The organism is Reyranella aquatilis, from assembly GCF_020880995.1.
In the GTDB taxonomy this organism is placed as follows: domain Bacteria; phylum Pseudomonadota; class Alphaproteobacteria; order Reyranellales; family Reyranellaceae; genus Reyranella; species Reyranella aquatilis.
The window spans coordinates 113336-338390 of record NZ_JAJISD010000003.1 but is presented as its reverse complement, the minus strand read 5'-3'; the positions used below and the strand labels follow the sequence as shown (position 1 = coordinate 338390).

The following is a 225055-nucleotide window of genomic DNA, read 5'->3' as shown; positions in this document are numbered from 1 at the left end:
GATGACGTGATCTACTCCTTCAAGCGTCTCACCAGCCCCGAACTCAAGGCGCCGCTCGCCTGGCGCGCCGGCAACATCAAGGAGCTGCGCGCGCCCGACCCCTACACGGTCGAGTACGAGCTGAACGAGCCGTTCGCCGACCTGCTGCTGCAGCTCACCATGTTCACGACCGCGATCCACAACAAGGAAAGCGTCGAGGCGCTGGGCAAGGACTACGGCACCAAGGCGATCGACGGCACCGGCCCCTGGTGCTTCGAGAGCTGGCAGCCGCGCACCGAGATCGTGCTGAAGCGGCACGACGCCTACAAATGGGGCCCCTCGATGTACGCCAACAAGGGGCCGGTGAAGTTCGAGAAGCTCAGCATCAAGATCGTACCGGAGGATTCCAGCCGGGTGGCGGCGATGATGGGCGGACAGTTCGACGTCACGCACCAGATCCCGCTGCAGTTCATCCAGCAGGTCAAGGCTTCGCCCAATCTGAACGTCCAGGAAGCCAAGCCGAACTTCCAGCTGATGTACTACGGCTACAAGACCACGCGCCCGATGGTGGCCGACAAGCGCGTCCGCGAGGCGATGAACATCGCCATCAACCGCGCCGAGATCGCCAAGGGCATCATGCTGGGCAACGCCGAGCCCGCCTACACCTTCATCGACCCCAAGGCGCTCGACTTCGCCGAGTCGACCAAGGGCATCATCAAGGAGGATGTCGAGCGGGCGAAGAAGCTGCTCGACGAGGCCGGCTGGAAGGTCGGCGCCGACGGCATCCGCGAGAAGGACGGCGTGAAGCTGGCGCCGCGGGTCCTGTTCACCCAGGTCGCCTACTTCCCGCGCGTTTCGGAGGCGATCCAGGGCTACATGCGCAAGATCGGCATCGACTGGAAGATCGTCGGCTACGATTCGACGATCGCGCCGGCCGAGATGGGCAAGCAGGACTTCGAGTTGTGGACGGTGACCTTCCCCTACATCTCGTCCGGCGACCTGCTGAACTTCTACTTCGATTCCAAGAACATCCCGGCGCCCAACCGCATGAACTGGAACGACGCCCAGACCGACGAGTACCTGAAGAAGGGCCGCGCCTCGATCTCCGACGCCGACCGGGCCAAGTATTACGCGCTGGCCCAGCAACGCGTCACCGAGGAGCATCTCTGGATGCCGGTCATGAACATCGCGATGTACACGACCAGCCTGAAGAAGCTGAAGGGCGTGCGGCCGCACATGCTCTACCAGAACACCTTCTACAAGGGTCTGGACTACTCCTTCTGATGGAAAAGCTCCTCGAGGTCCGCGGTCTCCGCACCCACTTCCATACCGACCGCGGCCTCTTCCGCGCGGTCGACGGCATCGACTTCTCCGTCGGGCGCGGCCGCACCGTCGGACTGGTCGGCGAGTCCGGCTGCGGCAAGAGCGTGACCTCGCTCTCCGTGATGGGCCTGGTGGCGAGCCCACCAGGCCAGGTCGAGGCCGATGCGATCCTGTTCGAGGGGCGCAACATCCTCGGCCTCTCCGCCGACGAACGCCGGCGCCTGCGCGGCGGCAAGATGTCGATGATCTTCCAGGAACCGATGACTTCGCTCAATCCGGTCCACACGATCGGCCAGCAGATCGTCGAGGCGATCCTGGCGCACACGCAGCTGTCGCCGCAGGCCGCCAAGGCGCGCGCCATCGAGATGCTCGAACTGGTGCGGATTCCCTCGGCGAAGCAGCGGGTCGACGACTATCCACACCTGCTCTCCGGCGGCATGCGCCAGAGGGTCATGATCGCGATGGCGCTGTCCTGCGAGCCGGCGCTGCTGATCGCCGACGAGCCGACGACGGCGCTCGACGTCACCATCCAGGCGCAGATCCTCGACCTGCTGCAGGACCTGCAACGACGGCTCGGCATGGCGATGCTGATCATCACCCACGATCTCGGCGTCATCGCCGAGATCGCCGACGAGGTCGTGGTCATGTACGCCGGCAAGATCGTCGAGAGTGCGCCGGTCGATGCCCTGTTCGCCGATCCGCAGCACCCCTACACGATCGGCCTGCTGGGCTCGATTCCGCGCATCGAGGTCGATCGCGAACGGCTGTCGACCATCGAGGGTTCGGTGCCGAGCCCCAACAACCAGCCCAAGGGCTGCCGCTTTGCGCCGCGCTGCCCGTTCGCCGACACGCGCTGCCACGCCGAGCCGCCGCCGCTGCGCGACCTTGGACCGGAGCATCGCGTGGCCTGCTGGAAGGCGCCCGTCGAACTGGCGAGGGCGGCATGAACATCGCCGAGACGACGCCCGTCCTGCAGGTCGACGGGCTGGTGAAGCATTTCCCGGTGAGCCGCGGCCTGATCCGCCGCAAGGTGATCGGCATGGTGCGCGCCGTCGAGGGCGTGAGTTTCGAGATCGCGCGCGGCGAGACCCTGGCGCTTGTGGGCGAATCGGGCTGCGGCAAGTCGACGACCGGCCGCCTGGTGCTGCGCCTTATGGATCCGACCGCGGGCTCGGTGCGCTTCAAGGGCGAGGAGATCGCCACGCTCGACAAGAACGCGCTGCGCCGCCTGCGACGCCACATGCAGATCATCTTCCAGGATCCCTATGCATCGCTGAACCCGCGCATGACGGTGGGCGAGATTCTGGCCGAACCGATGGCCGTGCACGACCTGCACACCGAGGCCGAGCGCGCGACACGCGTCAGGGAGCTGCTCGATGTCGTGGGCCTGCTGCCTGAACATGCGCGGCGCTACCCGCACCAATTCTCGGGCGGCCAGCGCCAGCGCATCGGCATCGCCCGCGCGCTGGCGGTCAATCCCGACCTGATCGTCTGCGACGAGCCGGTCTCGGCGCTCGACGTGTCAATCCAGGCGCAGATCGTGAACCTGCTGCAGAACCTGCAGCAGCGATTCGGCCTCTCCTATCTCTTCATCGCCCACGACCTCGCGGTGGTGAAACACATCAGCGACCGCGTCGCGGTGATGTATCTCGGCCAGCTGGTCGAGATCGCCGGCAAGCGCGACCTCTACGACCGGCCGCTGCATCCCTATACGCAGGCGCTGCTGTCGGCGATCCCGCGCCCCGATCCCAGCGTGCGCAAGGAGCGCGTGCTGCTGGCCGGCGACGTGCCCAGCCCCTTCGCCCCGCCGCCGGGCTGCCGCTTCCACACGCGCTGCATCCACGCCCAGCCGCGCTGCCGGCAGGAGCAGCCCGAACTGCGCGATGCCGGCAACGGCCATCGCGTCGCCTGTCACTTCTACGAGACGCTGCCTAAGCCGCCGGCCGCCTCGACGGAGGGGTCGCTCGGCAAGCTGCCGGAACGCCTCGCCGCCTTCGAGGCGGCAAAGGCGGCGCGCATCGGCTGACGGCGATCAGCGCGGCCGGCCGCGCCTCGGCCGCCCGGTCGCGCCCAGTACCACGTCGCGCAACTTCACGAGTGCGCGGTCGATCTCAGCCTCGGGCGTTCCCGCGTAACCCAGGATCAGCCCGTGCTGGCGCGCGCGACCGGCGTAGCAGACCGAAAGGGGCTGGACAGTCAGATCGCGGGCCGACGCGGCAGCCGTCACGGCCACGTCGTCGAAGCGCGGCACGAGGCGGGGCACGGGACTGGCGATCACATGCATGCCGCCGGGATCGGGCGCAATCGTCATCAGCCCGTCGAGGTGGCGCGCCGCGGCCTCGAGCAACGCCTCGCGCCGGCCGGCATAGAGTTGTCGCGTGCGGCGCAGATGCGTGGCGAGATGGCCGTCGGCGATGAATCGCGCCAGCGCGCCCTGTCCCAGCAGGGGTGCGCGGACCGAGACGCGGTCGATGATCCGTTCGGTGGCCTCGACCAGCGAGGCCGGCAGCACGAGGAAGCTGAGACGCAGCGCCGGGAAGAGCAGCTTGGAGAAGCTGCTGAAGTAGGCGACGCGGCCCGCGCGATCGAGTGAGCGCAGCGGCGGCAGCGGGCGGCCGCTGTAGCGATACTCGCCGTCGAAATCATCCTCGGCGATCCAGCCCTTGCGGCGCTCCGCCCAGCTCAGGAGTTCCAGGCGCCGCTGCAGGCCGAGCACTGTGCCGAGCGGGAAGTGATGGGCAGCCGCCACGACCGCCAGGCGCGCTTCCGGGGCCAGGGCCTGTGCAGCCTCCGCCGAGAAGCCCGACCCGTCGATGGCGACCGGCACGGCGCGCACGCCCGACGCCGCCAGCGCCTCGCGCACGCCGACGAAACCCGGCTCCTCGATCCAGGCCGTGTCCCCGGCGTCGAGAACGACCTGGGCGAACAGCGATAGCCCGTGGCGAATGCCCGTCGTGACGACGACGGAGCCGGGATCGCAGGTGAAGCCGCGGGCCACACCGAGATAGGTCGCGATCGCCTCGCGCAGGCCCGCATGGCCGAACGGATGGACGGCGCTGGCCGCCTCGACGCCCGGCCGCCGCCATTCGCGCTCCAGCAGCTTGGCCCACAGCGCGAAGGGAAAAGCCTCGCGGTCGGGCTGGCCGGTGGGAAAGGCAATCGGCGGACCGGCGGGTACGGGCGATGGCGACTCCGCTAGAAGCGCCCGAGTCCGACGCGCCACCGCGGGCCTGCCGACGGTGCTTCCCTGCGGCGGCGTGCCCGAGCGCGGCACGGTCAGCATCTCGTCCGGCAGATCGGCCGCAACCGACATGGCCGAACCCGCCTGGCCCACGACATAGCCCTCGGCCACCAGCTGGTCGAAGGCCAGCACCACGGTGCCGCGCGCGCAGTCGAGGTCCTGCGCCATCAGGCGCGACGAGGGTAGCCGCGTGCCGGGCTTCAGCCGCCCCTCGAGGATGGCGCGCCGCATCTGCTCGCCGATCTGGCGGTGCAGCGGTTCGGGCGCGGAAGGATCGAGCGCCAGGCCGAGCGGCGGGGCGCGGCGGGTACGGGGCGTCGAGCGGGGCTTCAACTGGTCCAGTCTCTTTCCCTCAAACTGGCTCTTTCACCTGATCCGTATCCCGCCGATGGTCGGCCGGCAAGCAACCCTCCAACCCGGTGCGCCAAAGGTCCGAGCCATGAGCCCTCCCGATTCCGTCACATCCCCCGACAGCTATCCCGTCACCAATGTGAACAAGGTGAAGCGCGTCCACGAGCGCGGCCGCTACGACAAGGAGACGGTCCACGCGATCCTGGACGCGGCGCTGGTGTGCCACATCGCCTACGTGATCGACGGCCGTCCCTATTGCACGCCGACCTCTTTCTGGCGTGAGGGCAGCCACCTCTACTGGCACGGCTCGTCGGCCAGCCGCATGATCCGCAGCCAGAAGGAAGGCGTCGACGTGTGCCTCACCGTCACGCATCTCGACGCGCTGGTGATGGCGCGCTCGGGCTTCCATCATTCGGTGAACTACCGGGCCGTCATGGCCTTCGGAAAGGCGCATGTGATCGACGATCCGGAGGAGAAGCTGAAGCTGATGGACCGCTTCATCGACCGCATCTATCCGGGCCGCTCGAAGCTGATCCGCCAGCCGAACAAGCAGGAGTTCAAGGCGACGACCATGATCGGCATGGAGATCGAGATGGCGTCGGGCAAGATCCGCGACAAGCATGTCGCCGACGAGGAGGAGGACTACGAAGGCGTGCCGGCCTGGTCGGCTCTCTATCCAGTCCGCCAAGTGATCGGCGAACCGTCGGACTGCGCCCGCCAGCTGCCGGGCCTCACGCGGCCCGACGAGATGTCAGACTTCGTTCCCGGCGCCCGCCTCGACGAGGTGATGAGCAAGACCTACAGGCGCACCTTCGGCTAAAGAGCAAGGCCTCGGGGCACTTCCCGCAAGATGCCCCGAGGCCTCGACTCAGCGACTCACAAGGTCCTGCGAGAGCGGCAGGGAAGTGCTCAAGTTTTTGTCAGGAAGCTCATAAAGGTCATCGACCAGTCGCTGCAAATTGGCACTCACCGCCCTTACATTGGCCAGTCTCAGACGCTCGGACCCGACGCCCATCTCGATGAGTTTCGCCGTGGCGGGGGTCGTCAGCACCTTGTCGAAGACGACGGCACCGGTGGCGACGTCCGTCAGCTTGTAGGCGATCGTTGCGGTAACGGTGGTGTCGAAAGCGATGAACGGCTGGTCCAGCCTCTGAAGGACGACGTCGAGACGGAAGCGGCCGTTCTCGGCGCGCCCCAGATTGGCACGTATCAGCGTCTGCACCAGAGCGGCCCGAAGGTCGGCATTGCTGGTGTACGGCATATGCAGGATCGTGGTGTCCTTGCCACCCGTCACCGATCCGACGGTTATCGCGTCACGATAGGCGGGAGCCGGTCCTCGCGTGGTGTCGGTCCCTGCGAGAGGGGGAACCATGTAGGGCGATTCAGGAGGACTGGCGCAGGCTCCCACAAACGTCAGCGCCAAGACCGTGAATACCAGCCCCAGTTGTCGAATCATCCGAATATTCCCTCCGCTCTGGCCAACCTAGTCGTTGACCGGAGCGCCGTCGAGGGAACGCTTCAACGGCTCATGCGAGAAACGTCTTGAGAGGCGGTTGCACCAGAGCGCGGGCACGCCCATCGATCCAGCGGACAGGCAACCGCCGAATGGCGACTGCGGAGCGATGGCTCAGCTGAACGCCTCTTCCCAAGTGCCGCGCGTGGAGGCCTTGGAGTATTCGGTCGAGCGGTTCTCGAAGAAGTTGGTGTGCTCGATGGCGTTCAGCATCTGGTCCATCCACGGCAGCGGGTTCTTGGCGTCCGCGCGATAGATGGGCTGGAGGCTGAGCTGGGTCAGGCGGCGGTCGGCGATGTAGCGGATGTAACGCTTCACATCCACGGCGGTCATGCCCTCGATGCCGCCCAGTTCGAAGGCGAGGTCGATGAAGGCGTCCTCGTGGTCGACGATGGTCGAGCAGGCGACGTAGATCTCGCGCTGCAGCTCCTCGGTCCAGATTTCGGGGTTTTCCTGGATGAAGGTGCGGAACAGCTTCACCATCGAATTGCAGTGCAGCGTCTCGTCGCGCACCGACCAGGTCACGATCTGGCCCATGCCCTTCATCTTGTTGAAGCGCGGGAAGTTCATCAGCATCGCGAAGCTGGCGAACAGCTGCAGGCCCTCGGTGAAGGCGCCGAACACCGCCAGCGTCTTGGCGATGTCGGCCTTCGAATCCACGTTGAAGCCCTGCATGTAGTCGTACTTGTCCTTCATCTCCTTGACGGTGAGGAAGACGGAGTACTCGGTCTCGGGCATGCCGATCGTGTCGAGCAGGTGGCTGTAGGCGGCGACATGCACCGTCTCCATGGCCGAGAAGGCGGCCAGCATCATCTGCACTTCGGTCGGTTTGAAGACGCGGCTGTAGTGCCGCATGTAGCAGTTGTTCACCTCGACGTCGGCCTGGGTGAAGAAGCGGAAGATCTGCGTCAGCAGATGGCGCTCGCTGTCGGTGAGCTTGTTGCGCCAGTCCTTCACGTCGTCGGCCAGCGGCACTTCCTCGGGCAGCCAGTGGATGCGCTGCTGCGTCAGCCAGGCGTCGTAGGCCCAGGGATAGTGGAACGGCTTGTAGATCGGTTTGGCGTCGAGGAGTGACATGGCGCGGCGTCCAATTCGGTCGGGCGTATGAAAATGGGATCGCTGAAAATTAAAAACCCCTGCCGCGGTCCCGAACGCCGGGAACGCGACAGGGGATGACGCTGGTTACTGGCAGCTAAGGCATTCTTCGTAGTCGTTGCTCTGTGCCGGCGGCGTTCCGGTGAACAGAGGAGAGGGAGCATCGGTCTTGGGCGCCGTAAGGGCATGGTCGCCGAGCGGCGCGGCGAGGGCTTCGCCCGCGACGCTCTCGGCGCGCTGGATGGAAAGCGAGCGGCAGTAGTAGAGGCTCTTCACGCCGCGCTTCCACGCCATCATGTGGATCTGGTGCAGGTCGCGCTTGTGCACGTCGGCCGGCAGGAAGATGTTCAACGACTGGCTCTGGCAGATGTAGGGCGTGCGGTCGGCCGCATGCTCGATCAGCCAGCGCTGGTCGATCTCGAACGCGGTCTTGAACACCGCCTTCTCGTGATCGTCGAGGCAGTCGAGATTCCGCACCGAGCCCTGGTCGGTCATGATCGCCGTCCAGGTGTCCTCGTCGTTCTTGCCCTTCTGGGCGAGCACCTTCTCGAGGTACGGGTTGCGCACCACGAAGGAGCCCGAGAGGGTCTTGTGGTTGTAGACGTTGGCCGCCGACGGCTCGATGCCCGGCGAGGCGCCGCCGCAGATGATCGAGATCGACGCGGTCGGCGCGATCGCGAGCTTGTTGGAGAAGCGGTCCTGGAAGCCGAAGTCGGCGGCATCAGGGCACGCGCCGCGCTCCTTGCCGAGCGTCAGGGACGCCTCGTCGCACTGGGCACGGACGTGCTTGAACATCTTCTTGTTCCACACCTTCGCCATCACCGATTCCAGCGGGATGCCGTTGGCCTGGAGGAAGGAATGGAAGCCCATGACGCCGAGGCCGACCGAACGCTCGCGCATCGCGGCATAGGTCGCGCGCGCGAAGTCGGAGCCGGCGGTATCGATGAAGCCCTGCAGCACGTTGTCGAGGAAGCGCATCACATCCTCGATGAAGTGCGGATGCTCGTGCCACTCGAGATAGGTCTCGAGGTTGAGCGACGACAGACAGCAGACGGCGGTGCGCTGCTTGCCGTGATGGTCGATGCCGGTCGGCAGCGTGATCTCGCTGCACAGGTTCGAGGTCTTGACTTCGAGGCCGGCCAGCTTGTGGTGCTCGGGCCGGGCGTTGTTCACGTGGTCGACGAACACCAGGTACGGCTCGCCGGTCTCGACGCGCGCCGTCAGGATGCGGATCCACAGATGGCGCGCCGAGACGGTGCGCTGCACGGCGCCGTCCTTCGGGCTGACCAGCGCCCATTCCTCGTCGTTCTCCACCGCGCGCATGAAGGCGTCGGAGATCAGCAGGCCGTGGTGCAGGTTCAGTGCCTTGCGGTTGGGATCGCCGCCGGTCGGACGACGGATCTCGATGAATTCCTCGATCTCGGGATGGTTCACCGGCAGGTAGACGGCGGCCGAGCCGCGGCGCAGCGAGCCCTGGCTGATCGCGAGCGTGAGCGAGTCCATCACGCGGATGAACGGCACCACGCCCGAGGTCTTGCCGTTCATGCCGACCTTCTCGCCGATCGAACGGAGGTTGCCCCAGTAGGAGCCGATTCCGCCGCCGCGCGATGCCAGCCAGACATTCTCGTTCCACAGCCCGACGATGCCCTCGAGGCTGTCGTTCGCCTCATTGAGGAAGCACGAGATCGGAAGGCCGCGGCTGGTTCCGCCGTTGCTCAGCACGGGCGTGGCCGGCATGAACCAGAGATTGCTGATGTAGTCGTAGAGGCGCTGGGCATGGGCGTCATCGTCGGCGTAGGCCGAGGCGACTCGCGCGAACATGTCCTGGTAGCCCTCGCCCGGCAGAAGATACCGGTCGGTCAAGGTGGCCTTGCCGAAGGCCGTCAGGCGGGCGTCCCGGGAGGAATCGGTAACAACCCGCGCACCGCTTCGAACTTGAACAACATCAAACACTTGCGGTCCCCTTTTTCTTTTTGTCCACAGTTGTGGATAGAACACTCTGTGGAAGACACCTAGATATTGGGAGGAGTTCGTCGCTCCCCACTATCCATAGATAGTACGCACGGCGCGGACCCTGTCATTGCGAAATTTATTCCCCGTTTGTGAATCTCAAGAATGACCGGTTAACGCATTGAAAAAACTTGTGAAAAATCGGTTTGAAATTCTGTTTCTTTTGGGGTTTTCGCCTCTTCGCACCTGCAGCATCGAAGGAGAACAAAACGCGCTTTCCCGCGGATTCCGTGGACCGTGGACAGAAACCGCAGCGAATCGGCTGGCCCGCGCACGACCACCTCGCCAAAGCCGCGATTCGATGGGCATTCTCGGCTTCGCCAAGACTCCGTCGTCAGAATGTCATCGTCGAGCGTAACATCGGCCACAGATTCGCGAGGAATGCACAAAATATGGCCAATTCGTCGACCCCGCGCGTCTATGGGCTGGACGCGATCTGCGCCGCCGCCCTTCAGCCCGGCGGCGAGGAAGGGGCGCATTTCACGCGCCGCCTGTTCAGCCGGGTGTCCGACAAGGACCTCGCGGCCGCGCCGGTCGACCAGCGGGCTGCCGCCGCGATCTCGCTCCTGGCCTTTGCGCGCCGCCGCCTGCCCGGGGTCGCCAAGGTCCGTATCTTCAATCCCGCCCTCGGCGACCATGGCTTCGAGAGCCGCCACACGATCGTGCAGATCGTCAACGACGACATGCCGTTCCTGGTCGATTCGATCGCCAACGAGTTCAACCGCCGGGAAATAGCCGTCCATCTCCTCGCCCATCCGGTGATGGCGGCGCGCCGGGACCTCGATGGCGACCTGGTAGGCATCGCCCTCGAAGCGGGCGAGCGGGCACGACCGGAATCGATGATGCACATCGAGATCGATCGCCAGAGCGACCCGGTGCTGCTCGACGAGATCGCGGCCGCGCTCACCCGCGTGCTGGCCGAGGTGCGGTTGGCGGTCGACGACTGGGCCGCGATGCGCCGCGCCTGTCTCGACGCCATCCTCGACCTCGCGCCGGGGCGCGCCCCGAACTTCCCGGAATACGAGGACTTCCTGCGCTGGCTCGAGGCCAACCACTTCACCTTCCTCGGCCACCGGCGCTACCGCTACGTCGAGGATGCGAACCAGCCCGCCGGCCTGCGCTACGAGATCGTGCCCGGCTCGGCACTGGGCGTCCTTCGGCGCGACGAGGTGCGGCTGTTCGAGCCGGGCGTCGGCGCCGGTGAAGCGATGGCCCGCTTCGCGCGCGGACCGCACAACATCCTGGTCGTGAAGACCGACCGGCCATCGCTGGTCCATCGCAGCGGCGCGATGGACTGCGTGATCGTGAAGACCTGCGATGCCGACGGGCGCGTCACCGGCGAGCACCGGCTGGTCGGCCTGTTCACGTCCGCCGCCTATCACGCGCCGGTCCACGACGTGCCGCTGTTGCGCGGCCGCATCGAGAGCCTGTTGCGCCGGTCGGGCTTCGATCGCCACGGGCACGACGGCAAGGCGCTGCTGGCGATCCTCGATTCCTATCCGCGGGACGAACTGTTTCAGGTCGACGAGGACACGCTCTACGACCATGTGCTGGGCATCCTGCAGCTGCAGGAGAGAAGGCGGGTCGCGATGTTCTCGCGCCTCGATACGGTCGGCCGCTTCGCCACCGCACTGGTCTTCGTGCCGCGCGAGCGCTTCGACGAGGCGCTCTCGGCACGCTTCTCGGTCCTTCTTGAAAAGGCCTGGAACGGCCGCGTCACCTCGGTGGCGTCCTCGGTCGGCAGCAATTCCGCACTGGTCCAGTCCCTCTACACGCTGAAGCTCAACGCGCCGGAACAGGCTGCGCCCGACCTCGCCGAACTCGAACGCCAGTTGATGGACGCGGCGACCTCGTGGAACGACCGGCTGCGGGCGGCCCTGCAGGCACGGCTCGGCGAAGCCGAAGGCCGCGCGGCCGCGCGCCGCTGGCGCGACTGGTTCCCGGCCGTGTACCGCGAGAGCTTCGACGCATCGCAGGCTCTCAGCGACATCGCGCAACTGCAGCGCTTCGTCGACGGCTCGGACTTCGGCGTTCAGGTCGGCCGGCGCGCCGGCATGCCCGCGCACCGCTTTGCGCTTCGCCTGTTCCATCCGCGCAAGCCGATCGCCCTCTCCGACATCCTGCCGCTCGCCGAAAACCTCGGCCTGCGCGTGATCAGCGAGGCGCCGTTCCTGCTGCGCAAGGAGGGCGGCGACGAGCAGACCCACGGCGTGGCGATGCAGGTGCTGCGCGTCGAGACCGCCGACAAATCGCCCGTCGATCTCGACACGGTGGGGCCGCGCTTCATCGAGGCGATCGAGAAGCTGCGCGCGGGTGCTCTGGAGAATGACGGGCTGAACAAGCTTGTGCTCGGTGCCGGACTCACCTGGCGGGAAGTCGCCATCGTGCGGACCTATGCGAAGTACCTGCGGCAGGCCGGCATCCCGTTCAGCCAGGAATACATGGAGCGCGCGCTGGCGGCCTATCCGAAGGTGGCGCGCCTGCTGGTCGACCTTTTCGCGGCGCGTTTCGATCCGGCGTCGGGCGATGCCGCCTCCGAAGAGCGAACCAACAGGGTCGCCGCGATCGAGACGGAATTCGCCTCCGCCCTCGAAGCCGTCGGCACGCTCGACGAAGACCGTATCCTGCGCCGCTTCCACAATGCGGTGCACTGCACCCTGCGCACCAATTACTGGCAGGCGAATGGCTCGAAGGCATGGATCTCGCTCAAGATCGACAGCCGCGCGATCGACGAGCTGCCCGCGCCGCGGCCGCTGGTCGAGATCTTCGTCTACAGCCCGCGCATGGAGGGCATCCACCTGCGCGGCGGACGCGTCGCGCGCGGCGGCATCCGCTGGTCCGACCGGCGCGAGGATTTCCGCACCGAGATTCTCGGCCTGATGAAGACGCAGATGGTGAAGAACGCCGTCATCGTGCCGGTGGGATCGAAGGGCGGCTTCTACGTGAAGCAGCCGCCGGCCAATCCTCAAGGGGGCGTCGGCACACGCGAGCAGATCCAGGCCGAGGGCATCGCCTGCTACCAGACTCTGATCCGCGGCCTGCTCGACATCACCGACAACTATTCGGACGGCGGGATCGTGCCGCCAGCCGACGTGGTGCGCCACGACGGCGACGACCCCTATCTCGTGGTCGCCGCCGACAAGGGCACGGCCACCTTCTCCGACATCGCCAACGCGCTGGCCCGCGAGTACGGTTTCTGGCTCGACGATGCCTTCGCCTCGGGCGGCTCGGCCGGCTACGACCACAAGAAAATGGGCATCACCGCGCGCGGCGCGTGGGAATCGGTGAAACGCCACTTCCGCGAACTGGGCCAGGACATCCAGCAGACGCCGTTCACGGTCGCCGGCGTCGGCGACATGTCAGGCGACGTGTTCGGCAACGGCATGCTGCTGTCGCCGCACATCAGGCTGGTGGCGGCCTTCGACCATCGCCACATCTTCATCGACCCCGCGCCCGACCCCGCCACCAGCCTCGCGGAGCGGCAGCGGCTGTTCGCGCTGCCGCGATCCTCGTGGATGGACTACGACAGAAGCCTTCTGTCCGCGGGCGGCGCGATCCTCGACCGCAACGCCAAGTCGGTGACACTCTCTCCCGAAGCACGCGCCGCGCTGGGCATCGAGGCGCCGACCATGGCGCCGCTCGACCTGATGCGCGCCATCCTGACCGCGCCGGTCGATCTTCTCTATTTCGGCGGCATCGGCACCTATGTGAAGGCGGCGAGCGAGAGCCATGCCGATGCCGGCGACCGCGCCAACGATGCGCTGCGCATCGACGCGGCGCAGGTGAGGGCGCGCGTGATCGGCGAGGGCGCCAATCTCGGCTTCACCCAGCGCGGCCGCGTCGAGGCCGCGCTCGCCGGACGCAAGATCAACACCGACGCCCTCGACAATTCGGCAGGCGTCGACACATCCGACCACGAGGTCAACATCAAGATCGCGACGGGCGGCGCCATCGCCTCTGGCGCACTCGCGTCCGAGGCGCGCGATCCGCTGCTGTTCTCGATGACCGACGAAGTCGCGACGCTTGTGCTGCGCCACAACTACCAGCAAAGCCAGGCCATCAGCGTCGCCGAGGGCCGCGCGGCCGAGGAACACGACCGGCTGGAGCGCTTTATGCGCGCCCTGGAGCGCAAGGGACGGCTCGACCGCACCGTCGAGTACCTGCCCGACACGGCCGCGATGCGACTGCGTGCGCAGAACCGCCAGCCGCTGACGCGGCCCGAACTCTGCGTCCTGCTCGCCTATGCCAAGATCGACCTCAACGAGGAGATCCTGGCCTCTGAGCTCCCCGACGATCCGCGCCTTGGGGACGAGCTGCTGCGCTACTTCCCGACGGCGCTGCAGGAGAAGTTCCCGGGCGCGATCCAGGGACATCGCCTGCGTCGCGAGATCACCACGCTGCAGGTCGTGAACTCGCTGGTGAACCGCGGCGGGCCGACCTTCGTGCACACCGTCGCGCAACGGACCGGCGCCACGGGCGCCACCATCGCCCAGGCCTTCACCGTGGTCCGCGACGCCTGGAAGCTGCGCGACTTGTGGGGCGACATCGAAGCGCTCGACGCCTCGCTCAAGGCCGAGGCGCAGCTTCGCATGCTGATCGCCTCGCAGCGCTTCCTCGTGCGCACCGTGCAATGGACCCTGCGGCGTCTGCCGCAGCCACTCGACACGACCGCCGCCACCGCGCAGCTCGGCCGCGCCGTCGAAGCACTGGGCGACCTGCGCGCGGACCTGGTTGGCGACGCCGAAAGCGCTGCGCTGGGCGAACGCGCCGCCGCTTTCGAGGCGATGGGCGCTCCGGCCGATCTCGCCCGCCGCGCCGCGGCGCTGGAAACGCTGTCCGCCGCTGGCGACCTCGCCTTGGCGGCCGAAGCCAATGGCTGCACCATCGGCAGCGCGGCCAGGCTCTACTTCAAGTTGGCTGAGCGCCTGTCGCTCGCGTTGCTCGCCAATGCCGCACAGAAACTGCCGCGCGACGGGCTGTGGCCCGCGCAGGCCGCTCTCGCGGTGCAGGATGAGCTGGCGGCGCTGCAGGCCGACCTGCTTCGATCGGCGCTGCGCGCGGACGGCGGCAACGATTGCGACCCCGACGCCGCGCTCGCCGCCTGGAGCGAGCCGCGCCGTCTCGCGCTGGAGCGGGTGGACCGCCTCCTGAAAGAGGACCTCGCCTCCGCCGGCAGCATCGACCTCGCGATGCTGTCGGTCGCCACCGCCGAATTGCGGACCCTGGTCTAGCGGCGGGGTGAAGCGAGCGGCCGGTCGGGGAGCGCGTAGAGCGCCTCGACGAGCCGGCGCAGGTTGGCCTGCACAGCGCGCTCGTTGGCGAGAACCAGCCGCGTGTTGTTGTCGATCGCATCGTCCAGCGTCGCGCTGCCGGGCGTCGCGAGCGAGGCGTCGTAGACAACGGCGCCCGTGACCGTGTCGGTCATCCGGTAGGCCACGACCGCCTCGACCGTCATGCCGTATCCTGCGAAGGGCTTCTCGAGTTTCACCAGCGTGGCGTCGAGCCTGAAGCGACCGCCATCGATCCCACCGAGGCCGCCCGCCTGGAGCGTGCGACCGAGCGCAGCCTGGAACTGGGCAGCATCGATGGCGGCGGTCCAGAGCGCGGAGGCGCCGGGCCCGCCACTCACCGGACCGACCACGATCGATTGGCGATAGGCCGGCGCCGGACCGGGCGGCAGGCCCGCCAGATCGGGCACCATCGCCGACGGCCTGACCGGTGGAGCGGCGCAGGCGCCGAGCAGTGCGAGCATGACGACGAAGGCCGCGAAGGTGGGAGCAGGCACGCGCATCGTCGTTTCACCCTAGAGGCCCTTCAGGAATTCGATCAGCAAGCGGTTCACCTCGGCGGCGCGCTCCTGCTGCACCCAGTGCCCGGCGCCCTCGAGGATGTGACTCCCGCGCAGGCCCGGCAGCGTATTCGGATAGGCCTCGAGCTGGCTCTTTGCGGCGGGAAAGCGCAGCACGCCGTCGCGGCTGCCGGCGATGAACTGCGAGGGCTGGCGGATCGGCTGGCCGCGCCAGGGCCCGCTGAGCTCCCAGTTGCGGCGCAGGTTGCGATACCAGTTGAGGCCGCCCCGAAAACCCGCGCGCGCGAACTCGCCCGCGTAGTAGTCGAGATCGATGTCGCTCAGCCAGGCGGGCAGTGTCTCGGGATCGACGGTGTTGGCGAGCAGCGTGCCGCCGGTGAGGCGGCCGAAGCCCTTGTCCTTCTCCGTCATTTCGCCGCCGGCCGTGTAGTAGAGCTTGCGCAGCGCGCCGCGAATGTCCTGCTGAAGCTCGGCCTCGGCCACGCCCGGCTTCTGGAAGTACTGGAGATAGAAGTTGTCGATGCCGAGCTTCTCGAGCGCCGACAGGATGTCGACATAGCCCGGCGGCGCGTAGGGCACGCTCATCGCCGAGACCGCGGTGAAGAGATCGGGCCGCCACAGGGCGGCATGCCAGGCGACGGGCGCCCCCCAGTCGTGGCCGACGATCACGGCCCTCGTCTCGCCGAGCGCCTTCACCAGCTCGGCCATGTCGCCCACGAGGTGATAGAGCGTGTACTGGTCGATCGGTTCGGGAGACTGCGTGCCACCATAGCCGCGCATGTCGGGAGCGACGGCGCGGAAGCCCGCGGCGCTCACCGCCTGCAGTTGATGGCGCCAGGAGTACCAGCTCTCGGGCCAGCCATGGCAGAACAGGACGAGCGGTCCGCTGCCCGCCTCGGCATAGCGCATATGGATGTTGTTGGCCGTGGTCGTCTTGAGCGTGACGCCCGGCACCGGCGAGTTGGTCATCTGGGTTTCCTCCGCAAAGGTCACCCTAGCCTGCCCGGTTACCCGCGCAAGTGAACCGGTCGTGACAGGCGCGCCCGCACCGAGGCGCGCGTGCCGAACAACAGCGACAGCAGGAAGAAGAAGCTGGCGAACAGCACGATCACCGGACCCGACGGCAGGCCGCCATGGAACGAGACGAGCAGGCCGACGGCCGCCGACGCGAAGGCCATGGGGGCCGCAACCAGGCTCATCGACCAGACCTCGCGCGCCCAGAAGGAGGACGCGACGGCCGGCAGCAGGATGAGGCCGAGCGCCATCAGCGTGCCCAGAGCCTGGAAGCCCGCCACCATGTTCAGCACGGCGAGCGACAGGAAGAGATAGTGATAGAGCGAGCCGCGCACGCCCATCGCGGCGAGGAAGCCCGGGTTGAAGCACTCCACGACCAGCGGGCGATAGATCGCCGCAAGCCCGACCAGCGTCAGCGTCGCGGTCGACACGACGAGGATCAGCGCTCCGTCGTCGACCGCCAGGATCGCGCCGAACAGGATGTTCATGAGGTCGACCGCGGAGCCTCTCAGCGAGATGATGAGCACGCCCAGCGCCATCGCCGTCAGATAGGCCGCAGCGAAGCTCGCATCCTCGCGCATGCTGGAGAAGCGTGCGATCACGCCCGACAGGAGCGCCGTCGCCACGCCCGCGACAAAGCCGCCGAGGCTCATGGCCGGCAGCGAGAGACCGCCGATCAGGAAACCCATCGCCGCCCCGGGCAGCAGCGAATGCGCCAGGGCATCGCCCATCAGACTCATGCGACGCAGGATCAGGAACACGCCGATGGCCGAGCCGCCCACCGACAGCGCCAGGCTCGCAACCAGCGCGCGGCGCATGAAACCGAAGTCGGCGAAGGGCGCGATCACATACTCGTACACCATGAGACGCCGCCGTCGTTCAGGCGCTGAGCCGCATCGGCACTTCGCAGGCGCCGGCATGCTCGTCCCAGGCTTCCGCCATGGCGCGAGCGCGCAGCAGGTTCTCCGACGACAGCACGCGCGCGGTCGGGCCGACATCGACCAGCTCGCGCGCCAGCAGCAGCGCATGCGGGAAATCCCGCCGGACCTGGTCGAAATCGTGAAGCACCGCGACGACGGTGCGCTTCTCTTCGCGCCAGCGACGGATCACCGCCATCAGGTCGGCCACAGTCTTGCTGTCGATGGCCGCAAAGGGTTCGTCGAGCAGTACGAGGTCGGCGTCCTGGAGCAGCAGGCGCGCGAACAGCACGCGCTGGAACTGGCCGACCGAAAGCGTGTCGATCGGGCGGCGCTCGAACCCGGCGAGCCCGACCGCCTCGATGGCGTGATGCGCGTCATGCAGGTCGGCGTGCCGCGCGGCGCCGAACCCGCCGAAGCGCGACCAGCGGCCGAGGAGCACCGTGTCGAGCACAGAGATCGGGAAGGAGCGGTCGATCTCCGCCTGCTGCGGCAGGTAGGCGATGCGCCTGGCCGTGCATTCGATGCGGCCCTCGACCCGCGGCGCGAGTCCGAGGAGAGCCTTCAGCAGTGTGCTCTTGCCGGCGCCGTTGGGGCCGACGATGGCCGTCATCTCGCCGGCCGGAATCTCCGCCGACACATGATGGACCGCCGGGTGACGGTCGTAGCTGACGGTGAGGTCGACCAGACGCAGCGCCGCGGTCATCGGGGCCTCACAGTGCCCACCAGGCACAAAGCCACAGCAGGGCCGACAGGCCGAGCGCGGCCGAGACGCGCGCGGGCGCACTCATGGCCAGCAGGGTCGTGCCCGGGGAACGAGGGTGGGACATGCAACGGTTTGTTATAATATTACCCTACAGGAGTCCAGACGAGCCCGCCCCGGGCGTGATGTGCACGTCACCGGTCAGTGACCGATTGTTGATTGGCAGGCCGGCTCGAGCGCGCGCATCCTGCCCCTCATGTCGAAAGTCTTTACGTCCGGCCGCAGGGCAATGCTGATCGGGGCCGCCGCCGCGGTTGCGACCAACCTGTCGCGCGAGGTCGCGGCCCGGCCGGCCGCCGAAGGACCGTGGGCGGTCGAGCTCTTCACCTCGCAAGGCTGCAGTTCATGCCCGCCGGCCGACATGCATCTCGGGCGCCTCGCGAGGCGGCCCGACATCGTGGCCCTGGCCTTCCATGTCGACTACTGGGACTATATCGGGTGGCGGGATCCCTTCGCCTCGCGCGAGACCACTGAACGCCAGCGAGCCTACGCGCGGACCCTGAAGCAACGCTACGTCTACACCCCCGAAATGGTGGTCGATGGTATTGGCCACGATACCGGACGCGATCCGGCGCCGATCGAGGCTCTGCTGTCCCGCGCCCAGGCGCGCGCGACACGGCGCGCGACGCCCGACCTCTCCCGCGCTCTCGGCGGCCCCCTCTCCATCAGGCTCGATGCCTACCCGCTCGATGGCCGCATCGCCGACGTGACACTGGCGATCTACGATCGTCGGCACACGACCCCGGTACGGAGCGGCGAGAACCAGGGCCGCATGCTCGAGAACTTCAACACCGTGCGCCATATCGAGCTGGTCGACCGCTGGGACGGCACGGCCAGGAGCTGGTCGGTGCCCGGCGAACGCATCGGTCCCACGCAGGGCATGGCCGTGCTGGTACAGGAGACCGATCACGGCCCGATGATCGGCTGCAACAAGCTGGAGCCCGCCTACTCGGGCTGATCCCGGGCGCCGGCCGATCGCCTTGCTTCCGCCGCGGCCGCAAGCGAAGGTGCCGCCCATGTCGCTTTCCGGCGCCTCCGGCCGCCTGACCGCCGTCCTCGGTCCCACCAACACCGGCAAGACCTATCTCGCGATCGAGCGCATGCTCGGACACGATTCGGGCATGATCGGCTTCCCGCTGCGTCTGCTGGCGCGCGAGAACTATGACCGCATCGTAAAGCTCAAAGGCGCGTCCCAGGTGGCGCTGATCACCGGCGAGGAGCGGATCGCGCCGTCCAGCGCGCGCTATTTCGTCTGCACCGTCGAATCAATGCCGGTCGACCGGCCGGTTTCCTTTCTCGCGGTCGACGAAGTGCAGATGGCGTCGGACCCGGAACGCGGCCACTTCTTCACCGACCGCCTGCTGCATGCGCGCGGCCTGAACGAGACGATGCTGCTGGGCGCCGACACGATCCGTCCGGGGCTGAACCGGCTGCTGCCCGACATCGATGTCGTCGCGCGACCGCGCTTCTCCAACCTCACCTATGTCGGCTCGAAGAAAGCGACGCGCCTGCCGCGTCGCTCCGCCGTGGTCGGGTTCTCCGCCAACGAAGTCTACGAGATCGCCGAACTGATCCGTCGCCAGCGCGGCGGCACGGCGGTCGTCATGGGCGCCATGAGCCCGCGCACACGCAACGCGCAGGTCGACATGTTCCAGTCAGGCGAGGTCGACTATCTCGTCGCGACCGACGCGATCGGCATGGGCCTCAACATGGACGTGAACCATGTCTGGTTCGCGTCCTTGCGAAAATACGACGGCCGCAGCTCGCGTCCGTTGCGCACCGGCGAGCTGGCACAGATCGCCGGGCGCGCCGGGCGGCACATGAACGACGGCACGTTCGGAACGACCGCCGGCATCAGCGGGCTCGATCCCGACGTCGTCGAGGCGATCGAGAACCATCGCTTCGATCCGCTGCGCGACCTGCAATGGCGCAACAGCGATCTCGACTTCCGCTCGGTCCAGTCTCTGGTCGCCACACTGAATGCCGGCCCGCCTCATCCCGCACTGCAGCGCGTGCGGGAACAGGACGACCAGATCGCACTGCAGACCCTCGCGACCCAGTCGGCCTTCCTGCCGCGCCTGCACTCGTCCAAGCGGGTGAGGTTGCTGTGGGAGGTCTGTCAGGTTCCCGACTTCCGCAAGACGATGACGGAAGAACACATCACGCTTCTGGGACAGATCTTCGGCCACCTGACGCAGGGCGGCGAGCGCTTGCCCGAAGACTGGATCGACAGCCACGTGAAACGGCTGGAGCGCTTCGACGGCGACATCGACACGTTGATGGCACGCATCGCGCATGTTCGCACCTGGACCTACATTTCGCATCGTCCCGACTGGATTCAGCGCGCCGTCCACTGGCAGGAACGCGCCCGCGCGATCGAGGACAGGCTTTCCGACGTTCTGCATCAGCGGCTGACGCAACGGTTTGTCGATAGACGCGCGGCTTTGCTTGTACGAAGATTGCGCGATGAGGGTGAAATGAACTCGACAGTCGCCGCTGCCGGCGAAGTCATCGTTGAAGGCGAGCATCTCGGGCACATCGAGGGATTCCGCTTCGTGCCAGGTGCCACCGAGGGACAGACCGACCAGAAGGCCGTGCTGAGCGCGGCCCTGCGCGCGCTGCGCCAGGATCTGCCGGATCGTCTCCAGGCGTTCGTCAACAGTCAGGACGGCGAGATCGTCTTCGACGGCCAGCTCCGCGTCTGCTGGGGCGGCGGCCCGGTCGCGCGCCTGTTGCCGTCCGGCGACGTGCTCGCGCCCAAGGTCGAGGCCATCGCATCGGATCTGCTCGACGGCCCGTCGCGCGAAGAAGTCCGGAAGCGCGCCGCCACCTGGGTCGAGACGCGCATCCGCCTCGGCCTCAGCGAATTGATGGACGCCCGCGCCACGACCGAACTGCCGGCCGGCGCCCGCGGCGTGATCTTCCAGCTCTGCGAGGGTCTGGGCGTGCTGCCGCGCCGCCCGGTCGAGGAACAGCTCGCGCAGCTCACCGAGGAGGACCGCAAGGCACTGGCGCGCCTCGGCGTGCGCGTCGGCGTCTTCTCACTCTACTTCCCCAGCATGCTCAAGCCGGTGCCGATCCGCCTGCGCGCCGGCCTCTGGATGGTCGCCAAGGGCCGCGACACGATCCCGCCGCTGCCGGCCGAAGGCCGGACGTCGATGGATCTGCCGCGCGACGCCGAGCGCGATTTTTATGCTGCCATCGGCTACCTGCCGCTGGGTGACCACGCGATCCGGGCCGACATGGTGGAGCGTCTGGCCGCCATGGCCCGCGGCGCCGTGCGCGACAGCCGCGAGGCGGCGCGCCGCGCGCAGCAACAGGACAAGCCGGAGAAGCAGGAGAAGCGGCCTGCCGCCGGTCGGGGGCCCGCGATCCCCACGGCTGCGACCGCCGACGAAATCAGCGAATGGGCGATTGTCGCCGCGGCTTTCGGCGAGAGCGAGCCGGACGGCCCTGCCGAGACCATCCCGGCCGCCGAGGCGGCGCCTTCCGCGGATGCGGAGGCTCCTGCAGCCGAGACGCCCGTGGCGGAGGCTCAGGCGGTCGAGTCCGCCGCTCCTGCCGAATCGTCGCCCCAGACCGTGGCGGAGACTGCACCCGAGACGCCGACCGAAGCCAGCGCCGACGTCGAAGCTCCTGCCGAGGCCGCAGCCGAATCGCCGTCCAGCGAGGCCGCGGGCGAGCCGGCGGCCGCCGCCGCGGAGGCCGGTGATGCGGAGAAGCCCGCTGCGCCAGCCAAGAAAGAACCGCGTCCGCTCCCGCCCGGCTGGTTCCGCGCCACGCCGCAGATGATGTCGCTGGTCGGCTGTTCCGAGCCCGAGATGGCGAATGTGCTGCGGGGCCTCGGCTACCGCGTTCACCCGCCTTCGGACGAGAACGGGCCCCTGCATGCCTTCTCCATCAAGCCGCGCTTCGTGCGCGAGCGCGAGGAGCAGCGCGAGCGCCAGCGCCTTCAGCAGCGCGAAGAGCGCGACCAGCGTCGTCGCGACCGCCCAGAGCGACCGAACGAGCGGCAGTTCTTCTCCGATTCGCCGCGCCCGCCGCGCGGCCGGGACGACGGCCCCCGCAGCGGCCCCCGTCCGGGCGGCGGCCAGCGGAGCGATGGTCCGCGGACCGACGGCCCCCGGAACGAGGGACCGCGCCAGGATCGCAAGGACGGACGGCCGCCGCAGGACAACCGGGGTCGCGACGACCGGCGCGGACCGCGCCCGCCTCGGCGCGACAATGGCGGTCCGGCGCTGCGGCTCTACGCCACGACCGAGACGAAGGGCGATTCGACCGCCGATTCGCCGTTCGCCAAGCTGCTCGAGCTCAAGCTCGGCGGAAAGAAGTAGCCGCCCGTGGAGTGCTGACGCGGGATGCGGCTCGACAAGTGGCTCTGGCACGCGCGTTTCTTCAAGACACGCTCTCTGGCTGCCCGTTACGTCGAGAAGTCGCGCTGTCGGATCGATGGCCGGGCCGTCGACAAGGCCCATGCCACGGTCACTCCCGGCATGGTCCTCACCTTCGCGCTGGGTCCGCACGTGAAGGTCGTGCGCGTCATGGCACTGGGAGAACGGCGCGGGCCTGCGCCAGAGGCACGCACGTTGTATGAGGAGATCGACTCGCCTTGAAAAGGACCGCTAGAGTGCGCGCATTACGTCGCGCGCCTTGCGTCACGGGAATTCGCACGTTAAGCAGCCGCCGCTCGTTGCTGGAGCCCTTATGACCTATGTCGTTACCGAAGCTTGCATCAAGTGCAAGTACATGGACTGCGTTGAAGTCTGCCCCGTGGACTGCTTCTACGAGGGCGAGAACATGCTGGTCATCAATCCGGACGAATGCATCGACTGCGGCGTGTGCGAACCCGAGTGCCCTCCCAACGCCATCCTGCCCGATACCGAAAAGGGTCTCGAGAAGTGGCTCGAGCTGAACCGGTCCCTGTCGGCGACCTGGCCCAACATCACCCGCAAGGGCGACGCGCCGGCCGATGCCGAACAGTACAAGGACGAGAAGGACAAGTTCGAGAAGTACTTCAGCGACAAGCCGGCTGCCCGCTGATCGGGTAGCTTCGCAAGTCTCGAATTGTACCTTTTGCAATAGCCATGCGGATTGCGCATAGCTAGACCGTTGCTGAAATGCAACAACGGACGCGACTCCGCGCGAAAAATCTGCTATGAGGCCCGGGCTGGAAGCGGTCCGGGGTCCGGTCCGCCGCTGGCTCGGTGTCCGTATCGGTATCCGAAAGAAACTTACCGATGCTTGCGATGCCGGGCCGAATACGCAGGGGAGCGTATGCGGTGGGTCGCGGTATCGCAGAAAGCGGGGCTGTTGTGAAGGGACTAGACGATATGGCCAAGCCGAAGAAGGCGCCCGCCAAGGCGAAGGAATTCGCCTTCGAGAAGGGTGATTTCGTGGTGTACCCGACGCATGGCGTCGGCCGCGTGATTGATATCGAAGCGAAGGAAATCGCAGGTCACAAGCTCGACCTGTTCGTCATTTCGTTCGAACAGGAGCGCATGATGCTGCGCGTTCCGGTGGCCAAGGCGAAGATCTCCGGCCTGCGCAAGCTGAGCTCGCGCAAGATCATGGAGAGCGCGCTGGTGACCCTGAAAGGCCGCAGCCGCGTGAGCCGCGCCATGTGGAACCGTCGTGCGCAGGAGTACGAAGCCAAGATCAACTCCGGCGACCCGGTGTCGATCGCCGAGGTCGTGCGCGACCTGCATCGCAATGCCGGCCAGCCCGACCAGTCCTACAGCGAACGCCAGATCTACGAAGCGGCGCTCGACCGTCTCGCGCGCGAGCTCGCCGCCGTCGAACGGATCGACAAGGAACTGGCGACCCAGAAGCTCAACAGCGTTCTGCAGAAGGTCGCCTAGGCGGTTCTGGCACGGAATGGGATAAAAGGCGGCTCGACACTCCAATGTCGCGCCGCCTTTTTCATGTCCGCCGTCCCAGCCCCTGCCCGTTTCCGGCCCTTGATCCATGAGCAAAGTCGCCTCGATCGCCCGCCTGCGTGATGGCGGCACCACCTGGGCGCTGGGGGCACTGGCCGGCGATCATGCGGCCCTGGCGCATCTGGGCGGCCTCCTGCTGCAGCGCTGGGCCCCGGGCGACCGGCTGGTCGTGCTCGGCAACATGCTGGGGGCGGCCGGAAACACGCCACGGCTGATCGATCTAATGCTGCTGTTGCGGCGTCGCCTGCTCGCCAGGCCCGGCGCCGAGGTCGAGGACTTCGTCTTCCTGCGCGGGGCCCAGGAGGAGATGTGGCACAAGGTCCTCCAGCTGCAGTTCGCCCTGTCGCCCCTCGACGTGCTCGACTGGATGCTCTCGCGCGGCCTTTCGGCCGTCATCGAAGCCTACGGCTATTCGATCGCGGAAGGGCGCATCGCCTGCCGCAACGGGCCGCTTGCGATCGCCCGCTGGACGACGGGATTGCGCGAACGGCAGACCCAGCAGCCCGGCCACGGCGATCTCCTGAACGCCCTCTCGCGTGCAGCGCTCAGCGCCGACGGCCGCGTGGTGTTCGCGGCCAACGGTGTCGATCCCGGCCGCCCGCTTGCCAAGCAGGCGGACGCCTTCTGGTGGAACACGCAGACCGACGCGCAGCTCGATGCCGCGCTCGCCAAGGCAGAGGACGGCGGCTGGCCACCCATCGTCAGGGTGGTGCGGGGTGCGGGGCCTGCGCGCAACGCCGCCCAGGAGACGGGGCGGATCCTCACCGTCGCGCGCGACAGGCCGGCCGCGGTCGCGCTCGATGCCGACGGCGCAATGATCGAACGGCTCGAGGCTTAGGGCTCGACGACCTTGATCTGCGCCCGGCTGCTCAGTTCGGCCGGTGACTGGGCGGCATTGAGGACCAGCAGGCGTTCCATCTTCAGGTCCGGATAGGGCATGTAGGCGGCAAGCGAGGCCGGCGTCGATCCTGCCGGCGAGACGATCCGCAGCCGGTAGGGCTGCAGCGCCGCCGCCTCGGACGCCGAAAGGGTCCTGAAGGTTCGCGCCGACGCGATCATGGCCGCGATCTGCCGGTCCTGATCGGCCCCCTCGCTCACCATCGCGAAGTTACAGATCCGGCCGCCCTGGCGGATCGCGACGTAGCGCGCCTGGCCGAGACCGGTGTCGGAGCCGCGCGGGCGGGCGCCGATCGCCGCCTCCGCGCCGTTGATCTCCAGGGTCTGGATGTCGGTCGGCGTCGGCTTCAGTTTGTTGCGCATCCATTCGTCGAGTGGCCCGGTCACCGGCGTCGGCAGGCAGGAAAAAGCCATCAGCGACCGCTCCCGATTGACCGCGAGCACGCCGTCGCTTTCGTTGAACAGGCGGAACCCGGGGGGCGCGGTGAAGGCGATTCTCAGCACCGGATGCAGGAAGGTCCGACCGCGGATGAATCCCTCGCTCGGCGGATCGTCGACCGACATGCCGTTGATGGCGGCGAAATAACTCTTCTGGTTCGCCTCTCCCGGCGCTCTCGCCTCCGGCAGCGTTTCGATGGCCGACGTGCGCTCCATCGGTGCGGGATGGGTCGAGGAGGCGCTCGGCCGGTCGCCGATGTCCGGGGACTCACCCATGATCTGCGCCTCCAGCGCCGACTGGCGCCGCAGCCGGTCGATCAGCGCAGCCATCGCGGCCCCGGGATAGCCGGCCTTGACGATGTACCCCAGGGCCAGCCGGTCGGCCTCCAGTTCCTGCTCGCGCGAATAGCGCCGCAGCGCCAGCAGCCCGTCCTGAGCCACCGAACGCCCGACATTGACCGAACCGCTGGTGGCGGCGGCCTGGACCGCGGCGTCGAGCACGCCCTGGCGGACCCGCGCACGCTGCGCCGCGTGCCGCTGGACCAGGTGGCCGAGCTCGTGGCCGATGGCGGCGGCCAGCTCGGCTTCGTTCTCGAGGAGTGCAAGCAATCCGCGGGTGACGAATACATAGGATTGCACGGCGTGGGCGTTGGCGACCGGCGAATCCAGAACCAGGAAGCGATAGCCACCCGAGAGACCCGCCGCCGCGACGATCTTCTGCCCCACCCGATCGACATAGGATTGCAGGGCAACGTCGCGGTCGGCCGGTCCGACAAGCTTCTCGATATCGCGGGGGAGCGCGGTGGCGCCGCGCCCGCCCGCCGATGTCGAAGGCGGTTCTGCGGACGGCGTGCAGGCGACGGCTGCGGCCAGCACCGCGACGAGTGCCAGAATGCGGCGAAAATCCACGAAACCTCCTGGGACGTGCCGACCTTAGACGCTCGGGCGCGGAGGCGGCAATCATCGCAACGCTGGCATTGCAAGGCTGGCATGACTCGCGTCGCTATGGCAGTGATGCCAAAGGACAATCGCATGCCGCGTTCTGAAACCCCGCTTCGCTCCGATCTGTTTCCCGAGATCTCGCCCTATGCCAGCGGGATGCTGGCGGTCGATGGCCGGCACACGATCTACTGGGAGCAGAGCGGCAATCCTGAAGGCGTGCCCGTCGTCTTCCTGCACGGCGGGCCCGGCGCCGGCTCGGCCCCTGTCCACCGCCGTTTCTTCGACCCGCAATTCTATCGCATCGTGGTGTTCGACCAGCGCGGCTGCGGCCGCTCGATGCCGCTCGGCGAGTTGCAGGACAACACGACCGCAGCGCTCGTGGCCGACATGGAGAAGCTCCGGACGCATCTCGGCATCCCCGCCTGGCTGCTGTTCGGCGGCTCCTGGGGCAGCACACTCGCGCTGGCCTACGGTCTCACCCATCCCGACCGCGCGACCGGCTTCATCCTGCGCGGCATCTTCCTCGGTGCACGCCCCGAGATCGACTGGTTCCTCCACGGCATGCGCACGATCTTCCCCGAAGCGTGGCGCGACTTCGCCGGGCACCTGCCGGAGGACGAGCGCAGCGACCTGCTCGGCAACTATTATCGCCGGCTGATCGACCGCAATCCCGACCTGCACCGGCCCGCGGCGCGCGCCTGGAGCCGCTACGAGGCCGCCTGCTCGACGCTCTATCCGACGGTACGCGCGCCGTTCGAGACCGACCACGGCGGCTTCGCCCTGGCCCTGTCGCGCATCGAGGCCCACTACTTCGCCAACGGCACGTTTCTGCCGGAGGGCTGGCCGTGGGCCGATCTCGGCCGCATCCGGCACCTGCCCGGCACGATCGTGCAGGGCCGCTACGACATCGTGTGTCCGCCGGTGACCGCCGATGCGCTGGCGCGGGCGTGGCCCGAGGCGCGATACATCGTGGTGCCCGACGCCGGCCACAGCGCGCTGGAGCCCGGCATCCGTGCGGCCCTGGTCAACGCCACGGAGAGCTACCGCCTGTCGACCAGCGACACGGAACTCTTTGCTCCAAGGTTCCCTTGGGACGCCTGAGCCCCAAACAAGACGAGGAAACCCCGAGATGTCGTTCGAACTGCCGCCGGAGCAGACCGGTGCCGCTGCCTGGTACGGACCCGAGATCGCCAAGCGCAACGACTGGATGATGCCGCTCAGTGCCGACGACGTGGCCGAGATCGAGACCGCCACGCAGGCGCTGGTCGCGCGCGATGCCGACATCGCGGTGCTCAAGCCTCAGGACTTTCCGCTGCCGACTCTGGCGGCGCGCCTGAAGGCCCGCGTCGACGACGAGGTGCTGAACGGGCGCGGCTTCCTGCTGTTGCGCGGCCTGCCGGTGGACCGCTGGTCGATCCGCGAGTCGGCGACGGCCTTCTTCGGCCTGGGCGCCCATCTCGGAAGCGCCCGCTCGCAGAACGGCAAGGGCCATGTGCTGGGCCACGTGCAGGACCTCGGCATGGACGTGAACGATCCCAACGTTCGCATCTATCAGACGCACGAGCGGCAGACCTATCACACCGACTCCTGCGACATCGTCGGGCTGCTCTGCCTCAAGACCGCGAAGTCCGGCGGCCTTTCGGCCCTGGTGAGTTCGACCACGATTTTCAACGAGATGCGGCGGCGGCGGCCGGATCTCCTGAAGCTGCTGTTCCAGCCGATCGCCACCGACCGGCGCGGCGAAGTGCCGGAAGGCCAGAAGCCGTTCTTCGAGATTCCGGTCTTCAACTGGCACCAGGGCTACCTGACCGCGATCTACCAGCGCCAGTACATCGACAGCGCCCAGCGCTTCCCCGAGGCGCCGCGCCATACGCCTGAGCTGATCGAGGCTCTCGACATGTTCGACGCCCTGGCCAACGACCCGGCGCTGAACACGTTCATGGAATTCAAGCCGGGCGACGTGCAGCTGGTGCACAACCACACGATGCTGCACGACCGCACCGGCTTCGAGGACTGGCCCGAACCGGAGCGCCGCCGGCACCTGCTGCGACTGTGGCTGGCGGCGGAGCGCGCGCGGCCGCTGCCCGAAATCTTCGCCCAGCGGTACGGCACGGTCACAATCGGCGACCGCGGCGGCATCATCGTGCGCGGCACTCGGCTCCAGGCGCCCTTGCAGGCCGTCTGATCCGCACTCCAGCGCCCGGCCGCGTGCAGTTGACCCGGGCCGGGGTCATCCCTAAGTGAGGGTCGCTTCAACAGACCAACAAAAGGGACAGCACATGGCCAGCGATCCAACCGCGGGCGGCGCGCCGGCGGATGGCCCGGTCGACCCCGACGATATCGACATTCCGCCCCGGCCGGAAAGTGCCGCCGAATGGCAGCGCCTCGTCGAGCAGCTTCAGGCTGAGAAGGCGGATCTCCAGGACAAGCAGCTCCGGGCGCTGGCCGAGGCGCAGAACGTGCGTCGCCGCGCCCAGCAGGACATCGAAAAGGAGCGCAAGTTCGGAAACGAGCGCTTCGCCCGCGACGTCCTCTCCGTGGCCGACAATTTTGGCCGTGCCCTGTCGGCCCTGCCGGCGGACCTCGACTCGCTGGATCCGGCCCTGCGCAACGTGATCGTCGGCATCCAGGCGACCGATCGGGAACTCCAGTCGGTGCTGGAGCGCCACGGCGTCACCCGTATCGAGAGCCTGGGCAAGCCGTTCAACGCCGAGTTCCATCAGGCCATGATGGAGGTCGAGAACCCCGACGTGCCATCGGGCACCGTCGTGCAGGAGCTGATTCCCGGGTACCTGATCGCGGGCCGCCTGCTGCGCGCCGCCATGGTCGCGGTCTCCAAGGGCGGCCCTGCGGCCGGCCCGTCGGCCAGCAACGAAAACTAGGGTCGGGCCGGCAGCGCCGGCCTTTCCGGTCGAGTCCGCGGGTAGTGCGCCAGACGGCACTTTCCAGCGGAGATTTTGGTCCTTAAGTCCATTGCAGGCGCCCGGACAGGACCTATATAGCCCCTGTCCTGATCCGGTTTTTCCGGCAGGTAACCATAGTACGGGGGCTGGTCGGGCGCCTTTGGGTCCGAAACGGCCTGCCGAGGGAAGAGAGTATTATCATGGCGAAAGTCATTGGCATCGACTTGGGTACGACCAATTCCTGCGTCGCGGTCATGGAAGGCGGCGACACGAAGGTCATCGAGAATTCCGAGGGCGCGCGCACCACGCCGTCGATGGTTGCCTTCACCGATGGCGGCGAGCGCCTCGTGGGCCAGTCGGCCAAGCGCCAGGCGGTCACCAATCCGTTGAAGACCCTGTATTCCGTCAAGCGCCTGATCGGCCGCCGCTTCGACGACCCGATGGTCGCCAAGGAGAAGACGCTGGTCCCCTTCAAGATCGAGAAGGCGGCGAGTGGCGACGCGTGGGTCGAGGTGAATGGCGAGCAGTACAGCCCGAGCCAGATCTCGGCGTTCATCCTGGGCAAGATGAAGGAGACCGCCGAGGCCTATCTCGGCGAGAAGGTCGACCAGGCGGTCATCACCGTCCCGGCCTACTTCAACGACGCCCAGCGTCAGGCCACCAAGGATGCCGGCCGCATCGCCGGCCTCGAGGTCCTGCGCATCATCAACGAGCCGACTGCGGCTGCCCTTGCCTACGGCATGGACAAGCGCAAGAGCGGCACGATCGCGGTCTATGACCTGGGCGGCGGCACGTTCGACGTGTCGATCCTCGAGATCGGCGACGGCGTGTTCGAGGTCAAGGCGACCAACGGCGACACCTTCCTGGGCGGCGAGGACTTCGACCAGCGCATCATCAGCTACCTGGCGGACGAGTTCAAAAAGGAGCAGGGCATCGACCTGCGCAACGACAAGCTCGCCCTGCAGCGCCTTAAGGAAGCGGCCGAGAAGGCCAAGATCGAGCTCTCCAACTCCAAGGAGACCGAGATCAACCTGCCGTTCATCACGGCCGACGCCAGCGGTCCGAAGCATCTCGTCATCAAGCTCTCGCGCGCCAAGCTCGAGGCCCTGGTCGACGACCTGGTGCAGCGGACGCTCGAGCCCTGCAAGGCGGCGCTCAAGGATGCCGGCCTGCAGGCCGGTCAGATCTACGAGGTCATCCTGGTCGGCGGCATGACGCGCATGCCGAAGGTCATCGAGGTGGTGAAGCAGTTCTTCGGCAAGGAGCCGGCCCGTAACGTCAATCCCGACGAAGTCGTCGCGGTCGGCGCAGCGGTGCAGGCGGCCGTGCTGAAGGGCGAGGTCAAGGACGTCCTGCTGCTCGACGTGACGCCGCTGTCGCTCGGCATCGAGACGCTGGGTGGCGTGTTCACGCGCCTGATCGAGCGCAACACGACGATCCCGACCAAGAAGAGCCAGACCTTCTCGACGGCCGACGACAACCAGACCGCGGTGACCATCCGCGTCTTCCAGGGCGAGCGCGAGATCGCCGCCCAGAACAAGATGCTGGGTCAGTTCGATCTGGTCGGCATCCCCCCGGCACCGCGCGGCGTGCCGCAGGTCGAGGTCACGTTCGACATCGACGCCAACGGCATCGTGCAGGTCTCGGCCAAGGACAAGGCCACCGGCAAGGAGCAGCAGATCCGCATCCAGGCTTCGGGCGGCCTCAGCGAGGCCGACATCCAGAAGATGGTGAAGGATGCCGAGCTGCATGCCGAGGAAGACAAGAAGAAGCGCGAGCTGATCGACGCCCGCAACCAGGGCGAGGCGCTGGTCCACTCCACGACCAAGCACCTGGCGGAGTACGGCGACAAGGTGAGCCCCACCGAGAAGGCCGAGATCGAGGGTGCGCTCGAGGGCCTCAAGACCGCTCTGGCGGGCGAGGACGTCGAGGCGATCAAGAGCAAGACCAATGACCTGACGCAGGCGGCGATGAAGCTCGGCGAGGCCATGTACAAGGCCCAGCAGGCCGAGGCCCAGGCCGGCGCAGGGGCCGCGGGCGGCGCACCGGGCGGCGGCGCGACCGACGCCAAGGGCGAGAAGGTGGTCGACGCCGAGTTCGAGGACGTCACCGACAAGAACAAGAAGACGGGTTCCTGAGCGGGAACGACCGTCGGAACGTGACGACGGCCTCCCGCGCAAGCGGGAGGCCGATCTGCAAGGGGCCAGTGGGGGCAGCGTAGACCGCTATGTCGCAAGACTTTTACGAGCTGCTTGGAGTCCAGCGCACGACCAGTGCCGACGACATCAAGAAGGCGTACCGCAAGCTCGCCATGCAGTACCATCCCGACCGCAATCCGGGCGACAAGGAAGCGGAACGGAAGTTCAAGGAAATCAACCACGCCTACGACATCCTGAAGGATCCGGAGAAGCGTGCCGCCTACGACCGCTACGGCGCGGCCGCCTTCGAGGGTGGCGCCGGCCCGGGCGGCCCGTTCCAGGGCGGACAGGGGTTCGATTTCGGCTCGGTGTTCGGCGACATCTTCGAGGAGATGTTTGGCGCGGGTGGCCAGCGCGGGCGCGGCGGGCGCGCCGACATGCGCGGCCAGGATCTGCGCTTCAACCTCGAGATCACGCTGGAGCAGGCCTTCGCCGGCACCGAGGCCACGGTGCGGGTGCCGAGTTCGGTTTCCTGCGAGGTCTGCCATGGCAGCGGCGCGGAGGCCGGCTCCAAGCCGCAGCAATGCCCGACCTGCCAGGGCCGCGGCCGCATCCGGGCACAGCAGGGCTTCTTCACCGTCGAGCGCACCTGCCACACCTGTCACGGAGCGGGACAGGTCATCGACAAGCCGTGCAAGACCTGCGCAGGCCAGGGTCGCGTTCGCCGCGAGAAGACCCTCAAGGTCAACATCCCGGCCGGGGTCGAGGACGGCACGCGTATCCGGTTGAGCGGCGAGGGCGAGGCCGGGGCGCGGGGCGGTCCCGCGGGCGACCTCTACGTCTTCCTTTCGGTGCGCCGCCACCAGCTGTTCGAGCGCGAGGGCGCCGACGTGCATTGCCGCGTGCCGATCTCGATGGTGCAGGCCACGCTGGGCGGCAACATCGAGGTGCCGACCCTCGACGGCAAGATGGCGCGCATCAACATTCCTGCCGGCGCGCAGAACGGGCATCAGTTCCGTATGCGCGGCAAGGGCATGCCGATCATGCGCTCCAGCCAGCACGGCGACATGTACATCGAGATCAACGTCGAGACGCCGACCAACCTCACCTCCAAGCAGAAGGAACTGCTCAAGGAATTCGAGAAGGCCGGCAAGACCAGCCCCGAATCCGAAGGCTTCTTCAGCAAGGTGAAGGAGATGTTCGGCGGCTGACTTCTTCCTGCGCCACTGCCCAAGGCGGTAGGCGTTGCGAGGAAGTCGGAAGGTCCCTCACTGCGTTCGGGATGACACTGTTTGTTTGATCGGCGCACTGCGCAAATCCCAACAAAATCGTCACCCCGAAGGTAGTCAGGGACCTTTACCTCATAGGCGATAGGTCCACCGTTCGGCGGAGAAAAACAAGCTCAGGCCGCCAGTACGCAGCGCACCGCGTGCGCGGCCTCGACGTCGCGCAGCGACGGGACCGCGGCCGTGCAATCGGGGCGCACGAACTTGCAGCGCGGCGCGAAGCTGCAGCCGGTCGGGACTTCCGCGAGATCGGGCGGCGCACCCGGGATCGAGTCGAGGCGCTGGCCGCGCATGCCGTCATGCACGGTGGAGGCCAGCAGGCCGCGGCTGTAGGGATGCTGCGGCGCATCGACCATGCGCTCGACCGGCGCCATCTCCACCAGCTTGCCGGCATACATGACGCCGATCCGGTCCGAGACCTCGACGGCGACGCCGATATCGTGCGTGACGAAGATGACCCCGAGATTGAACTCGCGCTGCAGTTCGCGGATCAGCAGCAGCACCTGGATCTGCACCGTGGCGTCGAGCGCTGTGGTCGGCTCGTCGGCCAACAGCAGGGTCGGATTGCACGACAGGGCGAGCGCGATCATCGCGCGCTGGCGCATGCCGCCCGACATTTCATGCGGATAGGCCTTGAGGCGCGTCGCCGGAGACGGGATGCGCACCATCTCCAGCAGGTCCTTGGCCCGCTTCATGGCCTCGGTCTCGCTCTTGCCGGTGTGGCGGCGCACCGTCTCGGCGATCTGCTGGCCGATGGTGAAGACCGGATCGAAGGCCGTCGCGGGCTCCTGGAAGATCATCGAGACGCGCTGGCCACGCAGGTCCGACAGGGCCTTGGGCCCCATCTCCAGGACCTCGTCGCCCTGCAGCCTGATGCTGCCGGACCAGCGGGTGCGGTGCTCGGGATGGAGCCGCAGGATCGAGCGCAGGGTGACGCTTTTGCCGGAGCCGGATTCGCCCAGGATGCCCAGCGTTTCGCCGCGCGCCAGGTCGAAGCTGACGCCGTTTACCGCATGCACGGTCCGGTCGGGCGTGACGAAGGTGACGTGGAGGTCGCGGACCTCGAGGAGGTTGGTCTTGTCGGTCATGCCGCCACCGCCTTGGAGTGTCCCGAGCCCGCCACGCGCATATGGCAGGCCACCGCCTGCGCGCCGGCGTCGGCCAGCGGGGGCTCGAGGCGGGCACAGACGTCCTCGGCGAAGGGGCAGCGCGTGCGGAAACGGCAGCCCGAGGGTGGATCGATGGGATTGGGGGGATCGCCCTGGATCGGCGCTTCCTTCGTGCGCTTGCGCGGATCCATCGAGGGCCGTGCCGAGAGCAGCGCGCGCGTGTAGGGATGCTGTGGATTGCCGTAGATCGCCTCCACGGGCCCGATCTCGACGATCTTGCCGAGATACATGACCAGCACACGGTCGCTGAGATACTGCACGACGTTGAGATCGTGGCTGATGAACACGTAGGTGAGATCGAGCTCGGTCTTGAGATCGACCAGCATGTTCAGCACCTGTGCCTCGACCGACTTGTCGAGCGCCGACACCGCCTCGTCGAGGATGATCAGCCGGGGCCGCAGCGCCAGCGCCCGCGCGATGTTCACCCTCTGGCGCTGACCGCCCGACAGTTCGTGCGGATAGCGCGTGGCGTAGTTCGCCGGATCGAGGCCGACCTTGCTCAGGAGATCGCGCACGCGCTCGCGGGCCTCGGCGGCCGGCAGGCCATGGGCACGCGGCGCGAAGGCCAGCGTCTCGGCGATGGTGAGGCGCGGATTGAGCGAGGCGTAGGAATCCTGGAACACCATCTGCACCTGGCGGCGCAGCTCGTTCACGGTGATGCCGTGCGGTTCGTCGACGGGGTCACCGTCCAGCACCATCGTGCCTTTGTCGGGCGTGATGAGGCGGATGAGAAGCCGCGCCACCGTCGACTTGCCACAGCCTGATTCTCCCACGACGCCCAGCGTCTCGCCCTTGGCGACCGATAGGGTGAGATCGTCGACGGCGCGAACGACCTTGGTGGTGCGGCCGAGCAGGCCACCCGCCACGGGGAAATGCTTGCGCAGGCCGGTGGCGAGCAGCAGCGGCTGGGCCGGTCCGCCGCGATCCTGAATGGGAAGCAGCGTGTCCATGTCAGGCCTTCACATCCATGGCCGCGCGCAGGCCATCGCTCATCAGGTTGAAGCAGATCGAGGTGACGAAGATCATCACGCCCGGCAACGCCGCGAGCACCGGGTTGACGTAGATCGCCTGGCGCAGCGTGTTCAGCATCAGGCCCCATTCCGGCTCCGGCGGCTTGACGCCGAGACCGAGGAAGCTGAGGCCGGCAGCCAGGATGATCGCCACGCTGATCAGCGAGGTCGCATAGACGAGGATCGGTCCCAGCACGTTGCCCAGCACGTGGACCCGCACAATGGTGAAGGCCGAAGCGCCGCTGGCCTTGGCCGCATCGACGAAGTCGAAGCCGCGCACCTGGGTGGTGACGCTCTCCGAGACGCGGCAGATCGGCGGAATGAACACCAGGGTGAGCGACAGCAGCGTGTTCTCCGTGCCCGCGCCCATCGCGCCCGACAGCGAGATCGCCAGCAGCACCGAGGGGAACGCATAGAACACGTCCATGATGCGCATGATTGCCATGTTGGTCTTGCCACCGACGAAGCCCGCGAGGATGCCCAGGCTGCCGCCGATCAGCAGGGCACAGACGACCGGCGTCACGCCCATGAACAACGACAGGCGGCCGCCGTAGATCAGGCGGGCGAACATGTCGCGTCCCAGCTCGTCGGTGCCCAGCCAATGGTTGGGCGAGCCCAACGGATAGAGGCGGCGGATCATCGAGGTCTTGTAGGGATCGGCGAGATAGAGATAGGGCGCGGCGATGGAGGCCAGAACCAGCAGGATCAGGATGCCGGCGCAGATCAGCGTGACCGGGTCGCGCCGCAGCCGGCGGCCGACCGATTGCCAGTAGCCGCGACCGCCGGCCGTGGGTTTCGGCGTCACGAGGACGGCGCCGCCGATGTCGAGGGAGGGACTTTGCAGGGCCATGGGGTCAGCCTCGCTTGATGCGCGGATCGACCATCGTCTGGATGATGTCCACGGTCAGGTTGAGCAACATGAAGAAGCCGGCGAGCACGAGGGTCGTGCCCTGCAGGATCGGCAGGTCGCGGCGGAAGATGGCGCTGTTCAGCAGGAAGCCGGTGCCGGGCCAGGCGAACACCGTCTCGATCAGGATCGAGCCGCCGATCAGGTTGCCGGCCTGCAGGCCCATGACGGCCAGGCAGGTCGGCGCGGCGTTCTTCAGCACGTGGAGCAGGATGCGGCTGTCGCGCATGCCCTTGGCCTGCAGCGCCGTCACGAACTCCATGCTCAGCGTCTCCTTCACGGTGGAGCGCACCGTGCGGGTGACGACGCCGAGCGGAATGACCGAGAGGGCGATGGTTGGCAGGATCATGTGCGCGAGGTGGGCGCGGTCGAACTTCCAGCCGGTCGAGTTCTCCGGCCCGATGCCCATGGGCGGCAGCGCACCCAGTTCGACGGCGAAGATGATGACCAGCACGATCGCCAGCCAGAAATGCGGCACGCTGACGCCGATCAACGAGATCAGCGTCACCAGCCGGTCGACGATGCGCGACTTCGCATAGGCGGCGGCGGTGCCGAGGATCACCGCTAGGGTAAAGGCGAAGAGGGTGGCGGCAATCGCCAGGATGATGGTGTTGCCGAAGGCGCTGCCGACCTCGCTCGCCACCGAGCGGCCGGTGCCGATCGAGGTGCCGAGATCCCCGGTCAGCGTGACGCCGAGCCAGCGCAGGTATTGCACCGGCAGCGGCTTGTCGAAGCCGTAATACTCCTTGAGCTTGTCGACGACTTCCTTCGGCGCATCCGGCGGCACGATTGCCGAGATCGGATCGCCCGGCGCGAGATGCACCAGCGCGAAGACGAGCAGCGAAACGCCGAAGGCGACGGGGATGAGGTAGATCAGGCGGCGTAGGGCGTAGAGGAGCATTGCGTCCCGCCTCTCTTCGATGCGTGTTGCGCTACTTGATTTCGACCGGCGTCAGGTCCTGGAACCAGCTCTGCGCCTGCACGAAGCCCTTCACCTTGGGGCTCATGGCGCGCGGATTGAGATCGTGCGCGATCCACACCCAGTAAGCCTGGTCGACGATATAGCCGTGCACCTCGGACAGGGCCTTGGTCTGCTCGGCCTTGTCGAAGCTCGTATGCGCCTTGTTGATCATGGCATCGAGCTTCTCGTCCTTCAGGACGCCCCAGTTCGCGCCCACCGGCGGCACGAAGTTGCTGTTCATCAGGCGGGTGAAGGCCGAGTAGGGGTCGACCGTGGCGCGGCTGATGTTGACGCCGTTGACGCCGGCCTTCTTCGCCGCGTCGCCCGTGACCGGCTGGAAGGCGAAGGTGACCAGCGCGTTCCACTCCATCACCTCGAACGAGGCGTCGAAGCCGACCGCGTTGAGGTTCTCTTGCACGTATTCGTTCATCGGCAGCGGCAGCATCTGGCCCGAACCCGAGGTCGAAATCGCGATCTTGATCTTGGGCTTCTTGGTGGCGCTGTAGCCCGCCTCGGCCAGCAGCTTCTTGGCCGCGGCCGGATCGTACTTGATGTCGAAGGCGGGCGAGCCGAACCACGGATGGCCGGGATAGACATGGCCCTTCGATTCGATCATCAGGCCGCCCAGCAGCTTGTTGATGCCGGCGCGATCGATGGCGAGGTTGGCGGCCTTGCGCACGCGGATGTCGGTCCAGGGAGAGCCCTCGACCATGCTGGGCTGATAGGCCCAGTTGTGCGGATACTTGTTGGTGACAATCGTCATACCGCCCTGCTTGAGGCGCGGGATGGCGTCGGGCGCGGGCACCTCGATCCAGTCGACCTGACCGGCCAGTAGCGCCGCCGTGCGGGTCGCGGCTTCCGGCATCGGGAACAGGATCACCTTGTCGAGCTTCGGCACGCGCGCCTTGTCCCAGTACTCGGCGTTGCGCGAGAGTTCCATGCGCTCGCGCGGCACCACGCGGTCGACCTTGAACGGGCCGGTGCCGGACGGGTTCAGCGCGACCTTGTTCCAGTCCTTGCCCTGCTTCTCCCAGTTGGCCGGACTCGAATAGAAGACGTAGGACATGTCGTAGGGAAACAGGGAGTTCACGATGCGCGTCGTGAGTTCGACCGTGTACTTGTCGATCTTCCTGTAACCGACCAGCGTCGGGATGCGAGCGCGCACCTGCGCGAGCTGCTTGCTGTCGAACTGGGGCGACTTGTCGTTCAGGACCTTGTCGAGGTTCCAGATCACCGAGTCCGCATCGAAGTCGGACCCGTCGTGGAACTTCACGCCCTCGCGCAACTTGAAGATCCACTTGGTCGGCTCGCCTTCGACGGGGGCCCAGGAAAGCGCGAGGCCGGGACGGATGTCGGCGATCGTGTCGGCCTTCGACAGATCCCAGTTCACAAGCGCGTCATAAATCGTGTAGCCGGCGAAGCGAAAGCCCTCGAACCCCTGATCGGGCTGACCCGTGGTCAGCGGAATGTCCGCGGCTGTCATGCCGATGCGCAGAGTGCCTTGCGCGAAGGCAGGCAGTGCAGTCGCTGCGAGAACACCGAAGCCGGCGACGGCGACACGAAGGCGTTTGAACATTCATCGCTCCTGAGTTCGGCGATCCCGTCGAAAATCCCACCGGGAGACGCTCGCGCCCTCCACCATGCAAGGGCCAAGCCAACGCGATGCCGGTCGATGCGAATCACGCGGCATGTCGATTGCATCCTCACTTGGGCGGAGGATTTTCATGACATCGTCGATCAAGGCGCCAACGCTCGAGGAATTCCGGGCACGCGCCGCGCTGACCGGTCTCACCCTGACCGAGGAAGACATCGGGCATCTGCACAAGGGCTATGTCGGGCTGCTCGGCCTGATGGAGCGGATCCCACAGCGCTGGTCGTGGGCCGCCGAGCCGCCCCAGGTCTTCCGGGCGGACGAGTAGAGCCATCCCATGACCGATCTCACGACTGGCGATCTCACGACGCTGAGCATCGCCGAGGCCGGCCGCCTGATGGCACGCGGCGATCTCACCTCGACGGCGCTCACCCAGGCATTCCTGGCGCGCATCGAGACCGTCGATCCCGCCCTTTCCAGCTACGTCACCGTCACCGCCGACATCGCCCTCAACGCCGCGCGTCAGGCCGATATGGAAATGGGCGGCGGCCTGCGGCGGGGTCCGCTGCACGGCATCCCGGTCGGATTGAAGGACATCTACGAAACGGCCGGCGTGAAAACGACCGGTCATTCACATCTCAAGATCGACTACGTCCCCGCCATCGACGCAGAGACCGTGCGGCGCCTGAAGGCGGGCGGCGCCGTCATCCTGGGCAAGCTCGGCACGCACGAGTTCGCCAACGGCGCGATGACGCCGGACCAGCCGTTCCCGCCTGTGCGCAACCCGTGGAACACGGCCTATCAACCCGGCGGCTCCTCGAGCGGCTCGGGTGCGGCTGTCGCAGCCGCGCTCTGCATGGGCGCGATGGGTTCCGACACCGGCGGCTCGATCCGCAATCCTGCCGGCTTCTGCGCCATCGCCGGCATCAAGCCAACCTACGGGCTGGTGAGCCGCTGCGGGATCTTCCCGCTCTCGTTCAGCCTCGACACCGCCGGGCCGATGGCCTGGACCACCGAGGACTGCGCGCTGATGCTGGACGTCCTGGCCGGTCACGACCCCAACGACCAGGCCTCGGCGCGCGCACCGAAGGTCGACTATGGTGCGTCGGCGCAGCGCCCGATCAAGGGGATGCGCATCGCGCTGGCCCGCAGCTGGTACGAGGACTCCGGCGCCGCGCTCTCGCCGGACATGGCCAAGGCCATGGAGGACGCCGTTCGCGTCATGCGCGATCTCGGCGCCACGGTCGAGGATGTGACCCTCCCCGACATCCGCGACTATCACATCTGCGGCCGCGTCATCATCACGACGGAAGCGCACGCCATCCATCGCCGCGACGTGATCGAGCGACCGGAGAAGTTCGGCTACACGACGCGGCGGCGCTTCCAGCTCGGCGCCTTCCTGTCGGCCGAGCAGTACATCTCGGCGCTGCGTTTCCGCCGCAAGCTGCAGCAGGACACGCGCGAGGCGATGCGCGGCTACGACCTCGTGATGACGCCCAACCAGTGGGGTGGGCCGGAAATCTTCGAGGACCCGGCGCCGATCTTCCATTTCCTCGGCAAGCCCTCGCTCAGCATGCCGTTCAACGTCACCGGCCAGCCGGCCGCCTCCGTGTGCTGCGGCTTCGGCGCCGACGGATTGCCGCTCGCCTTCCAGCTCGCCGGCCGCGCCTTCGACGAAGCCAGCGTCTTCGCCGCCGGATCCGCCTACGAACGCGCCACGCCGTGGCGCTCGCACCGACCGACACTCTGACAGGAGACCTTCATGCGCCTGCCCCGTCGTTCCTTCATCGCCGCCGGCGCGCTGGCGGCCTTGCCGATTCCCGCCTTCGCCCAGGAAAAGGTGGTGCGCTTCGGCATCTCGATGGCCGACGTGCCGCTCACCACCGGCCAGCCCGATCGCGGCGCCGGTGCCTACAAGTTCACCGGCTACACGCTCTACGATCCGCTGGTCGCCTGGGAGATGGACATCTCCGACAAGCCCGGGAAGCTGATCCCTGGTCTTGCCACCGAATGGAAGGTCGACGATGCCGACAAGACGCTCTGGACCTTCAAGCTGCGCGACGGCGTGAAGTTCCACGATGGCTCGGCCTTCAACGCCGACGCCGTCATCTGGAACTTCGACAAGGTGTTCGACACCAAGTCCCCGCAGTTCGACCAGCGCCAGGCCTCGCAGGTCCGGCCGCGCCTGCCTTCGGTCGCGAGCTACCGGAAGGTCGACGACATGACGGTCGAAGTGAAGACGAAGGTCGTCGACGCGCTCTTTCCCTACCAGATGCTGTGGTTCCTGGTGTCGAGCCCGGCGCAGTTCGAAAAGCTCGGCAAGGACTGGAACAAGTTCGCGTCCGAGCCTTCGGGCACCGGCCCGTTCAAGCTCGCCCGGCTGGTGCCGCGCGAGCGCGCCGAGCTGGTCAGGAACGAGGCCTACTGGAATCCCAAGCGTCTTCCCAAGGCCGACCGCATGATCCTCGTGGTGGCGCCCGAGGGCGCGACGCGCACCGCGGCGCTGCTCTCGGGCCAGGTCGACCTGATCGAGACGCCCACGCCCGACACGGTCGACCGGCTCACCAAGGCCGGCATGAAGATCGTGCAGAACGTGACGCCGCACGTCTGGAACTATCACCCCTCGATGCTGCCCGGTTCGCCGTGGACCGACATCCGCCTGCGCAAGGCCGCCAACCTCGCCATCGACCGGAACGCCATCGTGCAGCTGCTGGGCGGCCTCGCGACGCCGGCCTTCGGCCAGGTCGACAAGTCGAGCCCGTGGTTCGGCAAACCGAGCTTCGAGATCAAATTCGCGCCCGACGAGGCGCGCACGCTGATGAGTGCCGCCGGCTTCAGCAAGGCCCAGCCGCTCAAGACCAAGTTCATCGTGGCCTCGGGCGGCAGCGGCCAGATGCTGTCACTGCCGATGAACGAGGCGATCCAGCAGATGTTCAAGGACGTCTACATCGACCTCGAGTTCAAGGTGGTCGAGCTGGAGGCGCTCTACACGGCGTGGCGCGCCGGCGCCAAGGCCGAGATGAACAAGGACGTCACCGCCAACAACGTCGCCTATGTCACGTCCGACCCGCTTTACGCCTTCACCCGCTTCTTCGCCTCCAACCAGGCCGCCCCGGTCGGCGTGAACTGGAGCAACTATGCCAGCCCCCAGGTCGACAAGCTGATCGACCAGGCGCTGGCGGAGTTCGATCCGTCCAAGCAGGACGCCATCATGGCCAAGGTGCACGAGAAGGTGGTCGATGACGCCGTGCTGATCTGGGTCGTACACGACACCAACCCGCACGCGCTGTCGCCCAAGATCAAGTCGTACATCCAGGCCCAGCACTGGTTCCAGGACCTGACGACGATCGGGGTCTGACAGTCCATCATATTCCTCTCCCCCGCTAGGGGAGAGGTTAGGTGAGGGGGTTACAGGTAGTGCCTCGCCCCCTCACCCGTCCTCTCCCCCTAGCGGGGGAGAGGTGGAAGAGACGAGGACGCGCTTCTCTAAATCAGCAGCCGAGCTTCTTCGCGAGGTCGATCATCGACGTACCCACCGCATTCCAGTCGCCCTCGGCCTTGAGGTCGCGGGTCTGGCCGGGGCCGTGCTCGCCGGGGCGCAGGACGAAGCCGGTCGACAGGCCGCACTTCTGCGCCGCCGCCAGGTCGTTGTTATGCGCGGCGACCAGCATCACCTGCTCGGGCTTCACGTACATGCTGTCGACCACGCCGAGATAGGCTTCGGGGTCGGGCTTGTAGTGACGGAACGTCTCGCCCGAGAAGCAGTGGTCCCAGGGGATGCCGCCGTTCTTGGCCATGTTGATCAGCAGCGCGACGTTGCCGTTGCTGAGTGTGGCCACGACGTACTTCTTCTTCATCATGCCGATGCCCTCGACCGAATCGGGCCAGGGGCGCAGCTTGTGCCAGAGATGCGTGAACTCCCACGCCCCTTCCTCGCCGGGATGCTTCAGGCCGCGCTTCGCGAGCAGCATCTCGAAGGCTTCCTTATGCAGGTCGTCGATGCGCGTCCATGGCAGCTCGCCCTTCCGCACACGGCCCATCTGCGGCTGGTAGAGGCCGCGCCAGTCGTCGGCGAAACTCGTCCAGTCGGTGTCGATGCCGTACTTCCTGCCGAGCGCGGGCAGATCCTGGATCAGGCTGCCGCGCCAGTCGACGACGGTGCCGAAGACATCGAAAATGCAGACCTTCAGATTGGCGGGGACCTTGGACATTGGGTAGCTTCCTCACATGGTTTGGAAGCACGATAGAGTGAGCGGCGCGGACGGCAAGCCAAGATGCGGCTGGGTCTCCGACGATCCGCTCTACCAGGAATACCACGACATGGAATGGGGACGTCCGCTGCGCGACGATCGCGCGCTGTTCGAACTCCTGACGTTGGAAGGCTGCCAGGCCGGCCTTTCCTGGATCACGGTGCTGCGCAAGCGCGAGCACTATCGCAAGGTCTATGACGGGTTCGATCCGGAGAAGATCGCGCGCTATCGCCCTGCGAAGCTGGAGAGGCTGCTGCTCGATCCCGGCATCATCCGCCACAAGGGCAAGATCGCCGCCAGCGTGACCAACGCGCAGGCCTATCTCGATCTCCCGAAGACCGACGGCTCGTTCTCGAAATTCCTCTGGAGCTTCGTCGACGGCAAGCCGAGGAAGAACCGGCCGAAGACCTTGAAGGACGTCCCGGCCCGCACGGCGGAGAGCGACGCAATGTCGAAGGCGCTGCAGAAGCGCGGCTTCAAGTTCGTCGGCTCCACCATCTGCTATGCCTTCATGCAGGCTTCCGGCATGGTCGACGACCATGTCGCAGGCTGCCATTGCGCCAAGGAGTGATCGTGACCAAGCGTGTGTTCATCGCGGCCCTCGGGACCGAGACCAATCAGTTCGTACCCTTCCCGACCGGCCTGCGCGGCTACCAGGAGCATGGCATCTGGCACGGCGACGCCACGAAGCACGAGCCCACCAACTTCACCGCTCCGGTCCATGTCTGGCGCAAGGAGACGGAAAAGCGTGGCTGGACCGTGATCGAGGGGCTCTCGACCTTCGCCGCCCCGTCGGGCACCACCGTGCGCAAGGTCTATGAGGATTTCCGCGACGAGATCCTGGCCGGCGTGAAGGCCGCCCTGCCGCTCGACGCCGTGCTGATCAACGTGCACGGCGCGATGGTGGCCGACGGTTACGACGACTGCGAGGGCGATCTCCTGTCGCACATCCGCGTCATCGTCGGGCCGAAGGTTGCAATCGGCGCCGAGTTCGACCTGCACTGTCACCTGAGCGCCCTGATGCTCGACAGCGCCGACGTGCTGGTCGGCTACAAGGAATATCCGCATACCGACACGATGGAGCGGGCGGCCGAACTGTTCGCCATCATCGCCGACACGGTCGAGGGCAAGGTGAAGCCGGTGATGGCGCGCTACGACTGCCGCATGATCGCGCAGTACCGCACCTCCGTGCCGCCGATCAGCGAGTTTGTGGTGCGCATGAAGAGCCTCGAGGGCAAGGACGGCATCCTGTCGGTGTCGCTGAGCCACGGCTTCTCCTTCGCCGACGTGGAGGACGTGGGCACGCGCACGCTCGTGGTGGCCGACGGCGACCTGAAGAAGGCCGAGGCGCTGGCCGAGCAGCTGGGCAAAGAGCTGTGGGACAACCGGGAGCGCTACGCCACCAAGTACCTCACCGTCGCCGAGGCGATGGACCGCGCCGCCTCGCACAACCAGGGCCCGCTGGTCCTGGCCGACCGCGCCGACAATCCGGGCTCGGGCGCGCCGGGCGATTCGACCTTCGTGCTGAAGGCGCTGGTCGAGCGCGAGATCGGCCCGGCGCTGTTCGGCGTGATGTGGGATCCGATGGCCTTCCAGATCGCCGAGGAGGCGGGCGAGGGCGCGCGCATCCGCATGCGGCTGGGCGGCAAGTCGGGCACGGTGAGCGGCGATCCGGTCGACCTCGACGTCACGGTGAAGAAGATCGCCCGCAACGTCTTCCAGCCCTACGGGCCGGTGATGTCGCCGCTGGGCGACATGGCTCTCTTGTCATCGGAGCATGTCGACATCGCGATCTGCACGCGCCGCAACCAGACCTTCCACGCCGACGCCTTCCGCGCCGTCGGCGCCGAACCGGCCGACTACCGCGTCGTCGTCGTGAAGTCGGCGCAGCATTTCTATAACGGCTTCGTCGGCGTCGCGAAGGAGATCCTCTACGTCGCCACCCCCGGCGCCGCCGACCCCGACGTCACCCGCTGGCCCTACACCAAGCGCAAGACGCCGTTCTGGCCGAAGGTCGCGGATCCCTGGAAGTGAGTCATCTCCTCCCCCGTCACACGGGGGAGGACACAGGAAGGGGCAGGCAACGAAAAGAATGCCTCGATTGAGCCCTTCCCCACGGTCGGCCCGAGACGACGACACCTCCCCCATGTAACGGGGGAGGAAAGAGATTAGAGCAGCGGTTCCAGTGCCTCCCGCGTCGTCTTGCCTTCGACGACGGGCACGACCTCGAACTCGACGACCTCCTGCCAGTCGGCGATCCAGCGCTGGAAGGTCGTGATGTCGTCGGTCTCCATCAGCTGGAAGCAGCGCCCGAGATCGGCGGTGACGTAGCTCGCGACGAACTTGAGGCCGTCGGGCAGGCCGCGCCCCTTCTGCAGCTTGCGATAGACGGCCTTGCCGTCCTGATTCTTGAGCTTCTCAACCACCATGAACAGCATCTCGGTCTCCTGTCGTGTCTGATGTAGTATCGTCGTACGACAGATAAGACAGGGACAATACAAATGAAGATCACCGTCGTCGGCGCCTCCGGGCGCATGGGCCAGATGCTGGTGCGCCAGATCGCACGGACGGAGGGCGTGACCCTGGCCGCCGCCAGCGAGAGGCCGGGCAGCAAAGCGCTGGGCAAGGATGCGGGCGAGGTGGCCGGAATCGAGCCGAACGGCGTGCTGATCGGCGACGACAGCGCAGCCGCCATCAGAGCCGCCCAGTGCGTGATCGACTTCACCGTGCCGGAAGCCACTGTGGCGCATGCCAAGGTCGCCAGCGAGAACGGTGTCGCCATGGTGATCGGTACCACCGGCCTCGATCCCGTCCAGACCAAGCTGATCCACGACGCGGCGACGAAGGTGCCGGTCATGTGGGCGGCCAACATGGCGCTGGGGGTCAACATCCTGCTGGCGCTGGTGGAGAAGACCGCGTCGATGCTCGACCCCAGCTACGACATCGAGGTGCTGGAGATGCACCATCGCCACAAGATCGACGCGCCCTCGGGCACCGCGCTGGCGCTCGGCCGCGCAGCGGCGGCCGGCCGCAAGGTCCAACTCGAGGACGTGTGGCGCAAGAGCCGCGACGGCCATACCGGCGCGCGGCCGACCGGCGAGATCGGCTTCGCCACCCTGCGCGGCGGTGAGGAGGTGGGCGTGCACACGGTCTACTTCGCGGCAGCCGGCGAACGGCTCGAACTCAACCACCGCTCCTTCAGCCGCGAGACATACGCGGCCGGCGCGGTGACGGCGGCCAAGTGGCTCGAGGGAAAGAAGCCGGGCCTCTACGGCATGAAGGACGTGCTGGGGCTTTAGGGACTCGGCTCGGCTCGTTGCCCTCTCCGCCCGCGCAGCGGGGGAGAGGGAGGGGACCCGCGTAGCGGGGAGGGTGAGGTGGGTCATGCGCTCCCTCGCCCATTGAACGATCACTTTGTATCAGCGACCACTTCACCTACCCGTTGCTTCGCAACGGGTCCCTTCCTCTCCCCCGCAAGCGGGGAAGCGGACAAAGAACATCGGTGACCCTACTCGTCCCAGGCGTGGTCGTAGCGGGGGCTTCGCATCGCGGCGATCGCGGCCTTCAGCTGCTCGGTGACGCGCAGGCGCTCCTCGGGGCCGAGGAAGCGGCCGATCACGACGCGGTTGCCGCGCGAGGTCAAGACCAGGCGCTCCTCGGTCGCCTCGACCTTCAGCCAGTAGGAATCGAGCCTCAGTTCCTCGCGCTCGCCGTCGGGGGCGATGCGGACCACGACGAGATCGCGGTCGGTGAGGGTCAGCGTCTCGGTGCGCCGTGCGTCGAAGTAGCTGCGCTGGAACAGCCACCACAGCAGGAAGATGTCGAGGCCCATGAAGCCGAAGACCGGCCAGGCGCCCATCACGAACAGCGGCAGGGCGATCACGACGTTGGCCGCCACCGCGCCCATCATCACGAAGCGGAAGCCCTCCGCGGACAGGCTGCGATGCGGCTTCAGCGAGGTGGCGAAATGAACCGCCGGAAGAGGCGAGTCGGTCATGCTATGAAGCTATATGGCCCTGATGAAGACAGCCGTCATCCCCGAGTTCTTTGCACGCCTCAAGAAGGCAATGCCGGAGCCCGAGACGGAGCTGGAATACGACAATGTCTACCAGCTCCTGGTGGCCGTCGTCCTCTCCGCGCAGGCCACCGATGTCGGGGTCAACCGCGCCACCGGACCGCTGTTCAAGTTCGTGAAGACACCGGCCCAGATGGTGGCGCTGGGCGAGGCCAAGCTGGTCGACCACATCAAGACCATCGGCCTGTTCCGCAACAAGGCCAAGAACGTGATCGCGCTCAGCCATCTCCTGCTGGACCGGCACGGCGGCGAGGTGCCGCGCACGCATGAGGAGCTGGAGGCGCTGCCGGGCGTCGGCCGCAAGACCGCCAACGTGGTGATGAACGTGGCCTATGGCGAGGCGACCATCGCCGTCGACACCCACATCTTCCGCGTCGGCAACCGCACCGGCCTGGCGCCGGGCAAGAACCCGCTGCAGGTCGAGCTGAAGCTGCTGAAGCGCGTGCCGGCGGAGTACAAGCTGCACGCCCATCACTGGCTGATCCTGCACGGTCGCTACACCTGCAAGGCGCGGACGCCCCTGTGTCCGGCCTGCGTCGTGAACGATCTCTGCACCTTCAAGGGGAAGACCGTCGAGGCCTAGGCCTGGGAGCTGCCTTCGGCTGCTTCCGGACGGGCGGCGAGGCGGTCGCCTTGGCGGACTTCACGGCCTCCGCCAGCGCCACGGCGAGACGTCCGCCGCGGCGGTCCTGGCGCTCCAGCAGCACGATGTTGCGGATGAGCTGTGGTTCGCCGAACGGCAGGCACGTGAGCTTCAGGCCGGCGAAGATCTCGTCCGACACCGCCAGCACGGCGACGCCCAGACCCTTCTCGACCATGCGCAGGATGATGTCCTGGCTGTCGAGCACCATCTCCTCGTGGACCTCGACCCGCATGCGCCGCAGCTCACGGTCGATCACGCGGCCGGCCCAGGCCTTGCTGTCGAAGCGGATGAACGGCAGCTCGGCCAGCAGGTCGCGGGCGCTGCGCCGTGCCTGGCCGGGCGGCGCGAACAGCCAGAAGCGGTCCCGGTAGAGCGGCGTCCAGACCAGTCCGGCCGGATAGGGCCGCACCGGCTCGGTGGTCAGCGCCGCGTCGAGTTCGCCGGCCGCGACCTTCTCGGCCATCTCCGCCGACAGGCCGACCGACACGGAGACCCGCACCCGCGGATGGGCGCGGTTCAACGCCACCAGCGCATCGGGCAGGACGCCCGCCAGCGCCGTCTGCACGGCGCCGACGCGCAGGCGCCCCGCCAGCGAGCGCTCGTCGCCCAGCGCCGCCGCGATGTCGTCGTACAGCGCCAGCACCTCGGCGGACCGCGCGACGACGATGCGGCCCGCCTCGGTCAGCACCGGCAGGCGCCGCGAGCGGTCGAACAGCGCCGCACCGAACTCCTCCTCCAGCGCCTTCACCTGCAGGCTCACGGCGGACTGTGTCAGACCGACCGCCTTGCCGGCGCCGGCGAAGGAGCCATGGCGGGCGATGGCCTGGAGCGTGCGGAGGGCGCGAAGCGACATGACTTCGATGATAATTACTCATCGATAGTTTGAGTATTCAGAATTTCTGCTCAGGATGCGCCGTAGCGTACAGAGAGGGTCATGAGCGCCGAAGTGATCCTCGCCCTTGTCCCGATCGTTCTGCTGATCCTGCTCGGCATGGGCCTGCGGCACCTCCGCTTCCTCGCCGAGGGCTTCTGGTCACAGGCGGAACGGCTCAGCTACTACGTGCTGGTGCCGTGCCTTTTCTTTCACAGTCTCGCCACGGCCAGGCTCGACGCCCTGCCGGCGCGCGCGCTCGTCACGACGCTCATTCTGTCGATCCTGGCCGTGGCCGCTCTGCTCGTCGCGCTGCGACCGATGCTGAGGGTCGATGGACCCACCTTCACCTCGATCTTCCAGGGCGGCATCCGCTTCAACAACTATGTCGGCGTCACTCTCGCCGCCGGTCTGTTCGGCAGCCAGGGGATCGCGCTGGCGGCCCTGTGCAGCGCCGCGATCGTGCCCACCGTCAACATTCTCTGCGTGCTGGTGTTCGCCCGCCACGGCTCGGCGCGGCTGAGCGGCCGCGGCATCGCCCGGCAACTGGTGACGAATCCGCTGGTGCTCGGGTCCTTCGCGGGCATCGGCTTCCAGTTCCTCGGCCTCGGCCTGCCGGCCGGGATCGAGCCGGCGCTGCGGGCGCTGGGGGCGGCGTCGCTGCCGCTCGGCCTGCTCTGCGTCGGAGCGGCCCTCGAGTTCGGGTCGGTGCGTGGATGGATGGCGCCGGTCGCGACCTCCTCGGCAATCAAGTTCCTGGCCCTGCCGGTGATGACGATGCTGGTCGCCTCGCTCATGGGCCTGACCGGGCCGGCCCTGGTCACGGCGCTTCTCTTCCAGGCCCTGCCGACCGCTTCCTCGGCCTACATCATGGCCCGCCAGCTCGGGGGAGACGCGCCGTTGATGGCGGGCATCACGGCCCTGCAGACCCTGTTCGCGCTGGTCGCCCTGCCGATCGCGGCGGCGGGAATCGGCGCTCTCGCCGCCTGACCCTTCAGGCGAGCGCCCGAAGACCGCGGCGCAGGCTGCGGCCGTCCGATACCGTCATCGCCATGTCGATATCGCCGTGTACCTGCTGCCAGATCGGAAGTGCCGCCTGCAGCACCCGGCGACCTGCTGCCGTCAGGATGAGCCGCCGCACGCGCCGGTCGGCGGGATCGACGGCGATCTCGACCCAGCCACGCTGTTCCAGCGGCTTCAGGTTGGCGGTGAGCGTCGTGCGGTCCATCACCAGCAGCGCCGCGATCGAACTCATCGACGGCGGATCGGGCCTGTTCAGCGAGGTGAGCAGCGAGAACTGGCCGCTGGTGAGACCAATCGGTGACAAGGCTTCGTCGAAGCGGCGTGCCAAGGCACGCGCCGCGCGCTGCGCGGCGAAGCACAGGCAGTGATCGTAGACGTGCAACGTCGTCTGGAAGGAGGCGTTCAGCTTCTTTGACATGATGTAATTACGTTGATATCAACCTTTCAGCTTTGGATCAACCATCAGGAGGAACTGATGACCTACGTGCAGGGATTCGTATTGCCGGTGCCCGCCGACAAGAAGGAAGCCTACCGGAAAGCCGCTGCCGCCTTCTCGCCCATCGCCCGGGAATTCGGCGCCACCCGACAGGTCGAGGCCTGGGGCGACGACGTGCCGGACGGCAAGCTGACCGACTTCAAGGGCGCCGTTAAGGCGAAACCCGACGAGGTCGTCGTCTTCTCGTGGATCGAGTATCCCAGCAAGGAAGTCGCCGAGGCGGCCCACCACAAGGTGATGAACGACCCGCGCATGCACGACATGGACATGCCCTTCGACGGCCAGCGCATGATCGTCGCCGGCTTCACGCCGATCCTCGACGAGGCCGGCAAGACGGGCACGACCGGCTATGTCGACGGTTTCGTCGCACCCGTGCCCGCCGGCAACAAGCAGGCCTATCTCGACATGGCGAAGAAGGCCGCCACGGTTTTCAGGGACTACGGCGCGTTGCGCGTCGTCGAGACCTGGGGCGACAGCGTGCCCGACGGCAAGGTCACCGACTACAAGGGCGCGGTGAAGGCCACGCCGGACGAGAAGATCGTCTATTCATGGGTCGAATGGCCCTCCAAGCAGGTGCGCGACGACGGCTGGAAGAAGATGATGGAAGACCAGCGCATGAAGGATCACCAGATGCCGTTCGACGGCAAGCGGATGATCTACGGCGGCTTCTCGCCCATCCTCGACATCTGAGGGCAGGCCCATGGCAACCGCCAAGAACACGATCTGCCTCTGGTTCGACAAGGACGCCGAGGAAGCCGCCCGCTTCTACGAGGCGACCTTTCCCGACAGCCGGGTCACGGCCGTCCACAGGGCGCCGAGCGATTATCCGTCCGGCAAGAAGGGCGACGTGCTGACGGTCCAGTTCACCGTCTTGGGCATCCCGTGCCTCGGCCTCAACGGCGGCCCGGCGTTCAAGCAGACCGAGGCCTTCTCGTTCCAGATCGCGACGGACGACCAGGCCGAGACCGACCGCTACTGGAACGCCATCGTCGGCAACGGCGGGCAGGAGAGCGCCTGCGGCTGGTGCAAGGACAGATGGGGCCTGTCGTGGCAGATCACGCCGCGCGCACTGACCGACGCAATGGCGGCCGGCGGCGACGAGGCGAAGCGCGCCTTCGAGGCGATGATGGACATGAAGAAGATCGACGTCGCCCGGATCGAAGCGGCACGTCGAGGGTGATCGCAGGCGGCGCGCCGCTACAGAGCGGAGGTTACTCCGCTCGCAGCGGCGCGCCTCCAGCCTATGCCGCGTCGGCCGTGATCGTGTCGCTGTCGTTGTCGACCACGACGGCGGTCTCGAAATAGCGGATCTCGGGCGGGGCGCCGTAGCGCTCGGCGATATAGGCCTGCCATTGCGGCGTGTAGACGGCCTCGGCGTCGGCTCGGCTCTTCCAGAGATAGACGCCGCCGCCGATCCGCTTCTCCGCATCGAACAGATAGTATTTGCGGACCAGGCCCTTCATGCCGCGGTACTTGGGCGCCGAACCCTTGAACAGTTCGGCGGCCTTCTTCGCATCGATGTCGGCCGGCAGCTTGAAATTCACGATGGCGGTGATCATGCGGTCCTCCCTCGAACGTCCTTGATCAGACGGTCGCGCGTTCCTCGCGCACCTTCCAGAGCAGGATGAACCCTACCACCAGGAAGAAAAGCACGCAGGCCATGCCGATGCGTGTGGACTGGGTCGCCGCCGTGACGACGCCGATGGCGAGCGGCGCCATCCAGGCGGTGGCGCGTCCCGACAGGGCAAACAGTCCGTAGAATTCGCCGGTCATGCCCGGGGGCGCGATGCGGCCGACCATGGTGCGGCTGGCCGCCTGCATCGGCCCCATGCAGAAGCCGAGGATGAGCGCGAAGCCCATCAGCACCTTCTCCTGCAGCGAGCCGAACAGGCCGCGCGTCGGGCTGATCGGGTCGGCCGGGACGACGAAGAAGACATGCGTGGCGGTGACACCGACGATGCCGAGGGTCGCGACGATCACGCCGGCGATGGCGAACTGGATGGTACGCTTGCTGCCGATCCAGTCGTCGAGCCGGCCGCCGAGGAAGGAGCCGGGGATCGCGAAGACGGTCAGGATGATGCCGAAGATGCCGAGCGTCACGGTGCTCCAGCCGAAGGTCGCGGCGGCATAGACACCGCCGAACGCGATGATCGCCGCGAGCCCGTCATTGTAGAGCATGAAGGCGATGAGATAGCGCAGCACGTTGCCGAAGCGGGGAAGCTGCCTCACGGTCGAAAGCAGCGAGCGGCCGCCCTCGCGCGCCGCCACCAGCAGGGGCTGGCGCCGCGCGCCCGCGGAATCGGGCGTGAACAGGAACATCGGCAGCACGAAGATCGCGATCCACAGCGCAGACGCCGGTCCCACGAGCCGCTCCAGCTCGCGGCTGGACACGTCGAGGCCGAACAGCGGCCGGTCTCCCGCGCCGAGGCCAAGCATCGAGGGCATCGACACAGCAAGAACGAGCAGCAGCGAGACGAGACCGCCGCAATAGCCCAGTCCCCAGCCGAAGCCGCTCAGGCGGCCCATGCGCTCGGGGCGCACGATGTTCGGGAGCTGCGCGTTGTTGAACACGATCGACATCTCCGCCCCGACCGTGGCGAGGATCACCGCCCAGCTGATCGGCAGGATGAGATCGGGCCGGTTGGGATAGGCGAACCACAGGCCGGCGCATCCCGCGACCAGCAGGAGCTGGAAAGCCAGGATGAAGGGCTTGCGGCGCCCGCCGGCATCGGCCATGGCGCCCAGGAACGGGCTCATCAACGCGATGAGCACGCCGGAGGCCGATTGCGTGAAGCCCCAGGCCGCCTGTCCCTGCACCGGATCGCCGACCAGCACGTTGGCGAAGTAGGGTGCGAAGATGAAAGTGGTGACGATGGTGAAGAAGGGCTGGTTGGCCCAGTCGAACAGCGCCCAGCTGAACTGGCCGAGCTTCGAGGCTTCACGGACGGGCGGCGCCACCGGGTGGGGGTCTGTCATGCCGGGCCACTATGCCCGAGAGCAGCCACTCTTCATAAGCCCCCTGGGCAAGGGTCCCTCGCTACGCTCTGGATGACACCGTTTTTGCATCGGCGCACGGCGTCCATCTCGACAAGATTGTCACCCCGAGCGCAGCGAGGGACCCTTACGCTTTGACCCGCCGCTGGAGCTGCCAGATTGCGTCGCGGTTGGTCGGCGAGAAGACCTTCTTCATTGCGTCCTGCCAGGGCAGCCAGAGCTGAGAGACATGTTCCGCCGGGTCGAGGGTCGCCACGGTCTGCTCCGGGACCTGGAAGCCGAAGACATGCTCGACATTGTGGGTGACATCCGGTGCGTAGCGTCCCCGCCACTGGGGCCAAATCTCGTAGCGGTTGGTCTGCCGCCAATCGGTGAGCGTTCCGACCGCCAGGCCGGTCTCCTCCCGCAACTAGCGGCGGGCGGTCGCCTCGAGATCGGGGTCGTCCGGCTCGCGCGAGCCGGTCACGGACTGCCACAGGCCCGTCCCGACGCGCTCCAGCACGAGCACGTCCAGCCGGGGCGTATGGATCACCACCAGCACCGATTCGGGGATCTTGAAGGCCATGGGCCAGCATAGCCCGGAACATTGACTCCGGGCCTCCCGCCGCTATGGTCCGGCGGCATTTTCGAGGGATTTTTCGATGAGCAAGCAGCTGCAGACCGCGATCGACGCGGCATGGGAAGCGCGTGACGGCATCAACAGCGCCACCAAGGGCGAGGTCCGCGACGCGGTCGAGACGGCGATCGCCGGCCTCGACGACGGCACCTACCGCACCGCCGAGAAGTTCGGCGACGAATGGGTCGTGAACCAGTGGCTGAAGAAGGCCGTGCTGCTCTCCTTCCGCCTCTACGATTCGGTCCCGATGGACGGCGGCGCCACGTTCCCCGGCCTGGGCGCCGCGCCCTGGTTCGACAAGGTGCCGCTCAAGACGACCGGCTGGGACGCCGCCCGCTTCGCCAAGGCGAACTATCGCTCGGTGCCCGGCTCGATCGTGCGCCGCGGCTCCTACATCGCACCGTCGGTCGTGCTGATGCCGTCGTTCGTCAACCTCGGCGCCTATGTCGACACCGGCACCATGGTCGACACCTGGGCCACGGTTGGCTCGTGCGCCCAGATCGGCAAGAACTGCCACCTCTCGGGCGGCGTGGGCATCGGCGGCGTGCTCGAGCCGCTGCAGGCCAACCCGGTGATCATCGAGGACAACTGCTTCATCGGCGCCCGCTCCGAGGTCGTCGAGGGCGTGATCGTCGGCACCGGCGCGGTGCTCTCGATGGGCGTGTTCATCAGCGCCACCACCAAGGTGGTCGACCGCGCCACCGGCCAGATCCACGTCGGCAAGGTGCCGCCCTACTCGGTGGTGGTGCCCGGCAACATCGGCGGCGGCCCGGACCGTCCCTCGACCTACTGCGCCGTGATCGTGAAGACCGTCGACGAGCGCACCCGCTCCAAGACCTCGATCAACGAGCTGCTGCGCGACTGAGACAGGCTCCGCGGTGGTTCGGAGAAAGCTAGAATCTCCCGACCAACGTGCCGACATCGCACTCCACGATGAAGTGGGGTGCTTGATCCATCTGTATCGGAATAGAGCCTAGCCACCGCCCAGCCCGAGTTCTCGATGGCACGAGATGGCCAGCGAGCCCTGTGGCCGGCGCGGCGGCTGGCCTGCCCTGTGGCCTTCGGCCACCATCGCGAGCACGTGCGGATTCCAAGCATAGCCACAATGAGCGGTATCGGGCCGCTCGAAGAGGCCGATGTGGGTGGCAGCGTTCGAGACCACGACGTTGAAGATGCGGAAGTGGCGGGCGTGGTCGCCGAGAAAAGCCGGCACCAGGCGGTAGCTTAGGAGATCGTTGGGATCGGAGAAAGCGACCGCCGTCAGCGGCGGCTGTCCGGTTGCGAGCCGCTCCCGCATCCTTGCCAGCAGCGCAAAGGAGCGCGCGACGCTCGCCCCGACGAGAGACGGCGAGGGGGCAAGCACCTTCGTGGAACCGTCCGGCGGATCGGCCGAATCGAGCAGGGGTACCTGGTTGGACAGGAGATAGATCATCCTCGTCGCGGCCATGGCGTTCGCCAACCGGTCGGTGGCCGCATCGTCGCGCCGGCCCTCGACTGCCTCACCGATGTTCAGAATGGCATCGAAGATCATCTTGGTGCCCAGGCTCTCGACCACCAGCGCAAGACTGCCGGGTGGCCGGCCGCCTGCGAGATCGCACTCGCCATCCGCAATCCGGCCACCCAGCGCCTCGCACACGGCTTCGACCATGGCGGAGCGGATTGGATTGCCGTTGGGCCCCGCGTAAGTCACGACATCGACCAGGCAATCGTTGACCAGACCGCTCTTCAGTTCGCGGTTCAGGGTGGCGCGCCGATAAGGAAAGTCGCCGCCGAAGCTGACGGACCGATCGTACTCGAGTGCCCTTTTGAGAGGCGCCGTCACCGGCGACCAGCTCAGGAACACGATCTCGAGCGCGTTCGCGCCGACCGAGATCCGTTCCGTGCGCAGCGACGCGCCGTGCCGGCCGATCTGGCGCACCGCCCCCGACTGGTGACTGCCGCCCACGGCAGCGGCCAGCTTCTTTGCCCGCTCGTCGACCCAGCTCGGCGGGTGGGTGCACATGCCGTGGGTCCACAGCACGCGCACCGGGGCGCCGGGTGCGGCCGCCGCAACCAAATCGAGCAGGCCCGGGAAGGAATCCGGGCCGCCATCCGCCGGCTTCTCGACGATCGGCGTCGCGTAGGGCAGCTCGTTGAGCCTGGGATACAGAACCGCGCCGACGGCAACCGCCGCCGCGAGCGCCACTCCCAGAGCCAGCCAGACGCGTCGCTTCATGGATTTCCCTCAGGCAAGGTGCCGCTTCCACTCAGGTTGGGCCCTGAGATGCGCGCCTTCCTTGGCGAGGATCTTCGAGGTGCGTTCGGGCGCGAAGCCCAGCTCGACGAAGGCCGGCCCGACATTGGCCACCTCGCGGTAGTCGAGGATCAGCCCGTCGCGGAGCTGCATCATCGAGCAGCCCTCGAAGCCGACGCGCTTGCCCTCGGCGCCGGGCAGCTTCGAGAGGTAGCTGAAAGTGTAGTAGGCGTAGAGCATTTTTCCGTCGCTGACCGGCCGGTGCATGTCCCAGCGGAACTCGTGCGCGGTGCGGTGGAACCAGTCGTCGATCATCTCGGCGATCTTCTCGCGGCCCTTGAAGTCGCCGTAGAACACGTCGTGATAGACCGCGTCTTCGGTGAACAGGCTAGCGAACCCCTTGCCGTCGCGGCGCTCCACCGCCGAGCAGAAGGCCTTGAGAAGCGCTGACGTTTCCATGCTTATTCCTCCCGTGCCGCCACAATCATGACTAGACTGGGCGCCGCGGCAAAGGAGAACTGGCATGAGCTCATGGATCTTCCTCGGCATCGTCGTCGCCATCGGCCTGTGGCTGATCGCCGTCTACAACGGCCTCGTCGGCGGCCGCAACCAGGCGCAGACGGCGTGGAGCCAGATCGACGTGCAGCTGAAGCGGCGGCACGATCTCATTCCCAACCTGGTCCAGGTCGTGAAGGACGCCATGGCCTACGAGCAGGAGACGCTCACCAAGGTGATCCAGGCGCGCAACAACGCGGTGGCGGCGGCCGGGAACCCGGCGCAATCGGGCCCGGCGGAGGCGGCGCTGAGTCAGGCGACGCACGGTCTGCTGGCTTTGATGGAGAACTACCCGCAGCTCAAGGCCAACGACAACGTCATGCAGCTCCAGGAGGAACTTACGGCGACCGAGAACAAGATCGCCTTCGCGCGCCAGTTCTACAACGACTCGGTGAACACCTATAACACCCGCCGCCAGAGCTTCCCCGCGGTGCTGGCCGCGGCGTCGCTGGGCTTCGGTCCGATGGACCTGTTCAACATGCCCGAGGGCGAGCGCGAAGTGCCGAAGGTCGCGCTGCGCTGACGGGTAGCGGCGCATGAGCGCCACCACCGACTTCGTTGCCGCGCAGGCGGAGAACCGCCGCAACACGATGCTGCTGCTGGTCGCGCTGACGGCTCTGGCGGCTCTGGTCGGTTACCTGATCGGCGCGCTACTGGAGGGCGAGTCGTCGGGTGCCCTGCCTGCGGTCAGTCCGGTCGGCGTCGCGGGCGCGGGCCTGATGGCCATCGCCAGCATCGGCTGGAGTGCGATCTCGCTCGCCGTCGGCGACCGGATGGTGCTCGGCATGGCCGGCGCGAAGGAGATCGAGAAGCAGGACGCACCACAGCTCTACAACGTGGTCGAGGAGATCTCGATCGCGGCCGGCGTGCCGATGCCGAGGGTCATGGTGCTGGAGACCGACGCGCTGAATGCCTTCGCCACCGGCAACAAGGTCGGCAGCGGCACCATCGCCGTCACGCGCGGGCTGCTGAATTCGCTGAACCGCGACGAATTGCAGGGCGTGGTGGCACACGAGATGGCGCATCTGCGCAACCTCGACACGCGCTACATGGTGGTGGTCGGCGTCACCGTCGGCCTGATCGCGCTGGTGTGCGACATGGCTCTGCGCACGATGAACTGGGGCTCGACCCGCAGCAGCGACCGCAAGGGCAGCTCGGGCGGCGGCATCCTGATCGTCATCCTCCTCGTCGTCGCGATCCTGGCGCCGATTGCCGCCAAGGCTGTCCAGATGGCGGTATCGCGCCAGCGCGAGTATCTCGCCGATGCGACCTCCGTGCAGTTCACGCGCAATCCGAACGGCCTCATCTCCGCGCTGGGCAAGCTCGCGGAGAAGGCCGCACCCTTTCCAGGAGTGAGTCGTGCCACGCAGCATCTCTTCATCGTCAACCCGATCAACCAGTTCACCGCGAAGACTCCGGCGCTCCTCGCCACGCATCCCGATATCGCGGATCGCATCGCTCGCCTGCGCAATCTGGGCGGCTAGCACCGGCCTCGCGGCGGCCTTCGACCTGCAGGGCCATCGCGGCGCGCGCGGGCTGGCGCCCGAGAACACGCTGGCAGCCTTCAAGCTGGCGCAGGATCTCGGCGTCACCACGCTCGAGACCGACCTCGCGGTGACGCGCGACGGCGTCGTCGTCATCAGCCACGATCCGGTACTCAATCCCGACCTGACGCGGGGCCCGGACGGGCAATGGCTCGCCACGGCCGGCCCCCCGATTCGCACGCTGACGCTCGACGAACTCAGGCGTTACGACATCGGCCGCGTGAACCCGGCCAGCAAGTACGGCCAGCAGTACCCCGAACAGAAGCCGGCCGACGGCCAGCGCTTCCCCACCCTGGCCGAATTCTTCGCGCAGGCCGCGTCCGGGGTCCGCTTCAACGTCGAGATCAAGACCGATCCGGCCAAGCCCGATCTGACGCTCGACCCGGCCGCCTTCGCCCGGCTGGCGGTCGAAGACATCCGGAAGGGCAAGGCCGAGGCTCGAACGACGCTTCAGTCCTTCGACTGGCGCGGCCTGATCGAGGCAAAGAAGCTGGCGCCCGAAATCGCCACCGCCTGCCTGTCGATCGAAAGCGCCAACTTCGACACGGTCCAGCGCGCCGGCGGCCGTCCTTCGCCCTGGCTGGGCAGGCTCGACCTGGCGGCCCATGGCGGCTCCGTGCCGCGGCTGGCAAAGGCGGCCGGCTGCGCCGTGTGGTCGCCCTTCTGGCGCAACGTCACGGCCGAAAACGTCAGGGAGGCGCAGGCGCTCGGCCTGAAGGTCGTCCCCTGGACGGTCAATGCGCCGGCCGAAATGGAGCGGCTGATCGACCTCGGCGTGGACGGGCTGATCACCGACTATCCGGATCGCGGCCTGAGAGTTCTTGCATCCAAAGGGCTGAAATCTCGCTAGGCGGTTGACTCCCGTCCGACTGTGTTCTGTATACAGAGAATGCGTCCCATTCTTCCCGAGCCCGATCTTTCAGAGCGCATCCACGATTCCGTCCTCGAGGCGATCTGCTCCGGGGAACTGAAAGCGGGGGCCCGAATCACACAGGAAGAGATTGCCCAGAAGTTCGGGGTGTCGCGCCAGCCGGTCCTGCAAGCGATGATGCTGCTGCGCCGCGAGGGCTTCCTGATCGACGCCGGCCGCAAGGGTGTCTGCGTCGCCCCGCTCGACGTCCAGCAGGCGCGCAATCTCTATGTCGTCCGTGCCGCCTTGGACGGCGCCGCCGCCCGCCTCGCCGCCTCCAACTACACACCGCATCTCGTGCAGCGCGGCCGCGCCCTGCTCGATGTCGGCCGTCGCGCGGTGGCGAGCGGCTACGTGCCCTCGGTCATCGAGGCCGACATCGACTTCCACCTCTTCGTCTACGAGGCCTCGGGTAATCCGCTGATCGGGGAAACCGCCCAGCCGCACTGGCAGCATCTGCGCCGGGTGATGGCTGCGGCGCTGAGCGAAGAGGATCTGCGCATCAGCGTCTGGGACGAGCACGAAGGCATCCTGCGCGCGCTAGAGGCGGGCCAGGCCGCCGAGGCCGAGGCGCTCTGCCGCGGCCATGCCGAGCAGATGGCCGACATCCTGACGGGACGATTGAAGGTCGTGATTTCCCGCGCCGCCTGAAGACGGCGCTTTCCACGAAGCAAGACGACAAGGCAAAGGAGGAACCGCCATGAAGCTCACCTCTGAGCAGCTGAAGCAATTCGACGAAGAGGGCTATCTCTTCTTCCCGGAATACTTCTCGCCGGAAGAGACGCAGATCCTGAAGAGCTCGGTGCCCGAGGTGTTCGCGCAGCGCCGGCCCGAGAACGTGCGCGAGAAGAGCGGCGACGTGGTGCGCACCGCCTTCGCGGTCCACACCTATCATCCGGTGTTCGAGGCGCTGGTCCATCATCCGCGCTTCGTGGAACCCGCCGAACAGCTCCTGAAGGACAAGACCTACATCCATCAGTTCAAGATCAACGGGAAGGCCGCCTTCGACGGCGATGTCTGGCAGTGGCACCAGGACTACGGCACTTGGAAGGCCGACGACGACATGCCCGAGGCGCGCGCCATGAACCTCGCGGTGTTCATCGACGAGGTGAACGAGTTCAACGGCCCGCTCTGGTTCATCCCGAAGAGCCACAAGAAGGGCGCCATCGAGGCCAAGCACGACCTCACCACCACCTCCTATCCGCTGTGGACGATCGACAACGACACGATCGCCAAGCTGGTCGGCCAGGGCGGCATCGTCGCGCCCAAGGGCGGCCCAGGCTCGGCGATCTTCTTCCATGGCACGCTGGTCCATGGCAGCCCGCCCAATATGTCGCCGTGGGACCGCCAGATCATCTACGTGACCTACAACGCGGTGAGCAACGCGATCCGCCAGTTCAAGCGGCCGGACTACATCGCCCATCGCGATTTCACGCCGGTCGACGCCTGGGAGGACGATGCGGTGATCCGCGCCGTCAACCGCAAGGTCGCGGCGGAATAAGACAAGAAACCCGGGAGGAAATCATGAGTCTCCACCGCATGCTTCTGGCCCGCGCGGCCGAAGCCAATCCGCTGCGCATCGGCGTCATCGGCGCCGGCAAGTTCGGCTCGATGTACCTGTCGCAGATCCCGACGACGCCGGGCATCCACCTGCTGGGCATTGCCGACCTGTCGCCCGACCGCGCGCGCGAGAACCTGGCGCGGCTGGGCTGGAAGCCCGACGTGACGCAGGCCAGCTCCTTCGCGGACGCGCGTAAGCACGGCAGCACCCATCTCACCGACGACTGGCGCGCGCTGGTCAGCCATCCCGAGATCGACATCATCGTCGAATCGACCGGCGACCCGATCGCCGCCGTCGAACATGCGCTCGAAGCCTTCAGGCACGGCAAGCACGTGGTGATGGTGACGGTGGAGGCCGACGCCTTCTGCGGCCCGCTGCTCGCAAAGCGCGCCGCCGCCGCCGGCGTGATCTATTCGCTGGCCTATGGCGATCAGCCGGCGCTGATCTGCGAGCTGGTCGACTGGGCGCGCACCTCGGGCTTCGAGGTCACGGCGGCCGGGCGCGGCCACAAGTGGCTGCCGCACTTCGCGCAGTCGACGCCCGAGACCGTGTGGAAATACTGGGGCCTCAACGAGGAGCAGGCCAAGCGCGGCGGCCTGAACCCCAAGATGTTCAACTCCTTCCTCGACGGCTCCAAGCCGGCCATCGAGAGCACCGCGGTCGCCAACGCCACCGGCCTCACGCCGGCGCCGGACGGCCTCGCCTTCCCGCCCTGTTCCGTGGAGGACCTGCCCTTCGTCATGCGGCCGATCTCCGAGGGCGGCCAGCTGCATCACAAGGGCCAGGTCGAAGTCGCCTCGTCGCTGGAGAAGGACGGGCGCGCCATCCCCTACGAGATCCGCAAGGGCGTGTGGGTCGTGTTCGAGGCGGCCACCGAGTACCAGAAGAACTGCTTCGAGGAGTACATGCTGCAAACCGACCCGAGCGGCCGGTACTCGGTCATGTACAAGCGCTGGCACCTGATCGGCCTCGAGGTCGGCATGTCGGTCGCCTCGATCGGCCTGCGCAAGGAACCGACCGGCACGCCGATCGGCTTCCACGCCGACGTCATCGCCACCGCCAAGCGCGACCTCAAGCCCGGCGAGATGCTGGACGGCGAGGGCGGCTACACGGTCTACGGCAAGCTGTTCCCGTCGGAGAAGTCGACCGGCCTCGGCAGCCTGCCGCTCGGCCTCGCCCACAACGTCAAGCTGGTGAAGCCGATCAAGGCCGGCCAGTCGCTGACCTACGCCGACGTGGTGATGGACGAGTCCCTGACCGCCGTGAAGCTCCGCCGCGAGATGGAACGCGACTTCGCCCCGGCTGCGTCGAAGATCGCGGCACAGTAAGGCGCCAACCAAATCGCTCTCTGATCAGCCCAACGGCCGAGCCATGCTCGGCCGTTGTTCGTTTGACGACACATAATGTTCATGTGAAAGTCATCTGAACGAAAACAACGATCTGCATGTTCACTTGAACCATGCAGACCGAATGGGACAGGAAACGGGCTCAGGAACCGGGAATGCAGGCGGAAGATCGCGCCCGCGCCATCGTCGAACGCGTCCGGGGGGACGGCTTCCAGGCGATCGAGGCGCTGGCTCTCCAGTTCGGCGTCACGCCGCAGACGATCCGGCGCGACGTGAACCTGCTGTGCGACCGCGGCCTGCTGCGCCGGCGCCATGGCGGCGTCGAGCTGCCGCCCGAGGGCGAGAACCTCGCCTATCCCGCCCGCCAGGTGCTGAACATCGACGCCAAGCGCCGCATCGCCCAGCTCGTGGCGCGCGAGGTGCCCGATGGCGCCTCGCTGTTCTTCGGCATCGGCACCACGCCCGAGCAATGCGCGCTGGCGCTCGCCGACCATTCCGGCCTGAGGGTCATGACCAACAACCTGAACGTCGCGATGGCGCTGAGCCGCAGCGCGTCCTGCGAGATCACCGTCGCCGGCGGCCGCCTGCGCAACCTCGATCGCGACGTGGTGGCGGGCGAGGCGCACGGCTTCTTCGGCCGCTTCGCCGCGGACATCGGCATCTATGGCGTGGGCGGCGTCGCGGAGGACGGCACCCTGCTCGACTTCGGCACCGACGAGGTGACGATGCGCACCACCCTGACGCAGCATTGCCGCCAGCGTTTCCTGGTCCTCGATCATTCCAAGTTCGGCCGCGGCGGCACGGTGCGAGGCGGCAACATCACCGAGGCGAGTGTGGTGTTCACCGACCGCCCGGCGCCCGCCGCCATCGCCGACAGCCTGCGCGAGGCCGGAGTCCGGCTCATGTACTGGCCGGACGACGACGCGCCCGGCGCATCGACAAGTCAAACAAGGAGGGGTTGATCTCATGCTGAAGAAACTGGCCATTGCGGCCGCCCTGGGCATCGCCGCCCTGGGCAACGTCACGGGCGCCGCCGCCCAGCAGCGGGCCATCTGCTACAACTGCCCGCCGGAATGGGCCGACTGGGGCTCGCAGCTCAAGGCCATCCAGGCCAAGCTCGGCATCCAGGTCCCGCCGGACAACAAGAACTCCGGCCAGGCCATCGCCGCGCTGATCGCCGAGAAGGCCAATCCCGTGGCCGACGTCACCTATCTCGGCGGCATCGCGGCCGATCCAGCCAAGGATGCCGGCGTGCTGACGCCCTACAAGCCCAAGAACTGGGAGAAGATCCCGGCCGACCTCAAGGATCCGGACGGCAACTGGTTCACCATCCACTCCGGCACGCTCGGCCTGTTCGTGAACAAGGCCGCGCTCGGCAACAAGCCGGTGCCGCAGAGCTGGGCCGACCTGCTGAAGCCGGAATACAAGGGCCTCGTCGGCTATCTCGACCCGACCTCGGCCGCCGTCGGCCAGCTCGGCGTGATGGCGATCAACCTCGCGCTGGGCGGCACCTACGACAATCTCGATCCAGCCATCAAGTTCTTCAAGGAGCTGGCCAAGAACCAGCCGATCGTGCCGAAGCAGACTTCGTATGCCCGCGTGATCTCGGGCGAAATCCCGATCCTGCTCGACTACGACTTCAACGCCTATCGCGGCCAGTACACCGACAAGGCGCCGGTGCAGTTCGTCATCCCGAAGGAGGGCACGCTGGTGTTCCCCTACGTGATGGGCCTGGTGAACAAGGGACCCAATCCCGACAACGGCAAGAAGGTGCTGGACTTCGTCCTGTCCGACGAGAGCCAGGCGATGTGGGGCAACGCCTATCTGCGTCCCGTCTTCGCCGACCGGCTGTCGGCCGAAGCCAAGGCGAAGTTCCTGCCCGACGCGGAATATGCCCGCGCCAAGCCGGTGGACCTCAAGAGCCTCGCCAAGGCGCAGCCGCAGATCGTGGAGCGCTACCGCAAGGAAGTGAACTGACGTCCAACACGGAACGGCGGGGCGGCGGCAAGATCGTCGCCCCGCTGCTCTCGCCTACGACCTCACCCTGAGGAGCGCTCCGAAGGAGCGCGTCTCGAAGGGTGGGCACGAGCACCTCGCCTGTTGCCCATCCTTCGAGACGGCGCTGAGTTTACCCCGAGGTATTCGAGGGGCGCCTCCTCAGGATGAGGGATGTGCCAAGAGGAACCACAAAGAATGCGGAACGAACTCCGCCGACTGATCTTCCTGCTGCTGCCGGCCGGCATCTTCTTCGCAGGCTTCTTCCTGCTGCCGATGGCGCGGCTTTTCTTCATCGGCGGCAGCGGCAAGACGGGGTGGGCGGCCTATGCCGCGATCCTGACCGACTCCAACTATTTCAACAGCCTCCTCTCCACGCTCGCCGTGGCAGCGGCGACGACGGCCGCGACCCTCATCATCAGCGGCATCTCCGGCGTGTTCCTGCAGCGCAACAGGTTCCCCGGCAACGGCATGCTGGTGGCGATGCTGACCTTTCCGCTGGCTTTTCCCGGCGTGGTGATCGGCTTCATGGTGATCATGCTGGCCGGCCGGCAGGGGCTGATCGGCCAGGTCACGCAGGCGCTGACCGGCGAGAAGCTGGTCTTCGCCTACACGCTCTCCGGCCTGTTCATGGGCTATGTCTATTTCTCGATCCCGCGCACCATCCTCACCGTGATGGCGGCGGCCGAAAAGCTCGACCCCAAGCTCGAGGAAGCGGCCCGCTCGCTAGGCGCCTCGCCCTGGCGCGTCGTGCTCGACGTCATCATTCCCGGGCTGAAGCCCGCCTTCATCTCCGCGGGCGCGATCTGCTTCGCCACGGCGGTCGGCGCGTTCGGCACGGCCTTCACGCTCGCGGCCAAGATCAACGTGCTGCCGATGGTGATCTACACCGAGTTCACCCTGTCGGCGAACATCGCCATGGCGGCGGCGCTGAGCTTCGTGCTGGGCGCCGTCACCTGGATCGTGCTCGCCCTGGCGCGCACCGCCGCCGGCTCCAGCGTCGCGGCGGCAGGCTAACATGAAGCGCCGCGGCCTCTTCTTCCTGCAGCTCGGCTTCACGCTGTTCGTCTGCGCCTTCCTGATCGTGCCGATGATCCTCTCGATCATGGCCGGCCTCACCGTGAACTACTTCGTGGGCATCGAGAGCGGCCTCACGCTGCGTTGGGTCATGGAGGTGTGGAACGGCTATCGCGACACGATCTTCCTGTCGATCGGGCTGGCATTGGCCTGCCTCGCCGCCACGCTCGTCCTCGGCATTCCCGCCGCCTATGTGCTGGCCAAGCGCCAGAACGCGCTGACCCGCGCCATCGAGGAACTGCTGGTGATGCCGGTCGCGGTCCCGGGCCTCGCCACCGCGCTGGCCCTGATCGTGACCTATGGCAGCCTGTCGGGCTTCCGCACCTCGTGGGCCTTCATCCTGGTGGGCCACGTGCTCTTCACGCTGCCCTTCATGGTGCGCAGCGTGCTCGCCGTGCTGATGGCGATCGACCTCAAGACGCTCGAGGAAGGCGCCGCCTCGCTGGGCGCCGGCTTCTGGGAACGCTTTCGCGACATCGTGCTGCCCAACTGCCGGCAGGGCATCCTCGCCGGTTCGTTGATGGTGGTGACGCTGTCGATGGGCGAGTTCAACATGACATGGCTGCTGCACACGCCGTTCACCAAGACACTGCCTGTGGGCCTGGCCGACGCCTATGCGTCGCTGCGACTCGAGATCGGCAGCGCCTACACGCTCGTCTTCTTCATCATGATCGTGCCCTTGCTGCTGGCCATGCAGGCTTTCGCCAAGCCGCGGCCCGCGAAGTTCGTGGCGGAGGAAACAGAATGACCGGAACCGGCAAACCCGTCTCGATCGCGCTCGCGAACTGCGCCAAGACCTTCGCCGACGGCACCCGCGCACTGGAGCCGCTCGATCTCGCCATCCATGCCGGCGAGACCGTGGTGTTCCTCGGGCCCTCGGGCTGCGGCAAGACCACGACGCTGCGCATCATCGCCGGGCTGGAAGAGCCCGATGCCGGCGGCAAGGTGCTGTTCGACGGCGTCGACGTCACGCACCTGCCGATCGAGCAGCGCAATGTCGGCATGGTGTTCCAGTCCTACGCGCTGTTCCCGAACATGACCGTGGCCGGCAACGTCGGCTACGGGCTGCGCATCCGCAAGGTACCCGACGCGCAGGTGAAGGCCCGCGTCTCGGAGATGCTGGCGATGATGCAGATCACGCGGCTGGCCGACCGCCGCATCGACCAGCTCTCGGGCGGCCAGCGCCAGCGCGTGGCGCTCGCCCGCGCCATCGCGGTCCGGCCGCGCGCCCTGCTGCTCGACGAGCCGCTGACCGCGCTGGACGCCAAGCTGCGCGACACGCTGCGGCTCGACATCGATTCGCTGCTGCGTTCGCTCGGCATCACCGCGATCTACGTCACGCACGACCAGGCCGAGGCCATGGCGCTAGGCGACCGCATCGTCGTCATGGAACACGGGCGGGTCGCCCAGATCGGCAAGCCGCGCGAGATCTATCAGCGCCCCGCGACGCGCTTCGTCGCCGACTTCATCGGCACGATGAACCGGCTGACCGGCACGGCCCGCGACGGCGTCTTCCGCTGCAAGGCCGGGGCCGTCGCCTGGCCGGAAGCACCCGCCACCGCGACCGAGATCCTGTTCCGGCCCGAGGACATCCGCGTCGCCGGGAGCGGCGAGGCCGCGAGCCTACAGGGAACGGTCGCCTCGGCCTTCTTCCTCGGCGACCGCACGCGGCTGTTCGTCGATGTCGGCGAGGAGCGGCCGCTGGTCATCGAGAGCACGGCACGGCGCGATTTCCAGCATGGCGAGGCGGTGGGCCTGGCCATCGATCCGCGCGGCCTGCTGGTCCTGTGAGGAGCCTGCCATGCTGATTGCCCAGATCACCGACACCCACATCAAGCTGCCCGGCAAGCTCGCCTACCGGAAGGTCGACACGGCCGCCATGCTGCGCCGCTGTGTTCAGGAGCTCGTGGCGCTCAGCCCGCAGCCCGATATCGTGCTGCTGACCGGCGACCTGGTCGATCTCGGCCGGCCCGAGGAATACGATCACCTGAAGTCGATCCTGGCGCCGATCCGGCAGCGCATCATCGCCATACCCGGCAATCACGACGAGCGCGAGGCGATGCGCGACGCGTTCCGCGGCGGCGGCTACCTGCCGGCCGGCGGGAAATTCCTGCAGTTCGCGATCGACGACTATCCGCTGCGTCTGGTTGGCCTCGACACGCTGATCCCCGGCCAGGGCGGCGGCGAGCTCTGCCGCGAGCGGCTCGACTGGCTCGACCGGACGCTGGCCGACAAGCCCGAAGCGCCGACCCTGGTGATGATGCACCATCCGCCCTTCGTCACCGGCATCGGCCATATGGACAAGATCGGCCTGCTGGGCCGCGAGGCCTTTGCCGACATCGTGGCCAAACACGCCCAGATCGAGCTGATCCTGTGCGGCCATCTCCATCGCACGATCCACGCCCAGGTCGGCGGCCGGCCGGCGATGACCTGCCCCAGCCCCGCGCATCAGGTCGCGCTCGACATCCATCCCGATGCGCCGAGCCGCTTCTGCATGGAGCCGCCGGGATTCATGCTGCACTGGTGGAACGACGGCCAGCTCGTGACCCACACCGCCGTCATCGGCGACTACGAGGGGCCGTTCCCGTTCTTCGACGCCGACGGAAAGCTGATCGATTGAATTGATGGCGCGGAGCGTTGCTCCAATACCGTTTTCATCCCGAGCGTAGCGAGGGACATTTAGCGTAACGGCGCCCGATCAAAGGTCCCTTGCTATGCTCGGGATGACAAAGGGGCCGTGCTCGACGCTCGCGTCAGGCGGCTCAGATCGCGTGCTCGGGATCCTTGGCTTTCGCCTTGACCGGGCCGCGTTCGGCCTCCTCGCGCTCCTGTTCCTTGCGGGCCTTCAGGAGCTTGCGCAGGATCATGTTCCGCTTGAGCGCCGAGATGTGGTCGATGAACAGCACACCATCGAGATGGTCGATCTCGTGCTGCACGCAGGTGGCCAGCAGGCCGTCGCAGGCCAGCTCCTGCACCAGACCGTCCCGATCGAGATACCTGACCTTCACTGTCGCCGGCCGGACAACGTCGGAATAGTGGTCGGGCACCGAGAGGCAGCCTTCCTCGTAGGAAGCGTCTTCGTCAGAAGCCTCGACGATCTCGGGATTGGCCATGAACAGCGGGCCGGTCTTGGTGTCCTCGCGATCGATGTCGAGCACGATGACGCGCTTCAGAACGCCGACCTGCGGCGCGGCCAGGCCGATGCCGGGCGCGTCGTACATCGTCTCCAGCATGTCATCCATGAGCTGGCGCACGCCGTCGTCGACGGTCTCGACGGGCAGGGACTTCTTCTTGAGGCGGGGATCGGGCGCCGTGAGGATGGGCAGGAGAGCCATCGGGCCTAACTATGCAGGGAAATGGGGTTTTTCAAGGTCGGGCGGACTCAGGCGCGGCGCACCATGGTGCCGACGCCCGCCTCCGTGAAGACCTCGAGCAGGAGGCAATGCGGCACCCGCCCGTCCATGATGACGGCGGCTTCGACGCCCGAATTCACCGCGTCGATGCAGTTCTCGACCTTGGGGATCATGCCGCCTGAGATCGTACCATCGGCGATCAGGGCACGCGCCTGCTCGATCGTCATCTCGGGGATCACCTTGCCGTCCTTGCCCAGCACACCCGGCACGTCGGTCAGGAACAGCAAGCGCTTGGCCTTCATGGCGCCGGCGATGGCGCCGGCCGAGGTGTCGGCGTTGATGTTGTAGGTCAGCTCGTCGTTGACGCCGAAGCCGATCGGGGCGACCACCGGGATCACGTCGGCGCGGCGCAGCTGCTCCAGCACCATCACGTTGATCTTGGCGGGCTCGCCGACCTGCTTCAGGTCCACCTTCAGCAGCTCGCCGGTCTTGGGGTCCCGGGTCTCGGTCATCTTCTTGGCGAGGATCAGGTTGCCGTCCTTGCCGCAGATGCCGACCGCGATGCCGCCGCACTCGTTGATGTCGGCCACGATCGCCTTGTTGATCGAGCCGGCCAGCACCATCTCCACGATCTCCATCGTCGCGGCGTCGGTGACACGCAGCCCGTTCACGAAGGTGCTCTTGATGCCGACCCGCTCAAGCATCTTGTTGATCTGGGGACCGCCGCCATGGACCACGATCGGGTTCATGCCGACCTGCTTCATCAGCACCACGTCGCGGGCGACCAGGTCGCCGAGCTTCGGATCGGTCATGGCGTGGCCGCCATATTTCACCACGAAGGTCGCGTCGTTGTGCCGGCGCATGTAGGGCAGCGCCTTGGAAATGGTCTCCGCCATGCGGATGAGACGCTTCTGCTCCTTGTCCGGTTGAACAGCCTCGGCCATTTCCAGCATCCCCAGTTGAACGAAAGCCCTCTCCGCGCGGGAGAGGGCCAAGGCGCATAATATATCAGGCGGGTCGCGGATAGAAGAACCGGCCCCGCCGCGTCAGGATGTCCGCATGGCAGCTTCATCCGTTTTCGACAGCGAAACCCTGGCAAATCGCGGCTTCGCCGTGGCGAAGAACCTGATCGACGCCGACGAATGCCGGAGGCTGGCGGCCCTGTGGCCCGAGCAGGCCCGGTTCCGCAAGCACATCGTCATGCAGCGCCACGGCTACGGTCAGGGCGAGTACCAGTATTTCGCCTACGACCTGCCCGCACCCGTCGAGCGGCTGCGGCAGGCGCTCTATCCGGCGCTCGCAGAGGTCGCCAACCGCTGGAACGAGCGGCTTGGAAAGCCCAGGCGCTTCCCTGCCACCCTCGATGCCTGGCTGCGCGAGTGCCACGAGGCCGGCCAGACGCGGCCGACGCCGCTGCTGTTGCGCTACGGGCCCGGCGACTACAACTGCCTGCACCGCGACCTCTACGGCGAAATGGTGTTCCCGCTGCAGGTCGTCGTGCTGCTGAGCGCACCCGGCCGGGATTTCTCCGGCGGCGAATTCATGCTGGTCGAGCAGCGGCCGCGCATGCAATCGCGCGGCGAGGTCGTGCCCCTCGAACAGGGTGATGCCGCGATCTTCGCAGTCAACGAACGGCCAGCCAGGGGCGTGCGCGGCTGGCATCGCACCGCCCTGCGCCACGGCGTCTCGAGCCTGCGCCACGGCGAGCGCTTCACCCTCGGCCTGATCTTCCACGACGCGGCTTAGCCTTGCGATGTCATCTGTCATTGGAGCGCGCCACTCCAGTGGCGCATCAAGCTCGTGAGCGCCACTGGAGTGGCGCGCTCCGTGGCTAAACCTGCGCGACGGCGACGATCTCGGCGCGGAGTTCGGGAATGCCGAAGCCGGTTTCGCTGCTGGTCGGCAAGACCTCGGGATGGGCGGCGCCGTGCTTGCGGGCCACGGCCTCGGCGGCCTTCACCGCAGCCGCGATGTCCGACGCGCGCAGGTAATCGGTCTTGGTCAGCAGGATCTGATAGGAGACCGCGGCGCTGTCGAGGTTGCGCATCGTCTCGCGGTCGCTCTCCTTCACCCCGTGCCGGCCGTCGATCAGCACGAAGATGCGCATCAGGGTCGGGCGGCCGCGCAGATAGGCCGAGGCGAGGTCCTGCCACGTCTCCTTCATCGAGCGCGAGACCTTGGCGAAGCCGTAGCCCGGCAGGTCGACCAGCATCAGCCGGTCGGCCAGGTTGAAGAAATTGACCTGGCGCGTGTGACCGGGGTTGGCCGAGACGCGCGCCAGGGTGCGCCGGCCGGTGAGCGCATTGACCAGGCTCGACTTGCCGACGTTGGAGCGGCCGGCGAAGGCCACTTCCGGGAGCGAGATGCCGGGCAGCGATTCGACCGAGGCGGCGCCCGAGACGAAGTCGCAGGGGCCGGCAAACAGCTTGCGGGCCGCCTCGAGCTCGGCCGGCGAAAAGCCCTCGTCGGCCGCCGTATCGGGTGACTTGTCCGGCATCAGCCCTTCTTGCCGGATCCCTTGCCGCCTTTCTTGCCGTCGGTGGACGCCGGCGCGGCGGGAAGCGCCGCCGGCACAGGCTTGTTGCCGACCGGCGCGCCGTGGCGGCGCATGATCATGTACTGCTGCGCGATCGACAGGATGTTGCTCCACGCCCAGTAGATCACCAGGCCGGCGGCGAAGGGTGCCAGCATGAAGGTGAAGAGGATGGGCAGGAACTGGAACACGCGCGCCTGCACCGGATCGGTCGGCTGCGGGTTCAGCTTCTGCTGCAGGTACATCGTGACGCCCATGATCATGGGCCAGATGCCGATGTTGAAGAAGTGCAGGAACGACGGAACGTCCCACGGGAACAGGCCGAAGCCGGTCAGGATCGTCAGCGGATCCGGCGCCGAGAGGTCCTTGATCCAGCCGTAGAACGGCTGATGGCGCATCTCGATGGTGGTGTAGAGCACCTTGTAGAGTGCGAAGAACACCGGGATCTGCACCAGGATCGGCAGGCAGCCCGCCGCCGGGTTCACCTTCTCGCGGCGATAGAGCTGCATCAGCTCCTGGTTCATGCGCTGGCGGTCCTCGCCGTAGCGCTCCTTCAGCTTCTCCATCTCGGGCTGGAGACGCTTCATCTTGCTCATCGCCGCGTAGGACTTGTTGGCCAGCGGGAAGAACACCGCCTTCACGATCACGGTCAGCGTCAGGATCGCCAGCCCGAAATTGCCGAGATGCACGTAGAGCCACTCGAGCAGCCAGAACAGCGGCCGCGTGAAGAACGAGAACCAGCCCCAGTCGATCGTCAGGTCGAACTTCTCGATGCCGTACTTGCTCTCGTAGTCGGAGATTACCCGCACGATCTTCGCGCCGGCGAACAGCTTGGCGTCGGTGATGGTCGTCGCGCCCGGCGCTGTGGCGACGCCGCTGCCGACATAGTCGACCTGGTACTTGACGTCGGCGCCCGTGCCGGTCTGCTTGAGCGAAACGTCGACCTTGGACTGCTGGTTGGGGATGAGCGTCGCCATCCAGTACTTGTCGGTGATGCCGACCCAGCCGCCGGTGGTGGAGATCTTCTGCTGCTTGTTGCCCTTGAAGTCGGAGTAGCTGAACTCCTTGAGGGTGCCATTGAAGACGCCGTACGGACCCTCGTGGAGAATGTACATGCCCTCGTAGGTCGGCTCGCCGTAGCGGACGATCAGGCTCCAGGGAAACAACGTGACCGGCTTGTCGGTCTTGTTCTCGATGCTCTGCTTCACGTCGAACATGAAGAATTCGTCGATCGAGATGGTGAGGCCGAACACCAGGCCCTGGCCGTTGTCCCAGGTGAGCTTGACCGGCTTGCCGGGCGCCACGGTCTGCGCGTCGGACGTCCACACCGTGTCGGCGCCCGGGACCTTGATGGCGGGATCCGACGCGGACCAGCCGAACTCGGCGTAATAGGGGTTCTTGCTGCCGATCGGCGAGAGAACCGGCACCGGCGGGCTCTTGGGATCGATGGTCTCGCGATACTTCACGAGCTGGACGTCGTCGATGCGCGCGCCCTTCAGCGAAATCGAGCCGGTCAACTCAGGCGTATTGAAGGTGACGCGCGGCGTGAGCGCGACGGCCTCGCTGCGGCTCACGACCGGCTGCTGCGCCGGAATGCTGCCGGGGCCGGGCGTCGCACCGGGCGCGGTCCCATTCTGGCCGGCCGGCGCCGCCGGCGCGCCCGACTGTGTCGACGCCTGCTGCTGGGCGGTCTGGGTCGCCTGCTTGGACGGCGGGAACGCCACCTGCCAGCCCACGATGATCAGCACCGAGAGGACGATGGCGACGATAAAATTCTTCTGATCCATTTGGCGGCGATCTTTCGTGACGCGTCAGGTGCGCCGGGCGGGGTGACAGGAAAGCGGCGTGCGCGGACGCGCGGCGGCCGGCGGTACGGGATCGTAGCCGCCGGCGCCCCAAGGACCGCAGCGGCACAGGCGATGCGCGGCAAGCCAGGTTCCCCGCAGTCCGCCATGCTTCGACAGGGCCTCGACCGCGTAGGCCGAGCACGATGGCTCGTAGCGGCAGGCACCGACGAAGAAGTAGGCGAGCGTGAGCTGGTAGAAACGAATCGCGCCGCGCAGGACCAAGGACATCATGCGGCCCGGAAACTGGCGATTTAAGCGGCCCGGCGCAAGCAGCCAATGCAGCTCAGGGGGCAGTCATGGCGTCGCGATGGGAAGCGACTTCAGCCGCCGCAACGCCTCCCGGAGCTCCGCCTGCAGGACGGTGAAATCCCGGCCGATGGCTCCCTGCCGGCCGACGAGTACATAATCCTGGTCGGCGCGCGCGCCATGCGGGATCACCAGACGTGCCACTTCGCGCAGACGCCGGCGGACCCGGTTGCGGACGACGGCATTGCCGACCTTGCGGCTGACGGTGAAGCCGACCCGGATGGCCGGAAAGGCGAGGCCGGGCGGAAGGGGGGCAACCTGCAGGACGAAGCCGGGCATGGCACATCGCCGCCCGGCCTGGACGCGCAGGAAGTCGCTACGGTTCGGCAGACGCCCTAGGCGCGCCGGCGGCAAAAGAACTAGGCCGACAGGCGCTTGCGGCCCGACCGACGACGGTTCGCGATGACCTTGCGGCCTCCGACGGTCGCCATACGGGCGCGGAAACCATGACGGCGGGCGCGAACCAGCTTGCTCGGCTGATAGGTGCGTTTCATGACGCAACTCCTTAGAACACAACAAGGCCCCCGCGCGGTGCACCGGGGGCGAAATCCGTGGGCGAGGGTAATAAGCGTGTGCCCCTCCGGAGTCAACGAGGGCTAGGATGCCCCATGCGCCCCATTCTTCACGGCTATCGCTACAGCGTGTACGTCCGGATCGCCCGGCTGGTCTTGGAGGAAAAGGGCGTCGCCTACCAGCGGGCGGAGGTGAACCCCTTCGCCGCCGACGTTCCCGCCGCCTATCTCGCCCTCCATCCCTTCGGGCGCGTGCCCGCCCTGGTGCATGACGGTTTCGCTCTCTACGAGACGGGCGCCATCACGCGCTACATCGATCGGGCCTTCCCAGGACCCGCCCTCCAGCCCGAGGCCCCACGGCGGCTCGCCCGCATGGACCAGATCATCGGCGTGGTGGATGCCTACGCGTACTGGCCGCTCGTGCGGCAGGTCTTTGTGCACGACGTGCTTCGCCCCAGCACGGGAGCGAACGGAGACCCGGCCGAACTGGAGCAGGGGCTGGCGTCGGCCTCGAAGGCACTCGACGCCCTCGAGACGCTGGCCGCGAACGACCGATGGCTCACCGGTCCCGATCTCTCGCTGGCCGACCTTCATTTCGGTGCGATGATCGCCTACTTCGCGCAGTCCCCGCGCGGCGCCGCGCTGTTGGCCGCGCGGCCGCGGCTGGCCGGCTGGTGGCGACAGCTCGCCCGACGCCCGACCCTGGCAACGACGGATCCGGGTCTGCCGTCCTGAGACCGCCGGTCACTCAGGCGTGACAGCATGTGCTTTGAGGATCGGCGTCGCGGCGTCAATATCGGGTCGGGGCGAGACGAAAGGCCAGATGAACGCGTCGACACTGCGCCGGCTGCTGCCAGTGGCGATCCTGCTGGTGGGGCTGGCCATTTTCCTGCTGCTCGGTCTCGAGCGCTATTTCTCCTATGAGATGCTGGCCCGTCACAAGGCGACGCTGACGGCGTGGGTCGCCGCGCACCGTGTGCTGGCGGCCATCGCCTTCATGCTGGTCTATGCCGTCATGGTCGCCTTCTCCCTGCCGGTCGCCATCGTGGCGACTCCGGTCGGCGGCTTCCTGTTCGGCACATGGCCGGGGGCGTTCCTGTCGGTGGTCGGCGCGACCGCGGGCTCCATCGCGGTCTTCCTCGCAGCGCGCTACGCCTTTCGCGATCTCTTCCGCGCGCGCGCCGGCACGCGGCTTGCGCGCTTCGAGGAAGGATTCCGCACCGACGATTTCAGCTATCTCCTGTCGCTGAGGCTGGTGCCGATCTTTCCCTTCTGGCTGGTCAACATCGTGCCGGCCCTGCTGGGTATGCGGCTCAGGCGATATGTGCCCGCGACGATGCTGGGCATCGCGCCCGCCGCGGTGGTCTATTCCAGTGTCGGCTCCGGCCTCGGCCTGGTGCTGAAGAGGGGCGAGCAACCCGATCTCGGCATCGTCTTCGAGTGGCGAATCCTGCTGCCGCTCATGGGCCTGGCGGCACTGTCGCTGGTGCCGGTGATCTACCGGCAGCTGCGCCGGAAGCGCGAGACCTGAGGTGAGTGGGCGGCTCACCCCGGACGTCTGCATCGTCGGCGGCGGTTCGGCCGGACTGGTCGTGGCGTCCGGTGCCGCCCAGCTGGGCCTCGATGTTGTGCTGGTCGAGCGCGGACTCATGGGTGGCGACTGCCTCAACTTCGGATGCGTGCCGTCGAAGGCACTGATCGCGGCCGCCCGCGCGGCGCAGGCACAGCGAAGCGGCGCGGCGTTCGGCATCGCCCCCGTCGAGCCAGCGGTCGATTTCGACAAGGTGATGGATCACGTCGCAACCGTGATCGCCGCGATCGCGCCGAACGACTCCGTCGAACGCTTCGAGAAGCTCGGCGTGCGCGTGCTGCAGGACGAGGCCCGCTTCGTGGCGCGCAACGAGCTGCAGGCGGGCGGCCATCGCATTCTCAGCAAGCGCATCGTGCTGGCGACGGGCTCGCGTCCTGCCTTGCCGCCGGTGCCGGGCCTGACGGAAGTTCCCCACTTCACCAACGAGACGATCTTCGCCAACCGTACGCTGCCCTCGCATCTGGTTGTGCTGGGCGGCGGACCGATCGGCCTGGAGATGGCGCAGGCCTTCCGGCGGCTCGGCGCGCGCGTCACCGTGCTGGAAGCGGCGACCTGCCTGGCCAAGGACGACCCCGAACTGTCGGCGATCGTGTTGGCCCGGCTGCGCGCCGAGGGGATCGACATCCGCGAGGGAACGCGGGTGGCGTCGGTCGAGCGCGCCGACGGCGGCATCGCGGCCGTGCTCGAAGGCGGCGCGAGGATCGAGGGCTCGCATCTACTTGTCGCGGCCGGGCGCATTCCCAACGTCGAGGCGCTCGACCTCGACAGGGCCGGCATCGCGCACGACCGGCGCGGCATCACCGTCGACGATTCGCTTCGGACCTCCAACCGCAACGTCTGGGCCATCGGCGACTGCAACGGCCGCCCCGCCTTCACGCACATGGCCGGTCACCAGGCCTCGCTGTTCATTCGCGGCGCGCTGTTCCGGGCGCCGGCAAAGCTCGACCCCGCCATCGTGCCGTGGGCGACCTATACCGATCCGGAACTGGCGCAGGTCGGTGCCGGCGAACGCGAGGCGCGCGCAAAGCATGGCGACGGCGTCAGGGTGCTGCGCTGGAAGTTCGCCGAGAACGACCGCGCGCAGACCGAATACGAGACCGACGGGCTGGTGAAGGTGATCACCGACCATCGCGGTCGCGTGCTGGGTGCCGGCATTGCCGGGCCGCAGGCCGGCGAATTGATCCAGACCTGGTGCCTGGCCATCGCCGCGGGCCTGAAGATCTCGACCCTGGCGGGATTCGTACCTCCCTATCCGACGCTCGGCGAGACGGCCAAGCGGGCCGCCGGCAGCTATTACGCCGCGAGGCTTTTCGGGCCGCGCACGCGCGGGCTGGTGCGCTTCCTCGCCCGATTGCCGGTCTGGTAAAGTGAGACGATGACCGCCGACGCCACCCTGACGGAACAATCCGTCCGCCCCGCGCAGCGGCGTGGGCTGGCCTTCGGACTGTCGTGGCGCATCCTGGGCCTCGTCATTGTCGCCGTGATGACGGCGGAGGTTGCGATCTTCCTGCCCTCGATCGCACGCTTCCGCCTGGTCTATCTCGAACAGCTGATCGAGAGCGGCACTCTGGCGGCACTGGCCCTCGACGCCACGCCCGACAACATGGTGACCGAACAGGTCAAACGCTCTCTGCTGGCGCATGCGCGCGTCGAGGCCGTCGTGCTGGTCGAACCGAACAAGCCCAAGCGCGCCCTGATGAACATCGAGCCGCGGCCCGAGATGCAGGGCTTCAACCTCAAGGACCGCGGCGCCCTCGGCCTGATCTGGGATGCGCTCGAAGCGATGGCCCGCGACGGCTCGCACTTCATCCGTGTGGGCGGCGAATCGATGCGCCTGCCCGGCGCCATGGTCTGGATCGTGGTCGACGAGCCGCCGATGCGCGCCGCCATGTATGCCTATGCCAGCCGCATCCTCATCCTGTCGATCATCGTCGCGCTGTTCACCGCGTCGTTGCTCTATCTGGCGCTGCGCTGGCTGGTCGTGCGGCCGCTGCAGGACCTGTCCGCCGCCATGACGGCCTTCCGTCGCGCGCCGGAAGAAGCCAAGGCCGAGCGCGGTCCCGTGCGACGCAACGACGAAATCGGCGTGGTCGACCGGGAGTTCCAGATCCTGCAGCGCGAACTGCGGGCCTCGCTGCGCCAGAAATCGCGGCTGGCCGAGGTCGGCGCCGCGACCAACAAGATCAACCACGATCTGCGCAACATGCTCTCGACCGCGCGCCTGCTGTCGGATCGGCTGGCGCGCAGCGACGACGAGCGCACGCGCGCGCTGGCGCCGACCATCCTCAACACGATCGACCGCGCCGCGCGGCTGGCCAGCGACGCGATCGAGTACGTGCGCGACAAGCCCTCGCCCCGGCTGGCCGACGTGGATCTCGCCGATCTGGTCGACGAGGTCGGCGTGGCGCTGCAGGAGCAGGGCGAGGACCACGATCCCAACGCGCTGCGCACCTGGATCAACGAGATCGGGAGCGGCGGCGCCGCGCGATGCGACCGCGACCTGCTCTATCGCGTGTTCATCAACCTGGGACGAAACGCCTTCGAGGCCGGCGCCACGAGCGTGACCGTGCGCGCCCGCCGCAACGGCGGATACCTGCTGCTCGAAGTGTTGGACAACGGACCCGGCGTCCCGCCCGCGGTGGCACGGCAGCTCTTCCAGCCGTTCACGTCCGGCGGACGGCCGGGCGGCACCGGCCTCGGCCTGGCCATCGCCCGCGACCTGGTGCGCCTGCACGGCGGCGACATCGCGCTGATCGAATCGAACGCGCAAGGCACGCTCTTCTGCTTCACGCTGCCGCTCGCCTGACGCGCGGCGGTCAGATCTCGGCCTTCAGCCGTGCGATGAAGCTGCGCACCCGCTCGGCATTGCCGCCGAGATCGGCTTCGCCGATGCGGCTTTTGGAACGGATGTCGATGCGGCTGCCCGGTCCCTGCGGCCGGATGCGCACGACGATGTCGTCTCGAAAGCCGAACCAGGGGCTGGTCGCGACGGCTTCGAGGCGGCCTTCATTGGGGACGCGCGCCACGACGTCCCAGCCCAGCGCTGTGGCCACGCGGTCGACGCGCTTGAAGGCCTCGGCCGGGGGCACGGCCAGTATCACCGGCTCTATGTCGGGGAAGGCAGCGCGCTGGATCGCGGCATTCTCCTTCGGATAGGCGGGCGGATTGGGTGCGCCGCGCCGCAGTTGCGCGGTGGCGACGAGGGGCGGCGGGTTGGCCGTGTCGGTGGTGATGTCGTTGATCGCCGGCCGGTGCTGCGCCTGCAGGAACCAGTGCAGAGGGACCCAGGCGCCGGCCAAGCCGATCGCGATAGCGAGGAAAGCCGCCACGAAGCCCCGTCGGCGGTCGCCCGGCCGTGCCGGCAGCATGGTGCCGAGCCCGAGCGCGATGCCCGCGACCGTGAGATAGAAGCCGTAGCGGAAGACGGCGATGGCCGCCTCGATGTCGAGGCCGAGGTAACGATGCAGCGGGCCGGAGACGGCTACGATCAGCGACCCCACGGTCGCTAAGATGAAGGCGATACGCGCCAGTCGATGACTGATCGGATTGGTCGGCCTAACGAACATCCAGGCTCCGCTGCAGCCGCATCGTACTCGCGAAAAGCGTTCTGCGCATCCGCTCGACAATCTCCGCTTCATTCTCTATGCGGCGTCGATGACGCGCGACTCTACCATCCGGCGCCGGGCCATGGCGGCGGGCCTGATCTCGATTGCCCTGTGGAGCTCGCTCGCCCTGCTCTCCGTGTCGGCGGGCCCGATCCCGCCCTTCCAGATGGTCGCCATGACCTTCGCGGTCGGCGCCACGATCGGCATCGTGCGCGCGCTTTCGCGCGGCGTGGGCTGGGCCGGGCTGGTCGGATGGCCGGCCCGCGTCTGGTTGCTGGGGATCGGCGGCCTGTTCGGCTACCACGCCCTCTATTTCGCCGCCCTCCAGCTCGCCCCGCCGGCCGAAGCCAACCTCATCAACTATCTCTGGCCGTTGCTGATCGTGCTGCTCTCCGCGCCGCTGGCGGGGGAGCGGCTGGGCTGGCCGCATCTGGCCGGCGCCGCCCTCGGATTCGCGGGCGTGGCCCTGCTCGCCCTCGGCCGCGGCCTGAGCTTCGCCGACAGCCATGCGCTGGGCTACCTGCTGGCGCTGGGCTGCGCCTTTGCGTGGTCGATCTACTCGGTGCTGTCGCGCCGCTTCGGCGAGACGCCGACCGATGCGATCGCCGCTTTCTGTGCGGCGTCGGCCGTGCTTTCGCTGGCCTGTCACCTGGCCTTCGAGCACACGGTCTGGCCGGCCAGCGGGACGGCCTGGCTCGCCGTACTGGCGCTGGGCCTCGGGCCGGCGGGATCTGCGTTCTATTTCTGGGATCACGCGGTGAAGCGCGGCGACATCCGCGCGCTGGGCGCCATCTCCTACGCCACGCCCATCCTGTCGACCGCAATCCTGGTGATCGTCGGCCAGGCCGAACCGACCGGCACGCTGATCGCCGCCGCCCTGCTGGTCACGGTCGGCGCCGTGCTGGCCTCGCGAGAACTCTGGAAGCGCTGACGACGCGCTCCATCAGGCGCCCGGACGCCAGCCCGGCGGGGCGAGTTCGAAACCGGCGAAGTCGAAGGCCGGGGCCACGGTGCAGCCGACCAGCGTCCAGTTGCCGAGCGAGCGGGCGGCCTGCCAGACGCCGCGCGGCACCACGATCTGCGGCGACTCGCCGAGGCCGAAATCGCTGCCGAGGCGCAAGTGGCGCGTGGTGCGGCCGTCGTCGCTCATCGACAGTTCGAGCGGCGCGCCCGCGTAATGGTGCCAGACTTCGCCGGCATCGACCCTGTGCCAGTGCGAGCGCTCGCCTGCCTTCAGCAGGAAGAAGATCGCCGTGCTGGCGCCGCGTCCGCCGTTGCCCGACGGATCGGCAGAGCGGAACGTCTCGCGGAAGTGCCCGCCCTCGGGATGCGGCTGTAGACCGAGGCGGGCGATGATCTCGTCGGCGGTCATGTCGATCAGGCCGGCGGCGGGACGGTGGCCTTCATCGACGGCATCTTCGAGAAGGCGGCGAACCACTTGGCGAGCTTCGGGCGCTTGGCCCGCCAGTCGTGGCTGCCGAAGCGGAAGTCGAGATAGCCCAGCGCACAGCCGATCGAGATGGTGCCGATCGTGGGCTTGCCCTTCAGCACCTTGGATTCGGCCTCGAGCTGGTCGAGCACGCCGTCGATCTTCTTCATCTGGCCCTTCGACCAGTCGGGCCAGCGCTTCTCCTCGGGGCGCAGGAAGCTCTCGTAGCGGGCGAGCAACGCGGCATCGAGCAGCCCGTCGGCCATCGCCTGCTGGCGCAGCGCCATCCAGCGCTCGCGCCCCTTGCGCGGGAAGAGCTTGCGGCCCTTGTGCTGGCTGTCCAGGTACTCGCAGATCACGGGCGAGTCGAAGAGATCCATGTTCTTGGTCGACAGCGCCGGGATCTTGCCGATCGGGTTGTGCTTGTCGACGTCGGCATTGGGCGCGACCGGGGTCAGGGCGACGTTCACCATGTCGATCTTCTTGTCGAGGCCGGCCTCGATGGCGAGCACCCTCACCTTGCGGGCATAGGGCGACGAGGGCGCGTAGTAGAGCTTCATCTTGGCCATGCTCGGTCTCTCCTGTCTTCCGGGCGCGTCAGGCGCCGGGCATCTGGGGAATGTCGGTGTCGTTCAGGCGCACCGTGCGGGCGGTGTCGACGAGCTGCTGCCAGGTGGTGGTGTCGATCGGCACGCCGTTCTTCTCCCGGTCGAGCTTGCGCGCCCGTTCCGGCTCGCCCGGCACCAGCACCTCGGCGACGCCGGGCTGCGGCTTGGCGGACTTCACCCAGCCGATGAAGTTGTCGACCTCGTCCTCGAAGAAGGCGGTGCCGCCCATCGAATCCGGATCGATGATGATCGACAGCATGTTGTTGATGATGTCGGTGCCGTCCTTCTTGATCGTGCGCGGGCTGTGCGTGCGGCCGCCGGTCAGCGCGCCGGCCAGCAGATCGCAGATCACCGCCAGGCCGCCGCCCTTGTGCAGGCCGAACGGCAGGATGGCGCCGTAGGGCGCATTGTACATCACGCCGGGCTCGGTGGTGGCCTTGCCCCCCGCGTCGATCAGCAGGCCTTCCTCCATCTGGATTTTCTTGTTGTTGGCGACCCGGACCTTGCCCATCGCCACCTGGCTGGTCGCGAAGTCGAGCACGATCGGTTCCTGCCCCTTGCGCGGAATGGCCGTGCAGTAGGGGTTGGTCGTGAAGCGCGCCTCGGCGCCGCCGAACGGGGCGACCAGCGACTTGTGGCCGTGCACGTTCACCCAATGGGTGCTGACCATGCCGGCGCGCGCGCACTGCTCGCCCCAGTGGCCGATGCGGCCGATATGGTGGGAGTTCTTCAGGCCGACGACGCAGACGCCGTGCTTCTTCGCGCGCTCGATGCCGATGTCCATCGCCTCCTTGGCGATGACCTGGCCGTAGCCGGCGCCGCCATCGACCACGATCACCGCGCCGTTGTCGCGATCGAGCGTGGCGTGATGGTTGCGCTTGCAGGCGCCGTTCATCGTGTTCTGGATGTAATGCGGCATCATGCCGACGCCGTGACTGTCGTGGCCGAACAGGTTGGCCAGCACGAGATGGTCGGCCACGAGCTTCGCTTCCTCGGCGGAGCTGCCGTCGGCCCGGCAGATCGCCATGGTGAAGTCGTGCAGGCGGTCGGGCTTGATGCGGACTTCACCAACGGAACCTTGGCCCTCGGCCATGCCTGTCTCCCTTTCTCGTTTCGGGCGGCAAGGTTCCGCGTCGCCCCGGCCCTGTCAACGACGAAGCGGCCACCGTCGAAGGGCTTGCGAAACGCGCCCTGATTTCGCCGTCCTGCGCGGCCAGAAGGCCTGCGGCATGGCCCGGTCCGGGTCACCCGTGGTAGTGACCACGAAGTCCTTCCGTCGTTTCCGGGAATCGCGCACCGAATGCGATCTCTAGCCCGCCTCGCATGGCTCGTGCTGCTGTTCGCAAGCGTCGCGGCCTCGGCGCAAACCGTGCCGCAGCCGCAACGTCCTTTTGGCCAGCTCATCGAGCTGTGGGGGCGACAGCTCGACCGTATCGCGACCCGCACCGAGCAGGCGGACCTGCTGCCGATCGAGATCGACGGGTTGCGCGAGCAGGCAACCGACGTGCGGGCCGCGGCGCTCGCCGCCGCCGCCCTGGCGCGCAACGATCTGGCGGACACCAAGAAGCTGCTGGCGCCGCTGGAACTGAAGCCCGGGGCCGATGCGCCCCCCGAGACCGATGCCGTGAAGGCCGAACGCGAACGCCTGACCGAGCAGGCCACGGTCGCGGAGAGCCGCTTCAAGCAGTGCGAGGTCGTGATCGCCCGCGCCGACCAGCTGCTGGAACGCATGACCCGTTTGCGCGGCGAGCTGGTCCTGCAGACCCTGCTGCGCCGCGATCCCTCGCCCCTGTCGCCCAGTGTGTGGAACAAGATCGGGCCGCAGCTCGTGGCCTCGATGAAGGGACTCACCACAGCCATGGCGACCTGGAGCCGCGACGGCTTCCTGTCGCTGGGCTCGGCCAGCCCCGAACTGGTGCCGCTCGGCCTGTGGGCGGTCATCACGATACTCTTGTGGTGGGTGGGGCGATGGCTGCGTCGCCGCTTCGGACGGGGCGGCACGCATATCGACGCCCACAGCGACCAGACCATCGTGACGGCCATCGACGGGCTCGGCCTCGTCCTCGTGCCCATCCTGGCGGTCTGGCTGATCGGCAAGCTGCTGCTGGCCAGCCATCCGCCCTCTCCCATCGACACGCTGATCCCGGATGCCGTGCTGCGCCTCGTGCTGCTGCTGCTGGTCTTCGGCATGACCTCGGCGGGTCTCTCGCCGGCGCGTCCCGAATGGCGCGTGCTGCCATTGACCGACGATGCCGCGCAGTATCTTTCCCAGGCTCTGCGCCGCCTGTTCTCGGTGAGCCTGCCGCTCGAGTTCGTCTACCTGGCTTTGACGCGCGGCGAGGGACGTGACGCCGTGGCCGCGGTCGGCGCCGTCGTGCTGACCAGCGTTGTCGCCGTCCTCAGCCTTCCCGGCCTCTCCAACCGGGCCTGGCAAGCGGCCCGTCCCGAAGGCTCCGAGCTGCCGCCGATGATCGGCGGCAGCTGGTGGACCGTGGCGCGGTTCGCGCTCGTGATTGCCGTCTTCTCGTCGATCATCTTCTCGCTCATCGGCTACGCGACCCTCGGTTCGCACCTCCATTCGGCGATCTCGACGACCTGCCTGCTGATCGGCATCGCCCTGCTGCTGCATCGCCTTGTCGCCGACCTGCTGGAGGCGGCCGCGTCGCCCAATTCGCCGTCGGGCAAATGGGTTCGGCGCAGCCTCGGGCTCGCGCCCGACACCAACCTGCGCGGCCAGTATCTCGTACTGCTGGTGTTCGATGCGGCGCTGATCCTGCTCCTGTCGATCGCCATCCCTGCGACCTGGAACGTCGACACCGACGCGATCATGGACGGGTTCGGCCAGCTCCTGCGCGGCGTCAAGGTGGGCGGCGTCACCATCTCGCTGGGCAACGTCGGCATGGCGATCGTCGCCTTCTTCGTCTGCATGCTGCTCGCGCGGCTGGTGCGCAGCATCGTGCGCGACCGCGTGCTGCCGACCGTCGATGCGCCGATGCCGTTGCGCCAGTCGATCGACGCCGGTCTCAACTATGTCGGCGTGATGATCGCCATCCTGGTAGGGATCGGCGCGCTGGGGGTCGACTTCACCAACCTCGCGATCGTGCTGGGCGCGCTGTCGGTCGGTATCGGCCTCGGCCTCCAGAACATCGCCAACAACGTCATCTCGGGGGTGATCCTGCTGGTCGAACGGCCGATCAAGGCGGGCGACTGGGTGACGGTGAACGGCCACGAGGGCTTTGTGCGCCGCATCAATATCCGCGCGACCGAGATCGAGACGTTCCAGCGCACACACGTCATCGTGCCGAACAGCCTGTTCCTCCAGAACCCGGTCGTGAATCGCACCTACTCCGACACGTCGAGCCGCATCGAGATCAAGCTGACGGTGCCGATCGGCACCGACGTGAACGCCATGGAGGCGATCCTGCGCGAAGCGGCGCTGGCGCATGCCCGCGTGCTGCGCGTGCCGCCGCCGATCGTGCGCTTCGTGAAGGTCGCCTCCAGCGGGCTCGACTTCGAACTGTTCGTCTTCGTCGCCCGCCTCGAGGACCGGCTGATCGTGACCAACGATCTCAACCGGGCCATCCTGCAGAAGCTGATCGAGAACAAGATCATCGATCCCAGCCCCATCCCCGAGTTCAAGGTGCGCGGCCTCGACAAGCTGAATTTCTCGCTGCACGCCGATCCCTCGCCCGAAACGAAGGAAACCGGCTCGGAAAGGCCAGGCGATGCCGCCCCGGCGCCGTAGGGACGAGGCCCCGCCGCGCCGCTGGCCGCTCTACGCGCTGTTCGGCGCCGCCGTGCTGGCCGGCGTGGCGATGTGGGCCTACGCGCCCTCCCTGCGGCCCGAGACGCTGATCGCCCGCTACACCAACGACCGCTCCCGCTTCGTCGATGTCGGCGGCGTCAGCGCCCATGTCCGCGAGCAGGGCAATCCCGACGGCGTGCCGATCCTGCTGATCCACGGCTCGAACGGCTCGCTGCACATGTGGGAGGGCTGGGCGCGCGAGCTCGGCAAGGAGGCGCGCGTCATTACCGTCGACCTGCCGGGTCACGGCCTGACCGGTGCCTGGCCGCGCGACGAATACACGGTCGAGGCTTATGCCGATTTCATCGAGGTGCTGATCGATACGCTCCGCCTGGAGAAGGTCGTGGTGGCCGGCCACTCGCTGGGCGGTGCCGTGGCCTGGACCTTCGCGGCGACACGGCCCGACCGCGTCATCCAGCTCATCCTCGTCGATGCCGCGGGCTATCCACGCGCGAGCGGCGAGGCCCCCCTGCCGACGCGACTCGCGCGCACGCCGGTCGTCGGCGACGTCGGGATCTACTTCAAGCCGGAGGGTTTGGTTCGCCGCTCGCTCACCGAGGTCTATGCCGACCCCGCGATGGTGACGCCCGATCGCATCCGTCGCTATTCCGAGTTGCAGCGCTTTCCCGGCAATCGCGAGGCGACGCTGCAACGCGCCCGCACGCAGGAGCCGCTCGATCCGACGCCGCTCAAGCGCATGGACGTGCCGACGCTGATCATCTGGGGCGCCAAGGATCGCTGGGTGCCGGTGGCCGACGCTTTCCGCTTTCAGGAGGACATCAAGGGCGCCAAGCTCGAGATCTTCGAGAACCTGGGCCACAACCCGATGGAAGAAGCCCCGCGCGCCACCGCCGCCGTCGTCGCGGCCTTCATCGCCAACGCGCCCCTGCCGCCGCGAACGTCCGCGACGTCGGAGCCGGAAGACGACGCGGCCACCGACAACTCCGTCCAGCCCGCCGTCGTGCCGGAGAAGGAATAGACTCACTGGAGCGCGCCACTGAGTGGCGCGCTCCAGTGAGACGACGCTATTCGCTCTTCAGCAGCACCATCACCTGCGCGAAGGCGCGGTCGGCGATCTCGTCGATCTCGGCCCTGGTGCGATTCTGGATGGGATGCGGGACGTAGACGACCGCCGGCTCGAAGCCCAGCGCATCGCTTTGCGCGGTGACGCCGTCCACGAACTCGGTAGTCACGATGTTGACGCCGGGGAGCCCGCGTCCGTCGAGATTATGAAGGTCGTGCAGACTGCACGATGTACAGGAGCCTCAATCGCTTAAGGCGATCACCGCGAGCTGCGCTTCGGCCGCGATCGTCTGCATCACCGCAGCCGGCGCCACCTTTGTGTTGGTCGGCTTGCGGTAGCGCTTGGTCGCTACGCCGGCCGACTTGAAATGGCCTTCGAGCCGGTCGAGGAACTCCGCGCCGCGCGACTTGCCGATATCCATCAGCGCCACGACCTTGCCGTCGAGCGAGGCCGGCGGGGCGAGGCGGGCGCGACGCGTCGGCGAGGTCTCGGCCGTCGGATCGCGCAGCTTGCTTGAATAGTTCATGGTTACGTGTCCTTCAGCGAATCTCGTGGGTGACGGCCTGGCATTCCTCGCGCACGCGCTGACCGGGCCAGCCGCCGATGATGGCGGAGAATAGACCGGCCGGCCCGCCGGCGCGAACGATCAGCAGCCCGTCGGGCTGAAACTTGTCGACGACCTTGTCGGCCATCGAAGCCGGCAGCCCCTCCGGCACGCCCTGCGCGCCGTGGATCAGGTCGCGACCGGGCCGCTTCAGCGCCTGATGGAGCTCTTCCTCGATGCGGCGGCGGTTCCAGCCGCCTTCCTTGAAGATCCGATAATGTTCGGGCGACAGGACCAGCACCGCATTGCCCGAATCGCAGAGCTTGGGATGACCGACGCCGAACAGGCCCATCGCGAGCGAGCGCGTGAGTTCCTCCGGCGTGCGCGACTTCTGATCGATGAAGCCGTGCACGCCCTCGCCGTGGAACAGGGTGACGGCGCTCTTGCCGGCCGGGATGCCGCGGCGCTGCGCCAGCGGCTCCCAATCGGGATCGGATTCGTCCTCGGCGAAGCAGAACGTGTACTTGCCGGGATTGCCCAGCGTCGCGCGGTCCATGCCGCCGGGCAGCCCGCCGCCGACGTTGCGCACGATGAGCTGCAGCGCCCGGCCGATCGTGGCATTGGCGCGGTTGCCCTGGCCGAGCGCATTGACGCCCGAGTTCATGCCGACCGCCTTGGCCGCCGGGCCATTGATGATGACGAGCGGTCCGGAGAAATGCGTCGTGCAGAGCAGTCCGTGCAGCACGAACAGCGGATCGAGCGCGGCTTCCAGCACGCCCAGCACGACCGGCATGTATTCGGGCTTGCAGCCGGCCATCACCGCGTTGATCGCCACCTTCTCGACCGTGCAGGGCGCGAGGTTGGGCGGCACGAGGCCCACGACCTCGTCGGGCTTGCGGTCGGTGCCGCCCAGCATGCGCAGGATGCGCTCGTCGGTCGGCGGCACGACGGGCAGGCCGTCGCTCCAGCCGCGCTCGAAACAGGCTTCGATCGGATCGTCCCATTCGCCGACGGGGATCTCGCGTGACGCGAGGCCGGGATCGCCGTAGCGCGCGATCAGCGCTTCCTGGACGCCCGGTTCGACGCTGCGCGAGCCGCAGCCCGGCTGCCACGCCGGCAGGCCCTCGCCCGCAGCGGCGGCGCCGGCGAGGCGGGTCCACTCGGCGCGATCCCAGCCCACGGTGCGGCCGACCTCGCGGCCGCCTTCGTAGCGGATCAGCGTCGGCACGGCCTCGATCTTGAGATGGAACGAGCGTTCGAGCTGCTGGTCGTCGAGCACGCGGCCGACGCCCGACGGAAAGGCCGGATCGTCCTGGGTGATGACGGTGAGCGGGCCGGCCCTGTCGAGGCTCTGCATCACCGGCTCGACCAGCACGCAGGTATGGCACTCGTGCTTGGCGACGATTACCAGCCCGTCCGCGGGTAGCATCTCAATCATTCAGCAGAGCCTCCACCTGGGCATCAATGAACGCGGCATCCTCGGAATTGTCGCGCGGATTGCCGGCACGATGACCCCAGACCGACGGGATCTCGACCAGCTTCCCATACTTGAGATGCGGCAACTCTTCCCTGTTGTCGTCCGTCTGGAAATAGAGATCGGTCGCCGATGGCATCAGCAGCACCTTGGCCTTGATCCCGGCCAAGGCCATCTGCAGGTCGCCACGATAGAGATCGTTGGCGGAAATGTCGCCGTGCTGCCAGGTGAAAAGCTGGGCCAGCAGATCGTCCCTGTCGCGACGCAGGAAGTTCGCCTCCCACGACCGCACCAGGAAATCCTCGAGGCTGTCGAAGCCCAGCCCGCGCCACATCTCGCGGCGATAGAAGGTCTGGCTGAGCGCCCAGCCGGCATAGATGCGGCCCATGGCGCGCAATCCCTGCTGCGGCGTCGCGGCCGCCTGCAAGGTCGTGCGGATGCCTTCGAGGAAGACGAAGTTGTGCGGCGCGGTCTTCGCCGAGCCGCAATTGACGACGATGCGCTCGACCGCCTCGCCGAACAGCGCACCCCAGTGATAGGCCTGCTGCGCGCCCATCGACCAGCCATAGACCAGCTTCAGCCGGTCGATGCCGAACAGCTCGACCAGCATCTGCCGCTGCAGCATGACATTGTCGAAGGTCGTGACCTGCGGGAAGTCGGGCGTGTTCGACGGCGAGGAAGAAAGCCCGTTCGTCATCATGTTGGGGATGACGATGAAGTAGCGGCTGGGATCGAGGCAGTGCCGCACGTCCACCAGCCATTCGATGTCGGTGTGATGGGCGCCATAGCTGGTCGGATAGAGGATGACGTTGTCGCGTTTCGGCGACAGCGTTCCATAGGTCTTCCACACGATGCGCGCCTGCTTCAACGTGCCGCCGCGCTGCAGCCGGACATGATCCGCCGACCACACTCCCTCGCTTGTCCGCATTTCGCCCTCCCGTTCAGCCGAAGCTGCGGATGATCTCGCCGTGCGTCTGGGTATAGCTCTTCGCGACGTACTTCAGGTGCGGCCGCAGATACTTGTGCGCCTCGGGCAGATGATGGAACGGGATGTTCGGCAGCAGGTGATGCTCGGCGTGATAGGGCAGGTTCCACATCAGGAACCGCACGACGGGATTCGAGATCGTCGTGCGCGTGTTGGCGAAACCGTCGTCGCTGTTGGGACAGAGCGTGTGCTCGGTCAGCAGATAGAGCCGCAGCAGCGGCAGGCCCATCAGCAGCGGGATGAACCACACCCACAGCACCACGTCGGTCTTCAGCAGGATCGAGCCGACGATCAGCGCGGTATACAGCGCGAGCAGCCAGCGGCCCCAGCGCCGCACCTCCGGCCACGCCGATTCGTGGATGTAGGTGACGTCGCCCCGGAACCCGAACGGGAACAGGAAGATGTCGCGCACGCGGATCATCAGGAACGGGATCGAGCTGATGCGGAAGAGATAGTTCCTCCAGGTGCGCGGGGTCCCCGACGTGATCAGCTCGGGATCGCGGTCGGGATCCTGGGTGTAGCGGTGGTGGGCGAGGTGATAGTGCCGGTAGAAGCCGGCATTGTTCAGGATCGCCGCGCCCGAGAAGAAGGCCAGGAGATCGGCCATCCAGCGCGTCTTGAACGAGCCGTAGTGCACCGATTCGTGCATGGCGCCGAACAGCGAGTTGATGAACACGCCCTGCAGAAGCAGTGCCGGCAGCACCCACCAGGTGCCGCGCGTCTCCAGCACCAGCCAGCCGCCAAGGATCAGCAGGGCGAGATGTGCGCCTGTCTGGACCAGGCCCTTGGTGTCGTCGCGCGCATAGAGCCGCTTCAGGACGTCGGCCGGCACCACCCGCATCTGGCGGGCGCGCTGGCCGGTTATTGTATAGGTGCCCACAGGCCCTCCTTGTACGCGTGCTCGGTGGCCGCCTCGCGCTTCTTCTTCTCCTCCTCGCTGAGGCCGATCTGGTCGCCGACCATGCGCGAGATCGAGGGGAAGGCGCCCTTGGGCTGGACATAGTCGGGCGACCACAGGCGCGAGCGCAGCAGCGCCTTGGCACAATGGAGATAGGCCTGGCGGACCGAGACGACGATCGCGCATTTCGGCGCCTTGCCCTGCACCGCCATCGACTCCAGCAGCGCCGGATCGACCGACAGGCGCGCGGTGCCGGCGACGCGCACCGTCTCGTTGACGCCGGGCAGCAGGAAGATCAGCGCGACCTCCGGGTTCTCCAGCAGATTGCGCAGCGTATCGAGCCGGTTGTTCCCCGGCCGGTCGGCCAGCGCGATCGTCTTCTCGTCGAGCACCTTGAACGAGCCCGGCGGATCGCCGCGCGGGGTCACGTCCTGCTTGCCCGTGGCGTCGGCCGTCGAGATGAGACAGATCGGCGAGAGCGCAATGAAGCGGCCCATATGCGCATCGATGCGGCCGATGTCCTTGACGGCGGCGGTCACGCTGACCGGCGCGTAGGAGGCCACGAGAGCCGCCGCGCCCTCGGCATCGAGAAGTGCTGGTTGCGTCGGAGGAGCGGAAAAAGGCACTGAATCGGGCATCTATGAGACCTCCGGAATCTGCAGGTCAGGGTAGCAGGCACCCCTCTCGGGCGAAACCATCAGCTGAGACATGGCGTTGGTCCCGCAGACACACAGCAAAAGGAGGACCAGATGAGTGACTACGATCCGAACCTGGGCCCGGGCCGTCTCGGCTACGACCCGAAGGATCCCTACCGTGCGCCGGATGACGGACGCCCCGGTTACATACTTCTTGCCGTGCTGGCGGGCGTCGCGCTGGTGGGCGGCTTCCTCTACTTCGGCAATCCGCAGAACAGCACCGGCCCCGAGCAGGCGCAGGCGCCGATCGAGCGGACGGTGACCGAGACGCCGATGACGCCCGGCGCCACCAACCCGGATCGACCGGCCTCGATCCCGATGCCGGCGACCCCGGCGCCGGCAGCACCGCAGACCGGACCGCAGGAGTAGCGCCATGACCGACTACGATCCGAGGCTCGACAAGCCGGTCTACGACGATGTGGTCATGACGCCGAAGGCCCCCAGCCGCGGGCTCTATCTCGTGGTCGGCGTGGTGGCGGCGGTCGTTGCGGCCGTGGGCGTGATGTTCTTCTCGGGCAATACGGCGCACCAGAGCGATGTGGCGCGCAGCCCGGACCCCGCCGGCATCGGCGCGCCGGCCGATACGAGCCGCACCCCCGAGGTGCCGCGCATCACGCCCATCCCGACGACTCCCACGCCGGAACCGGTTCCGGCGCCGGCACAGCAGCACCAGTAGCTCTGCCTGCCTGTAAGACAAAAAAGAGCCCGACCGCGAGATCCGCGGTCGGGCGCACAGGCCTTTATTCTCTGCATCATCGACGTAGCATGGGCGCCTGTGGGAGCGGTCGAGTCAATCCTGCAGACCTGACCTGCTTCTATCTCATTACATCGCGAGTTCAGCCGTAAGCGCCTCGCCCAAACGGCGGAAGGTTTCGGCGCGCGCAGACGTTCGCCGCCACGAGAGGCCGATTCGGCGATGCGGCACTGCGCCTGCGAGCGGCCGCACCGTCACATCGAGACCGCGCAGGATACCGGCGTCGATCGCCATCTGCGGCATCAGCGTCACGCCCAGCCCGTTCGCCACCATCTGCGCCAGCGTGTACAGGCTGGTGCCGTTGAAGCCGGCATTGCGCCGCGCGCCTTCCAGCTCGCAGGCCGCCAGCGCCTGGTCGCGCAGGCAGTGGCCGTCCTCGAGCAGCAGCAGGTTCTCGTCGGCGATGTTGGCGGCCGGCCGGTGGCCCGCCGGATAGACGATCGAGAACGGGTCCTGGCCGAGATCCATCACCTCGAGATCGCCCAGCGCATAGGGCAGGGCCAGCAGCACGGCGTCCAGTTCGCCGCGGTCGAGGCGGTCGAGCAGGCGCGCCGTCTGGTCCTCGCGGAGATAGAGCTGCAGCTTGGGGAAACGCTCCCGCAGGCGCGGCAGGGCGCGGGGCAGAAGGAACGGCCCGATGGTCGGGATGACGCCGAGATGCAGCGGACCCGAGAGCGGATCGCGCGCCGCCTGCGCCAGGTCCACCAGGTCCTCCGCGCCCTTCAGCAGGCCGCGCGCCCGCTCGGCCACGCTGCGGCCCAGTGCCGTCGGCACGACCGATCGCTTGGTGCGCTCCAGCAGCGGCGCGCCCAGCAGATCCTCAAGTTCCTGGATGGCGGCGCTCAGGGTCGACTGGCTGACGTTGCAGGCGGCGGCGGCCTGCCCGAAGTGGCAGCGCTCGACCACGGCTTCCAGATACCGCAGCTGGCGCAGGGTGGGGACGGGCTTCATGCACCCTATATAATCGTCAAAAGCGATTATTCAATTCGGTATTTTGCGCTTTAAACGATCTTAGAACGAACCTAAGTAGCAGTGCGACCAATTACTCAAGGAGTTTCAAGCGTGTCCCTCATCAACACCGAGATCAAGCCGTTCAAGGCCACCGCCTTCCAGAAGGGCAAGTTCATCGACGTGACCGACGCCGACCTCAAGGGCAAGGGCAAGTGGTCGGTCGTCTTCTTCTACCCGGCCGACTTCACCTTCGTGTGCCCGACCGAGCTCGAGGACCTGGCCGACAACTATGCCGAGTTCAAGAAGCTGGGCGTCGAGATCTACAGCGTCTCGACCGACACGCACTTCAGCCACAAGGCGTGGCACGACACCTCGGCCGCCATCAAGAAGATCGACTACGTGATGATCGGCGACCCGACCGGCACCATCACCCGCAACTTCGGCGTGATGATCGAGGAAGCGGGCCTGGCCGATCGCGGCACCTTCGTGGTCGACCCCGACGGCAAGATCCAGATCGTCGAGATCACCGCCGGTGGCATCGGCCGTGACGCCAAGGAGCTGCTGCGCAAGGTCAAGGCGGCCCAGTACGTCGCCGCCCATCCGGGCGAGGTCTGCCCGGCCGCCTGGAAGGAAGGCGAGAAGACCCTCGCCCCCAGCCTCGACCTGGTCGGCAAGATCTAGCCAAGGGCGGAGGGGCCTCATCGGGGGTCCCTCCACTCCGCTTCGCTACATTTCAGTAGGAGTACCTCCCATGTTGGACGCCAACCTCAAGACGCAGTTGAAGGGCTATCTCGAGCGCCTGACCTTGCCGGTCGAGCTGGTGGCGTCGCTCGACGACGGCCCCAAGTCGGTCGAGCTGAAGGAGCTGCTGCAGGAGATCGCCAGCCTGTCGGACAAGGTGACCTTCGCCGAGGCCGACGAGGACATGCGCAAGCCCTCCTTCGCCATCGTGCGGCCCGGCACGGACATCTCGGTCCGCTTCGCCGGCATCCCGATGGGCCATGAATTCACCTCGCTGGTGCTGGCGCTGCTGCAGGTCGGCGGCCACCCGAGCAAGGAGGCGCAGGACACGATCGAGCGCGTGAAGAACCTCGACGGCGACTACACGTTCGAGACCTATTTCTCGCTCTCGTGCCAGAACTGCCCCGACGTGGTGCAGGCGCTGAACCTGATGAGCGTGCTGAACCCGCGCATCCGCCACACCGCGATCGACGGCGCCCTGTTCCAGGACGAGGTCGAGAAGCGCGGCGTGATGGCCGTGCCCTCGATCTTCCTGAACAGCCTGCCGTTCGGCCAGGGCCGCATGAGCCTGGAGCAGATCCTGGCCAAGCTCGACACCGGCGCGACGGAACGCGCGGCCGAGGAGATCGCGGCCAAGAAGCCCTACGACGTGCTGGTGGTCGGCGGCGGCCCCGCCGGCGCGGCCGCGGCGATCTACGCCGCGCGAAAGGGCATCCGCACCGGCATCGCCGCCGAGCGCTTCGGCGGCCAGGTGCTGGACACGATGGGCATCGAGAACTTCATCTCGGTCTCCCACACCGAGGGCCCGAAGATGGCCGCGGAGCTGGCCGCGCACGTGAAGGACTACGAGGTCGACGTGATGGACCTGCAGACCGCCACGAAGCTGGTGCCGGCGACGCAGCCGGGCGGCCTGGCCACGGTCGAGCTGCAGAACGGCGCGACCCTCAAGGCCAAAACGATCGTGCTCTCGCCCGGCGCGCGGTGGCGGCAGATGAACGTCCCCGGCGAGGCCGAGTATCGCAACAAGGGCGTGGCCTACTGCCCGCACTGCGACGGCCCGCTGTTCAAGGGCAAGCGGGTGGCGGTGATCGGCGGCGGCAATTCCGGCGTCGAGGCGGCGATCGACCTCGCGGGCCTGGTGAGCCACGTCACGCTGATCGAGTTCGACAGCCAGCTGCGCGCCGACGCGGTGCTGCAGGCCAAGCTCCGCTCGCTGCCCAACGCTACGGTGATCGTCTCGGCGCAGACCACCGAGGTGCACGGCGACGGCGCGAAGGTGACGGGCCTCGCCTACAAGGACCGCACCACAGGTGAGCCCAAGACGATCGAGCTCGAGGGCATCTTCGTGCAGATCGGCCTGGTGCCCAACACCGAGTGGCTGAAGGGCGTGATCGAGCTCAGCCCGCGCGGCGAGATCGAGATCGACGCCAGGGGCCAGACCTCCGTCCCCGGCATCTTCGCCGCCGGCGACGCGACGACCGTGCCCTACAAGCAGATCGTCATCGCCATGGGCGAGGGCGCCAAGGCTGCGCTCTCGGCGTTCGACCACCTGATCCGGAGTGCGCCGGCCCAGCCCGAAGCGTCGGCCTCGGAAGGGCTGAAGGCGGCTTGAGTTACGCCGCCCGTCGCGGACGGCCACCCTTGCGGCCGTTGGCGCGGGCGGCGGCAGCCTTGGCCTTGGATTTCGTCTGGCCGGCGCGGCGGGCCAGCTCCGACATCATCCAGGCGCGGGTCCCGAACACGCCCATCAGCAGGCCGGGCACGGTGAAATCGGCGTCGAGGGCGGGCCAGTGCAGCCCGTGGCCGGCCCCGAGGATCTCGATCTCGGCCAGTTCCGCATCGGTCGCCTGCACCAGACCCTGCAGCGAACGCGCCGGAAAGACGAAGCTGCAGCCGTTGGTCAGGTCGACCACGACCCGGCCGGTCCGGCGTTCATAGTGCGCGCGCTCGGCCTGCGGCTCGGTCACGGCCCGGCGACGGCCGCGCGCCAGGGCGCGGTCGATTTCGCGATCCATCTCGGCCTTCGATCGATCACCGGCCATCTCGATCTTCCTCATCCTTCGGCGCCGGGGACCCGGCCCCATGCCGTCGGAACGAGAATAACCCATCGGACAGGATAAGGAATTGCCGTCCCGACGAGGGCGGCAACCCTCGCGTGCCGTCTCACCCCGGCATCTTGTCGATGAAGCCGACCACGGACGCGAGCCGCCCGTCCGGCGCCAGGGTGCAGAAATCGACGCCCTCGACGACCGAGGGCCCGTCGGCCGGACCCAGCGACCAGGTGAAGCGCAGATAGCGCGCCCCCGCACCGCCGGAGGGGCCGCCCGCGGGACCGCCCGGGGACCCACCGTGCGCGTCGACCGGCGAGGTGCGCTTGAGCACGAAGCCCGGGAACTTCGCCTGCACGCCCGCCAGCATGGCGTCGATCCCGGCATGCCCGTCGCCCGCCATCACCGGATCGCGGTAGATCCCCGTCTCGGTCCAGGCCGCGGCCAGGCCGGCGCGGCGGCGCGCGTGATCGGTCTCGTTCCAGGTGGCGACGTAGGCCTCGACGACGGCGTCCGGCGTGGCGGTGGGATGGGACATGGCTTCCTCCTGCGGATGGTTGATCCACGCGGGAGATAGGCCAGCACAGGCGAGGCGGCGATTGTCTGCGAGGTAATGAGGGACACTGGCCCGACGAACCTCTGATGACTACCATGACGACCAATGAACGCTGTCGAGATTGAACAAGCAATTTCTACCCTCGCCGAACGGCCGTTCGATCGGGTCGAGTTCCCGTTCGCCTTCCTCGAAGCGTTTGGCAACAAAGAAACTACGCTCAAGCGCCTGCGTAGCGGCGCCTCGAATAAGTCCGACCTTGGCGGTGTTCTCCAGACCAACAACATCCACATCAACGTCGCCGCTCCCGGCGAGGTCACGAAGACGCTCGCAGCGCTGAAAGCCAGCCCGGCGACGGACCGTGCCAAGGCGAAATTCATCTTGGCGACCGATGGCGAGACGTTCGAAGCCGAGGACCTCGCGAGCGGCGAGACGGTCGCCTGCGCATATGCCGACTTTCCCGACCATTTCGGTTTCTTCCTGCCCCTCGCCGGCATCACGACCGTCACGCAGATCCGCGAAAGCTCCTTTGACATCCGGGCGACCAGCCGCCTGAACCGGCTCTATGTTGAGCTACTGAAGGACAACCCGGAATGGGGTACCGCCCAGCGCCGCCCCGACATGAACCACTTCATGGCGCGGCTGATCTTCTGCTTCTTCGCCGAAGACACCGACATCTTCAACGGCACCGGACTATTCACCGCCACCATCGAGCAGATGAGCGCGCGCGACGCATCCAATACCCACGAGGTGATCGCCGAACTGTTCCGCGCGATGAACACGAAGATCGCCGACCGCGCCGAAGCCGGCATCGCCAGATGGGCGGACGTGTTCCCATACGTGAACGGAGGCCTCTTCGGCGGCAGCCCGGAGGCCCCGAGATTCAGCCGCATCGCGCGCTCCTACCTTCTCCATATCGGCAACCTCGACTGGAGAAAGATCAACCCAGACATCTTCGGTTCGATGATCCAGGCGGTCGCCGAAGATGAGGAACGTGGGGCGCTCGGCATGCACTACACCAGCGTGCCGAACATCTTGAAGGTGCTGAATCCACTGTTCCTCGACGATCTACGCGCCCGCTTGAACGATGCTGGAGATAATTCCCGCACGCTGTTGAACCTTCGCAGACGACTGTCAAAAATCCGGGTCTTCGATCCGGCCTGTGGCTCTGGCAACTTCCTGGTGATCGCCTACAAGGAGATGAGAGCAATTGAGGCTGAGATCAACAGGCGGCGAGGCGAGTCTGCTCGGCGCAGTGAAATCCCGCTCACCAACTTCCGAGGGATCGAACTGCGCGACTTTCCGGCCGAGATCGCGCGCTTGGCGCTCATCATCGCTGAGTATCAGTGCGATGTGCTTTATCGCGGCCAGAAGGATGCGCTCGCCGAGTTTCTACCGCTGGATGCCGAGAACTGGATCACTTGCGGAAATGCCTTGCAATTGGATTGGCTGAGCATCTGTCCACCTACGGGGATTGGTGTGAAACACCAGGCGGACGACCTATTCCACTCACCGCTCGATCAGGCACAGATCGATTTCGAGAACGAGGGCGGTGAAACCTACATTTGTGGGAATCCGCCCTACTACGGAAGCCGGCGGCAGCAAGAACTGCAGAAATTGGATCTCAAACAACTAGCCGGAGCGACAATCCAAAAATGGAAATCGCTCGACTATGTATCTGGATGGCTACTTAAAGCGGCAAGCTACACCAAAATTGAGCCGTGCCGATTTGCATTTGTCTGCACAAGCTCTATTTCTGAAGGACTTCAAGTGTCACTGGTGTGGCCACATATTCTTGATGGACGACAGGAAATCTACTTCGCGCATCGCCCGTTTAAGTGGTCCAACCTTGCCAAGAGCAACGCCGGCGTTTCAGTCGTCATTGTGGGCGTGCGGCCATTATCGGATAAAGGACAGGTAAAAATATACACCAACGAAAGCGTACGTATCGTTGATCGCATAAATCCCTACTTGGTGCCCGCTGCTACCGTCTACATAGAGACTCGCCCAAAGCCTTTGAGCGACATTCCGCGGATGACGATGGGAAGTATGCCGAGAGACGGCGGACATCTCATTCTCGATCAAGATGAGGCGCGGAATCTACTAGAAGCTGCTCCCGTTGTAGGCCGTTGGACTAGGCGATATGTCGGTTCAGCGGAGTTGATAAGAGGTAGCGTGCGACACTGTCTCTGGATTGACGACGGGGACGTGGCGTTGGCTCGCAGTGTTCCAGAGATTTTGAAGCGTCTTAACGCGGTAGCCGAAATGCGAAGGCAGAGCCCGCTTGAGTCTACGGCCGAGTTCTCTAGTAGGCCGCACAGATTCGTCTATCTCGCCGGCGAGAGCAAAGTTCGAACTGTTGGTATTGGCGGTGTGTCTTCTGAAAGAAGACCATATCTTCCCGTAGACGTCTTTGACTCACGAACAGTGCTCAGCAACCTCGCCTTCGCAATTTACGATGGGCCTCTCTGGAGTATCTCGCTACTCGCGTCGAGGCTGCATCTAGTCTGGATTGCCGCAGTTTGCGGTAAGATGAAAATGGATTTCAGATATTCCAATACGCTTGGTTGGAATACCTTTCCTGTTCCTCTGCTAACCGACAAAAACAAAGCTGACCTTACTCGTTGCGCCGAGGATATTTTGCTGGCGCGTGAAGTGCATTTTCCCGCTTGTATCGCGGACCTTTACGACGAGGACAGTATGCCTGCAGACCTGCGTGAAGCCCATGAGCGCAACGACGAGGTGTTGGAGCGCATCTATATGGGTCGCCGCTTCCGCAACGATACAGAGCGGCTGGAGAAGTTGTTCGATCTCTACACAAAGATGACGGCGGGGCAGGGGATAGCCAGAAGGCGGAGAGCGGAGGCACTCCCGTGACCGACGATAGAACCTCTGCCCCATCCGTCTCGGTCTCATACGCTCGTAGTGGCCGGTCGACCCAGGCGAATGCCTTGGGCATGCGGCCAATGCAGGAACGCGCATATGAAAGACGGGGCGAGCAATACCTTCTCATCAAGTCGCCGCCGGCCTCGGGCAAGAGCCGCGCGCTGATGTTCATCGCCCTCGACAAACTCTACAATCAGGAACTCAAGCAGGCGATCGTCGTCGTACCAGAGAAGGCGATCGGCGCGAGTTTCAACGATGAGCCTTTGACGACGTTCGGTTTTTGGGCGGACTGGACCGTCTTTCCGAAGTGGAACCTGTGCAACGCTCCCGGCACCGACGGCGGCAAGGTCAATGCCGTGAAGGCCTTTCTGGAAAGCACGGACAAGGTGCTGGTCTGCACCCATGCCACCTTCCGCTTCGCCGTCGATAAGTTCGGCGTCGATGTGTTTGACGACCGGCTGATCGCCGTGGACGAATTCCATCACGTCTCGGTCAGCCCGGATAACAAGCTCGGCTTTCACCTAGGGGAATTCATCGCCCGCGATCGGGTCCATATCGTGGCGATGACCGGCTCCTACTTCCGGGGCGACGCGGAGGCCGTGCTGTCTCCGGCGGACGAGGCGAAGTTCGATACCGTCACCTATACCTATTACGAACAGCTCAACGGCTATGAGCACCTGAAGCAACTCGACATTGGCTACTTCTTTTATTCTGGGTCTTATGCCGACGATATCCAGAAGGTGATCGATCCCGCCGAAAGGACGATCATCCACATCCCGAACGTCAATGCGCGCGAAAGCACGAAGGACAAGATCAGGGAGGTCGAGCATATCCTCGAGGCGCTTGGCGAATGGCAGGGAACCGATCCTGCAACCGGCTTCCAGTTGGTCAAAACCCGCGAGGGTCGCATCCTCAGGATCGCCGACCTGGTCGATGACGATCCATCCAAACGCGACCGTGTCTCCGCCGCACTTAAGGACTCGGCGCAGAAGAACAACCGCGACTATGTGAACATCATCATCGCGCTGGGCATGGCGAAGGAAGGCTTCGACTGGATCTGGTGTGAGCATGCGCTGACCATCGGCTACCGATCGAGCCTCACTGAGATCGTGCAGATCATCGGCCGCGCGACGCGCGACGCGCCGGGCAAGACGCGGGCCCGCTTCACCAACCTGATCGCCGAGCCCGACGCCTCTCAGGAGGCCGTCACGGAGGCCGTCAACGACACCCTGAAAGCCATCGCTGCGAGCCTGCTGATGGAGCAGGTGCTGGCGCCCCGCTTCGAGTTCAAGCCGAAGAACCCGGCGAATGGGCCGATCGCAGGCTTCGATTATGGTGAAGGTGGCTATGACCCGCTGAAGTGCAATGTCGGATACAACGGCGAAAGCGGCCAGTTCCAGATCGAGATCAAGGGGCTTGTCGCGCCGAAGAGCACGGAAGCGCAGCGCATCTGCCAGCAGGACCTCAATGAGGTCATTGCTGCCTTCGTCCAGGACAAAACGACGATCGAGCGCGGGCTTTTCGATCCCGAGCTGGTGCCGGAGGAATTGACACAGCTCCGCATGGGCAAAATCATCAAGGACAGGTACCCCGAGCTTGACGAGGAGGACCAGGAGGCCGTGCGGCAACATGCGATCGCCGCCATCAACTTCGTCCAGAAGGCCAAGGAAGTCGCGACGGGTGAAAGCACGCCGAACACAGCCTTCGTCGATGGCATTCGCAAGTTCGCCCTTCACGTCAAGGAACTGGATATCGACCTGATCGACAGCATCAACCCCTTCAGCGAAGCTTATTCGATCCTCTCCAAGTCCATGAGGGAGGAAAGCCTGAAGCAGGTGCAGGAGGCGATTGCAGGCAAGCGGCTCAGTCTGACTACGGAAGAGGCTCGCGAGCTTGCCCGACGGGCCTTGAGGTTTAAGCAGGAGCGCGGTCGACTGCCGTCGATCACCTCGCTCGATGCCTGGGAACGGCGCATGGCCGAGGGCGTGGCATTCCTCGTGCGCATGAAGGCTGAGGCGGCCCGTGGCTAGGTTCACCGACGAGGATGACGCCCTTCTGGGAGAGCTCGGCGTCGAGGTGGAGACTAAGAAGCATGCGCGCCATACGCCACGCGAGGAGCGGATCATTGCCGGCTTCGAGGAGATTCAGCGCTTCGTCGATCAGCACGGCCGAGCGCCGGAGCATGGGGAAGAGCGGGACATATTCGAGCGGCTGTACGCGGTGCGACTCGACCGGTTGCGCGCGCAGGATGACTGCCGTGCGCTTATCGAGCCTCTCGATCATCAGGGGCTTCTAGCGGAAGGGAAGCGCCCCCGGCCGGGCTTCTCGGAGGCGATCGATGATGACGCTCTGCTGGAACAGCTCGGCGTGACCGCGACGACGCCTTCCGACATCAGCCAGTTGCGCCATGTGCGGTCGGCCGTCGAGAGGCAGGAAGCGGAGGAGATCGCCAATCGCCAGAAGTGCGAAGATTTCGACCGCTTCAAGCCGCTTTTCCAACAGGTGCAGGCGGAACTCGACAGCGGTTTTCGGCGGACGCGGCCCTTTGAACTCAAGGCCGAGATCGAGGCCGGAGGCTGGTTCATCGTCGGTGGTCAGAAGGCCTATGTCGCAACGGTGGGCGACATCTTCACCAATCCGCAGGGCCGTACCGACGCGCGGCTGCGGGTCATCTTCGACAATGGCACCGAGAGCAATATGCTCATGCGCTCGCTGCAACGTGCCCTCAACAAGGATGAGGCGGGGCGGCGGATCACCGCGCCGGTCGCCGGGCCGCTCTTTGCCGGCGAGGCTGCCGAAGGAGATCAGGCCAGCGGAACCATATATGTGCTTCGAAGCAAATCAGATCATCCCACAGTCGCCGCGAATCGCAATCTCGTTCACAAGATCGGCGTCACTAATCTAAGTGTGGAGCGCCGGGTTGCTGGAGCACGACTTCAGCCTACTTTTCTGATGGCAGATGTAGAAGTTATCGCGACCTACAAGCTGTTCAACTTGGGTCGTTCCAGACTCGAAAATCTGATCCATCGGATCTTCGCACCGGCGAGGTTGGAGATTGAAATTCTGGACCGCTTTGGGCGTCCTTTCGTTCCCGAAGAATGGTTTTTCGTTCCTCTGAAAGCGATCAACGACGCTGTGGAGAAGATCATGAACGGAACGATCGGTCAGTATGTTTACGATCCAAAGCAGGCTTCGCTCGTACAAGTCCCCAATCTAAGTAGCTCGGATCGGTCGCCCCCGCCTTGATCCGCTTGCAGCCCCGTCTTCATCACAAGCCACGCAACGCATCTTGAACGATGGAAACAACGATGTCGCCCCGCATTCGGCCTGTGGCTGGCAATCGTTCGGCTAGAGTTTGCACCGCCCGCCAAACCTCGGCCTTTTCCATTGCGGCGCATACCTCTTTGGATCGCTCACCAAATAGCTCTTTTGCCTCCGGTTCTTTCAATCCGATCATTTCACAAGTCGCGGGTATCTTCTCGCGATCATCGCTGCACCCGTACTCCCTCCAGACCAAGTCAAAGGACATCTGTCTGAACTTCGCTTCGGCCGCCGCGCCTGCGGCGATCTCGAAAAAACGCACGCTCGCCCATTCGAGTGGATCAATTTTCATAAGTTTAGTGAACAAGATGAGCCGCTGTTCCAGCGTCCAACGAGTGCCATCCTTGAGACCGAGACGCTCGCCGGCTTCCTTCATGTCCGGCGTAATCGGCATTTCCATCACGGAGACATGTGGATTGCCCTCGTCCATTTCTATCCAACGGATAGCATTCGCATTGGTGATGCCTGCGCGGCCTATCGATAAAACGCGGGCGACGGCATGACCACTCTCATGGAAGGCAACGTCTTTCCGCACGCCCCAACCGAAAGTCATTTGCCTCCGACCTTTCCCGCAAAATCCTTCCGGAATAATTCCACAACAGCGACGCCGTCGATAGCTCGCCTTCCAGAGTCCCTTGAACTGGTCGATCAGTGACGAATTTCACGAGGTCGGAACGCAGGTCAGCCGGGGTTCCCGCATGGCCGAGCGGTTCCGATACCCGATTTCATACCCGATAGTATCCGATTCGGCGACGCGCAGTGTTCGTGCCCATGCTTCGAGACGGCCGCTCCGCGGCCTCCTCAGCATGAGGAGGGGGTGGGTCACCCCCCCGCCGCCTTGATCCTCTCCTCCAGCATCCCGCGGATCGGCGCATCTGCCGGCAGGAGCGCCAGCAGCGTCTTCCAGCGCTGCAGCGCCGCCGGCTTGTTGCCCGCGGCTTCGGCGGCGACGCCGAGGTAGAACAGGGCGAGCGCGTTGCGCGGCTCGGCCTTCTCCAGCCGCTCCAGCACGGCGACGGCCTGCGGCGACGGCACGGCGCCGGGCGCCAGCTGACGCACATGCGCCTCGGCCCAGTCAGCCAGGATGCGCGCGTCGACGGGGGCCAGCGTGTCGGCGCGGCCGTAGGCGTCGGCGGCGTTGGCGTTCTCGCCCAGCACCTTCCAGGCATTGGCCAGGCGCAGCCAGCCGGCGCGGTCCTGCGGCGCGTCGGCGAGGCGCGCGGCCAGCCCCTCGACCATGGTGCGGATCGCCTGCTGGCGCTGCTCCGGCGGGAGCTGGGCCATCGCCTCCTGCTGCTCGCGGCTGGGCGTCGGCATGGTGGATTGCGGTGTGGGTTGCGCGGCGGGCGGCACCTCGATCCCGGCGGCCTTCGCCACCCGCGCGATCTCGGCGCGCAGCATGCCGAGCCAGGGCGCGTCGGGCGGGCTCTTGGCCTCGAGCTCGCGCCAGCGCGCGATGGCGGCGCGCGAATCGCCGCTCTGCGCCTCGTGCAGGCCGAGATAGTAGAGCGTGCCGACATCGTCGGGCCGCGCCTTGAGCGCGCGCCGCAGCGCGTCGACGGCCGGCCCGGTCACGGTGCCGCCGGCCTCCAGGGTGAGGCCCTCGCCCAGCGCCGCCAGCGCCTCGGGATCGTCGGGGTTCTCCTTCAGCCGCTCGCGCGCCGACTTCAGCAGGCCCGCAACGTCGAACTGCTGGCCGGGGGCGGCGTGCGGGGCGCCGCGGTCGGCGCCACGGTCCGCGAAGGGCGCGGCGGGCAGGCCCGGCCGGCCGGTCTGCAGGTAGAGGCCGAGCGCCAGCAGCGGCACGAAGAGCGAGAGCGCCGGCGGCAGCCATTTGTGCCAGGCGTCGGATCTGGTCGCGGCCCGGGACGCGGCGGCGGCGTCGCCGGCGGCCAGCATGCGGCGCTCGATCTCGGTGCGGGCGGCGGCGGCCTCGGCGGCCGGCAGGCTGCCGGCAGCGCGCTCGCGCTCCAGCTCGGCCAGCTGGTCGCGGTAGATCGCCAGCTCGGCCTGCAGCCGGTCGTGGCGGTCGAGACGGCGCGCCAGCAGCGGCCACAGCAGCGCGCCGACCGTGGCGGTGGTGAGGAGGGCCAGCAGGAATTCGAGCATGGCCCGTCAGCCCTTCAGGAGCGCGTCGAGGCGGCGGCGCTCCTCCTCGTCGAGCGGCTTGGGCGGCACGATCGGTTGGGCGCGGCGGCGGCGGGCGGCGACCAGCAGCGCGGCACCCGCGACCAGCAGCACCAGCGGCGCGCCCAGCCACAGGACCAGGGTGCCGGCCTTGAAGGGCGGCTTCAGCAGCACGTAGTCGCCGTAGCGCGCCACCATGAAGGCGAAGACGTCGCGGTCGCTGTCGCCGGCGGTCAGCCGCTCGCGCACGGCGCGCCGCATGTCGCGCGCCACCTCGGCGGAGGAATCGTCGATCGACTGGTTCTGGCAGACGACGCAGCGCAACGACCGGCCGATCTCGCGCGCCCGGGATTCGAGCGCGGGATCGGGCAGGATCTCGGATGGCTCTACGGCGAGAGCGGGGAGGGTGAAGAGGAGCAGGAAAACGCAAAGCCAGCCCTTCAGGCTCCTCTCCCCCGCCAGGGGGAGAGGCTGGGTGAGGGGGCGGCGCACCCCCTCACCTGACCTCTCCCCCAAGGGGGAGAGGAACATGAAGAAGAGGCGACGGGACCCGATCACTTCACCGTCCCCTTGAGGAACGGCAGGATCGTCTCGGTGAGATCCCGTTCGGTGATCGGCCCGCGATAGTGGCGGCGCACGATGCCGTTGCCGTCGATCAGGTAGGTCTCGGGCACGCCGGAGAGGCCCCAGTCGAGGCCGGTCCGGGCGTCGAGATCGAGGCCCGCCAGCTTGAAGGGATCGCCGAGCTTCTTCAGCCAGGCGAGCGCGTCGTCGCGCTTGTTCTTCCAGGCGATGCCGATGATGGTCGCGCCCTCGCGCTCGGCGAGCCGCGTGAACAGCGGATGCTCGGCGAGGCAGGGCGTGCACCAGCTCGCGAAGAAGTTGACGATCACCGGCTTGCCGGTGCGCAGATCGGCGTCGGTGAGCGGCGCTTCGCCCGGCCGCAGCGCCGGCAGGTCGAGCTTCGGCGCCGGCCGGCCCACCATCACCGAGCCGATCGAGGCCGGGTCGCGGCCACTGGTCAGCGACCAGGCGAAGAAGCCCGCCATCAGCGCGAGCGTCAGCAGCGGCAGGATGAAGAGGAGCCGGCGCATGCTATTCCGCCGCCTGCAGAACCGGCTTGCGCGATGGCGCGCCGATGCGCAGCCGGCGGTCCGACAGCGAGACGAAGCCGCCCAGCGCGCACAGCGCCGCGCCCAGCCAGATCCACGGCGCCAGCGGGTTGAGATAGAGCCGGATCACCCAGCCCTGGCGCGGATCGCCCTCGCCCAGGGTGGCGTAGAAGTCGCGCAGCAAGTTGGTCTGGATCGCGGTCTCGGCAATCTGGCGGCGCTGCACGGTGAAGAGACGGCGCTCGGGCTGCAGCACCGTGTAGGGCTTGCCGCCGACGCTGACGTTCAGGGTCGCGCGCTCGGCGATGTAGTTGGGGCCGCGCACCTCGTCCATGCGCTCGAGCAGCACCGAATAGCCCGCGAAGTCGACCCGGTCGCCGGGCTTCATGGTCTGCATCAGCTCGGTGTTCCACGACGAGGTCGCGACCGAGCCCAGCACGACGACACCGAGCGACGCGTGGCTGATCACCATGCCGAGCGTCGAGCGCGGGATGGTGCGCAGCGTGCCGCTGCGCACGCGGTCGGAGAGCGAGGCGAGGCTGCCGACGATCAGCCAGACGCCGAAGCCGAAGGCGAGCGCGGCGAGCGTCGAGCGGCTGTCGATCATCGTCATGGCGACGACGATGGCGGCCAGCGACACGACCAGCGCGATCCGCAATCGCATCAGCGCCGGTCCCAGTTCGGCGCGCTTCCAGCCGAGGAACGGGCCGACGCAGAGCGCGGCGAACAGCGGCGCGCAGAGCGGCACGAAGGTGGCGTTGAAGAACGGCGGGCCGACCGAGACCTTGTTGCCGGTCAGCAGGTCGAGGAACAGCGGATAGAGCGTGCCCAGCAGCACCGTGGCCGCCAGCGTGCACAGGAGCAGGTTGTTCAGGATCAGCGCGCCCTCGCGGCTGACCGGCTGGAACAGCCCGCCGCCCTGCAGCTGCGGCGCGCGCCAGGCGTAGAGCGCCAGGCCGCCGCCGGTGACCAGCAGCAGGAACGCCAGGATGAACATGCCGCGCGCCGGGTCCTGCGCGAAGGCATGGACCGAGGTGAGCACGCCCGAGCGCACCAGGAAGGTGCCGAGCAGTGACAGCGAGAAGGCGAGCAGCGCCAGCAGCACCGTCCAGCTCTTCAGCGCGTCGCGCTTCTCCACGACGATGGCGGAGTGCAGCAGCGCGGTGCCGGCGAGCCACGGCATCAGCGAGGCATTCTCGACGGGATCCCAGAACCAGAATCCGCCCCAGCCCAGGATGTAATAGGCCCACCACGAACCCAGCGCGATGCCGAGCGTCAGGAAGCACCAGGCCGCCAGCGCCCACGGCCGCACCCAGCGCGCCCACGCCGCGTCGACTCTTCCTTCGAGCAGGGCGGCAACGGCGAAGGCATAGGTCACCGAGAAGCCGACATAGCCGAGATAGAGAAGCGGCGGATGGAAGGCGAGGCCGGGATCCTGCAGCAGCGGGTTCAGCCCGTTGCCGTCGGGCGGCGCTGGGAACACGCGCTCGAAGGGGTTGGACGTGAACAGCAGGAAGGCCAGGAACCCGACGCCGATCAGCGCCTGGATCGCCAGCACGCGGCTGCGCAGCGTGTCGGGCAGGTTGTTTCCGAAGATCGCCACCGCCGCGCCGAACAGCGCGAGGATCAGCGCCCACAGCAGCATCGAGCCCTCGTGGTTCCCCCACACGCCGCTGATCTTGTAGAGCAGCGGCTTGGCCGAATGCGAATTGGCGACGACGTTGAGGACCGAGAAGTCCGACGTCACATAGGCCTGCGTCAGCGCGCCGAACGACAGCAGCACGAGGAAGGCCTGCGTCAGCGCCGCGGTGCGGCCGAGAGACATGAGCCTGAGATCACCGCGCGATGCGCCGACGAGAGGCAGCGTTCCTTGAACCAGCGCGACGGCCAGCGCGAGGATGAGGGCGAAGTGGCCTAGTTCCGCGACCACGAAGCACCTGTTACGCCAATGTCGGATGCGTCGCGGAACTGGCGGGCGGCAGGGGCTGCAGCGAAGCGAAGCCCCGAGAGCCCGCACGGCTCAGAAAAGATGAGGGTGGCGAAACACCACCTGAAAGCCTCCACACAGTGGGCTCCCGCGCCTTCGTCGCTGCGCTCCTGCAGGCGCTGCCGCCCACCGGAGGTCGCGAAGGCGCTCACTTGGCGTCCTTCCATTTGCCACTTTCCTTCAGCGCCTTCGCGACCTCCGGCGGCATGTAATTTTCGTCGTGCTTGGCGAGGATCTCGCGCGCCGTGAACACGCCGTCCGGGCCGAGCGAGCCCTCGGCGATGACGCCCTGACCTTCGCGGAACAGGTCCGGCAGGATCCCGCGATAGGTGACCTTCACCGTCTTGTTCGTATCGGTGACGGTGAAGCGCACAAGCTGCCCCTCCTTCTGCACGCTGCCCTGCTCCACGAGACCGCCGAGGCGGAAGCGGCGGTCGGGGCCGATATTCTTCTCGGCAACCTGGGTCGGCGAATAGAAGAAGACGAGATTGTCGTTCAGCGCCGTGAGCACGAGCGCGGCCGCGATGCCGAGCGTGCCCAGCGATCCCAGCAGCAGCCAGAGGCGGCGGCGCTTCGGGGTCATCGCCGCTTCTCCAGGCCGCGCGCGGCCAGCTCGCGCCGCACCTTGCGGCGCGTGGCGAGTGAGGCGATCACCAGCCCGCCCAGGATAGCGGCGGCGACGAGATAGGAGGCGAGGATATAGGCCGCGTGGTTGCTCATGCCGCAGCCTCGGCATTCTCGAGGCGGCGGCGATCGATCTCGGTCTCGGTGCGCAGCAGCACCAGGTAGACGAACAGGAACAGCAGCGAGACCGCCATCCAGAGCAGCGGCACCAGGATCGAATTGTGGATCGCCGGCGCGTCGAGCCGCGTGATCGAGGCCGGCTGGTGCAGCGTGTTCCACCAGTCGACCGAGAACTTGATGATCGGCAGATTGATCACGCCGATCAGCGCCAGGATCGCCGCCGCGCGATCGCCACGCTCGGGCTCGTCATAGGCGCGGCTGAGCGCGATGTGGCCGAGATAGAGAAAGAACAGCAGCAGCATCGAGGTCAGCCGCGCGTCCCACACCCAGTAGGTGCCCCACATCGGCCGGCCCCACAGCGAGCCGGTGAGCAGGCAGACCGCCGCGAAGCTCGCGCCCACCGGCGCGGCCGCGCGCGCCATCAGCGCCGCCAGCGGATGGCGCCACACCAGCAGCGAGGCGCCGAGCGCCGATAGCATCGCGTAGCCGCCCATCGACAACCAGGCAGACGGCACGTGCACGAACATGATCCGCACCGTCTTGCCCTGCTGGTAGTCCTCCGGCGCCACGAAGAAGGCCATGTAGATGCCCACCGCCAGCATCAGCGCGGTGGCGAAGCCGAGGCCGGGCAGCACGCGCTGGGAGAAGCGCCGGAACCGCGCAGGATTTGCGAGAAAATGCAGGTCGGCCATCGGCCCCATCCTCCCTATTCGCCGGCTTGCCGCAAGGCCGCGGCGATTGCCCACGGCGTCGTGGCCAGGGCGACCAATGCAAGAGCGGCGAGGATCGCAACATGTGTCACGATGCCGTCACCCGCCGCCAGTGTCTCGATCGCGCCCGCGCCGAAGATCAGCGTCGGCACGCAGAGCGGAAGTGCCAGGAGCGCCAGTAGCGCGCCGGACTTGCGCGCACCCAGCGTGAGGGCCGCGGCAAGCCCGCCGATCAGTGACAAAGTCGGTGTGCCGACCAGCAGCGTCGCCATCAACGCCAACAGGCTCGGCCCGTCGAGGCCGAAGGCGACGCCCAGCACCGGCGCGAGCAGGCTGAGCGGCAGGCCGGTCACAATCCAGTGAGCGAGGCACTTGGCCAGTGCCGCCAGCTCGAGCGGCCACGGCGCCAGCAGCAGCAGGTCGAGCGTGCCGTCCTCGTAGTCGGCGGCGAACAGACGCTCCAGCGACAGCAGCGCAGCGAACAAGGCGGCGCACCAAAGGACCCCGGCGGCGATGCGCGCCAGCACGTTGGTCTCGGGGCCGATGCCCAGCGGGAACAGGACAGTGGCCACCACGAAGAAGGCGAGCACGACCCCGACATCGCCCGGTCGCCGCCAGACGAGGGAGAGATCGCGCCGCAGCAGGGCGGTGAAGCCGCTCATGCCGCCCTCTCGGCCGGGGTCCCGCCGCGCAGGTCGAGACGCTGCGGGCCGGGAATGCCCAGTTCGACATGGGTGGCGGCGATGACGAGTCCGCCAGCGGCGAGGTGGGCCTGCAGCGCCGTCCGCAAGGCGGCCTGTGCCGTCGCGTCGAGGGCATTCAAGGGCTCGTCGAGCAGCCATAGCGGCGCCTGCGACAGGACGATGCGCGCGAGCGCGGTGCGGCGGCGCTGACCGGCCGACAGGGTGCGCACCTCGCGTGCGGAAAGAGCGTTGAGGTCGAAAGCGACGAGGGCCCATTCCAGCCGGTCCCCCGGCTCGCCGCCGCGCAGCCGTTCGGCGAAGACAAGGTTCTCCAGTACCGTGAGGTCGCCCTTCAGCCCTTCGAGGTGGCCAAGCCACGCCAGCCGGCCACGCCACGCCTCTGGATCCTCCGCGACGTTCTTGCCTTGCCAGGCGATCATGCCGGCGTGAACCGGGGTGAGTCCCGCGAGGGCGCGCAGGAGGCTGGTCTTGCCGCTGCCATTGCGCCCCGTCAGTGCCAGCAGATCCCCGGGGCCAAGGGCAAAGGACAGCCCGTCGAACACCAGCCGCCCGCCGCGGCGGCAGGACAGCCCGGTCACTTCGAGGAGAGGAGGCGCCATGACGCCGTCCTAGCATGTTGGAAGCAGGCAAAGAAAAAGGCCGTCATCTCGGGGGAGAGTGAGATGACGGCCTGAGCGCCTCCGAGGAGGCTAGAACGTGGCTTTGGGGGGACCACGTTCGGGGGAGATACCCAACCTAAATGGAAGTCCCGGGTGGCCACTGCCAGACCTAAATGGGGCATTAGTGTGATTTCTCGGCAACAGTCGCACAGACATTGCCAAGTGCAGAATAACTAATCATTCCAAAGGCTTGAGGGTGTGTCGGCCCCCTCATCCGTTCTGAGCCGTGCGGGCTCTCGAGCCTGATTACAGGCCCTGACGCCCGCCCGACGCTTTGACCCTTACGCTTAGGCGCGCAGCGCCTAAGCGTAAGGGTCTGCAGCGTCGCGCATCCCGTCGCCCATGAACTGGTACGCCAGGATCACCAGGATCACCGGCACCACCGGCAGCATCAGCCACCAGTTCACCGCAACGACGTTGATGTCCGTCGCCTCGTTCAGCAGCACGCCCCATGAGGTGATGGGAGGCCGCAGTCCGAGGCCGAGGAACGACAGCGCCGTCTCGGCCAGGATCATCGACGGAATCGACAGGGTGGCCGACGCGATCAGGTGACTCATGAAGCCGGGCAGCAGGTGGCGGCCGATGATGCGCGCGGGCTTGGCGCCCATCATCTGTGCGGCCGCAGCGTAATCCTCCTCGCGCAAGGACAGGAGCTTCGAGCGGACGGCGCGTCCCAGGCCCGGCCAGTCGAGCAGCGCCAGGATGATGGTGATGCCGAAATAGACCAGCAGCGGCGACCAGGTGACGGGCAGCGCGGCCGACAGCGCCAGCCAGAGCGGCAGGTGCGGGAAGCTCTTGATGATCTCGGTGATGCGCTGGACCACGCTGTCTATCCAGCCACCGTAATAACCCGCCAGTCCGCCGAGGATGAGCGCCAGCGCGAAGGACAAGGCGATGCCGATGATGCCGATGGTGAGGGAGATTCGGGCGGCATAGACGATGCGACTGAACATGTCGCGTCCCAATCGATCGGTTCCCAGCAGGAAGAAGGTGCCATCCTTCGGCGGGCAGACGAAATGGAAGCTGCCTTCGATCAGTCCCCAGAATTCGTAGCTCTCGCCCAGGCAGAAGAAGCGCAGTTGCTGCGGCTTGGTCTTGTCGGGCGAATAGACGCGCTGCAGGGTCGCCGGATCACGCTCCATCTTGAGGCCGTAGACGAACGGCCCGAGGAAGGAGCCCTCGTGGAAGAGATGCACCGATTGCGGGGCGGCGAAGATGTAGCGCGTGTGCCGCGTGTGCAGATCGTAGGGGGCGATGAACTCGCTGATCAGGGTGGAGAAATACATCAGCAGCAGGAAGGCCAGCGAGACGACCGCCGGCTTGTGGCGGCGGAAGCGCCACCACATGAGCTTCCACTGGCCCGCCATGTAGTAGCGTTCCTGCTCCGCCGTCAGCTTGTCGGCGACGTAGGGATCCCAAGGCTCCTGGGAGACGAAGTGCGGCGCGCGGCGGCGCGGCTCGGGAGTGGCGCCAGTGGGTGTGGTGTCGGTCATGGCACCCTCACTTTTCCGAAGTCGCGCCGAAGCGGATGCGCGGATCGAGCGCGGCCAGCGCCAGGTCCGAGATCAGCATGCCGATCACGGTCAGCACCGCCACGAACAGCAGGAAGGTGGCGGCGAGGTTCACGTCCTGGGTCTTGAGCGCGCTCAGCAGCATCGGGCCGGTGGTCGGCAACGACAGCACCACCGACACGATGACCGAGCCCGAGATGACGTCCGGCAGCAGGCCGCCGATATCGGCCACGAACGGGTTGATGGCGTGCCGCAACGGGTACTTCACCAGCAGCCTCATCGGCGGCAGGCCCTTGGCCCGGCCGGTGACGACGTATTGCTTCTGAAGTTCGTCGAGCAGGTTGGCGCGGAGCCGGCGGATCATGCCGGCCGTTCCCGACATGCCGATCACGATCACCGGGATGATCAGGTGCTCGAGCACCGACACGACCTTGCCCCAGCTCAGCGGCTTGTCGATGTACTCGGGGTCCATCAGGCCGCCGATCGACAGACCGAAATAGACCTTGCCGACATAGAGCAGCACCAGCGCCAGCAGGAAGTTCGGAATCGACAGGCCGATGAAGCCGATGAACGAGGCGACGTAGTCGCCCCATTTGTACTGATGGGTGGCGGCGTAGACGCCAATGACGAACGACACGATCCAGATGAAGGCGATCGTGCAGGTTTCCATGATGATGGTCAGCATCATGCGCTCGCTGATCAGGTCGGCCACGGGCACCGTGTCCTGGCAGGAGAGGCCGAAATCCCAGCGGAAGATGCCGCCGACCCATTCGAGGTAGCGCAGCCACAGCGGATGATTGAGGCCGTAGAGATCGCGCAACTCGGCGGCGCGGGCGTGGGCATCGGGATCGCCGCGCGCCAGAAGCTCCTCGATCTGCGAGGTCACGCAGTCGCCGGGCGGCAGGTCGATGATGAAATAGACGAGCGCACTGATCACGAACAGCGTCGGGATCATCAGCAGCACGCGGCGGATAATGAACTGCAGCATGTCAGACCACCTCTCGCCCATTGGGCCGCGAGACGCGGACATAGTGGCCGGGCTCGGCCTCGGTCCAGAAGAGCGGTGTCTTGCCGTCGTCGCGGAACGGCTCGGGCCAGACGCTGGGATCGGAAGCCTTGCCCTCCATCAGCGCGCCGAGATCGAGGCGGGCGTCGGGATCGGGCATCGGCACGGCCGAGAGCAAGGCCTTGGTGTAGGGATGCATGGGATTGCGGAACAACTCGCCCGCCGGCGCCAGTTCGACCAGACGGCCGGCGCACATCACGGCGATGCGGTCGGCGATGTAGTCGACCACCGCGAGATTGTGGCTGATGAAAAGATAGGTGAGGCCCAGCTGCTTCTGCAGGTCCTTCAGCAGGTTCAGAATCTGCGCCTGGATGGAAACGTCGAGGGCGGAAACCGGCTCGTCGCAGATCACCATGTCGGGACGTAGCGCGAGCGCGCGGGCGATGCCGATGCGCTGGCGCTGACCGCCCGAAAAGGAGTGCGGATAGCGGCTGAGATGACGGCGATCGAGACCGACCATTTCCATCAGCTCGGCGACCATCTCGCGACGATAGGCATCGTCGCCGATGCCGTGGATGACCAGCGGCTCGACCAGGATGTCGTAGACCGTCATGCGCGGATTGAGCGATCCGAACGGGTCCTGGAAGATGAACTGAAGCTTGGTGCGGAAGCGGTTCAGATCCGCTCCCTCGAGGCTCATCACGTCGATCTTGCGACCCCAGTCGTCGAAGACCACCCGGCCGCCCTGGCCGGCGTCCGCCGAGATGCCACGCATGAGCATCTTGCTGAGCGTGGTCTTGCCGCAGCCCGATTCACCCACGAGGCCCAGGCACTCGCCCCGCATGACGTCGAAGCTCACGTCGTTGACCGCGCGGATGGCGCGGGTCGTGCCGCCGCCCATCAGCTGTTCCATCAGCGTGTCGGCCTTGCGGATGCGGAATGTCTTGGTGACGTGACGCACCTTGAGCACCGGCGCGTCAGGATTGAAGGTCTCGGTCGGAGCCGAGACCGGCTTTTCCTTCAGCAGATGGCCGGTCGTGCCCTTGATCTCGCGGATCGGTTGCAGCCGCTCGCCGGGCTTCATGTCGAAGCGCGGCACCGCATGCAGCAGCGCCTTGAGATAGGGATGCTGCGGATCGCGGAAGATGTCGTGCAGGTCGCCCGATTCGACGACCTTGCCGCGATACATGACGACCACGTCGTCGGCGACGTTGGCGACCACGCCGAGATCGTGGGTGATCATCAGCAGCGCCATGCCCAGCTCGGACTGCAGGTCCTTCATGAGGCGCAGGATCTGGGCCTGGATGGTGACGTCGAGCGCGGTGGTGGGCTCGTCGGCGATCAGCAGCGCCGGCCGGCAGACCAGCGCCATCGCGATCATCGCGCGCTGGCGCAGGCCGCCCGAGAGCTCGAACGGATAGGTGCGCAACGCCCGCTTAGGGTCGGGAAAGCCCACCATGCGCAGCATGTCCACCGTGAGCGCGTCGATCTCGGCGCGGCTGAGCTTGCGGCCGGCCTGGCCGCCGAGCGGGCCGCCCGGCCGGGCTCCGTGCAATTCGACCGCCTCGCCGATCTGGTCGCCCACCGTGTGCAGCGCCGAGAGCGAGGTCATCGGCTCCTGGAAGATGATGGAGATCTGGCCGCCCCGGATGCGCCGCATGGCCGGCCCGGAGCGGTCGATGCGGGCGATGTCGACGACGCCTTCGTCGACGCGCGGATCCTGGAACAGGATCGAGCCGGAAGAGATGGTGGCGGTGCGCGGCAGCAGGCCCATGATGGCTTGGCTGCACACCGACTTGCCGGAGCCGGATTCGCCGACCAGCGCCACCGTGCCGCCCGGCGGGATGGAGAAGGAGACCTTGTCGACGGCGCGCAGCACGCCTTCGTGCACGCCGAACTCGACGGTCAGGTCCTCGACGCGCAGCAGATCCTTCATACGGTTTCTTCCTGACCCACGACCACGATGCCCATCGACCTCAGATTCGCCCGCGTCGCGTCGCTGAGCGGCGCGCCCGTGGCCTCGGCCGCCTGCGCCGCCCGCTCCACGATATCGTGAAAGCCCTCCAGGGCGGAATCGACCTTTATCAACCTGCCGCCCGTCGAACCGACACTCAATTGCATCCAGCCATCAGACCGGTCTCGCTTGGTCGAGAAATAACTGAGCTTCAGCCGGTCGAGACGGTTCCACTCGACCAGCGCGCCCCCGGGGCCGTCCGCGCAGAGCGTCTCCGGGCTGAGCGCGTAGCGCGTCCGATGCCGCAGCGCCGTCCGGACGAGAAACAGCGCGAACAGCGCCAACCCCGCCAACAGCAGGGCCGCCAGCCAGCGATTGACGTCGAGAAGCAGGAGAGGCGCTCCACACAGGATGACGCCCGTCGCCGCGCGCGTATAGTCGGCAACCAGTGTCTTCTGCGGATAGCGCAGATCTGCGGCGTTCACCCGCGCCCTCCCCGATCCCTGACTTCAGCGGTGAACAGCCCGCGCGCGCCGAGCACTCGGATGTTCTCCAATGTCCGTGTTATTTCCCACAATGACCTTAGGAAATCCCACGCCCCGGCGTCCATCGCAAGATGATGACTGAGCACCCCGACGGGTTCGCCGTCTCCCGCGCGTGCGCGCGCAAGCGCTGTGACCAGCGCGTCGATCACGGTCTCCTCGCCGGCGAAACGGCGGCCGCCCTTCCAGTCGATCAGGTCGACATGCGTGTTGACCTGCAGAAGACCGCGCACCGGATGGACACGCGGTCGCGGCCCGAAGGTCGAAAGGCCACGATAACCGATCTCGGGCAGGGTCGGCACGAGGACCGGGGAGATACGGTTCCATGGCGGTACCATGACAGGCAGTGCGCGCGATCCGAACAATTGCTCGAGCGCCATCCAGCCCGTGCCCAGTTCGCCCAGGGTGAGCATCGCCGGCCGCTGCAGGCCGATCTCGATCTTCTTCTCCGGTGCCACGGCATGATTGGTGTGGGCATAGCCGTGCTGCAGCACGTCGACATCCGTCTCGCCGGCAAGACGGCTTGCCAGGGCCGGCGTGGCCCTGGCCGGCACGACTGCCAGAGCGAGCGGTGTCGCTAGCTCGCGTGCGATCGCGAGCAGGCGATCGAGCGCCTCGCCCGCATCGACGGCATCGTCGTCGCGCCACCAGAGCTGGGCGGTGCGACCCGCCTCTCCCCAGCGCGCCGCCTCGTCGGCGAGCGCCTGCCAACGACTCACGGCGACACCATCTGACGCAGCGCCGCGACTGTGGCGGCGGCCCCTCCCGCGTCGACCGGCGGGAAGCTGCGGATCGAAGGGCCGGCCCACGCCCGGGAGATCGCCGCCGCGAGGCTTGCCGCGGAGAGCCCGTCGGGCGCGACGGCGGCAACCATGCCGCGCTCGACCAGGACCCTCGCGCGGTCGGCCTGTTCGGTTTCGCGCGCGGTGCCGAACGGCACCAGCACGGCGCGATCACCGTGACAGAGCGTCTCGACCACCGTGTTGTAGCCTGCCTGCGAGATCGACAGCGCTGAGTTGCGCAGCAGCGCCGGGAAGTCGGCCCGCACCGGCTCGACGATGACGTCGCCCCCGGCCGAGGCGCGCAGAGCGGCGACCTCCGCAGCCGGCATGTTCGGGCCGACCAGCAGCCGCCAGCGCCGCTCCGCCAGCGGCGAGAGCGGCCGCGCAGCAAGGGCGGCCTGCAATAACGGCGCACCGACCGCCCCGCCGCCGGCCGAGACGATCACCTCGCCCTTGCCGGCATCGATCTCCGGCGGCGGCTGCGGACCCGAATCCGCCACGTAACCGGTATAGAGGGCGCGGTCCTTGATGTCGGGCCAGGCCGGGAAGCTATCGTCCAGACGAACCAGCGCCGGATCGGCATGAACCAGTACGGCATCGAACGCCTCGAACGTCTGCACCATCTCGTCGACCCTGGCGGGCGAGGCGGTCCGGCGCAGCACGTCGCGGATCGACGACACGATCCAAGGAGCCGACGCGCGGTCCTGGGCGGCGTCGAGCAGCGGCATCAGCTCGAAGCGAAGCTGGGTGCGGCCGAAGGGAAACTGCTCGGTCAGCAGAATGTCGGGGTGTTCAGCATCGAAAACGGCGAGCAGCTGCCGCGTTCGCATCACCTTGAAGGCTTCGTCGACCGGCGTTCCATCAGGTCGGGCCAGTTCCTTCAGCCTGGCGTCGGCCGCGCGCAGCGGCGGCAACTGATGAAATCGCGCATCGCCCAGTGCCAGCCCGTCGACGGGCGCGCCGCCCGACACAAGCAGCACATCGAACCCGCCGGCGGAGATCGCACGCGCCAGGGTCGCGGCACGGCGCAGATGCCCGATGCCCAGCAGATGCTGCACGTAAAAGAAGACACGCGCGCTCATGAAGTGCCCGCCAGCGGCACGTTCAGCCGATCGATCCGCACGCGGCCCTCGTCCCCGGCGACGAAGAAGTGCGCGCATTTCCAGTCCAGCTTGTGCGGCGGGCGGCCCAGCATGTTCCAGCCGGTCGCCAAAGCCAGGAGCGCGCGGATCGCAGCCTTGTGCGACACCGCCACCACCGGTTCACCCAGGCTGGAACTCCACCGGGACAGGCGGGCCATGGCCATGCGCGGCGACTCGCCGCCCGGCGGATGGAAGTCGAGGCCGGCCGCTTCCGCCGTCGCGAACAGCTCGCCGCCGGTGGCGCGAAGCCGTTCGACCGTGAAGCCTTCCCAGACACCGAAGCTCATCTCGCGCAGGCGCGAATCGAGGACGACCTCCGCCGGAGGCTGCACGAGCTCGGCCGTCCGGCGCGCCCGTTGCAGGGGACTGCTCACCCGCTTCCAGCCGTCGGCAGGCGGCGGCAGGCACCAGTTCCGGGCCGCGGTCTCGCCTTCGACACTGAGGGCGGTGTCGGTGAGGCCTTGGAGCCTGCCCTCGCCATTCCAGACCGTGGGCGCATGACGCAGAATCGCGAACGGCACCGCCCTCATCGCGGCAGGCCCCGCACCGTCGCCAGTGCCGATGCGAGCGCCTGGGCGGCCGCGCGTTCATCGTGATGGGCGGCCACGCGCGCGGCGGCAGCGGCACCGAGACGTGCCCGCTCGTCCGGCGCCTGGAGCAGGCGCTTCACGGCGGCGGCAAAGGCGGCGGCATCGCCGATCGGCGTCAGAAGACCGCTGATGCCGTCGGCGACAACGGCCGGAACGCCTCCCGTGCGGCCGGCGACGACCGGCAGGCCGGCCGCCTGCGCTTCGAGAAAGGCCATCCCGTAGGCTTCGTTGATTGCCGGCCAAAGGTAAAGGTCCGCCGATGCGTAAAGCGACGGCAACTCGCCGTGCGGCACGGCGCCGGCGAAGCGCACGCGCTCGCCGAACGGTGCCATCAGGGCTTCGATCTCCGGCCGGGCCGGGCCGTCGCCCACCAGCAAAGCCCGCCACGCGCTGTCCTTCAGCAAGCCGAAGGCATGCGCCAGGACGCGATAGGAGTCGAGTTTGTCGCGCGTACGCATCATGCCGACGCTCAGCAGCAACGGGGCCCGCGCCGGGTCGCGGCGCGCGGGAACACGGAAGGGCGCCACGTCTATGAAAGGCGGCAGCCAGACCTGGCGGGCGCCGGGTCGCAGCCGCGCCTTCACGCCGGGCACGTCGCGCGGATTGACGGTCAGCACCAGATCCGCTGCCGCCAGGGCGCGTTCGACAGCGCGATGGCCGATCCGCGTCGGCCCCTGGGCGCGCCGCGGCGCATGCGAGGCCTCGACGATCACGTAGGGAATACCCAGCGCGCGTGTCACCAGGGGGCCGAGCCAGTCGGGCTTGCGATAGTAGCAGTGATAGGTGAACCAGAGGTCGAAGCGCTCCGGATGATGCGCCGGCAGCGCCCGCCAGCGCGCGATCAGTCGCGCCGCCTGCGCTCTTGCCCGTCTCTCCAGCGCGAGATGCGTGGCGACAGGCGGCGCGCCCGGTGCGACCCGGCTGGCTTGCGGCATCAGAACCTCGTGGTCGAGGCGTTCGAGGAGCCGAACCAGCCCGCGCGCCATCTCGCGGTCGCCCGACGGCAGGGGATGGTCGGGCGCCTTCAGCGGCGTGTGCATCAGCACGCGCATGACTACTCCGCGGCGCGCGCGGCGACGGTGCTTTCGCTCCGCTGGCCCCGCAGTGCGGAGGCGATCCATTCGACACCGGCTTCGTAGGAAAAGCGCGTGCGAACGACCTCGCCGGCACGTTGCGCCAGAAGCTGGCGCAGGGCCGGATCGACGATCATTCGGCCGAGCGCGAGCCCGAGTTCACGCGGCGCCGCCGGCGGCACGAGCAGGCCGGTCCTGCCGTCCTCGATGAACTCGCCGATGGCCGCCGCCTGCGTCGACACCAACGGCAGACCCTGGTGGGCGGCTTCCATCAGCACGTTGGGCAGGCCGTCCTGGTCGCCGTCGGCGGCCTTCTTGCTCGCCAGCACGAAAAGGTCGGCGCGTGCCAGCGCCGCGAACACTTGCTTCTGCGGCTGGCCGCCGTGCCAAACGCAGCGATCGGCGATGCCCAGTGACGCGGCCCGCGCCTTCAGCGCATCGGAGAGGCTTCCCGCGCCGACATGCTCGAAGCACCAGTGCAGGTCGGCTGGCAGCGAAGCCAGGGCATCGAGGAGGTCGTCGTAGCCCTTCTTCTCGACCTTGCGACCGACCGACAGGATCACGACCGGATCGCGGGGATCCGATCCGTCGCGCGGCGGCCGAGCGGGCGGGGGCGCCGGCAGATGGGCGAAATCGAGTCCGTGATAGACGAGCCGCAGCTTCGCCGGGTCCGCGGCCAGTTCCTTCAGCCGCTGCAGGCCCACGTTGGTGCACGTCACGAGCCAGTCGCAATCGTCCAGCTTCTCGCGGGCATCCCAGTCGTCGCTGGTCCAGATGTCCTTGGCGTGAGCGGAAACGCTCCACGGCAGGCCGCGCATCGTGGCGGCGTAGCGCGTGACGGACGCAGGCGTATGCAGGAAGTGCGCGTAGAGTCGCTCGATGCTCGGTGGCAGTTCGGCGGCCAGCACCAGCGCCTGGCCCCAGCGGCGGACACGGTTCGACGTGCGGTCGCGTTCCAGGTCGGCGTGGAATTTGGCGCGCGCAGCGGCGTAGCCCGGCAGCCGACGCGCCTTCAGCCACGCCGTGAAGACGCGCCCCGGCTCGTCCTTGAGATACTCGGGCAGGTAGGTGACCCGGCCGCGCACCCGATCGTGGACCGGATGGCGCGCCTTGTCGGTCGGCCGCCGCATCGACCAGAGCTCGAGGGCGATGCCGCGCGCCTCGAGACCCGCGATCTCCTGGGCGATGAAAGTCTCCGAGAGACGCGGCCAGCCCTTCAGGATGACCGCGACATTTGCCCCGCCCGTTTGCGACATCGATGGCCGAAGATCAGGTCCGCGCGCGTCCCGGCAACGGCACCGGGTCCGCGGAGGCAAGTTCGCCGCCCTGGGGCGCGCTCTCGAGCGAGGCTGGGCCCCGATGCGGATGGGAAAGCTGCTTGGACACGAGGCGCCAGACGCTGCGCAGCCCGTCGAGCAGCCCGGGGACAACGACATCGCTCGGCAGCCCCTGCTGCGGCAGGTGACGCAGGGCGGTCGCCATCGCCTGGGGCGCGCGGCCGCGTCCGGCGTCGAGCATTTCCACCAGGCCGATGTTGCGGGCGGCGCGGGCCCGGATGAACTGTTCGAGGCGCGGCCGGGTGCGCGGCACGATGATCGCGCGTTTGTCGAACGACAGGATTTCGCAGAAGGTGTTGTAACCGCCCATGGCAACGACACCGGCCGCCTTCTGCATCAGGGCGCCGAGATTGTTGGTGAAGGTGAGCGTGCGGATGTTCGGGAACTTCGCCGCGCGTTCCTTGAAGGCCTCGCGCGCGGTCGCCGACATGAACGGGCCGAACACGATGACGGCCCCGTAGGGAATGTTCGGATCGGTCTCGTAGGCGGCCAGCACCCAGTCGACCAGCTCGACACCGTCGCCGCCGCCGCCGGGCGTAACCAGGATGAAGGGACCGTCGATCTCCTCCATCTCGTGCGGCACGTCGCCGTGCAACGGCAGCTCGCGCCGCAGATAGCCGGTATAGACCATCTTGTGCCGGACCGACGGCGGCACGTCGATGCCGGTCAGCGGCTTGTTGATCTGCGGCAGGCCGTAGACCCAGATCTCGTCGTAGAGATCGCGCAGCGCCGGAACGACGTTCTTGCGCTCCCATTCCTTGGCGAGCTGGGCGGGATCATCCATCACGTCGCGCAGGCCGAGCACCAGTGGGGTACCCCGCTCCTTCAGCAACCGCAGCGCCGGCCCGACTTCGCCGCGCAGGCCGAGCGGCTCCTTGTCGACGATGAAGAGATCGGGCCGGTAGATGTCGGCGGTGTCGCGGATGATACGGGTTCGCATCTCGAGCGTATGCTCGACGTTCATGCGGAGATTGGCCGAATCGTATTCGCCGGTTTCGATCTTCACGACGCCCGGGATACGGACGAAGTCGACACCCGAACGGAACTCGTAGGACCCCACGACAGGGGACCCGGACAGGATGAGCACGGATACCGACTGATCCGCTTCGACGATCGCGTTGGCGATCGTGCGGCAGCGACTCACATGGCCAAGGCCGAAGGAATCGTGGCTGTAAAGAAGCACACGCTTGGACCGGGTGCTGGCGGGCATTGGCCTCTCCCTCGCCGAAGCGGCTATTGCCCCGACCGGTGAACGACGGCCGGACTATGCCACAAGCCGGGGGTGCCGCGAACCCCCGGTGCGGCAACCCGGCAAATATCTAATGTAATCAAGGGACTGATCGCCTATAGGGGTGACGAGATCGCGGCGACGCAGGATTTATGGAACGCAGCCTTTTCTCCTACATCTGGCGGCACAGCCGGCCTGAACAGGTCGTGATCCTGCTGCTGGTGGTCCTCGCCCAGATTTTCTACTTCATGTCGTTGACCGTGCCCAAGTCGGTCATCAACAACGGTATTCAAGGCAACGCGTTCAAGGACAGCAAGACCATCCCGTTCCTGGTCTGGGAACTGGACCTGACCGCCATCTTCCCGGGCAAGGTCATCCGCTTCTTCGACGGCTTCCAGGTCGACCAGCTCCAGTACCTGGTGGTCATGAGTTTCGTCTTCCTGGGCGCGGTCGTCGTTAACGGTCTCTTCAAGAAGACGATCAACACCCAGAAGGGCCGCATGGGCGAGCGCATGCTGCGCCGCCTGCGATACGAACTCTACGATCGTATCCTGCGCTTTCCTCCCGCGCACTTCCGCAAGGTCAAGCAGGCCGAACTGGCGACCATGGTGAAGGACGAGGTCGAGCCGCTCGGCGGCTTCATCGGCGATGCCTTCGTGCAGCCGATGTTCCTCGGCGGCCAGGCGCTCACCGCCATCATCTTCATCATGATGCAGAACTGGCTGCTCGGGATCATCGTGATCGTCCTGCTGGCGGCACAGATGGCCATCATCCCGCGGCTGCGCCGGCCCGTGCTCGTGCTGGGGCGCGAGCGCCAGATCTCGGCCCGCCAGCTTGCCGGCCGCATCGCCGAGACGGCCGACGGCGTGCACGAGATCCACATCCACGGCGCCGCCAACTACGAGCGCGCCGACATTTCCGAGCGGCTGGGCCGGATCTTCAAGATCCGCTTCGACCTCTACCAGAAGAAGTTCGTCGCCAAGTTCTGGAACAACATCCTGTCGCAGGCGACGCCCTTCGCGATCTACCTGATCGGTGGCTACTTCGCGATCACGGGACACATGGACGTGGGCGCGGTCGTCGGCGTGCTTCTTGCCTACAAGGACCTGCCTTCGCCGATCAAGGAACTGATCGACTGGGACCAGCAGCGCCAGGACGTGCAGATCAAGTACGAGCAGGTCATCGATCAGTTCCAGCCCGAGGGCATGATGCCGCCGGAACTGCAGGTGATCCCCGAAGGCCCGCCGCCGCCGCTCGGCAAGGAGCTGGCGCTGGCGGGCGTGGTCGTTTCCGAGGATGGCCGGGTCAAGCAGCTCGACAGCCTTTCCCTGACCGTGCCGACAAACGGCCGCGTGGCGGTGATCGGGGGATCGGGCTCGGGCAAGGAAGTCCTGGGCTATGTGCTGGCGCGGCAGACGCTGCCCGCCAGCGGCTCCATTCGAATCGACGGCAAGGACTTCTTCCAGCTGCCCGAGTACATCATCGGTGCGCGGCTGGCCTATGTCGGCCAGGACACCTACCTGTTCCCCGTTTCTGTCCGCGACAATCTGCTATTCGGACTCAAGCTGCGCCCGGTGGCACCGGCGACCTATGACGAGGCGACGCGGGCCTTGCGCGAAAGCTTCTGGAAGGAGTCGGAGCGGGCCGGAAATCCCGCCTTCGACCCCAACGCCGACTGGGTCGACTACGAACTCGCGGGCGCCACCGGGCCGGCCGACCTTCTGCCCTGCATGGTGCGTGTGCTGAAGCAGGTCGAGCTCGACGAGGACATCTATTCGCTGGGTCTGCGCGGCACGGTCGATGCCAAGCTGCGGCCCGACCTCGCGGAGAAAATCCTGAAGGCGCGCCATACGCTGCACGAGCACCTGCAGGACGGCACCTACGCGGGCCTGGTCGAGCCGTTCAACAAGGATCACTACAACAAGAACCTGTCGGTGGCGGAAAACCTGCTGTTCGGCACCGCGCTCGGCAAGCAGTTCGACGGCGACAATCTCGCGGCCGACCCTTACGTCCTGTCGGTGCTGAAGGAGACCGGGCTCGACCTCGAGCTGCAGCGCATGGGTCTCACCATCGCCGAGACCATGGTCGAACTCTTCTCGGGCCTTTCGCCCGACAATCCGCTGTTCGAGCAATACAGCTTCATCTCCGCCGACGAGCTGCCCAACGTCCGGCTGCTGCTGCAGCGCCTGGGCGGCAAGGGCATCGAGGCGGTGCCGGAGGCCGACCGCATCCGGCTCATGACCCTGCCGTTTCGCTACATCGAGGCGCGCCATCGCCTCGGCCTGATCGACGCGGCGATGGAGGAGCGCATCCTCGGCGCCCGGCGCGCGTTTGCCGAAGGCCTCCCCGACAATCTGCGCGACGCCGTCGAGTTCTACGATTTCGAGCGCTACAACAGCGCCGCCACCCTGCAGGACAACATCCTGTTCGGCCGCCTGGTCTATGGACAGGCGCAGGCCGGCGAGCGCATCGGGACTCTGATTGCCCAGGTCTTCGACGAACTCGGGCTGCGCGATTCGGTGATCGAGGTCGGCCTGGAGTACAATGTCGGCGTCGGCGGCAAGCGGCTGCCGGCCAGCCAGCGCCAGAAGCTCGGCATCGCCCGGGCCTTGATCAAGCGGCCCGAGCTCATGGTGGTCAACGAGGCGGTCGCCATGTTCGACGGCCGCACCCAGGACCGCATCCGGGACAACATCCTGGCCGGCGCATCGGAGGGCAACCGGGGCGTATTCTGGATTGCCAACCGGCCGAGCCAGGCGGAGCCGTTCGAGAAGATTGTCGTGATGCAGGGCGGCCGGGTGGTCGCCCAGGGATCGCCGTCGGAACTGGCGGCAAAGGGCGGGCTCTACGCCGAGCTCATGGCATCGGCGTAGGTGAATCGAGGAGGACGCGATGAACCTCAACGAAGAAGTTGAGCTGCTCAAGGGTGTGCCGATCTTCTCCAAGGTCGAACAGGCGAGACTGAAACTGCTGGCCTTCACCAGCGAGCGGGTGAACTTCGGCGTCGGCCAGGAAGTCTGTCATCAGGGAGACCCCGGCGACACGATGTACGTGATCCTGGGCGGCACCGCCGACGTCCTGATCGACACGCCGAACGGTCAGATCACCGTGGCCGAGATGAAGCGCAACAGCTTCTTCGGCGAGATCGCGATCCTGTGCGACGTGCCGCGCACCGCGACGATCAAGGCGAAAGAACCTCTCGCCACGCTCAAGATCACCAAGGACATGTTCTATCGCCTGGTCGCGGAGTTCCCCGAGATGGCGATCGAGATCATGCGAGAGCTGGCCCACCGCCTGGAAGACACCAACCAGAAGCTGCGCGCCGCCACCAGGGCCGCCTGAGCGTTCGGAGAGTCACCCTATCGTCATGAGTCGTCTCGACAGTTTCATCGCGCGCATGCAGGCGCAGCGCGATTGCCTCAACTTTCTCAAGCCCGCGATCGATGCCATCGCCGGCCCCCTTCTCGAAGTCGGGCTGGGCAACGGCCGCACCTACGACCATCTGCGCGAGCTCTTTCCCGGCCGCGACATCTACGTGTTCGAGCGCAAGGTTGCCGCCCATCCCGACTGCATCCCGCCCGACGACCGCCTGTTCCTCGGCGATGCCGACCGGACGATCGAGGAAGCGGCACGCCGGCTCGGCCCGACCGCGGCCCTGATCCATACCGATCTCGGGACCGGCGATCACGAAGCCAACGTCGCCATGGGCAAGTGGCTGGGGCCTGCACTCGACCGGCTCGCGGCGCCCGGCGGCTATGTTCTCGCGAACCAGTCGCTCGCCGTCTCGCGCTGGCAGCGCCAGCCCGATCCTCCGGGCGTGCCGAAGGACCGGTACTTTCTCTACCGCGTGCGCTAGCGGCCGAAGAGCTGGACCAGCGCCAACAGTGCGATGGCGCCTACGACTGAGCCGATGAAACCGGCCGGCTGGCCGGCACGATAGAGGCCGAGTGCCTGACCGCCATAGGTCGCGATCACCGAGCCCGCGACTCCGATGAGGACGGTGAGCCAGAAGCCCTGGATGATTCCGCCCGGACCGATCCAGCGGGCGAGCAGACCCACGACGAATCCGATCAGGATGGTGAAGATGATTTGCATCATGGCGGGCTCCCCCTAGACCTCGAACGTCGCGGACACCGGCACATGGTCCGATGCCTTCTCCCAGTCGCGCAAGTCCACGTCGATGTGATGGCTGCGGATCGCTCCCGCAAGGGCGGGACTGGCCAGGATATGATCCAGCCGTCGCCCGCGATTGGACACCCGCCAGTCGTTGTTGCGGTAGCTCCACCAGGAATAGAGTTTCTCGGTTTCGGGCACGAACCGGCGCGGCACGTCGATCCAGCCGAGCGAGGCCTGGAGCTTGCCGAACAACTCGACCTCGACCGGTGTGTGCGAGACGATCTTGAGGAGCTGCTTGTGGCTCCAGACGTCGTGCTCCAGCGGCGCCACGTTGAGATCGCCCACCGTAATCCGGCGCAGCCCCTTGCGCGCGCGCGGCCCGGGCTTTCGCTCGGCGTACCACGCCGCCATCTCCCGATAGAAATCGAGCTTGTGCGCGAACTTCACGTTGAGATCGGGGTCCGGAATGTCGCCGCCGGCCGGGATGTAGAGATTGTCGAGAAGGATCGGGTCCCCGCCGACGTCCAGCGCGACCTCGACATGGCGGCAGTCCTCCTTGCCGCAGCGGTGATGGACGGTGCCGGCGGCGAACGGCACCTTGGAAAGCACCGCCACGCCGTTGTAGGCCTTCATCCCCTGCACGAAGCGATGGGTGTAGCCCATCCGTTCGAAGGCCTCGTGCGGGAAGAACTCGTCCGGGCACTTGGTCTCCTGAAGGCACAGCACGTCGGGCTTGCGCAACTTCACGAACCGTTCGACGTTTCCGATCCGCAGCCGGACCGAGTTTATGTTCCAGGTCGCAATGGTGAGACTCATCGCCGGACACTATAGACCATCCGAAGACGATCCCGCCGGGGACATCTCGACCAAGGAGACCTAGCCATGCAGATGGATGGCGACCAGAGCAGCAACATCGAGGATCGCCGCAGCGAAGGCGGCGGGTTCGGCGGCGGGGGATTCGGCGGCGGCGGCTTTCCCAATCCGATGGGCGGCGGGGGCGGCGGCCTGTTCAAGGGTGGCTTCGGTCTGGTGGCCTTCGTCGTCATCGCCATGATCATGGGCGCCGATCCGGGCGCCATCCTGAGCGACATCGCGGGCGGCGGGGGCGGCACCTCGAGCTATACGCCGGCGCCTCCCTCATCCTCGGCCAGCCGCACGCCCGGAACGCAGGCGCCGGCCGGCGACGCTGAGACCCAGTTCGTGTCGCGCGTGCTGAAGAGCACCGAGGATGTCTGGCAGGAGATCTTCCGCGACATGGGCCGCCAGTACCGCGATCCCAAGCTGGTCCTGTTCCGCGACGCCACGCGCACCGAATGCGGCGTCGGCCAGGCCGCAATGGGTCCGTTCTATTGCCCGGCCGACCAGCGCGTCTATCTCGACCTCGGCTTCTTCGACGAGCTGACGCGCCGTTTCCGCGCGCCCGGCCAGTTCCCGCAGGCCTACGTGATCGCCCACGAGGTCGGCCATCACGTACAGAACCTGCTCGGCATCTCCGGCAAGGTGCAGCAGATGCGCCAGAGCATGAGCAAGCGAGACGGCAATGCGCTGTCCGTGCGCACGGAGCTCCAGGCCGACTGTTTCGCCGGCGTGTGGGCCAACCGCGCCGACAAGCAGCGCGGCGGCCGGATGATCGACGACAAGGATGTGGAGCAGGCGCTGGCCGCCGCGTCGGCGATCGGCGACGACGCGCTGCAGAAGCAGAGCCAGGGCCGCGTCGTGCCCGACAGCTTCACGCACGGCACCAGTGCACAGCGGGCACGCTGGTTCCGCAGGGGCCTGGAGACGGGTGATCCCCGCCAGTGCGATACGTTCAGGGCGCAGCAGCTCTAACAGCTTTAGCTTTGCTAAAGCTGTTGGCGGGCGGCAGCGCTTTCACAAGCGCGAGAGCCCGCACGGTGCAGAATAGACAAGAACGCGCCACGGAGTGGCGCGCCCCCAGTTAGACCAAAACGCAGGTAACCGTGCCGCAGCCGTCGACGAAGCCCGACAGCGTGTCGCCCTTGACCACCGCCGCCACGCCGTCGGGCGTGCCGGTGTAGATCAGGTCGCCGGCGGCCAGTTCGACCAGGCCGGACAGGTAGGAGATCGTCTCGGGTACGCTCCAGATGAGCGCATTGAGGTCCGACTTCTGGCGGGTCTTGCCATTCACATCGAGTTGGATGGTACCCTTCGAGGGATGACCGATCTTGGCGGCCGGATAGATTTCGCCGATCGGCGCGGACTGGTCGAAGCCCTTGCCCATGTCCCACGGGCGGCCCATGTCCTTGGCTTGGTTTTGCAGGTCGCGGCGCGTCATGTCGAGGCCGACGCCGTAGCCGTACACATGCTCCAGCGCCTTCTCGACCGGGATGTTGGCGCCGCCCGATTTCATCGCCACGACCAGCTCCATTTCATGGTGCAGGTTCTTGGTGGCCGGCGGATAGGCCACCTTGGTCGGGTTCTTCGGATCGGCGCAGATCACGATCGCATCGGCCGGCTTGGTGAAGAAGAAGGGCGGCTCGCGGTCGGGATCGTGTCCCATCTCGCGGGCATGGGCGGCGTAGTTGCGGCCGACGCAGAAGATGCGGCGGACCGGAAACAGGTCGCCGGTTCCGTTGACCGGCACGCCGACCGTGGCCGGCGGCGTCACGACATAAGCCATCGCTTTCTCCCTCAAGAGGGTGCCTTTATGAAGGGCACCGGAGTACTGGGCAATGACCGACGACAATGTGCTGATCGTACAGGCCGATTCGGCCGAGACCTCGCTGGGCTGGGCCACCCTGGGTGACCGGCGCTGGCGTTGCACCGTGGGTGCAGGCGGCATCCGCGAGGATAAAGTGGAGGGCGATTCGGCCACGCCCGTCGGCGAGTTCCCCCTGCGCCGCATCTATTTCCGCAACGACCGGTTGGTCCTGCCCAAGGTGGCGCTGCCCACGCGGCCGATCAACGAGCATGATGGCTGGTGCGACGACCCGCGATCCCCGACCTACAACCGGCTGGTCCGCATCCCGAACGAATGGAGCCACGAGAAGATGTGGCGCGAGGACGGGCTGTACGATGTCGTCGTCGTTGTCGGATACAACGACGACCCGCCGGAGGGGGAATGGGGCAGCGCCATCTTCCTCCACATCGCGCGCGACGACTATGCCGGTACGCAGGGATGCGTGGCCTTTGCCCGCGACGATCTCCTGGAACTGCTGCCGCTGCTCACCCGCGACACCCGCCTGCGCGTCCTCTCACATGCCGCCGACGAAGACGCCGCCCCGCGTGCGGAAGAGGACGAGCGGATGAAGCAGTTCGAGGATTTCGACGAGAAGGATTGGTGAGCGCAAACGCGCCCTATCCGACCACTCTTCCAATTGCGCGCGCGGTGTAGTCGACCAACGGGATGATGCGCGCGTAGTTGAGCCGCGTGGGGCCGATCACGCCGATGGCGCCCAGGATGCGCTCCTGCGAATCGCGGAACGGCGCGACCACCATCGAGCAGCCGGTGTTGGCGAACAGCGGATTGTCCGCACCGATGAAGATCTGCACGCCAGATGCGGTGTTGGCGAGTTCGAGCAGACGCACGAAGCTTTCGCCGCGCTCCAGCGCGTCGAACAGGATGCGCACCCTCTCCAGGTCCTCGATCGCGGTGATATCCTCGAGCAGGCGCGCCTGGCCGCGCACGATCAGCGACCCACCGCCAGGCTCACCCGACCAGGTCGCGAGGCCCGACTCGATCACGCGCGCGGTGAGGTCGTTCAGCTCGGCGCGCTTCAGCTTGATGTCCTCGAGAATCAACCGGCGCGCTTCCTCGAAGGTGCGACCAGTGAGCCGCGCATTGAGGTAGTTGCTGGCCTCGGTCAGGGCCGACGGCGGCATGCCGAGCGGCGTGTCGATCACGCGGTTCTCGACATGGCCAGATTGCGTGACGGTGACGACCAGGGCGCGCCCGGGCCCGAGATTGACGAACTCGATGTGCTTCAGCGGCTGCTCTGTCTTGGGCGCCATCACGAGGCCGGCGCAGCGCGACAGGCCGGAAAGCATCGTCGTCGCCTGCTCCAGCGCCTCGGTGACGCTGCGGCCCGCCGTGGCGCACCGCGCCTCGATCGATTCGCGCTCCTCCTCGGAAACGTTGCCGACCTCGAGCAGGCCGTTCACGAACAGCTTCAGCCCCGCATCGGTCGGCAACCGGCCGGCGGAGGTGTGCGGCGCGTAGAGCAGGCCGGCATCCTGAAGGTCGGCCATGATGTTGCGAATGGTGGCCGGCGACAGGGTTTCGGTGAGCTTGCGGGTGAGGGCGCGGGACCCCACCGGCTCGCCGGTCTCGACATAGCCTTCCACGACGTGACGCAGCACCTCGCGGGCGCGCTCGTTCAGTTCTGCGACCGAGGCCGCCTGCCGTTGCCCCGCCGGGGTGTCGCCGAGCGTGCTGCCGGGAAATCCGATGCGGTTGATCTGCATGGAAAAAATGTAGGTAGTGCGGACAGCAGGGTCAATGAACCTGACGCCCAGGCCCGTGCCGGCTGGATTCGCCTCCGGCCCGGCGCTACACACCGGCCGCCCGTCCTTCCAGGAGAACAGAATGCGCCCTTCAGGCCGCGCCCCCGACCAGCTTCGCCCGGTTTCCCTGGAATCCGGCTTTTCTCGCCACGCCGAAGGATCGTGCCTGGTGAAGTTCGGCGACACCCACGTGCTCTGCACCGCCTCGGTCGACGAGAAAGTGCCGCCGTGGATGCGCAACAGCGGCAAGGGCTGGGTGACGGCCGAGTACGGGATGCTGCCGCGCTCAACCCATACCCGCACGGACCGTGAGGCCGCGCGCGGCAAACAGTCGGGCCGCACACAGGAGATCCAGCGTCTGATCGGCCGCTCGCTGCGCGCCGTGGTCAACCTGCAGGCCATGGGCGAGCGCCAGATCAACATCGATTGCGACGTGCTGCAGGCGGACGGCGGCACGCGCACCGCCAGCATCACCGGCGCCTGGGTGGCGCTGCACTTCGCTTTCCAGCGCCTGATCAAGGACGGCAAGCTGGCCGCCAATCCATTGAGCGGCGAAGTGGCCGCGGTCTCCTGCGGCCTGTGGGAAGGCACCGCCGTGCTCGACCTCGACTATCCGGAGGACTCCAAGGCCGAAGCGGATGCCAACTTCGTGCTGACCGGCAAGGGCGGCATCGTCGAGGTCCAGGGCACGGCCGAACAGGATCCGTTCTCGGAGGCGCAGTTCCTCGAACTGCTGGCCCTGGCCAAGAAGGGCATTGGCGAGCTTACGAAGCTGCAGCGCGCCGCCGTCGGGCTCGACTGATGGCCCGCCGCTTCGTCCTGCCGAAGCTCGTTGTGGCGACCCACAATCGCGGCAAGGCGGGCGAGATCCGCAGCATGCTGGGGCCCTTCGGCATCGAGATCGTTTCGGCGGCCGATCTCGGTCTGCCGGCGCCCGACGAGACCGGCACGACCTTCGAGGACAATGCGACGCTGAAGGCGCTGGCGGCGACGCGCGGCAGCGGCCTGCCGGCGCTGGCCGACGATTCCGGCCTCAGCGTGCATGCCCTCGATCATCAGCCCGGCGTCTACACCGCCGACTGGGAAGGGCTGACGCGCGACGCCATGGTGGGCATGCGCCGCATCCAGGATGAGCTGGCGGCGCGCAACGTGGCAAGGACCGACGCGGCGCGCGTGGCGACCTTCCATTGCGTGCTGGCGCTCGCCTGGCCCGACGAGCATGTCGAGCTGTTCCACGGCACGCTCGACGGCGCGATCGTCTGGCCGCCGCGCGGCAGCGGTGGCCACGGCTACGATCCATGCTTCCAGCCGGTCGGCGAAACCCGCACCACGGCCGAGATGTCCGACGCCGAGAAGAACGCCATCAGCCATCGCGGGCGCGCCTTCCGGATGATGGTCGAGGCCTGCTTCGGATGAGCGCGGCGCCACTGGGCGTCTATGTCCATTGGCCCTTCTGCAAGTCGAAGTGCCCGTACTGCGATTTCAACAGCCACGTCCGCGAGGGCGTCGAGCAGGCACGCTGGCGGGCGGCCCTGCTGCGCGAGCTGGAACATGCGGCGCGCGAGGCGCCGGGACGCCGGATCGAGACCATGTTCTTCGGCGGCGGCACGCCCTCGCTGATGGAGCCCGCGACCGTCGCGGCGCTGATCGCGCGCGCGCGGCAGCTCTGGGACACGGCCCCGGAAATCGAGATCACGCTGGAGGCCAATCCGACCTCGGTCGAGGCCGGGCGCTTCGCCGCCCTGGCCGAAGCCGGCGTCAACCGCGTGTCGCTGGGCGTGCAGGCGCTCGAAACGGCATCGCTCAAGTTCCTGGGCCGCGAGCACTCGGCCGACGAGGCGCTGGAGGCGCTGGCGACGGCGCGTCGCCATTTCGCGCGCCATTCCTTCGACCTCATCTACGCGCGGCCCGGCCAGACGCCGGAAGCCTGGGCCGCGGAACTGGAGCGCGCACTGGCGCTCGCGGGCGAGCACCTCTCGCTCTACCAGCTCACCATCGAGCGCGGGACGCGCTTCTTCACCGATCACGCGCGCGGCGGCTTCGCGCTGCCGGACGAGGAAGCCTCCGCCGCGATGTTCGAGCAGACGCAGGCGCGGCTCGAGCGTGCCGGCATGCCGGCCTACGAGATTTCCAACCACGCGCGCCCGGGGGCTGCCTGCCGCCATAATTTGATCTATTGGCGGTATCAGGATTACGTCGGCATCGGGCCGGGCGCGCATGGCCGCTTCGCCGTCGGCAACGCCAAGCAGGCGACCCGGCGGGCGAGCGGACCGGAAGCCTGGCTGGAAGCGGTCGAGCGTGACGGCCACGGCACGGCCGAGACGTCGACGGTCGAGGGGCAGGATCTCGTGGAGGAAGCGCTGATGATGGGACTGAGGCTGGCCGACGGCATCGACCGCGCCACCTTTGCGTCCGTCGCCGGCACCGACCCGGTCGAGGCCCTCGACGCCGCGCGGCTCGAGCCGCTGGTGCGCGCGGGCTTCCTGGAGATCGACGCCACGCATCTGCGCGCCACGTCCGCAGGTCGTCAGCGCCTGAACGCCCTGCTGGAGCGGCTGATCGCATGAAGCTTCTCTCCAGTCTCGCTCTGGCGATGGGCCTGTTCGCCTTGACGGGCATCGCCTCGGCACAGCAACAGCAGCAGCCGCAATCGCAGCAGAAGCCGCCACCGAAACCCGCCCCGGGCGCCAAGCCCGCGCCCCAGGCCGCGGCCAAGCCCGGCCCCAAGTCGCCGTTCACGCCGCCGGCCTTCAAGATCACCATCGCGACCGAAGGCGCCTTTCCACCCTTCAACTATCTCGATCGCAAGGGCATGCCGGCGGGTTTCGAGATGGAGCTTGCCCAGGAAGCCTGCCAGCGCATCAAGGCGGAGTGCGAGTTCGTCGCGCTCAAGTGGGACGAACTGATCCCCGGCCTGATTGACAAGAAGTTCGACATCATCATGTCGTCGATGGAAGTGACTCGCGAGCGGCGCCAGCGCATGGGCCTGTCGCGCCGCTACTATCTCTCGCCCGGCGCCTTCATTGCTGCCAAGGGCGCACCGTTCGACGGCCCGCCGTCGCTGCTGCGTAACAAGCGCATCGGCATCCAGAAGGATTCGATGCATGCCGATTGGGCCGACAAGAGCTTCCGCCGCTCGGCCCAGCTCAGGCGCTACGCCTCGGTCCAGGAAGCGCTGGCCGCGCTGGCCAACGACGAGGTCGACGCGGTTTTCGGCGACAAGGCGCAGCTCTGGCTGTGGAGCCAGAAGCCCGAGGGCAAGTGCTGCGAGCTGGTCGGCCAGGACATCAAGGACACGCAGACGCTGGGTGTCGGCGTCGCGGCGGGCCTGCGCAAGGAAGACGTGAAGCTGCGCGAAGCCTTGAACAAGGCCTTCGGCGAGATGATGACCGACGGCACCTACAAGAAGCTCAACGACAAGTACTTTCCGTTCGCGCTGAATTGAGAGTCGTTGGAGCGCGCCGCTCCAACGATCAAGCCGCGTTGATTGCGGCAAAGGCTTCGAAGGCGTCCTCGACCAGGCTGACGTGATGGATCATCGCGGCATGGGCGCCGGCGGCGTCGCCGGAGAGGATCGCGCGCACCACGGCATCGTGCTCTTGGTTCGACCGCAGGAGGCGGCCGTCCATCCGGAACTGGGCGCGGCGGAAGGGGCCGACGCGGCGACGCAGGCTCATCGCATACTCCGCCAAAGGCGCATTGTGGGCGCCGGCATAGATTGCCGAGTGGAAGGCAACATTGGCGTCCGAATAGGCTTCGGTCTCACCAGTTTTCGCCAGCGCCACCATCGATTCATGGCGTGCCTGAAGGCGGCGACGCTCGATCGGCGTCATGCTCATAGCGGCGAGACGCGCACAGGTCGCCTCCATCTCCGCCATGGCCACGAACAGGCTCTCGATCTCCTCGGGGGTCGCCTTCGAAACGATGGCGCCCTTGCGCGGGCGCATGTCGATCAGGCCGCTCATCGCCAGCTGACGCAGCGCCTCGCGCACCGGCGTCCGCGAGACGCCATGCTGTTCGGCAAGGCCCACTTCATCGAGGCGTTCACCGGGTGGCAACCTGCCGTTGAGGATGCCGTCGGCGATCGCGGCGGCGAGTTTATCGGCCAGTGTCGGGTTCGTGTCAGTGCGCATGGCCATTTGCATACAAGATGGATGCCAACGTCGATCCTGCACTCAATGATGCCCAATAAGAATGCAATCGGGTAAAATTGCATGCAATTCGGGCGCGCAGACCGTGTGCCTGTCACCGATTCGCCCGCTCTCGGCGTGTTTTAGGCGTGGCACACCCCTTGCTGTTTCCCCTTCGGGCCGCGACGCCCGCACAAGCGATCGAGGGGGACGTTCGATGATCGACAAGTTCAATATCGGCCGACGGGCACTTCTGGGCGGCGCCGCCAGCGCGGCCGCCCTCGGCCTCGCGGGCGGCGCCCAGGCGCAGAAGCCACTGGTCGTCGGCTTCATCTACGTCGGGCCGCGCGACGACTACGGCTACAACCAGGCCCATGCCGAGGGCGCGGCCGTCCTGAAAAAGATGGCCGGCGTGAAGGTCGTCGAGGAGGAGAAGGTGCCGGAGACCGTCGCCGTCGAGAAATCGATGGAGAGCATGATCAACATGGACGGCGCCACGCTCCTGTTCCCGACCTCGTTCGGCTACTTCGACCCGCACATGCTGCGCATGGCGGCCAAGTACCCGAAGGTCCAGTTCCGCCACTGCGGCGGTCTGTGGAACCAGGCCAAGAACCCGATGAACACCGGCAGCTACTTCGGCTACATCGACGAGGCTCAGTATCTCGCCGGCATCGTCGCCGGCATGACGACCAAGAGCGGCAAATTGGGCTTCGTCGCCGCCAAGCCGATCCCCCAGGTGCTGCGCAACATCAACGCCTTCACCCTGGGCGCTCGCTCGGTGAACCCGAAGGCCACCACCCAGGTGATCTTCACCGGCGACTGGTCGCTGCCCGTAAAGGAGGCCGAGGCCACCAACTCGATGATCGCGCAGGGCGTCGACGTCGTGACCTGTCATGTCGACAGCCCGAAGGTCGTGATCGAGACGGCCGAGCGGGCCGGAATCTTCACCAGCGGCTACCACACCAACCAGGCGAAGCTCGCCCCGAAGGGCTACCTCACCGGCGCCGAGTGGCAGTGGGAAAAGATCTACGTCGACTTCGTCGAGACGATGAAGAAGGGCGGCGTGCCGGGCAACTTCGTGCGCGGCGGACTCAAGGAAGGCTACGTCAAGACCTCGCCGTTCGGTCCCGCGGTGTCTGATGCGGCCAAGGCCAAGGTCGAGGAAGTCCGGAAGGGCATCATCGACGGCAGCTTCGCGATCTTCAAGGGTCCGCTGAAGGACAACAAGGGCAACACCGTCATCGCCGCCGGCACGACCTACACCCAGACCGAGCCGGTGCTCGAAGGCATGAACTACCTTGTCGAAGGCGTTCTGGGCGCGACGTCCTGACGGGCGCGGGATCATGATCCCATCAGCTCTTCTCCTCCCCCGTCCTACGGGGGAGGCCGGGAGGGGGAACGCAATCCGATGATTGTCGGTCGGGAAAAGATCGGGCTCGTGGCCTTCCCCCTCCGGTCCCCCGGGCCACCTCCCCCGTATGACGGGGGAGGAAGAGCGGCGGTTCATCTCACCTCGCTCCGGAGACGGACATAGGCATGGGTACCGCCCTGGAACGCATCGCCGTCTCGGCGCTGGCGCTGCTCGCGTCGGCGGTGATCTTCGGCCTGCTGCTCGTCTTCTACGCGGGCGTCGATCCGTTCGAGGCCTATGCGCTCATGTACCAGGGCGCGTTCGGCAGCTGGTTCTCCTTCCAGAACACGCTGACGCGCGCCGCCCCCCTGATCCTGACCGCGCTGTGCACCGCGCTGCCGGCGCGGCTCGGCCTGATCATCATCGGCAACGAGGGCGCGCTGGTCCTGGGCGGCGTCGCGGCCGCCGCGGCCGGTGTCGCCGTCGCGGCCTCCGGGCCCCTCGTCACCAACCTTGCCATGGCAGCGGCGGCGATGGTCGTGGGCGGCGCATGGATCGCGCTGGCCGGCGGCCTGCGCCAGTATCGCGGCGTCAACGAGACGATCTCCAGCTTGCTGCTGACCTACATCGCGATCGCCCTGATGAACCATTTCGTCGAGGGCCCGCTGCGCGATCCGACGAGCCTCAACAAGCCGTCGACCCCGCCGATCGGCGACGCCAACATGCTGGGCACGATCGCCGGCAGCGACGTCCATTGGGGCCTAGCCTTCGGCATCGCCGCCTGCCTGATCTGCTACCTCGTGCAGCGCTTCACGACCTTCGGCTTCGCCATGCAGGTGATCGGCGGCAACCCCAAAACCGCGCGCATGATGGGCCTGAACGTCGGCCGTTACGTGCTGATCGCCTGCGCCGCCGGCGGCGCAGCGGCGGGCCTCGCCGGCATGGTCGAGGTGGCAGCGGTGCACGGCAAGGCCAACGCCTCGCTGGCGGTCGGCTACGGCTTCACCGGCATCCTCGTTTCCTTCCTCGCGCGACATCATCCGCTGGCGATCATCCCGGTCGCCATCCTGCTGGGCGGTATCGGTGCCAGCGGCGGGCTTCTCCAGCGCCGGCTCGACTTGCCGGACGCGGCGGTGGTCGTGCTGCAGGGCATCATCTTCGTCTGCATCCTGGCGAGCGAGACGCTGTACGGCCGCTCCTGGGCCTGGCTGTGGCGCTTCAGGGCCGCGGAGGGACGCTGAGCATGGACGGTACCGATCTCGGACTCTGGGGCGTGCCGCTGGCCATGCTGGCCGGCGCCATCCGCGTCAGCACGCCCTTCATCTTCGTGAGCCTCGGCGAATGTCTCACCGAGCGCAGCGGGCGCATCAATCTCGGCCTCGAAGGCACCTTGATGATGGGCGCGATGACCGCCTACGGCACGGCGCTGCTGAGCGGCTCGCCGTGGCTCGGCGTGCTGGTGGCGGCCGGCGTCGGCCTGTTGCTGGGCGCCCTGCATGCGGCGCTCTGCCAGCTCCCCAAGGTCAACGACATCGCGACCGGCATCGGCCTGATGCTGTTCGGCACCGGCCTCGCCTTCTTCCTGGGCAAACCCTACATCCAGCCCAAGGCGCCCAATCTGGGCGCCCTCGACCTCGGTGCCTGGAGCAGCATCTCGCAGGTGCAGCAGGCGCTGCAGGTCAACCCGCTGTTCCTGATCGGCATCGCGCTGGCCTTCGCGCTGGCCTGGGCCCTGAAAAACACGCGCTGGGGCCTGATCGTCCGCCTCGCCGGCGAAAGCGTCGACGCCGCCCTGGCGATCGGCGCCTCGGTCGGGCGCGTCCGCTTGCTGGCGACCGCGGTCGGCGGCGCCTTTGCCGGCATTGGCGGCGCCTTCCTGTCGCTCTACTACCCAGGCAGCTGGAACGAGGGCCTGTCGAGCGGCCAGGGCCTCATGGCCGTCGCGTTGGTGATCTTCGCGCGCTGGGATCCTATCCGCTGCCTGTGGGCCTCGCTGCTGTTCGGTGCCGCCGGCGCGATCAGCCCGGCGCTGCAGTCGGTCGGCGTGACCCAGGGCTACTACCTGTTCAGCGCCGCACCCTACGTCCTCACCCTCGCCCTGATGATCGCCACCTGCTCGCCGGCGCGCAGCCTGCGCGGCGCGCCGGGCGAGCTGGGTGCCGTCAAGTAGGAGCCGTCATGAGCAAGACCCACATCGACTCCCGCCCCTATGCCTGGCCGTGGAACGGCGCCCTCCGGGCCGACAATACGGCACTGGTCATCATCGACATGCAGTCCGACTTCTGCGGCGTCGGCGGCTATGTCGACAAGATGGGCTACGATCTCTCGCTGACGCGGGCGCCCATCGCGCCGATCAGGACGCTGCTGGCCGCCGCGCGCAAGGCCGGCTGGACCGTGATCCATACCCGCGAGGGCCATCGCCCGGATCTCTCCGACCTGCCGCCCAACAAGCGCTGGCGGTCGCAGCAGATCGGCGCCGGCATCGGCGATCCCGGTCCCTGCGGCCGCATCCTGGTGCGCGGCGAACCGGGCTGGGAGATCATTCCCGACTTGGCGCCGATCGCCGGCGAGCCGATCATCGACAAGCCGGGCAAGGGCTCCTTCTGCGCCACCGACCTCGAGCTGATGCTGCGCACGCGCGGTATCGACAATCTGGTGCTGACCGGCATCACCACCGACGTCTGCGTGCACACCACGATGCGCGAGGCCAACGACCGCGGCTTCGAATGCCTGATCCTCGAGGACTGCACCGGCGCCACCGATGCCGGCAACCACGCCGCGGCACTCAAGATGGTCGAGATGCAGGGCGGGGTGTTCGGCGCCGTCGCCAACTCGGCCGCGATCCTCAAGGCGCTGGCGTGACGACGGCGCCGTCCCTCGAGCTGATCGGCTTCACCAAGCGCTTCGGCGCGATGGCCGCGCTCGACGACGTGTCGGTGAAGATCGAGGCCGGAGCCTTCCATGCGCTGCTGGGCGAGAACGGCGCCGGCAAGAGCACCCTGGTGAAGTGCGCCATGGGCTACTACGCCGCCGACCAGGGACAGATCCTGCTGAACGAGCGCGAGGTGACGATCGCCCATCCGCGCCAGGCCCACGATCTCGGTCTCGGCATGGTCTACCAGCACTTCACCCTGGTGCCGAACATGACGGTGCTGGAGAACTTCGTGCTGTCGCGCGGCGATCTGCCGGCGGTGATCGACTGGGCGGCGGAGCGGCGCGCGCTGAAGTCTTTCTTCGAGACCACGCCCTTCACCGTACCGATCGACACGCCCGTCGCCGATCTCGCGGCCGGCCAGAAACAGAAAGGCGAGATCCTTCGCCAGCTCTACCTGAAGCGTAACCTGCTGATCCTCGACGAGCCGACCTCAGTGCTGACGCCCGACGAGGCCGACGAGGTGCTGACGACCCTGAAGAAGCTGACGACCGACGGGCAGATCACCATCGTCACCATCACCCATAAGTTCCGGGAGGTGAACACCTACTGCGACGCCGTCACGGTGCTGCGCCGCGGCAAGCTGATCGGCACGAGGCCGACGAGCGAACTCGACAACGACACGATGGCCGAGATGATGGTCGGACGCCGCGAGACACGCAGCGTCGTCGAGCGCGAGACGCGCGCGCCGGGCAAGGCGGTGCTGAAACTGGAGGGGCTGAGCGTCGCCGACAGTGTCGGCCAGCTTGCGGTCGAGGATCTGAAGCTCGACATCCGCGCCGGCGAGATCGTGGGAATCGCGGGCGTCTCCGGCAACGGCCAGCGCGAACTCGTGGAAGCGCTGGCCGGGCAGCGCGACGCCGAGGCAGGCCGCATGCTGGTGCATGGCGAGGTCTACACCGCGACGCGGCCCGAGATGGTACGCCACAAGATCGCCTGCCTGCCGGAGGAGCCGCTGCGCAACGCCTGCGTCGCCGAGATGTCTGTGGCCGAGAACATCGCGCTGCGCTCCTTCGACCAGCCGCCCTCCTCGCCGGACGGCATCCGCCTCCGGCGCAGCCCGATGCGCGAGACGGCGCGCAAGCTGATCGAGGCCTACAAGGTGAAGACGCCGGGACCGGATGCCGCCATCCGCGGCCTGTCCGGCGGCAACGTGCAGCGCGCCGTGCTGGCGCGCGAACTGTCGAGCGAAGGCGACCTGCTGATCGTGGCCAATCCCTGCTTCGGCCTCGACTTCGCGGCCGTCGCCGAGATCCGCGCCCGCATCGTCCAGGCCCGCAACCGCGGCGCCGCCGTGCTGCTGGTCAGCGAGGACCTCGACGAGATCCTGCAGCTCTCCGACCGCATCGTCGTCATGTTCGACGGCAAACTCGCGCTCGAGACCGATGCGGCCGCAGCCGACGTCGGCGCCATCGGCCGCGCCATGGCGGGGCATTGAGTGGCACGCGAGGCCGGACCAACCCTCGGTGTCATCCCGAGCGCAGCGAGGGACCTTCAATGACTGCCGCGCAAAGATCGCTCGCCGCGCTCGGGATGACACCTGTTTCTGAACCTCTGACGGTGCGCCCATGAAAACCATCGCCGCACAACCCTTCGACTTCACCTTCGATCCCGCGTGCACGGCCCTGATCGTGATCGACATGCAGCGCGACTTCATCGAGCCGGGCGGGTTCGGCGCGACCCTGGGCAACGACGTGAGCCTGTTGTCGGCGATCGTGCCGACGGTCGGACGGCTGATCGGGGCGTTCCGCGCCGCCGGCCTGACGATCATCCACACGCGCGAATGCCACCGGCCCGACCTGTCGGACTGCCCCCCGGCCAAGCGCTTGCGCGGCAAGCCCTCGATGCGGATCGGCGATCCCGGCTCGATGGGCCGCATCCTGATCGCGGGCGAGCCCGGGGCCGACATCGTCCCGGAACTGGCGGCGAAGCCCGGGGAGATCGTCATCGACAAGCCGGGCAAGGGCGCCTTCTACGCGACGCGGCTCGGCGACATCCTGGCCGAGCGGAAGATCACACACTTGGTGTTTGCCGGCGTAACCACGGAAGTCTGCGTACAGACCACCATGCGCGAGGCCAACGACCGCGGCTTCGAGTGCCTTCTGGCCGAGGACGCGACCGAAAGCTATTTCCCGGAATTCAAGAAAGCGGCGATCGAGATGATCCGCGCCCAAGGCGCGATCGTCGGCTGGACCGCCACCGTCGACCAGGTGGCGGCCGCGCTGGGCTGACGCGTGCTTCGCCTAGTGGAGTGCGCGCTCCCGCGAGACGTAGTGGCCGCGCTTCAGCTCCTTGAAGAACTGCGGCACCTGCGGGTGCGACACCGGCTTGCCGGTGTCATCGGCCAGCAGGTTCTGCTCCGAGACATAGGCCACGTAGGTGGTCTGGGCGTTCTCGGCGAGCAGGTGATAGAACGGCTGGTCCCGGCGGGGCCGCACTTCTTCGGGGATCGACGACAGCCACTCCTCGGTGTTCGCGAACACCGGGTCGACGTCGAAGATCACCCCCCGGAAGGGGTAGATACGATGCTTCACCACCTGGCCGATGGCGAACTTGGCGCAACGCAGGGGCGGCGCGGCGAGCGCCGGGGCGGTAGCGGGATTGATCGTGTCCATAGGCAAAGTATTGCTCCGAACCGGCCGGTAGGCAACGCAGTCGGGACGCCGGATTCGACCATCGACTGCAAGAATATGTGAAAACAGCCGCACGGAACGACACGCAAGAAGGCGGCCAGACCGCCGAAGGCTCCCGCCTCGGTTGACGGCACCCGCCTCCCTGTGGACTCTGGCGCCTCACTTGCCGGGAAGGGTTTGTTGGTCGACGGTCTTAAAGTCCGGTTCTGGGGCGTGCGGGGATCCATCTCATGTCCCGGCGCCGAGTACGCCCGCTATGGCGGCAATACTTCGTGCCTGGAGATCACCGCCGGGGGGCGGCGCATGATCTTCGACGCGGGAACGGGTATTCGCACGCTCGGCGTCGAACTCGCACGCCAGGCCCCGCTCGACATCGACATCTACTTCACCCACACGCACCTCGATCACATTTCGGGCCTCACCTTCTTCGCGCCCCTGTTCGACCAGCGCAGTTCGGTCCGGATGTGGGCCGGCCACCTCGAGGCGCCCTACACGCTGAAGAAGGTCGTCGGACACCTGATGCAGGCGCCGCTCTATCCGGTCTCGCTCGATATCTTCCAGGCGCGGGTGGAGTTCTCGGAGTTCCGGGCAGGCGACACGCTGTCATGCGGCGCCGTCGCTCTGCGCACGGCGCCGCTCAACCATCCCAACGGCGCCACCGGCTATCGTATCGACTATCTGGGCAAGTCGATCTGCTACATCACCGACACGGAACATCGGGAAGGCGAGATCGACCGCAACATCGCGGATCTGTGCCGCGGCGCCGACGTGATGATCTACGATTCGAGCTATACGGACGAGGAGTACGAGCGCTATCGCGGCTGGGGTCACTCGACGTGGCAGGAAGGCGTCCGCATCGCCGACGCGGCCGGCGTCGGCACACTCGCCATCTTCCACCACGATCCCAGTCATGACGACGCTTTCATGGACAATGTGGCGCGCGCGGCGGCGGCCCTGCGGCCGGGCCTGGCGCCAAGCGGGCTGCCGCGCGTGCTCGTCGCCCATGAAGGCCTGACCTTAACACCGTGAGCATGTGCCGATGAGCGCCACGCCCAGCCTGCGCGGCCGCTGGAGGCGGTTCGCGCTGGGATTGCCGACCGTTCTCGGCCTGAAGCCGCGCGGCTGGTTCATCCCGCACCGCTACGCGCCGCTGCTGCCGCCGCCCGGCGCGCAGCCGCCCTATCCGGCGATCGAGCGTCTGTTCGAGGAGCATTCGGACCAGTTCAATGCCGTGCTCGACGCGGTCGATGCGCGCGCCGAGACGCTCGAGACGTGCAAGGCGCTGTTCGAGCAATCGTGGTTTCCGTCACTTGATGCCGCGGTCGCCTACGCGCTGGTCCGCGAGCGCAAGCCGCGCCATGTCATCGAGGTCGGCTCCGGTCATTCGACGCGTGTCCTGTCCAAGGCCGTGGGCGGCGTCGGCGAAATCCTGGCGATCGATCCCGCGCCGCGCGCCGATATCGCGGACCTGCCGGGCGTGCGGGTGAAGTCCTCGACCCTGCAGGCGGCGCCGGCCAAGGTCTTCGACGGGCTGATGAAGGACGATGTCCTGTTCATCGATTCGAGCCACATCCTGATGCCGGGCAGCGACGTGGACATCCTGCTGAACCGCGTCCTGCCGGGCCTGCCGTCCGGCGCCCTGGTCCATATCCACGACATCTTCCTGCCCTTCGACTATCCAGCGATCTGGGGCTGGCGTGCCTACAACGAGCAGCAGGGCGTGGTGCCACTGCTGACCAGCGGGGCCTTCAAGCCGCTCTTCTCCAGCGTCTGGGCGGAGCGCCGCATGGCCGACCGGCTGGCCACCTCGGTGATCTCCCGGCTGCCCCGGCCGCCGGACGCGATGCCCTCCAGCCTCTGGCTGGAGAAGCGCTGATGCTCGCGCGCTTCCGCGACTGGCTGTTCGGCGGCGGCGAGATGGCGCAGCTGCCGGACCGGGTCCGCGAAGCGATCACCCGTCAGCAGGAGCAGAGCGAGATCCTGATCGGCTGGGTGCAGCTGGTCATCGTCGTGCTGGTCACCACGGTCTACCAATCGACCACCATGCCGGGCGGCGTGGTGCAGGAGGACTATTCCTTCGAGGTCGACGTGCTGGTGATCTACGGCATCTTCTGCCTGGTCCGCCTCGCCCTCGCCTATGCGCGCCTGCTGCGGCCCTGGATGCTCTACCTGTCGGTGGTCGCCGACATCTTCCTGCTGATGGGACTGATCTACTCGTTCCACTACAAGTACGCGCAGCCGGCCGTCTTCTATCTCAAGGTGCCGACGCTCCTTTACGTGTTCCTGTTCATTGCGCTGCGGGCGCTGCGCTTCGAGGCGCGCTTCGTGCTGTTCACCGGCCTGACGGCGATCGCGGGATGGATCTGCCTGATCCTCTACGCCGTCGGCGGGCGCGGCGGGCCGGCCAATCCCACGGACGATTTCGTCGAGTACATGACCTCCAACGCGCTGCTGGTCCACGCCGAGGTCGACAAGATCATCGCCATCCTGCTCACCACCCTCGTGCTGGCCCTGGCCATCTCGCGCGCCCGGCATCTGCTGGTCCAGGCGGTGAGCGAGGGCGCGGCGGCCCAGGATCTCTCGCGCTTCTTCGATCCGGGAGTGGCCGCCCGCATCCGCGGGGCGGAGATGTCGATCCGGGCCGGCGAGGGAGAATTGCGCGACGTCTCCATCCTGACGGTCGACCTGCGCGGCTTCACGCGCCTCGCGACGGAGCTTCAGCCCGACGAGGTGATGAAGGTCCTGCAGGACTATCAGCACCGCGTCTGCCCCTTGATCGTGGCGGCCGGCGGCAGCATCGACAAGTTTCTCGGGGACGGCATCCTGGCGTCGTTCGGCGCCGTGAAGCCCTCCGTCACGGCCGCAGCCGACGCGCTGCGGGCCGCCGAGGCGGTGATGGCCGCCGCCGCCGCGTGGGCGGCCGAGCGGCGGGCCGCGGGACTGCCACCCCTCGATATCGGCCTGGCGGCCTCTTCCGGCAGGGTGGTCTTCGGCGCCGTGGGCGACGGCGAACGGCTCGAATTCACGGTCATCGGCGATGCCGTCAACTTCGCCGCCAAGCTGGAGAAGCACAACAAGGTGGAGGGGACGCGCGCACTCACCGACGGCGCCACCTACGCGCTCGCCGAGCGGCAGGGATATCGCCCGGCCGCTCCTCATGAGCGCCGGCCCGGCCGCCAGGTCGCAGGCGTCACCGAATCCGTCGATATTGTGGTGCTGTCCGCGTGAAACCTGCCTCGGTGGCGGGCAGGTCGTTGCCTTGCCCTTTCCCCATTCGCGGCCTATGTAATTTGAGACAGTCGAGCGCGTGGGATAGCGAGCCTTCGGAGCGCCATCGTGGGTAATAACTACGACATCATCCTGATCGGGTTGGTCGCGGTCTTCTTGATCCTCCGGCTGCGGTCCGTGCTGGGCAAACGCACCGGCAACGAGCAGCCGCCGGCGCGCGATCCGTTCACGCCGCCCGCGCCACCTCCCGCCACGCCGCGCGTGGGCGACGCGTCGCAGGGCAATGACAATGTCGTGCCTCTGCCGACGGCCAATGCGCCGGCCCCGCGCCAGTCCTCGCCGACCAGCGGACCCGGCGGCATCCGGGCCACGGTGATGCCGACCGCGACGTCGGGCATCGCCGCCATTCGCGCCGCCGACCCGGGCTTCGAGCCAATCGGTTTCACCGGCGGCGCGCGCGCAGCCTTCACCGCCATCGTCGAGGCTTTCGCCCGCGGCGACACGGCCTCGCTCAGGCCCCTGCTGGACGGCGCCACCTATGCGAGCTTCGAAGCCGCCATCCGCGGGCGGATCGAGCGCAACGAGAAGGCCGAGACGACCCTGATCGGCTTCGAGGCCTCCGACATCGCCGCGGCCGAGTTGCAGGGCTCGAACGCGGTCGTCACGGTTCGGTTCGTCAGCGAGCAGATCAACGTCGTGCGCAATGCCGAAGGCCAGATCGTCGACGGCAACCCCAATGAGGTCCAGAAGGTCGTCGACCTCTGGACTTTCCGTCGCGACACGACATCGGGTGATCCCAACTGGCAGCTCATCAAGACGGAAAGCGAAGGCTGAGGGAGGCGTTTCCGAGAATGCGAGGAAGCCAGTTCGCCGGTGGCCTGACCCTGTTGGTCGTCGCCGGTTTCCTATCTGCCTGCGCCTCGACACCGGGCTCCGCGCCGCAACAGCGCATCGCGATGGAGCCGACTTCCTACAACGAGATCGCCGGTTGGGCGGCGGATCGCCACGCCGAAGCGCTCGCCACCTTCCGTCGCTCCTGCCCCAAGCTCACGACCGGGCCGGACGTCAGGATCGCGACCGATGGCGGCGAAAAGACCGTCACCCCGGGGGAATGGGCGCGAATCTGCGAAGCCGCCGCCACCGTCAAGCCCGGAGACGCCCGCGGCGCGCGCACCTTCTTCGAATCGAATTTCCGACCTCTGATCATCAAGTCGGAGGGCAAGTTCACCGGCTACTTCGAACCCGAGCTCCGCGGCAGCAAGGTTCCATCCCGCCTGTTCACGGTACCCGTCTATCGCAAGCCGCCGGACCTCACCGACCAACCCTACTATACGCGCTCGGAAATCGAGGCCGGCGCGCTGAAGGGCAAGGGACTCGAGATCGCCTACGTGCAGGATCCCGTCGGTCTGTTCGAGGTTCAGGTTCAGGGCAGCGGTCGCGTCCAGCTGGCCGAGGGCGGAACGATGACGCTCGGCTTCGACGGTTCGAATAACCGCCCCTACACCGCGATCGGCGCCGTGCTGGTCGAGATGGGCGTGATGAAGAAAGAGGATGCGACCTGGCCCGCGATTCGTGACTGGCTGAAGCGCAATCCTCAACAGGCGCGCGACGTGATGCGCAAGAACGAGCGCTACATATTTTTCCGGGACACCAAGACGTCGGCTCCGATCGGAGCCGAGGGGGTTCCGCTCACCGCCCAGCGCAGCATGGCGGTCGATCCGACGATCACGCCCTACGGTACGCCGGTGTGGATCGACACGCGCCGCCCTGTCTACCGCAAGCCGGGCGCCACCGAATCCTATCGCCGCCTGATGATCGCCCAGGACACCGGTGCGGCCATCAAGGGCCCGGCGCGCGGCGACGTCTTCTATGGCAGCGGCGCCCAGGCCGCCGAATGGGCAGGCCGCATGAACAGCGAAGGCCGCGCGATCGTGCTGGTGCCGAACAAGAACTGAGCGCTCCGCCGTCTGTCGCCGAGGGTTTCTGCCCGCCGGGGTGCACGGCGCGGCGAGGGTGAAAACGGCGGCGGCGGCCCCCTTCGCGATGCCGGGACCCCGGCCGTCCCGGCTCGTTCGAGCCTTTTCGGAAAAGCGGCCGTTGCACGCCAAATTCGCCGCTGCCATGTTCGCGGCGTGTCCAGATCGCCAGCCCTCCCCGCCCGCCCGCGACGCGTCGCGCTCTTCGTCACCTGCCTCGTCGACCTGTTCCGGCCGTCCGTGGGCTTTGCCGCCGTCAAACTCCTGGAAGAAGCGGGCTGCACCGTCGACGTGCCGCCGCTCCAGGTCTGCTGCGGCCAGCCGGCCTACAATAGCGGCGACCGCGCGACGACCCGCGCCATCGCCGTGCAGGTGATTGATGCCTTCGAGGGGTACGACGCCGTGATCGCGCCGTCGGGCTCCTGTGGCGGGATGCTGTCGCACCACTATCCGGGCCTGTTCGAGGACGACCCCGCGCTGAAGGCTCGCGCGGAGAACCTCGCCGCCCGCAGCCACGAGCTGATCTCCTTCCTCGTCGACGTCCTGGGAGTCGAGAAGGTCGCCGCGCGTTACGACGGCGCGGTCACCTATCACGATTCCTGCTCAGGCCTGCGCGAACTGGGCGTCAAGCAGCAGCCGCGCGGGCTGCTCGATTCGGTTCAGGGATTGAAGCTGTGTGAGATGAAGACACCCGAAGTCTGCTGCGGCTTCGGCGGCACCTTCTGCGTGAAGTACCCCGAGATCTCGAATGCCATGGTGAGCGAGAAGACGGCCGACATCGTCGCGACCGGCGCCGGGACGCTGCTGGCCGGCGATCTTGGCTGTTTGATGAACATGGCCGGCAAGCTGCAGCGCGAGGGCAGCCCCGTGCAGGTGCGCCACGTCGCGGAGGTGCTGGCCGGCATGGGCGACCTGCCCGCCATCGGCGAACCGGAGCGCGGCTGATGCAATCCACCGCACACGCCTTCAAGTCGAACGTCGACCACGCGCTGTCCGATCCCAACCTGCAGGATTCGCTGGCCAAGCTGAAGGTCGGCTTCTCCGAGCGGCGACGCCAGGCGGCCGAGAGACTGCCGGAGTTCGAGGCGCTGCGCGACCGCGCGCGCGACATCAAGAACCACACGCTGGCGCATCTCGACTTCTATCTTGAGGAGTTCGAGCGAAAGGTCATCGCGCTCGGCGGCAAGGTGCACTGGGCGCCGACCGCCGCCGACGCGCGCCGGATCATCTCCGACCTCTGCAAGAGCGTGAACGCGCGCACCGTCGCCAAGTCGAAGTCGATGGTGGCGGAGGAGATCGCGCTCAACGAGCATCTCGAGGCAATGGGCATCGCGCCGATCGAGACCGATCTCGGCGAGTACATCATCCAGCTGCGCAACGAGCCGCCCAGCCACATCATCGCGCCGGCCGTCCATCTCACCAAGGACCAGGTCGCCGACACCTTCCTCGAACATCACGCCAAGCTAGGCTTCGACAAGCGGCTCACCGAGCGTAACGATCTCGTCGCGGAAGCACGCTACGTGCTGCGCCAGAAGTTCCTCGATGCCGATGTCGGCCTGACCGGCGCCAACTTCCTGGTGGCGGAGACCGGCTCGTCGATGCTGGTGACCAACGAAGGCAATGCCGACCTGTCCAACACGCTGCCCCGGATGCACATCGTGCTGGCCAGCATCGAGAAGGTGATCCCCACGCTGGAGGACGCCGCGGTCCTGCTGCGCGTGCTGGCGCGCTCGGCGACGGGCCAGGAATCCTCGGCGTATACCACCCTCAACACGGGCCCGAAGAAGCGCGAGGATCTCGATGGACCCGAGCAGTATCACGTCGTGCTGCTCGACAATGGACGGTCCTCGGTGCTCGGCACGGAGATGCAGGAGATCCTGCGCTGCATCCGCTGCGGCGCCTGCATGAACCACTGCCCCGTCTATGGCGCCGTGGGCGGCCATGCCTATGGCTGGGTCTATCCCGGCCCGATGGGCGCGGTGCTGACGCCGCAGCTCGTGGGTGTCGAGGAGGCGAGCAACCTGCCCAACGCCTCGACGTTCTGCGGCCGCTGCGAGAGCGTGTGCCCGGTGCGCATCCCGCTGCCGAAGCTGATGCGGCACTGGCGCGAGCGCGAGTTCGAGAAGCACCTGACGCCGAAGGCGATGCGGCAGGGGCTGGCGGTCTGGAGCTTCGTCGCCCGACGGCCCGCGCTCTACCGCCGTCTCACCGGCATCGCCAACCGTGTGCTGGCCCTGTTCGGTCGCGCCGACGGCCGCTACGGTACGCTGCCGCTGGCCGGTGGCTGGACCCGCTTCCGCGATTTTCCGGCACCTCAGGCCGGTGGCACTTTCCACGCCCGCTGGGCGGCGCGGAGGAAGTCATGAACGACGCCCGGGCCCAGATCCTGGGCGGTATCCGCCGCTCGCTGCGCCGCGGCGAGTTGGCCGGCGACGCCCGCAGCGCCGTCGAGGCACGGCTCGCCTCGCCTCCCCGCGGCCCGTCGGTCGCGCGTGCGCAGCTGCCGCAATCCGAAAAGGTCGCGCTGTTCTGCCAGTGGGCCGAGACCCTCAACGCCACGGTCGCGCGCGTCGCCGCGGATGACGTGCCGGGCGAAGTAACGGCCTATCTCGCGCGCAACAATCTGCCGGCAAGCGTCGCGATGGCGCCCTCCCCCCTGCTCGACAGTTATGACTGGGCCAGCCAGAAGATGCTGGCAATCCGCCACGGTCGCGGCGAAGGAAGCGACCAGGTGTCGGTGACCGGGGCTTTCGCCGGCATCGCCGAGACCGGCACCGTGGTGATGGCCTCCGGGCCCGATCACCCCGTGACCCTCAACCTGCTGCCGGACACGCACGTCGTTGTGCTGCGCGAGGCCGACATCGTCGGCGGCTACGAGGATGTGTGGGGGCGTCTGCGCGAGCGCTATGGCAAGAACCTGATGCCGCGCACCGTCAACACCATCACGGGCCCATCGCGCACCGGCGATATCGAGCAGACGATCGAGCTCGGCGCCCATGGGCCACGGCGCATGCATATCCTGGTGGTAAGGGACTGATGCCGGGCGGCAACGACACTCCCGGCGAAGCGCGCCCCGGGGAGTTACGCGTTGTCGGCACGAGCGTTACGCGCGAGATCGATCAGCTGTTCGATCGTCTGGCGCAATCGACGGGGAGGCGTGCGCCCCGGGTATTGCAGGTGGGATCGCGGACGCTCGTTTCGGAGCGCAACGTACGCAACTGGCGAAGCCTCGTCGCTCGGCGTTTCGGCGCCAAGGCCAGGTTTGTCGGCCTCGATATCGCGGAGGGATCCAACGTCGATTGCGTCGCTGACATCTGCGGCGACCCCCGCATGCTGAAGGCCAAGCTGGGCGAGGAGCCGTTCGATCTCGTCCTGTGCTGCCATGTACTCGAACACACGCGTCACCCGGCGCGCGCGGCCCGCAATATCGAGCGGGCGCTGCGACCTGGAGGCCTGGCCTACGTGGCGGCTGCGTGGTCGCAAGCGTTCCACGCGACGCCCGACGATTACTGGCGCTTCTCGGCACGCGGCCTGATGCTTCTTTTCGGACGGCTGGAGATCCAGTCGTCATTCTACAGCGGCGGCGATGTCGGACTGGATGTCGCCTACCGCATCGAACGGGACGGACGCCCGGAGCTCGATGCCCGCGCCGGCGCCGTGGAACAGGGCCTGTTCCAGCTCGTCCTGGACCATGAGGACAATCGCGGGATGCTGGCCCGGCAGGCGACCGAGCGGCTGCCGGTCTCGCGAACCTATCTGCCCAGTCTGTTCGTCAATCTGGTCGGGCGCCGCCTCCGATAGGGCCTGTCGGCCCCGCAATCGCACCAACCGCCTCGCTCGCCGAGCTTGGTTGGATGAAGCCACGGCGGACGCGCGCAGGCGGCAGCGAATCCCCCAAAAGAAAAGAGCGGGCTTTCGCCCGCTCTCTCCATTTTCCGGTTTGTCCTGCGACTAGAAGCGCAGGTCCATACCCATCAGCAGACCCCAGCTGTTGCCGGAGACGGCAGCCGAGGGGCCCGAAGCCGTGTACAGCAGACCACCGCCGGTGAGCTTCACGCCCGGCCCGAGCGCGTAGTTCACGCCGATTTCCCACTTGTTGACCGACTCCATACCGAAGGCGAGGTTGGCCGGGTTGTTGCCCGGACCGAAGGCGGTCGAGTTCACGCCCGGGACGCCAGTGGCGGCCGGGGTGGTGCAGGTGGTGGCAGCGACGGCGATGGTGGCGCAGCCAACCGAGCCGTTGCCGTTCGTGTTGTACGAACCGGTCCAGCCCACCGACATCTGCCACGGACCGGTCTCGTACATGAGGCCAGCTGTGTAGAAGCGGGTGTCGTTGTTCACGCCGGTGTAGTAGTTCGAGCCGAGGCCGTTGTTGTCCCAGCCGATCGCGCCGCCAAGGGTGAAGCCCTTGAAGCCGAACTGGGCGCCGATGACCCACTGCTTCCACGACGTCAGGTTCGCACCAGTCGCCATGTTCGCAGCCGGGGCGAACGGGTTGTTGCCCGGAACGAAGTTGGCGTACATGAACGAGCCGTACAGCGCGACCGTGACGTCACCGAACTTGTTCAGGTAGTTCGCGCCGATGTCGAACATGTCCTGATAGGTGTAGTCGTTGGTCGGGCAGTTCGCCGCCGAGGTCGGGTTGTTGTAGCCGCAAGCGCCGGCAACGTTACCCGGACCGGTCGAGAGGCCCTGGCCGCCAGTGCTGTTCACGAGCACCTTCGGACGATAGCCGACACCGATCTGCAGGCCCTGGAAGCGGGGCGTGAAGTAGTTGATGCCCTGGCCGTCCTGCTGCTGACCCGCGTTGGTCGTGGTCGTCGCATGGAACCACGCCTTGTTGGTCGAGATGACCGACTGGTTGGCCCAGGCGAAGTTCGTGTTGTGCTGAATGGCGCCGAAGCCGATCAGGGCCGACGGCGTGCCGTAGTACATACGGTACGAGGCCGGATCGCGACCGCCGAACTCGACACGACCCCAGTCGCCGAAGGCGAACAGGAAGGCTTCGTCGATCGTCTGGGTCTGACCCGCCGGGTTCCAGCCCTCGAGTTCGACGTGAACGCCGACCGAGGTTCCGTTGTCCAGCTTGGTCTGGCCGATGAAGTGGATTTCACCTTCCTGCTGGAACTGCAGGCCACGATACTGGGCCCAGGTGCCGTTGGTGGCATAGGTCGACTGGATGCCGCCGGCGATCGCGTAGAAGGTGTAGTAACCACCCACGCCGATCTTGATCGGGTCGGCGGCCATGGCCGGGGCGGCCATAAGCCCGCCAACGACCAAGGCGGTCGAGCCGAGTAGAAGCTTCTTCATCATTCTCCCTCTCTCATTGATCAGAGACTGGTACGTACCAAAAGGCCTGTCCGACCGGCGAGAAACTGGAAGCCCGAACGGGAGACTCACAGAACACGCCAATGCGGCAGGGCTATAAAACACTTCACGAAAACGAGGGTCAAGAAATGGTCGCCCGGCCGCTCCATTCTGCCCGCACCTGTGGCGTCTTTGTCACATTTCCCGGTGGCATCCACCCTCGCGCGATGAAGGCACAGCAATAAGTTTTTCTCAAAGACCCACACGTCCTCCCTTGTGGATTTTGTCGAAGGACTTGTTATTTTGCCTTATTCCGCCGCTTGCAGTTCACTAGCTGTTGGGCCTATGGTCCGCCGCTGCCGCCGCTCCGCGTCTGCGGCCTGGAACATAAGGCGCCTTCATATGTCGGGTTCGTCGAGAATTTTCCGCCTAGCGTCCGCAGCGGCCGTCCTTCTCGCCGGGGTCTCCCTGGCCGGTCTGACGGCCTGCACAGACGACACGACCAACTACGAACGGGCGACCGGCCCCTCGGGCAATCGTTCCAAGTCGGATGTGCGTACCGGCCTCGGCGGTCGCACGCAAGAGCAGGGTAGCCTATTCGGTCCCGGCGGTCTGTTCGGCTCCAAGTCCCAGGCCAAGGAAGACAATTCCGGGACCGGCGTGGCGGTGAACGCCTATCTGTGGCGCGCGTCGCTCGACACGATCAACTTCATCCCGCTGGTGTCGGCCGATCCGTTCGGCGGCGTCATCATCACCGACTGGTACACGCCGTCGGAGACGCCAAACGAGCGCATGAAGGTTCAGGTCACCATCCTCGATCGCGACCTGCGCGCCGATGGCGTCCGGGTCTCGGTGTTCAAGCAGCAGACCAGCCCCAAGGGCGGCAACTGGGTCGACGCGCAGGTCGACCCGCGGACCAACATCGACATCGAGAACGCCATCCTGACGCGCGCCCGGCAGCTTCGCATCGCCGGCGGCTCCTGAGCCGTTCGCTCTTCCGGTCCAGCCGGCGTGGCCTTCACCGGGTAAAGGTCTTCCCCAAGCCGACGTCCGTCGTTTCCCGGACGACCAGGTCAGTCGTCCGGCGGCACGAACATGTAGCCTGCGCTGCGCACGGTCCGAATCGAGGTCGGTCGCGCCGGATCGACTTCGATCTTGCGCCTGATTCGCAGGATCCGGATGTCGATCGCGCGGTCGAACGCCTCCATCTCGCGATGGCTGGTGGTCTCGAGCAGCCAGTCGCGGCTGAGCGGCCGGTTGGGATTCTCCGCGAACAGTTTCAGCAGCTCGTACTCGCCTGAACGCAGGGGGATCTCCTCCCCGGTCAGCGCCACCAGCCGCCGCGATTGCAGGTCGAGCAGGCACTTGCCCATGCGCACCCGCTCCCCGGTCGTTGCCGCCTCGGCTCCGCCGGCCCGGCGCAGCACCGCCTTGATGCGCGCCAGCAGTGCGCGCGGCTCGTAGGGCTTGGCGACATAGTCGTCGGCTCCGGTTTCCAGCCCGACCACCTGGTCGATCGTGTCGCCACTCGCCGTGAGCATGATGATGCCGGTCTTGCGGCTGCGCTCCCGCAGGAAACGCGCCAAGGCAAAGCCGTCCTCGCTGCCGGGCAGGCGGAGATCCAGCAGGACGAGCGCGGGCGGATCCTTCTCGACGAGTTTGCGCAACGCCGCGCCCGAATCCACGCCCGAAGTGCGGAAGTGATTCTCGTTCAGAAAATCGAGCAACGTCTCGCGTTGAAAATCCTCGTCTTCGACGACGATGACGTGCGGGCGCTGATCTTTTGGCCTAACCACTGCAATAAGTTACCGCAAGAAAGCGCGGTATGAAAGTACATCAAAACGGTCGCGACCAACGCAGGCTTCCCGTGACGAGTCCGATCGAGGCCTGGTCGAAGTAGTAACGGTGAGCGCCCACCCCGATCGCGAGCGTTCCACCGGAGACATCGGCGATTGAGTGGCCGATCGAGACGCTGGCGAGCTTTGCCGATCCGACAGCGTACCTCGGGACGATGTATTGCGCGTAGTCCATGTGGCCGGCCGAAACCCCGACATAGAAGGCACCCCGCGACCACGACGCCCCGATCGTCGCCAGCCGGGTCATCGTTAAGCGATCGTCGGCCGGCTTCTCGGCCAGCGTCGTATCGGACCCCGAGAGGCCGATCGCAAACCCATGACGACCGCCGAAATCGGTGACCGTCGCCGTCGCGCCTTCGGGGCTGAAGGCACGCGCCTGGCCGGACAGGGAGAGCAAGGCAAGGAAGAGAGCCAGAGCACGAAACATCCGCGTGATCCTTCATTCTTCGGACGCCACCAGCGTGCCCGGGCGCGGTATCCCGACGATTGCGCGAGTCCGTTGTTTTGTTTCGTCGGTGACTCGATCTTCTGCGACCAAAAGAAAACGGCGCCCGCGAGGGGCGCCGTCGTTGGCTCTTCCTGGGAAGCTACTGCCCGGGCCTGTCAGCGCGTCGGCAGCTGCGACGAGGAGCTGGGCACCGGGCGCGGCGCCGGGGCCGGACGCGGCGCGGGCTGCTGCTGCGGTACGCGGGGCATGTTCATCGAGCCGGTCGGCTGCTGCGAAGGCAGCGACACCGGGGGCGCGGGCTTCGGGGTCGGTGTGCTGTTGGCAGACGTCGTCGGCTGCTTCGGCAGCATCTGGGCACTGGCCGGCACGGCGACGGCGGCGGCGAGAAGGGCAGTGGCGGCGGCGGCGATGGCGAACTTGGTAAACATGAAAGTCTCTCCCCTTGGGTGTGGCGGGCGGCGGGATGCCGTCCGTCGATGGGAGGACAATGCATGTCCCCGGTTTCCCGAAGACTGCGCGACCCGGCCCTTTGGTTTCGCAGGTTGCGCCGCACACGCCGGCCCCGGGGGACGGGCCGGCTGTCGATGGGATCAGGGCTCGCGAAACCCACGAAACATTTCCCGGGGCTCGCGTTACAGGCCGGAAACGTCCGGGCGTCTAGAATAAGTCATGTCCAATACCCGCGAACAAGTCGACGACGACGCGAAGGGGCACGACGTCGCGGCCCTCCAGGCCGAGTTGCGGCAGGCCCGCGAACGGCTCGGCGCCCTCGAAACGCTGATGGAATCCATGTGCAATGGCATGTCGGACGGTATCGCGCTGTTCGATGCCGACCGCCGGGTCGTTCACATCAACCGCGCGGCGCAGGAATTCCTCGGCATCGGGCCCGTGCCACCGGGCACGAAAGCCGAGGATATGCTGCTGGCCCGGCAGGCCGCAGGCGAGAGCATTGTCGTCGACGGAAACGTGTTGTCGATCGACGAGCGCATGGCGCAGATCTTCGTCCCGGAGGGCAGCCGCTTCGAGCGCGCGCTGCCGAACGGCCGGCACGGCGAGATCCTGTTCCGGCCCCTCGATGGAGGAACGACGCTCTGCGTCTGTCGCGACATCACCGATCACAAGCGGCGGCAGTCCGAGCTGAAGGAAGCCCGGGACCAACTCGCGGACGCGCACCGGCTGACAAGCACGATCCTCGACACGATGACCGACGGGGTGGCGCTGTTCGATGCCGATCGCCGGCTCGCCTACGTCAACAATGCCCTTCATCAACACATGATCCTGCCTGGCAAGGAGCCGATCCGGGTGGGCATGTCGATGGAGGAGATCGCGCGTGCGCGTATCGACGCCGGCGAACGGCTTGCGGAAGACGGCGAAACACTCTCCGCCGATGCGCGCGTCGAACTCGCACTCAAGCCCGGCGGGAACCGGTTCGTCCGGCAATTGGCCACGGGACGACATGTCGAGTTCACCTTCCAACCAGTGGGCGATGGCCGGACGCTCGGCATCTATCGCGACGTCACTGAACTGAAGCATCGGGAAGAGGAACTCGAGCGGTCCCATGCCGCGACGCAGGAGGCGCGTGGCCTGATGGAAGCCGTGCTGGGCAGCATGAAGGACGGTGTCGCGCTGTTTGGCGAAGGCCGCATCCTGTACTGCAACCCGGCGCTGGCGGCGCTCTTCGACTTCGCCGAGGGCCTGGAGCCCTGCGGCATGGAGATCGTCAAGGCTCTCGAGATCATCGAGGCCGCCGGCGATCGCGTGATCGTGGGAGGCGTTGCCCTCTCCGCGGAGCAGCGCGCGCAGCGCATCCTTTCCGGCGAGCCCGCGGTCTACGAGCGCCAACTGCCTTCCGGCCGTCATATTGAGTATCGCTTCGAACGACTCAAGGACGGTCGGACCGCGGGCCACTATCGCGACGTTACCGAGAGCAAGCGCCGCGAAGCCGCCCTTGCGGCGGCTCATGCAGAGACACTCGAGGCCCGCGCGTTGCTGAGCGAGGTGCTCGACAACATGACGGACGGGCTCGTCCTGTTCGATGACGGGTTGCGGTTGCTCTATGCGAACCAGGCGATCTGCAACTACTTCGGCGTGTCGACGCCGTCGTCGATTGCCGGAAGGACCCTGGCGGAGCTTCTCGATCTTCAGCATGCCGCGGGGGACCGGGTCTTTGCCGACGGCCAGGCGATGTCGGTCGAAGAGCGGCTCGCCCGCATCGTCGAAGGCGGGCGGACCGAGCGCGTCCTGCGTTCGGGCCGGCATGTCGAACGCTTCTATCGTCGCCTGAGCGACGGCCGCCGTCTCGGCATCTATCGCGACATTACCGAGATGAAGCAGCGCCAGGTCGCGCTGGAGCGGACCCTCGACAGGATGGAAGCTGGCCAGCAGCTGATGGGCGCGGTTCTGGACGCCATGCCAGACGGCGTCGGCCTGCTCGAGGGCCAGCAGGTCCTGTACGCCAACAAGATGATGTCCGAGTTGTTCGGCTATGCCGGACTCATCATCCGGCCCGGCACCCTGCTGACGGAGATCGTTCGGGCCCAGGAGGAAGCCGGCGATCGTGTGTTCGTCGAAGGACGAGCGCTCACGGTCGACGAGCGCGTCAGGCGTGTCCTCGCACCAGGCGGCACCCGCTTCGAGCGCACGCTCCCCTCCGGACGTCACGTCGAGTTCCTGTTCATGCCGGTCGGCGCCAACCGGACGCTGTGCGTCTATCGCGACATCACCGCACTCGCCCAGAAGCAGAGCGAACTCGCGAAGGCGCAGGAGGAAGTCAATGCGACGCGCAACCTGATGTCGGACATCCTCAAGGGCCTGCCACTGGGCGTAACCGTGTTCGACCCGGAGCGCCGGCTGATCTACACCAACCGGGAATTCTCCGCCCAGAGCCTGGGGCTAAAGCCGGAAGCGATACCGGATCCCGTCCGGCTGGACGATATCATCCGCGCCCAGATCGCCGTCGGCGATCATCTTTATGCGGAGGACGGCACGCCGCTGACGCTCGAGCAGCGATTGGCCCTGTGTCTCGATCCCAAGGGCAGCCGCTCCGACCGTCTCTTGCCTTCGGGGCGCCATGTGGAGTTTGCCTTCAAGCCGGTCGGCAAGGGCAACACAATGGCGCTCGTGCGCGACGTCACCGCTCTTCGCCGCCGACAAGCTGAGCTCGAACAGGCCCGCGACGAGCTGGACGCGGCCCACAAGCTAACAACGACCATTCTGGAAGCCCTGACTGATGGGTTCAGCCTGTTCATGCCGGATGGCCGCATTGCAATGATGAACAGCGCCGTGAGGCAGGAGTTCAAGAACTCATTCGGAATCTCGGAGGAGGAGACCCGCAAACTAACGCTTCAGGACCTAGTGCGAACGCAGATTGCGGCGGGCGACGCGGTCGTGGTCGATGGCCGGGTACTCGGTGTCGAAGAGCGCATTGCCCGAATTCTTGATCCCGCCGGCTGTCAGTTCGAGCGCACGCTCCCATCGGGCACGCACTGCGAGTTCATCTACCGGCCGGTGGGAGACGGCCGGACGCTAGGCATATACCGCAACATTACCGAACTGAAGCGGCGACAGATCGAGATCGAACTCGAACGCGACAGGACGGCAGCGGCGCGCAAGCTCATGAGCACGGTGCTGGACGGCATGACCGACGGCGTGGCCCTGTTCGATGCCGAGCGGCGGCTTGCCCTCTTCAGCAGGGGGGCGCGCAAGATCTTCGGTTTCCCCTCGGAGTCGTTCGGTCAGGGCAAGAAGATCGTCGATCTCCTGCAGGCGGAGGTCGACGGCGGCGATGTCATGATCATGGACGGCAAGGTTCTGTCGATCGAGGACCGGATGAAGCTGATCTTCGATCCCAATGGAAGCCGCTTCGAGCGCGAGCTGCCGGGTGGTCGCCACATCGAGTACACCCATATACCGTTGAAGGACGGCAGCACGCTGGCTCTCTACCGCAACATCACCGAACTCAAGCGGCGGCAGTCGGAACTCGAACTGGCACGCGATGCCGCGGAAGCCGCCAACCAGGCCAAATCGACCTTTCTCGCCACCATCAGCCACGAGATCCGCACGCCGATGAACGGCGTGATCGGCACGGCGGAACTTCTGGAGCGGGAACCGCTCGACGAACGCCAGAAGCGTCTCGTGCGCACGGTGCGCACGTCGGCGGCGGCGCTCCTGCGCATCATCGACGACGTGCTCGACTTCTCCAAGATCGAGGCCGGGCGCATGGAACTCGAGGAGGCGCCCTTCCAGCTCAGAGCCGTCGTCGAGGGAATCAGCGAGACGCTGTCCGTTCAGGCCGAGAGTCGGGGTCTTGCCGTCAGCACGCTGATCGAACCGGGGACGCCCGATCGCCTCAGGGGCGATGCCACGCGTGTTCGCCAGATCCTCTTCAATCTGATCGGCAATGCCATCAAGTTCACCGAGGTCGGTGAAATCCGCGTCCAGGTCCGGACCGTTTCGGAGACAAACGAGCGCGTGCGACTGGCCCTGTCGGTAGCCGACACCGGCATCGGTCTGACGGAGGAGCAGGCCTCACGGCTGTTCCAGCCGTTCTCCCAGGCCGACAGTTCGACGACCCGCCGGTTCGGCGGAACGGGCCTGGGTCTGTCGATCGTGCGCCGGCTGGCGGAGCTCATGGGCGGCGGTGTGACGGTCGAAAGCACGCCGGGCCGGGGATCGACCTTCACCGTCACGCTCGATCTTGCCCGCGCCGAGGGTTCGGTCGTCGAAGCCGTTCCGAAGCCCGCACCCTCCGTCGAAATCGCCGATGGCCGCGTGCTGGCGATCGACGACTATCCGATCAACCTCGAGGTCCTCACCGGCCAGCTCGAGATCCTCGGCGTGGCGGTCGATACCGCCGCGGACGGCATCGAGGGCCTCACCAAGTGGCGTACGCAGGTCTATTCGCTGATCCTGACCGACATCCACATGCCCGACATGGACGGCTTCGAGCTGACGCGCCAGATCCGCGCGGAGGAGGCGACCAATACCACCGGCCGCCACACGCCCATCGTCGCCCTGACCGCGAACGCCCTGAAAGGCGAGGCCGAGAAGTGCCTGGCGGCCGGCATGGACGGATACCTCACCAAGCCTCTGACCCTCGACAGGCTGCGAGAGGCGGTGGAACGCTGGATGCGCGCGCCCGATGCGAATTCCCCGGGCGACGGAAGTGGGGCCCCCGACGAACCCATCGACCGGTCCGTGGTGACCCAGATGTTCGGTGAGAACCAGGTCATGATCGATCGCGTGCTGCGGCGTTTTCGCAGCGCGGGTGGCGCGGTCGTAGCGGAAATCGAGGCGGCGGCGGATGACGCCGGCCGACTTACCGACCTTGCGCATAAGCTCAAGGGTGCTGCGCGTGCGGCAGGGGCGCTGCGCCTGGGGGATCTGGCGGCCGCCCTGGAGCAATCCGGCAGCAGCTCCGACGCCGCGGCGGTTCTGGCGGAATGGTCGCGAGTCGTCCGGACCCTGCCCGGGCCAGACTGAGGGGTGCGGCCGCCGCCGGAGTATCCTTGTCGCTTTCGGTGCGCACCATTCCGACGCGGCCGGGCCGCTGCGGTCGGGCGCGCTGACGAGACCGGCCATTTCTGCCAAAAGCTTGACGGGAGGGGCCGTAGCGGGCATCCGCTGCAGCCCCCGGCTTTTTTCGGGAACATCCTTTTTTCGGGAAGGTCTCCGTGTCGTCCACGCCCGTCGCACCGACCGTGCGCTATAATTTCAGCGAAACCGAGAGCAAGTGGCAGAAAGTCTGGGAAGAGCGCCAGACCTTCAAGGCCGCGATGGATAAGGCACGGCCGAAATACTACGTGCTCGAGATGTTCCCCTATCCGTCGGGGCGCATCCACATGGGCCACGTGCGCAACTACACGCAGGGCGACGTGATCGCCCGCTACAAGCGCGCCAAGGGCTTCAACGTCCTGCATCCGATGGGCTGGGACGCGTTCGGCCTGCCGGCCGAGAATGCGGCCATGGAGAAGAAGGTCCATCCGAAGAAGTGGACCTACGAGAACATCGCCACGATGAAGAAGCAGCTGAAGTCGATGGGCCTGTCCCTCGACTGGAGCCGTGAGCTGGCGACCTGCGACCCGAGCTATTACCGCCACCAGCAGAAGATGTTTCTCGACTTCTGGAAGGCCGGTCTCGCCTACCGCAAGGAGGCCTGGGTCAACTGGGATCCCGTCGACAACACGGTGCTGGCCAACGAGCAGGTGATCGAGGGCAAGGGCTGGCGCACCGGCGCCCCCGTGGAGCGGCGCAAGCTCACCCAGTGGAACCTCAAGATCACCCACTTCGCCGACGAGCTGCTGAGCCGCCTCGACACTCTCGACCGCTGGCCTGAGAAGGTGCGCCTGATGCAGGCGAACTGGATCGGCAAGAGCCGCGGCGCGCGCGTCTTCTGGGAACTGACCGACGCCTCGGGCGCCGACCATGGCCAGCTCGAAATCTTCACGACCCGTCCCGACACGCTGTTCGGCGCCTCGTTCATGGCGCTGTCGGCCGAGCATCCGCTGGTCCAGGGCCTGGCCTCGACCGACCCCGGCCTGCAGCACTTCGTTGCCGAATGCCGCAAGACCGGCACCGCGGCCGCCGAAGTCGAGACCGCCGAGAAGCAGGGCTACAAGCTGCCGCTGCTGGCGAAGCATCCGCTGATCTCGGGCAAGACCGTGCCGGTTTTCGCCGCCAACTTCGTGCTGATGGAATACGGCACCGGCGCGATCTTCGGCTGCCCCGGCCATGACGAGCGCGACCATGAATTCGCGACCAAGTACGGCCTGCCGATCCTGCAGGTGGTGGCGCCGGCCAATGGCGAGAAGCTCGACATCGCGGCCGCGCCCTATGTCGAGGACGGCCTGATCGTGAACTCCGGGTTCCTTGACGGGCTGGGCGTCGAGGAGGCGAAGGCCAAGGTCATCGCGCGTCTCGAGGAGATGGGCGTCGGCAAGGGCACGACGCAGTATCGCCTGCGCGACTGGCTGGTCTCCCGCCAGCGCTACTGGGGCTGCCCGATTCCGGCGATCCATTGCGAGAGCTGCGGCGTCGTGCCGGTGCCGGACAAGGACCTGCCGGTGCAGCTGCCCGACGACGTGACCTTCGATCGCCCGGGCAATCCGCTCGACCGACATCCGACGTGGAAACACGTCCCGTGCCCGACCTGCGGCAAGCCCGCGCGTCGCGAGACCGACACGTTCGACACCTTCATCGATTCGAGCTGGTACTTCGACCGCTTCACCTCGCCGGGTCTCGAGACCGCGCCGTTCGACCGCGAGGAGAACCAGTACTGGATGCCGGTCGATCAATACATCGGCGGCGTCGAGCACGCGATCCTGCACCTGCTCTATTCGCGCTTCTGGACCCGCGCGATGCGCGAGGTCCAGATGACCAGCCGCGACGAGCCGTTCGACGGCCTGTTCACCCAGGGCATGGTCTGCCATGAGACCTATCGCGCGAGCGACGGGACGTGGCTGACGCCCGAGGAGATCGAGCGCGTCGACGGCGGCAAGGTCGTGCGCCTCTCCGACAAGAGCCCGGTCGAGGTCGGCCGCTCGGAGAAGATGTCCAAGTCGAAGAAGAACGTGGTCGATCCGGACGAGATCATCCGCGACTACGGCGCCGACACCGCACGCTGGTTCATGCTGTCCGACAGTCCGCCCGAGCGCGACCTCGAATGGACCGAGGCCGGCGTCACCGGCGCCTGGCGCTTCCAGCAGCGCCTGTTCCGCATCGCCTCGCAGGCGATCGAAACGCTGCCGGCGATCGGCACGGCCAGGCCCGCGACCTTCTCCGACGCCGCGACCGCGCTGCGCCGCGCCGCGCACAAGTCGATCGCCGGCATCTCCGCCGACATCGAGGCCTTCCACTTCAACAAGGCGGTGGCGCGTCTCTACGAGTTCGCCAACACAATCGACGCGGTGAAGGCCACCGACGAGTCGACACGCTGGGCGTTGCGCGAGGCGCTGGAGATCTTCGTGCGCCTGATCGGCCCGATGACGCCGCATCTCGCGGAGGAACTCTGGCACGCGCTCGGCCACAAGAGCCTGCTGGCCGATGCGCCGTGGCCGCTGGCCGAGGATGCGCTGCTGGTCGACGATACGGTCACGGTCGCCGTGCAGTTGAACGGCAAGCTGCGCGGCACCATCGCGCTCGCCAAGGATGCGCCCAAGGACCTGGCGGAAGCCGCCGCGCTGGCGCTGCCCGAACTGGTGCGCGGACTCGACGGCAAGACGCCGAAGCGGGTGATCGTGGTGCCCAATCGCATCGTAAACGTCGTGGTCTAGGGGCCGCAGAGCCAGGGAGGGCCAGCACATGGCACGCAAGCCGAACTACGACTTCGAGCGTCGCGAACGCGAGCGTCTCAAGGCCATCAAGGTCGCCGAGAAGGCCGAAGCCAAGCGCGCCGCGCGCGAGCGCGCGAAGCTGGGCGAGGGCGGTTCCGGATCGAACGACGGCGAATCGGGGGCCGACAAGGGCTGACCCTACCGAAGCGCCGCCCATGCTATAGAGGCGCGGTGAAGATCGAAGCCCGCCAGGTCGAAGCGTTCCTGAAGAAGCCGGATCCGCGGATCCGGGGCGTCGTCGTGTACGGCAACGACGACGGGCTGGTTGCGGAGCGGGCCGTGGCGCTGGCCAAGACCGTCTGCGAGGACCTCAAGGACCCGTTCCGCGTCGTCGACATCGCCGGCGACGCGCTGAAGCAGGATCCGGCGCGGCTCGCGGACGAATTCGGCGCGATGTCCATGATGGGTGGCCGGCGCGTGATCCGCGTCCGGCCGGCGGGAGAGGAATCGGCCGCCGCTCTCGAGAATCTCGTGGCGGCCAGCGCCGGCGATGCGCTCATTATCGTCGAGGCGGGCAACCTGACGCCGCGCTCCAATCTGCGCACCCTCGCGGAAACCGAGGCCACGCTGGCCGCCTTGCCCTGTTACATGGACAACGACGCCGCACTGGAAGGCTTGGTCGAAAGTGCCGCCCGCGCGCAGGGCATGACCGTCGAGCCCGACGCACTGGAGTGGATCGTCGAGCGGCTGGGCGGCGATCGCGGTCAGACGCGCGGCGAAATCGACAAGCTGCTTCTCTACAAGGGCACCGACAGCGGCAGGACGATCTCCCTGGAAGATGCGATGGCCGTTCTGGGCGACACCGCGTCCATCGGCATCGACGACGTGATCGCCGCGACGTTCGACGGCGATCTGGTCGGTCTGGACCGGGCTCTCGACCGCGTCTTCGCCGAAGGCGGCAATCCTATCCAGCTGGTGCGCTCCCTGCAGCGACACGCCGACCAGCTGCATCTCGTCTCGGGACACGCGGCCAAGGGCGGCAACCTCGAAGGCGCGATGTTCAAGGCGAGGGGGCTGCCGCGCGGCGGACCGGTGCGACAGCGGTTCGAGCGCCATGTGCGCGCTTGGCCGCTCACGCGGCTGAGTTCGGCGCTCACGGCCATTCTCGAGGCCGAGATCGAGTGCAAGCGAACGGGCCTGCCCGACGAGGCGATTGCCCGCCGGCTGTGTCTCCGCCTCAGCCAAGCCGCGCGGTCGGCGAAGGCGCGCCGCTAACGCGGGGTCTTGCCGGTACCGGCAACCAGCGGAATGGCAGCCTGCGGCGACAGGACGAGGAAGGTGAAACTCTCCTCGATGTAGAGCCGCACGCGCTCGGCATCGTGATCGAGATAGCCGATCGAGAAGTCCTGACCGACCGTCAGTTCGAAATCGCCGCCGCGCAGCGAGATTACCAGGCCGCCGTCGAGGCCCGGCGCCGCATAGACATGACCGTCGATCAGTCGCTGCACGTGGCTGAGGATCGGATAGCCGCCATCGGTGCGCGAGGTCAGGTCCTTGTAGAGTTGCTCGCTCAGCACCATCGCGAACGGGCCGTCGACGCCCTCGTCGCGCAGCTTCTTCAACGCCGCGGCGACGGCATCGGGATAGTCGGCGTGGCTAGTTCCGAGCGCAACGGACTGGCCGCTCTGCGCTTCGCAGATGCCGGTGATCTGCGCCGCCTGGTAGCCGTGGAAGATCGCGCGGTCCTCGGCAATGGCGATCTCGCGCGCCGCATCCGTCACCGAATCGAGATCCGGGTCACGCGCGCCGCGGTCGATGGCGTCGAGTTCGGCGCGACTCACTTCGAAGGGAATGCGCAGTTCGACGAGCGGCTGGATGCGGCGCAAGAGAGCGCGCACGTTCTCGCCGCCGGGCGGCGAGGCGATCGGATCGGCCCGGCCGAGCTCTACGTCGGAAGCGCCCCAGCCCAGCGGACCCTTGAAGTCGACGACGCGACGCGCCGCAAGCATCGCGCGCAGCGTCCGGCGGGCTTCGGTCTCGATTTCTTCCCAGCCGGCCGGTGTGATGGGCGCGCGATCGCGGAAAAGATGATTCTTCATTTCTTGTTCACCTGACGGAGACTGCCGATCCCGAGGCTGCCGTCGGAATCCTGCTTGGCTTCACCACCGTCTTCCTTGCCCATCATGCTGGCCTCGATCTGGGTGACCGGGCCGTCCTTGAACAGGAAGGTTCGGAGATGCTCGTCCATCTTGGGATCGTTGCGGCGCAGCCATTCGAGCGTCATGGCCGCGTGCTCCTTTTCCTCGTCGCGATTGTGTTCGAGGATGGATCGCAGCTCCGAATTGGAAGTCGCCTTGGCGCGCTGGTCGTACCAGTCGACCGCCTCGAGTTCTTCCATGATGGAGGCGATGGCGCGATGGCGATCGATCACCTCGGCGCCGAGCTTATCGGGGTCTTCGTGCAGCGTTTCACTTGCCATGAGCAGGCAAACGCCGGGACACGGTGAAAGTTCCCGCGCGCGATGACGCCATCGCGGTATGAGCAGCGCAACGTGCCGACGTCCGAACGCGTTCCATCCCCCGACAACCTTCGAAGGAGATGCGCGTGCGCACGCTGGGACTCTTGCTGACGGTCGCGTCTCTCCTCGCGGGATGTGCCACCGTGCCGATGGCGGGGACGGGCGCCGACGCGGAAGGCAAGCGATTGGATCCGCCGCCGCCCGGCCGTTCGGCCCTCTACGTCTATCGAAGCTCGATGCTGGGAACCGAGGCGATCTTCAACATCGCCGACAACCAGCAGCCGGTCGGCGCGCTGGCGGACAGGACGTGGATCCGGGTCGATGTCGCGCCGGGCCCGCATGTCGTTGCCTGCAGCATCCAGAGCTATGCGCCGCTGACGCAGGACCCGGCACTGGCCGCCACGGTCAATCTCGCGCCGGGAGAGACGCGCTTCGTCGAGGCCGTGATCTGGCCGGGCCTTCCGCTCAACCCACGCTGCCGCACGACCGAGGTGGCCCCTGATCAGGGACGGGCGGCGGTCGCCGCCGGCAATCGCGCGATGGGCGCGGGCTGGTCGAACTGACAGGACGCGCTAGCGCCGCGTGAGCTTGTCGACCACCGTGTCGAGCTGGTCGAAGTCGCGGATTTCCAAGGTGAGAACGCTCTGCTCGCCGAGGCCGCGCAGCGTGAGATCAACCTTCAGGCCCAGCGCCTCCTCCAGCCGCTTCTCAAGCGCGCGCGTATCGGCCGTCTTGGGCGAGCCGCCGGCCGCGCCGGGCTTGCCCTTGCCTGCCCCGCCGCCGGCAAGGCCCTTGGCCTTTTTCTTGGTGTCGCCCGCCAGCCGCTCCAGATCGCGCACCGAGAGCTTTTCCGCGACCGCCTGTTTCGCCATGGCCAGCGGATCGGGCACCCCGATCAGGGCACGTCCCAGACCGGCAGTGAGCTGTCCGTCCCGTACCATCTCTTGGACTGCGGGCGGCAGGTCGAGCAGGCGGATCGTATTGGCGACATGCGGGCGGCTGCGGCCCATCATCCGCGCAATGTCTTCCTGGGTGTGCTTGTACTCGTCGATCAGGCGCTTGTAGCCCTGCGCCTCGTCGATGGCGGTGAGGTCGGAGCGCTGCAGGTTTTCAACCAGGCCGATCTGCAGGGCATCCAGATCGTCGATCGTGCGGATGACGACCGGCACATCATGGAGCTGGGCCTTCTGCGCCGCCCGCCAGCGCCGTTCGCCGGCGATGATCTCGTAGGAATCGGCCGCGTCGCGCAGCGGGCGCACAAGGATGGGTTGTAGAAGACCATATTCCTTGACCGATTCGACCAGCGCCTCGATGCCCTCGAAGCTGGTGCGCGGCTGCATCTTGCCGGGCTTGAGCTGGCCGATCGGCAGGGTGATCGGCGTGCGGTTGGCCGCGGCCCGGGCCGGCTCGCCGCCGTCGGCCGATGCGGCCGGCGCCGAGACCGTTGGCGCCGAAGACGACGCGGTCGGCACCGCCGCGGGCGGGGCGGGCGCGGTCGGCGTGACGGCGGAGGCGACTTCGTCATCGCCGAGGAGGGCGGACAGGCCGCGGCCGAGACCGCGCGGTTTCGGGGGCTGGCTCATGGGACAATCGCCTGTTCTGCTGCGAGGCGCCGGCGGCGGATGAACTCGCTCGCCAGCAGGATGTAGGCCTGCGATCCGGCGCAGGCATTGTCGTAGATCAGCACCGGCATGCCATGCGAGGGCGCCTCGGCGATGCGGACGTTGCGCGGGATCGTCGTGCCGAAGACCAGCTCGCCATAGTGAGCGCGCACGTCAGCCACGACCTGCTGGCTGAGAGTCATGCGGCGGTCGACCATGGTCAGGACGACGCCGAAGATATGCAACTTGGGATTGAGTCGCTTCTTGACCCGCTCGATCGTGTTGCCGAGCGCGCCGATGCCTTCGAGGGCCAGGAACTCCGCCTGCAGCGGGACCAGCACCGCATCGACGGCGACCAGGGCGTTGAGCGTGACGAGACCGAGGGAGGGCGGACAATCGATCAGGACGATCGTCCAGCGATGGCGGGCGTCGTTGCCCGGTGCGGCCAGCGACTCGGCCAGGCGATGCTCGCGGCGCTCCAGGTCGATCAGTTCGATCTCGGCCCCGGCGAGCTGGCCGGCCGCCGGCATGACGTCGAGGCCCGGAATCTGCGTCGCGCGCACCGAAGAATCGAGCGGGTTCAGGCCCAGCAAGAATTCGTAGGAACCAGGTGAGCGCTCACTACGGGATATCCCTAGTCCCGTGGAGGCGTTTCCCTGGGGATCAAGGTCTATCAAAAGGACCTTCTCACCGACCGCCGCCAGAGCGGTCGCGAGGTTGATCGCCGTCGTGGTCTTACCGACCCCGCCCTTCTGGTTGGCGATCGCGAAGATCTGTGGGGCCGTAGGGGCCGATTCGGAGGATGACGGCATCACGATCGGTCACGCTTGCAATGGCTTCGCAGGTAAAATCCCATCTCTTCCTGGCCTCGTCCACCTCTGCCTGCCACTCTTTGCCCTTATGGAACAGACAAATACCGGTATCCAATCTGTGGCGGTCCGCCCAGGCCAGTAATTGTGCCAGCGGTGCCAGCGCACGCGCCGTGACGATTTCCGCCCGGACGGGTTCGGCGACCTCGATGCGCTTGATCACGAGCCGAGGAAGTTTCTCCAGACCCATTTTCCGGCTCGCTTCGCCGAGGAAGGCCGCTTTCCGGGCATCGGATTCGATGAGGGTGATGTCGAGGTCGGGACGCATTGCGGCGATCACAAGGCCCGGAAAGCCACCTCCGCTTCCGAGATCGGCGAGGGTCTTGGCCTCGGCAGGGATTTGACGCACGACCTGGGCAGAATCCAGGATGTGGCGCTTCCAGGCGCCCTCCAGGGTGTTTCGTCCCACCAGGTTGATGGCCTTCTGCCATCGCTCCAGAGTCTCGACGAGAGTTTCCAGCCGGGCTCGTGTTTCACGTGAAACATCCGCGAGCGGGTCCATGTCAGGCGGCGCGCCGGCGGACATGCTTCAGGAGAGCGACCAAGGCGGCCGGGGTGACGCCTGAAATGCGGGCGGCTTGGCCGAGGGTAGCCGGTCGGTTGGCTTCCAGCTTCTGGCGGACTTCGGTCGAGAGACTACCGATGGCGCCATAGTCCAGATCGGTCGGGAGTGCCAAAGCTTCGTCGCGCCGATAGGCGGCGATGTCGCCCCGCTGACGGGAGAGGTATCCCTCATAGCGCGAATCGATCGTCAGTTGCTCCGCGACCTCCGGCGAGATCGCCGCGAGTTCGGGCCAGAGGCCGACGACCCGGTCCCAGTCGATTTCGGCGTAGGCCAGGAGATCCAGCGCCGACCGGGGAACACCATCCTGGTTGATTGCAACGCCGCGCTTGGCCAGGGCGGAGGGGGTGATCTTCAGACCTTGCGCCAGAGCCCGCGCCGCCTCCAGGGTCTCATGTTTCACGTGAAACATCGCAGCGCGTTCGGCACCCACGCACCCGGCGTCCAGTCCGCGCCGCGTGAGGCGCTGGTCGGCATTGTCGGCGCGCAGCCACAGGCGATACTCCGCTCGGGACGTGAACATGCGATAGGGCTCGGTGACGCCCAGAGAGACCAGGTCGTCGACCAGAACGCCGATATAGCCATCTGCGCGGTCGACAACGAACGGCTTGGATGCCGCCGCATTGACGCCGGCGACAAGCCCCTGGGCTGCCGCTTCCTCATATCCGGTGGTGCCGTTGATCTGACCGGCCATGTAGAGGCCGGGGACGCGGCGGGTTTCGAGGGTGGCCTGGAGTTCGCGCGGATCGATATGGTCGTACTCGATGGCATAGCCCGGCCGGATCATCTCGGTCCGCTCCAGACCCGGAATGGTCTGCAGCATCGCCAGCTGGACCTCCTTGGGCAGCGAGGTCGAGATGCCGTTCGGATAGACGGTGAAGTCGTCCAGTCCTTCCGGTTCCAGGAAGATCTGGTGTCGGTCTCGTTGGCCGAAACGCACGACCTTGTCCTCGATCGACGGACAGTAGCGCGGACCCACGCTCTCGATCTGGCCGGAATACATCGGCGCCCGATGAAGATTGGCGCGGATGATCTCGTGGGTCGCAGCGGTGGTCGTCGTGATATGGCAGGGGATCTGCGGCGTTGTGATCCTCTGCGTCAGATACGAAAACGGCCGGGGCGGGTCGTCGCCGTCCTGCCGCTCGAGCGCACCATAGTCGATCGTCCGACCGTCGAGCCGCGCCGGCGTGCCGGTCTTCAGCCGCCCCAGCTTGAAGCCCAGCCGATCCAGCGTGCGGGCCAGCGCCGTGGAAGGCTCCTCGACCCCGTCGCCGCGGACGCGACCGGCGGGAATCTTGGTTTCCCCCATGTGGATCAGGCCGCGCAGGAACGTGCCTGTCGTCAGGATCACACGCCCAGCGCCGATTTCCGCACCAGACTCCGTGACCACGCCGGCACACGCGCCACGTGTATCCAGAATTATGTCTGCAACCGACTCGGCGCGGATTTCCAGCCCGGCCTGCTCGGCCAGCAGGTCCTGAACGGCCTGCCTGTACAGCTTGCGGTCGGCCTGGGCGCGCGGTCCGCGCACCGCAGGGCCCTTGGAGAGGTTGAGGGTGCGGAACTGGATACCGCCCCGGTCGATGGCCCGGCCCATGATGCCGTCCAGCGCATCGATCTCGCGGACCAGATGGCCCTTGCCCAATCCGCCGATCGCCGGATTGCACGACATCTCGCCGATCGTCTCGACCCGGTGGGTGAGCAAAAGGGTGCGCGCGCCCATCCGCGCGGCTGCTGCCGCGGCCTCACAGCCGGCATGGCCACCGCCCACCACGATCACGTCGTATGAAAAGGCCCGCATGGGCGGCCTTTTACGCCGCCCGGTCGGCCATGGTCCAGTTATCCTCAGGCCGGCCTAGACGATTCCCTCGAGATGGCTCGTGTCATTCAGGAAGCCGACCCGCACATCCCCTCCCGCGAAGATCTCGATCTCGCTGAGGCCGCACGGATCCTGCGCCAGCTTCCAGTAGGCCGAGAGCGGCTGGTCGAGAAGCTGCAGCAGCAGCGCCCGGTTCACGCTGTCATGACCGACCAGCACCACCGTCTCCTCGCGGTGCCGCGCCATCATGAGACGCAAAGCGTCCGACGTCCGCGCCACGACGTCCTGCAAGGATTCCCCGCCGGGAAAGCGCACCAGATGCGGCGCCTGTCGCCACAGCCGATAGGCATCCGGCGCTTCCTTCTCGACCTCCTCATGCGTGCGCATCTGCCACGCGCCGTAGTCGATGTCGCCCAAACCCTGATATACCTCTGCGGGAATCCCGCATGCCTCTGCAACCCGGTTACCGGTCATGATGCATCGCTGCATCGCGCTGGTGTAGACGGCAGCCGGCTTCCATTGCCGAGCGATGCGCTTGGCCAAGGCGTCGGCCTGCGCCAGTCCGCGCGCCGTCAGCGGCAGTTCCGCACGGCCGCGGAAACGGGCGGGCCGGATGCCGTCGACGTGACCGTGGCGGGTCAGCAAAATCCGGGTCATGCCGCCAGTCTATCGCACGCGCCGGCGCCGACCGCTGGAAATCGGCTCCGGCGCGCTCAAGTCGATCGGCGTCCCGCCTTGACGGTCGGAAGGCGCTTGCCTTACGGGGTTGGGATCGACGGTCCTCCCTAACCGGAGGCGAACAGGGAATGCCGTGCCGCCTCCCCGGAGGCCAATCGGCAGCTGTACCCGCAGCTGTGAGCGGCGAGCGAGAGCCCACATGTCACTGGACGCAAGTCCGGGAAGACGGGCAGGAGCTTTGACCCGCGAGCCAGAAGACCTGCCGGCGATAGCGTCGCTCTTCCGATGGACGGGATGATCCAGCGGGACGGTCAACCGAGCGGTGACGCGCCGAGTGCGAGCCGTGGGGGAGATCCGTCGATGACGCCGATCCGTCGAAACTTGCTGCAAGTCCTGGCCGGTGGCGTAGCCTTGTCCGCCGTGACCGACGCCATCGCCGCCTCGACCCGCACGATCGCGCTCCTCCATCTGGCGCCGCGACCCGGCGAGATCGCGGCCAACCGCCATTCCATCGAGCAGGGCGCCCGTCAGGCCGCCGCCCGCGACGCACGTCTCGTCGTCACGCCGGAGCTGGCCGTCAGCGGCTACGGCTTTCGCGACCTCATCGGGACCGGCTGGATCGCCGAAGGCCAGGCCGACCTGTTCGCCTGGGCCGGCGCACTGGCGCGCGACATCGGCGCCACGCTGGTGCTGGGGACGCCAGAGGCGACGTCCGATGCGCTGTTCAACAGCATGATCGTGTTCGCGCCCGACGGCCGCCTGACAGGCCGGCATCGCAAGATCAACGCATTGCGCGTTGGGTCGGAATCCTGGTCGACGCCGGGCGATCGACCGACGGTGATCGCCGTCGACGGCATCGGCCGCGTCGGGTTCTTCGTCTGCGCCGACATGTATTCGCCACGGCTGGTCGACGAGACCGCCGCGCAAGGCATCGACCTTCTCCTTTCGTCGGCCGCCTGGGCGCCCGGCCTCCACGGTCCGAGCGGCGAATGGGAGCGCGCCTCCTCGACCACGGGCCGGCCTGTCCTCGTCTGCAACCGCACGGGATGCGACGCGCTGGACTTCGATGCCGCCTGTTCGGTCGCCGCGGTAAGCGGTGCGATCGCCTTTTCGCACGCTTTCCCCCAGCCGGGGCTCGCCCTGGTCGACTGGGCGCCGGACGCGCGCCGGCTGGCCAACTGGCGCGTCGAGACGGTCCCTCGCGCATGAGCGTCGTCCGTACACTGATCTGTGTACTTTGTGCCGGGCTGCTCGCCACCGGCAACGCCGCCGCACAGGCGCCACAACGCGTCGTGACGGTCAATCTCTGCCTCGACCAGATCGCGATGCGTCTCGCCGCGCCCGGTCAGCTCGTCGGTGTGAGCTATCTCGCGCGCGATCCCCGCATCTCGGTGCTGGCGGATCGCGCGGCTTTCATCCCCACCGTGCGGGCGACCGTCGAATCGATCCTCGCCCTGCGGCCGGATCTGGTGATCTTCGACCGCGATTCGCACGCCACGCCGAAGCGCCTGCTGCGCGGCGCCGGCATCCGCATCCTCGAAGTGCCGTGGGGCGCCTCGATCGACGACGCCGAGACGATCGTGGACCGCATCGCCGTCGCGCTGGGCCGCGCGGAAATCGGACAGGTACTGATCGCCGACATGCGCCAGCAGAAGCGCCTGCTTGCCTGGGCCGGCGCCCCGGTCGGAACCGCGATCGTGCTGGATGCCAATCGCGGCACGGCCGGCAAGGGCAGCCTGATGGACGAAATTCTTCGTCTCGCGGGCTTCCGCAACCTCGCGGCCGAACTCGGGGTGCCGGCCTATGGCCGACTGTCCCTGGAACAGGTACTGGCCAACCAGCCTGGCCTGCTCGTCCTCGACGGCGCGGCCAACGCCAGCCCGGCGCGCGCCACCGAATTCGTCGACCATCACGCCCTGGCGGCGCTGGCCGGGCAGAGCCGGCTGTTGTCCCTGCCGAAGAAGCTCACTCTCTGCGCCGGACCCGAGAATTTCGACGCGATCCGTCTTCTGGCGGAGGCGCGACCGTGAACCGGTGGCTGATCCTGCTGGTGACCGGGCTCTATCTGCTGTCGCTCGCCGTCGGCCCGGCCTGGTGGCCCTGGCGGCTGGGAAACGAGGTCGGCTGGGCGATCGTCTGGGAACTGCGCGTGCCGCGCGCCACCCTCGGCCTGCTGATCGGCGGCGCACTCGGCCTCAGCGGCGCGGTGCTGCAGGGCTGGCTGCGCAACCCGCTGGCCGAGCCCGGCGTGATCGGTGTCTCCGCCTGCGCCGGCTTCGCGGCAGTCTGCGCCTTCTACAGCGGCCTGGCCGCCGCCTTTGCGCTGGCCTTGCCGCTGGCCGGGATCGCGGGCGCCGGCATCGCGGTCGCCCTGCTGATGAGCGCGGTCCGGTCGGGCACCGGCACGGTGTCGCTGCTGCTGATGGGCGTCGCCATCAACGCCATCGCCGCCGCCCTGATCTCGCTGGTGCTGGCCCTGTCGCCCAACCCCTTCGCCTATCAGGAGATCTCGCTCTGGCTGGCCGGCTCGATCGTCGACCGAGACCTGCGCTACCTCGCCATCGCTGCGCCGTTCATGATCGCCGGGGCGGCGATCGTGCTGGGCGCGGGTCGCTGGCTCGATGCGCTGTCGCTGGGCGAGGACACCGCGCGCAGCCTGGGCGTCGACACACGCTCGCTCGGGCTGAGGCTCACACTCGGCGTCGGGCTCATGGTCGGCGCCGCCACCTCGGTCGCCGGCGTAATCGGCTTCGTCGGCCTGATCGCACCGCACCTCGTGCGCGCACGGGTCGATTTCCGGCCCGGCGCGACGCTCGTGCCCTCGATGCTGGTCGGCGCCGCCCTGGTCCTGGTGGCCGACATCGCGGTGCGCCTCCTGCCGACGGCCTACGAACTCCAGCTTGGTGTCGTCACCTCGCTGGTCGGCGCGCCGTTCCTGGTGCGCGCCGTCCGCAGGGCCCGCGCCGCCTGGCTTGCCGCATGAGCGCGATCGAAGTCCGCGGCCTGGTCAGCCGGCGGGGAGAGCAGGAAATCCTCTCGGGCCTGGATCTCGCCTTCGCATGCGGCGAGGTCACCGCGATCGTCGGCCCGAACGGGGCGGGCAAGACGACCCTGCTGCGCCATCTTGCGGGACTGGACCAGCCCGCCATGGGCCGGGTCGAACTGGAGGGCGCGCCGCTGGCGGGGATCGATCCGGGTGCGCGCGGCCGCCGAATCTCGTTTCTCGCGCAAGCCGCATCGGCCTACTGGCCGCTGCGGGCGCACGACGTGGTGGCGCTCGGCCGGCTGCCGCATGGCGCCGATCTCAGCCGACCCGCCCGGGCCGCCGACACGCAGGCCGTCGAGCGCGCGCTGCACCGGGTCGATGGCAGCGCCCTGGCGCATCGCTCGATCGATACGCTTTCCCAGGGTGAACGGGCCCGCATCATGATGGCCCGCGCCCTGGCGACCGAAGCGCCCGTGCTGCTGGCCGACGAGCCGGTCGCCAGTCTCGACCCGGCCTTCGCCTTGCAGGCAATGGAAATCCTGCGGGCCGAAGCCGCCCGCGGCGCCTGCGTGATCGTGGTGCTGCACGATCTCGGCCTGGCGGCTCGCTTCGCCGATCGTGTGATCGTCCTCGCCAATAGAGTCGTTGCCGCCGACGGCCCGCCTGCCGCCGCCCTTGCGGCAGATGTCATCGATGCCGCCTACGGCGTCGGCTTCCACCATGTCCTGGTCGACGGCGTCATGCAGCCCGTCGCCTGGGAGCGGCGACAGTAGCGATCGAGCGCGCCACTGGAGGGCGCGCTCCAACAACTCTAAGCCGCGCGCTTGCGCGATGTTGTCTTCTTGCGCGCCCGCGTCTTGGCCTTTGCGGCCGGCTTCGCCTTCTGTCGACCGTGCGCCTCGAGAAAGCGATCGGCCTTGTCCCGCGAGGGACCGCCACCGCCCTTGAGGCTCTTCTTCAAGGCCTCCATGAGATCGACCACCTTCTCCTCGTCCTGCTCCGGCGCCTCGGAGACGACGGGCTGGCCCTTCTTCTTCTTCGCGATCAACTCGCGCAACGCGTCTTCGTAGCGATCCGTGAAGCGCGACGGATCGAACTTGGCATCCTGCTGCTCGATGATCTTCTCCGCGATCTGCAGCATGCGGCCGTCGGGCTTGGGCAGGCTGCGGTCGAACACCTGCGATGTCGCGCGAATCTCGTCGTGGCTGCGCAAGGTCGTGAGCAGGATGCCCTTGTCGCGCGGCTCCAGCGCGCAGATGCGCTCGCGCTGGTGCATGACGACGCGGCCAAGCGCCACCTTCTCCTGCTTCGCCATGGCGGCGCGGATCACAGAATAGGCTTCGATGCCGGTCTTCCCCGAAGGTGCGAGATAATAAGGCTCGCCCCAGTAGATGCGATCGATCTCGGACGCGTCGACGAATTCCTCGATGTCGAGAATGCGCGTCGATTCCAGGCGCACCGCGTCGAGCTCGTCCTTGTCCAGCAGCACATACTTGTTCTTCGAGACCGCAAAGCCCTTCACCAGGTCGGCGCGATCGACGGGATCGCCGGTGCCCGCATCGACCGTCTGCATACGGATGCGGTTGTTGGTCTTCGGGTTGATGAGATTGAAATGGATGTCGGCGCTGTGCTCTGTCGCGGTGTAGAGCGCGACGGGGCAGGTGACGAGCGAGAGGCGCAAATGGCCCTCCCAGGTCGGTCGCATCGCTTTCTGCTTGGCCATGTCTTTACTCCGACTTCACGAGCTTCTCGATGGCGGCGCGCAGGGGCTTCGCCGATGTCGCATAGTCCTTCCACGGCTTGCTTTTCCTCAGCAGCGCCGGCGCAGTGCGCACGGTGTACTTCATCGGATCGAGACCGGCCTTCACCTGCGTCCACTCGATGGGCATCGATACCGGCGCGCCCGGGCGCGCGCGCGAGGACAGGGGTGCGACCGCGGTGGCGGTCCGGTCGTTGCGGAGATAGTCGAGGAAGATCCGGCCCGTCCGCTCGGCCTTCGACATTTTGATAACATAAAGTCCGGGCTCGTCCTCGGCGACCCGCCGGCAGATCTCGCGCGCGAAAGTCTTGGCCGTGTCCCAGTCCGGCGACTTCACATCGTCCTTAAGCGGCACCACGACATGCAGCCCCTTGCCTCCCGTCGTCTTGCAGAAGGGCACCAGGCCGAGCTTCCGCAGGCGCGCGGCGACCTCGCGGGCGCCCGCGATCACGGAAGTGAACTTCACGTCGGGCGCCGGATCGAGATCGAACACCAGACGGCCCGGCCGCTCCGGCTGGCCCGGCTGGCAGTTCCACGGATGCAGTTCCGTGGCGCCCATCTGCGCCACCGCCGCGAGACCCTCCACCCGATCGATCTGGAGATATGGCTTCCTGTCTCCGCTCACTTTCACTTCGGACAGGAGGTGCGAAGAGCCCGGCATGGCGTGGCGCTGGAAGAATTTCTGCTTGCCGTCGATCCCGTCGGGCGTCCGCACGATGGAGCAGGGGCGGCCGGCAATATGATCGATCATCCAGTCGCCGATCGCCTCGTAGTATTTCGCCAGCTCGAGCTTGGTGACGGGCGGCTTCTCGTCGGGCCAGAGCGGCTTATCGGGATGGGAGATCGACACACCCATTACGATGGCCCGATCCGACGGCGTGGCCGTGCCTTTCCGGCGTCCGGCCACCTGGCGCGGCGCAGGCCTGGCCATCTTTGTCTTCGCCGGCTTCGCGGCGACTTCCGCCTCGACCTCCTCGGCCGGCTTGTCGACGCGCAGCCCCTTGAAGGCCGCCTGGCGCACGTTGCCGGCGCCGGTCCAGCCGGCGAACTCGATCTCGGCCACCAGATCGGGCCGGGCCCAATGCATGTTGGCTTCCTTCGGCGGACTGGCGCCTGCGGCGAAGGGGCTGGTCTTGCTCTCCACCGCGCGCAGCTTCGGCACCAGCGAGCGCATCACGCTCTCGCCGAAGCCGGTGCCGACCCGGCCGACATAGACCAGCTTGCGCTGCTTGCCCTCGCCACGATGGACGCCCGCCAGCAGCGAACGTAGCCGGCGGCCCTCGCTGGTCCAGCCGCCGATCACCACCTCGTGCCCGGCGCGGCACTTGGCCTTGGTCCAGCTATTGCCGCGGCCCGACTTGTAGGGCGCATCCAGCTCCTTGGAGACGATGCCCTCGAGATGCATGCGGCAGGCCGATTGCAGCACCGCATCGCCGCCGGTCTCGAAATGATCGACGTAGCGCAGTCCCGGATGCCTGCCTTTCATCCCGTCGAGTAAGGACTTGAGGCGGGCCTTGCGTTCCGACAGCGGCAGGGGTCGCAAGTCTTCGCCTTCGAGGAACAGCAGGTCGAAGGCGAAGAAGATCAGATCCTCGGACTTGTCGTCGGAAAGCGCGGCCTGCAGCGCCGCGAAGTCCGGCGCGCCATGGCTGTCCAGCGCCACCGCCTCGCCATCGAGGATGCAGTCCGGCAACGTCACCGCCTGCTTGGCGATCGCCTCGAATTTCCGCGTCCAGTCGAGGCCCTTGCGGGTGCGCAGCGTGGCCTCGCCCTTCTCGACGCGAAGCTGTAGCCGATAGCCGTCGAACTTCACCTCATGCGCCCAGCCGGCGCCACCGGGCGCGCGCTCGACCAACTTGGCGAGCTGCGGTTCGACGAACCGAGGCATCGCCGCGATCTTCTTCGCCTTGGCCTTGCGCCGCGGCGCCGACGCCGTGTCGCCGCCATCCTTCTCGTCGCTCTGCCACACCGCACCCGCGCCGCGCCTCTTGCCCGACATGAAAGGCTTGGGCGCCTTGCCCGTGCCGAGCGCTATCTCCTTTAGTGTGCGGCCCGATGCGATCGACTTGGGATCCTTCAGAAGCCTGTCGCCGTCGCCTTCGTAAGCCGCCCGATCACGATGCTTGATGAGCAGCCAGTTCGTGCGACCGCCCGCCTTGGCGCCCTTGTTTCCACCCTTGCGGTCCCACTTCATGCGTACGAGGACCCAGCTTCCCTCGAGCCGTTCGCCGGCCAGGGTAAACTTGAGGTCGCCACGCTTCAGCCCCTCATGCGGGTCGCCTTCGGGAGTCCAGTAGCCACGATCCCAGAGCTGGACGGTGCCGCCGCCATACTGGCCCTCGGGAATCGTGCCTTCGAAATCGCCATAGTCGAGCGGATGGTCCTCGACCTCGACGGCCAGCCGCTTGACCGTGGGGTCGAGCGACGGACCCTTGGTCACCGCCCATGATTTGAAGGTGCCATCGAGCTCGAGACGGAAATCGTAATGCAGCCGCGTTGCGTCATGCCGCTGGATGACGAAACGCAGCTGCTTCGATTTGGGGACGGACGCCTTGCCCGACGGCTCCTCCGTCCGGGTGAAATCGCGCTTGGCGCGATAGGAGGCAAGGCTGTCCTTCCGCATGGATCACCGCTGGGGACGCACCAGTTTGTCACGCTCCCAGATCTTGTGCCGTTTCGCCGTCCCGATGAAGGCCTCGATGCCGCCTTTGCCGTCTATGGCGACGATGCCCATCGACGGGTCCGCTTCGATGCAGGCCTTGGCCAGCAACGGCTGCGTGGCGCCATTGAACCCGATCGCCTTCAGGTGCCCGAAGGCATCGCGCAGCCAGTCGATGGCGGCCGCGACACCCGTCAGTTCCTTGGCGCCGGCCTCGGACGGCAGGGCCACGACCGCGTCGAACAACACCGAGGGCGCGCCATCGAGTTGCATGTCGGGGACCAGCCCGCCTTGGAGCGTGCCGACCTTCGGCGCCACCAGTTTGAGCTGGGCGCCTTCCTTCTTCAGTGCGTCCCGCAGTTTCTTGACGGCCGACGCATCGCTGCCGTCCGTGACCAGTGCCGCGACCGTGCGGCCCTGGATGGTCTTGGGCGCCTTCGCGATCAGGCTGAGCTCCGGCGACGGATCGAGATCGTCGCGCGGGGATACGGCAGGGCTGATCTTCTCGGCCTCACCGGCCATGCCCATCGCGGTGGCGACCCGCTGGCCCAGTTCGGGTTCGATGACGTCGAGATGGCCCAGCATGCGCTTGCGGATCGCCGGGGTGACCACCTTGCTCAACTCGAAGGTGAAGGCGTTCACGATGTGCGCCTGCTCGGGCGGCGTCATCGAGCGCCAGAACTGGCGGGCCTGCGAGTAGTGGTCGGCGAAGGATTCCGGCCGCTCGCGGGTCTTCGGTCCGGCATTGGGATCGGGGAAGCTCGCGAAGCCCCGAGATGGGTTCTCGCGCGGGCTGTCGGGGGCGAGCGAGTTCGGCTCGTAGTTCACCCGGCCCGGCGGCACCGCCATGCGCATGTGTCCGTCGCGCTGGAAATTGCGCATCGGGCAGACCGGCTTGTTGATCGGGATCTCGTGGAAGTTCGGTCCACCCAGACGGCTCAACTGCGTATCGAGATAAGAATGCAGACGGCCTTGCAGCAGCGGATCGGGCGTGAAGTCGATGCCGGGGACGATGTGGCCGGGATGGAAGGCGACCTGCTCGGTTTCGGCGAAGAAATTCACCGGGTTCTGGTCGAGCACCATGCGACCGATGGGGGTGAGGGGCACGACCTCCTCGGGGATCAGCTTGGTGGGATCGAGGATGTCGAAGTCGAGTTCGTCGGCGGTCTTCTGGTCGAAAGCCTGGATGGACAGGGTCCATTCCGGGAAGTTGCCGCTGTCGATCGCTTCCCAGAGATCGCGCCGCTGATAGTCGGGGTCGGCGCCGGCGATCTTCACCGCCTCGTCCCATAGCGTGGAGAAGGCGCCGAGCGTGGGCCGCCAGTGGAACTTGACGAACGTCGACTCGCCCTGCGCGTTGACCAGCCGGAACGTGTGGACGCCGAAGCCCTCGATATGCCGTAACGAGCGCGGAATGGTCCGATCCGACATTGCCCACATCAGCATGTGCATGCTCTCGGGCATCAGCGAGACGAAGTCCCAGAACGTGTCGTGCGCCGAAGCGGCCTGCGGGAAGGCGCGATCGGGTTCCATCTTCACCGAATGGACCAGATCCGGGAACTTCATGGCGTCCTGGATGAAGAAGATCGGGATGTTGTTGCCAACCAAGTCGAAGTTGCCTTCCTCGGTGTAGAACTTCACCGCGAAGCCGCGCACGTCGCGTGGCGTGTCGACGGAGCCCGCGCCGCCCGCCACCGTCGAGAAGCGCACGAACACCCGCGTCTTCTTCTTCGGATCCTGCAGGAACGCCGCCTTGGTGAGATTCGAGAGGTTCTTCAGCGGCTGGAAGTAACCGTGCGCGCCGCTGCCGCGGGCATGGACGATGCGCTCGGGAATGCGCTCGTGGTCGAAATGCGTGATCTTTTCGCGCAGCACGAAGTCCTCGAGCAGCGTCGGTCCGCGCTCGCCGCTCCTCAGCGAATTCTGGTTGTCGGAGATCGCCACGCCCTGGTTCGTCGTGAGCGTCTGGTCGACCGATCTGGCAGTCTGGTGCGTCTCGCCGCCGGGGCGCCGCTCCTGACCGCCGCCCGAACGAGTCTTCAAATCCGCAACTTTGGGTTTCCGCACGATCATCCTCACTTTTTCGCGATTCCGGCCGCGACCTGAACGTGGCCGCGCCCAGTTCGTTGCAAGGCTCGTGAAGCGAGGGGTGAGACCGTGCGGGCTTACTTGCCGATACAGAAGTCCCGGAAGATCACGTCGAGCAACTCGTCGATCCGGACGGTGCCGGTGATCCGGCCGATCGCGCGCATGGCCAACCGGACATCCTCGGCCGCTAGGGCGACTTCGGGCGCGGACAGCGCGCGTTCCAGGGACGCCCGGCATTCGACCAGCGCCTCGCGATGGCGGGTGCGGGTGAGCGGCGCGCCGGCGCCGTCCTGCATCGAGGCCTCGGCCGACCGTTCCAGCCGGTTCAGCAAGTCGGCCAGGCCCACGCCGCCGGTCGTCGACAGGGCGACGACACCGTCGTCGGTGACGGCGGCGAGGTCGGTCTTGTTCACCACGACGATGTCGAGCGCCGGATTCCAGCGTTCGGTGGCGCCGACGATGGCGCGCATTTGGCCACGCCAGTCGCCGGACGCATCGAGCACCAGCACCCGCAGGTCGGCGGCGGCGGCGCGGGCGCGGGCGCGGCGCACGCCCTCCTGCTCGATGGCGTCGGTCGATTCGCGCAGCCCCGCTGTGTCGGCCAGCACGACCGGCCAGCCGCCGAGATCGAGATGCACCTCGATCACGTCGCGCGTGGTGCCGGCCGTTTCCGACACGATCGCCGCCTCGCGTCGCGCGAGGAGATTGAGCAGCGAGGATTTGCCGGCATTGGGCGGGCCGATGATCGCGATCGACAGGCCGTCGCGCAGGCGCTCGCCGCGCCGGTCCGCCAAGTGGCTCGCAATCTCGGCCTGCAGGGCGGCGATGGCGACCCGCACTTCGCCCGCCAGGCCCTCGGGCAAATCCTCGTCGGGAAAATCGATGGCGGCTTCGAGGTGCGCCAGCGCGCGCAGGCCGCGGGACCGCCAGTCCTCGTAAAGACGGTGCAGCGCGCCATCCATCTGCTGCAGCGCCTGCCGCCGCTGCGCCGCCGTCTCCGCCGCCACCAGGTCGGCGATCCCCTCGGCCTCGGTCAGGTCGAGCTTGCCATTCTCAAAGGCGCGGCGTGTGAACTCGCCGGGCTCCGCGAGCCGGCAGAAGCCGAGATGGGCGATGGCGTCAAGCGCGGCCCCGACCACCGCACGGCCGCCATGCAGATGTAGTTCGACCATCGGCTCGCCGGTCTCGGTGTTCGGTTCGGCGAACCACACGACCAGGCCCTTGTCGAAAGCCTCGCCGGTCGAGGGATCGAGCAGGGTGCGCAATGCCATGCGGCGCGGCGTCGGCAGGGGCTTGCGCGTGAGCCGTTCCAGTGCGTCGCCGGCGCGCGGTCCGCTCATCCGGATGACCGCGAGCGCACCGGGATGCGCGCGCGTGGGCGTCGGCGTGCCCAGCGCGTAGATCGTGGCGTCGTTCACGTCCGCCGTGGTGCGGGTTGCGCGGGGCGCGCCGGCGCGGGCGCGGCCGGCGGACGCGCCATCACCTTGTCGGCGATCTTCTCGTACACCGCTTCGGGGATGAGCCGCCGCTCGACCAGTTCGGTCTTGGCCTTGAAGGGACGCGCCCGGATGATCGCGTCGGCGCGCACCTCGCCAATCCCGTCGAGCGACATGAGATCGTCGCGGCTGGCGCTGTTGATATCGATCTGCCCGGCTGTGGCAGGCGCGGCCGGCGACGCTGGACGAGCGCCCTGGGCCGCGGCCGGTGAGATGATCGCCACCGACCCCAGCAGGGCTGCGACCGTCGCGAGGATGACTTTGAACGACATGATTCTCGGCATTATCGCACGAAATCGGTCCAATTCGGGATGGGGCGCCGCTCGAAGGGCACTTTCCAGCGGTGACAATTCGACCGCTCGATCAACTCCGCCGGCACCATGATCTCGCCCGGTACGGGCTGGCCGGCAAGATGACGAAGGACGGCCTGGGCGGCGATGGACGCGATGTTGAAGGCGCTGAAGTCGACGCTGGCCAGCATGGTCCCGCGTTCGATGTGATCGATCGCTGCCGGCAGCCCGTTGATGCCGACGACAGTTGCGGTCCGCCCGGCTTCCTCCAGGGCCTTGAGCGCCCCGAAGGCCATGACGTCGTTGGCCGTCCAGACACCGTCGATCCGCGGATGGGCCCGCAGCAACCCGGCCATCGCGGTCCGCGCGGGCGCCTCCTGCAGGTAGCCGACCCGAGATCCCACCAGCTCGATGCCGGGATGGTCTGCCAGCGCCCGCTTCAGACCCTCGGTCCGGTCCCGTGCGGTACGGGCGCCCGGCGTGCCGTCCAGCGCCACGATCTTGCCGGTGCCTCCCAGCCCCCGGAACAGGGCGCGGGCGATAGTCTCGCCCACCCGGATGTCGTCGGAGCCCACGAAGGTCACGACGGGCACAGCCATGCGGTTGATAAACACGCCGACCGGGATTCCGGCCGCGGTGATTCGCGCGACATCCTCCACCATGGCGACATCGTCGGTCGGGTTGAAAAGGACCGCATCCGGTCGCCCGGCCAGCGCCTCCGCCACCAGCGCCTTTTGCTCGCCGACATGGTCGGGCGTCGCGGGCACGTAGTGCGCCGTGAGAGCGCCGGCCTGCGCCGCGACCCTGTCCACGGCCAGCCGCGCGGCGTCATAGGCAGGATTTACGCGGTTCTTCGTGAAAACCGCGAGGATCGGAGGCCGGGTCGGAAGCGAGCGCATGGCCCTACTTTAGGGCAGCGGCGCCCTGTAGTATCCGCCGGCCATGGCCCAGCCCTATGACAACATCCCCGACCGCCGTGTCATCGTCCGGCGCCGCAAGCTCGAGGAGAGCCTTGCCCGTCTGGCCGAGGACATGCCCCCTGGTGGCGAGCCGCCGCGTGCGCCGGTGCTCGCCCTGCTGCGGGATGCCCTGACCGCCGGCCGGGCGGAGATCCGCCGCCGCTTCGAGGAGCCGGGCCCGTTGAAGAACGACGGGCCGGCAGTACTGGCGGCCACCTCCTATCTGATGGATCAGATCATCCGGGTCCTGTTCGATTTCGCCGACCAACACGCCTATCCCGCCGCCAATCCCAGCGCCGCCGAGCGGCTGGGGCTGGTGGCGACGGGCGGTTACGGCCGGGGCGAATTGGCGCCGCTGTCCGACATCGATCTCCTGTTCCTGCGCCCCTACAAGCAAACGCCGCGCGGCGAGCAGATCGTCGAGTTCATGCTCTACCTGCTGTGGGACCTCGGCTTGAAGGTCGGCCACGCGACGCGAACGGTCGAGGAGAGTCTGCGCTACGCCGAACGCGACCAGACGATCCGCACGGCGCTGCTGGAAGCGCGCTATCTCTGGGGCGATCGCGCGCTGTTCGACGAACTGCAGCGCGGCTTCGCACAGAAATTCTACATCGGCGACGGTCGCGACTTCGTCGATGCCAAGCTCGCCGAGCGCGACCAGCGACATCACCGCATGGGAGATTCGCGCTACGTCGTCGAACCCAACGTGAAGGAAGGCAAGGGGGGGCTGCGCGACCTGCACCTGCTGTTCTGGATCGCCAAGTATCTCTATCGCGTCAGCGAGCCCGGCGAACTCGTCGCCAAGGGCGTGCTGACGCGGGAAGAGGCACGCCACTTCGAGCGGGCCGAGCGCTTCTTTTCGACCGTCCGCTGCCACATCCACTATCTGACGAACCGGGCCGACGATCGCCTGTCGTTCGACCTGCAGCGCGAGATCGCCGCGCGCCTTGGCTACCAGGACCGGCCGGGCAGCCGCGGAGTCGAACGCTTCACCAAGCACTACTACCTGCATGCCAAGACGGTCGGCGATCTGACACGCATCTTCGTCGCCGCGCTCGAGGACAGCCGGCGTCGCAAGCCCAAGCTCGCTGCGCTTTGGCAGACGTTGCGGCCACGCGAGCTCGAAGGGTTCCGGCTCGATGGCGAGCGCCTCGCGGTGGCAGCGCCGGATACCTTCAACCGGGATCCGGTCGCGATCCTGCGCCTGTTCCACGTCGCGCAGGAAAACGATCTCGACATCCATCCCGCGACCCTGCGCCTGATCACGCAGAACATCCGCCTCGTCGACCGGCTGAGGAACGATCCCGAGGCCAACCGCCTCTTCATGGAAATGCTGACGTCGCGCCACGATCCGGAGACGACGCTGCGGCGGCTCAACGAGGCCGGCGTGTTCGGCCGCTTCGTGCCCGATTTCGGCCGCGTCGTCGCGCAGACGCAGCACGACATGTATCACACGTATACGGTCGACGAGCACACGATCCGCGCCATCGGCATCCTCTCGAAGATCGAGTCGGGTGTTCTGAAGGAAGACCATCCGCTGTCGGCCGACGTGGTGCACAAGATCCTGTCGCGCCCCGTCCTCTATCTCGCGGTGCTGCTGCACGACATCGCCAAGGGGCGCGGCGGCGACCATTCGGTGCTGGGCGCCGATGTGGCGATGCAGCTCGGCCCACGCCTCGGCCTGACGGCCGCCGAGACCGAAACCGTGGCGTGGCTGGTCCGCTACCATCTCGCCATGTCGGGCACCGCCTTTCAGCGCGACCTTATGGATCCCAAGACCATCGAGACCTTCGCGGCCCTGATCCAGTCGCCCGAGCGCCTGCGGCTGCTGCTGGTCCTGACGGTGTGCGACATCCGCGCGGTCGGACCGAACGTCTGGAACAACTGGAAGGCGGCGCTACTGCGCCAGCTCTACGGTGCCACGGAGCAGGTCCTGTCTGGCGGCACGCTGACCGGCGGCCGTGCCGAGCGCATCAAGCATATCCAGGGCGAGATTTCCAAACAGCTGCCCGGCTGGAGCGAAACCGACAAAGAGGAGCATTTCGCTCGCGGCTACGCCTCTTACTGGCTGTCCTTCCCGATCGACACGCTGGTCCGCCAGGCCGAACTGGTGCGCGGGGCCGAGCGTGCGAAACAGCCTCTCGCCATCGAGCATCGCATCGACGATGCGCGTTCGGTCACCGAGGTCACGATCTACACGCTCGACACGCACGGCCTGTTCGCGCGTCTCGCCGGCGCCATGGCGATCAGCGGCGCCAACATCGTCGATGCCAAGATCTTCACCCTAGCCAACGGCATGGCGCTCGACACCTTCTGGATCCAGGACCTGGAGGGCAAGCCGTTCGACGGGCCGCAACGGCTGGCGCGACTCGCCGCCCGCGTCGAGTTGGCCCTGTCCAACCGGCTCGACATCCAGAAGGAACTCGATAGCCAGCGCGGCTCCTGGCCCAAGCGCGACCGCGTCTTCACCGTCGAGCCGCGCGTGCTGATCGACAACAACGCGTCGGACACCTTCACCGTGATCGAGGTCAACGGCCGCGACCGGCCGGGCTTCCTGCACGTCGTCACGCGCGCCCTGACGCGTCTCAACCTGCAGATCGCCACTGCCCATGTCACGACCTACGGCGAACGTGCCGTCGACGTGTTCTACGTCAAGGACCTGTTCGGCCTGAAGGTCGTGAATGCCGACAAGCTGAAGCAGATCTCGACCACCGTCGAAGCCGCCATCCGCGACTTCGACACCCGCTTCGATCCGGTGGCGAAGGCGGCCGAATAGAGATGTGCGCGCGCCACTCCGGGGCGCGATCATCGTCTCGGAAAAACTAGACGCGTCCCAGAGTGGCACGCCCCCAACAGCCGTCACTCCGGCTTGAAGTTCGCTTCCTTCAGGAGCGCGGTGTTGGTTTCGACCTCCTGCTTGATGAAGGCGGCGAAGTCCTTCGGGCCGCGGGCGGTCGGGACGATGCCGAGCGACGTGGTCTTTTCGATGAAGGCCTTGTCGCTTGAAACCGCCGCCATGCCGGCGGCGAGCCGGGCGACGATCGGCTCGGGCGTGTCCTTGGGCGCCCAGACGCCGTACCAGGAGCTGAGGTTGAAATCCTTCAGGCCGACTTCGGCGCTGGTCGGGATATTCGGAGCAAGGGGCGTGCGCTCCTTCGAGGTCACGAACAGACCCTTGGCCCGTCCCGACGTCGCGAGCGGCAGCAGTGCCGTCCAGGGGTCCATGAAGAACTGGACGCTGCCGGCCATCAAGTCGGTATTGGCCGGCGCGGTGCCCTTGTAGAGGATCTGGTCGAGCGGAAGCCCGATCCGCTTCAGCCATGCGAGCATCGCGATGTGTCCGGCCGAACCGCCGGAAGAAATGGCGACAAAGAACTTCTTCGGGTCCTTGGCCACGGCCGCCATGGTGCTTGCATAGTCGTCGCCCGGCACATTGTTGTTCGCCAGCAAGACCAGCGGCGCCTCGCCCGCCTGGGCGATGGCGCGGAAGTCCGTCTGCGGATCGTAGGGGCAGGACGGGACCACCGTCTTGCCCAGTACGAACAGGCTGGCGTTGAACAGGATGGTGTAGCCGTCCGGATCGGCGCGCCGGACCATCTCGGAACCGATGGTGCCGGAGGCGCCGCCGACATTCTGGATGACGATCTGCTGGCCGAGCTTCTCCGAGAGGAACTGCGCGGTGATGCGGCCGAGCCCGTCCGTGCCACCGCCCGGCGGGTAGGGCACGATCATCTTCAGCGGCTTGTTCGGATAGTCCTGAGCAAGGGCCGGCGCGGCGAGAAACGAGGCACCCACGGCGCCCAGCACGGTCCTACGACGAAAATTCATGGAGATGCCTCGGCTCGAATGCTCAGGGTTGCACACTAACCGAAGATGCACACCCCGTGCCACGCGCCGTTTCACAGATCGTCCGTGAAACCCGCCGCTCGGCCACCTCGCCACAGGGCACGCCCAACGCACGGGAGGTGTCGAGATGCTGGCGAAGCATGGTCCGGGCCCCGGGGGCAATGGGAGCGGGAACCCCCTCCCGGTATCCGGATTTGAGCTCGACCGTGCGCTGACGGCCATCGCGCAAAGCCAGGACCACGTCGACCTGGAGATAGTCGATCGTCTCGCCCGACCGGTTCTCCACGATCAGGCTGGGCACGCAGTTGCCGTAGACGTTGGAATCGTTGCCGCGACTGACGTCGATCCCGTTGGCGGCAAGCGCCACCGTTCCCGACAAGACCAAACTCAACGCAACGAGGACTGCCTTCATGGTGACCTCCCGCTTCGTTCAGGTGGATTGCAGGCGCTGCTCCCGGCGTGTGGCCAGCATCTGCAGGATCGCAGCCGCGGTCTCCTCGATCGAGCGGCGCGTGACGTCGATGGTCGCCCACTTGCGGCGGGCGTACAGACGGCGGGCCTCCTGGATCTCGCTCTGGACCGTGTCCATGTCGGTGTAGTCCGTCTCGGTGTCCTGCTGCATCAGCCTCAGCCGGTTGACCCGGATCTGCACCAGCCGCTCGGGATCGGTGATCAAGCCGACCACCAGCGGCCGCTTGGCCTCCTCCAGCTCGACCGGCGGCGGCACCTGCGGCACCAGCGGCACGTTGGCCGCCCGCACCCCGCGATTGGCGAGATAGACGCAGGTCGGGGTCTTGGAGGTTCGCGACGGCCCGACCAGAATGACGTCGGCATCGTCGAGATCGTGGGTGGACTGGCCGTCATCGTGCGCCAGCGTGTAGTGCATGGCGTCGATCCGGTCGAAGTAGCCCTCGTCCAGCTGATGCTGGCGGCCCGGCCACTGCTCGCTCTTGGAGTGGAAATGCACCGCCAGCACGCTCATCGCCTGGTCGAGCACCCCGACACAGGGAAGCTGGAGGCGCCGGCAATGATCGCGCACCACGTCGCGCAATTCCGGGTCGACCAGCGTGTATAGGACGGGGCCGCGGTCGCGCTCGACCGCCTGCATGACCTTCTCCATCTGCGCCGGCGACCGCACCAGCGACCAGACATGTTCCTGCACGAAGATGCCCTCGTACTGGACGAGACAGGCGCGTGCGACGCTCGACACGGTCTCGCCGGTCGAATCGGACACGAGATGGACGTGAAAATTCCGGTTGGCCACGGCCCGTTTTACCCCACGGCGACGCCGGGAGAAACGCGGGATTGCCGTGAGCATTGCGGGGACAATCGGGGCTTTTGCTCGAACCGGCACGATTCCGGCCACGACTCGCCCATGCCGTCCGATCTATCGTCCCCTGCGTACACTTCGGGACGAATGATCTGGGAGTCGGGAATCAGGGTTTGGAATCGCGTGGAATCGGGACCGTCCGATCCACAGCCGCCTGGGGACCGATGACCAATAGGGCGCATCCCCACGTGCCACAGGCTCTACTACTGCTACAACCTATTATGAATAGAGTAGAAGGAAGCATGAGGGACGAGACTTGAGCGGCGGAAAATTCCTGGAGACGCTGGCCGGAAAGAGGCATCCGACGCCACCGATCTGGCTGATGCGACAGGCGGGTCGGTACCTGCCCGAGTATCGTGCCGTGCGCTCGACCACGCGCTCGTTCCTGGAATTCTGCTACACGCCCGACAAGGCCGTCGAGGTGACGCTGCAGCCCATCCGCCGGTTCGGGCTCGACGCGGCGATCATCTTCTCGGACATCCTCGTGGTGCCGGACGCGCTCGGCCAGAAGGTCTGGTTCGCGGAGGGCGAGGGGCCGAAGCTCGAGGCACTGACCGACCCCTCGCAGTTCGGACGCCTGTCCCGGGCGCGGCTGCAGGAGCACTTGGCGCCGGTCTACGAGGCGATCCGCCGGACCCGCGCGGAGCTGCCCAGGGAAACCGCGCTGCTCGGGTTCGCCGGCGCACCGTTCACGCTCGCCTGCTACATGATCGAAGGCGGCGGCAGCAAGGAATTCGGCAAGGTGAAGAAGTGGGCCTATGCCCATCCCGAGTCCTTCAAGCTGCTGATCGATCTGCTCATCGACGCGGTCGTCGATCATCTCGGGCATCAGGTCGACGCGGGCGCCGATGCCGTCCAGCTTTTCGATTCCTGGGCGGGCGTGCTTCCGGAGGAACAGCTCTTCCACTGGTCGCTCGATCCGATGGTTCGGATCGCCAAGGGCCTGCGGGTGCGTCATCCACACGTGCCGATCCTTGCCTTCCCGCGCGCCGTCGGTCCGGCGGCGCTGATGTATCGCCTGCCCGAGACCTTCAGTGCCCTGTCGCTCGACACCGGCATCGGCGCGCACTGGGCTGCCAAGGAGATCCAGCCGCACATCTGCGTGCAGGGCAATCTCGACCCGATCATGCTGGTCGCCGGCGGCGAGGCGATGGAGCGCGAGGCCACGCGCATTCTCGACAAGCTCGGCCACGGTTCCTACGTGTTCAATCTCGGCCATGGGGTCGTGCCGCAGACTCCGCCCGACCATGTCGCGCGGCTGGTCGAGATCGTCCGCAACTGGAAGCCTTCGTCATGATCCTCCCCATTCGAATGGGGAGGTAGTGGCGGCATGAAAATCGCCATTGTCCTCTTCAATCTCGGCGGTCCCGATTCGCCCGAGGCCGTGCAGCCTTTCCTGCGCAACCTGTTCAGCGATCCGGCGATCATCACGCTGCCGTCGTTCTTCCGGCTGCCGCTGGCACGCTTCATCTCCAGCCGCCGCGCACCCAAGGCGCAGGCGATCTACGCGCAGATCGGCGGCAGTTCGCCGATCCTCGGACAAACCGAGGCGCAGGCGCGGGCCCTGGAAGAGGCGTTGGGACCGGGGCACGAATGGCGCGGCTACGTCTGCATGCGCTACTGGCATCCGATGACCGAGGCGGTGGTGCGCTCCGTGAAACGGTTCGCGCCCGACCGCATCGTGCTCCTGCCGCTCTACCCGCAATTCTCCACGACCACCACGGCCTCTTCGGTCAAGGCGTGGAAAGAGGAAGCGGCGAAGGCCAAGCTCACCGTTCCGACCCAGACCCTGTGCTGCTATCCGGACGAGAACGGGTTCGTCCAGGCATCTGCCGACCTGGTGAAGCAGGGACTGGCCGATGCCGGCGATCGGCCGGTGCGCGTGCTGTTCTCGGCCCACGGCCTGCCTGAGAAGGTCATCAAGGCCGGCGATCCCTACCAGTCCCAGGTCGAGCGCACCGCCAAGGCGATCGCCGACCGGATCGGCGGGCTCGACTGGTCGGTCTGCTACCAGAGCCGCGTCGGGCCGCTGAAATGGATCGGCCCTTCGACCGATGTCGAGATCCAGCGCGCCGGCAGCGACGGCAAGGCGGTGGTGCTCTATCCGCTGGCCTTCGTGTCGGAGCATTCCGAGACGCTGGTTGAACTCGACATCGAGTATCGCCATCTCGCCGAGAAGAACGGCGTGCCGGCCTATGTCCGCGTTCCCACGGTGGGGACGCACCCGGCCTTCATCGCGGGTCTTGCCGATCGCGTGCGCGCCCTCATGGCGGAGCCGCATGTCCCAGTCTGCCATGGTGCGCGCTCGATGCCCTGCAGCGGCAACCACCTCGGCTGTCCGTTGATCGCCGGAGCCTCGTGATGCTCTACGAGGTGCTGAAGTCGCTGCACATCATCTCGGTCATCGCCTGGATGGCGGGCCTGCTCTATCTGCCGCGCCTGTTCGTCTATCACGCCGATGCCGAGAAGGGATCGGTACAGAGCGAGACCTTCAAGGTGATGGAGCGCCGTCTCTTCAGGGGCATCATGAACCCGGCGATGATCCTCACCTGGATCTTCGGCCTGGCCCTGACCTGGCAGGGCGAGTGGTGGCATGCCGGCTGGTGGCACGCGAAGTTCACCCTGGTCTGTGGCCTCACCGTGATCCACCACCTGTACGGGCGCTGGCGCACGGCTTTCGCGGCGGACCGGAACGTCCGACCCGCCAACTATTATCGCTGGTGGAACGAGGTGCCGACGCTGCTGATGATCGGCATTGTCTTCCTCGTGGTGCTCAAGCGCTTCTGAGCAGCTGCCCCGGCCAGATCTTCCGTTCGACCTGGTCGGCCACGATCTCGGCGATCTTGTCGCCGGCGAAACGGGTGAGGCGGGAAACCGGTCGATCCGCCGGATAGGACAGGACCAGCTGCCGGACCGGCGCCGGATCGATGAGAGGTGCCGCAAGCAGCCGGCCCGCCGCGATGTCTTCGTGGATGGGCGACAGCGGCAGGATCGTCCAGCCATGGCCGTGACGGACCAGGTCCTTCAGCGTGGCATAGGAATCCGCCTCCACGGCGATCTGGAGCCGGATCCCGGCCTCGATCGCGCATTGCTCCACGATGGTTCGCAACCCGTGACGCGTGCTGGGCAGCAGGACGCGCTTGCCGTCGAGATCGCCGAACGGGATCGAGCGGTCGCCGGAAAGCCCCGATCCGGTCGGGCCGATCAGGAACAGTTTCTCGAGCAACAGGGGCTCGGTCCGCAGCGATCGGGCCGACAGCGGATCGTAGAGGATGGCGACGTCGATCTCGCCGCGGTGCAGCCAATCGATCAGGTGTCCGGTGTAGGCGCCGACCAGCCGAAGCTCGACCTGCGGATGTGTCCTTCCGAACGCCGTCACCAGCGGCACCGAGAGGATGTCGGCCACGGTCGGCGGAAAGCCGAGGGCGATGCGGCCGCGCAGGGGCGTGTCGAGATCGGAGGCGGTTGCGCGAATCTCCTCCAGTTCGGCCATGACCCGCGTGGCATGTTCGAGGATCTCGCGTCCCTTTTCCGTCAGGACCATGCCGCGGCCGTGCCGCGTGAACAGGCGGACCGACAGTTCCTCCTCCAGCATCCGGATCTGGCGGCTGAGTGCGGGCTGGGCGATTCCGATCCGGTCGGCCGCCTTGCTCAGGCTGCCGAGGTCGGCGACGTGGATCAGGGTGCGAAGTTGGGAAAGCTCCATCGGAGCTATATAATATAGTTATATCTGTTCATTCCCAACGGTCATCGAGTTTCGCTGGCGTTATAGCTAAGGTCCCGGCCGAACCTGAGCCGGATTGGGAGAAACATGACCGCCGCACCGACGCAGCCAGACTGGCGCGACCAGATTTTCGAGGTCTTCCAGGACCACGACATCAAGCAGGTCTATCACGTCCCCGACGCCGGCCACGGGCGGCTGATCGAGGCCTGCCAGCGGTCGAATTCGATCCGCACCCTGGCGCTCACGACCGAGGAGGAGGGCATCCCGCTCGCCGCCGGCGCCTGGCTGGGCGGCCAGCGCTCGGTGCTGCTGATGCAGAGTTCGGGCGTCGGCAATACCATCAACCTGATGGGCATGCCCAAGACGCTGCGCTTCCCGTTCCTGACCCTGATCACGATGCGCGGCGACTGGGGCGAGTTCAATTCCTGGCAGTATCCGATGGGCCAGGGCACGCCGAAGGTGCTCGAGGCGATGGGCGTGCTGCTCTACTCGGTCGAGACCGCCGACGAGGTGAAGGCCACGGTCGACGCCGCCGCGCGCTCGGCCTTCAACGGCGGCCAGGCCGTCGCCGTGCTGCTGCGTCAGAAGCTGATCGGCATCAAGAATTTCGGGAAGAAGTAGGATGAGCACCAACAAGTCAGCTGCCACCCTGCAGCGCCGCCCGCTGGTCAAGCAGCTTCTCGAGGGCGCCGACGACAATCTCCTGGTCATCGCGGGCCTCGGCTCGTCGAATTGGGACATCACCGCCGCCGGCGACCGTCCGCTCAACATGCCGCTCTGGGGCTCGATGGGCGCGCCGGTCGGCATGGGCCTCGGCCTCGCCATGGCGCAGCCGACCAAGCGCGTGCTGGTCATCACCGGCGACGGCGACATGCTGATGAGCCTGGGCTCGCTCGCCACCGTGGCGACGCAGATGCCGGAGAACCTGGCGATCGTCGTGCTCGACAACGAGAAGTTCGGCGAGACCGGCAACCAGGCCACCCACACCAGCCCGCGCAACAACGGCCCGACCGATTCCGGCGCTGGCACGGACCTCGCCATGATCGCGCGCGGTTGCGGCATTCCCGACGCAACGACGGTACGCGACTCGAGCGAGGTCGCGGATCTGGTGAAGGATGTCCGCAGCAAGAAGGGTCCGGTGTTCCGGCTCGTGAAGGTCATGGTAGAGAAGCTGGAGTTCGTGATGCCGCCCCAGGACGGCGCGCATCTCAAGGACCGTTTCCGCCAGGCCCTGCTGGGTCATCCGTAAGAGGCTGCCATGACCGACTACGCTCCCTTCCCGCTGATCGATCTGTCCGGCGGTCCCCGGGAGCGGGGTCGGATCCACGGCCAGGCGGCCGCCGATCGCCTGAAGCGCGGTGCGAAGATGTACGCCGAGTCGCTGCTCAAGTCGGGCGTCGACTGGAAGGAACTGGAGCGCCGCGCCGAGGCGATGGTGCCGCTGATCGAGAAGTTCGATCCGGCCTATGTCGAGGAGATGCGCGGCATCGCCGAGGGCGCCAACGAGCCCTTCGCCGCCGTCGTGCTGATGAACGCCCGCACCGAGATGGTCGTCGCGGCGCGCAAGCAGCAGGCCGCCAAGCATTTCTCTGACGGTTGCACCGCCGCGCTCGCTCTGCCGGAGGCCAGCGCCGACGGCGTCTTGCTGCATGGCCAGAACTGGGACTGGCGGTCGGAATGCGCCGAGACCGGCGTGGTACTGCGCATCCGCCGCGACGACGGGCCCGATATTCTCACCTTCACCGAAGCGGGCGGCCTCGCGCGCTCGGGCCTCAACTCGGCCGGCGTCGGCCTCACCGCCAATGCGCTGGAATGCGAGCGCGACTATCAGCGCGGGCCCGGCGTGCCGCTGCCGTTCATCCGCCGCAAGGTGCTGGAGGCCGCCCATCTCGCCAATGCGGTGCAGACCATCGTCTCGACGCCCAAGCCCGGCTCGAACCATATGGCGGTCAGCCACTGCGGCGGCGAGGCCTTCGGCTTCGAGTGCGCGCCCGACGAGACCTTCTGGATCGCGCCCGACCGCGGCCTCTACGTCCACGCCAATCACTGGATCGCCGATTCGGCGCGCGCCAAGGTGAAGGACACGGGTCTCGCCGAGACCCCGGACTCGATCTATCGCGACAAGCGCGTGCGCGACCAGCTTTCCCCGAAGCGCGGCAAGCTCACACTGGAAGATTTCCGCCAGGCCTTCTTCGACGACTGGGGCACGCCCCATTCGGTGTGCCGTCCGCCGCGCCTCAATTCCCGCGGCGTGTCGACGGCGACGACCGCGATGATCCTGATGCGCCCGGCCGAGGGCCATCTCGAAGCCTGCCCGATGCCGGCGCTGAACCGCCAGTTCACAACCTACACACTGACCCCGGACCGCACGGCCCAGAAGCAGGCGGCCGAGTAGTCAACACCGGTGTCCTGGGCGCAAGTGAAGGACCTGACGGACTGAGCACAGGACTCCGTGGTTGCCGCGAGATCCTTCGCGGTGCTCAGGGTCACAAGGGATGGATAGCTTTCGTCTGCACTGTGCTGGAGACGACGGGTTTTACCCCGGATACCACGCAGGCTTGCGCTTCTCCGTGAAGCTGGCGAGGCCTTCGGTGGCTTCGTCCTGCTGGCGGGTGCGGGCGTGTTCGTCGATCAGGTCGCGAAGTTCGCCGTCGTCGATGAAGGCTCGGGCCGAGGCGAGCGAACGCAGTTTGGTCGCGGTGGTCGCACGCGGCGCGTTCATCAGGACGGACTCGACGATCTTCTCGCCGGCTTCGGCCAGGCCACCGACCGGGCAGACCTCGTGCACCAGGCCGAGGCGGCGCGCCTCGTGGGCGCCGAAGCGTTCGCCGGTCAGCGCGTAGCGCCGCGTCTGGCGCAGGCCGATCGCCTGGCAGAGCTGCGGCAGGATGATGCCTGCCATCAGGCCCCAGCGCGTCTCGCTGATGGAGAAGAGTGCGTCCTCCTGCGCCACGACCACGTCGCAGGCCGCGGCGATGCCGGTGCCGCCGCCGAAGCATCCGCCCTGGATCAGCGCCAGCGTCGGCACCGGGCAGGTGTCGAGCCGCTTCACGGCTTCGGCGGTGAGACGGCTGACCTTCTCGTTCTCGGCCGGCGACTGCTTGGCGACGGCGGTGATCCACGACAGATCGGCGCCGGCCTGGAAGTGCCTGCCATTGCCGCGCAGCACGACGATGCGCAGGTTGCTCTCGGCCCCCAGAGAATCCATCGCGTCGTGCAGGCCCTGGATGAGATCGCCGTTGTAGGCGTTGTTCACCTTCGGACGGTTCAGCGTGACGGTGGCCACGCCGCGGCGGTCGATCTCCCAGAGGACGGTATCGTTCGACATCGAGATCACTCGGCCTTCATGTAGCTGTCCTTGAGCGTGATCTTTCCGTCCTTCACCTCGTAGAGGTCGATGCCGTAGCGATCGAAGGGTTTGCCGGCATGGTCGATGCCGGTGGCGCGGAAGGTGCCGAACAGCTTGTCGCCGGCGCGATGGATGCTCGCCTCGGAGAACCGCACCTCGCGATGCGCCGTGCTCTTGTCGGCGAAGTGCGCGCGTAGCGCCTCCTTGCCCTTGAGGACGCGACCGGTCGGCGAACCGCCGGTATTGAGGCGCCATTCGAAGTCTTCGGTCACGCAGTCGGCGATCGCGTCGACATCGGCCTTGTTGAAAGCCTTGCCGAAGCGGCGGAAAAGGTCGTCGATGGCGTCGGCCATGGAATCCTCCCCGATTACTTGAGCAACGAACCGAAGCAGAGCGCGATGTCGTTCTTCACGCTGGCGTCGGTGACGAGTGAGAGATCGGAGCGCGCGGTCTTGCAGCCGGTCGCGGTGACTTCAATCTCGCGCGTCGGTACGTCGCCGCGATAGCGAAGCTCGCGTGCCGCGGATCCGGCCGGATGAATCGTGAGCACGAGCTGGGGCGAGCCCTCGGGCTGGTCCTTCTTGTCGGGCGAGAATTCCTGCGTCGAAATGTTGGCCTCGTGGCCGGCGCCGCGCAGCGCATCGACGGCTTCGTCCAGCTCGGGGCGAATGACGTCGCGGCACTTGACCCAGAAGGCCTGCACGAAAAGATCCGTTTCGGCGTCCATTGTCTCTCCCTACGGTTTGGCGTCCTTGCTTGGGATGGAGCCTAGCACCTCCCACGGCGGCGGCGAGAACTTCTCGGCGATGAAGTCGATGAAGGCCGTCACCTTGGGGGCGAGATGGCGGCGGTGTGGATAGACGGCGTGAATCGGGATCGGCTGCTCGCCGCGGAACTCTTCCAGCAGCGAAACCAGCTCTCCGTTCTTGATGGCGGTCGCAACCGTGAGGCGCGTCAGGCGCACGATCCCGAGTCCCTGGAGCGCCAGCCGCATCTGCGCCTCGCCCTCGGTGACGGCGACGCGGCCGGCGACCTCGATTTCGCGCACCTCGCCGTCGATGCGGAACGGCCAGCGGTTGAGATAGGTGCGGTCGCGCGAAACGATGCAGTTGTGGCGGATCAGCTCCTCAGGCCGCTGGGGGGCGCGCCGCGTCGCCAGGTAGGCGGGCGAGGCACAGACCAGCCGCACGTCCTCGCCGATCTTGCGCGCCATGAAGCTGGTGTCGGCCAGGCGCCCGATGCGGATGGCGATGTCGACGCCTTCCTCGATCATGTCGACCACGCGGTCGGTCGGCATCAGCTCGAGCTGCAGCAGCGGATAGCGCTCGAGGAACTCCGCGATCACCGGCGCGAGCTGGTGGGTCGAGAAGGCCAGCGAGGTCGTGACCTTCAGCAGCCCGTGCGGCGTGCCGCTCTGGCCGCTGATCTGGTTCTCCAGCGTCTCGATCTCGCCCACGATCCGCCGCGCCGTCGCATAGAAGGCCTCGCCCTCCTCGGTCAGGCTGAGCGCTCGGGTCGTGCGCTGCAGCAGCCGCACGCCCAGCCGGGTTTCCAGCCGGGTGACCAGCTTGCTGACCGCCGAGGGGGTCAGACCGAGGCTGGGCGCCGCGGCCGAAAAGCCTTTGGAATCAACGACCCGGACGAAGGCCGCCATCTCGCTCGCATGATCGATCATTGCGCCATTAATGAAATACTTTCACAAGTGATAGTCAAACACTCCGTATTATCCGCCTTCAAGAAAGGAATTAGGTTCGTTTCATTCCCTTGGAGGTCTTTCAATGTTTACGACGCCTTATCCCACCATCGCCGAACGTCAGGCCTTCGAGGCCCGCGCGCTGCGCATGCGGGGTGCCGCCGTCGCCGGTCTCATGCGTGGCCTGGTCCGCTGGGTCTCGGCAGCCGCCCGCTAGGACGGACATGGCCGACACGCCCGCCGGCCCCTGGGCCCAGTACGCCCGCTACAACCGGCTGGCCAACCAGACCCTCTATGCGGCCTGCGCCGGGCTGTCCGGCGCGGAATACCGCCGGGACCTCGGCGCCTTCTTCGGCAGCGTGCACGGCACGCTGAACCATCTGCTGCTGGGTGACCGCATCTGGATGGCGCGGTTCGAGGGCGGCTCGCACGTCTCGACCGGCCTCGGCGCCACCCAGTTCGAGGAATTCGACGCCCTCCGCGCCGAGCGCGAGCGCCTGGACCGGCACATCGAGCAGTTCTTCGCGAACCTGCCCGAGGGCTTCGAACACGGCAGCGTTCGCTACGTCAACAATTCGGGCTTCGACACCGAGGATCCGTGGTCGGTGATCCTGCCGCACTTCTTCAATCACCAGACCCACCACCGCGCCCAGGTCCACACGCTGCTCTCGCAACTCGGCTACAAGCCACCGGTGCTCGACCTGCACCGCGTGCTGCGGCCCGATCCGACCTGAAGAGAAACCCCGTCGTCCCGAGCGCAGCCGAGGCAGCTCCTTTCCCGCGCACGGTCGATCGAATCGGTAAGGGCCCTTCGACTACGCTTCACCTCGCTCAGGGCGACGGGGCTTTTTTCTCGAAGATTTCGTTTCGACACGCGCCGCCTCCAGCAACACCGCCGCTGCCTCGCGCGCGGCAGCCGCGACCTTCGGATCGCCGCGCACGATGGCGGCGGCGATGGCGCCGTCGATCAGGATCTGCAGCTGCAGCGACAGCGATTCGGCATCCTCAATGCCGAGCTGTCTCAGCAACGCTTCGAACCACGCGCGCCGCTGCTCCTTGAACGCCAGAGCGATCCTGTTGGCGGCGTGCGCCGGCTCCTTGAGTTCGGCCACGGCGTTGACGAAGGGGCAGCCGCGGAACACGCCGGTCGCAATGGTACGCTCCAGCCGGTCGAAGGCGCCCAGGATCTGTTCCATCGGCGGCCGGTCGGACGGCGGCGCGGGTTTCAGCCGCCGTGTCAGGTAGGCCACGATCAAGTCGTCCTTCGACGGGAAGTGATTGTAGAGCGTGCGCTTGCTGATGCCGATCTCGGCCGCGATCGTGTCGACGCCGACGGCGCGGATGCCCTGGCCGTAGAACAGCCGGTCCGCCGTCTCGAGGATGCGCTCCTGCATCGCTGCCCTGCCGGCTGCTCTTGCCATGATGCCTTGACCCCGCTGGCGCCGACCTTAAGGTACACAGGTCTGTGTAATCAAGGGGAGGCGCGCCATGACCATCCTAAAGGAATTGCGGCCGGTCATGCCCATCCTGATCGGCGCCTCGGTGATGCTCAGCCTCGGCATGGGGGTGCGCCAGAGCTTCGGCCTCGTCATGCCGGCGCTGACCCGCGACATCGCACTGACGGTCTCCGACTTCGCCCTGGCCATGTCGGTCCAGAACCTCGCCTGGGGCTTCCTCCAGCCGGTGGCGGGCGCGCTGGCGGTGCGGCTGGGCTTCCGCCCTGTCATGACGACCGGCGCCGCCTTCTATGTCGCGGGTCTTGCCCTGTTTGCCCGGGCAGACGGCCTGACGGGCGTGATGCTGGGCGGCGGCGTGCTGATCGGGCTGGCGCTCGCCTGTACCGCGTCCGCGATCTCGCTGGCGGTAGGCGCGCGCTCGGTGCCGGCGCGGCTGCGCAGCGTCGTCCTGGGCGCCATCACCGCCACCGGCTCGCTGGGGGCGCTGCTGTCGGCGCCCCTTGGCCAGATGCTGACGACCGAACTGGGCTGGCGCGCCGGCCTACTGGGTTTCCTGGCGCTCGTCGTCTTCATGCTGCCGGCTGCCTGGATCGCCGGCCGGGTCGACCGCCTGACGCCGCCCACCCCCGCTGCAGGTGACATCAGCGCCGTTTCGCCGCGCGTGGCGCTTTTGGCGGCGCTGCGCAATCCGTCGTTCCTGGTCATGACGGCGGCCTACTTCGTCTGCGGCATGCAGCTCCTGTTCATCACCACGCACCTGCCCTCCTATCTCGCGATCTGCGGCATGGACCCCTCGCTCAGCGCCGGTGCCCTGGGCGCGATCGCGCTGTTCAACGTGTTCGGCAGCCTCTTCTTCGGCTGGGCGGGCGGCCATTGGTCCAAGCTCGGCCTGCTGGGCGGCATCTACATCGCCCGCTCGATCGTGCTGGCCTGCTACTTCGTGATGCCGCCGACGCCGGCCAGCACGCTGGTCTTCGCCTCGGCCATGGGCTTCCTGTGGCTGGGGGTCGGCCCGCTGGTCGCGGGATCGGTGGTCGAGATGTTCGGCCTGCGCTGGCAGGCGATGATCCAGGGCGTGGCGTTCATGAGCCACCAGGTCGGCAGCTTCGTCGGCGCCCTGGGCGGGGGCCTGCTGTTCGACGCGCTGGGCTCCTACGATCTCGCCTGGCGCCTCGGCGTCGGGCTGGGCCTCGCCGCCGGTCTCGTGCAGGTGACGTTCGCCCTCATGCGACCGCCACCCGCACCCTTCAGGCCTACTCCGGCCTGAACTCCGGCTTGATGTCCTGCTTGCGCCACTTGAAGCGCAGTTCGGCCAGGCCGACCGAGAGCACGTAGAAGACCGGCGTGAAGATCAGGCCGAAGATCGTCACGCCCAGCATGCCCGAGAACACGGCCGTGCCCAGCGACTGGCGCATCTCCGCGCCGGCGCCGGTGCTGATGACCAGCGGCACGACGCCCAGGATGAAGGCCAGCGAGGTCATCAGGATTGGCCGCAGGCGCGTCTTCGAGGCTGTGACCGCCGCATCGAAGCGGTTCATGCCCGCCTCGTGTGCCTGCTTGGCGAACTCCACGATCAGGATGGCGTTCTTGGCCGCGAGACCGACCAGCACGACGAGGCCGATCTCGACCAGGACGTTGCGATCGAGGCCGCGGATGTTCACGCCGATCATGGCCGCGAGGATGCACATCGGCACGATCAGGATGACCGCAAGCGGCAGCAGCCAGCTCTCGTAGAGCGCCGCCAGCAGCAGGAAGACGAACAGCACCGCCAGCCCGAAGGCTAGGATCGCGGTGTTGCCGGCGAGCTTCTCCTGCAGCGCGATCTCGGTCCATTCGAAGCCGAAGCCCGAGGGCAGTACCTTTTCCGCCAGTGCTTCCATGGTGGCGATGCCCTGGCCCGACGAATATCCGCGCTGCAGGGCGACTTGCACCTCCGCCGCGGGATAGAGGTTGTAGCGGGCGACGCGGTAAGGGCCGGTGATGTCCTCGAAGGTCGCCACCGCGCCGATCGGCACCATTTCGCCGCTGACGCTGCGCGTCTTGAGATTCTCGACGTCGCGCAGGGTGAGGCGATAGGGATTGTCGGCCTGCACCGTCACGCGGTAGGTGCGGCCGAGGATGTTGAAGTCGTTGACGTAGGCCGAGCCCATGTAGGCCGACAGCGTCTCGAACACCCGGGCGATCGGCACGCCGAGCTGCTCGGCCTTGGTCCGGTCGATGTCGGCGAAGATCTGCGGCGTGCGCGTGTTGTAGAGCGTGAAGGCCTGGGTCAGGCCGGGCGCCTGTCCCGCCGCCCCGGCAAGCGCCCAGGTGGCGCCCTCTAGGGCCGTCAGCCCGCGCGCCGCGCGGTCCTGCACGTAACCCTTGAGGCCGCCGCCGGTGCCGATGCCGGGCACCGAAGGCGGCTCGAGGACGAACACGAAGGCCTCGCGCAGGGCGAACATCTGCCCGCGCAGATCGGCCAGGATCATATCCTTGGTCAGACCCGGCCGGTCCTTGAAGGGCTTCAGGGTGACGAAGATCACGCCCGTATTGGGTGCGTTGGTGAATGTCGCGCCGTCGAAGCCGACGAAGGAGACGGCGTTCGCGACGCCGGGGCGCGAGGTGATGATCTCGCTCGCCTTGCGCACCAGCGCGTCCGACCGCTCGAGCGTCGAACCGGCGGGAAGCTGCATGGCCGCGATCAGGTAGGAGCGGTCGAGCTGTGGGACCAGCCCGGTCGGGGTCGAGGCCAGCCGATTCTGGGTGAGGGCCAGCAGCCCGGCGTAGATCGCCAGCATGATGAAGCCCATGCGGATCAGCCGCGCCGTGACGCGACCGTAGAAGTTCGACAGCGCCTCGAAGCCGCGGTTGAACCAGCGGAAGAACCAATGGACCGGCGAGGCCAACCGCTCCATCAGGCCGGGTTTCGCCTTCTCCACATGCGACAGGGCATGCGACTTCAGGAGCAGCGCCGCCATCGCGGGCGACAGCGTCAGCGACACGAAGGCCGAGATCGCGGTCGAGGCGGCGATGGTGATGGCGAACTGCTTGTAGAAGGTGCCCTGCAGGCCGGTGATGAAGGCGGTCGGCAGGAACACCGCGATCAGCACCAGCGAGATCGCGATCAGCGCGCCACCGACCTCGTCCATCGTCTTGTGCGCCGCTTCCTTGGGCGACATGCCCTGCGCGAGGTAGCGCTCGATGTTCTCGACGACCACGATGGCGTCGTCGACCACGATGCCGATCGCCAGCACCAGGCCGAACAGCGACAGCGTGTTGAAGGAGATGCCCGTCGCCGCCATGACGGCGAACGAGCCGATCAGCGAGACCGGGATGGCGAGGATCGGGATGATCGCGGCACGCCAGGTCTGGAGGAACAGGATCACCACGATGACGACGAGGATCACGGCCTCGAACAGCGTGGTGATGACGGCGTCGACGGAGGCCTGGATGAAGGTCGTGGGATTGTAGACGATCGTGTAGTCGAGGCCGGACGGGAAGCCCTTCTTCAGCCGCTCCATCTCCGCGATGATGGCGTCCGAGGTCGAGAGCGCGTTGGATCCCGGCCGCTGGAAGATGCCGAGCGCGGTGGCCGTCTTGTTGTTGAGGTAGGCGTTCAGCGTGTAGTCCTGCGCGCCCAGCTCGACGCGGGCGATGTCGCGCAGGCGCGTCACCGATCCGTCGGGCTCGGCGCGGATCACGATGTTCTCGAACTGGTCGGGCGAACTCAGCCGCCCCAGCGTGCGCACCGACAGGGTGAACCCGCCCGGCGAGACCGCCGGCGCCTGGTTGACCGCGCCCGCGGCGACCTGGAGGTTCGCCGCCCGCAGTGCCAGCACGACCTCGCCGGCAGTGAGGTTGCGCGCGGCGACGCGGGCCGGATCGAGCCAGATGCGCATCGAGTAGTCGCGACCGCCGAACACCAGAACGTTGCCGACGCCGTCTACGCGAGTCAGCACATCCTTCACGTAGAGTGTGGCGTAGTTGGAGATGTACTGCTGGTCGCGGCTGCCGTCCGGCGAGACCATGTGCACGACCATCATCAGGTCGGGCGAGGCCTTGCGGACGACGATGCCGAGGCGTTGCACGTCCTCAGGCAGGCGCGGCTGGGCGACCGCGACGCGGTTCTGCACCAGCACCTGGGCCTGGTCGATGTCGACGCCCGGCTTGAACACGACGTTGATCGAGAGGCGCCCGTCACCGGTCGACTGCGACTGGATGTAGAGCATGTCGTCGACGCCGTTGACCTCGAGCTCGATCGGCGTGGCGACGGTCTCGGCGATCACCTCGGCGGACGCGCCGGGGTAGGTCGCGGTGATGTTGACGGTCGGGGGCGCGATCTCGGGGTACTCCGCGACGGGAAGACCGCGCTGGGCGATGAAGCCCACGATCACGATGATGACCGAGAGGACCGACGCGAAGATCGGCCGGTCGATGAAGAAATGGGAAAAACGCATGACGGGCCCTTACCTGGCCTTGGCGGTGATCTCGGCCTTCTGGGGCACGACCTTGGCGCCAGGCCGGACCATGGGGTTGGCGAGGCCGTCGAGCACCACCTTGTCGGTGGGCTCGAGGCCGGAGCGAATCACGCGCAGGCCGTCGACGATCGTGCCCAGGGTCACGGGCTTGGCCTGGACGACGTCGCCCGGGCCGACGACGAACACGATCTTGCGCGCCTGGTCGGAGATGATGGCGGAGTCGGGAATCAGCAGCGCGTCGTACTCGCCGCCGAACAGCTGCAGGCGGCCGAAGATGCCGGGCGTCAGGAGCTGGTCCTTGTTGTCGACCAAAGCGCGGACGCGGATCGTGCCCGAGCGCGCGGTCATCGCGTTGTCGACGAAGTCGACCTTGCCGGTGCGCTTCCAGTCGGTTTCGTCGGAAAGCCGGATGCGGACGGGATTGGCGCCGTCGCGCGAAGAGGCGAGCGCGCCCGACAGGATCAGGCGGCTGTAGCGGAGATGGTCGGCTTCCGAGATGTCGAAGACGAAGCGGATGGGATCGAGCGTCACGATCGTCGCGAGCAGCGTGGCGCCGGTCTGGCCGCCCGAGATCAGGTTGCCGGCATCGACCTTGCGGTCCGAGATGCGGCCGGCGATCGGCGCCGTGACGTTGGTCCATTCGAGGTTGAGCTGGGCGTTGCGCAGCGCGGCCTCGGCCGACTTGAGCTGGGCGCGGGCGACGGCGAGCGTCGACTTGCGCGAGTCCTGCTCGGCCTCGGTGATGGTGCGCGAGGCGATCAGGGACGCGCCGCGATTGACCTGCAGTTCCGCCAGCTCGACCTGCGCCTTGTTGCGTGCGACGTCGGCTTCGGCCGATTCGACGGCGATCTCGTAGGGCCGCTTGTCGATGGTGAAGAGCGGATCACCGACCTTCACGATCTGGCCGTCGCGGAAGTCGATCTTGTCGATGAAGCCCGAGACGCGCGCGCGCACCTCCACCGATGCGACCGCTTCGAAGCGACCGGAATACTCGTCCCACTGGGTCACGCGCTTGGAGATCGGTTCGGCAACGCCGACCGGCATGGCCGGGGGCCCACCCTGCGCGAGCGCTGCGGTCGAAAGCGAGAAGAGGCAAAGGCCGGCAAGAGCCAGCAGGCGGCGGCGTACGGACAACTCGGAACTCCCCCGCGAACGATTCTGCGTCGCGACATCGACACATGGTTGCCGCGCCGACTGGTGTCAATTCCCGCGGAGGTAACCGAGAGGCCCGCAGGGAACGAAGTTCGGAAGGGTTGATATCCCCGCAATATTACAGCGGGAAAGCGAGAAAGTTCCGCAGTCCCATTGTCTGTGACGCACCTCTGCCCTCTTATTGCGTGTCATGAAGACTTCGGTGATCGTCAACCGCTACGCGCACAAGGGCGGGGCGGGCCAGCGCTGGCCGGCGATCAAGGCCGAACTCGAGAAGCGCCTGGGGCCGTTCGAGCCACAGTTCACGCAAGCGCCCGGTCACGCCACGCGACTCGCCCGGGATGCTCTGATGGGCGGCGCCCGCCGGTTCGTCGCGGTCGGCGGCGACGGCACGGTGAACGAGACTCTGAACGGCCTGCTCGATCCGTCAGGCCGGCTTCTCGCCCCCGACTCGGTCCTCTGCCCGATTCCTGCCGGCACGGCCAACGAACTCTGCCGGGCGCTCGGGCATGGCGCCGATCCGTCGAAGGCGTATGACGCGGCGGCGGCGACGGGGCGGCGGGCGATCGATCTGGTGCGCGTCCGTTGCGTCGGCGCCGATGGCCGTCCAGTCGAGCGCTTCGGCTATCTGATGGCGGCGCTGGGCGCTGCCGCTCTCGTGAGCCAGCGCACGTCGCAGTCGCGCTGGGCCAAGAAGCTCGGCGGCGTGGCCTACATGCTGATGACGCCCGCCGTCATCCTGGGATACCGCTCCTGTGGCGTTGCGATCACCGTCGATGGGATCGAGCGGGGAACCCGACCCTTGTTCACTGCCCTGATCGCCAACACCGAAAACGGCGGCGGCGGCCTGCGCCTGGCACCGGGAGCGGCCTTCGACGACGGGCTGCTCGATCTCGTGGAGATCGGCGACGTGTCCCGGCTCGGCGCCCTGCTGGGTGTGATGCCGCGGCTGGCCGACGGGTCGCATGTCGGTCACCCGAAGGTGCGCACGAGCCGCGGCCGGTCGTTCCGATTTGTGTCCGAGATCGAGATGCTGGTCGATCTGGACGGGGAGACGATCGGCCGGTTGCCGCTCGACATAGACGTCCTGCCGCGCGGTTTTGCCGTGGGCGCGGTCGAGCCGATGCCATAGAGGGCGCGGAAGCGGTCCGGCTTTCTGCTATGGTCGGCCAATGAAGATCAGGAAATTCGGCACGCCGCTCAAGCGGTCTGCAATCAAGCTGATGATGCTGGGCTCCGGTGAACTCGGCAAGGAAGTGGTCATCGAGGCGATGCGCTTCGGCATCGAGGTCATCGCCTGCGACCGTTACGCCGACGCGCCGGCCATGCTGGTCGCCAACAGCTCCTACGTGTTTGACATGCGCGACGGCGGGGCGCTGCGCCATGTCGTCGAGACGGTGAAGCCCGACTTCATCGTCCCCGAGATCGAGGCCATTGCCACGGACACGCTGGTCGAGCTGGAGAAGGAGGGCTGGACCGTCATCCCGACGGCGCGCGCCGCCCAGCTCACCATGGATCGCCGCGGCATCCGCAAGCTCGCGGCCGAGAAGCTCAGGCTGCCGACCTCTCCCTACCGCTTCGCCGCCAGCCTCGAGGAGCTGCAGGCGGGCGCCGAAGCCGTTGGCTTCCCCTGCTTCATCAAGCCCACCATGTCGTCGTCCGGTCACGGCCAGAGCGTCGCGCGCAAGCCCGCCGATGTGGCGAAGAGCTGGAAGATCGCGATGGAGGGCACGCGCGCCAGCACCGGTCTGGTGATCGTCGAGGGTGCCATCGACTTCGACTACGAGATCACGCTGCTCACCGTGCGCCACGACGGCGGCTTCGGCTTCTGCGAGCCGATCGGCCACATCCAGGTCGACGGCGACTATCGCGAGAGCTGGCAGCCGCACGCGATGTCTAAGACCGCGCTCCGCAAGGCGCGCGACATCGCGAAGAAGGTCGTGAACGAGCTGTGCGGCGCCAAGGGCCGCGGCCTGTTCGGCGTCGAGATGTTCGTAAAGGGCGACAAGGTCTGGTTCTCCGAACTCTCGCCGCGCCCGCACGACACCGGCATGGTCACGATGGTCTCGCAGAACATGAGCGAGATGGAGCTGCACGTCCGCGCCATCCTCGGCCTGCCGATCCCGCAGATCACCTGCCAGCCGGGCGCCTCGGTGCCCGTCCTGGGCGACGGCAATCTCGAGGATCCCACCTACACCGGCATCGCCAAGGCATTGGCCGCTCCGGGCACGTCGGTCCGCATCTTCGGCAAGCCGGAGGTGAAGGGTCACCGCCGCATGGCCGTCGCCCTGGCCACGGGGCGCACGGTCAAGGACGCCCGCCGCAAGGCGATAGCGTCTGCAAAGCAGATCAAGGTCGGGTAGGCGCGCCCAAGAAAGTAAAACCCGTTGTCTCGACCGGAGCGCGCAGCGCGGAGTGGAGAGACCTTCTCTCCACCAAAAGCCGTCAAATCGTAGAGAGAAGGTCTCTCCGCTTCGCCGAGCTTCGCTCGGCTCCGGTCGAGACGACGGCCTTTTTTTCTTAGTGCCGGAAGTGCCGCATCCCGGTGAAGACCATCGCGAGGCCCTTCTCGTCGGCCGCGTCGATCACTTCCTTGTCGCGCATCGAGCCGCCGGGCTGGATGATCGCGGTCGCGCCGGCTTCCGCCGCAGCGAGTAGGCCGTCGGCAAACGGGAAGAAGGCATCCGACGCAACGACGCTGCCGACCGCCGGGCTCACCGCGAGGCCTGCGGCCTCGCCCGATTCGGCGGCGCGGATGGCGGCGATGCGCGAGCTGTCGCGGCGGTTCATCTGGCCGGCGCCGACGCCCACCGTGGCGCCGTCCTTGGCATAGACGATGGCGTTCGACTTCACGTGCTTGCAGACGGTGAAGGCGAACAGCAGGTCGTCGAGCTCCTTCGGCGTCGGCGACCGCCTAGTCACGACCCTGAGGTCGGCCTTCGTGAGATGTCCGTTGTCGCGCGTCTGGAAGAGATAGCCACCGGCCACGCTCTTCAGCGTCATGCCGGCGGTCGAGGGATCGGGCAGGGCGCCGGCCAGCAGCACGCGCACGTTCTTCTTGGTGGCGAGGATCGCCAGCGCCTCCGGCGTCGCGTCGGGCGCGATCACCACTTCGAGGAACAGCTTCACCAGCTCCGCCGCGACCTTCGCTTCGAGCGTGCGGTTGACCGCGACGATGCCGCCGAAGATCGAGACCGGATCGCAGGCGTAGGCCTTCTGATAGGCCTTGAACTGGTCGGCATCGACCGCCACGCCGCAGGGATTGGCGTGCTTCACCACGACGATCGCCGATTCGGCGAACTCAGCGACGCACTCGTAGGCCGCCTCGGTGTCGCCGATATTGTTGTAGGACAGCTCCTTGCCCTGGATCATGCGCGCCGTGGCGACACCGGGCCGCTTGCTGCCGTCAGAGTAGAAGGCGGCCTTCTGGTGCGGGTTCTCGCCGTAGCGCAGCGTCTGCACGCGCTCCGCCGACAGGGTCAGCCGCTCGGGGAAGGTCTCGCCCTGCTGGGCCGCGAACCAGTTGGCGATGGCGGAATCGTAGGACGCCGTGCGGGCATAGGCCTTGGCCGCGAGCTTGCGGCGCAGCGCGAGGGTCGTGGCGCCCTTGTGGGCGTCGAGCTCCTGCAGCACCGAGGCATAGTCCTTGGGATCGACCACGACCGTCACGAAGTCGTGGTTCTTGGCCGAGGCGCGGATCAGCGCCGGGCCGCCGATGTCGATGTTCTCGACGCAGGTCGGGAAGTCGGCGCCGCGCGCGACGGTCGCCTCGAACGGGTAGAGGTTCACCACCACCAGATCGATGCCCGCGATCCTGTGATCGCTCATCGCCTTCTGGTGCCCGGCGTCGGTGCGGCGGGCGAGGATGCCGCCGTGGATCGAGGGCTGCAGCGTCTTCACCCGCCCGTCCATGATCTCGGGAAAGCCGGTATGGTCGCTCACTTCGACCACCTTCAGGCCGGCGTCGCGCAGCGACTTGGCCGACCCGCCGGTCGACAGGATTTCCACCCCGTGCGCCGCCAGCGCCTTGCCCAGCTCAACCAGGCCCTCCTTGTCGGAGACGGAGATCAACGCGCGCTGGATGCGGGCCAGGTCGGGCGTGGGCGAGGGAACGTATTGGGTCGAGGCGGACATGGCCGGTCTTTTAGGGCGCGCGGGCGGATACCGCTACGTCCAGCCCTGTGTCATTTGGGCCTTTTTTAACGCTCGGATGGCTCGGCCGACCCGACACGGTCCCTCGGAAGGCGGCTCCGCCATTGCGCTAACGCACTATGCATGCGCATTGTTTCGGGACCTGACAGGGAGGGAACGATGCCTGCGTTCAATACGGTGCGCTTTCGCGTGAAGCCCGGTCGCGATCAGGAATTCCTGGACGCCCATAAAGCCATCGCCCAGGCATGGCCGGGCCTGGTGCATGCGAACATCATCAGGACCGGCGACCGCGCCTACTGCCTGATTGCCGAGTGGCCCGACATGGAAACCTGCATCGCGGCGCGGCCGGCCATGATCGCCACCCTCAACTCCTTCCGCGACACGCTCGAAGACCTCGGCAACGGTCTCGGTGTCACCGATGCCGTGGCCGGTACCGTCGTCTCGGCGCTGAAATAGTCCGATAGCTGCGATCGGTTCGCGGAGACGCCGGCTCATCGCGCCAAAGTGGCGAGGGTTTGCTAGGTTCATGCGGTGCGAATTCTGCTGACAGGCGCGAACGGATTCATTGGGGGGCAATTGCTCGCCGGGCTCGCGGCCCGAGGTCATGAGATCGTCGGCGCTGTACGTAACCCTGGCGCCCTGCGCGGCAGGTTTCCCGGAGTCGACGCCATCGCCATCGACTTCAATCGGGATACTTCGATAACCGACTGGACGCCCCGCCTCTCTGGAATTGACGCTGTCATCAACTGCGCCGGTGTGCTTCACGCCGGCCGAGGGCAGAACATCGAGGCGATCCATGCCAAGGCACCGATTGCGCTGTTCGATGCGTGCGTGGCCGCTGGCGTGCGTCGCGTCGTCCAGATTTCGGCGATCAGCGCTGACGCAGAAGCGGGAACGGTTTATGCGCTGACCAAGAAGAAGGCCGACGATCATCTGCGGACACTACCGCTCGACTGGACCGTCCTGCGGCCGTCACTGATCTATGGAGAAGGCAGCTACGGCGGCACCTCGGCGCTGCGAGGCCTCGCGGGCCTGCCTCTCGTCACGCCGATGGTCGGCGATGGCTCCACGTCGTTTCGGCCCCTGCACATCGACGATCTGGTGGAGTCCGTCGTGCGGGTCGTCGAAAGCGATCACTTCGCCGGTTTGACACTGGATCCCGCCGGGCCCGAGATCGTGAGCCTGCGGGATCTCGTGCGTCGGTATCGATCATGGCTTGGGCTGCAGCCCGCGTTGACAGTGCCGATTCCCTTTCCCGTCATGGCCCTGTCGGCCCGCATCGCCGACCTTGGCGGCGGCGGGCCGTTGGGGACCGCGAGCCTCGAACAGCTTCGGTATGGCAATGCCGGAGGCGCTGCAGCCGCGGCCTTCGCAGACCAGATAGGATTCGTGCCACGTACGCTGGAGGCGGCTCTCTCGCGTCGGCCGGCGCAGACCCAAGATCTCTGGCACGCGCGTCTCTATTTCCTGCGCCCTGTGCTGCGTGCGGCGTTGATTCTTCTCTGGGTCGGGTCCGCGCTTGCCGGTCTGCTGGCGCCCGTGTCGGCCTACGCCGATGTCGCTGATGCCTTCGCTGCTCTCGGTCTGCCAGCGCGTCCGCTCGCAATCGCCTTCTCCGTCGTCGACTTTCTGATCGCGGCAGCCCTGCTGTTCCGTTGGCGACCACGAATGCTTGCCGCGCTGCAACTAACGGTCGTTGGTGGCTACACCATCCTGCTTGGCGCACTGGTGCCTACCCTGTGGCTCGATCCCTTCGGAGCCCTTCTCAAGAACCTCCCGATCCTCGCGGCGATCTGCGTTTGGGCGATCCTCGAGGAAGAACGATGAGTGCCGGTATCGACGCTTATCTCTGGCTGAAATGGCTGCATATCCTGAGCAGCACGGTCCTGTTCGGAACGGGAATCGGCACGGCGTTTCAGATGTGGATGGCCCATCGACGCGGCGATGTTGCCGGCATCGCGGTGGTATCACGCAACGTCGTGCTTGCGGACTGGATGTTCACGTTGCCTGCCGGCGTCGTGCAGCCCGCAACCGGTCTCGCCTTGGTCCTGAATACCGGCCTCGATCCGATGTCGTCCTGGCTGGTGGCGGCCTACCTGCTCTACCTGTTGGCTTTCGTGTGCTGGGTGCCGGTCGTGCTGCTCCAGATCCGGGTGAGGGACATGGCGGCGTGCGCTGTTGCGACTCGCACGCCCTTGCCCGCGGCCTATGAGCGCGACATGAAGCTTTGGTTCGCGCTCGGTTGGCCTGCCTTCTCTGCTCTGGTGTTCGTCTTCCTGCTGATGGTGGCGAAGCCCGACCTCTGGTGAGACCTAAGCGTCCGCCCCCTCGAGGACGCGCACCTTGAAGCCTTCGGCCTGCAGCGCTCCGACCAGTTCGCGGGCGTGGTCGCGGTCGCGGGTCTCGACCGTGACGTCGAGCTCGGTGGACTTGGCGACCACGCTGCCGAACAGGCGCTGGTGCTGCACTTCGACGATGTTGCCGCCGGCGCCGCCGATCAGGCCGGCGACGCGCGCGAGCTGGCCGGGCAGGTCGCCGATCATCAGCCGCAGCCGCACGATGCGGCCGTCGCGGACCAGGCCGCGCAGCAGGACCGAGGCCAGCAGGCGGGTGTCGATGTTGCCGCCGCACAGGACCAGCCCGACCTTGCGGCCGGCGAAGACCTCGGGATGGGCGAGCAGGGCGGCGAGACCGGCCGCGCCCGCACCTTCCGCCACGGTCTTCTCGACCTCGAGAAACAGCGCGATGGCACGCTCGATCGCCACCTCGTCGACCGCCAGCACCCGATCGACCAGGGAGCGGGCGATGGCCAGCGGCACCTGGCCGATGTCGCGCACGGCGATGCCTTCTGCGATCGTGTCGCCGCCCACCGTCACCGTCTCGCCGGCCAGAAGCTGACGCATCGCCGAGTAGCCCGCCGATTCGACGCCGATCATCCTGACGTCGGGCTTGAGGCCGCGGGCCGCCACGGCGCAGCCCGCCAGCATGCCGCCACCGCCGACCGGGACGACCAGCGTGTCGATCTCCGGCGCATCCTGCAGCATCTCGAGCGCGATCGTGCCCTGTCCGGCGATGATCCGCGGATCGTCGTAGGGATGGACGAAGACCAGCTTCTCCGCGTCGGCGAGGCGATGGGCTTCGGTCGCGGCCTCCGACAGCGTGTCGCCCTTCAGCACGACGCGCGCGCCATGGTCGCGCGTGTGCTTCACCTTGGTGTTGGGCGTGAAGGACGGCATCACGATGGTGGCGGGAATGCCGAGCCGCCCGGCGTGATAGGCGACGCCCTGAGCGTGGTTGCCGGCCGACATGGCGATGACGCCGCGGCGTCGCTCGTCGTCGCCCAGCTGCAGCAGCGTGTTCAGCGCGCCGCGTTCCTTGAAGGAGGCGGTGAACTGCAGGTTCTCGAACTTCACCCAGACGTCGGCCTTCGCGATGCGCGACAGCGTCTCGCTGCGCAGGCAGGGCGTGTGCACGACCGCGCCCTCGATGCGCGCGGCGGCGGCGCGGACGTCGGCGAGAGAAACGGGGAGGGATTCGGCGAGCGGAGCGTTCATGCAAGCTTGCGGTCGAGCCAGTCCTGCGTGCGGTAGAGCGCTCCGATCAGCGGCAGGTAGAGCGACGGATCGCCGTTGTAGAGCGGGTGCTCGGGGAAGTGGCGGCCGTCGAAGGCGTTGACCGGCGCGTTGGAGCCGCCGGCGATTTTCTTCGCCGTCTGGGTGCCGAGATAGGTCATCATGGCGACGCCGCTGCCGTTGCAGGCCAGCAGGTAGTGCATGCCGTCGTCCTGTCCCATGTGCGACATCGAATCGAGCGCGAAGGCGACGTTGCCCGTCCAGACATGGGTGATGCGGATGCCCTTCAGCTGCGGGAAGCGGTCGATCATGTACTGGTAGAGGATCGGCGCGCTGACTTCCGGCGGCGCGGCGGTGAAGCGGGCGCGGCCGCCGAAGATCATCTGCTTGCCGTCGGGTGAGGGCCGGTAATAGGTCAGCACGCGCTTGGTGTCGCCGATCGAGCGCTGCAGCGGAATGAGATCCGTCGCGGGCATCGGCAGTTCCTCGGTGGCGATGATGTGGCTGGCCACCGGCACGACGCGCATCTTCAGCTTCGGCGTCAGGTCGCCGGTATAGCCGTTGGTCGCGATCACCACTTCCTTGCAGGTGATCGGGCCCTTGGCGGTCAGCACGCGCCAGCCGCTGCCCCCCTTCGCGTCCTTCGTCTTCTCGATCCGCTCGGCCTCGACCTCGCCGCACAGCACGGCGCCCTGGTTGTGCGCGGCCTCGAGCAGGCCCTTGTAGTAGCGCGCCGGATGGAGGTTTCCGCCGGCCCGGACGTACATGCCGCCATAGTAGTAGTCGGACGCCATCATCTCGCGCACCCGCTCACGCGGGATCATCTCGGCGCCGACATTGGCGTACTTGTTGAACATCTCGACCTTGCGCGCCTGGTCGTCGTAGTGCTTCGGCGTCCAGGCGCCGGTGAAACGGCCGTTGGTGATCAGGCCGCAGTCGATCTTCTCGCGATGGATGATGTCGATCAGCGTCTGCAGCGAGTCGGCGCCGCTGCCCAGGAACGCCGCCTTGTTGGCCTCGAACTCGGCCTCGACCTTGGGGTTCTTGCCGCCCAGCCCCTTGGCGATGTTGGTGCCGCCCGAGAGCATGCCGCCGTTGCGCGTCGAGGCGCCGATGCCGAACACGCCGCGTTCCAGCACCACGCAGTCGATGCCGTTGCGCCTCAGCTCCAGCGCCGTGGACAGGCCGCCATAGCCCGCCCCGACGATCACCACGTCGGTCTTCGCCGGCGGGTCGACGCTCAACGCATTGTTGGGCGTCCACGCCTCCCACCACCAGGGCTGCGCCTTGAAGTCGGGGTGGAAGATGCGGGCTTTGTCCATGGGCTTTACTCGCAGTCCTTCGTATCGAGCGGGCGAGGCAGGCTTCGTGCCATCGCCGGGCGGCTAGAAGTCGGTCACCTTGCCGTTGAACTGCCAGTCGCCGTAGCGGGTGGGTTCGGGGCCGGGCGGGCCGCCGATCTCCTCGACCTTCTTCGGCTTCTCGGGGACGGGAGGGGGGGCCGGATCGGCCTTCGGCGGCTCCGGCGGGGTGGGCTTGCTGGTGTCGGTCATGGCCGCATGATGCCTGTCCCTACCTTGATTCGCCACTTTTGCAGACCAACTTACCCGGCATGAATTACTTCAAGACCGCCCTCCTGCTCGCCGCGCTGACGGGCTTCTTCCTCGTGGCCGGTTACCTGATGGGAGGCCAGACCGGCCTCGTGATCGCCTTCGTCGCCGCACTGGGCATGAACCTGTTTGCCTACTGGAACAGCGACCAGATGGTCCTGCGCATGGCCAACGCCCAGGAAGTCGGGCCGGAGAACGCGCCCGAGCTGTTCAACATCGTCCATGAGCTGACGCAGCGCGCCGGCCTGCCGATGCCGCGCGTCTACCTGATCGACGAGGAGCAGCCCAACGCCTTCGCCACGGGGCGCGATCCCGAGCATGCCGCCGTGGCCGCCACCACCGGCCTGCTGCGCCACCTCAGCCGCGAGGAGGTCGCGGGCGTGATGGCGCACGAGCTGGCCCATGTCCGCCACCGCGACACGCTGATCATGACCGTGGCCGCGACCCTGTCGGGCGCCATCGGCATGCTGGCGAGCTTCGGCGGCCTGATGGGCGGCGGCCGCGATTCCGAGGGCCGGCCGCTGGTCAACCCGATCGTCGCCATCGCCGCGATGATCCTGGCGCCGATGGCCGCCATGCTGGTGCAGATGGCGATCAGCCGCGGCCGCGAATACGAGGCCGACCGGATGGGCGCGGAGATCTGCGGCCAGCCGCAGTGGCTCGCTTCGGCGCTGGCCAAGCTGCATGCCGGCACCCAGCAGCTCCACAACGAGGCGGCCGAGCGCAATCCGGCCACCGCGCACATGTACATCGCCAATCCGCTGGCCGCGGCCGGCGGCATGTCGAGCCTGTTCTCGACCCACCCGCCGATGGAGGAGCGCATCGCGCGCCTGCAGGCGATGGGCGGTCAGGGCTATCAGAGCTACGCCCCGTCGCGGCCGCAGCCCGCCTCGGCGCCCGGCGGCGGCCCCTGGGGCGATTCCGCGCCGCCCCGCGGCCCGTGGGGTAATGCGCCGACGGCGCAGAGCCCGCGCCGCGGCCCCTGGGGTTAGGTCAACCAGCCCTTCATAACACCCGTCATCTCGACCGGAGCACCGAAGGTGCGGAGTGGAGAGATCCTCTCTCTCCACTAAAAGCCGGCCGATCGCGAAAAAAAGGTCTCTAAACTACGCCGAGCTTCGCTCGGCTCCGGTCGAGACGACGGAACTTGTTGTCCGCTTTAAACCTTCGGCGGCAGCGCCGTCGGTTCCTCGCCGAGATCGACGGCGAGGATGCGTTCGCCGCGGCGGGTGATCGCCGTGGTCGAGGTGTCGATCTCGCGCAGGTCCTTCTCGGTCTGGGCGAAGTGCTTCTTGAGATTGTCGACCCGGTCGTCGAGCCGCTTCACGTCGCCCAGGATCAAGCCCACCATCTTCTGGATCTCGCCGGCCTGCTCGCGCATGCGCACGTCCTTCAGCACGGCGCGCACCGTGTTCAGGGTCGCCATCATGGTCGTGGGCGACACGATCCAGACACGCGCCCTGTAGGATTCCTCGACCAGCCCGGTGAAGTTGGCGTGCAGCTCCCCGTAGACGGCTTCCGAGGGCAGGAACATCAGCGCCGATTCGGCGGTCTCGCCCGGCACGATGTATTTGCCGCGGATGTCGGCGATGTGCTTGCGAATGGCCTGCTGGAAGCCGCGCTGGGCGGCCAGCAGCGCCGCCGCATCGCCGGCCGGCACCGCTCGCAGCAGGCTGTAGCTCTCGAGCGGGAACTTGGCGTCGATGGCGATCGGGCCCGGCGGGTTGGGCAGCTTCAGCAGGCAGTCGGCGCGCACGCCGGTCGAGAGTGTCACCTGGAAATCGTAGGCCGAGGGCGGCAGGGCGCTCTGGACCAGGTCGTTGAGCTGGACCTCGCCGAACGCGCCGCGCGCCTGCTTGTTGGACAGGACCTCCTGCAGGCTGACGACCTGGGTCGACAGCTCGCCGATCTTCTTCTGCGCCTCGTCGATGCGGACCAGCCGCTCACGGAGGTCGGTGACGATCTGGCCCGTGGCCTTCTCGGTCCGGTCCAGCCGCTCGGTGACGACCTTGGCCAGAGCCTGCTCCTGCTCGCGCAGCGACTTCTCGACCCGCTGCACGGTCTCGGCCTGCTGGCTCAGCGCCAGGGCCAGCTGCTGCTGCATCCGCTGCTCGGCCTCGCGGTTGCCGCCGCCCTGGCGCATCACGATCACAGCGACGAGAACCACCAGCACGATGACGGCGGCAAGTAGAGCGATTGTCAGAGTGTCCATGCAGCCCTCATCGCGTGCGCCATTTCTCCACCCATGCTTCGGGGGTCGGCTGCCAATCCTTTGCCTCCTGTTGGGCTTCGGCAATCTGCTCGGGCGTCATGCTCTGACCGACTGAGTTGCGAAGCATGGTCACCGCGGGGCGGCTCAGTTCACCGAAGTTCGAATCCGGTTGCATCAAGGCCAAGGTAAGCCACTTGAAGGCTTGTACCTTGTCCGTCGGCAGGTCTCCGGTCACATACAGCATCCCCATGCGACTGATCGCCGGCCCGTAGCCGCGTTCAGCCGCCATGCGCCACAGTCTGAGAGATTCAGCCCGATCGCGGGGAGCCAACACGCCAAAGTCATAGATCTCACCGACCCTAAACTGGGCGGCCGCATAGTCCTGCTCCGCAGCCTTCTTGTACCAATCGAAGGCCTCTGTCGGCTGCTTCGTCAACACAGCAACGAAGTATTGAGCGGGCGGATATCCCTGGTCTGCCGACTTGCGGAGCCAGGCGTTCGCTTCGGCTTCGTTACGCGGCACGCCCTGGCCGTTACGATAGAGAAGGCCGAGATAGAATTCTGCCGATGCGTTGCCCTTCTCGGCCAACGGCCTCCACAGGGCTGAAGCGGCCCCATGGTCGCCCCGCTTATAGGCCTCGAGGCCGTCGTCCACCGGGCCGGCACGGCCAATTCCTGGCCACACCCACAGCAGGAGACACAGGCTCAGGATCGTGCGCGGCAAATGAAAGCCATCTGTTGGAATGCCTCTTTATAGGACATGCTGCCGGCTCGACAAGCGCACGGCCGGCCGGTAATCCAAACCTCCCATGGCTCGCAAATACGATCCCCCGGCGCACGATCCCGACGTCTGGCTGTTCGATCTGGACAACACGCTCTACCCGGCGCGCTGCAACCTGTTCTCGCAGATCGACGTGCGCATCGGGCGCTACATCGCGGACTGGCTGAAGGTGACGCCGGAAGAGGCGCGGGTCGTGCAGAAGCAGTACTGGCGCGACCACGGTACCTCGATGCGCGGGATGATGACTCTGCACGGCGTCGATCCCACGCACTATCTCGACTACGTCCACGACATCGACTACTCGCCGGTCGAGGCCAATCCCGCGCTGGAAGCGTCGCTGCGCGCGCTGCCCGGCCGCAAGATCATCTTCACCGCCGGCGACGTGCCGCATGCCGAGCGCGTGATGGAGCGGCTGGGCGTGTCGCATCACTTCGAGGCGATCTTCGACATCGCCGCGGGCGAGTACTGGCCCAAGCCCCATCCGCAGATCTACGACGCGCTGGTGAAGAAGCACGGCATCGACCCGACGCGCGCCGCCTTCGCCGACGACATCTCCGTCAACCTGAAGCCCGCGGCCGACATCGGCATGCGCACGGTGTGGATCCGCACCGACGAAAGCGTGAAGCGCGCGGCCGACGCCGATCTCAGCCACATCCATCACCAGACCGACGACCTCGCCACGTGGCTCGACGACTGGCTGACCGAAAGGAACCTCAAGCCGTGAAGATCCTCATTCTCGGCGCCGGCGCGGTCGGCGGCTATTGGGGCGCGCGCCTCACCCAGGCCGGCGTCGACGTCACCTTCCTGCTGCGCGAGAAGCGCGCCGAGGCGGTGCGAAAGCAGGGCCTCGTCGTGAAGAGTCCGAAGGGCGACGCCGTCGTGCCGGTCAAGGTCGTGACCAAGGGAAGCGAAGGCGGGCCCTATGACGTCATCGTGCTGGCCTGCAAGGCCTACGACCTCGATTCGGCGATGGAGTCGATCGCGCCCGCGGTCGGGGCCGACACCGTCATCGTGCCGATGCTGAACGGCCACGCCCACTTCGCCACGCTCGACGGCAAGTTCGGCGCCGCGCGCGTGGCCGGCGGCCTGGCCCGCATCTCCGGCATGCTGGGCCCCAACGGCGAGATCCTGCACAGCGGCGCCTCGGGCGTGTCGTTCGGCGAGCGCGACGGCAAGCCCGCGCGCGCCTCTCTGGTCGCGCTCGACGCGGCCTGCAAGAAGGCCGGCATCGACGGCGGGCTCAACGACAACATCAACCAGGATCTCTGGGACAAGTGGATCATGCTGTCGACGATCGCGGGCATGTGCGCCTCGATGCGCGGCACGATCGGCGACATCATGGAGAGCGAGGACGGCGCGGCGATCGTCGCCGAGACGCTGGAAGAGAGCCGCAAGGTCGCGGTGGCCGAGGGCCAGCCGCCCAGCGACAAGGTCGTGGCCAACCTCAAGGGCATGCTGACGGCCAAGGGTTCCAAGGCGGTGGCCTCGATCCTGGGCGACATGGAGAAGGGCGGCGCGGCCGAGGGCAAGCAGATCGTCGGCGACATGCTGGCGCGCGCCCGCAAGCACGGCATCGCCGCGCCCAACCTGCGCTTCGCCTATGCGCACCTGCAGACATATGAAGCGCGCCGGGCGCGCGGCGGACTGAAATAGAGGCCAGAGGTAGAAGCCATCATGAAGATCCTGATCCTCGGCGCCGGCGCGATCGGCGGCTATGTCGGCGGGCGCCTGCATCAGAGCGGTGCCGACGTGACCTTCCTCGTGCGCGAAAAGCGCAACGAGGCGCTGCAGCGCGACGGGCTGGTGATCAAGAGCACCAAGGGCGATGTCACCCAGAAGGTGAAGACCGCCACGAAGGGCAGCGAAGGTGGCCCGTACGATGTCGTGCTGCTGACCTGCAAGGCCTACGACCTCGACTCGGCGATGGACGCCATCGCACCGGCCGTCGGCCCGAACACCACGATCGTGCCGCTGCTGAACGGCATGCGTCATCTCGAGACGCTCGATGCCCGCTTCGGCGCCGACAAGGTGGTGGGCGGCCTGGCGCGCGTCGGCGTCGCCATGGACGGCCAGGGCCACATCCTCCACACCAGCCCCTTCGCCGTGATCTCGTTCGGCGAGCGTGGCGCCGCACCTGCGCGCAAGGCGCTGACCGATCTCGATGCCGCCATCAAGGCGTCGGGCATCGACGGTGGCCTGAACGCCAACATCGTCCAGGATCTCTGGGACAAGTGGATCATGCTGTGCACGCTGGCGGCGACCTGCTGCCTGATGCGCGGTTCCTCGGGCGACGTGCTCGAAGCGGACGAAGGGCTGGCGATCGTGCTGGAGACGGTCGAGGAAGGCCGCCAGGTCGGGGCCGCCGCCGGCCACGATCCCGGCGAGAATGGCCTCAAGACCATCCGCTCGTTCCTGACCGTGAAGGGCTCGAAGTTCACCGCCTCGATGCTGCATGACCTCGAGAAGGGCAACATGGTCGAGGCCGACCATATCGTGGGCGACATGATCGCCCGCGCGAAGAAAGCCGGGATCGCGACGCCGAACCTGCGCCTGGCCTATGCCCATCTGCAGGTCTATCTCGCCCAGCGCGCCCGCAAGCTGGCGAAGTAGGTTCGCTCGCGGGAGGCCTAGCCGAGGGCCTTGAAACGCGCATCCGGGGGGCCTACGTCTTGGACATGAACTTCTCGGGCCTTCTCTCCCTCGTGCCGCGGCGGAACCATCCGATCGCGGAAGCGTAGTCCCCGAGCCGGCCTTTTGTGTCCCGGCATCGGGGCACTCGATCGCTTTTGCTCGGCGATCACCGATTGAATCCAATTTGTCTTCAGCCATGCAGGATCATCCGCGATGCCCGCCGTTGCACGTAACCGTTCCGTCCCCAACATCGTCGTCAGTGAAGCCGATTGCGACCGCCTGACCGACCTCGCCACCGCGTCGCTGGAGCGCCTGCCGGAGGTCGCCGAGGAGCTGCTGTCCGAGATGGAGCGCGCCAAGGTCGTGGGCGAGGACAGCGTACCGGCCGACGTCGTGCGCATGGGGTCGACCGTCACGTTCAGTTCCGACGCCGGCACCGACGGCGAACAGCACGAGCTGACCGAGACGCTGGTCTATCCGGCCGACGAGGACAGCGACGCCCACAAGCTTTCGGTGATGACGCCGGTGGGCGCGGCGCTGATCGGCCTGGCCGTGGGCCAGTCGATCTCTTGGACCGCGCGCGACGGGCGCAAGCACCGGCTCACGGTCCGCAAGGTCTCCTGACCGTCAGGGCTTGAAGCGCAGCAGCGCGACGCCGAACCCCATGAAGACGACGCCGCTGACCCGATTGAGCCAGCGGCGCCAGATGCCGTGCATCAGCCGGTCCGCCAGCTTTCGGCCCGTCAGCGCGTAGATCGAGTAGAAGAACAGCTCGACTCCCATGAAGGTCGCGACCATCAGCGCGAACTGCGGCCCCCACGCGCGTGCGGGGTCGATGAACTGCGGAAAAAACGCGGCGGCGAAGATCAGCAGTTTCGGATTGCTGATTCCCACCAGGAAGCCGCCACGGAACAGGGCGAGTGCCGACGCACCGGTCGAGGGCGGCGGCGCCTCGTTTGCCACCGGCTCACGCCACGTCTGGATGCCGAGATAGACCAGGTAGGCCGCGCCCAGGATCTTGAGCAGGTCGAAGGCGCCGGGCAGCGCCAGCAGCAGCGCGCTGAGGCCCGCGACCGAGCCCGTCAGCATCAGCACGAGCGCGGTGAGACAACCCGCGACGCCGACAAATGCGGCGCCCAGACCGTAACGGATGCTGCGCGTCGTCACGTAGAGCACGTTCGGGCCCGGCGTGCAGGCGATCAGCATGACGGCGCCGAGATAGAGCCACCAGGTTTCGAGAGTCACGGTGCGTCCTCCGTGGAGCGCCTTTCGCTTTCCGCCCCCTTCGGACGGGGAGGTGCCCTGAAGCGGCGGACGCGGGCATGACCCCATCGCCCTCGCAAGACGAGGGCACTTCCCCTTTGCGGCCTCCGCAAAGGGGAAGGGATGGCTTCCAGCGCCTATCTCTGTGCGGAGAGGGCGCCGTAAGCGGCCAGCGCCGCGTGGTTCACGAGATCGCTCACGGTGGCGCCCATCTGCACGATCTGCACCGGCTTGGAGAGGCCGTCGATCACCGGGCCGATCACGGTAACGCCGCCCAGCGACTGCATCAGCCGCGAGGAGATGTGGGCCGAGTGCAGGCCCGGCATCACCAGTACGTTGGCCGGGCCGGTCAGGCGCGTAAACGGATAAGTCGACTTCAGCAGCTCGAAATCGAGCGCCATGTCGGCCTGCATCTCGCCGTCATACTCGAAATCGACCTCCTCGGCGTCGAGCAGGCGAATCGCCTTGCGGATACGGTCGATGCGCTCGATCTCGCGGCTGCCGAAGTTCGAGAAGGACAGGAAGGCGACGCGCGGATGATGACCCATCATGCGCGCGTTCTTCGCCATCTGCTTGGCGATGGTCGCGAGTTGCTCGGGCGTCGGCGTCTCGTTGATCGAGGTGTCGCCCAGGAACACCGTGCCCTGGCGCGAGACCACGATCGAGTAGCCCATCGGCACCTTGTTCAGGTCGATGTTGATCACCCGCTTCACGTCGGCATAGCACTCGGGGAAGCGCCGCGTGATGCCGGTCACCATGCCGTCGGCATCGCCCATCGCCACCATGCAGGCGCCGAACACGTTGCGGCCCTGGTTCACCATGCGCTGCACGTCGCGGTGCAGGTAGCCGTCGCGCTGCAGGCGGCGATACACCAGCTCGGTATAGGGTGCGTTCTTGGTCGAGAGCCGCGCGTTGTGGATCTCCATGCCGGAATCGTCGGTGATGCCGAGCGACTTCATGGTCTCGCGCACCTGCTCTTCGCGGCCGATCAGGATCGGCGTGCCGTAGCCGTTGTCGCGGAACATCACGGCGGCTCGGATCGTGCGCTCCTCCTCGCCCTCGGCGAAGACGATGCGCTGCGGATTGGCCTTCACCTGATCGAACAGGCTCTGCAGCCAGTGGCTGGTCGGATCGAGGCGGCCCGACAGGCTGCGCTTGTACTCCGCCATGTCGGCGATCTTCTTCTTGGCGACGCCCGACTCCATCGCGGCCTTGGCGACGGCCGCCGAGACTTCGACGATCAGGCGCGGATCGAACGGCACCGGCACGATGTAGTCCGGTCCGTAGCGCAGGCGACGGCCGGAATAGGCGCGATCGACCTCGTCCGGTACGTCCTCGCGCGCGAGCTTGGCCAGCGCCTCGGCGGCGGCCACCTTCATCTCCTCGTTGATCGTGGTGGCGCGCACGTCGAGTGCGCCGCGGAAGATGTAGGGGAAGCCCAGCACGTTGTTGATCTGGTTGGCGTAGTCCGACCGGCCGGTCGCGACGATCGCGTCGCCGCGGGCCGCGCGCACATCCTCCGGCGTGATCTCGGGGTCGGGATTGGCCATGGCGAAGATGATCGGCTTGGCGGCCATCGACTGGACCATCTCCCGGGTCACGGCGCCCTTGACCGAGAGGCCGAAGAACACGTCGGCGCCCTTCATCGCCTCTTCCAGCGTGCGCGCCTTGGTGCGGACCGCGTGGGCGCTCTTCCACTGGTTCATGCCCTCGGTGCGGCCCTGGTAGATCACGCCCTTGGTGTCGCAGAGGATGGCGTTCTCGTGCGGCATCCCCATCGCCTTCACGAGCTCGATGCAGGCGATCGACGCGGCGCCCGCGCCGTTCACCACCATCTTGATGTCCTTGATGTCGCGCCCCGTGAGGTGGAGCGCGTTGATCAGGCCGGCGGCGGAGACGATCGCGGTGCCGTGCTGGTCGTCGTGGAAGATCGGGATGTCCATCAGCTCGCGCAGGCGCTGCTCGATGATGAAGCACTCCGGCGCCTTGATGTCCTCGAGGTTGATGCCGCCGAAGGTCGGCCCGAGATAGCGCACGCAGTTCACGAACTGGTCTACGTCCTTGGTGTCGACCTCGAGGTCGATGCAGTCGACGTCGGCGAAGCGCTTGAACAGGACGGCCTTGCCCTCCATCACCGGCTTGCCGGCCAGCGCCCCGATGTCACCGAGGCCCAGCACCGCCGTGCCGTTGGAGATCACCGCCACCAGGTTGCCCTTGACCGTGTAGTCGTAGGCGGTCGACGGATCCTTCTCGATCGCGAGGCAGGGGGCCGCGACGCCCGGGGAATAGGCCAGGGCCAGGTCGCGCTGGGTGACCAGCGGCTTGCTGGCGATGATCTCGATTTTCCCGGGCCGCCCCGTCCGATGCATGATCAGCGAGTCGCCGTCGAGATCGCCCATCTGGTTGCTGACCATTTCTTCCGAGCTTTTGCCCGCCATATGCTTATTCTCTCCCGGTTGAGCATGCATATTGGCGATATTCGTCCGATCGTGCCAGCCAGCCATCCCGCGCTGCAGCGGACGCGATCTGCCCAAATATCGTCCACCTCTCGTCCACATGGACCGCTGTGCGGCGTGTGCTAGATCAAACGGACAGTCAGGAGCTTCAGTGCCGGACAGTTCCGCCATTCCCGCCGACGCCACGCCGATGATGCGCCAGTATCTGACGATCAAGGCCGCGCATCCGGACCATCTGGTGTTCTACCGGATGGGCGATTTCTACGAGCTGTTCTTCGACGACGCGGTGAAGGCCTCGGCGGCGCTCGACATCGCGCTGACCAAGCGCGGCCAGCATCTGGGTGAAGACATCAAGATGTGCGGCGTGCCGGTACACAGCCACGAGGCCTATCTGTCGCGCCTGATCCGCCAGAGCTTCAAGGTCGCGGTCTGCGAACAGGTCGAGGACCCGGCCGAGGCCAAGAAACGTGGCGCCAAGTCGGTGGTCGAGCGTGCCGTGGTGCGCGTCATCACGCCCGGCACCCTGACCGAGGACTCGCTGCTCGACGCGCGCAGCCATAACTACCTCGCGGCCCTGTCCGAGGCCCAGGGCGAGCTGGCGCTGGCCTGGCTCGATCTCTCGACGGCCGACTTCGCGACCCAGCCGCTGCTCCCCGGCCAGGTCGCCGCCGCGCTGGCCCGCCTGGCGCCTGGCGAACTGCTGGTGCCCGATCGGCTGCTGGCGCGCGAGCCGCTCAAGACGGCGCTGGAGGAATGGAATGCCGTCCTGACGCCGCTGCCCTCGGCGCGGTTCGACAGCGACAACGCCCGCAAGCGCCTGCAGGCGGCGTTCAACGTCGCCGTGCTCGACAGTTTCGGTGCCTTCTCGCGCGCCGAGGTCGCGGCCTGCGGGGCATTGCTCGACTATGTCGAGCTGACCCAGGCCGGCAAGCGCCCGGCCCTGGTGCCGCCGCGCCGCGAGCGGGCCGACGGCACGATGGAGATCGACCCGGCGACGCGCCGCAACCTCGAGCTGGTGAAGAGCCTCGACGGGCGGCGCGATGGCAGCCTGCTCGCCACCATCGACCGCACCCTGACCGGCCCTGGCGCGCGCCTGCTGGCCGAGCGCATCGCCGCGCCCCTGACCGACCGGGCCGAGATCGAACGGCGGCTCGACCTGGTGCAGCTCTTCGTCGAACGGCCCGCCGTGCGCGAGCGGGTGCGCGAGGCGCTGCGGCGCATGCCGGACATCGAACGCGCCCTGCAACGCCTGTCGGTCGGACGCGGTGGCCCGCGCGACCTGGCCGCGCTGCGCGACGGCCTCGATCTGGGCGAGACTCTGGCGGAGACGTTGCGCGGCGAGCCAGAGGCCCTGTTGCCGCCGCCGGCGCCGCTCGCCGAGATCGTCCTGTGCTGCACCGGCCATCGCGACACCGTCGCGGCGCTCGCCGAGGCACTGGCCGACGAGCCGCCATTGCTGGTGCGCGACGGCGGCTTCGTGCGCCAGGGCTACCGGCCCGAGCTCGACGAACAGCGCACGCTGCGCGACGACAGCCGCAAGACGGTGGCCGGCCTCGAAGCCAAGTACCGGGCCGCGAGCGGCGTGCCCTCGCTGAAAATCCGGCACAACAACATGATCGGCTACCACATCGAGGTGACGGCGGTGCACGCCGACAAGCTCGATCTGGCGGCGCTGGGCTTCACGCGGCGGCAGTCTATGTCGAACGCCACGCGCTTCAGCACCGCCGAGCTGGCCGACCTCGAAACCCGCATCGGCCGCGCCGCCGACCAGGCGCTGGCGCTGGAACTCGCCGTGTTCGAGGAACTGGTCGCCACCGTGACGGCGGTCTCGCCGGCGATCGCCGCGGCCGCGCGTTCGCTGGCTGCGCTCGACGTCGCCTCGGCGCTGGCCGAGCTGGCGGCCAGCTGCAACCATGTGCGGCCGACGCTCACCGACGATGCCGCGTTCACGATCGAGGGCGGCCGCCACCCCGTCGTCGAGGCGGCGCTCGCCCGCCAGAACGGCGCGGGCTTCGTGCCCAACGATTGCGAACTGGGGACGGACCGCCGCCTGTGGCTGCTGACCGGCCCGAACATGGCCGGCAAATCGACCTTCCTGCGCCAGAACGCGCTGATCGCCGTGATGGCGCAGGCCGGCGCCTTCGTGCCGGCGCGCGCGGCAACCATCGGCATCGTCGACCGCCTGTTCAGCCGCGTCGGCGCCGCGGACGACCTGGCGCGCGGCCGCTCGACCTTCATGGTGGAGATGGTCGAGACGGCCGCGATCCTGAATCAGGCGACGGCCCGCAGCCTCGTCATCCTCGACGAGATCGGCCGCGGCACCGCCACCTTCGACGGCCTGTCGATCGCCTGGGCGACGCTCGAGCATCTGCACGACGTCAACAAATGCCGCGCCCTGTTCGCCACGCACTTTCACGAGCTGGGCGCGCTGAAGGAGCGGCTGAGCGCGCTGGCGCCTTACACGATGCGCGTCAAGGAATGGCAGAACGAGGTCGTGTTCCTGCACGAGGTCGCGCCCGGCGCCGCCGATCGTTCCTACGGCATCCACGTGGCCCAACTCGCGGGCCTCCCCGCCGCCGTCGTGTCGCGCGCGGAGGAAGTGCTCGCGGTGCTGGAAAAGGGCGAACAGTCCGGCGCGGTGACCCGCCTCGCCGACGACCTCCCCCTCTTCGCCGCCGCCCCCGCGCGTCCCGCCAGCGGCACGGCGAAGACGAAGGAATCGGAAGTCGAGAAGGCGCTGGCCGAAATCAACCCCGACGAACTCACGCCCCGCGAGGCGCTCGAAGCGCTCTATGGATTGCGTGCGCGCCTGGAGCGCTAAGCCGTAAGCGAAGGCTCGGGGCGATCGCCAGGCAGCGGGGGCGGTGTCCAGCCTGTCCGGGCGACGAACAGCCGGCTCAGGCTGTGAGCGACAACATAAAGCGCGAGCATGTCGACGAACACGACCACGGCTCGACCTGCAAAGATCGACCACGGCCCGCCCGCAAGCCTCGCGATGTTCCAGCCCACTATCGTGGCGAGGCCGAGCACCATGCCGCCGATCGAGATTGCGCTACAGGTGAGCGCTACGGCGATCAATGTCCCGCGCAGGCCGGCGGCAGAGCGCACGGCATCGCCGACATTCCAATCCAGGCCGACAACGCGTGCCGGCAGGAATAGAAGAGCGCTGCCGAAGACTGCTGCGAGGACGATCATTGTGATCGACTGGAAAACGATGAGTGCCAGCATGCCGCCGACCTCGGTGAGGCTCCTCAATCCGAGGCCAACCGAAAATGCGAGGGCCAACGGCAGCAACATCAGGCCGAGGCCATAGAGCAGGCAGAACCCGACAAAAGCCCATGAAAACGACTGCATCCATTTTGCTTTCGCCGGGATCCGCTTATCCCAGTCAGGGACGAGCATCCGCTTCAACCAATGATCGAGCGTGAAACAAAAGGCGATTGTCGCTGCCACGGTTTGATGCTTTGGCAGGAAAGCCGAGAGCGCCGCCAGTAGCAGCGCGAGCGGCACCGCATAACTCCAGAACATCTTGTCGCCAAGAAAGCGCCGCAGGGCTTCGCCCAGGACGTGGCCGGCCAGCGGCGTCGCATTGCCATCGATCATGCTCATGCGGCGAGTGTGCTATGAGATGCACCTCAAGGTGAAGTGCCGAAATCGATTATCGCGTATCGGTGGTGTTCACCTGCGACCACGCATGGCAAGGGGCGTGCCGATAAATTTCGGAGTTCAGCTTTTCTAGCTGAACGCCTTGCGCGCGAGCGCCGCGCCTTCGCTCAGCGCCCGCAGCTTGCCGTAGGCGACGCCGAGGGTCATCGGGGCCATGCCGCAGTTGGTGCAGGCCTGGATGCGCTCGGGATCGACGAACTCGGTCGCGAGCTTCAGGGTCGCGGCGACTTCTTCCGGCGTCTCGACCCTGTCGGAGGCGACGTTGATGGCGCCGACCAGCACGGTCTTGGTCTTCAGCAGCTTCATCAGCTCAGGCGGCACGTGGCTGTCGCGGCATTCCAGCGAGACCTGCTGGATACTGCTGCGGTCGAGCGCCGGGAAGGTCTGTTCGTACTGACGCCAGCTCTCGCCCAGCGTCTCCTTCCACCTGTTGTTGGCCTCGATGCCGTAGCCGTAGCAGATGTGCACGGCGGTCGTGCACTTCAGCCCCTCGGCCGCCTTCTCCAGCGCCGGCACGCCCCAGTCGACCGTCTCCTTGAGGTAGACGTTGAAGGCGGGCTCGTCGAACTGCACGACGTCGACGCCGAGCGCTTCGAGATCCCTGGCTTCCTGGTTCAGCAGTTCGGCGAAGGCGAAGGCCATCTTCACGCGGT

At 67.1% G+C, this 225055-nt stretch carries 217 protein-coding genes and 1 riboswitch (2 of these 218 cut by a window edge); of the genes, 109 read left to right on the top strand and 108 right to left on the bottom strand.

Annotated elements, in window-relative coordinates:
• The 3 genes in view from LJ725_RS09775 to LJ725_RS09765 are tightly spaced (each overlapping or abutting the next) and all read left to right on the top strand, a layout consistent with a single transcriptional unit that may run on beyond the window.
• A protein-coding gene (locus LJ725_RS09775) for an ABC transporter substrate-binding protein (RefSeq protein WP_230550467.1) crosses the window boundary here: on the top strand, positions 1-1263 show its 3' portion. Its footprint begins 309 nt before the window's first position; only the last 1263 of its 1572 coding nucleotides appear in the window; its start codon lies beyond the left edge, outside the window; it ends in the stop codon at positions 1261-1263.
• The gene (locus LJ725_RS09770; RefSeq protein WP_230550466.1) at positions 1263-2249 is read left to right on the top strand and encodes an ABC transporter ATP-binding protein; all 987 of its coding nucleotides are present in this window, start codon (positions 1263-1265) and stop codon (positions 2247-2249) included. Before LJ725_RS09775 ends, LJ725_RS09770 begins: the two co-directional genes overlap by 1 nt.
• Complete coding sequence (locus tag LJ725_RS09765; protein WP_230550465.1) at positions 2246-3328, top strand: ABC transporter ATP-binding protein; 1083 nt, start codon at positions 2246-2248, stop codon at positions 3326-3328. The genes LJ725_RS09770 and LJ725_RS09765 overlap by 4 nt, the downstream gene beginning before the upstream one ends.
• Positions 3329-3334: 6 nt before the next feature.
• Here LJ725_RS09765 and pdxR read toward each other — a convergent pair whose 3' ends face one another.
• The gene (gene pdxR / locus LJ725_RS09760; protein WP_230550464.1) at positions 3335-4876 is read right to left on the bottom strand and encodes a MocR-like pyridoxine biosynthesis transcription factor PdxR; all 1542 of its coding nucleotides are present in this window, start codon (positions 4874-4876) and stop codon (positions 3335-3337) included.
• Positions 4877-4982: 106 nt separating this feature from the next.
• On the opposite strand from pdxR, the gene LJ725_RS09755 reads away from it, so the two are divergent.
• The gene (locus tag LJ725_RS09755; RefSeq protein ID WP_230550463.1) at positions 4983-5714 is read left to right on the top strand and encodes a pyridoxamine 5'-phosphate oxidase family protein; all 732 of its coding nucleotides are present in this window, start codon (positions 4983-4985) and stop codon (positions 5712-5714) included.
• Between the two features lie 48 nt (positions 5715-5762).
• On the opposite strand, the gene LJ725_RS09750 is transcribed toward LJ725_RS09755, so the two are convergent.
• From LJ725_RS09750 to LJ725_RS09740, 3 genes are all read right to left on the bottom strand, one after another.
• Positions 5763-6350: a hypothetical protein gene (locus tag LJ725_RS09750; protein WP_230550462.1), complete on the bottom strand. Its 588-nt coding sequence runs from the start codon at positions 6348-6350 to the stop codon at positions 5763-5765.
• A gap of 171 nt (positions 6351-6521) precedes the next feature.
• The gene (locus LJ725_RS09745; RefSeq protein ID WP_230550461.1) at positions 6522-7484 is read right to left on the bottom strand and encodes a ribonucleotide-diphosphate reductase subunit beta; all 963 of its coding nucleotides are present in this window, start codon (positions 7482-7484) and stop codon (positions 6522-6524) included.
• A 105-nt stretch (positions 7485-7589) separates the two neighbouring features.
• Positions 7590-9389: a ribonucleoside-diphosphate reductase subunit alpha gene (locus tag LJ725_RS09740; protein WP_230550585.1), complete on the bottom strand. Its 1800-nt coding sequence runs from the start codon at positions 9387-9389 to the stop codon at positions 7590-7592.
• A 515-nt stretch (positions 9390-9904) separates the two neighbouring features.
• Here LJ725_RS09740 and LJ725_RS09735 point away from each other — a divergent pair.
• The gene (locus LJ725_RS09735) at positions 9905-14743 is read left to right on the top strand and encodes an NAD-glutamate dehydrogenase (RefSeq protein ID WP_230550460.1); all 4839 of its coding nucleotides are present in this window, start codon (positions 9905-9907) and stop codon (positions 14741-14743) included.
• Here LJ725_RS09735 and LJ725_RS09730 read toward each other — a convergent pair.
• From LJ725_RS09730 to LJ725_RS09715, 4 genes are read right to left on the bottom strand one after another with little or no spacing between them, the layout of a single operon-like run.
• Positions 14740-15303, bottom strand: a complete 564-nt coding sequence (locus LJ725_RS09730) for a hypothetical protein (RefSeq protein ID WP_230550459.1) — start codon at positions 15301-15303, stop codon at positions 14740-14742. The two genes, LJ725_RS09735 and LJ725_RS09730, sit on opposite strands and share 4 nt — an antisense overlap.
• A 12-nt stretch (positions 15304-15315) precedes the next feature.
• The gene (locus LJ725_RS09725; RefSeq protein ID WP_230550458.1) at positions 15316-16290 is read right to left on the bottom strand and encodes an alpha/beta fold hydrolase; all 975 of its coding nucleotides are present in this window, start codon (positions 16288-16290) and stop codon (positions 15316-15318) included.
• Positions 16291-16328: 38 nt separating this feature from the next.
• Positions 16329-17198 (bottom strand): metal ABC transporter permease, encoded by an 870-nt coding sequence (locus tag LJ725_RS09720; protein ID WP_230550457.1) that lies wholly within the window; start codon positions 17196-17198, stop codon positions 16329-16331.
• 16 nt (positions 17199-17214) lie between these two features.
• On the bottom strand, positions 17215-17958 hold the full coding sequence (locus LJ725_RS09715; RefSeq protein ID WP_230550456.1) for a metal ABC transporter ATP-binding protein: 744 nt from the start codon (positions 17956-17958) through the stop codon (positions 17215-17217).
• Positions 17959-18211: 253 nt separating this feature from the next.
• On the opposite strand from LJ725_RS09715, the gene LJ725_RS09710 reads away from it, so the two are divergent.
• The 6 genes from LJ725_RS09710 (at position 18212) to LJ725_RS09685 (ending at position 24789) form a co-directional block, all read left to right on the top strand.
• The gene (locus LJ725_RS09710; RefSeq protein ID WP_230550455.1) at positions 18212-18973 is read left to right on the top strand and encodes a DUF1223 domain-containing protein; all 762 of its coding nucleotides are present in this window, start codon (positions 18212-18214) and stop codon (positions 18971-18973) included.
• A gap of 58 nt (positions 18974-19031) precedes the next feature.
• Positions 19032-22349: a helicase-related protein gene (locus LJ725_RS09705; protein ID WP_230550454.1), complete on the top strand. Its 3318-nt coding sequence runs from the start codon at positions 19032-19034 to the stop codon at positions 22347-22349.
• A 24-nt stretch (positions 22350-22373) separates the two neighbouring features.
• Positions 22374-22628: an RNA-binding S4 domain-containing protein gene (locus tag LJ725_RS09700; protein ID WP_230550453.1), complete on the top strand. Its 255-nt coding sequence runs from the start codon at positions 22374-22376 to the stop codon at positions 22626-22628.
• A gap of 91 nt (positions 22629-22719) precedes the next feature.
• Positions 22720-23055, top strand: a complete 336-nt coding sequence (fdxA, locus tag LJ725_RS09695; protein ID WP_230550452.1) for a ferredoxin FdxA — start codon at positions 22720-22722, stop codon at positions 23053-23055.
• A gap of 290 nt (positions 23056-23345) precedes the next feature.
• Positions 23346-23873 (top strand): CarD family transcriptional regulator, encoded by a 528-nt coding sequence (locus LJ725_RS09690; RefSeq protein ID WP_230550451.1) that lies wholly within the window; start codon positions 23346-23348, stop codon positions 23871-23873.
• 106 nt (positions 23874-23979) lie between these two features.
• Positions 23980-24789 (top strand): hypothetical protein, encoded by an 810-nt coding sequence (locus LJ725_RS09685; RefSeq protein WP_230550450.1) that lies wholly within the window; start codon positions 23980-23982, stop codon positions 24787-24789.
• Here LJ725_RS09685 and LJ725_RS09680 read toward each other — a convergent pair.
• Positions 24786-26195 (bottom strand): M48 family metalloprotease, encoded by a 1410-nt coding sequence (locus tag LJ725_RS09680; RefSeq protein ID WP_230550449.1) that lies wholly within the window; start codon positions 26193-26195, stop codon positions 24786-24788. The genes LJ725_RS09685 and LJ725_RS09680 overlap by 4 nt on opposite strands.
• Before the next feature lie 123 nt (positions 26196-26318).
• Here LJ725_RS09680 and pip point away from each other — a divergent pair, with 123 nt between their 5' ends.
• From pip to dnaJ, 5 genes are all read left to right on the top strand, one after another.
• Positions 26319-27329: a prolyl aminopeptidase gene (pip, locus tag LJ725_RS09675; protein ID WP_230550448.1), complete on the top strand. Its 1011-nt coding sequence runs from the start codon at positions 26319-26321 to the stop codon at positions 27327-27329.
• Positions 27330-27357: 28 nt separating this feature from the next.
• Positions 27358-28413 (top strand): TauD/TfdA family dioxygenase, encoded by a 1056-nt coding sequence (locus tag LJ725_RS09670; RefSeq protein WP_230550447.1) that lies wholly within the window; start codon positions 27358-27360, stop codon positions 28411-28413.
• A 94-nt stretch (positions 28414-28507) separates the two neighbouring features.
• Positions 28508-29110, top strand: a complete 603-nt coding sequence (locus LJ725_RS09665; protein WP_230550446.1) for a nucleotide exchange factor GrpE — start codon at positions 28508-28510, stop codon at positions 29108-29110.
• Positions 29111-29331: 221 nt separating this feature from the next.
• A complete protein-coding gene (dnaK, locus tag LJ725_RS09660) occupies positions 29332-31269 on the top strand; it encodes a molecular chaperone DnaK (protein WP_230550445.1) in 1938 nt (645 codons plus the stop codon).
• 89 nt (positions 31270-31358) lie between these two features.
• Positions 31359-32480: a molecular chaperone DnaJ gene (gene dnaJ, locus LJ725_RS09655; RefSeq protein WP_230550444.1), complete on the top strand. Its 1122-nt coding sequence runs from the start codon at positions 31359-31361 to the stop codon at positions 32478-32480.
• A gap of 191 nt (positions 32481-32671) precedes the next feature.
• Here the strand turns inward: dnaJ and LJ725_RS09650 are convergent, their stop codons facing one another.
• The 5 genes from LJ725_RS09650 to LJ725_RS09630 are packed head-to-tail and all read right to left on the bottom strand — an operon-like array spanning position 32672 to position 38178.
• Positions 32672-33643, bottom strand: coding sequence for an ABC transporter ATP-binding protein (locus LJ725_RS09650; protein ID WP_230550443.1), 972 nt, complete (start codon positions 33641-33643; stop codon positions 32672-32674).
• Entirely contained in the window at positions 33640-34674 is a 1035-nt protein-coding gene (locus tag LJ725_RS09645; RefSeq protein WP_230550442.1) for an ABC transporter ATP-binding protein, read from the bottom strand. Before LJ725_RS09645 ends, LJ725_RS09650 begins: the two co-directional genes overlap by 4 nt.
• 1 nt (position 34675) lies before the next feature.
• Positions 34676-35584 carry an ABC transporter permease gene (locus LJ725_RS09640; protein WP_230550441.1) on the bottom strand — a complete coding sequence of 303 codons (909 nt, stop codon included), beginning with the start codon at positions 35582-35584 and terminating at the stop codon, positions 34676-34678.
• Positions 35585-35588: 4 nt separating this feature from the next.
• Positions 35589-36542, bottom strand: a complete 954-nt coding sequence (locus LJ725_RS09635; RefSeq protein WP_230550440.1) for an ABC transporter permease — start codon at positions 36540-36542, stop codon at positions 35589-35591.
• Between the two features lie 31 nt (positions 36543-36573).
• Positions 36574-38178, bottom strand: coding sequence for an ABC transporter substrate-binding protein (locus LJ725_RS09630; protein WP_230550439.1), 1605 nt, complete (start codon positions 38176-38178; stop codon positions 36574-36576).
• Between the two features lie 148 nt (positions 38179-38326).
• Between LJ725_RS09630 and LJ725_RS09625 the strand changes: the two genes are divergently transcribed.
• From LJ725_RS09625 to LJ725_RS09615, 3 genes are read left to right on the top strand one after another with little or no spacing between them, the layout of a single operon-like run.
• A complete protein-coding gene (locus LJ725_RS09625; RefSeq protein WP_230550438.1) occupies positions 38327-38521 on the top strand; it encodes a hypothetical protein in 195 nt (64 codons plus the stop codon).
• A 9-nt stretch (positions 38522-38530) separates the two neighbouring features.
• Entirely contained in the window at positions 38531-39943 is a 1413-nt protein-coding gene (locus LJ725_RS09620; protein WP_230550437.1) for an amidase, read from the top strand.
• Positions 39944-39955: 12 nt separating this feature from the next.
• Positions 39956-41551 (top strand): ABC transporter substrate-binding protein, encoded by a 1596-nt coding sequence (locus LJ725_RS09615; RefSeq protein WP_230550436.1) that lies wholly within the window; start codon positions 39956-39958, stop codon positions 41549-41551.
• 133 nt (positions 41552-41684) lie between these two features.
• Here LJ725_RS09615 and LJ725_RS09610 read toward each other — a convergent pair whose 3' ends face one another.
• Positions 41685-42404 carry a haloacid dehalogenase type II gene (locus tag LJ725_RS09610; RefSeq protein ID WP_230550435.1) on the bottom strand — a complete coding sequence of 240 codons (720 nt, stop codon included), beginning with the start codon at positions 42402-42404 and terminating at the stop codon, positions 41685-41687.
• A gap of 16 nt (positions 42405-42420) precedes the next feature.
• Here LJ725_RS09610 and LJ725_RS09605 point away from each other — a divergent pair, with 16 nt between their 5' ends.
• Together LJ725_RS09605 and LJ725_RS09600 are read left to right on the top strand one after the other, a co-directional pair.
• The gene (locus LJ725_RS09605; RefSeq protein WP_230550434.1) at positions 42421-43014 is read left to right on the top strand and encodes a DNA-3-methyladenine glycosylase I; all 594 of its coding nucleotides are present in this window, start codon (positions 42421-42423) and stop codon (positions 43012-43014) included.
• A gap of 2 nt (positions 43015-43016) precedes the next feature.
• Positions 43017-44477 (top strand): M81 family metallopeptidase, encoded by a 1461-nt coding sequence (locus tag LJ725_RS09600; RefSeq protein ID WP_230550433.1) that lies wholly within the window; start codon positions 43017-43019, stop codon positions 44475-44477.
• Between the two features lie 134 nt (positions 44478-44611).
• Here the strand turns inward: LJ725_RS09600 and LJ725_RS09595 are convergent, their stop codons facing one another.
• Positions 44612-44881, bottom strand: a complete 270-nt coding sequence (locus tag LJ725_RS09595; RefSeq protein ID WP_230550432.1) for a DUF3303 domain-containing protein — start codon at positions 44879-44881, stop codon at positions 44612-44614.
• A 63-nt stretch (positions 44882-44944) separates the two neighbouring features.
• Between LJ725_RS09595 and dapB the strand changes: the two genes are divergently transcribed.
• Positions 44945-45742: a 4-hydroxy-tetrahydrodipicolinate reductase gene (gene dapB / locus LJ725_RS09590; RefSeq protein WP_230550431.1), complete on the top strand. Its 798-nt coding sequence runs from the start codon at positions 44945-44947 to the stop codon at positions 45740-45742.
• Positions 45743-45951: 209 nt separating this feature from the next.
• Here the strand turns inward: dapB and LJ725_RS09585 are convergent, their stop codons facing one another.
• Positions 45952-46440 (bottom strand): DUF2244 domain-containing protein, encoded by a 489-nt coding sequence (locus LJ725_RS09585; RefSeq protein WP_230550430.1) that lies wholly within the window; start codon positions 46438-46440, stop codon positions 45952-45954.
• 22 nt (positions 46441-46462) lie between these two features.
• Between LJ725_RS09585 and nth the strand changes: the two genes are divergently transcribed.
• Positions 46463-47101: an endonuclease III gene (nth, locus tag LJ725_RS09580; RefSeq protein ID WP_230550429.1), complete on the top strand. Its 639-nt coding sequence runs from the start codon at positions 46463-46465 to the stop codon at positions 47099-47101.
• Here nth and LJ725_RS09575 read toward each other — a convergent pair.
• Positions 47076-48014 carry a LysR family transcriptional regulator gene (locus LJ725_RS09575; protein WP_230550428.1) on the bottom strand — a complete coding sequence of 313 codons (939 nt, stop codon included), beginning with the start codon at positions 48012-48014 and terminating at the stop codon, positions 47076-47078. The two genes, nth and LJ725_RS09575, sit on opposite strands and share 26 nt — an antisense overlap.
• 81 nt (positions 48015-48095) lie before the next feature.
• Between LJ725_RS09575 and LJ725_RS09570 the strand changes: the two genes are divergently transcribed.
• A complete protein-coding gene (locus tag LJ725_RS09570; protein WP_230550427.1) occupies positions 48096-49022 on the top strand; it encodes an AEC family transporter in 927 nt (308 codons plus the stop codon).
• A gap of 4 nt (positions 49023-49026) precedes the next feature.
• On the opposite strand, the gene LJ725_RS09565 is transcribed toward LJ725_RS09570, so the two are convergent.
• A complete protein-coding gene (locus LJ725_RS09565; RefSeq protein WP_230550426.1) occupies positions 49027-49473 on the bottom strand; it encodes a MarR family winged helix-turn-helix transcriptional regulator in 447 nt (148 codons plus the stop codon).
• A gap of 57 nt (positions 49474-49530) precedes the next feature.
• Between LJ725_RS09565 and LJ725_RS29375 the strand changes: the two genes are divergently transcribed.
• Both LJ725_RS29375 and LJ725_RS09555 read left to right on the top strand, forming a co-directional pair.
• Complete coding sequence (locus tag LJ725_RS29375) at positions 49531-50241, top strand: DUF1428 domain-containing protein (protein ID WP_230550425.1); 711 nt, start codon at positions 49531-49533, stop codon at positions 50239-50241.
• Between the two features lie 10 nt (positions 50242-50251).
• Positions 50252-50731 carry a VOC family protein gene (locus LJ725_RS09555; RefSeq protein ID WP_230550424.1) on the top strand — a complete coding sequence of 160 codons (480 nt, stop codon included), beginning with the start codon at positions 50252-50254 and terminating at the stop codon, positions 50729-50731.
• Positions 50732-50792: 61 nt separating this feature from the next.
• Here the strand turns inward: LJ725_RS09555 and LJ725_RS09550 are convergent, their stop codons facing one another.
• The 4 genes from LJ725_RS09550 to LJ725_RS09535 form a co-directional block, all read right to left on the bottom strand.
• On the bottom strand, positions 50793-51110 hold the full coding sequence (locus LJ725_RS09550) for a YdhR family protein (RefSeq protein WP_230550423.1): 318 nt from the start codon (positions 51108-51110) through the stop codon (positions 50793-50795).
• A gap of 25 nt (positions 51111-51135) precedes the next feature.
• Complete coding sequence (locus tag LJ725_RS09545; RefSeq protein WP_230550422.1) at positions 51136-52527, bottom strand: MFS transporter; 1392 nt, start codon at positions 52525-52527, stop codon at positions 51136-51138.
• 145 nt (positions 52528-52672) lie between these two features.
• The gene (gene nudB, locus LJ725_RS09540; RefSeq protein ID WP_230550421.1) at positions 52673-52954 is read right to left on the bottom strand and encodes a dihydroneopterin triphosphate diphosphatase; all 282 of its coding nucleotides are present in this window, start codon (positions 52952-52954) and stop codon (positions 52673-52675) included.
• Positions 52955-53110, bottom strand: coding sequence for an NUDIX domain-containing protein (locus tag LJ725_RS09535; RefSeq protein WP_230550420.1), 156 nt, complete (start codon positions 53108-53110; stop codon positions 52955-52957).
• Between the two features lie 76 nt (positions 53111-53186).
• On the opposite strand from LJ725_RS09535, the gene dapD reads away from it, so the two are divergent.
• Positions 53187-54026 carry a 2,3,4,5-tetrahydropyridine-2,6-dicarboxylate N-succinyltransferase gene (gene dapD / locus LJ725_RS09530; protein WP_230550419.1) on the top strand — a complete coding sequence of 280 codons (840 nt, stop codon included), beginning with the start codon at positions 53187-53189 and terminating at the stop codon, positions 54024-54026.
• 108 nt (positions 54027-54134) lie between these two features.
• On the opposite strand, the gene LJ725_RS09525 is transcribed toward dapD, so the two are convergent.
• Both LJ725_RS09525 and LJ725_RS09520 read right to left on the bottom strand, forming a co-directional pair.
• Entirely contained in the window at positions 54135-55376 is a 1242-nt protein-coding gene (locus LJ725_RS09525) for a hypothetical protein (protein WP_230550418.1), read from the bottom strand.
• A gap of 9 nt (positions 55377-55385) precedes the next feature.
• Entirely contained in the window at positions 55386-55853 is a 468-nt protein-coding gene (locus LJ725_RS09520; RefSeq protein WP_230550417.1) for a nuclear transport factor 2 family protein, read from the bottom strand.
• A gap of 64 nt (positions 55854-55917) precedes the next feature.
• Between LJ725_RS09520 and LJ725_RS09515 the strand changes: the two genes are divergently transcribed.
• From LJ725_RS09515 to LJ725_RS09460, 12 genes are all read left to right on the top strand, one after another.
• Positions 55918-56472: a LemA family protein gene (locus tag LJ725_RS09515; protein ID WP_230550416.1), complete on the top strand. Its 555-nt coding sequence runs from the start codon at positions 55918-55920 to the stop codon at positions 56470-56472.
• Between the two features lie 13 nt (positions 56473-56485).
• The gene (locus LJ725_RS09510; RefSeq protein ID WP_230550415.1) at positions 56486-57433 is read left to right on the top strand and encodes a M48 family metallopeptidase; all 948 of its coding nucleotides are present in this window, start codon (positions 56486-56488) and stop codon (positions 57431-57433) included.
• Positions 57321-58343 carry a glycerophosphodiester phosphodiesterase gene (locus LJ725_RS09505; RefSeq protein WP_230550584.1) on the top strand — a complete coding sequence of 341 codons (1023 nt, stop codon included), beginning with the start codon at positions 57321-57323 and terminating at the stop codon, positions 58341-58343. Before LJ725_RS09510 ends, LJ725_RS09505 begins: the two co-directional genes overlap by 113 nt.
• Before the next feature lie 39 nt (positions 58344-58382).
• Positions 58383-59054, top strand: a complete 672-nt coding sequence (locus tag LJ725_RS09500) for a GntR family transcriptional regulator (protein WP_230550414.1) — start codon at positions 58383-58385, stop codon at positions 59052-59054.
• 49 nt (positions 59055-59103) lie between these two features.
• Positions 59104-59904 (top strand): phytanoyl-CoA dioxygenase family protein, encoded by an 801-nt coding sequence (locus LJ725_RS09495; RefSeq protein WP_230550413.1) that lies wholly within the window; start codon positions 59104-59106, stop codon positions 59902-59904.
• Between the two features lie 23 nt (positions 59905-59927).
• Entirely contained in the window at positions 59928-61292 is a 1365-nt protein-coding gene (locus LJ725_RS09490) for an NAD(P)H-dependent oxidoreductase (RefSeq protein ID WP_230550412.1), read from the top strand.
• A gap of 173 nt (positions 61293-61465) precedes the next feature.
• A complete protein-coding gene (locus LJ725_RS09485; protein WP_230550411.1) occupies positions 61466-62272 on the top strand; it encodes a DeoR/GlpR family DNA-binding transcription regulator in 807 nt (268 codons plus the stop codon).
• 4 nt (positions 62273-62276) lie between these two features.
• Positions 62277-63287, top strand: coding sequence for an extracellular solute-binding protein (locus LJ725_RS09480; protein WP_230550410.1), 1011 nt, complete (start codon positions 62277-62279; stop codon positions 63285-63287).
• 216 nt (positions 63288-63503) lie between these two features.
• A complete protein-coding gene (locus LJ725_RS09475; protein WP_230550409.1) occupies positions 63504-64322 on the top strand; it encodes an ABC transporter permease in 819 nt (272 codons plus the stop codon).
• Position 64323: 1 nt separating this feature from the next.
• Positions 64324-65130 carry an ABC transporter permease gene (locus LJ725_RS09470; RefSeq protein ID WP_230550408.1) on the top strand — a complete coding sequence of 269 codons (807 nt, stop codon included), beginning with the start codon at positions 64324-64326 and terminating at the stop codon, positions 65128-65130.
• Entirely contained in the window at positions 65127-66173 is a 1047-nt protein-coding gene (locus tag LJ725_RS09465; protein ID WP_230550407.1) for an ABC transporter ATP-binding protein, read from the top strand. Before LJ725_RS09470 ends, LJ725_RS09465 begins: the two co-directional genes overlap by 4 nt.
• A 10-nt stretch (positions 66174-66183) precedes the next feature.
• Complete coding sequence (locus LJ725_RS09460) at positions 66184-67002, top strand: phosphodiesterase (RefSeq protein WP_230550406.1); 819 nt, start codon at positions 66184-66186, stop codon at positions 67000-67002.
• Positions 67003-67144: 142 nt separating this feature from the next.
• Here LJ725_RS09460 and def read toward each other — a convergent pair whose 3' ends face one another.
• Positions 67145-67717 carry a peptide deformylase gene (gene def / locus LJ725_RS09455; protein ID WP_230550405.1) on the bottom strand — a complete coding sequence of 191 codons (573 nt, stop codon included), beginning with the start codon at positions 67715-67717 and terminating at the stop codon, positions 67145-67147.
• 47 nt (positions 67718-67764) lie between these two features.
• Positions 67765-68679 carry an acetylglutamate kinase gene (gene argB, locus LJ725_RS09450; RefSeq protein ID WP_230550404.1) on the bottom strand — a complete coding sequence of 305 codons (915 nt, stop codon included), beginning with the start codon at positions 68677-68679 and terminating at the stop codon, positions 67765-67767.
• A gap of 115 nt (positions 68680-68794) precedes the next feature.
• On the opposite strand from argB, the gene LJ725_RS09445 reads away from it, so the two are divergent.
• Positions 68795-69481, top strand: coding sequence for a 2OG-Fe(II) oxygenase (locus LJ725_RS09445; protein ID WP_230550403.1), 687 nt, complete (start codon positions 68795-68797; stop codon positions 69479-69481).
• Positions 69482-69566: 85 nt separating this feature from the next.
• Here the strand turns inward: LJ725_RS09445 and yihA are convergent, their stop codons facing one another.
• From yihA to rpmH, 5 genes are all read right to left on the bottom strand, one after another.
• Positions 69567-70232 carry a ribosome biogenesis GTP-binding protein YihA/YsxC gene (yihA, locus tag LJ725_RS09440; protein ID WP_230550402.1) on the bottom strand — a complete coding sequence of 222 codons (666 nt, stop codon included), beginning with the start codon at positions 70230-70232 and terminating at the stop codon, positions 69567-69569.
• The gene (gene yidC / locus LJ725_RS09435) at positions 70232-72055 is read right to left on the bottom strand and encodes a membrane protein insertase YidC (protein ID WP_230550401.1); all 1824 of its coding nucleotides are present in this window, start codon (positions 72053-72055) and stop codon (positions 70232-70234) included. Before yidC ends, yihA begins: the two co-directional genes overlap by 1 nt.
• Positions 72056-72079: 24 nt before the next feature.
• Positions 72080-72346, bottom strand: a complete 267-nt coding sequence (gene yidD / locus LJ725_RS09430) for a membrane protein insertion efficiency factor YidD (protein WP_230550400.1) — start codon at positions 72344-72346, stop codon at positions 72080-72082.
• 63 nt (positions 72347-72409) lie between these two features.
• Positions 72410-72775, bottom strand: coding sequence for a ribonuclease P protein component (gene rnpA / locus LJ725_RS09425; protein WP_268990562.1), 366 nt, complete (start codon positions 72773-72775; stop codon positions 72410-72412).
• 5 nt (positions 72776-72780) lie between these two features.
• The gene (gene rpmH, locus LJ725_RS09420; RefSeq protein ID WP_230550398.1) at positions 72781-72915 is read right to left on the bottom strand and encodes a 50S ribosomal protein L34; all 135 of its coding nucleotides are present in this window, start codon (positions 72913-72915) and stop codon (positions 72781-72783) included.
• Between the two features lie 114 nt (positions 72916-73029).
• Here rpmH and LJ725_RS09415 point away from each other — a divergent pair, with 114 nt between their 5' ends.
• From LJ725_RS09415 to LJ725_RS09400, 4 genes are all read left to right on the top strand, one after another.
• On the top strand, positions 73030-73668 hold the full coding sequence (locus tag LJ725_RS09415; protein WP_230550397.1) for a glutathione S-transferase family protein: 639 nt from the start codon (positions 73030-73032) through the stop codon (positions 73666-73668).
• 88 nt (positions 73669-73756) lie between these two features.
• A complete protein-coding gene (locus LJ725_RS09410; protein WP_230550396.1) occupies positions 73757-74464 on the top strand; it encodes a TVP38/TMEM64 family protein in 708 nt (235 codons plus the stop codon).
• Position 74465: 1 nt separating this feature from the next.
• Positions 74466-75890, top strand: coding sequence for a dihydrolipoyl dehydrogenase family protein (locus LJ725_RS09405; protein ID WP_230550395.1), 1425 nt, complete (start codon positions 74466-74468; stop codon positions 75888-75890).
• 9 nt (positions 75891-75899) lie between these two features.
• The gene (locus tag LJ725_RS09400) at positions 75900-77330 is read left to right on the top strand and encodes a sensor histidine kinase (protein ID WP_230550394.1); all 1431 of its coding nucleotides are present in this window, start codon (positions 75900-75902) and stop codon (positions 77328-77330) included.
• A 10-nt stretch (positions 77331-77340) separates the two neighbouring features.
• Here LJ725_RS09400 and LJ725_RS09395 read toward each other — a convergent pair whose 3' ends face one another.
• Complete coding sequence (locus tag LJ725_RS09395; protein WP_230550393.1) at positions 77341-78090, bottom strand: DUF1499 domain-containing protein; 750 nt, start codon at positions 78088-78090, stop codon at positions 77341-77343.
• 88 nt (positions 78091-78178) lie between these two features.
• Between LJ725_RS09395 and yddG the strand changes: the two genes are divergently transcribed.
• Positions 78179-79060: an aromatic amino acid exporter YddG gene (yddG, locus tag LJ725_RS09390; protein ID WP_230550392.1), complete on the top strand. Its 882-nt coding sequence runs from the start codon at positions 78179-78181 to the stop codon at positions 79058-79060.
• Positions 79061-79072: 12 nt separating this feature from the next.
• Here yddG and LJ725_RS09385 read toward each other — a convergent pair whose 3' ends face one another.
• Genes LJ725_RS09385 through LJ725_RS09375 form a run of 3 tightly spaced genes read right to left on the bottom strand, consistent with a single transcriptional unit; the run spans position 79073 to position 81259 of the window.
• Positions 79073-79501 (bottom strand): cupin domain-containing protein, encoded by a 429-nt coding sequence (locus LJ725_RS09385; RefSeq protein WP_230550583.1) that lies wholly within the window; start codon positions 79499-79501, stop codon positions 79073-79075.
• Positions 79502-79506: 5 nt separating this feature from the next.
• Positions 79507-80127, bottom strand: coding sequence for a glutathione S-transferase (locus LJ725_RS09380; protein ID WP_230550391.1), 621 nt, complete (start codon positions 80125-80127; stop codon positions 79507-79509).
• A gap of 28 nt (positions 80128-80155) precedes the next feature.
• Positions 80156-81259, bottom strand: a complete 1104-nt coding sequence (locus LJ725_RS09375) for a malate/lactate/ureidoglycolate dehydrogenase (protein ID WP_230550390.1) — start codon at positions 81257-81259, stop codon at positions 80156-80158.
• Positions 81260-81466: 207 nt separating this feature from the next.
• On the opposite strand from LJ725_RS09375, the gene LJ725_RS09370 reads away from it, so the two are divergent.
• Together LJ725_RS09370 and LJ725_RS09365 are read left to right on the top strand one after the other, a co-directional pair.
• Positions 81467-83911, top strand: a complete 2445-nt coding sequence (locus LJ725_RS09370; protein WP_230550389.1) for a DUF3772 domain-containing protein — start codon at positions 81467-81469, stop codon at positions 83909-83911.
• Positions 83892-84950 carry an alpha/beta fold hydrolase gene (locus LJ725_RS09365; RefSeq protein WP_329958353.1) on the top strand — a complete coding sequence of 353 codons (1059 nt, stop codon included), beginning with the start codon at positions 83892-83894 and terminating at the stop codon, positions 84948-84950. Before LJ725_RS09370 ends, LJ725_RS09365 begins: the two co-directional genes overlap by 20 nt.
• Positions 84951-84996: 46 nt before the next feature.
• On the opposite strand, the gene LJ725_RS29125 is transcribed toward LJ725_RS09365, so the two are convergent.
• From LJ725_RS29125 to LJ725_RS09335, 5 genes are read right to left on the bottom strand one after another with little or no spacing between them, the layout of a single operon-like run.
• Positions 84997-85521 (bottom strand): UGSC family (seleno)protein, encoded by a 525-nt coding sequence (locus LJ725_RS29125; RefSeq protein ID WP_273701383.1) that lies wholly within the window; start codon positions 85519-85521, stop codon positions 84997-84999.
• A 13-nt stretch (positions 85522-85534) separates the two neighbouring features.
• Positions 85535-86977: a thioredoxin family protein gene (locus LJ725_RS09350; protein ID WP_230550386.1), complete on the bottom strand. Its 1443-nt coding sequence runs from the start codon at positions 86975-86977 to the stop codon at positions 85535-85537.
• A complete protein-coding gene (locus tag LJ725_RS09345; RefSeq protein ID WP_230550385.1) occupies positions 86970-87941 on the bottom strand; it encodes an alpha/beta fold hydrolase in 972 nt (323 codons plus the stop codon). Before LJ725_RS09345 ends, LJ725_RS09350 begins: the two co-directional genes overlap by 8 nt.
• A 13-nt stretch (positions 87942-87954) precedes the next feature.
• Complete coding sequence (locus tag LJ725_RS09340; RefSeq protein WP_230550384.1) at positions 87955-88878, bottom strand: fatty acid desaturase; 924 nt, start codon at positions 88876-88878, stop codon at positions 87955-87957.
• Positions 88860-89534, bottom strand: coding sequence for an MSMEG_1061 family FMN-dependent PPOX-type flavoprotein (locus LJ725_RS09335; RefSeq protein ID WP_230550383.1), 675 nt, complete (start codon positions 89532-89534; stop codon positions 88860-88862). Before LJ725_RS09335 ends, LJ725_RS09340 begins: the two co-directional genes overlap by 19 nt.
• A gap of 111 nt (positions 89535-89645) precedes the next feature.
• On the opposite strand from LJ725_RS09335, the gene LJ725_RS09330 reads away from it, so the two are divergent.
• Together LJ725_RS09330 and LJ725_RS09325 are read left to right on the top strand one after the other, a co-directional pair.
• Positions 89646-89960, top strand: a complete 315-nt coding sequence (locus tag LJ725_RS09330; protein WP_230550382.1) for a hypothetical protein — start codon at positions 89646-89648, stop codon at positions 89958-89960.
• 4 nt (positions 89961-89964) lie between these two features.
• A complete protein-coding gene (locus LJ725_RS09325; RefSeq protein ID WP_230550381.1) occupies positions 89965-90267 on the top strand; it encodes a hypothetical protein in 303 nt (100 codons plus the stop codon).
• A 147-nt stretch (positions 90268-90414) separates the two neighbouring features.
• Here the strand turns inward: LJ725_RS09325 and LJ725_RS09320 are convergent, their stop codons facing one another.
• The gene (locus LJ725_RS09320; RefSeq protein ID WP_230550380.1) at positions 90415-91296 is read right to left on the bottom strand and encodes a hydrogen peroxide-inducible genes activator; all 882 of its coding nucleotides are present in this window, start codon (positions 91294-91296) and stop codon (positions 90415-90417) included.
• Positions 91297-91407: 111 nt separating this feature from the next.
• Between LJ725_RS09320 and ahpC the strand changes: the two genes are divergently transcribed.
• Both ahpC and ahpF read left to right on the top strand, forming a co-directional pair.
• Positions 91408-91977 (top strand): alkyl hydroperoxide reductase subunit C, encoded by a 570-nt coding sequence (ahpC, locus tag LJ725_RS09315; RefSeq protein ID WP_230550379.1) that lies wholly within the window; start codon positions 91408-91410, stop codon positions 91975-91977.
• Between the two features lie 70 nt (positions 91978-92047).
• Positions 92048-93649 (top strand): alkyl hydroperoxide reductase subunit F, encoded by a 1602-nt coding sequence (ahpF, locus tag LJ725_RS09310; RefSeq protein ID WP_230550378.1) that lies wholly within the window; start codon positions 92048-92050, stop codon positions 93647-93649.
• 1 nt (position 93650) lies between these two features.
• Here the strand turns inward: ahpF and LJ725_RS09305 are convergent, their stop codons facing one another.
• Together LJ725_RS09305 and LJ725_RS09300 are read right to left on the bottom strand one after the other, a co-directional pair.
• Positions 93651-94079 (bottom strand): DUF2442 domain-containing protein, encoded by a 429-nt coding sequence (locus tag LJ725_RS09305; protein WP_230550377.1) that lies wholly within the window; start codon positions 94077-94079, stop codon positions 93651-93653.
• A 121-nt stretch (positions 94080-94200) separates the two neighbouring features.
• A complete protein-coding gene (locus LJ725_RS09300) occupies positions 94201-94623 on the bottom strand; it encodes a nuclear transport factor 2 family protein (RefSeq protein WP_230550376.1) in 423 nt (140 codons plus the stop codon).
• A 123-nt stretch (positions 94624-94746) separates the two neighbouring features.
• Here LJ725_RS09300 and LJ725_RS09295 point away from each other — a divergent pair, with 123 nt between their 5' ends.
• The 3 genes from LJ725_RS09295 (at position 94747) to LJ725_RS09285 (ending at position 100770) form a co-directional block, all read left to right on the top strand.
• Positions 94747-97515, top strand: coding sequence for a class I SAM-dependent DNA methyltransferase (locus tag LJ725_RS09295; RefSeq protein ID WP_230550375.1), 2769 nt, complete (start codon positions 94747-94749; stop codon positions 97513-97515).
• A gap of 80 nt (positions 97516-97595) precedes the next feature.
• Positions 97596-99554, top strand: a complete 1959-nt coding sequence (locus LJ725_RS09290) for a DEAD/DEAH box helicase (protein WP_268990561.1) — start codon at positions 97596-97598, stop codon at positions 99552-99554.
• A complete protein-coding gene (locus LJ725_RS09285; protein WP_230550373.1) occupies positions 99547-100770 on the top strand; it encodes a GIY-YIG nuclease family protein in 1224 nt (407 codons plus the stop codon). Before LJ725_RS09290 ends, LJ725_RS09285 begins: the two co-directional genes overlap by 8 nt.
• Positions 100771-100792: 22 nt before the next feature.
• Here LJ725_RS09285 and LJ725_RS09280 read toward each other — a convergent pair whose 3' ends face one another.
• From LJ725_RS09280 to LJ725_RS09185, 20 genes are all read right to left on the bottom strand, one after another.
• Positions 100793-101398: a hypothetical protein gene (locus LJ725_RS09280; protein ID WP_230550372.1), complete on the bottom strand. Its 606-nt coding sequence runs from the start codon at positions 101396-101398 to the stop codon at positions 100793-100795.
• A 269-nt stretch (positions 101399-101667) separates the two neighbouring features.
• Entirely contained in the window at positions 101668-102954 is a 1287-nt protein-coding gene (ccmI, locus tag LJ725_RS09275; protein ID WP_230550371.1) for a c-type cytochrome biogenesis protein CcmI, read from the bottom strand.
• A gap of 6 nt (positions 102955-102960) precedes the next feature.
• Positions 102961-103416 carry a cytochrome c-type biogenesis protein gene (locus LJ725_RS09270; protein WP_268990580.1) on the bottom strand — a complete coding sequence of 152 codons (456 nt, stop codon included), beginning with the start codon at positions 103414-103416 and terminating at the stop codon, positions 102961-102963.
• A gap of 110 nt (positions 103417-103526) precedes the next feature.
• Complete coding sequence (locus LJ725_RS09265; protein ID WP_230550369.1) at positions 103527-104066, bottom strand: DsbE family thiol:disulfide interchange protein; 540 nt, start codon at positions 104064-104066, stop codon at positions 103527-103529.
• Between the two features lies 1 nt (position 104067).
• On the bottom strand, positions 104068-106014 hold the full coding sequence (locus LJ725_RS09260) for a heme lyase CcmF/NrfE family subunit (RefSeq protein WP_230550368.1): 1947 nt from the start codon (positions 106012-106014) through the stop codon (positions 104068-104070).
• 205 nt (positions 106015-106219) lie between these two features.
• Positions 106220-106654: a cytochrome c maturation protein CcmE gene (ccmE, locus tag LJ725_RS09255; protein ID WP_230550367.1), complete on the bottom strand. Its 435-nt coding sequence runs from the start codon at positions 106652-106654 to the stop codon at positions 106220-106222.
• Positions 106651-106791: a heme exporter protein CcmD gene (ccmD, locus tag LJ725_RS09250; RefSeq protein ID WP_230550366.1), complete on the bottom strand. Its 141-nt coding sequence runs from the start codon at positions 106789-106791 to the stop codon at positions 106651-106653. The genes ccmE and ccmD overlap by 4 nt, the downstream gene beginning before the upstream one ends.
• On the bottom strand, positions 106788-107507 hold the full coding sequence (locus tag LJ725_RS09245; protein ID WP_230550365.1) for a heme ABC transporter permease: 720 nt from the start codon (positions 107505-107507) through the stop codon (positions 106788-106790). Before LJ725_RS09245 ends, ccmD begins: the two co-directional genes overlap by 4 nt.
• A 14-nt stretch (positions 107508-107521) precedes the next feature.
• Entirely contained in the window at positions 107522-108187 is a 666-nt protein-coding gene (ccmB, locus tag LJ725_RS09240) for a heme exporter protein CcmB (protein ID WP_230550364.1), read from the bottom strand.
• Entirely contained in the window at positions 108184-108828 is a 645-nt protein-coding gene (gene ccmA / locus LJ725_RS09235; protein ID WP_230550363.1) for a heme ABC exporter ATP-binding protein CcmA, read from the bottom strand. Before ccmA ends, ccmB begins: the two co-directional genes overlap by 4 nt.
• A 362-nt stretch (positions 108829-109190) precedes the next feature.
• On the bottom strand, positions 109191-110381 hold the full coding sequence (locus LJ725_RS09230; RefSeq protein WP_230550362.1) for an ABC transporter permease: 1191 nt from the start codon (positions 110379-110381) through the stop codon (positions 109191-109193).
• 7 nt (positions 110382-110388) lie between these two features.
• On the bottom strand, positions 110389-111387 hold the full coding sequence (locus tag LJ725_RS09225) for an ABC transporter permease (protein WP_230550361.1): 999 nt from the start codon (positions 111385-111387) through the stop codon (positions 110389-110391).
• Between the two features lies 1 nt (position 111388).
• A complete protein-coding gene (locus tag LJ725_RS09220; RefSeq protein WP_230550360.1) occupies positions 111389-113341 on the bottom strand; it encodes an ABC transporter ATP-binding protein in 1953 nt (650 codons plus the stop codon).
• Positions 113338-113844, bottom strand: a complete 507-nt coding sequence (locus LJ725_RS09215; protein ID WP_230550359.1) for a hypothetical protein — start codon at positions 113842-113844, stop codon at positions 113338-113340. Before LJ725_RS09215 ends, LJ725_RS09220 begins: the two co-directional genes overlap by 4 nt.
• A complete protein-coding gene (locus LJ725_RS09210; RefSeq protein ID WP_230550358.1) occupies positions 113841-114620 on the bottom strand; it encodes a polysaccharide deacetylase family protein in 780 nt (259 codons plus the stop codon). Before LJ725_RS09210 ends, LJ725_RS09215 begins: the two co-directional genes overlap by 4 nt.
• On the bottom strand, positions 114617-115765 hold the full coding sequence (locus LJ725_RS09205; RefSeq protein WP_230550357.1) for a glycosyltransferase family protein: 1149 nt from the start codon (positions 115763-115765) through the stop codon (positions 114617-114619). The genes LJ725_RS09210 and LJ725_RS09205 overlap by 4 nt, the downstream gene beginning before the upstream one ends.
• On the bottom strand, positions 115762-116346 hold the full coding sequence (locus tag LJ725_RS09200; protein WP_230550356.1) for a histidine phosphatase family protein: 585 nt from the start codon (positions 116344-116346) through the stop codon (positions 115762-115764). The genes LJ725_RS09205 and LJ725_RS09200 overlap by 4 nt, the downstream gene beginning before the upstream one ends.
• A 5-nt stretch (positions 116347-116351) precedes the next feature.
• Positions 116352-117467, bottom strand: coding sequence for a glycosyltransferase family 4 protein (locus LJ725_RS09195; protein WP_230550355.1), 1116 nt, complete (start codon positions 117465-117467; stop codon positions 116352-116354).
• A gap of 2 nt (positions 117468-117469) precedes the next feature.
• Positions 117470-118744 carry a glycosyltransferase family 4 protein gene (locus LJ725_RS09190; protein WP_230550354.1) on the bottom strand — a complete coding sequence of 425 codons (1275 nt, stop codon included), beginning with the start codon at positions 118742-118744 and terminating at the stop codon, positions 117470-117472.
• A gap of 13 nt (positions 118745-118757) precedes the next feature.
• Positions 118758-120035, bottom strand: a complete 1278-nt coding sequence (locus tag LJ725_RS09185; protein ID WP_230550353.1) for a glycosyltransferase family protein — start codon at positions 120033-120035, stop codon at positions 118758-118760.
• Positions 120036-120205: 170 nt separating this feature from the next.
• Here LJ725_RS09185 and LJ725_RS09180 point away from each other — a divergent pair, with 170 nt between their 5' ends.
• The 3 genes from LJ725_RS09180 to LJ725_RS09170 are packed head-to-tail and all read left to right on the top strand — an operon-like array spanning position 120206 to position 123909.
• Positions 120206-122926 (top strand): ABC transporter ATP-binding protein, encoded by a 2721-nt coding sequence (locus LJ725_RS09180; protein ID WP_230550352.1) that lies wholly within the window; start codon positions 120206-120208, stop codon positions 122924-122926.
• A gap of 19 nt (positions 122927-122945) precedes the next feature.
• Positions 122946-123395, top strand: coding sequence for a cyclic nucleotide-binding domain-containing protein (locus LJ725_RS09175; RefSeq protein ID WP_230550351.1), 450 nt, complete (start codon positions 122946-122948; stop codon positions 123393-123395).
• Positions 123396-123420: 25 nt separating this feature from the next.
• Entirely contained in the window at positions 123421-123909 is a 489-nt protein-coding gene (locus LJ725_RS09170) for a class I SAM-dependent methyltransferase (RefSeq protein WP_230550350.1), read from the top strand.
• On the opposite strand, the gene LJ725_RS09165 is transcribed toward LJ725_RS09170, so the two are convergent.
• On the bottom strand, positions 123906-124151 hold the full coding sequence (locus tag LJ725_RS09165; protein WP_329958352.1) for a GlsB/YeaQ/YmgE family stress response membrane protein: 246 nt from the start codon (positions 124149-124151) through the stop codon (positions 123906-123908). The genes LJ725_RS09170 and LJ725_RS09165 overlap by 4 nt on opposite strands.
• A gap of 12 nt (positions 124152-124163) precedes the next feature.
• Positions 124164-124985 carry an exodeoxyribonuclease III gene (locus LJ725_RS09160; protein WP_230550349.1) on the bottom strand — a complete coding sequence of 274 codons (822 nt, stop codon included), beginning with the start codon at positions 124983-124985 and terminating at the stop codon, positions 124164-124166.
• A 66-nt stretch (positions 124986-125051) separates the two neighbouring features.
• Between LJ725_RS09160 and ypfJ the strand changes: the two genes are divergently transcribed.
• Positions 125052-125999 (top strand): KPN_02809 family neutral zinc metallopeptidase, encoded by a 948-nt coding sequence (gene ypfJ / locus LJ725_RS09155; RefSeq protein ID WP_230550348.1) that lies wholly within the window; start codon positions 125052-125054, stop codon positions 125997-125999.
• A gap of 109 nt (positions 126000-126108) precedes the next feature.
• Here the strand turns inward: ypfJ and LJ725_RS09150 are convergent, their stop codons facing one another.
• Entirely contained in the window at positions 126109-126810 is a 702-nt protein-coding gene (locus tag LJ725_RS09150; protein ID WP_230550347.1) for a fumarylacetoacetate hydrolase family protein, read from the bottom strand.
• A 52-nt stretch (positions 126811-126862) separates the two neighbouring features.
• Between LJ725_RS09150 and LJ725_RS09145 the strand changes: the two genes are divergently transcribed.
• Positions 126863-127474: a L,D-transpeptidase family protein gene (locus LJ725_RS09145; protein ID WP_230550346.1), complete on the top strand. Its 612-nt coding sequence runs from the start codon at positions 126863-126865 to the stop codon at positions 127472-127474.
• 13 nt (positions 127475-127487) lie between these two features.
• Here LJ725_RS09145 and hrcA read toward each other — a convergent pair whose 3' ends face one another.
• Entirely contained in the window at positions 127488-128594 is a 1107-nt protein-coding gene (gene hrcA, locus LJ725_RS09140) for a heat-inducible transcriptional repressor HrcA (protein ID WP_230550345.1), read from the bottom strand.
• Positions 128595-128715: 121 nt separating this feature from the next.
• Between hrcA and rph the strand changes: the two genes are divergently transcribed.
• The 4 genes from rph to LJ725_RS09120 are packed head-to-tail and all read left to right on the top strand — an operon-like array spanning position 128716 to position 132078.
• On the top strand, positions 128716-129435 hold the full coding sequence (rph, locus tag LJ725_RS09135; RefSeq protein WP_230550344.1) for a ribonuclease PH: 720 nt from the start codon (positions 128716-128718) through the stop codon (positions 129433-129435).
• Complete coding sequence (gene rdgB, locus LJ725_RS09130) at positions 129435-130049, top strand: RdgB/HAM1 family non-canonical purine NTP pyrophosphatase (RefSeq protein WP_230550343.1); 615 nt, start codon at positions 129435-129437, stop codon at positions 130047-130049. The genes rph and rdgB overlap by 1 nt, the downstream gene beginning before the upstream one ends.
• Positions 130046-131200, top strand: a complete 1155-nt coding sequence (hemW, locus tag LJ725_RS09125) for a radical SAM family heme chaperone HemW (protein WP_230550342.1) — start codon at positions 130046-130048, stop codon at positions 131198-131200. The genes rdgB and hemW overlap by 4 nt, the downstream gene beginning before the upstream one ends.
• Positions 131197-132078 (top strand): transporter substrate-binding domain-containing protein, encoded by an 882-nt coding sequence (locus LJ725_RS09120; RefSeq protein WP_230550341.1) that lies wholly within the window; start codon positions 131197-131199, stop codon positions 132076-132078. The genes hemW and LJ725_RS09120 overlap by 4 nt, the downstream gene beginning before the upstream one ends.
• Before the next feature lie 28 nt (positions 132079-132106).
• On the opposite strand, the gene LJ725_RS09115 is transcribed toward LJ725_RS09120, so the two are convergent.
• Positions 132107-132766, bottom strand: coding sequence for a GntR family transcriptional regulator (locus LJ725_RS09115; RefSeq protein WP_230550340.1), 660 nt, complete (start codon positions 132764-132766; stop codon positions 132107-132109).
• A gap of 214 nt (positions 132767-132980) precedes the next feature.
• On the opposite strand from LJ725_RS09115, the gene LJ725_RS09110 reads away from it, so the two are divergent.
• The 6 genes from LJ725_RS09110 (at position 132981) to LJ725_RS09085 (ending at position 139277) form a co-directional block, all read left to right on the top strand.
• Complete coding sequence (locus tag LJ725_RS09110; RefSeq protein WP_268990559.1) at positions 132981-134093, top strand: BMP family ABC transporter substrate-binding protein; 1113 nt, start codon at positions 132981-132983, stop codon at positions 134091-134093.
• Between the two features lie 206 nt (positions 134094-134299).
• Positions 134300-135355 (top strand): ABC transporter permease, encoded by a 1056-nt coding sequence (locus LJ725_RS09105; protein WP_230550339.1) that lies wholly within the window; start codon positions 134300-134302, stop codon positions 135353-135355.
• A gap of 2 nt (positions 135356-135357) precedes the next feature.
• A complete protein-coding gene (locus tag LJ725_RS09100) occupies positions 135358-136284 on the top strand; it encodes an ABC transporter permease (RefSeq protein WP_230550338.1) in 927 nt (308 codons plus the stop codon).
• A gap of 8 nt (positions 136285-136292) precedes the next feature.
• A complete protein-coding gene (gene biuH, locus LJ725_RS09095; protein WP_230550337.1) occupies positions 136293-136976 on the top strand; it encodes a biuret amidohydrolase in 684 nt (227 codons plus the stop codon).
• The gene (locus LJ725_RS09090) at positions 136973-138484 is read left to right on the top strand and encodes an ABC transporter ATP-binding protein (protein WP_408015732.1); all 1512 of its coding nucleotides are present in this window, start codon (positions 136973-136975) and stop codon (positions 138482-138484) included. Before biuH ends, LJ725_RS09090 begins: the two co-directional genes overlap by 4 nt.
• A gap of 130 nt (positions 138485-138614) precedes the next feature.
• A complete protein-coding gene (locus LJ725_RS09085; RefSeq protein ID WP_230550336.1) occupies positions 138615-139277 on the top strand; it encodes a cysteine hydrolase family protein in 663 nt (220 codons plus the stop codon).
• A 12-nt stretch (positions 139278-139289) separates the two neighbouring features.
• Here LJ725_RS09085 and hspQ read toward each other — a convergent pair whose 3' ends face one another.
• On the bottom strand, positions 139290-139661 hold the full coding sequence (hspQ, locus tag LJ725_RS09080) for a heat shock protein HspQ (RefSeq protein ID WP_216957561.1): 372 nt from the start codon (positions 139659-139661) through the stop codon (positions 139290-139292).
• A 198-nt stretch (positions 139662-139859) separates the two neighbouring features.
• Here hspQ and LJ725_RS09075 point away from each other — a divergent pair, with 198 nt between their 5' ends.
• The 9 genes from LJ725_RS09075 to LJ725_RS09035 all read left to right on the top strand — a co-directional run bounded on the left by LJ725_RS09075 (position 139860) and on the right by LJ725_RS09035 (position 148684).
• A complete protein-coding gene (locus tag LJ725_RS09075; protein WP_230550335.1) occupies positions 139860-140708 on the top strand; it encodes an MBL fold metallo-hydrolase in 849 nt (282 codons plus the stop codon).
• 10 nt (positions 140709-140718) lie between these two features.
• The gene (locus LJ725_RS09070) at positions 140719-141555 is read left to right on the top strand and encodes a class I SAM-dependent methyltransferase (RefSeq protein WP_230550334.1); all 837 of its coding nucleotides are present in this window, start codon (positions 140719-140721) and stop codon (positions 141553-141555) included.
• On the top strand, positions 141555-142907 hold the full coding sequence (locus LJ725_RS09065; RefSeq protein ID WP_230550333.1) for an adenylate/guanylate cyclase domain-containing protein: 1353 nt from the start codon (positions 141555-141557) through the stop codon (positions 142905-142907). The genes LJ725_RS09070 and LJ725_RS09065 overlap by 1 nt, the downstream gene beginning before the upstream one ends.
• Before the next feature lie 108 nt (positions 142908-143015).
• Positions 143016-143741, top strand: coding sequence for a Tim44/TimA family putative adaptor protein (locus LJ725_RS09060; RefSeq protein ID WP_230550332.1), 726 nt, complete (start codon positions 143016-143018; stop codon positions 143739-143741).
• A gap of 17 nt (positions 143742-143758) precedes the next feature.
• On the top strand, positions 143759-144862 hold the full coding sequence (gene mltA / locus LJ725_RS09055; RefSeq protein ID WP_230550331.1) for a murein transglycosylase A: 1104 nt from the start codon (positions 143759-143761) through the stop codon (positions 144860-144862).
• Positions 144863-145039: 177 nt separating this feature from the next.
• The gene (locus LJ725_RS09050; protein ID WP_230550330.1) at positions 145040-145828 is read left to right on the top strand and encodes a (Fe-S)-binding protein; all 789 of its coding nucleotides are present in this window, start codon (positions 145040-145042) and stop codon (positions 145826-145828) included.
• Positions 145828-147249, top strand: coding sequence for a LutB/LldF family L-lactate oxidation iron-sulfur protein (locus tag LJ725_RS09045; protein ID WP_230550329.1), 1422 nt, complete (start codon positions 145828-145830; stop codon positions 147247-147249). Before LJ725_RS09050 ends, LJ725_RS09045 begins: the two co-directional genes overlap by 1 nt.
• Entirely contained in the window at positions 147246-147920 is a 675-nt protein-coding gene (locus LJ725_RS09040; protein WP_230550328.1) for a LutC/YkgG family protein, read from the top strand. The genes LJ725_RS09045 and LJ725_RS09040 overlap by 4 nt, the downstream gene beginning before the upstream one ends.
• Entirely contained in the window at positions 147920-148684 is a 765-nt protein-coding gene (locus LJ725_RS09035; RefSeq protein WP_230550327.1) for a class I SAM-dependent methyltransferase, read from the top strand. Before LJ725_RS09040 ends, LJ725_RS09035 begins: the two co-directional genes overlap by 1 nt.
• Positions 148685-148834: 150 nt before the next feature.
• On the opposite strand, the gene LJ725_RS09030 is transcribed toward LJ725_RS09035, so the two are convergent.
• Positions 148835-150193, bottom strand: a complete 1359-nt coding sequence (locus LJ725_RS09030) for a porin (protein ID WP_230550326.1) — start codon at positions 150191-150193, stop codon at positions 148835-148837.
• A 399-nt stretch (positions 150194-150592) separates the two neighbouring features.
• Between LJ725_RS09030 and LJ725_RS09025 the strand changes: the two genes are divergently transcribed.
• Complete coding sequence (locus tag LJ725_RS09025; protein ID WP_230550325.1) at positions 150593-151174, top strand: DUF3576 domain-containing protein; 582 nt, start codon at positions 150593-150595, stop codon at positions 151172-151174.
• Positions 151175-151263: 89 nt separating this feature from the next.
• On the opposite strand, the gene LJ725_RS09020 is transcribed toward LJ725_RS09025, so the two are convergent.
• From LJ725_RS09020 to LJ725_RS09010, 3 genes are all read right to left on the bottom strand, one after another.
• Complete coding sequence (locus tag LJ725_RS09020) at positions 151264-151986, bottom strand: response regulator (RefSeq protein WP_329958351.1); 723 nt, start codon at positions 151984-151986, stop codon at positions 151264-151266.
• 40 nt (positions 151987-152026) lie between these two features.
• Positions 152027-152473 (bottom strand): hypothetical protein, encoded by a 447-nt coding sequence (locus LJ725_RS09015; RefSeq protein ID WP_230550323.1) that lies wholly within the window; start codon positions 152471-152473, stop codon positions 152027-152029.
• Between the two features lie 176 nt (positions 152474-152649).
• Entirely contained in the window at positions 152650-152922 is a 273-nt protein-coding gene (locus tag LJ725_RS09010) for a hypothetical protein (protein ID WP_230550322.1), read from the bottom strand.
• A gap of 241 nt (positions 152923-153163) precedes the next feature.
• Between LJ725_RS09010 and LJ725_RS09005 the strand changes: the two genes are divergently transcribed.
• The 4 genes from LJ725_RS09005 to holA all read left to right on the top strand — a co-directional run bounded on the left by LJ725_RS09005 (position 153164) and on the right by holA (position 162039).
• The gene (locus LJ725_RS09005; RefSeq protein ID WP_230550321.1) at positions 153164-157975 is read left to right on the top strand and encodes a PAS-domain containing protein; all 4812 of its coding nucleotides are present in this window, start codon (positions 153164-153166) and stop codon (positions 157973-157975) included.
• A 191-nt stretch (positions 157976-158166) separates the two neighbouring features.
• Positions 158167-160764: a leucine--tRNA ligase gene (gene leuS / locus LJ725_RS09000; protein ID WP_230550320.1), complete on the top strand. Its 2598-nt coding sequence runs from the start codon at positions 158167-158169 to the stop codon at positions 160762-160764.
• 28 nt (positions 160765-160792) lie between these two features.
• The gene (locus LJ725_RS08995) at positions 160793-160960 is read left to right on the top strand and encodes a hypothetical protein (protein ID WP_230550319.1); all 168 of its coding nucleotides are present in this window, start codon (positions 160793-160795) and stop codon (positions 160958-160960) included.
• Between the two features lie 35 nt (positions 160961-160995).
• A complete protein-coding gene (gene holA / locus LJ725_RS08990) occupies positions 160996-162039 on the top strand; it encodes a DNA polymerase III subunit delta (RefSeq protein WP_230550318.1) in 1044 nt (347 codons plus the stop codon).
• Here holA and LJ725_RS08985 read toward each other — a convergent pair.
• A complete protein-coding gene (locus LJ725_RS08985; protein ID WP_230550317.1) occupies positions 162036-162863 on the bottom strand; it encodes a family 1 encapsulin nanocompartment shell protein in 828 nt (275 codons plus the stop codon). The two genes, holA and LJ725_RS08985, sit on opposite strands and share 4 nt — an antisense overlap.
• Positions 162860-163243 (bottom strand): ferritin-like domain-containing protein, encoded by a 384-nt coding sequence (locus tag LJ725_RS08980; RefSeq protein WP_230550316.1) that lies wholly within the window; start codon positions 163241-163243, stop codon positions 162860-162862. Before LJ725_RS08980 ends, LJ725_RS08985 begins: the two co-directional genes overlap by 4 nt.
• A 125-nt stretch (positions 163244-163368) precedes the next feature.
• On the opposite strand from LJ725_RS08980, the gene LJ725_RS08975 reads away from it, so the two are divergent.
• Positions 163369-163845 carry a hypothetical protein gene (locus tag LJ725_RS08975; RefSeq protein WP_230550315.1) on the top strand — a complete coding sequence of 159 codons (477 nt, stop codon included), beginning with the start codon at positions 163369-163371 and terminating at the stop codon, positions 163843-163845.
• Positions 163846-163854: 9 nt separating this feature from the next.
• Here LJ725_RS08975 and LJ725_RS08970 read toward each other — a convergent pair whose 3' ends face one another.
• From LJ725_RS08970 to LJ725_RS08950, 5 genes are read right to left on the bottom strand one after another with little or no spacing between them, the layout of a single operon-like run.
• Complete coding sequence (locus LJ725_RS08970; protein ID WP_230550314.1) at positions 163855-164865, bottom strand: ParB/RepB/Spo0J family partition protein; 1011 nt, start codon at positions 164863-164865, stop codon at positions 163855-163857.
• A complete protein-coding gene (locus LJ725_RS08965) occupies positions 164862-165695 on the bottom strand; it encodes a ParA family protein (protein ID WP_230550313.1) in 834 nt (277 codons plus the stop codon). The genes LJ725_RS08970 and LJ725_RS08965 overlap by 4 nt, the downstream gene beginning before the upstream one ends.
• A complete protein-coding gene (rsmG, locus tag LJ725_RS08960) occupies positions 165619-166254 on the bottom strand; it encodes a 16S rRNA (guanine(527)-N(7))-methyltransferase RsmG (protein ID WP_230550312.1) in 636 nt (211 codons plus the stop codon). Before rsmG ends, LJ725_RS08965 begins: the two co-directional genes overlap by 77 nt.
• A 1-nt stretch (position 166255) precedes the next feature.
• Positions 166256-168115, bottom strand: coding sequence for a tRNA uridine-5-carboxymethylaminomethyl(34) synthesis enzyme MnmG (gene mnmG, locus LJ725_RS08955; protein ID WP_230550311.1), 1860 nt, complete (start codon positions 168113-168115; stop codon positions 166256-166258).
• Between the two features lie 54 nt (positions 168116-168169).
• Complete coding sequence (locus tag LJ725_RS08950; protein WP_230550310.1) at positions 168170-168790, bottom strand: histidine phosphatase family protein; 621 nt, start codon at positions 168788-168790, stop codon at positions 168170-168172.
• Positions 168791-168892: 102 nt separating this feature from the next.
• Positions 168893-169092: riboswitch (cobalamin riboswitch) on the top strand.
• Between the two features lie 79 nt (positions 169093-169171).
• Between LJ725_RS08950 and LJ725_RS08945 the strand changes: the two genes are divergently transcribed.
• From LJ725_RS08945 to LJ725_RS08930, 4 genes are read left to right on the top strand one after another with little or no spacing between them, the layout of a single operon-like run.
• Positions 169172-170020, top strand: a complete 849-nt coding sequence (locus LJ725_RS08945) for a carbon-nitrogen hydrolase family protein (protein ID WP_230550309.1) — start codon at positions 169172-169174, stop codon at positions 170018-170020.
• Positions 170017-170841: an ABC transporter substrate-binding protein gene (locus tag LJ725_RS08940; protein ID WP_230550308.1), complete on the top strand. Its 825-nt coding sequence runs from the start codon at positions 170017-170019 to the stop codon at positions 170839-170841. The genes LJ725_RS08945 and LJ725_RS08940 overlap by 4 nt, the downstream gene beginning before the upstream one ends.
• Entirely contained in the window at positions 170838-171794 is a 957-nt protein-coding gene (locus LJ725_RS08935; protein WP_230550307.1) for a FecCD family ABC transporter permease, read from the top strand. The genes LJ725_RS08940 and LJ725_RS08935 overlap by 4 nt, the downstream gene beginning before the upstream one ends.
• Positions 171791-172570, top strand: coding sequence for an ABC transporter ATP-binding protein (locus LJ725_RS08930; RefSeq protein ID WP_230550306.1), 780 nt, complete (start codon positions 171791-171793; stop codon positions 172568-172570). The genes LJ725_RS08935 and LJ725_RS08930 overlap by 4 nt, the downstream gene beginning before the upstream one ends.
• A 38-nt stretch (positions 172571-172608) precedes the next feature.
• Here the strand turns inward: LJ725_RS08930 and ku are convergent, their stop codons facing one another.
• The 6 genes from ku to LJ725_RS08900 form a co-directional block, all read right to left on the bottom strand.
• Positions 172609-173520, bottom strand: a complete 912-nt coding sequence (gene ku, locus LJ725_RS08925; protein WP_230550305.1) for a non-homologous end joining protein Ku — start codon at positions 173518-173520, stop codon at positions 172609-172611.
• A gap of 4 nt (positions 173521-173524) precedes the next feature.
• Positions 173525-176179, bottom strand: coding sequence for a DNA ligase D (gene ligD, locus LJ725_RS08920; RefSeq protein ID WP_230550304.1), 2655 nt, complete (start codon positions 176177-176179; stop codon positions 173525-173527).
• A 3-nt stretch (positions 176180-176182) separates the two neighbouring features.
• On the bottom strand, positions 176183-178288 hold the full coding sequence (locus LJ725_RS08915; protein WP_408015731.1) for a catalase: 2106 nt from the start codon (positions 178286-178288) through the stop codon (positions 176183-176185).
• A 92-nt stretch (positions 178289-178380) separates the two neighbouring features.
• Entirely contained in the window at positions 178381-179721 is a 1341-nt protein-coding gene (mnmE, locus tag LJ725_RS08910; RefSeq protein ID WP_230550302.1) for a tRNA uridine-5-carboxymethylaminomethyl(34) synthesis GTPase MnmE, read from the bottom strand.
• The gene (locus LJ725_RS08905; protein WP_230550301.1) at positions 179718-180071 is read right to left on the bottom strand and encodes a ComEA family DNA-binding protein; all 354 of its coding nucleotides are present in this window, start codon (positions 180069-180071) and stop codon (positions 179718-179720) included. The genes mnmE and LJ725_RS08905 overlap by 4 nt, the downstream gene beginning before the upstream one ends.
• Positions 180072-180082: 11 nt before the next feature.
• Complete coding sequence (locus LJ725_RS08900) at positions 180083-180988, bottom strand: sugar ABC transporter substrate-binding protein (RefSeq protein ID WP_230550300.1); 906 nt, start codon at positions 180986-180988, stop codon at positions 180083-180085.
• A 43-nt stretch (positions 180989-181031) separates the two neighbouring features.
• Between LJ725_RS08900 and LJ725_RS08895 the strand changes: the two genes are divergently transcribed.
• Entirely contained in the window at positions 181032-183824 is a 2793-nt protein-coding gene (locus LJ725_RS08895; protein WP_230550299.1) for a [protein-PII] uridylyltransferase, read from the top strand.
• A gap of 83 nt (positions 183825-183907) precedes the next feature.
• Here LJ725_RS08895 and LJ725_RS08890 read toward each other — a convergent pair whose 3' ends face one another.
• From LJ725_RS08890 to LJ725_RS08880, 3 genes are read right to left on the bottom strand one after another with little or no spacing between them, the layout of a single operon-like run.
• A complete protein-coding gene (locus tag LJ725_RS08890; RefSeq protein WP_230550298.1) occupies positions 183908-184876 on the bottom strand; it encodes a Bug family tripartite tricarboxylate transporter substrate binding protein in 969 nt (322 codons plus the stop codon).
• 22 nt (positions 184877-184898) lie between these two features.
• Positions 184899-185306: a hypothetical protein gene (locus LJ725_RS08885; RefSeq protein WP_230550297.1), complete on the bottom strand. Its 408-nt coding sequence runs from the start codon at positions 185304-185306 to the stop codon at positions 184899-184901.
• An 18-nt stretch (positions 185307-185324) separates the two neighbouring features.
• Entirely contained in the window at positions 185325-186158 is an 834-nt protein-coding gene (locus LJ725_RS08880) for a pyruvate, water dikinase regulatory protein (protein ID WP_230550296.1), read from the bottom strand.
• 322 nt (positions 186159-186480) lie between these two features.
• Between LJ725_RS08880 and hemE the strand changes: the two genes are divergently transcribed.
• Genes hemE through hemJ form a run of 3 tightly spaced genes read left to right on the top strand, consistent with a single transcriptional unit; the run spans position 186481 to position 189011 of the window.
• Entirely contained in the window at positions 186481-187521 is a 1041-nt protein-coding gene (gene hemE / locus LJ725_RS08875; RefSeq protein ID WP_268990558.1) for a uroporphyrinogen decarboxylase, read from the top strand.
• A 33-nt stretch (positions 187522-187554) separates the two neighbouring features.
• Positions 187555-188586 carry a ferrochelatase gene (hemH, locus tag LJ725_RS08870; protein WP_230550295.1) on the top strand — a complete coding sequence of 344 codons (1032 nt, stop codon included), beginning with the start codon at positions 187555-187557 and terminating at the stop codon, positions 188584-188586.
• Positions 188586-189011 (top strand): protoporphyrinogen oxidase HemJ, encoded by a 426-nt coding sequence (hemJ, locus tag LJ725_RS08865; protein ID WP_230550294.1) that lies wholly within the window; start codon positions 188586-188588, stop codon positions 189009-189011. The genes hemH and hemJ overlap by 1 nt, the downstream gene beginning before the upstream one ends.
• Here hemJ and LJ725_RS08860 read toward each other — a convergent pair.
• Complete coding sequence (locus LJ725_RS08860) at positions 188998-189930, bottom strand: LysR family transcriptional regulator (protein WP_230550293.1); 933 nt, start codon at positions 189928-189930, stop codon at positions 188998-189000. The two genes, hemJ and LJ725_RS08860, sit on opposite strands and share 14 nt — an antisense overlap.
• Positions 189931-190035: 105 nt before the next feature.
• Here LJ725_RS08860 and LJ725_RS08855 point away from each other — a divergent pair, with 105 nt between their 5' ends.
• From LJ725_RS08855 to LJ725_RS08845, 3 genes are read left to right on the top strand one after another with little or no spacing between them, the layout of a single operon-like run.
• Complete coding sequence (locus LJ725_RS08855) at positions 190036-190569, top strand: thiamine pyrophosphate-binding protein (RefSeq protein WP_230550292.1); 534 nt, start codon at positions 190036-190038, stop codon at positions 190567-190569.
• Between the two features lies 1 nt (position 190570).
• Entirely contained in the window at positions 190571-191197 is a 627-nt protein-coding gene (locus tag LJ725_RS08850; protein WP_230550291.1) for a thiamine pyrophosphate-dependent enzyme, read from the top strand.
• A gap of 9 nt (positions 191198-191206) precedes the next feature.
• Positions 191207-192343: a C45 family autoproteolytic acyltransferase/hydolase gene (locus tag LJ725_RS08845; RefSeq protein ID WP_230550290.1), complete on the top strand. Its 1137-nt coding sequence runs from the start codon at positions 191207-191209 to the stop codon at positions 192341-192343.
• 141 nt (positions 192344-192484) lie between these two features.
• Here the strand turns inward: LJ725_RS08845 and LJ725_RS08840 are convergent, their stop codons facing one another.
• Genes LJ725_RS08840 through LJ725_RS08825 form a run of 4 tightly spaced genes read right to left on the bottom strand, consistent with a single transcriptional unit; the run spans position 192485 to position 194972 of the window.
• The gene (locus LJ725_RS08840; protein WP_230550289.1) at positions 192485-193276 is read right to left on the bottom strand and encodes an enoyl-CoA hydratase-related protein; all 792 of its coding nucleotides are present in this window, start codon (positions 193274-193276) and stop codon (positions 192485-192487) included.
• A gap of 5 nt (positions 193277-193281) precedes the next feature.
• Positions 193282-193650: a nuclear transport factor 2 family protein gene (locus LJ725_RS08835; RefSeq protein ID WP_230550288.1), complete on the bottom strand. Its 369-nt coding sequence runs from the start codon at positions 193648-193650 to the stop codon at positions 193282-193284.
• A gap of 14 nt (positions 193651-193664) precedes the next feature.
• Complete coding sequence (locus LJ725_RS08830; protein ID WP_230550287.1) at positions 193665-194024, bottom strand: hypothetical protein; 360 nt, start codon at positions 194022-194024, stop codon at positions 193665-193667.
• Positions 194025-194033: 9 nt separating this feature from the next.
• A complete protein-coding gene (locus LJ725_RS08825; RefSeq protein ID WP_230550286.1) occupies positions 194034-194972 on the bottom strand; it encodes a LysR family transcriptional regulator in 939 nt (312 codons plus the stop codon).
• 103 nt (positions 194973-195075) lie between these two features.
• Here LJ725_RS08825 and LJ725_RS28920 point away from each other — a divergent pair, with 103 nt between their 5' ends.
• Both LJ725_RS28920 and LJ725_RS08820 read left to right on the top strand, forming a co-directional pair.
• Entirely contained in the window at positions 195076-195207 is a 132-nt protein-coding gene (locus LJ725_RS28920; protein ID WP_268990557.1) for a hypothetical protein, read from the top strand.
• A 7-nt stretch (positions 195208-195214) separates the two neighbouring features.
• A complete protein-coding gene (locus LJ725_RS08820; RefSeq protein WP_230550285.1) occupies positions 195215-195724 on the top strand; it encodes a DinB family protein in 510 nt (169 codons plus the stop codon).
• An 81-nt stretch (positions 195725-195805) separates the two neighbouring features.
• On the opposite strand, the gene LJ725_RS08815 is transcribed toward LJ725_RS08820, so the two are convergent.
• Entirely contained in the window at positions 195806-196411 is a 606-nt protein-coding gene (locus tag LJ725_RS08815) for a TetR/AcrR family transcriptional regulator (protein ID WP_230550284.1), read from the bottom strand.
• A 67-nt stretch (positions 196412-196478) separates the two neighbouring features.
• Between LJ725_RS08815 and LJ725_RS08810 the strand changes: the two genes are divergently transcribed.
• Positions 196479-197714 carry an MFS transporter gene (locus LJ725_RS08810; protein WP_230550283.1) on the top strand — a complete coding sequence of 412 codons (1236 nt, stop codon included), beginning with the start codon at positions 196479-196481 and terminating at the stop codon, positions 197712-197714.
• Here LJ725_RS08810 and LJ725_RS08805 read toward each other — a convergent pair.
• Complete coding sequence (locus tag LJ725_RS08805) at positions 197701-200886, bottom strand: efflux RND transporter permease subunit (protein WP_230550282.1); 3186 nt, start codon at positions 200884-200886, stop codon at positions 197701-197703. The two genes, LJ725_RS08810 and LJ725_RS08805, sit on opposite strands and share 14 nt — an antisense overlap.
• Before the next feature lie 9 nt (positions 200887-200895).
• On the bottom strand, positions 200896-202041 hold the full coding sequence (locus tag LJ725_RS08800; protein ID WP_230550281.1) for an efflux RND transporter periplasmic adaptor subunit: 1146 nt from the start codon (positions 202039-202041) through the stop codon (positions 200896-200898).
• A 208-nt stretch (positions 202042-202249) separates the two neighbouring features.
• Here LJ725_RS08800 and LJ725_RS08795 point away from each other — a divergent pair, with 208 nt between their 5' ends.
• Together LJ725_RS08795 and purT are read left to right on the top strand one after the other, a co-directional pair.
• Positions 202250-203191 (top strand): diacylglycerol/lipid kinase family protein, encoded by a 942-nt coding sequence (locus tag LJ725_RS08795; RefSeq protein WP_230550280.1) that lies wholly within the window; start codon positions 202250-202252, stop codon positions 203189-203191.
• 40 nt (positions 203192-203231) lie between these two features.
• A complete protein-coding gene (gene purT, locus LJ725_RS08790; RefSeq protein ID WP_230550279.1) occupies positions 203232-204422 on the top strand; it encodes a formate-dependent phosphoribosylglycinamide formyltransferase in 1191 nt (396 codons plus the stop codon).
• Between the two features lie 157 nt (positions 204423-204579).
• Here purT and purH read toward each other — a convergent pair whose 3' ends face one another.
• The gene (gene purH, locus LJ725_RS08785; protein WP_230550278.1) at positions 204580-206193 is read right to left on the bottom strand and encodes a bifunctional phosphoribosylaminoimidazolecarboxamide formyltransferase/IMP cyclohydrolase; all 1614 of its coding nucleotides are present in this window, start codon (positions 206191-206193) and stop codon (positions 204580-204582) included.
• Between the two features lie 177 nt (positions 206194-206370).
• Between purH and LJ725_RS08780 the strand changes: the two genes are divergently transcribed.
• The 3 genes from LJ725_RS08780 (at position 206371) to LJ725_RS08770 (ending at position 208520) form a co-directional block, all read left to right on the top strand.
• A complete protein-coding gene (locus tag LJ725_RS08780) occupies positions 206371-206667 on the top strand; it encodes an antibiotic biosynthesis monooxygenase (RefSeq protein WP_230550277.1) in 297 nt (98 codons plus the stop codon).
• 75 nt (positions 206668-206742) lie between these two features.
• Entirely contained in the window at positions 206743-208038 is a 1296-nt protein-coding gene (locus tag LJ725_RS08775) for an SDR family oxidoreductase (RefSeq protein ID WP_230550276.1), read from the top strand.
• Positions 208035-208520, top strand: a complete 486-nt coding sequence (locus LJ725_RS08770) for a DUF2269 family protein (RefSeq protein ID WP_230550275.1) — start codon at positions 208035-208037, stop codon at positions 208518-208520. Before LJ725_RS08775 ends, LJ725_RS08770 begins: the two co-directional genes overlap by 4 nt.
• 3 nt (positions 208521-208523) lie before the next feature.
• On the opposite strand, the gene LJ725_RS08765 is transcribed toward LJ725_RS08770, so the two are convergent.
• The 3 genes from LJ725_RS08765 to LJ725_RS08755 form a co-directional block, all read right to left on the bottom strand.
• Positions 208524-209765 carry a threonine ammonia-lyase gene (locus LJ725_RS08765; protein WP_230550274.1) on the bottom strand — a complete coding sequence of 414 codons (1242 nt, stop codon included), beginning with the start codon at positions 209763-209765 and terminating at the stop codon, positions 208524-208526.
• The gene (locus LJ725_RS08760; protein ID WP_230550273.1) at positions 209762-211105 is read right to left on the bottom strand and encodes an NAD(P)/FAD-dependent oxidoreductase; all 1344 of its coding nucleotides are present in this window, start codon (positions 211103-211105) and stop codon (positions 209762-209764) included. The genes LJ725_RS08765 and LJ725_RS08760 overlap by 4 nt, the downstream gene beginning before the upstream one ends.
• A 63-nt stretch (positions 211106-211168) precedes the next feature.
• Positions 211169-211336: a DUF1674 domain-containing protein gene (locus LJ725_RS08755; protein WP_230550272.1), complete on the bottom strand. Its 168-nt coding sequence runs from the start codon at positions 211334-211336 to the stop codon at positions 211169-211171.
• A 59-nt stretch (positions 211337-211395) separates the two neighbouring features.
• On the opposite strand from LJ725_RS08755, the gene htpX reads away from it, so the two are divergent.
• Complete coding sequence (htpX, locus tag LJ725_RS08750; protein ID WP_230550271.1) at positions 211396-212385, top strand: zinc metalloprotease HtpX; 990 nt, start codon at positions 211396-211398, stop codon at positions 212383-212385.
• A 167-nt stretch (positions 212386-212552) separates the two neighbouring features.
• Here htpX and LJ725_RS08745 read toward each other — a convergent pair whose 3' ends face one another.
• On the bottom strand, positions 212553-213605 hold the full coding sequence (locus LJ725_RS08745) for a DNA recombination protein RmuC (protein ID WP_230550270.1): 1053 nt from the start codon (positions 213603-213605) through the stop codon (positions 212553-212555).
• A 7-nt stretch (positions 213606-213612) separates the two neighbouring features.
• Positions 213613-214194, bottom strand: coding sequence for a tetratricopeptide repeat protein (locus LJ725_RS08740; protein WP_230550269.1), 582 nt, complete (start codon positions 214192-214194; stop codon positions 213613-213615).
• Positions 214195-214414: 220 nt separating this feature from the next.
• Here LJ725_RS08740 and LJ725_RS08735 point away from each other — a divergent pair, with 220 nt between their 5' ends.
• The 4 genes from LJ725_RS08735 (at position 214415) to rnk (ending at position 217641) form a co-directional block, all read left to right on the top strand.
• Complete coding sequence (locus LJ725_RS08735) at positions 214415-215110, top strand: pyrimidine 5'-nucleotidase (RefSeq protein ID WP_230550268.1); 696 nt, start codon at positions 214415-214417, stop codon at positions 215108-215110.
• Positions 215107-216039 carry a ketopantoate reductase family protein gene (locus LJ725_RS08730; protein WP_230550267.1) on the top strand — a complete coding sequence of 311 codons (933 nt, stop codon included), beginning with the start codon at positions 215107-215109 and terminating at the stop codon, positions 216037-216039. The genes LJ725_RS08735 and LJ725_RS08730 overlap by 4 nt, the downstream gene beginning before the upstream one ends.
• 21 nt (positions 216040-216060) lie before the next feature.
• Positions 216061-216996 (top strand): ketopantoate reductase family protein, encoded by a 936-nt coding sequence (locus tag LJ725_RS08725; RefSeq protein WP_230550266.1) that lies wholly within the window; start codon positions 216061-216063, stop codon positions 216994-216996.
• 234 nt (positions 216997-217230) lie between these two features.
• On the top strand, positions 217231-217641 hold the full coding sequence (rnk, locus tag LJ725_RS08720; RefSeq protein ID WP_230550265.1) for a nucleoside diphosphate kinase regulator: 411 nt from the start codon (positions 217231-217233) through the stop codon (positions 217639-217641).
• Positions 217642-217644: 3 nt separating this feature from the next.
• Here rnk and LJ725_RS08715 read toward each other — a convergent pair whose 3' ends face one another.
• Together LJ725_RS08715 and LJ725_RS08710 are read right to left on the bottom strand one after the other, a co-directional pair.
• A complete protein-coding gene (locus LJ725_RS08715; protein WP_230550264.1) occupies positions 217645-218262 on the bottom strand; it encodes a LysE family translocator in 618 nt (205 codons plus the stop codon).
• A gap of 155 nt (positions 218263-218417) precedes the next feature.
• Positions 218418-220718 (bottom strand): NADP-dependent malic enzyme, encoded by a 2301-nt coding sequence (locus tag LJ725_RS08710; RefSeq protein WP_329958350.1) that lies wholly within the window; start codon positions 220716-220718, stop codon positions 218418-218420.
• Positions 220719-220926: 208 nt separating this feature from the next.
• On the opposite strand from LJ725_RS08710, the gene mutS reads away from it, so the two are divergent.
• Positions 220927-223557, top strand: a complete 2631-nt coding sequence (gene mutS / locus LJ725_RS08705) for a DNA mismatch repair protein MutS (RefSeq protein WP_268990573.1) — start codon at positions 220927-220929, stop codon at positions 223555-223557.
• Here mutS and LJ725_RS08700 read toward each other — a convergent pair.
• Together LJ725_RS08700 and LJ725_RS08695 are read right to left on the bottom strand one after the other, a co-directional pair.
• Positions 223554-224345, bottom strand: coding sequence for a hypothetical protein (locus LJ725_RS08700; RefSeq protein WP_230550262.1), 792 nt, complete (start codon positions 224343-224345; stop codon positions 223554-223556). The two genes, mutS and LJ725_RS08700, sit on opposite strands and share 4 nt — an antisense overlap.
• A gap of 126 nt (positions 224346-224471) precedes the next feature.
• Positions 224472-225055, bottom strand: the 3' portion of a protein-coding gene (locus LJ725_RS08695) for a methionine synthase (protein WP_230550261.1). It continues 436 nt past the right edge of the window; the window shows 584 of its 1020 coding nt (coding positions 437-1020); its start codon lies off the right edge, out of view; it ends in the stop codon at positions 224472-224474.

Excerpts from the sequence above, each read along its gene's own strand:
- LJ725_RS08815 (WP_230550284.1), bottom strand. The coding sequence starts at position 196,411 with ATGGCAAGAGCAGCCGGCAGGGCAGCGATGCAGGAGCGCATCCTCGAG.
- LJ725_RS09220 (WP_230550360.1), bottom strand. The coding sequence starts at position 113,341 with ATGAAGGATCTGCTGCGCGTCGAGGACCTGACCGTCGAGTTCGGCGTG.
- ku (WP_230550305.1), bottom strand. The coding sequence starts at position 173,520 with ATGGCCAAGCAGAAAGCGATGCGACCGACCTGGGAGGGCCATTTGCGC.
- LJ725_RS09510 (WP_230550415.1), top strand. The coding sequence starts at position 56,486 with ATGAGCGCCACCACCGACTTCGTTGCCGCGCAGGCGGAGAACCGCCGC.
- LJ725_RS09335 (WP_230550383.1), bottom strand. The coding sequence starts at position 89,534 with ATGCCCGATTCAGTGCCTTTTTCCGCTCCTCCGACGCAACCAGCACTT.
- LJ725_RS09395 (WP_230550393.1), bottom strand. The coding sequence starts at position 78,090 with ATGTTCGTTAGGCCGACCAATCCGATCAGTCATCGACTGGCGCGTATC.
- dnaJ (WP_230550444.1), top strand. The coding sequence starts at position 31,359 with ATGTCGCAAGACTTTTACGAGCTGCTTGGAGTCCAGCGCACGACCAGT.
- LJ725_RS08810 (WP_230550283.1), top strand. The coding sequence starts at position 196,479 with ATGACCATCCTAAAGGAATTGCGGCCGGTCATGCCCATCCTGATCGGC.
- LJ725_RS09350 (WP_230550386.1), bottom strand. The coding sequence starts at position 86,977 with ATGATTGAGATGCTACCCGCGGACGGGCTGGTAATCGTCGCCAAGCAC.
- LJ725_RS09230 (WP_230550362.1), bottom strand. The coding sequence starts at position 110,381 with ATGACCGACACCACACCCACTGGCGCCACTCCCGAGCCGCGCCGCCGC.
- LJ725_RS09380 (WP_230550391.1), bottom strand. The coding sequence starts at position 80,127 with ATGGCCAAGATGAAGCTCTACTACGCGCCCTCGTCGCCCTATGCCCGC.
- LJ725_RS09325 (WP_230550381.1), top strand. The coding sequence starts at position 89,965 with ATGACCGACTACGATCCGAGGCTCGACAAGCCGGTCTACGACGATGTG.
- LJ725_RS09445 (WP_230550403.1), top strand. The coding sequence starts at position 68,795 with ATGGCAGCTTCATCCGTTTTCGACAGCGAAACCCTGGCAAATCGCGGC.
- LJ725_RS09175 (WP_230550351.1), top strand. The coding sequence starts at position 122,946 with ATGAACCTCAACGAAGAAGTTGAGCTGCTCAAGGGTGTGCCGATCTTC.
- LJ725_RS08805 (WP_230550282.1), bottom strand. The coding sequence starts at position 200,886 with ATGCGTTTTTCCCATTTCTTCATCGACCGGCCGATCTTCGCGTCGGTC.
- LJ725_RS09735 (WP_230550460.1), top strand. The coding sequence starts at position 9,905 with ATGGCCAATTCGTCGACCCCGCGCGTCTATGGGCTGGACGCGATCTGC.
- ccmD (WP_230550366.1), bottom strand. The coding sequence starts at position 106,791 with ATGAGCAACCACGCGGCCTATATCCTCGCCTCCTATCTCGTCGCCGCC.
- LJ725_RS09265 (WP_230550369.1), bottom strand. The coding sequence starts at position 104,066 with ATGCGCCGGCTCCTCTTCATCCTGCCGCTGCTGACGCTCGCGCTGATG.
- LJ725_RS08930 (WP_230550306.1), top strand. The coding sequence starts at position 171,791 with ATGAGCGCGATCGAAGTCCGCGGCCTGGTCAGCCGGCGGGGAGAGCAG.
- LJ725_RS09550 (WP_230550423.1), bottom strand. The coding sequence starts at position 51,110 with ATGATCACCGCCATCGTGAATTTCAAGCTGCCGGCCGACATCGATGCG.
- purT (WP_230550279.1), top strand. The coding sequence starts at position 203,232 with ATGAAGATCAGGAAATTCGGCACGCCGCTCAAGCGGTCTGCAATCAAG.
- LJ725_RS09030 (WP_230550326.1), bottom strand. The coding sequence starts at position 150,193 with ATGAAGAAGCTTCTACTCGGCTCGACCGCCTTGGTCGTTGGCGGGCTT.
- LJ725_RS09730 (WP_230550459.1), bottom strand. The coding sequence starts at position 15,303 with ATGCGCGTGCCTGCTCCCACCTTCGCGGCCTTCGTCGTCATGCTCGCA.
- rsmG (WP_230550312.1), bottom strand. The coding sequence starts at position 166,254 with ATGGACCCGCTCGCGGATGTTTCACGTGAAACACGAGCCCGGCTGGAA.
- hspQ (WP_216957561.1), bottom strand. The coding sequence starts at position 139,661 with ATGGACACGATCAATCCCGCTACCGCCCCGGCGCTCGCCGCGCCGCCC.
- ahpF (WP_230550378.1), top strand. The coding sequence starts at position 92,048 with ATGTTGGACGCCAACCTCAAGACGCAGTTGAAGGGCTATCTCGAGCGC.
- LJ725_RS08830 (WP_230550287.1), bottom strand. The coding sequence starts at position 194,024 with ATGGACGCCGAAACGGATCTTTTCGTGCAGGCCTTCTGGGTCAAGTGC.
- LJ725_RS09045 (WP_230550329.1), top strand. The coding sequence starts at position 145,828 with ATGCAATCCACCGCACACGCCTTCAAGTCGAACGTCGACCACGCGCTG.
- LJ725_RS08950 (WP_230550310.1), bottom strand. The coding sequence starts at position 168,790 with ATGACCCGGATTTTGCTGACCCGCCACGGTCACGTCGACGGCATCCGG.
- LJ725_RS09535 (WP_230550420.1), bottom strand. The coding sequence starts at position 53,110 with ATGGCCTTCAAGATCCCCGAATCGGTGCTGGTGGTGATCCATACGCCC.
- LJ725_RS08900 (WP_230550300.1), bottom strand. The coding sequence starts at position 180,988 with ATGCGCTCGCTTCCGACCCGGCCTCCGATCCTCGCGGTTTTCACGAAG.
- LJ725_RS09715 (WP_230550456.1), bottom strand. The coding sequence starts at position 17,958 with ATGACCGCGGCGCTGCGTCTGGTCGACCTCACCGTCAGCTACGACCGT.
- purH (WP_230550278.1), bottom strand. The coding sequence starts at position 206,193 with ATGTCCGCCTCGACCCAATACGTTCCCTCGCCCACGCCCGACCTGGCC.
- rpmH (WP_230550398.1), bottom strand. The coding sequence starts at position 72,915 with ATGAAACGCACCTATCAGCCGAGCAAGCTGGTTCGCGCCCGCCGTCAT.
- biuH (WP_230550337.1), top strand. The coding sequence starts at position 136,293 with ATGAGCAAGACCCACATCGACTCCCGCCCCTATGCCTGGCCGTGGAAC.
- LJ725_RS09495 (WP_230550413.1), top strand. The coding sequence starts at position 59,104 with ATGAAGCTCACCTCTGAGCAGCTGAAGCAATTCGACGAAGAGGGCTAT.
- LJ725_RS09480 (WP_230550410.1), top strand. The coding sequence starts at position 62,277 with ATGCTGAAGAAACTGGCCATTGCGGCCGCCCTGGGCATCGCCGCCCTG.
- ypfJ (WP_230550348.1), top strand. The coding sequence starts at position 125,052 with ATGCAGATGGATGGCGACCAGAGCAGCAACATCGAGGATCGCCGCAGC.
- LJ725_RS08890 (WP_230550298.1), bottom strand. The coding sequence starts at position 184,876 with ATGAATTTTCGTCGTAGGACCGTGCTGGGCGCCGTGGGTGCCTCGTTT.
- def (WP_230550405.1), bottom strand. The coding sequence starts at position 67,717 with ATGGCTCTCCTGCCCATCCTCACGGCGCCCGATCCCCGCCTCAAGAAG.
- LJ725_RS08725 (WP_230550266.1), top strand. The coding sequence starts at position 216,061 with ATGAAGATCCTGATCCTCGGCGCCGGCGCGATCGGCGGCTATGTCGGC.
- LJ725_RS08945 (WP_230550309.1), top strand. The coding sequence starts at position 169,172 with ATGACGCCGATCCGTCGAAACTTGCTGCAAGTCCTGGCCGGTGGCGTA.
- LJ725_RS09025 (WP_230550325.1), top strand. The coding sequence starts at position 150,593 with ATGTCGGGTTCGTCGAGAATTTTCCGCCTAGCGTCCGCAGCGGCCGTC.
- LJ725_RS08710 (WP_329958350.1), bottom strand. The coding sequence starts at position 220,718 with ATGGCGGGCAAAAGCTCGGAAGAAATGGTCAGCAACCAGATGGGCGAT.
- pip (WP_230550448.1), top strand. The coding sequence starts at position 26,319 with ATGCCGCGTTCTGAAACCCCGCTTCGCTCCGATCTGTTTCCCGAGATC.
- hemJ (WP_230550294.1), top strand. The coding sequence starts at position 188,586 with ATGCTCTACGAGGTGCTGAAGTCGCTGCACATCATCTCGGTCATCGCC.
- dapB (WP_230550431.1), top strand. The coding sequence starts at position 44,945 with ATGAAGATCACCGTCGTCGGCGCCTCCGGGCGCATGGGCCAGATGCTG.
- htpX (WP_230550271.1), top strand. The coding sequence starts at position 211,396 with ATGAATTACTTCAAGACCGCCCTCCTGCTCGCCGCGCTGACGGGCTTC.
- dapD (WP_230550419.1), top strand. The coding sequence starts at position 53,187 with ATGAGCAAGCAGCTGCAGACCGCGATCGACGCGGCATGGGAAGCGCGT.
- mltA (WP_230550331.1), top strand. The coding sequence starts at position 143,759 with ATGCGAGGAAGCCAGTTCGCCGGTGGCCTGACCCTGTTGGTCGTCGCC.
- LJ725_RS09410 (WP_230550396.1), top strand. The coding sequence starts at position 73,757 with ATGAACGCGTCGACACTGCGCCGGCTGCTGCCAGTGGCGATCCTGCTG.
- LJ725_RS09470 (WP_230550408.1), top strand. The coding sequence starts at position 64,324 with ATGAAGCGCCGCGGCCTCTTCTTCCTGCAGCTCGGCTTCACGCTGTTC.
- LJ725_RS09645 (WP_230550442.1), bottom strand. The coding sequence starts at position 34,674 with ATGGACACGCTGCTTCCCATTCAGGATCGCGGCGGACCGGCCCAGCCG.
- LJ725_RS09400 (WP_230550394.1), top strand. The coding sequence starts at position 75,900 with ATGACCGCCGACGCCACCCTGACGGAACAATCCGTCCGCCCCGCGCAG.
- nth (WP_230550429.1), top strand. The coding sequence starts at position 46,463 with ATGAAGACAGCCGTCATCCCCGAGTTCTTTGCACGCCTCAAGAAGGCA.
- LJ725_RS09770 (WP_230550466.1), top strand. The coding sequence starts at position 1,263 with ATGGAAAAGCTCCTCGAGGTCCGCGGTCTCCGCACCCACTTCCATACC.
- LJ725_RS09300 (WP_230550376.1), bottom strand. The coding sequence starts at position 94,623 with ATGTCCCATCCCACCGCCACGCCGGACGCCGTCGTCGAGGCCTACGTC.
- LJ725_RS09185 (WP_230550353.1), bottom strand. The coding sequence starts at position 120,035 with ATGCCCGCCAGCACCCGGTCCAAGCGTGTGCTTCTTTACAGCCACGAT.
- LJ725_RS08845 (WP_230550290.1), top strand. The coding sequence starts at position 191,207 with ATGACCGACTACGCTCCCTTCCCGCTGATCGATCTGTCCGGCGGTCCC.
- LJ725_RS08765 (WP_230550274.1), bottom strand. The coding sequence starts at position 209,765 with ATGAACGCTCCGCTCGCCGAATCCCTCCCCGTTTCTCTCGCCGACGTC.
- LJ725_RS08940 (WP_230550308.1), top strand. The coding sequence starts at position 170,017 with ATGAGCGTCGTCCGTACACTGATCTGTGTACTTTGTGCCGGGCTGCTC.
- LJ725_RS09620 (WP_230550437.1), top strand. The coding sequence starts at position 38,531 with ATGACCGATCTCACGACTGGCGATCTCACGACGCTGAGCATCGCCGAG.
- LJ725_RS29375 (WP_230550425.1), top strand. The coding sequence starts at position 49,531 with ATGACCTACGTGCAGGGATTCGTATTGCCGGTGCCCGCCGACAAGAAG.
- LJ725_RS09490 (WP_230550412.1), top strand. The coding sequence starts at position 59,928 with ATGAGTCTCCACCGCATGCTTCTGGCCCGCGCGGCCGAAGCCAATCCG.
- mnmG (WP_230550311.1), bottom strand. The coding sequence starts at position 168,115 with ATGCGGGCCTTTTCATACGACGTGATCGTGGTGGGCGGTGGCCATGCC.
- LJ725_RS09465 (WP_230550407.1), top strand. The coding sequence starts at position 65,127 with ATGACCGGAACCGGCAAACCCGTCTCGATCGCGCTCGCGAACTGCGCC.
- LJ725_RS09040 (WP_230550328.1), top strand. The coding sequence starts at position 147,246 with ATGAACGACGCCCGGGCCCAGATCCTGGGCGGTATCCGCCGCTCGCTG.
- LJ725_RS08735 (WP_230550268.1), top strand. The coding sequence starts at position 214,415 with ATGGCTCGCAAATACGATCCCCCGGCGCACGATCCCGACGTCTGGCTG.
- LJ725_RS08760 (WP_230550273.1), bottom strand. The coding sequence starts at position 211,105 with ATGGACAAAGCCCGCATCTTCCACCCCGACTTCAAGGCGCAGCCCTGG.
- LJ725_RS08835 (WP_230550288.1), bottom strand. The coding sequence starts at position 193,650 with ATGGCCGACGCCATCGACGACCTTTTCCGCCGCTTCGGCAAGGCTTTC.
- ccmI (WP_230550371.1), bottom strand. The coding sequence starts at position 102,954 with ATGCTCGAATTCCTGCTGGCCCTCCTCACCACCGCCACGGTCGGCGCG.
- LJ725_RS09650 (WP_230550443.1), bottom strand. The coding sequence starts at position 33,643 with ATGACCGACAAGACCAACCTCCTCGAGGTCCGCGACCTCCACGTCACC.
- yidD (WP_230550400.1), bottom strand. The coding sequence starts at position 72,346 with ATGATGTCCTTGGTCCTGCGCGGCGCGATTCGTTTCTACCAGCTCACG.
- LJ725_RS09385 (WP_230550583.1), bottom strand. The coding sequence starts at position 79,501 with ATGACCGCCGACGAGATCATCGCCCGCCTCGGTCTACAGCCGCATCCC.
- LJ725_RS09625 (WP_230550438.1), top strand. The coding sequence starts at position 38,327 with ATGACATCGTCGATCAAGGCGCCAACGCTCGAGGAATTCCGGGCACGC.
- LJ725_RS08820 (WP_230550285.1), top strand. The coding sequence starts at position 195,215 with ATGGCCGACACGCCCGCCGGCCCCTGGGCCCAGTACGCCCGCTACAAC.
- LJ725_RS08745 (WP_230550270.1), bottom strand. The coding sequence starts at position 213,605 with ATGGACACTCTGACAATCGCTCTACTTGCCGCCGTCATCGTGCTGGTG.
- LJ725_RS09190 (WP_230550354.1), bottom strand. The coding sequence starts at position 118,744 with ATGTCGCAAACGGGCGGGGCAAATGTCGCGGTCATCCTGAAGGGCTGG.
- argB (WP_230550404.1), bottom strand. The coding sequence starts at position 68,679 with ATGGCCGAGGCTGTTCAACCGGACAAGGAGCAGAAGCGTCTCATCCGC.
- LJ725_RS09195 (WP_230550355.1), bottom strand. The coding sequence starts at position 117,467 with ATGCGCGTGCTGATGCACACGCCGCTGAAGGCGCCCGACCATCCCCTG.
- LJ725_RS09525 (WP_230550418.1), bottom strand. The coding sequence starts at position 55,376 with ATGAAGCGACGCGTCTGGCTGGCTCTGGGAGTGGCGCTCGCGGCGGCG.
- LJ725_RS09710 (WP_230550455.1), top strand. The coding sequence starts at position 18,212 with ATGTCGAAAGTCTTTACGTCCGGCCGCAGGGCAATGCTGATCGGGGCC.
- dnaK (WP_230550445.1), top strand. The coding sequence starts at position 29,332 with ATGGCGAAAGTCATTGGCATCGACTTGGGTACGACCAATTCCTGCGTC.
- hrcA (WP_230550345.1), bottom strand. The coding sequence starts at position 128,594 with ATGCAGATCAACCGCATCGGATTTCCCGGCAGCACGCTCGGCGACACC.
- LJ725_RS09665 (WP_230550446.1), top strand. The coding sequence starts at position 28,508 with ATGGCCAGCGATCCAACCGCGGGCGGCGCGCCGGCGGATGGCCCGGTC.
- rdgB (WP_230550343.1), top strand. The coding sequence starts at position 129,435 with ATGGCCCGCCGCTTCGTCCTGCCGAAGCTCGTTGTGGCGACCCACAAT.
- LJ725_RS09010 (WP_230550322.1), bottom strand. The coding sequence starts at position 152,922 with ATGTTTACCAAGTTCGCCATCGCCGCCGCCGCCACTGCCCTTCTCGCC.
- yihA (WP_230550402.1), bottom strand. The coding sequence starts at position 70,232 with ATGCCGGACAAGTCACCCGATACGGCGGCCGACGAGGGCTTTTCGCCG.
- LJ725_RS09165 (WP_329958352.1), bottom strand. The coding sequence starts at position 124,151 with ATGATGCAAATCATCTTCACCATCCTGATCGGATTCGTCGTGGGTCTG.
- LJ725_RS08840 (WP_230550289.1), bottom strand. The coding sequence starts at position 193,276 with ATGTCGAACGATACCGTCCTCTGGGAGATCGACCGCCGCGGCGTGGCC.
- LJ725_RS08795 (WP_230550280.1), top strand. The coding sequence starts at position 202,250 with ATGAAGACTTCGGTGATCGTCAACCGCTACGCGCACAAGGGCGGGGCG.
- LJ725_RS08860 (WP_230550293.1), bottom strand. The coding sequence starts at position 189,930 with ATGGAGCTTTCCCAACTTCGCACCCTGATCCACGTCGCCGACCTCGGC.
- LJ725_RS09150 (WP_230550347.1), bottom strand. The coding sequence starts at position 126,810 with ATGGCTTATGTCGTGACGCCGCCGGCCACGGTCGGCGTGCCGGTCAAC.
- mutS (WP_268990573.1), top strand. The coding sequence starts at position 220,927 with ATGATGCGCCAGTATCTGACGATCAAGGCCGCGCATCCGGACCATCTG.
- LJ725_RS09700 (WP_230550453.1), top strand. The coding sequence starts at position 22,374 with ATGCGGCTCGACAAGTGGCTCTGGCACGCGCGTTTCTTCAAGACACGC.
- LJ725_RS09670 (WP_230550447.1), top strand. The coding sequence starts at position 27,358 with ATGTCGTTCGAACTGCCGCCGGAGCAGACCGGTGCCGCTGCCTGGTAC.
- LJ725_RS09245 (WP_230550365.1), bottom strand. The coding sequence starts at position 107,507 with ATGGCCGACCTGCATTTTCTCGCAAATCCTGCGCGGTTCCGGCGCTTC.
- LJ725_RS09610 (WP_230550435.1), bottom strand. The coding sequence starts at position 42,404 with ATGTCCAAGGTCCCCGCCAATCTGAAGGTCTGCATTTTCGATGTCTTC.
- LJ725_RS09485 (WP_230550411.1), top strand. The coding sequence starts at position 61,466 with ATGCAGGCGGAAGATCGCGCCCGCGCCATCGTCGAACGCGTCCGGGGG.
- LJ725_RS08855 (WP_230550292.1), top strand. The coding sequence starts at position 190,036 with ATGACCGCCGCACCGACGCAGCCAGACTGGCGCGACCAGATTTTCGAG.
- rnk (WP_230550265.1), top strand. The coding sequence starts at position 217,231 with ATGCCCGCCGTTGCACGTAACCGTTCCGTCCCCAACATCGTCGTCAGT.
- LJ725_RS09145 (WP_230550346.1), top strand. The coding sequence starts at position 126,863 with ATGACCGACGACAATGTGCTGATCGTACAGGCCGATTCGGCCGAGACC.
- LJ725_RS09110 (WP_268990559.1), top strand. The coding sequence starts at position 132,981 with ATGATCGACAAGTTCAATATCGGCCGACGGGCACTTCTGGGCGGCGCC.
- LJ725_RS09685 (WP_230550450.1), top strand. The coding sequence starts at position 23,980 with ATGAGCAAAGTCGCCTCGATCGCCCGCCTGCGTGATGGCGGCACCACC.
- LJ725_RS09120 (WP_230550341.1), top strand. The coding sequence starts at position 131,197 with ATGAAGCTTCTCTCCAGTCTCGCTCTGGCGATGGGCCTGTTCGCCTTG.
- rph (WP_230550344.1), top strand. The coding sequence starts at position 128,716 with ATGCGCCCTTCAGGCCGCGCCCCCGACCAGCTTCGCCCGGTTTCCCTG.
- LJ725_RS08780 (WP_230550277.1), top strand. The coding sequence starts at position 206,371 with ATGCCTGCGTTCAATACGGTGCGCTTTCGCGTGAAGCCCGGTCGCGAT.
- LJ725_RS09295 (WP_230550375.1), top strand. The coding sequence starts at position 94,747 with ATGAACGCTGTCGAGATTGAACAAGCAATTTCTACCCTCGCCGAACGG.
- LJ725_RS09375 (WP_230550390.1), bottom strand. The coding sequence starts at position 81,259 with ATGGCCGAGGGCCAAGGTTCCGTTGGTGAAGTCCGCATCAAGCCCGAC.
- LJ725_RS09005 (WP_230550321.1), top strand. The coding sequence starts at position 153,164 with ATGTCCAATACCCGCGAACAAGTCGACGACGACGCGAAGGGGCACGAC.
- LJ725_RS09180 (WP_230550352.1), top strand. The coding sequence starts at position 120,206 with ATGGAACGCAGCCTTTTCTCCTACATCTGGCGGCACAGCCGGCCTGAA.
- LJ725_RS09115 (WP_230550340.1), bottom strand. The coding sequence starts at position 132,766 with ATGCGCACTGACACGAACCCGACACTGGCCGATAAACTCGCCGCCGCG.
- LJ725_RS09545 (WP_230550422.1), bottom strand. The coding sequence starts at position 52,527 with ATGACAGACCCCCACCCGGTGGCGCCGCCCGTCCGTGAAGCCTCGAAG.
- LJ725_RS08895 (WP_230550299.1), top strand. The coding sequence starts at position 181,032 with ATGGCCCAGCCCTATGACAACATCCCCGACCGCCGTGTCATCGTCCGG.
- LJ725_RS09725 (WP_230550458.1), bottom strand. The coding sequence starts at position 16,290 with ATGACCAACTCGCCGGTGCCGGGCGTCACGCTCAAGACGACCACGGCC.
- yddG (WP_230550392.1), top strand. The coding sequence starts at position 78,179 with ATGACGCGCGACTCTACCATCCGGCGCCGGGCCATGGCGGCGGGCCTG.
- LJ725_RS09515 (WP_230550416.1), top strand. The coding sequence starts at position 55,918 with ATGAGCTCATGGATCTTCCTCGGCATCGTCGTCGCCATCGGCCTGTGG.
- LJ725_RS09070 (WP_230550334.1), top strand. The coding sequence starts at position 140,719 with ATGAGCGCCACGCCCAGCCTGCGCGGCCGCTGGAGGCGGTTCGCGCTG.
- LJ725_RS08980 (WP_230550316.1), bottom strand. The coding sequence starts at position 163,243 with ATGGCAAGTGAAACGCTGCACGAAGACCCCGATAAGCTCGGCGCCGAG.
- hemH (WP_230550295.1), top strand. The coding sequence starts at position 187,555 with ATGAAAATCGCCATTGTCCTCTTCAATCTCGGCGGTCCCGATTCGCCC.
- LJ725_RS09630 (WP_230550439.1), bottom strand. The coding sequence starts at position 38,178 with ATGTTCAAACGCCTTCGTGTCGCCGTCGCCGGCTTCGGTGTTCTCGCA.
- LJ725_RS09635 (WP_230550440.1), bottom strand. The coding sequence starts at position 36,542 with ATGCTCCTCTACGCCCTACGCCGCCTGATCTACCTCATCCCCGTCGCC.
- LJ725_RS09415 (WP_230550397.1), top strand. The coding sequence starts at position 73,030 with ATGCGCCCCATTCTTCACGGCTATCGCTACAGCGTGTACGTCCGGATC.
- LJ725_RS09765 (WP_230550465.1), top strand. The coding sequence starts at position 2,246 with ATGAACATCGCCGAGACGACGCCCGTCCTGCAGGTCGACGGGCTGGTG.
- LJ725_RS09170 (WP_230550350.1), top strand. The coding sequence starts at position 123,421 with ATGAGTCGTCTCGACAGTTTCATCGCGCGCATGCAGGCGCAGCGCGAT.
- LJ725_RS09705 (WP_230550454.1), top strand. The coding sequence starts at position 19,032 with ATGTCGCTTTCCGGCGCCTCCGGCCGCCTGACCGCCGTCCTCGGTCCC.
- LJ725_RS09225 (WP_230550361.1), bottom strand. The coding sequence starts at position 111,387 with ATGCTGCAGTTCATTATCCGCCGCGTGCTGCTGATGATCCCGACGCTG.
- ccmE (WP_230550367.1), bottom strand. The coding sequence starts at position 106,654 with ATGACCCCGAAGCGCCGCCGCCTCTGGCTGCTGCTGGGATCGCTGGGC.
- LJ725_RS09605 (WP_230550434.1), top strand. The coding sequence starts at position 42,421 with ATGGTTTGGAAGCACGATAGAGTGAGCGGCGCGGACGGCAAGCCAAGA.
- LJ725_RS09750 (WP_230550462.1), bottom strand. The coding sequence starts at position 6,350 with ATGATTCGACAACTGGGGCTGGTATTCACGGTCTTGGCGCTGACGTTT.
- LJ725_RS09475 (WP_230550409.1), top strand. The coding sequence starts at position 63,504 with ATGCGGAACGAACTCCGCCGACTGATCTTCCTGCTGCTGCCGGCCGGC.
- LJ725_RS09365 (WP_329958353.1), top strand. The coding sequence starts at position 83,892 with ATGCCGCCCCGGCGCCGTAGGGACGAGGCCCCGCCGCGCCGCTGGCCG.
- LJ725_RS09035 (WP_230550327.1), top strand. The coding sequence starts at position 147,920 with ATGCCGGGCGGCAACGACACTCCCGGCGAAGCGCGCCCCGGGGAGTTA.
- LJ725_RS08970 (WP_230550314.1), bottom strand. The coding sequence starts at position 164,865 with ATGAGCCAGCCCCCGAAACCGCGCGGTCTCGGCCGCGGCCTGTCCGCC.
- LJ725_RS08905 (WP_230550301.1), bottom strand. The coding sequence starts at position 180,071 with ATGTCGTTCAAAGTCATCCTCGCGACGGTCGCAGCCCTGCTGGGGTCG.
- LJ725_RS09615 (WP_230550436.1), top strand. The coding sequence starts at position 39,956 with ATGCGCCTGCCCCGTCGTTCCTTCATCGCCGCCGGCGCGCTGGCGGCC.
- LJ725_RS08965 (WP_230550313.1), bottom strand. The coding sequence starts at position 165,695 with ATGCCGTCATCCTCCGAATCGGCCCCTACGGCCCCACAGATCTTCGCG.
- LJ725_RS09585 (WP_230550430.1), bottom strand. The coding sequence starts at position 46,440 with ATGACCGACTCGCCTCTTCCGGCGGTTCATTTCGCCACCTCGCTGAAG.
- LJ725_RS08995 (WP_230550319.1), top strand. The coding sequence starts at position 160,793 with ATGGCACGCAAGCCGAACTACGACTTCGAGCGTCGCGAACGCGAGCGT.
- LJ725_RS28920 (WP_268990557.1), top strand. The coding sequence starts at position 195,076 with ATGTTTACGACGCCTTATCCCACCATCGCCGAACGTCAGGCCTTCGAG.
- LJ725_RS09520 (WP_230550417.1), bottom strand. The coding sequence starts at position 55,853 with ATGGAAACGTCAGCGCTTCTCAAGGCCTTCTGCTCGGCGGTGGAGCGC.
- LJ725_RS09755 (WP_230550463.1), top strand. The coding sequence starts at position 4,983 with ATGAGCCCTCCCGATTCCGTCACATCCCCCGACAGCTATCCCGTCACC.
- LJ725_RS08770 (WP_230550275.1), top strand. The coding sequence starts at position 208,035 with ATGAGTGCCGGTATCGACGCTTATCTCTGGCTGAAATGGCTGCATATC.
- ccmB (WP_230550364.1), bottom strand. The coding sequence starts at position 108,187 with ATGAGCGGCTTCACCGCCCTGCTGCGGCGCGATCTCTCCCTCGTCTGG.
- LJ725_RS09570 (WP_230550427.1), top strand. The coding sequence starts at position 48,096 with ATGAGCGCCGAAGTGATCCTCGCCCTTGTCCCGATCGTTCTGCTGATC.
- LJ725_RS09105 (WP_230550339.1), top strand. The coding sequence starts at position 134,300 with ATGGGTACCGCCCTGGAACGCATCGCCGTCTCGGCGCTGGCGCTGCTC.
- LJ725_RS09720 (WP_230550457.1), bottom strand. The coding sequence starts at position 17,198 with ATGGTGTACGAGTATGTGATCGCGCCCTTCGCCGACTTCGGTTTCATG.
- ligD (WP_230550304.1), bottom strand. The coding sequence starts at position 176,179 with ATGCGGAAGGACAGCCTTGCCTCCTATCGCGCCAAGCGCGATTTCACC.
- LJ725_RS09745 (WP_230550461.1), bottom strand. The coding sequence starts at position 7,484 with ATGTCACTCCTCGACGCCAAACCGATCTACAAGCCGTTCCACTATCCC.
- LJ725_RS09015 (WP_230550323.1), bottom strand. The coding sequence starts at position 152,473 with ATGTTTCGTGCTCTGGCTCTCTTCCTTGCCTTGCTCTCCCTGTCCGGC.
- LJ725_RS09100 (WP_230550338.1), top strand. The coding sequence starts at position 135,358 with ATGGACGGTACCGATCTCGGACTCTGGGGCGTGCCGCTGGCCATGCTG.
- LJ725_RS09500 (WP_230550414.1), top strand. The coding sequence starts at position 58,383 with ATGCGTCCCATTCTTCCCGAGCCCGATCTTTCAGAGCGCATCCACGAT.
- LJ725_RS09280 (WP_230550372.1), bottom strand. The coding sequence starts at position 101,398 with ATGACTTTCGGTTGGGGCGTGCGGAAAGACGTTGCCTTCCATGAGAGT.
- LJ725_RS09690 (WP_230550451.1), top strand. The coding sequence starts at position 23,346 with ATGGCCAAGCCGAAGAAGGCGCCCGCCAAGGCGAAGGAATTCGCCTTC.
- LJ725_RS09330 (WP_230550382.1), top strand. The coding sequence starts at position 89,646 with ATGAGTGACTACGATCCGAACCTGGGCCCGGGCCGTCTCGGCTACGAC.
- LJ725_RS09595 (WP_230550432.1), bottom strand. The coding sequence starts at position 44,881 with ATGCTGTTCATGGTGGTTGAGAAGCTCAAGAATCAGGACGGCAAGGCC.
- LJ725_RS09565 (WP_230550426.1), bottom strand. The coding sequence starts at position 49,473 with ATGTCAAAGAAGCTGAACGCCTCCTTCCAGACGACGTTGCACGTCTAC.
- LJ725_RS08915 (WP_408015731.1), bottom strand. The coding sequence starts at position 178,288 with ATGATCGTGCGGAAACCCAAAGTTGCGGATTTGAAGACTCGTTCGGGC.
- LJ725_RS09575 (WP_230550428.1), bottom strand. The coding sequence starts at position 48,014 with ATGTCGCTTCGCGCCCTCCGCACGCTCCAGGCCATCGCCCGCCATGGC.
- fdxA (WP_230550452.1), top strand. The coding sequence starts at position 22,720 with ATGACCTATGTCGTTACCGAAGCTTGCATCAAGTGCAAGTACATGGAC.
- LJ725_RS09085 (WP_230550336.1), top strand. The coding sequence starts at position 138,615 with ATGAAAACCATCGCCGCACAACCCTTCGACTTCACCTTCGATCCCGCG.
- LJ725_RS09345 (WP_230550385.1), bottom strand. The coding sequence starts at position 87,941 with ATGCGGACAAGCGAGGGAGTGTGGTCGGCGGATCATGTCCGGCTGCAG.
- ccmA (WP_230550363.1), bottom strand. The coding sequence starts at position 108,828 with ATGGCGCCTCCTCTCCTCGAAGTGACCGGGCTGTCCTGCCGCCGCGGC.
- LJ725_RS08700 (WP_230550262.1), bottom strand. The coding sequence starts at position 224,345 with ATGAGCATGATCGATGGCAATGCGACGCCGCTGGCCGGCCACGTCCTG.
- LJ725_RS09205 (WP_230550357.1), bottom strand. The coding sequence starts at position 115,765 with ATGAGCGCGCGTGTCTTCTTTTACGTGCAGCATCTGCTGGGCATCGGG.
- LJ725_RS09320 (WP_230550380.1), bottom strand. The coding sequence starts at position 91,296 with ATGAAGCCCGTCCCCACCCTGCGCCAGCTGCGGTATCTGGAAGCCGTG.
- LJ725_RS09370 (WP_230550389.1), top strand. The coding sequence starts at position 81,467 with ATGCGATCTCTAGCCCGCCTCGCATGGCTCGTGCTGCTGTTCGCAAGC.
- LJ725_RS09160 (WP_230550349.1), bottom strand. The coding sequence starts at position 124,985 with ATGAGTCTCACCATTGCGACCTGGAACATAAACTCGGTCCGGCTGCGG.
- LJ725_RS09640 (WP_230550441.1), bottom strand. The coding sequence starts at position 35,584 with ATGGCCCTGCAAAGTCCCTCCCTCGACATCGGCGGCGCCGTCCTCGTG.
- LJ725_RS08850 (WP_230550291.1), top strand. The coding sequence starts at position 190,571 with ATGAGCACCAACAAGTCAGCTGCCACCCTGCAGCGCCGCCCGCTGGTC.
- LJ725_RS09290 (WP_268990561.1), top strand. The coding sequence starts at position 97,596 with ATGCGGCCAATGCAGGAACGCGCATATGAAAGACGGGGCGAGCAATAC.
- yidC (WP_230550401.1), bottom strand. The coding sequence starts at position 72,055 with ATGGATCAGAAGAATTTTATCGTCGCCATCGTCCTCTCGGTGCTGATC.
- LJ725_RS08885 (WP_230550297.1), bottom strand. The coding sequence starts at position 185,306 with ATGAAGGCAGTCCTCGTTGCGTTGAGTTTGGTCTTGTCGGGAACGGTG.
- LJ725_RS09305 (WP_230550377.1), bottom strand. The coding sequence starts at position 94,079 with ATGGCCGGTGATCGATCGAAGGCCGAGATGGATCGCGAAATCGACCGC.
- LJ725_RS09065 (WP_230550333.1), top strand. The coding sequence starts at position 141,555 with ATGCTCGCGCGCTTCCGCGACTGGCTGTTCGGCGGCGGCGAGATGGCG.
- LJ725_RS08755 (WP_230550272.1), bottom strand. The coding sequence starts at position 211,336 with ATGACCGACACCAGCAAGCCCACCCCGCCGGAGCCGCCGAAGGCCGAT.
- hemW (WP_230550342.1), top strand. The coding sequence starts at position 130,046 with ATGAGCGCGGCGCCACTGGGCGTCTATGTCCATTGGCCCTTCTGCAAG.
- LJ725_RS08985 (WP_230550317.1), bottom strand. The coding sequence starts at position 162,863 with ATGAAGAATCATCTTTTCCGCGATCGCGCGCCCATCACACCGGCCGGC.
- LJ725_RS08825 (WP_230550286.1), bottom strand. The coding sequence starts at position 194,972 with ATGATCGATCATGCGAGCGAGATGGCGGCCTTCGTCCGGGTCGTTGAT.
- LJ725_RS09460 (WP_230550406.1), top strand. The coding sequence starts at position 66,184 with ATGCTGATTGCCCAGATCACCGACACCCACATCAAGCTGCCCGGCAAG.
- LJ725_RS09555 (WP_230550424.1), top strand. The coding sequence starts at position 50,252 with ATGGCAACCGCCAAGAACACGATCTGCCTCTGGTTCGACAAGGACGCC.